The organism is Brachybacterium halotolerans (genome assembly GCF_016623465.1).
Lineage (GTDB): Bacteria > Actinomycetota > Actinomycetes > Actinomycetales > Dermabacteraceae > Brachybacterium > Brachybacterium halotolerans.
The window spans coordinates 201,285-405,354 of record NZ_JAEDAJ010000003.1 but is presented as its reverse complement, the minus strand read 5'-3'; the positions used below and the strand labels follow the sequence as shown (position 1 = coordinate 405,354).

183 protein-coding genes, 5 tRNA genes and 3 riboswitches are annotated in these 204,070 nt (G+C 71.7%); of the genes, 106 read left to right on the top strand and 82 right to left on the bottom strand.

The window, feature by feature from the left end:
• Positions 1–116 precede the first annotated feature (116 nt).
• Together I8D64_RS08365 and I8D64_RS08360 are read left to right on the top strand one after the other, a co-directional pair.
• The gene (locus I8D64_RS08365) at positions 117–746 is read left to right on the top strand and encodes a plasmid pRiA4b ORF-3 family protein (RefSeq protein ID WP_200502018.1); all 630 of its coding nucleotides are present in this window, start codon (positions 117–119) and stop codon (positions 744–746) included.
• A 117-nt stretch (positions 747–863) separates the two neighbouring features.
• The gene (locus I8D64_RS08360; RefSeq protein WP_200502094.1) at positions 864–1,619 is read left to right on the top strand and encodes an SDR family NAD(P)-dependent oxidoreductase; all 756 of its coding nucleotides are present in this window, start codon (positions 864–866) and stop codon (positions 1,617–1,619) included.
• An 86-nt stretch (positions 1,620–1,705) separates the two neighbouring features.
• Here I8D64_RS08360 and I8D64_RS08355 read toward each other — a convergent pair whose 3' ends face one another.
• Entirely contained in the window at positions 1,706–2,629 is a 924-nt protein-coding gene (locus tag I8D64_RS08355; protein ID WP_200502017.1) for a VOC family protein, read from the bottom strand.
• 217 nt (positions 2,630–2,846) lie between these two features.
• Positions 2,847–2,917, top strand: a riboswitch (Fluoride riboswitch).
• Between the two features lie 11 nt (positions 2,918–2,928).
• Here I8D64_RS08355 and I8D64_RS17780 point away from each other — a divergent pair.
• The 4 genes from I8D64_RS17780 (at position 2,929) to eno (ending at position 8,169) form a co-directional block, all read left to right on the top strand.
• Positions 2,929–4,647 carry a MutS-related protein gene (locus tag I8D64_RS17780; RefSeq protein WP_200502016.1) on the top strand — a complete coding sequence of 573 codons (1,719 nt, stop codon included), beginning with the start codon at positions 2,929–2,931 and terminating at the stop codon, positions 4,645–4,647.
• Entirely contained in the window at positions 4,644–6,221 is a 1,578-nt protein-coding gene (locus I8D64_RS08345) for a MutS-related protein (protein WP_200502015.1), read from the top strand. Before I8D64_RS17780 ends, I8D64_RS08345 begins: the two co-directional genes overlap by 4 nt.
• Complete coding sequence (locus tag I8D64_RS08340; protein ID WP_200502014.1) at positions 6,218–6,781, top strand: universal stress protein; 564 nt, start codon at positions 6,218–6,220, stop codon at positions 6,779–6,781. The genes I8D64_RS08345 and I8D64_RS08340 overlap by 4 nt, the downstream gene beginning before the upstream one ends.
• A gap of 116 nt (positions 6,782–6,897) precedes the next feature.
• Complete coding sequence (eno, locus tag I8D64_RS08335; RefSeq protein WP_200502013.1) at positions 6,898–8,169, top strand: phosphopyruvate hydratase; 1,272 nt, start codon at positions 6,898–6,900, stop codon at positions 8,167–8,169.
• On the opposite strand, the gene I8D64_RS08330 is transcribed toward eno, so the two are convergent.
• Together I8D64_RS08330 and I8D64_RS08325 are read right to left on the bottom strand one after the other, a co-directional pair.
• Positions 8,069–8,578, bottom strand: coding sequence for a tRNA-specific adenosine deaminase (locus I8D64_RS08330; protein WP_200502012.1), 510 nt, complete (start codon positions 8,576–8,578; stop codon positions 8,069–8,071). The two genes, eno and I8D64_RS08330, sit on opposite strands and share 101 nt — an antisense overlap.
• Entirely contained in the window at positions 8,560–8,763 is a 204-nt protein-coding gene (locus tag I8D64_RS08325; protein ID WP_200502011.1) for a hypothetical protein, read from the bottom strand. Before I8D64_RS08325 ends, I8D64_RS08330 begins: the two co-directional genes overlap by 19 nt.
• A gap of 318 nt (positions 8,764–9,081) precedes the next feature.
• Between I8D64_RS08325 and I8D64_RS08320 the strand changes: the two genes are divergently transcribed.
• Positions 9,082–9,762: a GntR family transcriptional regulator gene (locus tag I8D64_RS08320; RefSeq protein WP_200502010.1), complete on the top strand. Its 681-nt coding sequence runs from the start codon at positions 9,082–9,084 to the stop codon at positions 9,760–9,762.
• Positions 9,763–9,785: 23 nt separating this feature from the next.
• On the opposite strand, the gene I8D64_RS08315 is transcribed toward I8D64_RS08320, so the two are convergent.
• Positions 9,786–11,123: an aminotransferase class I/II-fold pyridoxal phosphate-dependent enzyme gene (locus I8D64_RS08315; protein ID WP_343068504.1), complete on the bottom strand. Its 1,338-nt coding sequence runs from the start codon at positions 11,121–11,123 to the stop codon at positions 9,786–9,788.
• A gap of 277 nt (positions 11,124–11,400) precedes the next feature.
• On the opposite strand from I8D64_RS08315, the gene pdxS reads away from it, so the two are divergent.
• From pdxS to I8D64_RS08295, 4 genes are all read left to right on the top strand, one after another.
• Positions 11,401–12,336, top strand: coding sequence for a pyridoxal 5'-phosphate synthase lyase subunit PdxS (gene pdxS, locus I8D64_RS08310; RefSeq protein WP_200502008.1), 936 nt, complete (start codon positions 11,401–11,403; stop codon positions 12,334–12,336).
• Positions 12,333–13,040, top strand: coding sequence for a pyridoxal 5'-phosphate synthase glutaminase subunit PdxT (gene pdxT, locus I8D64_RS08305; protein WP_343068491.1), 708 nt, complete (start codon positions 12,333–12,335; stop codon positions 13,038–13,040). Before pdxS ends, pdxT begins: the two co-directional genes overlap by 4 nt.
• Before the next feature lie 95 nt (positions 13,041–13,135).
• On the top strand, positions 13,136–14,098 hold the full coding sequence (locus I8D64_RS08300; protein ID WP_214651123.1) for a TolB family protein: 963 nt from the start codon (positions 13,136–13,138) through the stop codon (positions 14,096–14,098).
• Positions 14,095–14,664 carry a DUF1990 domain-containing protein gene (locus tag I8D64_RS08295; RefSeq protein ID WP_200502007.1) on the top strand — a complete coding sequence of 190 codons (570 nt, stop codon included), beginning with the start codon at positions 14,095–14,097 and terminating at the stop codon, positions 14,662–14,664. The genes I8D64_RS08300 and I8D64_RS08295 overlap by 4 nt, the downstream gene beginning before the upstream one ends.
• Positions 14,665–14,768: 104 nt before the next feature.
• On the opposite strand, the gene I8D64_RS08290 is transcribed toward I8D64_RS08295, so the two are convergent.
• Together I8D64_RS08290 and I8D64_RS08285 are read right to left on the bottom strand one after the other, a co-directional pair.
• Complete coding sequence (locus I8D64_RS08290) at positions 14,769–15,395, bottom strand: superoxide dismutase (protein WP_200502006.1); 627 nt, start codon at positions 15,393–15,395, stop codon at positions 14,769–14,771.
• A 120-nt stretch (positions 15,396–15,515) separates the two neighbouring features.
• A complete protein-coding gene (locus tag I8D64_RS08285) occupies positions 15,516–15,875 on the bottom strand; it encodes a thioesterase family protein (protein WP_200502005.1) in 360 nt (119 codons plus the stop codon).
• Between the two features lie 135 nt (positions 15,876–16,010).
• Here I8D64_RS08285 and fdxA point away from each other — a divergent pair, with 135 nt between their 5' ends.
• On the top strand, positions 16,011–16,340 hold the full coding sequence (gene fdxA, locus I8D64_RS08280; RefSeq protein WP_200502004.1) for a ferredoxin: 330 nt from the start codon (positions 16,011–16,013) through the stop codon (positions 16,338–16,340).
• Positions 16,341–16,383: 43 nt separating this feature from the next.
• Here fdxA and I8D64_RS08275 read toward each other — a convergent pair whose 3' ends face one another.
• Positions 16,384–17,271 carry an oxidoreductase gene (locus I8D64_RS08275; RefSeq protein WP_200502003.1) on the bottom strand — a complete coding sequence of 296 codons (888 nt, stop codon included), beginning with the start codon at positions 17,269–17,271 and terminating at the stop codon, positions 16,384–16,386.
• A gap of 62 nt (positions 17,272–17,333) precedes the next feature.
• Here I8D64_RS08275 and I8D64_RS08270 point away from each other — a divergent pair, with 62 nt between their 5' ends.
• A complete protein-coding gene (locus I8D64_RS08270; protein ID WP_200502002.1) occupies positions 17,334–17,954 on the top strand; it encodes a WHG domain-containing protein in 621 nt (206 codons plus the stop codon).
• Here I8D64_RS08270 and I8D64_RS08265 read toward each other — a convergent pair.
• From I8D64_RS08265 to I8D64_RS08245, 5 genes are all read right to left on the bottom strand, one after another.
• Entirely contained in the window at positions 17,902–18,933 is a 1,032-nt protein-coding gene (locus I8D64_RS08265) for a DUF817 domain-containing protein (protein ID WP_200502001.1), read from the bottom strand. The genes I8D64_RS08270 and I8D64_RS08265 overlap by 53 nt on opposite strands.
• Before the next feature lie 156 nt (positions 18,934–19,089).
• Positions 19,090–20,361: a sulfatase-like hydrolase/transferase gene (locus I8D64_RS08260; protein ID WP_200502000.1), complete on the bottom strand. Its 1,272-nt coding sequence runs from the start codon at positions 20,359–20,361 to the stop codon at positions 19,090–19,092.
• Between the two features lie 4 nt (positions 20,362–20,365).
• Complete coding sequence (locus tag I8D64_RS08255; protein WP_200501999.1) at positions 20,366–22,018, bottom strand: extracellular solute-binding protein; 1,653 nt, start codon at positions 22,016–22,018, stop codon at positions 20,366–20,368.
• Positions 22,019–22,101: 83 nt separating this feature from the next.
• Positions 22,102–23,058, bottom strand: coding sequence for a carbohydrate ABC transporter permease (locus I8D64_RS08250; RefSeq protein ID WP_246482850.1), 957 nt, complete (start codon positions 23,056–23,058; stop codon positions 22,102–22,104).
• Positions 23,055–24,095: an ABC transporter permease gene (locus I8D64_RS08245; RefSeq protein WP_343068488.1), complete on the bottom strand. Its 1,041-nt coding sequence runs from the start codon at positions 24,093–24,095 to the stop codon at positions 23,055–23,057. The genes I8D64_RS08250 and I8D64_RS08245 overlap by 4 nt, the downstream gene beginning before the upstream one ends.
• A 438-nt stretch (positions 24,096–24,533) precedes the next feature.
• Between I8D64_RS08245 and I8D64_RS08240 the strand changes: the two genes are divergently transcribed.
• On the top strand, positions 24,534–25,538 hold the full coding sequence (locus I8D64_RS08240) for a LacI family DNA-binding transcriptional regulator (protein ID WP_200501998.1): 1,005 nt from the start codon (positions 24,534–24,536) through the stop codon (positions 25,536–25,538).
• A 70-nt stretch (positions 25,539–25,608) separates the two neighbouring features.
• Here the strand turns inward: I8D64_RS08240 and I8D64_RS08235 are convergent, their stop codons facing one another.
• Positions 25,609–26,244 carry a TetR/AcrR family transcriptional regulator C-terminal domain-containing protein gene (locus tag I8D64_RS08235; RefSeq protein WP_200501997.1) on the bottom strand — a complete coding sequence of 212 codons (636 nt, stop codon included), beginning with the start codon at positions 26,242–26,244 and terminating at the stop codon, positions 25,609–25,611.
• 71 nt (positions 26,245–26,315) lie between these two features.
• Between I8D64_RS08235 and I8D64_RS08230 the strand changes: the two genes are divergently transcribed.
• Entirely contained in the window at positions 26,316–27,260 is a 945-nt protein-coding gene (locus I8D64_RS08230) for a quinone oxidoreductase family protein (RefSeq protein WP_200501996.1), read from the top strand.
• A gap of 77 nt (positions 27,261–27,337) precedes the next feature.
• Here the strand turns inward: I8D64_RS08230 and I8D64_RS08225 are convergent, their stop codons facing one another.
• A complete protein-coding gene (locus tag I8D64_RS08225) occupies positions 27,338–28,192 on the bottom strand; it encodes an alpha/beta fold hydrolase (RefSeq protein ID WP_200501995.1) in 855 nt (284 codons plus the stop codon).
• 57 nt (positions 28,193–28,249) lie between these two features.
• Here I8D64_RS08225 and I8D64_RS08220 point away from each other — a divergent pair, with 57 nt between their 5' ends.
• Positions 28,250–28,729 carry a MarR family transcriptional regulator gene (locus tag I8D64_RS08220; RefSeq protein WP_200501994.1) on the top strand — a complete coding sequence of 160 codons (480 nt, stop codon included), beginning with the start codon at positions 28,250–28,252 and terminating at the stop codon, positions 28,727–28,729.
• 246 nt (positions 28,730–28,975) lie between these two features.
• Here I8D64_RS08220 and I8D64_RS08215 read toward each other — a convergent pair.
• The 3 genes from I8D64_RS08215 to I8D64_RS08205 form a co-directional block, all read right to left on the bottom strand.
• Positions 28,976–29,051 (bottom strand) — tRNA-Ala (locus tag I8D64_RS08215).
• Between the two features lie 22 nt (positions 29,052–29,073).
• The gene (locus I8D64_RS08210; protein WP_193636328.1) at positions 29,074–29,220 is read right to left on the bottom strand and encodes a DLW-39 family protein; all 147 of its coding nucleotides are present in this window, start codon (positions 29,218–29,220) and stop codon (positions 29,074–29,076) included.
• A gap of 23 nt (positions 29,221–29,243) precedes the next feature.
• Positions 29,244–29,317: transfer RNA gene (locus I8D64_RS08205), tRNA-Ile, on the bottom strand.
• A 313-nt stretch (positions 29,318–29,630) separates the two neighbouring features.
• Between I8D64_RS08205 and I8D64_RS08200 the strand changes: the two genes are divergently transcribed.
• Entirely contained in the window at positions 29,631–31,283 is a 1,653-nt protein-coding gene (locus I8D64_RS08200; RefSeq protein WP_343068487.1) for a molybdopterin-dependent oxidoreductase, read from the top strand.
• A 298-nt stretch (positions 31,284–31,581) separates the two neighbouring features.
• Here the strand turns inward: I8D64_RS08200 and I8D64_RS17775 are convergent, their stop codons facing one another.
• The 8 genes from I8D64_RS17775 to dnaA form a co-directional block, all read right to left on the bottom strand.
• Positions 31,582–32,343 carry a DUF3566 domain-containing protein gene (locus tag I8D64_RS17775; RefSeq protein ID WP_200501993.1) on the bottom strand — a complete coding sequence of 254 codons (762 nt, stop codon included), beginning with the start codon at positions 32,341–32,343 and terminating at the stop codon, positions 31,582–31,584.
• Between the two features lie 3 nt (positions 32,344–32,346).
• Positions 32,347–35,235 carry a DNA gyrase subunit A gene (gene gyrA, locus I8D64_RS08190; protein WP_200501992.1) on the bottom strand — a complete coding sequence of 963 codons (2,889 nt, stop codon included), beginning with the start codon at positions 35,233–35,235 and terminating at the stop codon, positions 32,347–32,349.
• A 71-nt stretch (positions 35,236–35,306) separates the two neighbouring features.
• Positions 35,307–37,358, bottom strand: a complete 2,052-nt coding sequence (gene gyrB, locus I8D64_RS08185) for a DNA topoisomerase (ATP-hydrolyzing) subunit B (RefSeq protein ID WP_200502088.1) — start codon at positions 37,356–37,358, stop codon at positions 35,307–35,309.
• A gap of 502 nt (positions 37,359–37,860) precedes the next feature.
• Positions 37,861–38,814, bottom strand: coding sequence for a phosphotransferase (locus I8D64_RS08180; protein WP_200501991.1), 954 nt, complete (start codon positions 38,812–38,814; stop codon positions 37,861–37,863).
• A gap of 114 nt (positions 38,815–38,928) precedes the next feature.
• Entirely contained in the window at positions 38,929–39,717 is a 789-nt protein-coding gene (locus I8D64_RS08175; RefSeq protein ID WP_343068486.1) for a DciA family protein, read from the bottom strand.
• Positions 39,714–40,991 carry a DNA replication/repair protein RecF gene (gene recF, locus I8D64_RS08170; protein ID WP_200501990.1) on the bottom strand — a complete coding sequence of 426 codons (1,278 nt, stop codon included), beginning with the start codon at positions 40,989–40,991 and terminating at the stop codon, positions 39,714–39,716. The genes I8D64_RS08175 and recF overlap by 4 nt, the downstream gene beginning before the upstream one ends.
• A 20-nt stretch (positions 40,992–41,011) precedes the next feature.
• Positions 41,012–42,136: a DNA polymerase III subunit beta gene (gene dnaN / locus I8D64_RS08165; RefSeq protein ID WP_200501989.1), complete on the bottom strand. Its 1,125-nt coding sequence runs from the start codon at positions 42,134–42,136 to the stop codon at positions 41,012–41,014.
• 594 nt (positions 42,137–42,730) lie between these two features.
• Complete coding sequence (gene dnaA / locus I8D64_RS08160; RefSeq protein ID WP_200501988.1) at positions 42,731–44,494, bottom strand: chromosomal replication initiator protein DnaA; 1,764 nt, start codon at positions 44,492–44,494, stop codon at positions 42,731–42,733.
• Between the two features lie 388 nt (positions 44,495–44,882).
• On the opposite strand from dnaA, the gene rpmH reads away from it, so the two are divergent.
• From rpmH to I8D64_RS08125, 7 genes are all read left to right on the top strand, one after another.
• Positions 44,883–45,020, top strand: a complete 138-nt coding sequence (rpmH, locus tag I8D64_RS08155; protein WP_152353963.1) for a 50S ribosomal protein L34 — start codon at positions 44,883–44,885, stop codon at positions 45,018–45,020.
• Between the two features lie 35 nt (positions 45,021–45,055).
• Positions 45,056–45,469, top strand: a complete 414-nt coding sequence (gene rnpA, locus I8D64_RS08150; RefSeq protein WP_200501987.1) for a ribonuclease P protein component — start codon at positions 45,056–45,058, stop codon at positions 45,467–45,469.
• Complete coding sequence (gene yidD / locus I8D64_RS08145; protein ID WP_200501986.1) at positions 45,466–45,759, top strand: membrane protein insertion efficiency factor YidD; 294 nt, start codon at positions 45,466–45,468, stop codon at positions 45,757–45,759. Before rnpA ends, yidD begins: the two co-directional genes overlap by 4 nt.
• A gap of 85 nt (positions 45,760–45,844) precedes the next feature.
• Positions 45,845–46,945 (top strand): membrane protein insertase YidC, encoded by a 1,101-nt coding sequence (gene yidC, locus I8D64_RS08140; RefSeq protein WP_200501985.1) that lies wholly within the window; start codon positions 45,845–45,847, stop codon positions 46,943–46,945.
• 95 nt (positions 46,946–47,040) lie between these two features.
• Entirely contained in the window at positions 47,041–47,823 is a 783-nt protein-coding gene (locus I8D64_RS08135) for a Jag family protein (protein WP_200501984.1), read from the top strand.
• Positions 47,823–48,560, top strand: a complete 738-nt coding sequence (gene rsmG / locus I8D64_RS08130) for a 16S rRNA (guanine(527)-N(7))-methyltransferase RsmG (protein WP_200501983.1) — start codon at positions 47,823–47,825, stop codon at positions 48,558–48,560. The genes I8D64_RS08135 and rsmG overlap by 1 nt, the downstream gene beginning before the upstream one ends.
• A gap of 34 nt (positions 48,561–48,594) precedes the next feature.
• A complete protein-coding gene (locus I8D64_RS08125; protein ID WP_228359649.1) occupies positions 48,595–49,476 on the top strand; it encodes a ParA family protein in 882 nt (293 codons plus the stop codon).
• 77 nt (positions 49,477–49,553) lie between these two features.
• On the opposite strand, the gene I8D64_RS17295 is transcribed toward I8D64_RS08125, so the two are convergent.
• Positions 49,554–50,255: a hypothetical protein gene (locus tag I8D64_RS17295; protein ID WP_246482849.1), complete on the bottom strand. Its 702-nt coding sequence runs from the start codon at positions 50,253–50,255 to the stop codon at positions 49,554–49,556.
• Between the two features lie 112 nt (positions 50,256–50,367).
• Here I8D64_RS17295 and I8D64_RS17290 point away from each other — a divergent pair, with 112 nt between their 5' ends.
• Both I8D64_RS17290 and I8D64_RS08115 read left to right on the top strand, forming a co-directional pair.
• Positions 50,368–51,393 carry a ParB/RepB/Spo0J family partition protein gene (locus I8D64_RS17290; RefSeq protein ID WP_343068485.1) on the top strand — a complete coding sequence of 342 codons (1,026 nt, stop codon included), beginning with the start codon at positions 50,368–50,370 and terminating at the stop codon, positions 51,391–51,393.
• A 2,373-nt stretch (positions 51,394–53,766) separates the two neighbouring features.
• On the top strand, positions 53,767–54,243 hold the full coding sequence (locus I8D64_RS08115) for a hypothetical protein (protein ID WP_200501981.1): 477 nt from the start codon (positions 53,767–53,769) through the stop codon (positions 54,241–54,243).
• Between the two features lie 280 nt (positions 54,244–54,523).
• Here I8D64_RS08115 and trxB read toward each other — a convergent pair whose 3' ends face one another.
• From trxB to I8D64_RS08090, 5 genes are all read right to left on the bottom strand, one after another.
• A complete protein-coding gene (gene trxB, locus I8D64_RS08110) occupies positions 54,524–55,606 on the bottom strand; it encodes a thioredoxin-disulfide reductase (protein WP_200501980.1) in 1,083 nt (360 codons plus the stop codon).
• Positions 55,607–55,787: 181 nt separating this feature from the next.
• On the bottom strand, positions 55,788–56,342 hold the full coding sequence (locus I8D64_RS08105) for a hypothetical protein (RefSeq protein WP_200501979.1): 555 nt from the start codon (positions 56,340–56,342) through the stop codon (positions 55,788–55,790).
• On the bottom strand, positions 56,339–58,972 hold the full coding sequence (locus tag I8D64_RS08100) for a protein kinase family protein (protein ID WP_200501978.1): 2,634 nt from the start codon (positions 58,970–58,972) through the stop codon (positions 56,339–56,341). The genes I8D64_RS08105 and I8D64_RS08100 overlap by 4 nt, the downstream gene beginning before the upstream one ends.
• A 42-nt stretch (positions 58,973–59,014) precedes the next feature.
• Positions 59,015–61,186, bottom strand: coding sequence for a murein biosynthesis integral membrane protein MurJ (murJ, locus tag I8D64_RS08095; protein ID WP_246482848.1), 2,172 nt, complete (start codon positions 61,184–61,186; stop codon positions 59,015–59,017).
• Positions 61,183–63,564 (bottom strand): DUF6049 family protein, encoded by a 2,382-nt coding sequence (locus I8D64_RS08090; RefSeq protein WP_200501977.1) that lies wholly within the window; start codon positions 63,562–63,564, stop codon positions 61,183–61,185. The genes murJ and I8D64_RS08090 overlap by 4 nt, the downstream gene beginning before the upstream one ends.
• Before the next feature lie 220 nt (positions 63,565–63,784).
• Between I8D64_RS08090 and I8D64_RS08085 the strand changes: the two genes are divergently transcribed.
• The 8 genes from I8D64_RS08085 to I8D64_RS08050 all read left to right on the top strand — a co-directional run bounded on the left by I8D64_RS08085 (position 63,785) and on the right by I8D64_RS08050 (position 72,413).
• A complete protein-coding gene (locus I8D64_RS08085; protein WP_200502084.1) occupies positions 63,785–65,194 on the top strand; it encodes a CCA tRNA nucleotidyltransferase in 1,410 nt (469 codons plus the stop codon).
• Positions 65,195–65,470: 276 nt separating this feature from the next.
• Positions 65,471–68,293, top strand: a complete 2,823-nt coding sequence (locus I8D64_RS08080) for a transglycosylase domain-containing protein (RefSeq protein WP_343068484.1) — start codon at positions 65,471–65,473, stop codon at positions 68,291–68,293.
• 225 nt (positions 68,294–68,518) lie between these two features.
• On the top strand, positions 68,519–68,809 hold the full coding sequence (rpsF, locus tag I8D64_RS08075) for a 30S ribosomal protein S6 (RefSeq protein ID WP_200502083.1): 291 nt from the start codon (positions 68,519–68,521) through the stop codon (positions 68,807–68,809).
• A gap of 145 nt (positions 68,810–68,954) precedes the next feature.
• Positions 68,955–69,524 carry a single-stranded DNA-binding protein gene (locus I8D64_RS08070; protein WP_200501975.1) on the top strand — a complete coding sequence of 190 codons (570 nt, stop codon included), beginning with the start codon at positions 68,955–68,957 and terminating at the stop codon, positions 69,522–69,524.
• Between the two features lie 164 nt (positions 69,525–69,688).
• The gene (gene rpsR, locus I8D64_RS08065) at positions 69,689–69,925 is read left to right on the top strand and encodes a 30S ribosomal protein S18 (protein ID WP_152353950.1); all 237 of its coding nucleotides are present in this window, start codon (positions 69,689–69,691) and stop codon (positions 69,923–69,925) included.
• Between the two features lie 17 nt (positions 69,926–69,942).
• Positions 69,943–70,410 (top strand): 50S ribosomal protein L9, encoded by a 468-nt coding sequence (rplI, locus tag I8D64_RS08060; RefSeq protein WP_152353949.1) that lies wholly within the window; start codon positions 69,943–69,945, stop codon positions 70,408–70,410.
• Between the two features lie 287 nt (positions 70,411–70,697).
• Positions 70,698–72,194, top strand: a complete 1,497-nt coding sequence (locus I8D64_RS08055; protein WP_200501974.1) for an amino acid permease — start codon at positions 70,698–70,700, stop codon at positions 72,192–72,194.
• A 135-nt stretch (positions 72,195–72,329) separates the two neighbouring features.
• A tRNA-Leu gene (locus I8D64_RS08050) sits at positions 72,330–72,413 on the top strand.
• 57 nt (positions 72,414–72,470) lie between these two features.
• Here the strand turns inward: I8D64_RS08050 and I8D64_RS08045 are convergent.
• Positions 72,471–73,016 (bottom strand): hypothetical protein, encoded by a 546-nt coding sequence (locus tag I8D64_RS08045; RefSeq protein WP_200501973.1) that lies wholly within the window; start codon positions 73,014–73,016, stop codon positions 72,471–72,473.
• A gap of 188 nt (positions 73,017–73,204) precedes the next feature.
• On the opposite strand from I8D64_RS08045, the gene I8D64_RS08040 reads away from it, so the two are divergent.
• A complete protein-coding gene (locus I8D64_RS08040) occupies positions 73,205–73,846 on the top strand; it encodes a TetR/AcrR family transcriptional regulator (RefSeq protein WP_246482847.1) in 642 nt (213 codons plus the stop codon).
• 63 nt (positions 73,847–73,909) lie between these two features.
• Here the strand turns inward: I8D64_RS08040 and I8D64_RS08035 are convergent, their stop codons facing one another.
• Positions 73,910–74,545 (bottom strand): DUF1345 domain-containing protein, encoded by a 636-nt coding sequence (locus I8D64_RS08035; protein ID WP_200501971.1) that lies wholly within the window; start codon positions 74,543–74,545, stop codon positions 73,910–73,912.
• The gene (locus I8D64_RS08030) at positions 74,545–74,874 is read right to left on the bottom strand and encodes a YrhK family protein (RefSeq protein ID WP_200501970.1); all 330 of its coding nucleotides are present in this window, start codon (positions 74,872–74,874) and stop codon (positions 74,545–74,547) included. Before I8D64_RS08030 ends, I8D64_RS08035 begins: the two co-directional genes overlap by 1 nt.
• A gap of 206 nt (positions 74,875–75,080) precedes the next feature.
• On the opposite strand from I8D64_RS08030, the gene I8D64_RS08025 reads away from it, so the two are divergent.
• Positions 75,081–77,738: a PEP/pyruvate-binding domain-containing protein gene (locus tag I8D64_RS08025; RefSeq protein ID WP_200501969.1), complete on the top strand. Its 2,658-nt coding sequence runs from the start codon at positions 75,081–75,083 to the stop codon at positions 77,736–77,738.
• A 211-nt stretch (positions 77,739–77,949) separates the two neighbouring features.
• Here the strand turns inward: I8D64_RS08025 and I8D64_RS08020 are convergent, their stop codons facing one another.
• From I8D64_RS08020 to I8D64_RS08000, 5 genes are all read right to left on the bottom strand, one after another.
• Complete coding sequence (locus tag I8D64_RS08020; protein ID WP_200501968.1) at positions 77,950–78,390, bottom strand: hypothetical protein; 441 nt, start codon at positions 78,388–78,390, stop codon at positions 77,950–77,952.
• Positions 78,391–78,469: 79 nt separating this feature from the next.
• Entirely contained in the window at positions 78,470–79,015 is a 546-nt protein-coding gene (locus tag I8D64_RS08015; protein ID WP_200501967.1) for a hypothetical protein, read from the bottom strand.
• Positions 79,016–79,073: 58 nt separating this feature from the next.
• Positions 79,074–81,137, bottom strand: a complete 2,064-nt coding sequence (locus tag I8D64_RS08010) for an MDR family MFS transporter (protein WP_200501966.1) — start codon at positions 81,135–81,137, stop codon at positions 79,074–79,076.
• Entirely contained in the window at positions 81,134–81,901 is a 768-nt protein-coding gene (locus I8D64_RS08005) for a TetR family transcriptional regulator (RefSeq protein WP_200501965.1), read from the bottom strand. Before I8D64_RS08005 ends, I8D64_RS08010 begins: the two co-directional genes overlap by 4 nt.
• Before the next feature lie 378 nt (positions 81,902–82,279).
• Positions 82,280–83,191, bottom strand: coding sequence for an SDR family oxidoreductase (locus I8D64_RS08000; RefSeq protein ID WP_200501964.1), 912 nt, complete (start codon positions 83,189–83,191; stop codon positions 82,280–82,282).
• 209 nt (positions 83,192–83,400) lie between these two features.
• On the opposite strand from I8D64_RS08000, the gene I8D64_RS07995 reads away from it, so the two are divergent.
• Complete coding sequence (locus I8D64_RS07995; protein WP_200501963.1) at positions 83,401–83,973, top strand: TetR/AcrR family transcriptional regulator; 573 nt, start codon at positions 83,401–83,403, stop codon at positions 83,971–83,973.
• Positions 83,974–84,015: 42 nt separating this feature from the next.
• Positions 84,016–84,708, top strand: coding sequence for an alpha/beta hydrolase (locus tag I8D64_RS07990; RefSeq protein WP_200501962.1), 693 nt, complete (start codon positions 84,016–84,018; stop codon positions 84,706–84,708).
• A 19-nt stretch (positions 84,709–84,727) separates the two neighbouring features.
• On the opposite strand, the gene I8D64_RS07985 is transcribed toward I8D64_RS07990, so the two are convergent.
• Both I8D64_RS07985 and I8D64_RS07980 read right to left on the bottom strand, forming a co-directional pair.
• Entirely contained in the window at positions 84,728–85,042 is a 315-nt protein-coding gene (locus tag I8D64_RS07985; protein ID WP_200501961.1) for a DMT family transporter, read from the bottom strand.
• 8 nt (positions 85,043–85,050) lie between these two features.
• Positions 85,051–85,117: riboswitch (guanidine-III (ykkC-III) riboswitch) on the bottom strand.
• A 145-nt stretch (positions 85,118–85,262) separates the two neighbouring features.
• Positions 85,263–85,796 carry a P-loop NTPase family protein gene (locus I8D64_RS07980; protein ID WP_200501960.1) on the bottom strand — a complete coding sequence of 178 codons (534 nt, stop codon included), beginning with the start codon at positions 85,794–85,796 and terminating at the stop codon, positions 85,263–85,265.
• A gap of 73 nt (positions 85,797–85,869) precedes the next feature.
• Between I8D64_RS07980 and I8D64_RS07975 the strand changes: the two genes are divergently transcribed.
• The 3 genes from I8D64_RS07975 (at position 85,870) to I8D64_RS07965 (ending at position 87,886) form a co-directional block, all read left to right on the top strand.
• Complete coding sequence (locus tag I8D64_RS07975; RefSeq protein ID WP_200501959.1) at positions 85,870–86,619, top strand: HAD-IA family hydrolase; 750 nt, start codon at positions 85,870–85,872, stop codon at positions 86,617–86,619.
• Positions 86,620–86,744: 125 nt separating this feature from the next.
• Complete coding sequence (locus tag I8D64_RS07970) at positions 86,745–86,972, top strand: hypothetical protein (RefSeq protein ID WP_200501958.1); 228 nt, start codon at positions 86,745–86,747, stop codon at positions 86,970–86,972.
• Positions 86,973–87,064: 92 nt separating this feature from the next.
• The gene (locus I8D64_RS07965) at positions 87,065–87,886 is read left to right on the top strand and encodes a hypothetical protein (RefSeq protein ID WP_200501957.1); all 822 of its coding nucleotides are present in this window, start codon (positions 87,065–87,067) and stop codon (positions 87,884–87,886) included.
• 114 nt (positions 87,887–88,000) lie between these two features.
• On the opposite strand, the gene I8D64_RS07960 is transcribed toward I8D64_RS07965, so the two are convergent.
• From I8D64_RS07960 to larC, 3 genes are all read right to left on the bottom strand, one after another.
• On the bottom strand, positions 88,001–89,482 hold the full coding sequence (locus I8D64_RS07960) for an MFS transporter (RefSeq protein ID WP_343068482.1): 1,482 nt from the start codon (positions 89,480–89,482) through the stop codon (positions 88,001–88,003).
• Positions 89,483–89,546: 64 nt separating this feature from the next.
• On the bottom strand, positions 89,547–89,981 hold the full coding sequence (locus tag I8D64_RS07955; protein ID WP_200501956.1) for a VOC family protein: 435 nt from the start codon (positions 89,979–89,981) through the stop codon (positions 89,547–89,549).
• Between the two features lie 140 nt (positions 89,982–90,121).
• Positions 90,122–91,879 carry a nickel pincer cofactor biosynthesis protein LarC gene (gene larC / locus I8D64_RS07950; RefSeq protein ID WP_200501955.1) on the bottom strand — a complete coding sequence of 586 codons (1,758 nt, stop codon included), beginning with the start codon at positions 91,877–91,879 and terminating at the stop codon, positions 90,122–90,124.
• 96 nt (positions 91,880–91,975) lie between these two features.
• Between larC and I8D64_RS07945 the strand changes: the two genes are divergently transcribed.
• Both I8D64_RS07945 and I8D64_RS07940 read left to right on the top strand, forming a co-directional pair.
• A complete protein-coding gene (locus I8D64_RS07945) occupies positions 91,976–92,389 on the top strand; it encodes a VOC family protein (RefSeq protein ID WP_200501954.1) in 414 nt (137 codons plus the stop codon).
• 61 nt (positions 92,390–92,450) lie between these two features.
• Entirely contained in the window at positions 92,451–93,284 is an 834-nt protein-coding gene (locus tag I8D64_RS07940) for a MerR family transcriptional regulator (protein WP_200501953.1), read from the top strand.
• A gap of 39 nt (positions 93,285–93,323) precedes the next feature.
• Here I8D64_RS07940 and I8D64_RS07935 read toward each other — a convergent pair whose 3' ends face one another.
• The 4 genes from I8D64_RS07935 to I8D64_RS07920 form a co-directional block, all read right to left on the bottom strand.
• Entirely contained in the window at positions 93,324–94,112 is a 789-nt protein-coding gene (locus I8D64_RS07935; RefSeq protein WP_200501952.1) for a hypothetical protein, read from the bottom strand.
• A 234-nt stretch (positions 94,113–94,346) separates the two neighbouring features.
• Positions 94,347–94,973, bottom strand: a complete 627-nt coding sequence (locus I8D64_RS07930) for an LOG family protein (protein ID WP_200501951.1) — start codon at positions 94,971–94,973, stop codon at positions 94,347–94,349.
• A gap of 297 nt (positions 94,974–95,270) precedes the next feature.
• The gene (locus I8D64_RS07925; RefSeq protein WP_200501950.1) at positions 95,271–96,095 is read right to left on the bottom strand and encodes a sugar phosphate isomerase/epimerase family protein; all 825 of its coding nucleotides are present in this window, start codon (positions 96,093–96,095) and stop codon (positions 95,271–95,273) included.
• An 84-nt stretch (positions 96,096–96,179) separates the two neighbouring features.
• A complete protein-coding gene (locus tag I8D64_RS07920; RefSeq protein ID WP_200501949.1) occupies positions 96,180–96,761 on the bottom strand; it encodes a helix-turn-helix domain-containing protein in 582 nt (193 codons plus the stop codon).
• Positions 96,762–96,807: 46 nt separating this feature from the next.
• Here I8D64_RS07920 and I8D64_RS17590 point away from each other — a divergent pair, with 46 nt between their 5' ends.
• The 6 genes from I8D64_RS17590 (at position 96,808) to I8D64_RS07895 (ending at position 103,053) form a co-directional block, all read left to right on the top strand.
• Positions 96,808–96,939: a hypothetical protein gene (locus I8D64_RS17590; RefSeq protein ID WP_281392056.1), complete on the top strand. Its 132-nt coding sequence runs from the start codon at positions 96,808–96,810 to the stop codon at positions 96,937–96,939.
• Positions 96,940–96,945: 6 nt separating this feature from the next.
• On the top strand, positions 96,946–97,425 hold the full coding sequence (locus I8D64_RS07915) for a GNAT family N-acetyltransferase (protein ID WP_343068502.1): 480 nt from the start codon (positions 96,946–96,948) through the stop codon (positions 97,423–97,425).
• Positions 97,426–97,575: 150 nt separating this feature from the next.
• The gene (locus tag I8D64_RS07910; protein WP_200501948.1) at positions 97,576–98,964 is read left to right on the top strand and encodes a lactate racemase domain-containing protein; all 1,389 of its coding nucleotides are present in this window, start codon (positions 97,576–97,578) and stop codon (positions 98,962–98,964) included.
• Complete coding sequence (gene larE / locus I8D64_RS07905; protein WP_425490284.1) at positions 98,961–99,995, top strand: ATP-dependent sacrificial sulfur transferase LarE; 1,035 nt, start codon at positions 98,961–98,963, stop codon at positions 99,993–99,995. The genes I8D64_RS07910 and larE overlap by 4 nt, the downstream gene beginning before the upstream one ends.
• Complete coding sequence (larB, locus tag I8D64_RS17285; protein WP_246482845.1) at positions 99,992–100,921, top strand: nickel pincer cofactor biosynthesis protein LarB; 930 nt, start codon at positions 99,992–99,994, stop codon at positions 100,919–100,921. The genes larE and larB overlap by 4 nt, the downstream gene beginning before the upstream one ends.
• Positions 100,922–101,583: 662 nt before the next feature.
• Positions 101,584–103,053 (top strand): glycoside-pentoside-hexuronide (GPH):cation symporter, encoded by a 1,470-nt coding sequence (locus I8D64_RS07895; protein ID WP_200501947.1) that lies wholly within the window; start codon positions 101,584–101,586, stop codon positions 103,051–103,053.
• 33 nt (positions 103,054–103,086) lie between these two features.
• Here I8D64_RS07895 and I8D64_RS07890 read toward each other — a convergent pair whose 3' ends face one another.
• Positions 103,087–103,788, bottom strand: coding sequence for a WYL domain-containing protein (locus I8D64_RS07890; protein WP_200501946.1), 702 nt, complete (start codon positions 103,786–103,788; stop codon positions 103,087–103,089).
• A gap of 116 nt (positions 103,789–103,904) precedes the next feature.
• On the opposite strand from I8D64_RS07890, the gene I8D64_RS07885 reads away from it, so the two are divergent.
• The 3 genes from I8D64_RS07885 (at position 103,905) to I8D64_RS07875 (ending at position 106,177) form a co-directional block, all read left to right on the top strand.
• Complete coding sequence (locus I8D64_RS07885) at positions 103,905–104,261, top strand: nuclear transport factor 2 family protein (protein WP_200501945.1); 357 nt, start codon at positions 103,905–103,907, stop codon at positions 104,259–104,261.
• 189 nt (positions 104,262–104,450) lie between these two features.
• Positions 104,451–105,533 (top strand): LacI family DNA-binding transcriptional regulator, encoded by a 1,083-nt coding sequence (locus I8D64_RS07880; RefSeq protein ID WP_200501944.1) that lies wholly within the window; start codon positions 104,451–104,453, stop codon positions 105,531–105,533.
• Positions 105,530–106,177 carry a TMEM175 family protein gene (locus I8D64_RS07875; RefSeq protein WP_200501943.1) on the top strand — a complete coding sequence of 216 codons (648 nt, stop codon included), beginning with the start codon at positions 105,530–105,532 and terminating at the stop codon, positions 106,175–106,177. Before I8D64_RS07880 ends, I8D64_RS07875 begins: the two co-directional genes overlap by 4 nt.
• 71 nt (positions 106,178–106,248) lie before the next feature.
• Here the strand turns inward: I8D64_RS07875 and I8D64_RS07870 are convergent, their stop codons facing one another.
• The 6 genes from I8D64_RS07870 to I8D64_RS07845 all read right to left on the bottom strand — a co-directional run bounded on the left by I8D64_RS07870 (position 106,249) and on the right by I8D64_RS07845 (position 112,929).
• Positions 106,249–107,247, bottom strand: a complete 999-nt coding sequence (locus I8D64_RS07870) for a GNAT family N-acetyltransferase (RefSeq protein WP_200501942.1) — start codon at positions 107,245–107,247, stop codon at positions 106,249–106,251.
• Positions 107,244–108,476: an SGNH/GDSL hydrolase family protein gene (locus I8D64_RS07865; RefSeq protein WP_200501941.1), complete on the bottom strand. Its 1,233-nt coding sequence runs from the start codon at positions 108,474–108,476 to the stop codon at positions 107,244–107,246. The genes I8D64_RS07870 and I8D64_RS07865 overlap by 4 nt, the downstream gene beginning before the upstream one ends.
• Before the next feature lie 124 nt (positions 108,477–108,600).
• A complete protein-coding gene (locus I8D64_RS07860) occupies positions 108,601–109,590 on the bottom strand; it encodes a GNAT family N-acetyltransferase (RefSeq protein WP_246482844.1) in 990 nt (329 codons plus the stop codon).
• Between the two features lie 59 nt (positions 109,591–109,649).
• Positions 109,650–111,140: an FGGY family carbohydrate kinase gene (locus I8D64_RS17770; protein ID WP_200501940.1), complete on the bottom strand. Its 1,491-nt coding sequence runs from the start codon at positions 111,138–111,140 to the stop codon at positions 109,650–109,652.
• A gap of 192 nt (positions 111,141–111,332) precedes the next feature.
• The gene (locus tag I8D64_RS07850) at positions 111,333–111,893 is read right to left on the bottom strand and encodes an SRPBCC family protein (RefSeq protein ID WP_200501939.1); all 561 of its coding nucleotides are present in this window, start codon (positions 111,891–111,893) and stop codon (positions 111,333–111,335) included.
• Between the two features lie 58 nt (positions 111,894–111,951).
• The gene (locus I8D64_RS07845; protein ID WP_200501938.1) at positions 111,952–112,929 is read right to left on the bottom strand and encodes a LysR family transcriptional regulator; all 978 of its coding nucleotides are present in this window, start codon (positions 112,927–112,929) and stop codon (positions 111,952–111,954) included.
• A gap of 89 nt (positions 112,930–113,018) precedes the next feature.
• Here I8D64_RS07845 and I8D64_RS07840 point away from each other — a divergent pair, with 89 nt between their 5' ends.
• Entirely contained in the window at positions 113,019–113,360 is a 342-nt protein-coding gene (locus I8D64_RS07840; RefSeq protein ID WP_200501937.1) for a hypothetical protein, read from the top strand.
• A gap of 66 nt (positions 113,361–113,426) precedes the next feature.
• On the opposite strand, the gene I8D64_RS07835 is transcribed toward I8D64_RS07840, so the two are convergent.
• Both I8D64_RS07835 and I8D64_RS07830 read right to left on the bottom strand, forming a co-directional pair.
• Positions 113,427–114,317, bottom strand: coding sequence for a DNA-3-methyladenine glycosylase family protein (locus I8D64_RS07835; protein WP_200501936.1), 891 nt, complete (start codon positions 114,315–114,317; stop codon positions 113,427–113,429).
• Entirely contained in the window at positions 114,317–114,697 is a 381-nt protein-coding gene (locus I8D64_RS07830) for a VOC family protein (protein WP_200501935.1), read from the bottom strand. Before I8D64_RS07830 ends, I8D64_RS07835 begins: the two co-directional genes overlap by 1 nt.
• An 87-nt stretch (positions 114,698–114,784) precedes the next feature.
• On the opposite strand from I8D64_RS07830, the gene I8D64_RS07825 reads away from it, so the two are divergent.
• Positions 114,785–115,327: a MarR family transcriptional regulator gene (locus tag I8D64_RS07825; RefSeq protein WP_200501934.1), complete on the top strand. Its 543-nt coding sequence runs from the start codon at positions 114,785–114,787 to the stop codon at positions 115,325–115,327.
• Positions 115,328–115,360: 33 nt separating this feature from the next.
• Here I8D64_RS07825 and I8D64_RS07820 read toward each other — a convergent pair whose 3' ends face one another.
• Positions 115,361–115,975: a TetR/AcrR family transcriptional regulator gene (locus I8D64_RS07820; RefSeq protein WP_246482843.1), complete on the bottom strand. Its 615-nt coding sequence runs from the start codon at positions 115,973–115,975 to the stop codon at positions 115,361–115,363.
• Between the two features lie 104 nt (positions 115,976–116,079).
• Between I8D64_RS07820 and I8D64_RS07815 the strand changes: the two genes are divergently transcribed.
• From I8D64_RS07815 to I8D64_RS07800, 4 genes are all read left to right on the top strand, one after another.
• Positions 116,080–117,426, top strand: a complete 1,347-nt coding sequence (locus I8D64_RS07815; protein ID WP_200501933.1) for an MFS transporter — start codon at positions 116,080–116,082, stop codon at positions 117,424–117,426.
• Positions 117,427–117,501: 75 nt separating this feature from the next.
• Positions 117,502–117,747 (top strand): serine hydrolase, encoded by a 246-nt coding sequence (locus tag I8D64_RS07810; RefSeq protein WP_200501932.1) that lies wholly within the window; start codon positions 117,502–117,504, stop codon positions 117,745–117,747.
• A 71-nt stretch (positions 117,748–117,818) separates the two neighbouring features.
• A complete protein-coding gene (locus I8D64_RS07805) occupies positions 117,819–118,169 on the top strand; it encodes a type II toxin-antitoxin system RelE/ParE family toxin (RefSeq protein ID WP_200501931.1) in 351 nt (116 codons plus the stop codon).
• 4 nt (positions 118,170–118,173) lie between these two features.
• Positions 118,174–118,479, top strand: a complete 306-nt coding sequence (locus tag I8D64_RS07800; RefSeq protein ID WP_200501930.1) for a helix-turn-helix domain-containing protein — start codon at positions 118,174–118,176, stop codon at positions 118,477–118,479.
• Between the two features lie 60 nt (positions 118,480–118,539).
• Here I8D64_RS07800 and I8D64_RS07795 read toward each other — a convergent pair whose 3' ends face one another.
• The 3 genes from I8D64_RS07795 to I8D64_RS07785 all read right to left on the bottom strand — a co-directional run bounded on the left by I8D64_RS07795 (position 118,540) and on the right by I8D64_RS07785 (position 123,246).
• Positions 118,540–118,836, bottom strand: a complete 297-nt coding sequence (locus I8D64_RS07795; protein ID WP_200501929.1) for a hypothetical protein — start codon at positions 118,834–118,836, stop codon at positions 118,540–118,542.
• A gap of 95 nt (positions 118,837–118,931) precedes the next feature.
• A complete protein-coding gene (locus I8D64_RS07790) occupies positions 118,932–122,567 on the bottom strand; it encodes a S41 family peptidase (RefSeq protein ID WP_200501928.1) in 3,636 nt (1,211 codons plus the stop codon).
• A gap of 256 nt (positions 122,568–122,823) precedes the next feature.
• A complete protein-coding gene (locus tag I8D64_RS07785) occupies positions 122,824–123,246 on the bottom strand; it encodes a hypothetical protein (RefSeq protein ID WP_200501927.1) in 423 nt (140 codons plus the stop codon).
• A 608-nt stretch (positions 123,247–123,854) separates the two neighbouring features.
• On the opposite strand from I8D64_RS07785, the gene I8D64_RS07780 reads away from it, so the two are divergent.
• Positions 123,855–124,691, top strand: coding sequence for a hypothetical protein (locus I8D64_RS07780; protein WP_200501926.1), 837 nt, complete (start codon positions 123,855–123,857; stop codon positions 124,689–124,691).
• A gap of 65 nt (positions 124,692–124,756) precedes the next feature.
• On the opposite strand, the gene I8D64_RS07775 is transcribed toward I8D64_RS07780, so the two are convergent.
• Complete coding sequence (locus I8D64_RS07775; protein WP_200501925.1) at positions 124,757–125,020, bottom strand: hypothetical protein; 264 nt, start codon at positions 125,018–125,020, stop codon at positions 124,757–124,759.
• Between the two features lie 111 nt (positions 125,021–125,131).
• A tRNA-Arg gene (locus tag I8D64_RS07770) sits at positions 125,132–125,207 on the bottom strand.
• 69 nt (positions 125,208–125,276) lie between these two features.
• Between I8D64_RS07770 and I8D64_RS07765 the strand changes: the two genes are divergently transcribed.
• Positions 125,277–126,083 carry a nitrilase-related carbon-nitrogen hydrolase gene (locus I8D64_RS07765; protein ID WP_200501924.1) on the top strand — a complete coding sequence of 269 codons (807 nt, stop codon included), beginning with the start codon at positions 125,277–125,279 and terminating at the stop codon, positions 126,081–126,083.
• A 149-nt stretch (positions 126,084–126,232) separates the two neighbouring features.
• Here the strand turns inward: I8D64_RS07765 and I8D64_RS07760 are convergent, their stop codons facing one another.
• Positions 126,233–126,409 (bottom strand): Rv0909 family putative TA system antitoxin, encoded by a 177-nt coding sequence (locus I8D64_RS07760; protein ID WP_200501923.1) that lies wholly within the window; start codon positions 126,407–126,409, stop codon positions 126,233–126,235.
• A 162-nt stretch (positions 126,410–126,571) separates the two neighbouring features.
• Between I8D64_RS07760 and I8D64_RS07755 the strand changes: the two genes are divergently transcribed.
• The 3 genes from I8D64_RS07755 to I8D64_RS07745 all read left to right on the top strand — a co-directional run bounded on the left by I8D64_RS07755 (position 126,572) and on the right by I8D64_RS07745 (position 132,637).
• Positions 126,572–127,408, top strand: coding sequence for a DeoR/GlpR family DNA-binding transcription regulator (locus I8D64_RS07755; protein WP_200501922.1), 837 nt, complete (start codon positions 126,572–126,574; stop codon positions 127,406–127,408).
• A gap of 184 nt (positions 127,409–127,592) precedes the next feature.
• On the top strand, positions 127,593–132,380 hold the full coding sequence (locus I8D64_RS17585) for a hypothetical protein (RefSeq protein ID WP_200501921.1): 4,788 nt from the start codon (positions 127,593–127,595) through the stop codon (positions 132,378–132,380).
• Entirely contained in the window at positions 132,377–132,637 is a 261-nt protein-coding gene (locus tag I8D64_RS07745; protein WP_200501920.1) for a hypothetical protein, read from the top strand. The genes I8D64_RS17585 and I8D64_RS07745 overlap by 4 nt, the downstream gene beginning before the upstream one ends.
• A gap of 36 nt (positions 132,638–132,673) precedes the next feature.
• On the opposite strand, the gene I8D64_RS07740 is transcribed toward I8D64_RS07745, so the two are convergent.
• A complete protein-coding gene (locus tag I8D64_RS07740; protein ID WP_200501919.1) occupies positions 132,674–133,198 on the bottom strand; it encodes an NUDIX hydrolase in 525 nt (174 codons plus the stop codon).
• A 101-nt stretch (positions 133,199–133,299) separates the two neighbouring features.
• Between I8D64_RS07740 and proC the strand changes: the two genes are divergently transcribed.
• A complete protein-coding gene (gene proC, locus I8D64_RS07735) occupies positions 133,300–134,172 on the top strand; it encodes a pyrroline-5-carboxylate reductase (protein ID WP_200501918.1) in 873 nt (290 codons plus the stop codon).
• A gap of 81 nt (positions 134,173–134,253) precedes the next feature.
• On the opposite strand, the gene I8D64_RS07730 is transcribed toward proC, so the two are convergent.
• Entirely contained in the window at positions 134,254–134,919 is a 666-nt protein-coding gene (locus I8D64_RS07730; RefSeq protein WP_152351722.1) for a potassium channel family protein, read from the bottom strand.
• Positions 134,920–135,124: 205 nt separating this feature from the next.
• Complete coding sequence (locus I8D64_RS07725) at positions 135,125–136,543, bottom strand: TrkH family potassium uptake protein (protein ID WP_200501917.1); 1,419 nt, start codon at positions 136,541–136,543, stop codon at positions 135,125–135,127.
• Positions 136,544–136,725: 182 nt separating this feature from the next.
• On the opposite strand from I8D64_RS07725, the gene I8D64_RS07720 reads away from it, so the two are divergent.
• The 4 genes from I8D64_RS07720 (at position 136,726) to I8D64_RS07705 (ending at position 141,942) form a co-directional block, all read left to right on the top strand.
• The gene (locus tag I8D64_RS07720) at positions 136,726–137,970 is read left to right on the top strand and encodes an acetoin utilization protein AcuC (RefSeq protein ID WP_200501916.1); all 1,245 of its coding nucleotides are present in this window, start codon (positions 136,726–136,728) and stop codon (positions 137,968–137,970) included.
• A gap of 35 nt (positions 137,971–138,005) precedes the next feature.
• On the top strand, positions 138,006–139,919 hold the full coding sequence (locus I8D64_RS07715; RefSeq protein WP_200501915.1) for a dynamin family protein: 1,914 nt from the start codon (positions 138,006–138,008) through the stop codon (positions 139,917–139,919).
• The gene (locus I8D64_RS07710) at positions 139,916–141,682 is read left to right on the top strand and encodes a GTPase (RefSeq protein ID WP_200501914.1); all 1,767 of its coding nucleotides are present in this window, start codon (positions 139,916–139,918) and stop codon (positions 141,680–141,682) included. Before I8D64_RS07715 ends, I8D64_RS07710 begins: the two co-directional genes overlap by 4 nt.
• A 161-nt stretch (positions 141,683–141,843) precedes the next feature.
• On the top strand, positions 141,844–141,942 hold the full coding sequence (locus tag I8D64_RS07705; protein WP_109274628.1) for a 30S ribosomal protein bS22: 99 nt from the start codon (positions 141,844–141,846) through the stop codon (positions 141,940–141,942).
• A 156-nt stretch (positions 141,943–142,098) separates the two neighbouring features.
• Here I8D64_RS07705 and I8D64_RS07700 read toward each other — a convergent pair whose 3' ends face one another.
• On the bottom strand, positions 142,099–142,413 hold the full coding sequence (locus I8D64_RS07700; RefSeq protein WP_200501913.1) for a glutaredoxin family protein: 315 nt from the start codon (positions 142,411–142,413) through the stop codon (positions 142,099–142,101).
• A gap of 224 nt (positions 142,414–142,637) precedes the next feature.
• Positions 142,638–143,180 carry a YceI family protein gene (locus I8D64_RS07695; protein ID WP_200501912.1) on the bottom strand — a complete coding sequence of 181 codons (543 nt, stop codon included), beginning with the start codon at positions 143,178–143,180 and terminating at the stop codon, positions 142,638–142,640.
• Positions 143,181–143,286: 106 nt separating this feature from the next.
• On the opposite strand from I8D64_RS07695, the gene I8D64_RS07690 reads away from it, so the two are divergent.
• From I8D64_RS07690 to ccsB, 6 genes are all read left to right on the top strand, one after another.
• Complete coding sequence (locus tag I8D64_RS07690) at positions 143,287–143,928, top strand: MarR family winged helix-turn-helix transcriptional regulator (RefSeq protein WP_200501911.1); 642 nt, start codon at positions 143,287–143,289, stop codon at positions 143,926–143,928.
• Between the two features lie 118 nt (positions 143,929–144,046).
• Positions 144,047–144,694, top strand: coding sequence for a histidine phosphatase family protein (locus tag I8D64_RS07685; protein ID WP_200501910.1), 648 nt, complete (start codon positions 144,047–144,049; stop codon positions 144,692–144,694).
• Positions 144,691–145,308 (top strand): TlpA family protein disulfide reductase, encoded by a 618-nt coding sequence (locus tag I8D64_RS07680; RefSeq protein ID WP_200501909.1) that lies wholly within the window; start codon positions 144,691–144,693, stop codon positions 145,306–145,308. The genes I8D64_RS07685 and I8D64_RS07680 overlap by 4 nt, the downstream gene beginning before the upstream one ends.
• The gene (locus I8D64_RS07675; protein WP_200501908.1) at positions 145,305–146,114 is read left to right on the top strand and encodes a cytochrome c biogenesis CcdA family protein; all 810 of its coding nucleotides are present in this window, start codon (positions 145,305–145,307) and stop codon (positions 146,112–146,114) included. The genes I8D64_RS07680 and I8D64_RS07675 overlap by 4 nt, the downstream gene beginning before the upstream one ends.
• Entirely contained in the window at positions 146,114–148,003 is a 1,890-nt protein-coding gene (gene resB, locus I8D64_RS07670; RefSeq protein WP_246482842.1) for a cytochrome c biogenesis protein ResB, read from the top strand. Before I8D64_RS07675 ends, resB begins: the two co-directional genes overlap by 1 nt.
• A complete protein-coding gene (gene ccsB, locus I8D64_RS07665; protein ID WP_200501907.1) occupies positions 148,000–149,121 on the top strand; it encodes a c-type cytochrome biogenesis protein CcsB in 1,122 nt (373 codons plus the stop codon). The genes resB and ccsB overlap by 4 nt, the downstream gene beginning before the upstream one ends.
• 163 nt (positions 149,122–149,284) lie before the next feature.
• Here ccsB and I8D64_RS07660 read toward each other — a convergent pair whose 3' ends face one another.
• Complete coding sequence (locus I8D64_RS07660) at positions 149,285–149,791, bottom strand: PLD nuclease N-terminal domain-containing protein (RefSeq protein ID WP_200501906.1); 507 nt, start codon at positions 149,789–149,791, stop codon at positions 149,285–149,287.
• Between the two features lie 57 nt (positions 149,792–149,848).
• Complete coding sequence (locus tag I8D64_RS07655; RefSeq protein WP_246482841.1) at positions 149,849–150,580, bottom strand: GTP pyrophosphokinase; 732 nt, start codon at positions 150,578–150,580, stop codon at positions 149,849–149,851.
• Between the two features lie 126 nt (positions 150,581–150,706).
• On the opposite strand from I8D64_RS07655, the gene I8D64_RS07650 reads away from it, so the two are divergent.
• The gene (locus I8D64_RS07650) at positions 150,707–150,985 is read left to right on the top strand and encodes a DUF4229 domain-containing protein (RefSeq protein WP_200501905.1); all 279 of its coding nucleotides are present in this window, start codon (positions 150,707–150,709) and stop codon (positions 150,983–150,985) included.
• A 40-nt stretch (positions 150,986–151,025) separates the two neighbouring features.
• Here the strand turns inward: I8D64_RS07650 and I8D64_RS07645 are convergent, their stop codons facing one another.
• The 4 genes from I8D64_RS07645 to I8D64_RS07630 all read right to left on the bottom strand — a co-directional run bounded on the left by I8D64_RS07645 (position 151,026) and on the right by I8D64_RS07630 (position 155,125).
• Positions 151,026–151,907: a 1,4-dihydroxy-2-naphthoate polyprenyltransferase gene (locus tag I8D64_RS07645; RefSeq protein WP_200501904.1), complete on the bottom strand. Its 882-nt coding sequence runs from the start codon at positions 151,905–151,907 to the stop codon at positions 151,026–151,028.
• A gap of 183 nt (positions 151,908–152,090) precedes the next feature.
• A complete protein-coding gene (locus I8D64_RS07640; protein ID WP_343068476.1) occupies positions 152,091–153,443 on the bottom strand; it encodes an AMP-binding protein in 1,353 nt (450 codons plus the stop codon).
• A 5-nt stretch (positions 153,444–153,448) separates the two neighbouring features.
• On the bottom strand, positions 153,449–154,417 hold the full coding sequence (locus tag I8D64_RS07635; protein ID WP_200501903.1) for a 1,4-dihydroxy-2-naphthoyl-CoA synthase: 969 nt from the start codon (positions 154,415–154,417) through the stop codon (positions 153,449–153,451).
• A gap of 90 nt (positions 154,418–154,507) precedes the next feature.
• Positions 154,508–155,125: a GNAT family N-acetyltransferase gene (locus I8D64_RS07630; RefSeq protein WP_200501902.1), complete on the bottom strand. Its 618-nt coding sequence runs from the start codon at positions 155,123–155,125 to the stop codon at positions 154,508–154,510.
• 104 nt (positions 155,126–155,229) lie between these two features.
• Here I8D64_RS07630 and I8D64_RS07625 point away from each other — a divergent pair, with 104 nt between their 5' ends.
• The 5 genes from I8D64_RS07625 to I8D64_RS07605 all read left to right on the top strand — a co-directional run bounded on the left by I8D64_RS07625 (position 155,230) and on the right by I8D64_RS07605 (position 161,757).
• Positions 155,230–156,753 carry an amino acid permease gene (locus I8D64_RS07625; RefSeq protein WP_343068475.1) on the top strand — a complete coding sequence of 508 codons (1,524 nt, stop codon included), beginning with the start codon at positions 155,230–155,232 and terminating at the stop codon, positions 156,751–156,753.
• Between the two features lie 50 nt (positions 156,754–156,803).
• The gene (locus I8D64_RS07620) at positions 156,804–157,289 is read left to right on the top strand and encodes a glutathione peroxidase (RefSeq protein ID WP_200501900.1); all 486 of its coding nucleotides are present in this window, start codon (positions 156,804–156,806) and stop codon (positions 157,287–157,289) included.
• Positions 157,290–157,294: 5 nt separating this feature from the next.
• Complete coding sequence (locus I8D64_RS07615) at positions 157,295–158,272, top strand: o-succinylbenzoate synthase (protein ID WP_200501899.1); 978 nt, start codon at positions 157,295–157,297, stop codon at positions 158,270–158,272.
• Between the two features lie 62 nt (positions 158,273–158,334).
• Positions 158,335–160,095: a 2-succinyl-5-enolpyruvyl-6-hydroxy-3-cyclohexene-1-carboxylic-acid synthase gene (menD, locus tag I8D64_RS07610; RefSeq protein WP_200501898.1), complete on the top strand. Its 1,761-nt coding sequence runs from the start codon at positions 158,335–158,337 to the stop codon at positions 160,093–160,095.
• Between the two features lie 87 nt (positions 160,096–160,182).
• The gene (locus I8D64_RS07605) at positions 160,183–161,757 is read left to right on the top strand and encodes a trypsin-like peptidase domain-containing protein (protein ID WP_246482840.1); all 1,575 of its coding nucleotides are present in this window, start codon (positions 160,183–160,185) and stop codon (positions 161,755–161,757) included.
• An 86-nt stretch (positions 161,758–161,843) separates the two neighbouring features.
• On the opposite strand, the gene I8D64_RS07600 is transcribed toward I8D64_RS07605, so the two are convergent.
• On the bottom strand, positions 161,844–163,214 hold the full coding sequence (locus I8D64_RS07600) for an isochorismate synthase (RefSeq protein WP_200501896.1): 1,371 nt from the start codon (positions 163,212–163,214) through the stop codon (positions 161,844–161,846).
• A 121-nt stretch (positions 163,215–163,335) separates the two neighbouring features.
• Here I8D64_RS07600 and I8D64_RS07595 point away from each other — a divergent pair, with 121 nt between their 5' ends.
• Positions 163,336–164,790, top strand: a complete 1,455-nt coding sequence (locus I8D64_RS07595; protein WP_200501895.1) for a cell division protein PerM — start codon at positions 163,336–163,338, stop codon at positions 164,788–164,790.
• On the opposite strand, the gene I8D64_RS07590 is transcribed toward I8D64_RS07595, so the two are convergent.
• A complete protein-coding gene (locus I8D64_RS07590) occupies positions 164,759–165,175 on the bottom strand; it encodes a hypothetical protein (RefSeq protein ID WP_200501894.1) in 417 nt (138 codons plus the stop codon). The two genes, I8D64_RS07595 and I8D64_RS07590, sit on opposite strands and share 32 nt — an antisense overlap.
• 154 nt (positions 165,176–165,329) lie before the next feature.
• Between I8D64_RS07590 and purN the strand changes: the two genes are divergently transcribed.
• From purN to ppk2, 3 genes are all read left to right on the top strand, one after another.
• Complete coding sequence (gene purN / locus I8D64_RS07585) at positions 165,330–165,908, top strand: phosphoribosylglycinamide formyltransferase (protein WP_200501893.1); 579 nt, start codon at positions 165,330–165,332, stop codon at positions 165,906–165,908.
• A 33-nt stretch (positions 165,909–165,941) separates the two neighbouring features.
• Positions 165,942–166,020, top strand: a riboswitch (ZMP/ZTP riboswitch).
• A gap of 73 nt (positions 166,021–166,093) precedes the next feature.
• Complete coding sequence (gene purH, locus I8D64_RS07580) at positions 166,094–167,797, top strand: bifunctional phosphoribosylaminoimidazolecarboxamide formyltransferase/IMP cyclohydrolase (RefSeq protein ID WP_343068474.1); 1,704 nt, start codon at positions 166,094–166,096, stop codon at positions 167,795–167,797.
• 406 nt (positions 167,798–168,203) lie between these two features.
• Positions 168,204–169,109: a polyphosphate kinase 2 gene (ppk2, locus tag I8D64_RS07575; RefSeq protein WP_200501891.1), complete on the top strand. Its 906-nt coding sequence runs from the start codon at positions 168,204–168,206 to the stop codon at positions 169,107–169,109.
• Positions 169,110–169,191: 82 nt separating this feature from the next.
• Here the strand turns inward: ppk2 and aspA are convergent, their stop codons facing one another.
• A complete protein-coding gene (gene aspA / locus I8D64_RS07570) occupies positions 169,192–170,718 on the bottom strand; it encodes an aspartate ammonia-lyase (RefSeq protein ID WP_200501890.1) in 1,527 nt (508 codons plus the stop codon).
• 232 nt (positions 170,719–170,950) lie between these two features.
• On the opposite strand from aspA, the gene I8D64_RS07565 reads away from it, so the two are divergent.
• On the top strand, positions 170,951–171,367 hold the full coding sequence (locus I8D64_RS07565) for a DUF3017 domain-containing protein (RefSeq protein WP_200501889.1): 417 nt from the start codon (positions 170,951–170,953) through the stop codon (positions 171,365–171,367).
• A gap of 102 nt (positions 171,368–171,469) precedes the next feature.
• Here I8D64_RS07565 and I8D64_RS07560 read toward each other — a convergent pair whose 3' ends face one another.
• Positions 171,470–172,111, bottom strand: a complete 642-nt coding sequence (locus I8D64_RS07560) for a carbonic anhydrase (protein ID WP_343068473.1) — start codon at positions 172,109–172,111, stop codon at positions 171,470–171,472.
• A gap of 91 nt (positions 172,112–172,202) precedes the next feature.
• Between I8D64_RS07560 and I8D64_RS07555 the strand changes: the two genes are divergently transcribed.
• The 3 genes from I8D64_RS07555 (at position 172,203) to galK (ending at position 176,085) form a co-directional block, all read left to right on the top strand.
• Positions 172,203–173,729 carry a threonine/serine exporter family protein gene (locus I8D64_RS07555; RefSeq protein ID WP_200501888.1) on the top strand — a complete coding sequence of 509 codons (1,527 nt, stop codon included), beginning with the start codon at positions 172,203–172,205 and terminating at the stop codon, positions 173,727–173,729.
• Entirely contained in the window at positions 173,726–174,799 is a 1,074-nt protein-coding gene (locus tag I8D64_RS07550) for a lactonase family protein (RefSeq protein ID WP_200501887.1), read from the top strand. Before I8D64_RS07555 ends, I8D64_RS07550 begins: the two co-directional genes overlap by 4 nt.
• Before the next feature lie 77 nt (positions 174,800–174,876).
• Positions 174,877–176,085: a galactokinase gene (gene galK / locus I8D64_RS07545; RefSeq protein ID WP_200501886.1), complete on the top strand. Its 1,209-nt coding sequence runs from the start codon at positions 174,877–174,879 to the stop codon at positions 176,083–176,085.
• 3 nt (positions 176,086–176,088) lie between these two features.
• Here the strand turns inward: galK and I8D64_RS07540 are convergent, their stop codons facing one another.
• A complete protein-coding gene (locus tag I8D64_RS07540) occupies positions 176,089–177,147 on the bottom strand; it encodes an adenosine deaminase (protein WP_200501885.1) in 1,059 nt (352 codons plus the stop codon).
• Complete coding sequence (locus I8D64_RS07535; protein WP_343068500.1) at positions 177,144–178,316, bottom strand: pyridoxal phosphate-dependent aminotransferase; 1,173 nt, start codon at positions 178,314–178,316, stop codon at positions 177,144–177,146. The genes I8D64_RS07540 and I8D64_RS07535 overlap by 4 nt, the downstream gene beginning before the upstream one ends.
• A 348-nt stretch (positions 178,317–178,664) precedes the next feature.
• Here I8D64_RS07535 and I8D64_RS07530 point away from each other — a divergent pair.
• The 15 genes from I8D64_RS07530 to tuf all read left to right on the top strand — a co-directional run bounded on the left by I8D64_RS07530 (position 178,665) and on the right by tuf (position 199,057).
• Positions 178,665–178,737: transfer RNA gene (locus I8D64_RS07530), tRNA-Trp, on the top strand.
• A gap of 65 nt (positions 178,738–178,802) precedes the next feature.
• A complete protein-coding gene (secE, locus tag I8D64_RS07525) occupies positions 178,803–179,075 on the top strand; it encodes a preprotein translocase subunit SecE (protein ID WP_193636171.1) in 273 nt (90 codons plus the stop codon).
• Between the two features lie 70 nt (positions 179,076–179,145).
• Complete coding sequence (nusG, locus tag I8D64_RS17265; protein WP_200501883.1) at positions 179,146–180,108, top strand: transcription termination/antitermination protein NusG; 963 nt, start codon at positions 179,146–179,148, stop codon at positions 180,106–180,108.
• Between the two features lie 217 nt (positions 180,109–180,325).
• Positions 180,326–180,757: a 50S ribosomal protein L11 gene (rplK, locus tag I8D64_RS07515; protein ID WP_152351763.1), complete on the top strand. Its 432-nt coding sequence runs from the start codon at positions 180,326–180,328 to the stop codon at positions 180,755–180,757.
• Positions 180,758–180,762: 5 nt separating this feature from the next.
• On the top strand, positions 180,763–181,485 hold the full coding sequence (gene rplA, locus I8D64_RS07510; RefSeq protein ID WP_200501882.1) for a 50S ribosomal protein L1: 723 nt from the start codon (positions 180,763–180,765) through the stop codon (positions 181,483–181,485).
• A gap of 524 nt (positions 181,486–182,009) precedes the next feature.
• Entirely contained in the window at positions 182,010–182,525 is a 516-nt protein-coding gene (rplJ, locus tag I8D64_RS07505; protein WP_200501881.1) for a 50S ribosomal protein L10, read from the top strand.
• 158 nt (positions 182,526–182,683) lie between these two features.
• Complete coding sequence (gene rplL, locus I8D64_RS07500) at positions 182,684–183,070, top strand: 50S ribosomal protein L7/L12 (RefSeq protein WP_200501880.1); 387 nt, start codon at positions 182,684–182,686, stop codon at positions 183,068–183,070.
• A 144-nt stretch (positions 183,071–183,214) separates the two neighbouring features.
• The gene (locus I8D64_RS07495) at positions 183,215–184,354 is read left to right on the top strand and encodes a CorA family divalent cation transporter (RefSeq protein ID WP_200501879.1); all 1,140 of its coding nucleotides are present in this window, start codon (positions 183,215–183,217) and stop codon (positions 184,352–184,354) included.
• Between the two features lie 527 nt (positions 184,355–184,881).
• Positions 184,882–188,370, top strand: coding sequence for a DNA-directed RNA polymerase subunit beta (gene rpoB, locus I8D64_RS07490; protein WP_200501878.1), 3,489 nt, complete (start codon positions 184,882–184,884; stop codon positions 188,368–188,370).
• Between the two features lie 105 nt (positions 188,371–188,475).
• Positions 188,476–192,363 carry a DNA-directed RNA polymerase subunit beta' gene (locus I8D64_RS07485; RefSeq protein ID WP_200501877.1) on the top strand — a complete coding sequence of 1,296 codons (3,888 nt, stop codon included), beginning with the start codon at positions 188,476–188,478 and terminating at the stop codon, positions 192,361–192,363.
• A gap of 486 nt (positions 192,364–192,849) precedes the next feature.
• A complete protein-coding gene (locus tag I8D64_RS17580; protein ID WP_200501876.1) occupies positions 192,850–194,145 on the top strand; it encodes a transglycosylase family protein in 1,296 nt (431 codons plus the stop codon).
• Between the two features lie 503 nt (positions 194,146–194,648).
• Positions 194,649–195,023 (top strand): 30S ribosomal protein S12, encoded by a 375-nt coding sequence (rpsL, locus tag I8D64_RS07475; RefSeq protein WP_152351771.1) that lies wholly within the window; start codon positions 194,649–194,651, stop codon positions 195,021–195,023.
• Positions 195,023–195,493, top strand: coding sequence for a 30S ribosomal protein S7 (gene rpsG / locus I8D64_RS07470; RefSeq protein ID WP_109274669.1), 471 nt, complete (start codon positions 195,023–195,025; stop codon positions 195,491–195,493). Before rpsL ends, rpsG begins: the two co-directional genes overlap by 1 nt.
• A gap of 99 nt (positions 195,494–195,592) precedes the next feature.
• Positions 195,593–197,740, top strand: a complete 2,148-nt coding sequence (gene fusA / locus I8D64_RS07465) for an elongation factor G (protein WP_200501875.1) — start codon at positions 195,593–195,595, stop codon at positions 197,738–197,740.
• A gap of 129 nt (positions 197,741–197,869) precedes the next feature.
• Positions 197,870–199,057, top strand: a complete 1,188-nt coding sequence (gene tuf, locus I8D64_RS07460; protein WP_200501874.1) for an elongation factor Tu — start codon at positions 197,870–197,872, stop codon at positions 199,055–199,057.
• 300 nt (positions 199,058–199,357) lie between these two features.
• Here the strand turns inward: tuf and I8D64_RS17250 are convergent, their stop codons facing one another.
• Positions 199,358–200,284, bottom strand: coding sequence for a YflT domain-containing protein (locus I8D64_RS17250; protein WP_246482838.1), 927 nt, complete (start codon positions 200,282–200,284; stop codon positions 199,358–199,360).
• A gap of 270 nt (positions 200,285–200,554) precedes the next feature.
• On the opposite strand from I8D64_RS17250, the gene ngcE reads away from it, so the two are divergent.
• From ngcE to I8D64_RS07440, 3 genes are read left to right on the top strand one after another with little or no spacing between them, the layout of a single operon-like run.
• Positions 200,555–202,012: an N-acetylglucosamine/diacetylchitobiose ABC transporter substrate-binding protein gene (ngcE, locus tag I8D64_RS07450; protein WP_200501873.1), complete on the top strand. Its 1,458-nt coding sequence runs from the start codon at positions 200,555–200,557 to the stop codon at positions 202,010–202,012.
• A complete protein-coding gene (locus I8D64_RS07445) occupies positions 202,012–202,977 on the top strand; it encodes a carbohydrate ABC transporter permease (protein WP_200501872.1) in 966 nt (321 codons plus the stop codon). The genes ngcE and I8D64_RS07445 overlap by 1 nt, the downstream gene beginning before the upstream one ends.
• Positions 202,974–203,906: a carbohydrate ABC transporter permease gene (locus tag I8D64_RS07440; protein WP_200501871.1), complete on the top strand. Its 933-nt coding sequence runs from the start codon at positions 202,974–202,976 to the stop codon at positions 203,904–203,906. Before I8D64_RS07445 ends, I8D64_RS07440 begins: the two co-directional genes overlap by 4 nt.
• Positions 203,907–204,070: the final 164 nt, after the last annotated feature.

Below are 204,070 nucleotides of genomic sequence, written 5' to 3'. Positions count from 1 at the left end.
CCCGCCCGCCCCCCCCCCCCCCCCCGCCGGCCCCCCCCCCCCCCCCCCCCCCCGCCCGCCCGGGGGCGCGCGGGGGGGGGGCCCCCACGCCCATCGAACGGCCTACCGTGGGCTGCATGACGATCCTCGATCTCCGCGTGACACTCGTCGACTGCGAGCCCGCCGTGTGGCGGGAGGTGCGCGTGCCGTCCGACGTGCTGCTCACCGATCTGCACCACGTGCTGCAGATCGCGATGGGCTGGGAGGACAGGCATCGGCACGGCTTCGGACGCGGCGAGAGCTACTGGACGGCGAGCGCGCGCTGGCTCCTCGAGCCGGAGTCCGAGGAGGCCGAGGAGCGCGGCGTGACCCTCGAGGACGCCCTCGGCGACAGTGCCGTCCTGACCTATCTGTACGACATGGGGGACGACTGGGAGCATCGCGTCGCCGTCGCCGGCACGAGCGAGGGCACCATCGAGACCGCCGAGCTGCTGGGCGGCGAGGGCGCCTGTCCGCCCGAGGACTCCGGCGGGATCTTCGGCTTCGCCGAGCTGGTCGCAGCGCTGCGCCGGGTGCAGGCCGGCGAGCAGCCCGACGGCTGGGACGCCGATCGTCTGCACCACCTCGTGGGCGACGGCGACGCCCAGGAGCTGGCGACGAAGCTCCTGGACTTCGACGACGTGGCGGTGCGCGCGGAGCTCGAGGGCGCCCCGATCACGGAGCTCGGCTCCCTGCGCGGCCAGGACGAGGACCCGCGCTTCCGCTGAGGTCGCCTCCCTTCGACACCGACGAGCCCGGCACCGTCCCAGCTCGCGCTGTCCCCGTCGGCGTAGCTTCGCGAGCATGAGCCACGAGACCACCACCCCGCCACCGCCCACGCCCGGATCGCCCTCATCACGGGCGCCAACAAGGGCATCGGATTCGAGACGGCCCGGCAGCTGGGGCGCCTCGGCTTCACCGTGCTGCTCGGCGCGCGCGACGAGGAGCGCGGCCGCACCGCCGAGGAGAGCCTGCGCGGCGAGGGCATCGACGCCCACGCCGTCCGCCTCGACGTGACCGACGAGAACTCCGTGCGCGCGGCCGAGCAGTGGGTCTTCGCCCGCTGCGACCACCTCGACGCCCTGGTCAACAACGCGGGCGTGCCGAGCGTCGGCGGGCACCGTGCGGCGCCGAGCGATACCTCGATCCAGGACATGCGCTCGGTCTTCGAGATCAACGTGTTCGGGGTGGCGCGCGTGACCAATGCGTTCCTGCCGCTGCTGCGCAGGGCGCCCGCGGCGCGCATCGTCAACGTCTCCAGCGAGATCGGCTCGATGGACGCGACCGTGAACCCGGGCTCGCCGGTGAGCGGAACGCCCGCCTCGATCCAGTACCCGAGCTCGAAGGCGGCGGTGAACATGATGACCGTCCAGTACGCCAAGGAGCTGCGGGACACCCCGATCAAGGTCAACGCCGCGAACCCGGGCTTCACAGACACCGACTTCACCCAGCACCGCGGGATCCGCCCGGTCGAGCAGGGCGCCGAACCCAGCGTGCACCTCGCGACCCTTCCCGAGGACGGCCCGAGCGGAGTGCTCTGGGGGCACCTGTGGACCACGGAGGGCGACGGCGACGGCGGCTACGGCATCCTGCCCTGGTGACAGGCGCCCGACCGGCCTCCCCGGTCGCAATCGCCTGACCGGCCCCGGTACCCGCCGGAGCCCGGCGGGGCCCGTCGGCCTTCCGCTCAGCGGCGGAGCAGCTCCTCGGCGCTGGTGCCGGGAACCGCGAGGCTGACCTGCGTGCCCCAGGGGTCGTGGACGACGACGCGATGGGACTCGTCGGCGTACTGGATGCCCGCGCGGCGCAGGCGCGCCACGAGCGCGTCGAGGTCCTCTCGGCCGGGCACGGTGATCGCGACGTCGCCGAGCCCCAGGGTCGCGGCGCGCGGCCCGGCGCCGGCGCTGTTCCACACGTTCATCGCGACGTGGTGGTGGTAGCCGCCGGCGGAGGCGAAGAGGGCGCCGGGGTGGTTGCCCACGGTGGTCTCGAAGCCGAGGGCGTCGATGTAGAAGCGGCGGGCGGTGGGCACGTCCCCGACCTGCAGGTGCACGTGCCCGACCTTGCCCGCGCGCGCGGGGCCGGCGGCGACGACGTCCTGGTCCAGGTGCGCGGTGAGGTACGCGTTCGGCTCGAGGAACAGCGAGTCCATCTGCACCTCGCCGTCGCGCCACGTCCACTGGTCGCGCGGACGGTCGATGTAGAGCTCGATCCCGTTGCCCTCGGGGTCGGTGAAGTAGAAGGCCTCGGACACCAGGTGGTCGGCCGAGCCCACGTACCGGCTGCGGGGATCGGAGGCGGCGCGGGCGACGGTCGCGGCGAGGGATGCCTGGTCCTCGAACAGGAACGCGGTGTGGAACAGTCCCGCGGCGCGCGGGTCGACGGCGGGCAGGCCGGGCGTGCCGATGAGGCGGATCATCGGCACCTGGCCGCGGCCGAGCACCCGGTGCACCTCGGTGCCGCGAGTACGCTCCTCCATCGGCTCGAGCGCGAGCGCGCTGGCGTAGTAGGAGGCCATGTTCTCGAGATCGCCCACGCGCAGCGTGACGGCGTCCATCCCGGTCTCAGGGTTCAGGTGCAGTTCGTCGGTCACGGATGCGGTCGCGGTCATGGCTCTCTCCTTCGTCGTCGGCTTCGGCGTCGCGGCCGCCCCTCCCGAGGGCCGACGTGTGTTGTTGAAGATTCATCTATAGTGTGCGCGCTCGATCCTCCGCTGGCAAGGACGGGTGCGTCACAGCGCGGACCGCCGATGTGAGTGCTCGCGTCGCGCGGTTCTTCGGCGGCATGCGCCGCTCCGGGGTCTTGTGGAGTCCCTGCGCAAGGTGCATCCTGGCCGTGGCGATGGTGCTCGCCGGGGCAGAGAGCCCGAACCGCTTCGGCCGATGGCGCCTGTGACGAGAGGAGTCACAGGTGCGCCCGGAATCGGAGTCCGTCTTCACCAGCATCCTGTGGCCGCGCGGCGCTGCCCCGGCCCTCGATGCGAGCGCAGATGCCGCCTCGGCCCTGCACGACCTCGCCCTGGACCAGGTCCTCACGAGGATCGCGGAGAGCGCTCCTGCAGCGCGCGCTGCATGGATCCATCCGCTCTCCGATCCCGCGGATATCGCCTACCGCCAACGCGTCTTCACCGCTCTCGAGGACCAGGACCTGCGCCGAGGAATCCAGGCGTTCCTGCAGGCCGCGGCGCACTCCGCGCGCCTCGAGACGGCGGCGGCCGACTCCCGCTCCCCGCTGTTGAGCGTGCTGCTGCACTGCCGCGCACTCACGGTGTGGACAGGAGCGGTGGACGCGCTCGACCCCCTCCTCGCCGCACGGATCACGGCCGACGAGGGCCCGGCGGACGACGGATCTCGCGAGGACGAGAAGACCGCCGGTGGCGCTCCCGGCAGCACGACGCGCGACGGCTGGCATCTGCTCGCCGAGCACGTGAGATCCCTGCGGCGCTCGCCCACCTTCACGAGCCTCGCGGCCGACGCGTGTGCGGCGCGCGAGCACCTCGCCGCGTTCCGCTACGACGCCCTCCTGCGCCCCGGCCGCGTCGTCGTCGGCCCGCACCGGACCACGGACGACCTGGTCGAGCACACGCGCGCGGTGCTCTCCCTCTTCGCGGATCGCAGCCCCGCCGGGCCCCGTGACGAGCGCGCGGAGCACGCGAGCGGCTCGGACGACGACGCGGCGGCGGCGGAGTCGACCACGGAGGCGACGACTGAGTCGACGGAGATGCTCGACCACGTCCAGCTCTGGATGCTCGAGCACGCGAGCGCGCTGGCGCCGGAGCTCTTCGACCCGATCCTCGAGATCGCCGCTCGCACCGCGGACTTCCGGGATCCCGTGCTGGTCCGCTTCGCCGACGAGGTCCGCTTCTACCTGGCCCTGCGGGACATGCTCTCCCCGATGCGCCGGGCCGGACTGCCGGTCTGCATCCCGCAGGTCACGAGCGCCGCGCCCTCGGCGGCCGACGATCGCAGGCTCGAGGTCGAGTCCGCCTGGGACCTCGCGCTCGGCGCGCGACTCACCGCCGACGGAACCGAGGTCGTCACCAACGACGTCTCGCTGCGCGGCGCCGAGAGGATCCTCGTGGTCTCGGGCCCGAACCAGGGCGGGAAGACGACGCTCGCCCGCACCGTCGGCCAGCTCCACCACCTCGCCGCCCTGGGATGCCCCGTCCCCGCGGCGAGCGCAAGAATCCCGCTGACCGACCAGGTCATGTGCCTGTTCGAGCGCGAGGAGGACCTCGATGCGGTCGAGGGGAGACTCGCCCGCGAGGTGGCGCGGCTGCATTCCATGCTCGAGCGCGCCACCCCTCGCTCGGTGCTCGTCATCAACGAGGCGTTCGCGTCGACGGCCCTGGCCGACGCGCGCGTCCTCACCCGCGACGTCCTCGAACGGATCATCGACTGCGGCGCGAGCGCGGTGTGCGTGACGTTCATCGATGAGCTCTCCCGGATCGGCCCCGCCACCGTCAGCATGGTCGCCCAGGTGGATCCCGAGGACCCCGCCCGCCGCACGCTGCGCGTGGTGCGCGCTCCTGCGGCCGGGCGCGCCTTCGCCCGGGCGCTGGCCGAGCGCCACGGCCTGGCCCCGGCCCTCATCGCCGAGCACCTGCACGCGAAGGGGGCATCGCGATGAAGACAGGACTGCTGGATCCGGTCGGCGACCGTCGCCCCGCCCGCGAGCGCGCCTGTTCCCTGCCTGCCGGTCCCTCCGAGCCGCTTCCCCCGGAGCTCGCCGACGACCTCGCCGACGACCTGCACCTCGAGCGTCTGCTCGCGGCGATGTCCGACGGGGACCGGCTCACCCGCGACGCGTCCCGGCAGGTGCTCCTGCATCCCCGGTCCGATCCCGCCGTCATCGAGCACCGGCAGCGCGCGCTCTCGGACTGCCTGCGTCATCGCGAGCGGGTCGAGGAGCTGTTCGCGCTCTGCCAGGACGCGCTCGCGGTGCGCCGGGACATCCTCTGGCTGCCGCTGCGCGGTCACCCCTCCTCGGAGCTCTCCTCGAACGTGCGCCGGCTCGGTGCTCTCGCCGACCACCTCGAGGTCCTCCACACGCTGTGCGCGGGGATCGAGGACGAGTTCTCCTCCCCCGCGTTCCGCGATCTCGCAGCACGGCTGGACCAGCAGACCTCCCCGTCGGCCCTCGCGGACCTGCGCGCTCTGCTGCGCGAGCTCGCCCTGCCGGATGGCCTGCTGATCACGGCCGGCGCGGCCGTCGACGGGACCGTCGAACCGGTCCTGGCGCGGCGCACCGGGCTCACCCACCCCCACCTGCTCGCCCGGATGCCGGTGGGCCATCCCCGCGAGACGTTCGTGCTCCCCGAGCGGGACCAGGCGGGCGGCGAAGCCCTCGCAGCGCTGCGCGACCGCGCTCTCGAGGACCTCGCCCACCTCACCACCAGCGCCGTCGAGGAGGTCACCGGCTTCTTCGGGGATCTGCGGCGTGAACTGGCGTTCTATCGCGGCGCTGTGCGCCTGGTCGACACGTTGCGCGATCTCGACGCACCGGTGTGCTGGCCGGATCCGTCCACGTCCGACACGACCGCGACGCTCGGCATCTACGATCCGTGCCTCGCCCTCCAGCGCCGAGAGGCGCCGGTGGGCAACGACCTGGAGCTGCGCGGTGCCGGACTGCTCGTCGTCACGGGTGCGAACGAGGGCGGGAAGTCCACGCTCCTGCGGGCCCTGGGGCTCGCCCAGCTGATGATGCAGGCCGGCATGGTGGTCGCCGCCGAGCAGTTCGCCGCCCGGCCGGTCGGCCGCGTGCTCACGCACTTCGCGCGCGAGGAGGACTCGCAGCTCGTGCACGGCAAGCTCGACGAGGAGCTCGAGCGGATGCACAGGATCGTGGAGGCGATCGCACCCGCCGACCTTCTGCTGTGCAACGAGTCCTTCGCCTCCACCGACGAGGCCGAGGGCTCCGAGCTGCTCCTCGAGGTGACCCGCGCACTGGTCGACGGCGGTGTGCAGATCCGCACCGTCACCCACCTCTTCGACTTCGCCGATTCCCTCGCGCAGGACGAGGGCGTGGGCGCCGCATTCCTGCGGGCCCCGCGGGACGGCGCCTTCCAGCTCGTGGAGGGCGGGCCCCTGCGCACGAGCTTCGGTCTCGACCTCTACGACCGCGCTTTCGGCACGGATCTGGCCGACCCGCGCACCCGCCCCCGATCCGACACCCCAGCAGTTCCGAAGGAGGAACGACCATGACCACCGACCCCGCACCGCAGACCTCCCCCACACCCCCGTCCGACGCGCCGAGGATCGTCGTCGGTCTCGCCCCGCACCAGAGCGAGGCCGTGGTGACCACTGCCGCCCGGCTGGCCCGCGAGCTGCACGCGCATCTGGTGTGCGCATGGGCGGATCCCGCGCAGATGGCCGTCGCCACCGGCCCCGACGGCGCTGTGGTGACGGTGCCCCTGGATCCCGACGCGGCCGACGACGACCAGGACGACCAGGAAGCCGCCGGGACGGCCGGTGACCCCCTGGCGGAGGAGCTCCACCGCGTGCTCGACACGCACGACGTGACCTGGGAGATCCGCACCCTCGCGGGAGCGCCCGCCCGGGAGATCGCGCAGCTGGCCAACGAGGTCGAGGCCGCGCTCATCGTCGTCGGCACCCGGCAGAAGGGTCTGCGCGAGTCGGTGCGCGAATTCGTCAGCGGCTCGGTCGCCGTGCAGCTCGCACATCGTCAGCACCGACCGCTCGTGGTGGTGCCCCTGGACCCCGTCGGCCTCGACGACGTCCTGCCCTGGGACACCGAGGACTGAAGGGGCCGCGCCCCGCCGACCTGCCCGTCCCGATCTGACCTCGCCCTACCCGACCCGACCGACTCGAACCGAACCGAACCCACCTCATCGAACTGAACCCACCCGAGGAGCACACCATGACCAGCGATCTCGTCCTCACCTCCCTGCGCGCCCGGCCGATCCTCGACTCGCGCGGCTTCCCGACCGTCGAGGTCACGGCCACGACGGCCGACGGCGGGGTGCTGCGCGCGGCCTCGCCCGCAGGCGCCTCTACCGGCGCCCACGAGGCGGTCGAGCTGCGCGACGGCGGCCCGGCCTTCTCCGGCAAGGGGGTCGACGGCGCCGTGCGCAGCGTCGACGTTCACCTCGCGGAGCTGCTCGTGGGCACCGCCTGGTCGTCGCTCGAGGACGCCGACGCCGCGATGGCCGAGCTCGACTCCACCCAGGGGTACGCGAGCCTGGGCGCGAATGCCGTCGTCGCGGTCTCGATGGTGCTCGCGAGGGGCTTCGCCCACGCCGCCGGCATGGAGCTGTGGGAGTGGTTCGCCGCGCACACCGGGAGCGCCCCTCTGCTCCCGGTTCCCCACTTCAACGTGCTGAACGGCGGCGCGCATGCCGCGAACGACCTGGACCTCCAGGAGTTCATGATCGCGCCCGTCGGCGCGCGGGACGAGGCCGAGGCGGTCGCGATGGGCGCTGAGGCGCATCACGCCCTCGGTGCCCTGGTGCGCGAGCGGTACGGGACGGCGGGCCTCGGCGACGAGGGCGGCTTCGCTCCGGCGCTCGCTGATCCCCGGGAGGCGCTCGACCTGCTCATGGAGGCGATGGAACGCGCGGGCCTCGTGCCCGGGCGGGAGGAGATGGCGATCGCCCTGGATCCCGCGGCCAACGGGTTCCATCGCGGGGGCGGCCTCTATCGTGTCGCGGGCCGGGACATGGATCGTGAGCAGCTCGCGAACCTCTACACGCGGCTGCTCGGGGACTACCCGATCCGCAGCCTCGAGGACGGCTTCGCGGAGGACGACCTCGAGGGGTGGCGGGTCCAGGCCCGTGAACTGGGAGGACGCGTTCAGCTGGTGGGCGACGACCTCTACGTCACCGACCCCGTGCGGATCCGTGACGGTGCGGCGCGCGGACTCTCCGACGCGGTGCTCATCAAGCCCAACCAGATCGGCACGATCTCCCAGACCCTCGCGGCGATCCGCACCGCTCGTGAGGCCTCGATGGCCTGCATGATCTCCCACCGTTCGGGCGAGACCTGGGACGACTTCATCGCGGATCTCGCCGTCGGCACCGGCGTGGGCCAGATCAAGGCCGGGGCGCCGGCCCGCGGTGAGCGGGTGGCGAAGTACAACCGGCTGATGGGCATCGCTCTCGCTCATCCCGAGCTGCCCTACGGGCTGAGCTGAGCCACCCGGAGGAGCTCCCCCCGCGAGGGTAGTAGACGAGGGAGTCCGAGGCGCCGAAGTCGCGCAGGACCTGAAGCGCCTGCGCATGGCGCACGCCGGCAGTCACGTCGATCCCGCGGGCGGAGAGCTGCTCCATCCAGTCGGCGACCATCGGGCCCTCGTCGAATCCTGTGGCCTCCTCGACCTCGGGACCGTCGGCTCCGATCACCAGTGAGCGCACGCCGCTCCACAGCACGGCGCCGAAGCACTGCACGCAGGGGCGGGCATTGACGACGAGCTGGCGACTCGCGCCGCCCGCACCGAGGTCCCAGCCGCCCATCCGCTGCTGGGCGAGGGAGAGCGCGGTGACCTCGGCGTGCAGAGCGCTGAGCCCGGTGCGGGGCACGAGGTTCACGCCCACGGACAGCACGGTCCCGTCCTCCTCGACCACGAGTGCGGCGAACGGGCCCCGTCGCCCGAGCGCCAGGTGAGATCGGCCAGCTCATCGGCCACGTCCATCCGCTCCTCGAGCGTGGGGAGCACGGCCGGCAGCTCCTCGAGACGGTCGACGAGCCATCCCGGGAGCTCCACATGCAGCGTCGTGAGCAGGCCCATCGCGTGCTCCTCTCGAGGCGGAGGGGTTCGCCCACCGGACTCCCTCCTGCTGTGACGTGGGCTCATCGTACGAGGCCGGGGCGCGCGTCGAGCGGGTTCGGATCAGGTGCTGCACGAGATCCATCCACTGCTCGCCCGAATGCTCGTGTTCTATGTATCCTTTCGTTCTGTTCTGCGTCCATTGGCATCTTGATGTATCGCCTGGAGATCTTCTGACGGTGTTTGTACATGCTTAGGATACACTCCTTGCATCCGTGCGTCATGACTGCATCGCATCCGCACACACCCCCTCCCCCGCGATCCACGAGAGGCACCGACATGGCCACCAGGAACGACCGCGAGAGCGTGTTCACGACGCTGCGCAGCGAGATCCTCGAGGGCGAACTCGCCCCCGGCGCTCCCCTGCGTGAAACGGCTCTGGCCAGCCGTTTCGAGGTCTCGCGCACGCCTGTGCGCGATGCTCTGTCGCGGCTCGAGCAGGCGGGGCTGGCCGTGCGCGCGGCGCGCGGTCTCGCCGTGCGCGGGGTGGACCCCCAGGTGATCCTGCAGGCGCACGACGCGCGCATCCCGCTCGAGGAGCAGATCGCCGGCGATGCCGCCGTGCACCGCACCGTGCAGGACGTGCTGCGGCTCGAGGCGCTCCTGGACCGCGACCGCGCACTCGAGGACTACGACCCCGCCGAGCTCGCCCGCCGCGACCTCGCCGCCCATCGGGCGCTGTGGACCGCCGCGCAGAACCCGGTGCTCAGCGAGCTGCTGGAGGCCCTGGCGGTCCACCTGGCACCCGGAGCGAGCGCGCTGCTCGAGGTGCAGGGGCGCTGGGAGGACTCCCTGGCCTCCCGCACCGAGATGCTGCGGGCCATCGGCGACCGGGATGCGGCGGCAGCGCGCGCGATCGCCCGCTCACGCCACGAGGCCGACCGCGAGGCCCGTCTGCAGCTGCTGCGCGAGGCCACGATCGCCGAGGCCGCACGGACCGAGGACGAGCCCCGCACCTGACCCGTCGCGAACGTCAGCGCAGGTCAGGCCCGCTCGCGCACCTCGCCCACGGAGGCGCTCAGGTCGGCGGCGAACGCCTGCGCCTCCTCATCGTCGAGGTCGTGCACGGTGATGCGCAGGTGCTGGTCGGCCGACGCTCCGGCGCGAGGGGCCGTCGGCCCGTCGTCGGCCCCGAGGTCGAACTCGGCGCCGGTACGCACGAGCCATCCGCGGCGCATCAGACGCTCGGAGACCGCTCGGGCATCGACCCCGCACCCCACCCACAGACTCATCCCGTCCTGCTCCGCGACCTCGAGATCGCGAGCTCGCAGGAGCTCGCGCATCCGGGTACTGCGATCGGCGTAGTGGGCGGCGGCGCAGTCGATGAGGGCGCGGGAGTCCTCGTCGGAGAGGAGGGCGTGCGCGATGCGCTGCAGGAGGTGGCTGACCCAGGTGGTGCCGGGGCTCAGGCGCAGGGCGAGGCGGGAGGCGGTGCGCTCGTCGGAGGCGACCAGCGCGAGGCACAGATCGGGTCCCAGGAACTTCGAGACCGAGCGGACCAGGGCCCAGCGCTCGTGCCCTGGACCGACGATCGAGCGGAACGGGCCGCGGGCGAGCATCGAGTAGTAGTCGTCCTCGATGACAAGTACGAACGGGTGGTGGGCCAGCACCGTGCGCAGCTGCTCGGCGCGGCGCGCGCTGAGCGAGGCCCCGGTGGGGTTCTGGGCGCGCGGGGTGCAGACGATCGCACGGACACCCGCCTCGAGCGCGGCCGTCAGGCCATCGACGGTCATGCCCTCGTCGTCGACGGGGATGCCGACGGGCCGGTAGCCGCCCAGGCGCACGGTCTGGATGCTCGCGAGGAAGCAGGGGTCCTCGAGGCCCACGGCGTCGTCGCGCTCGAGGACCTGGGCGAGGAGACGCTCGATCGCATCGACGGCGCCGCCGGTGACGGTGATGTGCCGGGTCGAGGGGACATCCGGTTCCATCCACTGGCGCGCCCACGCCTCGAGACCGGCGTCGACCACGGGCTCGCCGTACAGCACCGGTCGGCCGGTGACCGCGCGCAGCGCCCGGGAGGGATCGGGGATGAAGCGCGGGGCCGGGTTGCCGCTCGCGACGTCGCGCAGCGGGCCCGCCGGTGCGGCGCCCTCCTGGGGGATGCGGGCACGCCCCGCGATGCGGGTGCCGGCACGGCCCTGGGCGACCACGATGCCTGCACGCGACAGCCGGCGATAGGCGGCGACGGCGGTGTTGCGGTTGACCCCCACCTGCTCGGCCAGGGTGCGGACGGGCGGGAGCGGGTCGCCGGCGCCCAGCACGCCGCGCTCGACGAGCCCGCGCACGCTGTCCGCGATCTCGAGGGCGGTGGATCCGGTGATGCCGACGGTGGGCGCGGCGCTCGACGCAGCGGTCGACGCGGTGGTGGGGGCGCTGTCCTGCGCGTTCACCGTCTGCTGCTCGCCGTCGTCCACGCTCGGCAGTCTAGGCGGCGGACCGTCGGCCGAACGACCCTCGAAATACGGCCCGGGCCGTGCTACTTTTTGGCCTAGGTCATAGTTCCCACGGCCGCGCACCATTACTCGCCGCGGGGAACCGCCACCGCACACCCCCGCTTCACCCATCCACGCTCGCACCCGTGCACCCCGAGGAGACGCCATGAGCGCACCCGCATCCACCACCCCTGCCACCAGCGCCGACGCCGCGCAGGAGCCCGCCGCGGGCACCGTCCGCGTCAAGCGCGGACTCGCCGAGATGCTCAAGGGCGGCGTGATCATGGACGTCGTCGACGCCGAGCAGGCGAGGATCGCGCAGGACGCGGGCGCCGTGGCGGTGATGGCCCTGGAGCGCGTGCCCGCCGACATCCGCGCTCAGGGAGGCGTCGCCCGCATGAGCGACCCGCAGCTCATCGAGCAGATCCAGCAGGCCGTCACGATCCCCGTGATGGCGAAGGCCCGCATCGGACACTTCGTCGAGGCGCAGATCCTGCAGGAGCTGGGCGTGGACTACGTGGACGAGTCCGAGGTCCTCTCCCCCGCCGACCACGCCCACCACATCGCCAAGCAGGACTTCACCGTGCCGTTCGTGTGCGGGGCGACGAACCTCGGCGAGGCACTGCGGCGCATCGCCGAGGGCGCCGCGATGATCCGCTCCAAGGGCGAGGCCGGCACCGGCGACGTCTCCGAGGCGACCCGCCACATCCGCACCATCCGCGCCGAGATCCGCCGCCTCGCCTCCCTGACCGAGGAGGAGCTCTACGTCGCCGCGAAGGAGCTGCAGGCCCCGTATCCGCTGGTCGCGGAGGTCGCGGCGACCGGGACACTGCCCGTCGTCCTCTTCACCGCCGGCGGCATCGCCACCCCGGCCGACGCCGCGATGATGATGCAGCTCGGGGCCGACGGCGTCTTCGTCGGCTCGGGCATCTTCACCTCCGGCGACCCCGCGAAGCGCGCCGCGGCGATCGTGCAGGCGACGACCTTCCACGACGACCCCGCCGTGGTCGCCGACGTCTCGCGCGGGCTCGGCAAGGCCATGGTCGGCATCAGCGTCGCGGACCTCCCCGCGCCCCACCGCCTGGCCGAGCGCGGCTGGTGAGCCCCGAGGCGGCCGATGGAGCGCGCGAGGAGAGCGACCGCGCCGAGGTGCGTGTCGGGGTCCTCGCCCTGCAGGGCGACGTGCGCGAGCACGAGGCCGTGCTGCGGGGCCTGGGCGCCCACGTGGTGCGCGTGCGCCGGCCGGCGGATCTCGAGGGTCTGGACGCGCTCGTGCTGCCGGGCGGCGAGTCCAGCGTCATCGACCGCCTCTCCCGGCTCACGGGCCTGCGCGACCCGCTGCGCGATCGCATCCGCGAGGGTCTCCCGGTGCTCGGCACCTGCGCGGGTCTCATCCTGCTCGCCGACCGGATCCTCGATGCCGCACCGGGCCAGGAGACGCTCGGCGGCCTCGACGTGCTGGTGCGCCGCAACGCCTTCGGCACCCAGACCGACTCCTTCGAGACCGCCCTGGTCACGCCCGCGTTCGATGGGCCGCCCGTGCTCAGCGCCTTCATCCGCGCTCCGCTCGTCGAGGAGCTCGGCGGGGGCACGGCGGGGAGGGACGCCGCTGTCGAGGTGCTCGCGTCCCTGCCCGACGGCCGCGTGGTCGGGGTGCGCCAGGGCGACCGCATCGGCCTGGCCTTCCACCCGGAGGTCACCGGCGAGGACCGCTTCCATCGCCAGCTGGTCGAGGCCGCACGACGGCGGACCGACGACACCGCGATGGAACGGACGGCCCGGGACATGCCGTGCGCGCGCGGATAGCCTGAGTACCTCGGTCCTGTTCCCGCCGTCGCCGCCCCATCGGGTGCCGCGAGGTAAGAGGAGGCCGTCGTCCGCCGTTGCGAAGGAGCCCGAAGATGAGCACGCCACCCACCTCGTCGACCGTGCCGTCGCCCGCCCCGTCGAACGTCCCGTGGCGCACGCTCGCCGCGGGTCAGGTCTCCCGGATCCGCGTGTGGGAGCGTGGCAGCGGCGCGATCCGGACGGTCCACGTCTCCTCCGAGCGCCTCTTCGAGGCGCCGAATTGGCGGGCCGACGGGCAGCTGCTCGTGAACGCCGAGGGCGCGCTGTGGACCCTCCCGTCCGACGGCTCGCAGGACCCTCAGCGGGTCGACGCGCCCGGCCTGCCGCCCGTGAACAACGACCACGTGCTCGCCCCGGACGGCACCGGAGTCTTCGCCTCCGCGAGCGACCACCACATCTGGCACGTCCCCTTCGACGGCTCCCCGATCCGCCGGGCGACCAGCGAGGACGGCGTCTGGCACTTCCTGCACGGCGTGAGCCCCGACGGGGCTCTGCTCGGCTACGTGCGCATCGAGCTCAGCGGCGAGGACGCCTGGTCGCGGGCCCTGATCCACACGATCCGCGCCGACGGCTCTGACGACCGGAGCGTCACCACCGATCCCGGTCCGGCCGACGGCTGCGAATGGACGCCCGACGGCTCCTGGATCCTGCTGAACACCGAGCAGTTCTCGACGACGCCGGGCCACGCGCAGCTCGCCCGGGTGCGGCCCGACGGCACCGGCATCGAGCAGCTGACCTTCGACGAGCGCGTGAACTGGTTCCCGCACATCGCCCCCACCGGCGACGTCGCCGTCTACCTGAGCTTCCCGCCCGGCACGGTCGGGCACCCCGCGGACCGCCCCGTCGAGCTGCGCATGGTCGACGTCGACGACTGGACGAGGCCGACGACACTGCTCGCCCTCGACGGCGGCCAGGGCACGATCAATGTCCCCAGCTGGGCGCCCGACGGCTCGGCCTTCGCCTTCGTCGACTACCCGTTCCCGGACGCCCCGCTGCCCGACGAACCGGCCACATGAGCCGACGCCCCTGCAGGCGCGGAGTGGTCCCGCTGGCACCTCACCGGGCGGCGCAGCTGCGGAACGCCGAGGTCACGGCGCCGTGGGATGCCGCAGCACCGGACGTGGTCCCGCCCGGCTTCCGCAGGATCGAGCACACTGCGCCGCTGGCCCGGCGCGATCTGGACGGCGCCGTCCAGGACCTGCTCCCGTGGCGGATGCACACGCGTGCAGGCCTCGAGGTCGCCGTCGACCCCGGCCCCGATCGGGAGGGCGCCGCGCACCCCGGCGACGTCATCGAGCTGCGCCTCGGCGTCGGGCCGCTCGGCGTCCGCGCACCGTGCCGCGTCCTCCAGGTCTTCGAGGAGCCCGACCGCCGCGGTCTCACCTACGGCACGCTCCCCGGGCATCCGGAGGCCGGGATCGAGCGCTTCGAGGTCGTCCGAGCGGCCGACGGCGCGCTGCGGCTGAGGATCTCCGGATACTCGCGGCCCGGCTCTCCTCTGGTCAGGGCCGGAGCCCCGCTCGCGCGGATCGTCCAGGAGCGCATCACGCGCCGGTACCTGCGGGCTCTGGACGAGGGATGACGAGACGGCCGGCCCCTCGCATGGAGGGACCGGCCGTCGGCCGATCACACGCGGACCCTCAGCGGTGCTCCGCGGGGGTCAGCGGGTCAGGTGGGTCGTGGCGCTCAGGCGCCGGGGTTGACCAGGCCCTTCGTGCTGCGCGCGTTCTCGAACCGCGCCTGGACATCCGCCCAGTTCACGATGTTCCAGATCGCCTTCACATAATCAGCCTTCACGTTCTGGTAATCCAGGTAGAACGCGTGCTCCCACATGTCCAGCTGGAACAGCGGCACCGTCGCGACCGGGATCCCGTTCTGCTGATCGTAGAACTGCTCGATCACCAGGTTCCCCGCGATCGGCTCATACGCCAGGATCGCCCAGCCCGACCCCTGGATCCCCAGGGCCGCCGCCGTGAACTGCGCCTGGAACGCATCGAACGACCCGAAGAACTCATCGATCGCGGACGCCAGCTCACCCGTGGGCTTGTCCCCACCCTCCGGCGAGAGGTTCTTCCAGAAGATCGAGTGGTTCGTGTGACCACCCAGGTTGAACGCCAGATCCTTCGACAGCTGGTTGATCGCACCGAAATCGTTCGCCTCGCGCGCCGCCGCCAGCTTGTCCAGCGCCGTGTTCGCGCCCTTCACGTACGTCGCATGGTGCTTGTCATGGTGCAGCTCCATGATCCGGCCCGAGATATGGGGCTCCAGCGCCGCGTAGTCATAATCGAGATCGGGAAGCGTGTACTCCGCCATCGTGGATTCCTCTCCTGTCGCTGATAGGACGCCTTCGACGGTAGGACTTCAAGTGCACGTGAGGTCAAGGGCCGGGGGCTCAGGGCACGGGACTGGGCGCGCGGCGTCAGACCCGGTGCGTCACCGGGCGAGGCGCTCCAGGAAGCGCTCGCGGTCGACGGGGGCGCGGTCGATCTCGCCTTCACCCACGATCCGGCCGCGGGCATCGGTCGCCCGGACGGTGAAGATCCAGGTGCGCTGCGCCGGGTCGGCGGGCCCCTCGGCCGTGATCTCGACCGTCCCGCCCACGGGCGTCGGCACCGCGTGCACGATCCGCACGGCCGTGCCCACGCTCGTGCGTCCCTCATCGAGGTGCGCGGAGGCCGCGCGGACGGTCTCGGCCTCCATCCAGGCGAGCAGTCGGGGCGTCGCGAGCACGGGGACGTCCCCGCTCCCGAGCGCCTGTGCGGTGTCGTTCTCGGTCACGTCGTACGAGGTCATGCGGGCGCCTCTCCTGAGCAGGGGCGGACGACGCTATCACCGCGGATTGACCTCAAGCGCGCGTGAGGTTCTACCGTCGAGGGATGCGGGATCGCCCGCGACGAGCGAGGAGCGAGCGAGGAAGGAGCCGCGAGCGTGACCTATGTGATCGCCCTGCCCTGCGTGGACGTGAAGGATCGCGCCTGCGTGGACGAATGCCCCGTGGACTGCATCTACGAGGGGAATCGGTCGCTGTACATCCAGCCCGACGAGTGCGTGGACTGCGGCGCCTGCGAGCCCGTCTGCCCCGTCGAGGCCATCTTCTACGAGGACGATCTGCCCGACGAGTGGGCCGACTACTACAACGCCAACGTCGAGTTCTTCGACGAGCTCGGCGCCCCCGGCGGTGCCGCGAAGACCGGTGTCATCGACAAGGACCACCCGCTCATCGAGGCGCTGCCCCCGCAGGAGAATCCTCTGGAGTGAGCGTCCGCTCGTCGGCGTCCGGGCCCTGACGCCGACGTCGACGTCACGGCAGCGACGGGAAGCGGACCCCCGTGAGCTGCTCCGAGGCGACCCAGAGTCGGCGCGCGACCTCGGGGTCCCGCGCCCGGCGCGAACGTCCCACGAGCACCGGTGCGCCCCTGCTCTCCATGAGACGGCTGGGGCCCGCATAGCTGTTCCCCGGAATGTCGCTCACCGCGGCGTAGAGCGAGGGCAGGGCACCCGCGTCCTCACTCTGCAGGAGCACGCGGAAGGCTGCGCTCCGGAGCCTCTCGCCCCTCGGGTGGGCTCCGCTGCTGCGCATCAGGTTCGTCGACGACACGCCGGGGTGCGCCGCGACGGCGATCACGGGGGATCCGGCGGCGCTCAGTCGACGCTGCAGCTCCGCGGTGAACAGCAGGTTCGCGAGCTTGGACTGCCCGTACGCCGCCATCGGGCGGTAGCGGCGACGCGTCCATTCCAGGTCGTCGAAATCGATGCGCCCCATGCGGTGGCCCACCGATGACACCGTCACCACGCGGTCCCGGATCCGGTCGAGCAGCAGGTTGGTGAGGGCGAAGTGCCCGAAGTGGTTGGTGCCCATCTGCAGCTCGAAGCCCTGGGCGGTGCGGGAGAACGGAGGCACCATCACCCCCGCGTTGTTGATCAGGACGTCGATGGACTCCGGGGCGGCCTGAGTGAACTCGCGCACGGAGTCGAGATCGGCGAGATCCAGCCGACGCACCTCCACGTCGCCCGCCATCGTCGACACGGCGCTCTCGCCCTTCTCGACCGAGCGCACGGCGAGGATGACATGGGCGCCGCGGGAGGCCAGCACCCGTGCGGCCGCCCTGCCGATCCCGCTGTTCGCGCCGGTGACGACGATGGTGCGGCCGCTCTGGTCGGGCACGCTGGAACTCGTGAATGTAGTCATGGGCAACACCGTAGACACCGACAACATAGTAGTCAATGGCTAGATCGCCCTATGCTGGGACGGTGACCCCCTCCGCCGACGTCCGTCCGTACCACCACGGGAACCTCCGCACGGCACTGCTCGAGGCGGCCGAGCGCAGGCTCGCCGAGCACGGCGCCGATGGCATCGCCCTGCGTGATCTCGCACGCGAGATCGGCGTCAGCCACGCGGCGCCCCGCCGGCACTTCGCGGATCGCCAGGCCCTGCTGGACGCGCTCGCGATCTCGGGCTTCGCCCGCCTGGACGAGAGGCTGCGTGCCGCGGTCGACGACGCGGCGGCGGACTCCTCCTCGCGCATGCGAGCGGTCGCCTCGACCTACACGCGCTTCGCCACCGAGAACGCCTCTCTGCTCGACCTCATGTACACGAGCAAGCACCGGCCGGGCGGTGAGGCCATCCTCGAGGCCGCCGAGGCGCCGTTCTCGCTGCTCTCCGACCTGATCGAGCAGGGACAGCGCGAGAACACCCTGACCCGTGAAGATCTGACGGGGAGCGCGACCGTGCTCTTCGCATCCCTGCACGGCATCGCCACGATGATCAACGGAAGCTTCGTGCCCGCCGCGCAGCTCGAGGGTCTGACGGACATCGCCGTCAGCCAGTTCCTGCAGGCGGCGGGACCCGCGCCGGTCGCCGATCAGCGCTGAGGGTCGCTTCCGCGGGTACGGGCACGGGCACAGGCACGGACGCGGGCTCGGGACCTGCTCGCTCCCGTGCACGGGAGTCGGGACGCTGCGGCGGGTGCACGAGCGTCACCAGCACCACCGAGATCATCATCAGCAGCAGCCAGGCCACCATCTTCGTCAGCGGCACCGGCTCCCATCCCGCCTGCTGGTGCGGGTAGATCCAGGCGCCGGCGGCGGTCCCGACGTTCTCCGCGACCCACAGGAAGAACGCGGTGCCGGCGAAGGCCGCGAGCACCGGCATGCGATGCCAGGCGCCGCCGCGGTGGTTGCGAAAGCTCATCATGCACCTGCCGAACAGTAGCCCCACCAGCACGAGCAGCACCCAGCGGGCGTCGGGCAGGAAGTGGTGGGTGAAGAAGTTCGCGTAGATCGCCGCCGCGAGCAGCGCCGTCGCCCATCGCGGCGGGTAGCGCGTGAACCGCAGATCGAACAGCCGCATCACGCGCACCATGTACGAGCCGACGGCGGCGTACATGAACCCCGTGTACAGCGGGACAGCGCCGATGCGCAGCAGGCCCTCGCCCTCGTACTCCCACGAGCCGACGTGGGTCTTGAACACCTCCATCGCCGTGCCCGCGACATGGAACAGCACGATCGTGCCCATCTCGCGCAGGGTCTCCAGGCGCAGCGCGAGCATGACGACCTGCAGCGCGAGCGCGGCAATCACCAGGGCATCCGCCCGCGCGAGCGGCGCACCCTCGGGGTACAGCAGCCGCGCGAGCACGAGAAGGGCGAGCATCGAGGCGCCGAACACGCACGCCCACGCCTGCTTGAGCGTGAAGACCACGAGCTCGAGGGCGCGCAGCCGCCACGGACCGGCGTTCTCGGCGAGCGCGCGCGTACGCCGGTGCGCCCAGGCATCGATCCGCTGCTCGAGCGGGGTGAAGGTGCGCGAGCGAGCGTCGGACCGGGCGCGCTGTTCACGGATGTCGTCCCCCATGCGGAAAGGCTAGGAAGATCCTCCGTGCCACGGGCGTGGGAACGACGCAGGTCGGGGAGAGGAATCGCGTCGCCCCTGGGGAGATCCTGTGTGCTAGGCCGCGCGCCGGCCACCGGCGCTGCCGTCCACGGGGATGCAGAGCACCGTGCTTCGCCGTCACCCGGCGCGGGGCGGGCCTCCGATGACGTTCGCTCCGGGGGGCGGAGAGATCGGCCCGCGCACGAGGGGGTCGTCTGTCTCGCGCATCCAGGTCTCCACGCGTGCTCTCATCTCGACCAGGACGTCCCCGTAGGCGGGGTCGTCGACGAGATTGCGGGTTTCGGCCGGGTCGAGCTGGAGATCGAAGAGCATCTCCGTCTCCGGCGCCAGGTCGCCCCATCCCCGATCCACGAGGTAGTCCTTGCTGGGTCCCGCATCGGTGTGCTCGAGGATCCTGTGGTCGAGCGCTCGGAACGCGCGGACGTATGCGAAGCGCTCGGTGCGCACGGAACGCTGCGGCTCGTAGTCCACGTGGTAGGTGAGCTCGGCATGGACGGCGTCGTGCAGCGTGGCCTCCTCGTCCTCGAGAACGGGCGCCAGCGACGTGCCGCGCAGCCCCTCGGGGGCGGGCACCTCCGCGAACTCGCAGAGGGTGGGGAACAGGTCCAACTGGCTGACCAGCGCGTCGCTCACGGTGCCGGAGCGGATGCCCGGTCCGCGCATCATCAGCATGACTCCGAGGCCGCCGTCGGTGAGCGTGCATTTCATCCCCGGGAACGCTGGGCCGTGGTCCGTCGTGCACACGACGAGCGTGTGATCGGCGATCCCGGCGCGATCGACCGCGTCCAGCACCGCGCCCACCGCGTCGTCGAGACGCCGCACGCTCGCCGAATATCCCGCCATGTCCTCGCGGGTCTCCGGCGAGTCCGGCAGGTGCGCCGGCGCCCGCAGATAGCGGGCGTCGTCCTGCGGCCCCGGCTCCGGGAAGCGCCGGTGGGTCTCGATGAAGCCGATCTCGAGGTAGAACGGCTCCTCGTGCTCACCCGACACGAACTGGGCCGCGACCGGCCCCACGTCGACGGCCGAGTGGCTGTCGACCGGCAGGATCTCGTCGAATCCGAGGAGGGCCGGGTCCTCGGAGACGTGCTGCACGCCCGCGAGGGCCGTGCGATAGCCCGATCTGCCCAGGACGTGACTCAGATGCTCCGTGGGATCGGTGAGGGAGAAGCCCCGATGGCTGAGACCCAGCATCCCGACCTCGTGCGGCCAGCGCCCGGTGAGCAGCGCCGCTCGGCTCGGGGAGCACGTCGGCGACGCGGAGAAGGCATGCCGGAAGACGATTCCCTGCTCGGCGAATCGCTGCATCCGCGGGGTGGGCGCGGCGTACCCGTACGGGCTGATCCAGCGCCCCGTGTCGTGGGAGTTCAGATAGATGATGTTCGGTCTCACGGGATCATCCTTCAGCGGCTTCGGCGAGGGCCTTCTCGTACTCGTCCTTCATGGCGTCCCCGCCGTTCTTCTTCCAGGTCGCCACGGCATCGGCCCACGCGCTCACGGGCTTGCGCCCCTGGATGATGTCGCTCTCGATGTCGCCCAGGGCGCTGCCGATCTGCTTGCCCTTGCGCGACTGCGTCTCGGAGTAGAGGCCGGTCGTCGGGTTCTTCACGGCGTTCGGGATCGAGGCGGCCTCCGCCGCGTGCTGGTCCTTGGTCACCTCGGGCGCGCCGGGGGTGAAGTTCACCCACGGCCCCTGGCCGACGTACCGCAGGGCCAGCTGGGTCTCGTTGCGGCCCTTCTCCGTCAGCACGGGGTCGGTTCCCTTGAGCTCGTGGTCCACCCCTTCGATGCCGAACATCTTGAAGGTGTACTCCTCGCTGCCGAACGGGGCCGCGAAGTAGTTGAGGACGTCCAGCAGCGCCTCGGCCCGGTCCTCGGCCTTCTTGCTGATCGCAGTGATGTTCTGCGAGGTCGGACCGTGCCAGATCGGTGCCGTTCCCCCGCCGTCGGCCTTGGGCGGCTGGAGGACGTTCAGTCGGAACCCGTCGGGGAGGGGGTAGTTCTGGAAGTCGGCCCAGGCGGTGAGCGTCCCCTGCAGCAGCGGCGTGGTGCCGTTGATGACCCAGGTCTTCTGCTTCGGGCCGTCCGCCGTGAAGGCATCCGGATGGAGCAGTCCGTCCTTGACCATCGCGCGCACCGCCTCGAGGGCATCCTCCTGCCGTTCGTGCTCGTTCGCACTGGTCAGCTTGCCGTCGGCCTCGGACCAGCCGTTGGGGATCTCAAACATCTCGCGCACGAACTGGGTGGGTGCGCCGCCGAGAGCCCATTGCTTGCCGCCGGTGAGCTCGCGGCACGCGTCGGTGAAGTCCTCCAGGGAATCGGAGGTCACCTCCACGCCCTTGTCCGCGAGGAAGTCCTTCCGCGTGTACATGACGATGGACTGCATGCCTCCGCGGGGGATCGGAATGGCGAAGATCTTCCCGCCGTAGACGCAGGCCTGCCAGGTCTCGGTGGAGATGTTCGCCAGGAACGGGTACTTCTTGACGGCGTCGCCGGACAGCAGGTCGGTGAGGTCCGCGGCCTTCGCGGAGAGCATCGCGGGAAGGCTCGGCACGTCGCCCGGGAAGAAGGTGAAGATCTCCGGCAGCTTGTCGCCGGCCAGCGTCGTCTGGAACCGGTCCGCGAAGTCTCCCGTGGGGACCACGGTCACCTTCATCGTGCAGCCCAGGCGCTTGTTGAGCTCCTGCCAGTACTTGTTCTTGTCCATCGCCGGCGGTGCGGGGTTGTTCGTCAGGGCGAACACCCCGAAGTCCTTCCCGTCGCCGGGGGTGCCCTCCGTGACCTTCTCGGGCTTCTCCGGATAGGTCAGCATGGCGTCGCTGACCCCGTTCTCACCGGGCAGGTCGAATTCGATGCCCTTGTAGGGGATGTGGCTCGGGAACACGGCGTCCGAGTTGTCGCCGACGGCCGCGCTGCCGCGGCCCTCGTTGCTGCATCCGGCGACGGTGAGAGCGCCGAGGGCGCCCGCTCCGAGTGCGCCGACGCCGAAGGCGCGTCGGGAGAGGCCTCGTGCGGCGGATCCGGTGGGGTTGTGCGTGGTGCTGTCCATGGTCTGACTCCTCATCGAGTGTGCGGACTGGTCGGGACTGGTCGGGAGACCTCAGGTGAGTGCGGGGTCGGCCGCTGCGGGGCTCATCCCTTGACCGCGCCGGTGAGCATGCCCTTGGCGAAGTGGCGCTGGAGGAAGGGGTAGACGATCAGCACCGGCAGCACGGAGACCACGAGGATCGCCATCTGCAGGGAGATCTGCGGAGGCAGAGAGGCGCCGTCGATGCCGATGTCCTGGCTGCCGAGCTGGGTCCCCTGCACCACGTAGGTGCGCAGGACCATCTGCAGCGGCCACTTGCTGTTGTCGTTGAGGTACAGCAGGGCGTTGAAGAACGAGTTCCAGTAGCCGACGGCGTAGAACAGGCCGACCACGGCGAACACGGCCTTGGACAGCGGCAGCCCGATCCGCAGGAACAGCTGCAGCTCGCCGGCTCCGTCCACCTTCGCGGAGTCGAGGATCTCCTGGGGCAGCTGCACGAAGAAGGAGCGCACGACCACCACGTTGAAGGCGGAGACGCAGGTGGGGATGATGAGCGCCCAGAGCGTGTCGAGCAGCCCCAGCTGCTGCACGACCAGGTACCCGGGGATGATGCCGGGCCCGAACAGCAGGCTGATGAGCACGATCAGCAGCAGGGGCCGGTTGCCGAAGGTGCCCCGGCGGCTGAGCGCCCAGCCCAGGGATGCGGTGAGGGCGAGGCTGATCGCCGTGCCGACCACGGTCACGAAGATCGAGACCCCGAGGGCGCGGGTGACCACGCCGCCCGCGAAGATCAGTCGGTACGAGTCGAAGTCGAGCCCCTTGGGGAGCAGCACGAAGCCGCCCGCGTCGGTGACCTGCTCGGGGGTGGCGATCGACGTGGAGACGACCCCGATGAAGGGGACGACCACCGCCGCGCAGCAGATCAGGAGGACGATGCCCTTGATGACCGACTCGACCGGCCCGGGCGTCGGGATGCCGTCGATCATGCGCCGACGACGCCTCCGCTTCGGGGCCTCCGGTGCGGGTGCCGCGGTGGGGCGGGTGCTCTGTGCGGTGCTCATGCCTTGTACACGCCTTCCTCGCCGAACATGTGCGCGATCTTGTTGGCGCCGAGCACGAGGATCAGTCCGACGATCCCCTTGACCAGGCCGACGGCCGCCGCGACTCCCCAGTACCCGCCGACGACGCCGTTGTTGTAGACGTACGTGTCCAGGACCTGGGCGACGCCGGTGCCCACGGCGTCCTGCTGGAGGATCAGCTGCTCGAATCCGACGGAGAGTGAGTCGCCGAGCTTGAGGATGAACAGCATGATGATGATCGGCCGCATGCCCGGCAGGGTCACGTGCCAGGTCTGACGCCAGCGCGAGGCACCGTCGACCGAGGCGGCCTCGTAGAGGGACTTGTCGATGCCGGCGAGCACGGCGAGGAACAGGATCGTCGCCCAGCCGGTGTCCTTCCAGATGACCTGCGAGGTGAGGAGCGCGTAGAAGACGTCGGCGTTGCCGATGATGTCCAGCGCCTTCCAGCCGTGGTCCTGGAGGAAGTTGTTGAGCAGTCCTGCTCCGCCCAGCATCTGCTGGAACAGCGCCACCACGATCACCCACGAGAGGAAGTGCGGGAGGTAGAGGACGGACTGCACGGCCTGGCGGATCTTGTTCGACACGAGGCTGTGCAGGGTCAGGGCCAGCAGGATCGGGGCCGGGAACACGAACACCGTCTGGAGCAGGGTGATGATCAGGGTGTTCTTCAGGGCGTTGAGGAACTCCGGATCCCCGTTGAACAGGATCGAGAAGTTCTCGAAGCCCACCCACAGGCTCTTCCCGATGCCGAGGTACGGCTGATAGTCCTGGAAGGCGATGACGTTCCCGCCGAGCGCCAGGTAGTGGAACGTGACGATGACGGCGATGCCCGGGAGTGCGAGCAGCAGCACGGTGCGGTCGCGCCACATGCGCTTGTACCAGGGCAGCCGGCGACGGCGGAGACGTCGGCACGAGCCACGGGACGCGGCGGGTGCCTCCTCGGGACCGGTCGACCCGGCCGTCCGGTCCGCGGGCGGAGGGCTCAGGTTCTGGGTGCTTGACGTCTGTTCGAGGGTCACGAGGGCCCTCCCTTCTGCAGGCCGTCCACCGTCCGTGGGCGGTGAGCGGGAATGGGATCTGACGGGTGAGAAAGCGGTTACCGAACGGCTGGGATCTCACCCGGGGCATTGGGATGAGCAGGTCTCGGCGTGGGGGATCCGGGAGACCGGGCGCGAGGATCAGGGGGACGACTCCGTCCAAGTGATCGATCACTTGATTCCCACGTTAGAGGGTGCGGTATCACCTGACAAGGGGGCAATGCGCTTGCCGCCGGTTGCCACGTCGTCCACGGCTGGGGCCCGACTCGCGTGCGCCGTCGGCACGCGGGAAGATGCAGGTGCAGAGGCCGTGGTCACGGTCGACCGGGGCGTCGCACGGCCGAAAAGCGGGTGCGACGCGCACACGAGGAGAGGACCCGAGCGGGGACGCGACGCCGGGATCGGGAGAAGAGGATTGAGATGTCGGGGCTGACGGGCAGGGCGACCATCTGGCAGGTCGCCGCGCGCGCCGGGGTCTCCCACCAGACGGTGTCGCGATTCATCAACGGGGACCCGCGCATGCGCCCCGAGACGCGGGCGCGCGTCGCGGCATCGGTCCGCGAGCTCGGCTACCGCCCCAATCTGGCGGCTCGCTCCATGCGCACGCAGCGCAACCAGCGCGTGGCCGTGGTGCTCCCCCCGATGATCCACCAGGGTCTCGCGATGGCGCTGGGCGGTGCCGTCCTCGCCGCCAACGAGCAGGGGTACGCGGTGCAGGTGGTCAGCGAGAGCGGCGACCTCGAGGACCGTGCGGACCGCGTGCGGGAGATCGCGGAGTCCGGCGATGTCGACGGCGTGCTCGCGCTGATCCCGCTTCCCCCGGAGACACGGAGCGCCTCACCGAGCAGAGCCGCCGTCGTGATCGCCGACGACTACGACGAGGGCTCGCGCTCGATCGGAGAGCTCGCCGACGCGAGTCCGATCGCGGAGATGATCGAGCGTCTCGCAGAGCTCGGGCATCGCCGATTCCTCCACGTCACGGGCGAACTGCGCTTCCACTCCGCTCGCGAGCGGAAGCGGCTCTTCGTCGCGACGATCGAACGGCTCGGCCTGGGACCGGCGCGTGTGCACGAGGGGGCCTGGACGGCGCAGGCGGGGCGCGAGGCGGTCAGCGCTCTCGACGACGACGATCGGCCGACGGCGATCATCACGGCGTGCGACCCCACTGCCGCGGGCGTCCTGGAAGCGGCCTCGGAGCGCGGCTGGTCGGTCCCCGGGGATCTCAGCGTCACGGGCTGGGACAACCACGTCCTGGGCGCGAACATGCGGCCCTCGCTGACCACGGTCGACACGGACCACCGGCAGCTGGGGCGCAATCTCATGCGCCGGCTGACGGCATCGCTGCGCAACGAGGACCCGCCGGACGACGAGGCGCCCCTGAACGAGATCCTCTGGCGAGGCTCAACAGGCCCGACGCCCCGCTGATCGGGCACTGCCCACGAGGACGTGCTGTCACCCGCAGCCTGCGGGCCTCCTCCACCGGCGCGATCCGCCCTCACTCCCCCAGCCTCGTCGCGACGCCCGCGAGCACCATCGCCAGCTGGGTCTCGAACCGCTCGTGAGGATCGGCCCGCAGGTGCCCCGTGCGGCGCACGAGGGGAGCGCCCTCCCCGATGAACGCGTCCCGGGACTCGGCGTCGTAGCGCTCGGGATCCTCCTGCGCGGACTGCGCGCGCTCCTGCTCCTCGATGACGAAGCCGACCACGAAGGCGGTCACGAGCTCTGCGGCGTCGACGGCCGTCTCGAGCGGGACCCCGTCGGCCGTCCACGCCTCGAGCCACGGTTCCTGTGCGCGCAGCACGTCGGGGTCGGTGAGCCGGGTGCCGCTGAAGGTGCGGGCGCCGTCGCGGTGCAGCAGGTACTCGCGACGCAGAGCCCGCGCGTAGTCGCCGAGCGACTCCTGGGGGCTCGCCCCGGCCCGGGGAGCGGAGGCCGCCATCACCCGCCGCTGGATCTCGGTCCCCATCTCGTCGAGAAGCTCCTGCTTGCCTCTCACGTGCCAGTAGAGAGCGGGCGCCCTGACGTCGAGCCGGGAGGCGACCGCGCGCACGGTGACCGCGTCCGCCCCCTTCTCGTCGAGCACCTCGAGGGCCGCCTCCACGATGCGCTGCCTGGTGATCCCCTTCGCCATGCTTGACACCTTAACAAAGTTAAAGCAACCTGTTCGCGTCACTGAACTTAGTTAAGGCAGAGGAGCGTCCCATGCGCGCAGCCGTCGTCACCACACCCGACAGCCTCCCCACGGCCACCGACTTCGCCGACCCCGAGCCCCAGCAGGGCGAGGAGCTGATGACCCTGGTGGGTGCCGGCATCCATCAGGTCGTGCGCTCGATCGCGTCCGGTCGCCATTACGGGAGCACGAACCGCTACCCGCTCGTGCCCGGGATCGACGCCGTCGCGCGCCGTGCCGACGGCTCCCTCGTGTACACGGGTTTCTCGCGGGCTCCCTGGGGCACCATGGCCACCTCCATGGCCACGTCCTTCGGGCTCCCGCTCCCCTCCGGCGCCGATCCCCTCGCGATCGCCGCGGGGATGAACCCGGCCATGTCGGGCTACCTCCCTTTGGTGGACCACCGCGAGACGCACGGTGAGCTGGGCACCGTGCTCGTCCTCGGCGCCACCGGCATGGCAGGGCGCGCCGCCGTGCAGTCCGCCCTCGCCCTCGGAGCGACGAGCGTGATCGCCGCCGGACGTGACGAGCAGTCCCTGGCCGAGCTCGCCTCGCTCGGTGCGCGTCCCGCGGCGACCGGGCACTCTCCGGAGCCGCTCGCCGCGGAGGTCGCCCGCTCCACGCCGTCCCTCGTGCTCGACTACGTCTGGGGCCCCGTCGCGGAGGCGACCTTCGCCGCTCTCGGGCGACGCGGACTCGGGGACGATGCCGCGCAGATCTCCTACGTCCAGATCGGAAGCCTCGCAGGAGCCGACGCGTCCCTTCCCGCAAGCCTCCTTCGCAGCCGGCGCATCTCCCTCAGCGGCAGCGGAGCGGGCTCGGTGGACACGCAGAAGCTGATGGCACGGCTGCCCGGCCTGATGCACCTGATCGCCGACGGCACGCTGCAGATCCCCTACACGTCGTATCCCCTCGCGCGGGTGGCCGAGGCCTGGCAGCACGCCGGGCGGGACCGTGCGGTGGTGGTGCCCGACTGAGAGGGGCCCGACATCGCGTCGTCGGTGTTCCGAGCCGTCACGAGTCCCCGATGCCGCTCGAACACCGGCACCCGATCTCAGACGCCTCTGGTCGCGAGGAACTCCGCCACGGCGACATCGAACCGGTCCGGGCGCTCGAGGTTCGGATAGTGGGCGACGCCGGGGATCTCCACGTACTCCCCCTCAGGCACCGACGCGGCGAGCCGCTCCCCCATCGCCCGGTGATCGGTGCCGTCCAGCGCCCCGCACAGGGCGAGGACGGGAATCTCGATCCGCCCCACGCGCTCCCAGGTCCCGGTGACCGGGCTGAACGGGATCGGCGCGATCGGGGTGCCGTTCGCGTCGACCCGCAGGTGGTGGGCCACCGTTTCGCGAGCCATGGTCTCCACGAGGTCGACCACTGCGGGATCCACGTCGGACCTCCCGCGCTGCGGCCCGGCCGTGAACTCGCTGAACACGGCGATCCATGTCTCGAGATCGCCCGCAGCCTCCGCCGCCTGCCACCTCTGGAAGACGTCGAGGCACCAGGGATCGGTGAAGGTCGGCTCGCTCGTCCCCGTGCCGCTCACCACCAGCGCGGAGGCCCGCCCGGGATGCTCGAGCGCGACGTCGACCGCGGTGCCCCCGCCCATGGAGATCCCCACGAGCACCGCACGCTCGATGTCGAGAGCGTCGAGCAGCGCGACGACGTCGTCGGCCAGCCGGTAGGGGCCCTCGGCGTCGGAGGACCCTCCGTGCCCCCGGGCATCGGGCACGATGAGTCGACGATCGGGGAACGCTCCGAGCTGCGGGCCCCACATCCGGTGGTCCACGGCCCCGCCGTGCAGGAGGACCAGGGGATCCCTCCCTCCGGTCTCCGGAGAGGACGGCGGGATGTCGAGATGGGCGATGGTCTGGTCAGCGAGCACGAGCCGGCGCGTCGTCGGGTTCATGACAACCAGGTTGTCATATTGGCACTACGATGACAACCCAGGTGTCATACTTCTGGGGTGAGCACACCCCTGGAACCCGATGCCCTCGCAGATCGCCTCGCCGAGGTCTACGTCGCGATCGGACCGGTGTACCGCACGGTCGCGCGGATCGTGGAGCGCAGCGAGACGGACATGGGCATGTCCATGGGAGTGCGCAACGTGCTGGACCAGCTGCGCCGCGGTGGGGATCGCACGGTCCCCCAGCTCGCCCGCGCCCAGGACCTGAGCCGACAGTTCGTCCAGCGGATGGTCAACGACGCTGCCGCGGTCGGCTTCGTCGAGCTCCGCGAGAACCCCGCGCATCGCCGCTCGTCCCTCGTGCACCTGACCGGGGCCGGCGAGGAGGCCATCGCCGCCGTGGCGGCGCGCGAGCACGCGCTGATGGCCCGTGTGGGCGGGGGGATTACGGAGGCGGAGATCGACGCGACGCTGCGGGTCCTGCACCAGATGCGGCTCGCCCTCGAGCAGATCGACGAGCGGTCCTCGTCCTCCTGCTGAGGAGCTGGCAGGCAGCGCGTGGCTGCGGCGGCGCGTCGCCGCTCACCGGCCCGAGAGGACCACGCGCCCCGGGGTCTCCCGCGAGAAGCGCATGCGGGTGCAGTCACCAGCCCGCTCCAGGTCGACCACGATTCAAGCCCGCGTGCGAGTCGCCGTTCGCGCCCATGATCCCTCGAGGGAGCCGCACGCGTCGTCGGGCGTGGAAGAGGCCCCCTCCAAGTGGAGGGGGCCTCTGTCCGTCATGCCTGGTGGAGACTAGGGGGATCGAACCCCTGACCTGAAGCTTGCAAAGCTACCGCTCTACCAACTGAGCTAAGTCCCCGTATTCGAGCTCTCGGATGGGCTCAGGACTTCGACTGCTGCTCGCTGATCTTCTCGGCCTCGGCCCAGAGATCGTTCTCGAGCTTGTCCGCCTCGACCTTGCGCCACACCAGGATGCCTGCGACGGCGCTGGAGACGAGGACCGCGGAGTACGTGAGCAGCTTCTTCATCGGAACCTCCGAAAGCGTGGGAGTGGGCCTAACTGGACTTGAACCAGTGACCTCTGTCTTATCAGGACAGCGCTCTAACCGACTGAGCTATAGGCCCGTGTGCTGCGGATCCGGATCACCGGGCCGCACCGACGCTCAACTGTAGCGAAGCGTGTGCTTCCGCGTCCAACCCGACGGTGGCCCTGTACCGGACATCACAGGCCTCTGACCGGGCAGTCCCTGAGCGGGGCGTCCCGACCGGGCCGTGAGCCGGAGCTCGAGCACGCGCCCTCTGGTCCCGCCTCACCCGCGCCCCATCCCTTACGGCTTCGTCACAGGTGTCGACGTCCTTCGCACACAGGAGCAGACTCGTGTCGACCGCGCGTCCCGTCGACCGCCGATGCCGCCCGGTCGGGAAGGAGCGCCGCATCGTGGTCGATCTGCACTCGCGGCCGAGCACGGGACGGGATCCGCGACGGCCGGCCGCGCCGCGCCGTCCGCGCGGCATCCCGTGGTGGTCGGCCCTTGCCGGGATCGCGTCGGGCCTGGTCCTGCTCGCCCTGTCCGGGCTGTGCTCCCTCGCCTTCAGCTCCTCGTCGGCCCCGCTGATCGCGGTGGGCGGAGCCTTCGTCGACGTGGTCCCAGCCTGGTTGAAGGACCTGGTCATCGGGCTGTTCGGCACGCGCGACAAGCTCGTGCTCGACATCTCGATGCTGCTCGTGTACGCCGTGGTGACGGGACTGATCGGGGTGCTCGGCGCGAGACATCCGCGGGCGGCGGCCGTCCTGCTCGCACTGCTCGGCGCCGCCGCCGGCGTCTTCGTGTTCACGCGGGCCCAGAACTCCGCGGCCGACGTGGTGCCGACCCTCGTCGGCACGGTTCTCGCGGTGGTGATCTTGCGCGCGCTGCTCAGCAGGTCCGGTCCATCCCCGTCGGCCCACGGGCACGGCGGGCGGGACAAGCCCGCCCCTGCCACCGCGCCCTCCCCTGCCGCTCCGACGTCCCCTGCCGACGCGCCACCCCGCAGAGCGCTCATCGCGGGCACGGGAGTGCTCGCCGCCATCGTCGCCGCGGGCGCGCAGGGCATCGCGACCAGCCGCGATCTGAGCCGGAAGGTTGCGCAGTTCGTGCTGCCCACCCCTCGGAAGCGCGCGGCACCGATCCCGGCCGGGGCACAGGTCGACGTCGCGGGGATGCCGCCGTTCGTCACCCCGAACGGCGACTTCTACCGCATCGACACTGCTCTCGCGGTGCCCCGCGTGGACCCCACGAGCTGGAGCCTGCGCATCCATGGCCTCGTGGACCAGGAGATCGAGCTCGATTTCTCTCAGCTTCTCGCCGAGCCCATGATCGAATCCCATGTGACGCTCACCTGCGTCTCCAATGTCGTGGGCGGCGATCTCGCGGGCAACGCCACGTGGATCGGGGTGCCCGTCGCCCGGCTCCTCGAGCGCGCCGGCGTGCAGGACGGAGCCGACATGGTCCTCTCCCGCTCGACCGACGGCTTCACCGCCTCGACCCCGCTCGAGGCGCTCACCGACGGACGCGACTCGCTGCTCGCCGTGGGCATGAACGGCTCCCCGCTGCCGCCCGAGCACGGCTACCCGGTGCGGATGGTCGTCCCCGGGCTCTACGGCTACGTCTCGGCGACCAAATGGCTCACGGAGCTCACGGTCACCCGCTTCGCCGACCAGACCGCGTACTGGACCTCCCGGGGCTGGTCGGAGCGCGGCCCCATCAAGACCGCCTCGCGCATCGACGTCCCCCGCGAGGGCAAGGACCTCGAGGTCGACGGGGACGGCGCCGTGATGCTCGGCGGGACCGCATGGGCGCAGCACCGCGGCGTGCGCGCCGTGCAGGTGCAGATCGACGACGGGGACTGGCTCGACGCCGAGCTGGGCACGGCGGTCACGTCCGACACCTGGACCCAGTGGGCCCTGCGCTGGGCCGACGCGCGTCCCGGAAAGCACACGGCGCGCGTGCGAGCGACGGACGGCACGGGCGAGCTCCAGACCTCGCAGCACGCAGATCCCGCCCCGAACGGCTCGAGCGGCTGGCACACCATCCGCTTCACCGTCGCCTGAGACGGGCCGGGCGGGGGCCGCAGTCGCCCACAGGGGGCGCCCCGGTCCGGCCTGTCGCCCACCGGCATATACCGGACCCCTCTGCCGTATATGGCAGTGATGTCGCCCTGGCGCCGGTGGCCGACACGGCACACGCAGCAGAGCCCTGGAGAGCTCGCACGCGGCCCACCGCCGCAGCGTGTCCCGACGCACGCAGAAGCGCCCGGCGCCGCCGTGGCGGCACCGGGCGCTTCGCAGAGGTGCGCGGGAGAGATCGGCGCGCGGCGGGATGACCGCCGCGCCCGCTCTCAGCCGGCCGTCACTCGTCGGTGAAGGTCATCTTCAGTCCGCCCAGCAGGGCGGCGACGATGTTGTAGAGGAACGCGAGGAGCGTGCCGAGCGCCGTGATGATGACGATGTCGACGACGGCGGCGATGGTCGCGTAGCTGATCATCTTGGAGAACTTGAAGTACTCCATGAAGGGCAGCGGCTTGTCGTTGTTGAGGTCGCGGCCGATCTCGTCGATCTTGTCCCAGATGCCGATGACCTCGACGAGGTTCCACAGCACGGCCACGGCGACCACGGTCGCGATGCCCACGGCGATCGCGATCAGGAACGACATCTTCATGACGGAGAAGGGGTCGATCCGCGAGAGCGTGAGGCGGATGCGGCGGGGGCCGCCGGAGCGCGTGGGCGCCTTGGCCGTCGCCTTCGCCGGGGAGCGGCTCGCGCCCTTGTTCGCACCGGTCGCACTGCCGGTCCCGCGAGGGTTCGCGCTCGACGCGGAGGTCGCGGAGCCCGTGCGCTGGGCACCGGTCCGCTGCGCGGAGGTGGTGCCGGCGTTCTTCGCGCCACCGTTCTTCGCGCCGCCGGTCCTCGAGCCGCCGGCGCCGTTCGCGGAGCCCGCGGAGCTCGCGGTCGTCGACGAGCCGGTCGACGTGCCCTTCGAGGAGGTCCTCGAGGAGCCCTTCGCGGGCCCTTCAGCGTCGTCGGTCGGTGTGAACGTGACCGTGGGCGCGCCCTCCGTGCCGCCGGCGCCGCCCGGGCGGCCGGGCGTCGAACCGTTCTTGCTGCTTGCCACGGGTCACTCCTCCGATGAGACGTCGCCGGTGGACGCGTCGTCGCTCGACGCGTCGTCGGACGCACCCGAGCCTAGAGCATCTGCGTCCGCATCCTCGGCAGACGCGTCGGGCGCCTGCCCCGCGGGATCGACCACGGGATCGGCCGACGACGCGGCCGACGGATCCTCCGCGCCGTCCTCCGGATCGGCCTCGTCGAGGTCGACGTCGGACTCGGCGCTCACGGCGACCAGCACGATGTGGTCGTTCTTGCCGGGCTTGGCGAAGACGACGCCCATGGTGGTGCGGCCCTTGACGGGGATCTCGGCGACGCGCGAGCGCACCACCTTGCCCTTCTCCATCACGACCAGCAGCTCGTCGCCCTCCTCGACGACGGCTGCGCCCACCAGGTGGCCGCGGTCGTCGGGCAGCTTGGCGACGCGGATGCCGAGGCCGCCGCGGCCCTGGACCCGGTACTCCTCGATGTCCGAGCGCTTGGCGAAGCCTCCGTCGGTCACGGTCACCACGTAGGTGCCGGGGCGCACCACGTCCATCGCGAGCAGCTCGTCGTCGTGGCGGAACTTCATGCCGGTGACGCCGCTGGTGGCGCGGCCCATCGGGCGCAGCACGTCGTCCGAGGCGGGCATGCGCACGCTCTGGCCGTTGCGGGAGACCAGCAGCAGCTGGTCGTCGCCGTCGACCACGCGGGCGGCCACGAGCTCGTCGGGCTGGGGGCCGTCGGCCGTCTCCATCTCGCGCAGGTTCACGGCGATGATGCCGCCCGTGCGGGACGAGTCGAACTGGGTGAGCGCGGTCTTCTTCACGAGGCCGTGGCGGGTGGCGAGCACCAGGTACTCGGCGTCCTCGTAGCTGGAGATCGCGAGCACGGAGGCGATGTGCTCGTCCGGCTGGAAGGCCAGCAGGTTCGCCACGTGCTGGCCCTTGGCGTCGCGCGGGGCCTCGGGGATCTCGTAGCCCTTGGCGCGGTAGACGCGGCCGGCGTCGGTGAAGAACAGCAGCCACTGGTGGGTGGTCGTGGTGAAGAAGTGCTGGACCACGTCGTCGTCCCGCAGGCTGGCACCGCGCACGCCCTTGCCGCCGCGCTTCTGGGCGCGGTACTGGTCGGTGCGGGTGCGCTTGACGTAGCCGCCCTTGGTGATGGTGACGACCACGTCCTCCTCGGGGATGAGGTCCTCCATCGACATGTCGCCGTCGAAGGGCAGGATCTCGGTCCGACGGTCGTCGCCGTACTTCTCGACGACGCCCGCGAGCTCCTCGGAGACGATGTCGCGCTGGCGCTGCGGGGAGGCGAGGATCGCCTTGTACTCCTCGATGAGGGCCTGCAGGCGGTCGTGCTCCTCGATGATCTTCTGGCGCTCCAGGGCGGCCAGGCGGCGCAGCTGCATCGAGAGGATCGCGTTCGCCTGGATCTCGTCGATCTCGAGCAGCTCCATGAGGCCGGTGCGGGCCTCGTCGGCATCCGGGGAGCGGCGGATCAGCGCGATGACCTCGTCGAGCGCGTCGAGCGCCTTGAGGTAGCCGCGGTAGATGTGGATCTGCTCCTCGGCACGGTCCAGGCGGTACTGGGTGCGGCGCACGATGACGTCGAGCTGGTGCTTCGTCCACTCGCGCACGAAGGAGTCGACGGACAGGGTGCGCGGCACCCCGTTCACGAGCGCGAGCATGTTCGCGCTGAAGTTCTCCTGCAGCTGCGTGTGCTTGTACAGGTTGTTCAGCACGACCTTGGCGACGGCGTCGCGCTTGAGCGTGAGCACGAGGCGCTGGCCCGTGCGGCCCGAGGTCTCGTCGTTGATGTCGGCGATGCCCTGGAGCCTGCCGAGCTTCACGAGCTCGGCGATCTTGCGGGCGAGCGAATCGGGGTTGACCTGGTACGGGAGCTCGGTGACGACGAGCGCCATCCGCCCCCGGACCTCCTCGGTGGAGACCACGGCGCGCTGGGTGATGGAGCCGCGACCGGTGCGGTACGCGTCCTGGATGCCGCGGGTGCCCACGATGGTCGCGCCCGAGGGGAAGTCGGGGCCCTTGATGCGGGCGAGGCACGCGTCCAGCAGCTCCTCCTTCGTCGCCTCGGGATTCTGCAGCAGCCACTGGACGGCCTCGGAGACCTCGCGCAGGTTGTGCGGCGGGATGTTCGTGGCCATGCCCACGGCGATGCCTGCGGAGCCGTTGCACAGCAGGTTCGGGAAGCGCGCCGGCAGGATCGTCGGCTCCTCGAGGGTGCCGTCGTAGTTGTCCTGCATGTCGACGGTGTTCTCGTTGATGTCGCGCACCAGCTCGAGGGCCAGCGGCGCCATCTTGCACTCCGTGTACCGCGAGGCGGCTGCGCCGTCGTCGCCGGCCGAGCCGAAGTTGCCCTGGCCCAGGATCAGCGGGTAGCGCATGTTCCAGGGCTGCACGAGGCGCACCATGGCGTCGTAGATCGCGGAGTCGCCGTGGGGGTGGTAGCCGCCCATGACCTCGCCGACGACCTTCGCGCACTTGGAGAAGGAGCGGTCGGGGCGGTAGCCACCGTCGTACATCGCGTAGACGATGCGGCGGTGCACGGGCTTGAGGCCGTCGCGCACGTCCGGGAGGGCGCGGTCCACGATGACGCTCATCGCGTAGTCGAGGAAGGAGCGCTGCATCTCCTGGTTCAGGTCGACCTGGGTGATGAGGTCGCCCTCGCCCTCGTCGAGCGGGTCCACCAGGGTGATCACACGCTCGGAGGCCTCGCCGACCTCGATCTGGGTGCCGCCGGCGTCGGGACCGTCGGGGCCGACGGGCGCGCCCGAGCCGGTCGCGTCGTCGGAGGGGTCGGGGACGTCGCCCGCGCCCTCGGCGCCGGTCGGGGTGTGCTGGTCCTCGGGGCCGCCCGGGGTGCCGGGGTTCTCGGGGGTGTCGGAATCGTCGTTCATCAGCTGGCGCCTTTCGTTCAGGGCCTGTCAGTGCGGGTCGTCTGGGAGGTGCGGGGCGGGCTCGCTCTCGATCAGATGTCGAGGAAGCGCACGTCCTTCGCGTTCTCCTGGATGAAGCGGCGGCGCGACTCGACGTCGTCGCCCATGAGCACGGAGAACACCGCGTCGGCATCGGCCGCCTCGTCGACGGTGACCTGCTTGAGGGTGCGCGAGGCGCGGTCCATCGTGGTGGTCTGCAGCTCCTGCCAGTCCATCTCGCCCAGGCCCTTGTAGCGCTGGATGCCGTTGTCCTTGGGGATCCGCTTGCCGGAGGCGCGGCCCTCGGCGAGGCGCGCATCGCGCTCGTCGTCGCTGAACACGTAGTCGTGCGGGGCGTTGGACCACTTCAGGCGGTACAGCGGCGGCATCGCGATGAACACGTGGCCGAGCTCGATGAGCGGGCGCATGTAGCGGAACAGCAGCGTCAGCAGCAGGGTGCAGATGTGCTGGCCGTCGACGTCGGCGTCGGCCATCAGGATGATCTTGTGGTACCGCAGCTTGGTGGCGTCGAAGTCCTCGCCGATGCCGGTGCCGAAGGCGGTGATCAGCGAGCGCACCTCCTGGTTGTCCAGGGCGCGGTCCAGGCGCGCCTTCTCGACGTTCAGGATCTTGCCGCGGATCGGGAGGATCGCCTGCGTGCGCGGGTCGCGGCCCTGCACGGCGGAGCCGCCGGCGGAGTCGCCCTCGACGATGAACACCTCGCACTCGGCGGGGTTGCGGGACTGGCAGTCCTTGAGCTTGCCGGGCATGCCGCCGCTCTCGAGCGGGGACTTGCGGCGGGTCGCGTCGCGCGCCTTGCGGGCGGCCTCGCGGGCCAGCGCGGCGCTCTGGGCCTTGCGCACGATGTCGCGGGCCTCGCCCGGGTGGGACTCGAACCAGTCGCCGACCTTCTCGGTCATCACCTTGGAGACGAAGGTGCGGGCGATGGTGTTGCCGAGCTTCGTCTTGGTCTGGCCCTCGAACTGGGGCTCGCCGAGCTTCACGGAGACGACCGCGGTGAGGCCCTCGCGGATGTCCTCGCCGGTAAGGTTCGGGTCCTTGTCCTTGATGAGGCCCTGCGCCTTGGCGTAGCGGTTGACCACGCCGGTCAGCGCGGAGCGGAAGCCCTCCTCGTGGGTGCCGCCCTCGTGCGTGTTGATGGTGTTGGCGTAGGTGTGGACCGACTCGGAGTAGGCGGTCGTCCACTGCATCGCGATCTCCACGGAGATCATGACCTCGGTGTCCTCGGCCTCGATGTCGATGATCTCGGGGTGAACGATGTCGGCCCGCTTGACCGAGTTGATGTAGGCGACGAAGTCGCGCAGGCCGTTCTCGTAGCGGTACGTGACGGTGCGGGGCTTCTTCGGGTCGGTGCCCTCGGCGGCGTCCTCGGCCTCGCGCGCGACGTCGACGGCCTGGTCGTCGTCCTCCTCGACGTCCTCCGGGCGCTCGTCGGTCAGCGAGATCCGCAGCCCCTTGTTGAGGAAGGCCATCTGCTGGAAGCGCTTGCGCAGCGTCTCGAAGTCGTAGTCGACGGTGTCGAAGATGTCGGCATCGGCCCAGAAGGTGATCGTGGTGCCGGTCTCCCCGGTCTCCTCGCCCTCGACGAGATCGGTCGACGGCACGCCCCGCAGGTAGGTCTGACGGTGCACGTGGCCCTCGCGGCGCACCTCGACGTCGAGCTGGGTGGACAGGGCGTTCACGACGGAGGAGCCCACGCCGTGGAGACCGCCGGAGACCGCGTACCCGCCGCCGCCGAACTTGCCGCCCGCGTGTAGCTGGGTGAGCACGAGCTCGACGGTGGGCTTGCCCTCGGTGGGGTGCATGCCGACGGGGATGCCGCGGGCGTGGTCGACGACCCGCACTCCGCCGTCGGCCAGCAGCGTGACCTCGATGGTCTCGCCGTAGCCGGCCATCGCCTCGTCCACCGAGTTGTCGACGATCTCCTGGACCATGTGGTGCAGGCCGCGCTCACCGGTGGACCCGATGTACATGCCGGGGCGCTTGCGGACCGCGTCCAGGCCCTTGAGGACGGTGATGTCGGAGGCGCCGTAGTTCCCTCCGGCGACCTCGGCCGCGAGCTGATGCTCGGTCTCCTCCGACATCTGCTCGTCGGGATTCTCGGCTGCCATCGCGCTGTCGCTCACGTCGGGGTTCGCTCCTCGGGTCTCGGTGCACACCGGGGGCAGGATCGTTCCGCCGACGGGTGCCGTGCTCGCCGGCCGACGGCATCGCCGACCGCAGACGGCGCACCGATCTCCCCACGGCGCGAGTCCGTGCGATGACCTGGGGCGACCCGGAGCGAGCGGCCGCAGCCGACGTCTCCTGATCCGCGGCCGTGGATGCTTCCGGCCGAACCTCTTCATTCTAGCGGATTCGAGGCCACGATTCACGCCGTGCGGCACGAAAATGGGGACAGATCGCCCCCGGAAGTGCCTCCAGGAGGCTCTGCGACGCCTCTCGGAGTGATCCGGGGTGGTGGAGATGAGGGCCGGTACGTCCGGCGGGCCGCTGACGCGTCTGGAGGGCGTCTGGTGCTTCGGCACCGGCGCCGCCCGACGCCTTCCGCGCCGTCGTCGTCCGAGGCATTCCCCTCAACGGCAGCGCTCAGGGGCGGCCCTCGCGCTCCCAGCGCCTACGGACCATCGGCAGGAGACGATCGCGGCTGCGCCGACGGTGCTCGCCCAGGGTCGGCAGCGAAGGATCGACGTCCCATCGGGAGGCGTCGACGAAGAAGCCGAGGATCCCTGCGAGAACGTCGGTCGCATCGGATCTCGGCGCCCCATGTCGGTCCATGAGCGCGTCGATCCGGGCGTCGACGTCCAGCGCCCCATCGGCGTCGTCCACCGAGGCGAACAGCTGCAGGGCGTCCGCGACGCGGCTCCCCCGGCCGGCCCACGCCCAGTCCACGATCACGACGGAGCCGTCGCTCCGCACCAGCAGGTTGTCCGCCCGCAGGTCGGTGTGGCACAACGTGTCCCCGTCCAGCGAGGCGATCCCGTCGGTCCCAGCCGTGGCGAGGTCTCCGATGCGCGCACGGATCCAGGGATCGAGATCCGCAGGGGGATCGGCGTGAACCCGCTCGAATCCTCGCAGGTCCTCCCCGATTTGGTCGGGAACGGACGGAGCACTCGGGAGAGGTGAAGGAGTCGCCTCCCGCTGCAGAACGTCCAGGGTCTCGAGGACCGCGTCGAGCATCGACGGTGCCCATGGCAGAGTCGGGAGCGAGCCGTCGACGGCCTCGATCATGAGCACGAACCAGGGGCCCTCGCTGAACGAGGCGATCAGCCGTGCTGCGGGAACCGCGGGCGGCATGTGCTCGAGGTTCCCGGCTTCCTGGAGGTTCAGCCGCATCGATCCCGCGTTGGTCCGTGCCGTCACCGCCTTCACGAAGGCCGTGCGTCCATTGCGGGCGGTGACGACCTCGGCGGTGCTCGGGGAGAAGCCGCCGTGAGCGCTCCGGTGGGCGTGGACCGGTGCGCCGAGCACGTCCGCCACTCGGGCATGCACGCGCTCGGGGAGGTCGTCCCAGGTCAGACGGTGAGTCGTGGGCTCGGTCATGGCTCTCCTCCCGGTGGCCGGCGATTCGATGATCCCGGGGCTCGGGCGAGGTCTCCACCGGTTTTCGGGGGGCGCACGTCCCTGACCACCGGAGTTCGCTGGTCCGTGGGCGCCTCAGCCGTAGGTGTCGCGGGGGCCGCGCCAGGTGACGGTGCGTCGGCCTCGCTTCCAGGAGCGCTCGGCCGCCGCGGGCCCGGTCACGCGCAGCTCGGAGACGACGTGCGCGCCCACGTGCTCCTCGATGGTGGAGATCAGGCGCGGGGTGAGCATGCGCATCTGCGTGGCCCAGGCGGAGGAGCTCGCCGAGACCACGAGGACGCCCTCGTCGAGCGAGACGGGGGTGCAGTGCTCGGCGACGCTCGGCCCCACGATCTCGTCCCACTCCTCCAGGACGCGCCCGGAGTTCATGCCCTCGGTCCAGCCCAGGTCGCCCAGGACCCGCCGCATCACGGCCTCGAGCCCCTGCGGGTCACGGGCGTCGGGGCGGGAGCCCGAGTACCCGGGCGTGCTGCGCCTGCGGCGCTCGTGGAGGCCCTGCGTCTTCGCGGAGATCGGGAACAGGCCGCGATCCCGAGCGGCGGCCCGGGAGCGGTTCACGGTGCGCCGGGCGAGCTCGAAGGAGTCGTCGCTGCGGGGCAGCTCGGGAGGGTCGACGGGCTCCTCGTCGACGCGATCCGTATCGACGGGCGTCTGGTCGGCGGATCTGATCGCCGGCTCTTCCGCCGGTTGCCCGGCTGATCGCTCCGCCGCCCCCTTCGCCGGCGAGGCCGCGCCGTCCCGACGTGCACGTGCGCGCCGACCCCCGCTGCCGGCGAGGGCCTGGCGCCGCTCCTCCTGGGCAGCCCGTTCGCGCCAGGTGCCCAGGTCGTACGGGTTCGGCACGCCGCCCGACGCGGGAGTCACCAGCTGCCCCCGCCGCCGTGGTGGAGACTTCCCTCGCGCACTCGGGCCTCGCCGAGCTGCACGTCGACCACATGGATCTCGCCCTCGAGGGAGTCGGGGATGTCGGAGTCGTTGGCCGTGGTGATGAGCACCTGGGAGGCGCCGGTGACGATGCGGCCCAGGCGCTCACGACGACTCGTGTCGAGCTCGCTGAAGACGTCGTCGAGAACGAGGATCGGCTCACCGTCACCCAGATCACCCTCCTCCAGGCGCAGCAGGTCGTAGGAGCCCAGGCGCAGCGCGAGGGCGAGGGACCAGGATTCGCCGTGGCTCGCGTACCCCTTGGCGGGGAAGCCGTGCAGACGGATCTCGAGGTCGTCGCGATGGGGTCCGACGAGCGTCACGCCCCGGTCGACCTCGTCGTCGCGCTTGGCGACGGCCTCGGCGAGCAGGGCGTCCTCGAGCTCCTTGGTGCTGGGCAGCGCGCCGTCGGGCACGGCGAGCGTGTCGAGCACGCTCGAGCGGTAGGAGATGTCGGCCGGGGAGTCGATGCTGCCCCGCTGGTCGGGCGGCAGGTCGAGGGAGGACTCGGCGCCGGCGTCGCTCGCCACGCGCAGGTAGGAGTAGCCGACGTGGGGGCGCAGCCGGTTCACGAGGTGCACGCGGGCGCGCAGCAGCTCGGCGCCCAAGCGGGCGAGCTGCTGGTCCCAGACCTCGAGGGTCGAGACCGCCGCCTCCTCGGGATCGAGACCTCCCACGGAGCGGCCGGCCCCGCCGCGGCGCATGGTGCGCATCTGCTTGAGCAGGCCCGTGCGCTGCTTGACCACGCGATCGTAGTCGGCCTTCACGCCCGCGAAGCGCGGGGCGATCAGGAAGAGCAGCTCGTCGAGGAATCGCCGTCGGCCCTCGGGATCGGCCTTGACCAGACCCAGGTCCTCGGGGGCGAAGAGCACGGCGCGCACCTCGCCGAGCAAATCCCGCAGGCGGTTCAGGGCGGCGCCCTGCACCCGCGCCCGGTTCGACTTGCCCGGGGTGATCTGGAGATCGACCCGCAGGTCACGGCCGGCGCGCACGAAGGCGGCACGGATGATCGCGGTCGATTCCCCGCGCCGCACCAGGGCGGCGTCGTGCGGGACGCGGTGGCTCGAGAGTGTCGCGAGGTACCAGAGCGATTCGACGATGTTCGTCTTGCCCTGCCCGTTGGGGCCGACGAAGACGGTCACGCCCGGGGCGAAGGGCAGCTCGAGATGCTCGTAGGAGCGGAAGTCGAGGAGATCCAGGGAGGTCAGATGCACGGGGACATCACCCCGCCCCCTCAGATCCGCATCGGCATGATCAGGTACTTGTACTCGCCGGAGGCATCGCCCTCGAGGGACTCCTGGCCGCTCATGACGGAGGGCTTGATGGAGTCGGTGAAGGTGAGCTTCGCGAAGTCCTCGCCGAGGGCGCCGAGGCCGTCGAGCAGGAAGCCGGAGTTGAAGCCGACGACGAGCTCCTCGCCGTCGAGCTGGGCCTCGAGGGACTCGGAGGCCTGGGCGTCGTCGCCGGCGCCGGCCTCGAGCGTCACGTTGCCCTCGGTGAAGGAGAAGCGCACGGGCGTGTTGCGCTCGGCGACCAGAGAGACGCGCTTGACCGCGTCGATGAGCGGAGCGGTAGCGACCACGGCCGTGATCGGGGTCGAGCTCGGGAACAGGCGGCGCACCGGCGGGTAGTCGCCGTCCACGAGGGTCGAGGTGGTGCGGCGGCCGCCGGCCTCGAAGCCGATGAGGTTCGCCGAGGAGTCGTCCGAGATCGCAATGTCGACGCTGCCGCCGGTCGCGAGGGAGCGGGCCACCTCCTGCAGGGTGCGGGCGCGCACCAGGGCGGTGATCTCGAGGTCGGGCCGCGAGGGGCGCCAGGTGATCTCGCTCATCGCCAGGCGGTAGCGGTCGGTCGCCATCAGCGTCATCTTCTCGCCGACGATCTCGACGCGCACGCCGGTCAGCAGCGGGAGGGTGTCGTCCTTGGAGGCGGCGACGGTGACCTGGGAGATCGCCTCGGCGAACACGTCGGCCTGGACGGTGCCCGCGACCGGGGGCATCTCCGGGAGCTGCGGGTACTCGTCGACGGGGAGGGTCGCCAGGGAGAAGGCGGCGCTGCCGCAGCGCACCTCGACCTTGGTGCCGACCAGCTCGATCGAGACGTCCTTGTTGGGCAGGGAGCGGACGATGTCCGAGAGCATGCGGCCCTGGACCAGGACCTCGCCCGGGTCCTCGACCTCGGCGGGAAGGGTGATCTGCGCGCTGACCTCGTAGTCGAAGGTCGACAGCAGCAGCTCGCCGGTGCTCTGGGCGACGACGCGCACGCCCTGCAGGATCGGCATCGCGGGCCGGACGGGGAGCGTACGGGTCGCCCAGGTGACGGCGTCGCCGAGGACGCCGCGGTCGAGGTGGAACTTCACCGTTGCCACTCCTTCGCAGGGGGTCGAGGTCGGTGCCGGGTTCCCGGCAGATCAGGTGCGGGGTGTCGAGCTGCCGGGGTGCCGGCTCTCGGCGGGAATCGCCCCGGGGACGGATCCCTCGGGGCGCGGTCGTCAGCGTAGCCGCTCGGAGGCACTTCTCGCGACACACCGAATCACACGCTTGACATTCACTGCCTCGAAGCTCCGGGGCCCCAGGCCGACGGACGCAGCCCTCGCACCCCGACTTCTCCACATCCTCAGCGGAACAAGAACAGGATTCCTCTTCTTCACGGCTGTTGATGTCGTGGAGAACTCACGTCGTCGCAGGTCACAGCGCATGATGCGGTCGTGCATGCAGCGTTGACGACGTCCACCTCGATGTGGGTGCTCTGTGCACATCTGTCCGATACGGGCCGTGGAACCACAAGAATCCATGCACATCGACCCCTGCGGGAACGCTCGATGCTCCACATTGTCCACAGAGTTGTTCACACTGGGGACGACGTCGGCCCGACCGTCCCTGTGATCCATGGTCTGTCGCACGGTGTGTCAGGGCCGGTGGCGCCTCGACCGCCCGCGCCCGACGATCGGGCCTCAGGCGTTCTTGGAGCTCGAGTTCTTGATGCGCGCCGTCAGCTCGGTCACCTGGTTGAAGATCGCCCGACGCTCCTTCATGAGCTCCGAGATCTTCTTGTTGGCATGCATGACGGTGGTGTGGTCGCGGCCGCCGAACTCCTCGCCGATGCGGATCAGCGGCATGTCCGTGAGCTCGCGGCACAGGTACATGGCGATCTGACGCGCGGTGACGAGCACGCGGGTGCGGGCGCCGCCGGTGATCTGGTCGACCGTGAGGCCGAAGTAGGAGGCGGTCTGCGCGATGATCGTCGCGGCCGTGACCTCGGCGCCGTCGTCATGCGCGAGGAGGTCCTTCAGGACGCTCTCGGCGAGGGAGACGTCCATCGGCTGCCGGGACAGGGAATGCAGCGCCTGGACACGGATCAGGGCGCCCTCGAGCTCGCGGATGTTCGTGGAGATCCTCGAGGCGATGTACTCCAGGACGTCGCGGGGGACCTCCTGGGTGCCCTCCATCTCGACCTTCTTGCGCAGGATCGCGATGCGGGTCTCGAGGTCCGGCGGCTGCACGTCCGTCATCAGACCCATCTCGAAGCGCGAGCGCATGCGGTCCTCGAAGCCGCCCAGCTGCTTCGGGGGCAGATCGGAGGTGATGACGATCTGCTTGTCGGCGTTGTGCAGCGTGTTGAACGTATGGAAGAAGGCCTCCATCGTCTCCGGCGCGCGCTGCAGGAACTGGATGTCGTCGATGAGCAGGATGTCGATGTCGCGGTAGCGGCGATGGAACTCCTGCGCCTTGCCGAACTGGCCGGACTGCACGGAGTTGATGAAGTCGTTGGTGAACTCCTCGGAGTTCACGTAGCGCACCTCGATGCCCGGGTACAGCGACTGCGCGTAGTGGCCCACCGCGTGCAGCAGGTGGGTCTTGCCCAGTCCCGAGCCGCCGTAGATGAAGAGCGGGTTGTAGGCGCGAGCGGGGGCCTCGGCGACCGCGGAGGCGGCGGCCTGCGCGAAGCGGTTGGACGAGCCGATGACGAAGGTGTCGAAGGTGTACTTCGCGTTCAGGCGCGAGTCCGAGCCCAGCGTCGACTCCTCGTCGCCGGGCGGGGCGGCATCCGTGGGCCGACGGGTCTCGTCGACCCGTTGCGTCCTCTCCGAGCGGCGGGCATCGTCCTCGTGGGCGAACCACTCGGCATCCTCGCGTCGGCTCCGAGCGTCGGACGACGGGCCCGCCGTCCCCTTTCCCGATCCGGTCTCCGTCGGCGCCTCCGCGGGGAAGCGATCGGCGCCGAACGGTCGGCGGGCACCGGCGCCGCCCGCCGGAGCGGGGTCCGGGGAGGGGACGGACGACGGGGAGGACGGCAGCGGGGACGGGGCGGAGGCGGTGCTCCGAGCACCTGCGGAGCCGCCCTGGGCGTCCGCTCCGTCCACGTTGTCCACATCGGTGTCCACAGCCCCGGTGGACGGCGCGCGGTCGGCGGCTGCCGTGCCGCGAGGAGATTCGTCGTCGTCCTCGAAGAGGGACTCGTCGACGGTGACGGCGAAGCGGGTCTCCCGCCCCGTGGCCTCGGACAGCGCCTCCTTCAGGGCGCCGGCGATGCGCTGCTCGAAGAGGTCCTTCGCCCAGGTGGAAGGGGCTGCGACCAGTGCGGTGTCCGCGACGATGGCCATCAGCCGGGAGAGGGTCAGGAAGGCCATGGCGCGCTCGGTGACGGTCTCGTACCGACGCAGGATCCGAAGGGTCTCGTCCCAGGTCGCGTCGTAGTCGACGGCTGTCTCGTCCATGCTGCTCTCCGTACGGGCTCAGGGTTGTCCACCCAGTTTTCCACAGTCTCGGAGCGCCTGGGGACGCTCCGGGGGTGAGCATGCGCATCGCCGGGAGGAATCGTTCGCGGGCTCGTCACCGGAGGGTCGCCGGGACGCGGCAGGATCCCTCGCGACGGGTGAGAATCGCACCACAATCGGGCTGACCAGCGTCGCGTCCGTTGACCCCCCGTGTGCCCGAGCCTAGGATCGTGCAGTCGTCGCTGTGCCGCCCCCTGGGTCGGCGGAGTCGCACGGAACCGGGCCCCACGTCGGCCCCGGACACCGGAAGCGCCCGCCCCCGTGATCGCGCAGCGGCCCCAGAGCCACCGCGAGAGGCACGCCCCTGTGCCGCGATCGAGGAGAACCGATGACCAAGCGTACGTTCCAGCCGAACAACCGCCGCCGCGCCCGCAAGCACGGCTTCCGCGCCCGCATGCGCACCCGCGCCGGCCGCGCCATCATCAACGCGCGCCGTTCGAAGGGCCGCTCCGAGCTCTCGGCCTGAGCCTCGGCTCGACCGGTGATCTCGGAGGCAGGGCCATGAGCTGGTCCCGCCACCGGTTGCACACGGCGCAGCAGTTCCGCACGGCCACCCGCCGAGGAGCCCGCGCCGCACGATCCCACGTGGTCGCCCACCTGGTCCTCCGCACGGAGGAGCCCCAGGAGGCCCGCGTGGGATTCGTCGTCTCCACGAAGGTGGGCAACTCGGTGGTGCGCCATCGGGTATCCCGCCGTCTGCGGGAGATCGTGCGCAGCCACCTGACCGAGATCCCGGAGCGCTCCGACCTGGTGCTGCGCACCCTCCCCGGGGTGCAGGACGTGCCCTTCGCGGATCTCGAGGAGCAGGTGACCGGCGCGATCGCGAGCGCCCGCCGCAAGCTCGAGAAGCGCTCGGCGCAGCGGTCCGCGGAGAGCACCGCACCCGGGACGCCGACAGCGGCGGTCGCGCCATGATGCCGCTCGCGGCGCTCCCGCGCCGGGTGCTCATGCTCCCGATCCGCGCCTACCAGGTGGGGATCTCGCCCTACACGCCGCCGGCGTGCCGCTTCGACCCCGTGTGCTCGCAGTACGGCATGGACGCCCTGCGCAGGCACGGAGCCGTCAAGGGACTGCTGCTGACCGCCTGGCGGATCGTGCGCTGCAACCCCTTCACCCGGGGCGGGATCGATCCCGTGCCGGCACCCGGGATGTGGACGAACCCACGTCCCGGCCATCGCTCGCGAGGGCGGCGCCCAGCCCGATAGGGCCTACCCTTGTCCGAGACCCCGACCCGCAGCCGTCACACCGCATGAACTACATGCGCCTACGGACGGCAGGAAGATCAGGCCGATGCCCAACATCCTCTATCCCATCGAGTGGGCCGTCGCATGGATCATGGTGCTGTTCCACCGGTTCCTCGACCTCTTCATGGACGGCAGCTCCGGCTGGACCTGGCTGCTGTCCATCGTGGGACTCACGATCGTCGTCCGCACCCTGATCACGCCGCTGTTCATCCGGCAGATCCGGTCCTCGCGCGCCATGCAGGCGGTCTCGCCGCAGCTCAAGGCCGTGCAGAAGAAGTACAAGGGCAAGACCGACCAGGCGTCCCGGCAGGCGATGAGCGAGGAGACCATGGCCATCTACCGGGAGGCCGGGGCGAACCCGCTCTCCTCGTGCCTGCCGCTCGTGCTGCAGATGCCGATCTTCTTCGCCTTGTTCCGCGTGCTGTTCTACAAGCTCAAGGACGCGGCGAACGGCGAGGCCTTCGGCCCCCTGACGCATGATCTGGCCTCCAACGCCTACCACGCGACCCTCTTCGGCCACGTCACCATCGCGGACAGCTTCCTGAACTCCGGCGCGGGCGGCATCGGCACCAAGATCGTCGCGGGCGTCATCATCGCGCTGATGTGTCTGGGCAACTTCATCACCCAGAAGGAGCTGACGATGCGGAACATGCCGCCGTCGGCCCTCGAGGGCCCGATGGCGAGCACCCAGAAGATGATGATCTACATGCTCCCGTTCATCTACGTGATCACGGGACCGGGCCTGCCGATCGGCGTGCTCACCTACATGCTGACCACCACCGTCTGGACCATGGCGCAGCAGGCGATCGTGGTCTACACGTACCCGACGCCCGGCTCTCCCGCCGAGTCCTCGCACCAGAAGCGCATCAACGCCAAGCGCGAGAAGAACGGCCTCGAGCCCCTCGACTTCACGCCCAAGAAGCCCGTGGTCGTCGACGACGACGCCCCGATCCGGGTGCAGCCCAAGGCCAACAAGGGCGGGAAGAAGATGACCGACGCCGAGCGCCTCGAGGCGGCTCGCGAGGCACGCCGCAAGGCCCAGGAGGAGCGGCGCGCGCGCAACCAGGACGGTGGCGAGAAGTCCTCCGACCAGTCCGGCAAGAAGCCGTCCAACGCCCTGAACAAGGGCAAGAAGCGCAAGCGCTGAGTCGTTCCCCGCACGATCCCGCAGGGGCGGAGCGCCCCGCCCCTGCGGATCCGATGCACGGCCCACGGCCTCACCCATCCCCTGAGGAGAACACCATGACCGAACCCAGCACCTCCGACGACGCCGTCGAGACGTCCGAGACCCCCGCCAGCGCACCGGCCGCCGATTCCGGCGTCGACACCGGCGACGCACTCGAGACCGGCGGCGCTCCCGAGAACGGCGACGCACTCGAGGCCCCCGCCGAGACCGCGGCTCCGGCTGAGACCGCGGCTCCGGCTGAGACCGCGGCTCCCGCCGCCGAGGCCCCGGCCTCTGCGAGCGACGATGAGAGCGCCTCTCCGGACGCCGAGGAGCAGCAGGCCGACGAGGACTCCGACGAGGAGGGGCCGGCCGCGCCCCGCGATCCGGCCGAGCGCGTCCGCGAGCTCGAGGAGGAGGGCGACATCGCCGCCGACTACCTCGAGGAGCTGCTCGACATCGCCGATCTCGACGGCGACATCGACATCGACGTGGACGGGGACCGCGCGTCGGTCGAGATCCGCGGCGCCGACCGCCTCGCGAAGCTCAACGGCTCGCGCGGCGAGCTGCTCGATGCCCTGCAGGAGCTGGCCCGCCTCGCCGTGCAGTCCCGCACCGGCAACCGCTCGCGCCTCATGCTCGACATCGGCGGCTTCCGCGCGCAGCGCAAGGACGACCTCGAGCACCTCGCCGAGGACGCCGTCGCGACCGCTCGGGAGAACGGCCGTCCGGTGCCGCTGCGGCCGATGAACCCCTTCGAGCGCAAGGTCGTCCACGACGTCGCCAAGCAGGCAGGCCTGCGCTCCGAGTCCGACGGGGACGGCAAGGACCGTCACGTCGTCATCTACCCGGCGTCCTGATGGGCGCCGGTCCCGTCGGCCCCGAGGGCGCTGGTCGCAGCGGCGCCTCGGCCCCGGCGCTGCCCGAGCATCTGCGGCCCGTCGCCGAGCGCCTGCTGGGTGACCGGCTGGGCCCGGCCGAGCGGTTCGTCGGCATGCTCGCTACGGACGGCCTCGAGCGCGGCCTCATCGGCCCGCGCGAGGTGGACAGGCTCTGGGAGCGCCATCTGATCAACTGCGCGCTGCTCGTGGACGCGATCGACGAGGGAACGCGCACGCTGGCCGACGTCGGCTCCGGAGCGGGACTTCCCGGTGTGGTCCTCGCGATCGCCCGACCCGACCTGCGGATCACCCTGATCGAGACCATGCAGCGCCGTGCGAGCTGGCTCGAGGAGGTCGCCGAGGAGCTGGGCCTCGAGGTCGAGGTGGTCCGCGCCCGGGCGGAGGATCTGCACGGCCGACGGAGCTTCGACGCGGTGACGGCACGGGCCGTCGCGGCCCTCGAGAAGCTCGCGAAGTGGACCCTGCCGCTCGTCGCCCCCGACGGGGAGCTGCTGGCGCTCAAGGGGAGCTCCGCGGCCGAGGAGATCGAGAGCGCGCAGAAGGTGCTGCGTCGCCTGGGCGGCGTCGATCCCCAGCTGCTGGAGCTCGGAGTGGGAGAGGTCGAGGTTCCCACTACAGTGGTCAGGGTGCGCCGTGCCCCGCAGGGCGGGAGCGCGAGCACTGCACGGACGAGGAAGGGAGAGGCACGTGGCTGAGAGCCGCAGCCGTTCCACCGGTCCCACCGGGAGCATGGACGACACCCCTCTCATGCGTCAGCTCGCCCGGGACCATGCCCGTCGACGGGAATTGGAGGGACTCGTGTTCGACGCTCCCGAGAGCACGCGCGTGATCACGGTGGCCAACCAGAAGGGCGGGGTGGGCAAGACGTCCACGACCGTGAACCTCGCGGCCGCCCTGGCCATGGGCGGGCTGAAGGTCCTGGTCATCGACATGGACCCGCAGGGCAACGCGTCGACGGCGCTGGGCGTGGACCACCAGTCCGAGGTCGCGAGCATGTACGACGTCCTCGTGGAGTCGACCCCTCTGGACGACGTCGTGCAGGAGGTCGACGAGGTCGAGGGCATGCTGTGCGCCCCGGCCACCATCGATCTCTCGGGCGCCGAGATCGAGCTGGTCTCGATGGTCGCGCGCGAGAACCGTCTGCGCGGCTCGATCCGCGACTACCTCGCCGCTCGCGAGTCCTCCGGGCGCGAGCGCCTGGACTACGTGCTCATCGACTGCCCGCCGAGCCTGGGCCTGCTGACCGTGAACTCGCTGGTCGCCGCCCGCGAGGTGCTCATCCCGATCCAGGCCGAGTACTACGCCCTCGAGGGCCTCACGCTGCTGCTGAAGAACATCGACCTGCTGCGTCAGCACCTGAACCCCGAGCTCGTGGTCTCCTCGATCCTGCTGACGATGTACGACGCCCGCACCCGCCTCGCGGCGCAGGTCGCGGAGGACGTCCGCACGCACTTCCCGGATCAGACCTTCGGGACGACGATCCCGCGCTCCGTGAGGATCTCGGAGGCGCCGAGCTACGGCCAGACCGTGCTGTCGTACGATCCCACGAGCAGCGGCGCGCTCGCCTATCGGGCGGCCGCGCACGAGCTCACCACACGAAGCGTCCCCTGACCTGCAGCGGGACGTCGCACAACACCCTGAACCCATGAACGGCTCGAGAGGCGAGGACGCCCCGGAGGCCCGCACGATCACTGAGCAGTGAGGACGGACATGACGCAGAAGCGAGGACTCGGACGCGGTCTGGGTGCGCTGATCCCCGGGGGGTCCACGCCTCCCGCCGAGCAGCCTCTGCGCACGCGCAGCCATCCGCGCACGTCCGCCGAGCCCGGGGAGAGCGGTGCGTCCACCCGCCCCGTCGACATGTTCTTCTCCGGCGAGCCGACGGAGGGGCAGTCCTCCGAGCGCGCCCGCGCCGCCCGTGGGGACATCGCGGGCGACATGGCGCGCGATGCCCGTGAGCGCCGCGCCGCCTCCCGCACCACCCGTTCCTCCCGCGCCCGCGGGGGTGTTGCCGCCCGCAGCGTGGCCTCCCCCTCGGAGGCGCCGGTGCAGGACGCCCCTGCCGGCACGGCCGCCGCCGATGCGTCGACCGAGCCGGTGAAGGCCGAGGAGCCCGCCGCGAAGAGGACCGCTTCCACGAAGACCTCGGCGAAGAAGCCCGCGGCGAAGAAGTCCGATCCCAAGAAGCCTGCCGCGAAGAAGTCCACGGCGTCGAAGGGCGCGGCCGCGACCTCGTCCTCGAAGAGCTCCTCGTCGAAGTCCTCTTCCGCGGAGTCCTCGTCCTCGAAGGACGCCGAGTCCTCCTCTCGATCCTCTGCGGCAGCGGCGAAGCCGGCGTCCGACGCGTCGGCGGCGCGCTCCAAGGGGTCCACGAAGTCCACGCGTTCCACGGCGCCGGCGAAGCGTGCTGGCGCTTCCGCCGAGGCGCCTGCTGCGGGCGCCGCCTCCGCGGACGCTGCCGTTTCGGGCACTGATGAACCGACTCGGGAGGACAGTCCGGTCGTGGACGTCGATCCCGGCCACCGGTTCTCCGCGCGCGAGGACATGGAAGAGCACTCGTCACCGCGGGAAGCACCGACGGTCGAACCCTCCGACACGGTCTCCAGCGTCGATGACGCCCACGAGGCGGACAGCGCGGCGGACGACACCCCGGCGGACGCCGACGCGGATGACCAGAGGGGCCTCATGCCGGTCCCCGGCGCCGAGTTCGCGGAGATCCCGATCCACGAGGTCCGGGAGAACCCCCGGAATCCCCGGACGGACTTCGACGATGATCAGCTCGACGAGCTCGCTTTCTCGCTGCGCGAGGTCGGTGTGCTGCAGCCCGTCGTGGTGCGGCCCATCCCCGTCACCGATGACGGCGAGTCCTTCGAGCTCGTCATGGGTGAGCGGCGCTGGCGTGCCGCCCGTAGGGCCGGGCTGGCGACGATCCCCGCGATCATCCGTGCCACCAGTGATGACGACCTGCTGCGGGACGCCCTGCTGGAGAACCTCCATCGGTCCCAGCTGAACCCCCTGGAGGAGGCAGCGGCCTACCAGCAGCTCCTCGAGGACTTCGGCTGCACGCAGGACGAGCTCGCCGATCGCATCGGACGCTCCCGGCCCCAGATCTCGAACACTCTGCGCCTGATGCGCCTTCCGGCCCTCGTGCAGCGGCGCCTGGCCAGTGGCGCGCTCTCGGCGGGCCATGCGCGTGCTCTCCTCGCGATCGATGATCCTCGCCTCCAGGAGGAGCTCGCGCAGCGTGTGGTCGCGGACGGGCTCTCCGTGCGAGAGACCGAGCGCCTCGCTTCCCGCGGGACGGAGCCGGCGGCGAACCGCCCCGCTCCCCGGCGCACGAGCTACAACCCCCGCGTGGTGGACCTGACCAGTCGGCTCTCGAACCGTCTGGAGGCTCCCGTGAAGATCGATGTGGGCAAGCGCAAGGGTCGCATCACGATGGAGTTCTCGAACCTGGACGATCTCGAGCGGCTCGCAGCGAAGATCGGCCTGGACCTCGGTGAGGCATTCGGCTCGCAGGAGAGCTGAGCGCGACCGCGCCTGAGCCTGAGCCGCGACACAGCCCTCCCCGCTTGAAGCGGGGAGGGCTTCTTCGTATCGGTGCAGATGTCCAGATCGACCAACAGAGCGGCTGGGTGATGGGGATGATGTGCTCGATGTTCCGGGCCGGCAGGTGGGACGTGCGGTTGCGCCGTTCGTCGTACGTACTGGGCCAGGTCGGCTGACCTTGCCCTCGCTCTCTCTCGAGATGGGTTGAGGCTCGCCATAGGCCATGATCCTAGAGGTCCGCAGCGTAAAAAGGTAGCACGGTACAGTAATACAAAAGCTACTCACGCGCTATTACGTGTGGCGAGCGCCATCCCTGGTCGTCCCGATGGTGGTTTCCACATGTGTGGACTCGGCTGTGGAGAGTCGACTGCACGGTGTGCCTCGTGGGTTCACCCGGCCTCGGGAGGGTGTTCCACGTGGAACGTGAGGGCTGCTTGGTGACCTAAGGCCCCCGGAAAGTGCACTGCTAATGGGCATTATGGGACGACGAGGAAGCCCTTCTGGTGACGCATTCGAAGCCCCGCGCTCTTACGCGGTGCGTGCGCTGCGAGAGAGTTTCCCGTGAAACCGCGTCACGCACGGGCACCTGCGTTTCTGCCGGAGCGCCCTTTCATCTCATTCCCTCTTTGATCTGGGGGCGACTAGGGCAGCCGTTGAGGTAAAAGCCAGGTTTCACGTGGAACGAGCGTTGCTTGTAGGGCTTGCGTTCGCATCCCAGCGGGGCCCGCAATGGGTCGTTCCATGTGAAACATTCCCGTCGGGAGCTGAGGCGCGGCCGTGGCAGCGTGTGGAGACTCGCTACTCCACCGGCATCGGGCCCGAAATCTCCTGCGCTCTGTGCCGCTCCGATGGATGTGGGGATCTAGCAGCGCTCCCGCATGCGGACGTGGACATCCCCGGTACGTTCAACGTGAAACTTGGCCCGCTGGGCAGAGCAAACGTACTCGTGATTCGGGACGAGCCCACGTGTCGTAGTAGCAGCTCGAGTTTCACGTGGAACGCGCCGCTGCAATGTGCAGAGGAGATTGTTGCCCGATTGCAGGTGACCGCCCTCTTCACGTAAGGCTTGTTGTTCCACGTGGAACGAACGTTGTCCTGCCGCGGCGCACGGCTCTCCAGTCGGGGCGCAGTCACCGCCCTGTGTGGTCAGCGCTCGCCGACATTGTCGAGCGCAGTCCGATGCAGCTCCACCGGCGCCAGAGTGCCGTGTCGGGGATGTTGCATCTATCGGAAGGGCCCCGGAGTACGCGATCAACGACCGTTTCCCGTGAAACGCCGCCCTGGGCTAAGGGTTGATGGGGGTTGCTGCGATCCTGGGCGATGTCACGAACGGGACGACATCGCCGACGCGGTGTTCCACGTGGAACGAGTGCTGGACGTAGGAAACATGCTGAGTGGCTTTCCCACACTCTTTCTAGGGACGCGCTGCAGCGGGATTACTCGGTGTTCCACGTGCAACGAAGGGGAAATGGGCGACTGACCTGCGTGTTTGTCTTCGCGCCACCCGCTCGACGTGTGGATGCAAGCCTCTCGCGAGTGTCGCATGGAGCTCGCGAGTGCGGTGGCCACATTGACTATATGCTCGGGGCGCGCACGAGCCCTTCGCGCGAACGAGGTCTTGAACGACATGGTGGCCATGCTTCACGTGAAACACCGGGCCTCCATCGCGGGATGCACGATGCAGTGCCCGTGTGGATGAGGTTCCACGTGCGAAGAGACGTCGCGCGTACAGATTGGGTGAGGGTGTGGACGGGCGCCATTGCCATGGCCGGTGGGCTCGGGCCTTCGGGTACGACACTGTGACCGCGACGGATCTCGGCACGAATGATATGAGACGACCGCGCACGTCCAGTGCGCCGTTCGGGTTTCGCGTGAAACCCGATCCCGTGCGCCCCACGGGCGCTGCCGATGGACCAACGCGGTGGCACGAATGAATGACGGCCCGCGGCGGGGGGGGCAGCGACCATGGGTTTCGCGTGGACATGCACAGTGTGCACGAGGATGTGGAAAAGGTGTTGCTGCGTGCGCACTCCGGTGGACACACGGGTGGACAAGCGAGGGCGGCGTAATGCGAGCTGAGTCACACAGTGTCACGTGTGGCAATAAAGGTCCTGGTCAGAAACCGAGCGCGTGTCCCCCGTCGAGCGGAGAGCGAAGGCGGATCACGCGCGAACGTGGAGCACAATGTGGATAACTCTGTGGAGAAGCGGCCAGGTAGCTGTGGACAACGGTGTGGAGATGTGTGGACCCAAGCATCAGTCTCGGTATCGGTCCTCGTGGGAACGGCGTGGCGATGCACCAGTCCCAGAACGGCGACATGTGGCGATCTGGGAGCGTCGACCCTGCAGGATCGTGAAACGCGCACTCTCGGGCCCATTCAACGCCGCGAGGCGAATCGGTCTCCGAGACTGCATCCATGATTCTCGCCTGGAGCACGCTTCGGAGACATGGCGTCACATCTTCTGCGCCATCGACGGCCTCGTCGCCCAGATGCTGCCGCTCGGCGCCGCCCTTCCCGATTCCAGAGTGTCAGCGTCGGTCTTCGGTGGCTCGGGCCGCGGCTCCAGGAGCGTGAGACGCGTCCGGCTCGTCCACGAGAGCGAGGATCTCGAGTTTCGGTACAGCCCCGATGCGACGCCCGGCTTCCCGCCAGGCTCCCTCGAGCACGAGACCGTGCCCTTCCAGACTCTCCCCCGCGAGCGTGGTGCCGGGGACACCATCTTCCTCCGGAGCGTGCGGCAGGAGCTGGACGTGTGGATCCGGTTCTCCGTCTCGGCCCTCGGGGCGGAGAAGGATCCAGGTGGGGAGATGATCCACCGCCAGACGTGAGAGAACAGGAGCGCCCGGATCACCATCTGGTGCAGTGACCCCATGATCGGCCTCGGCCTCGGCCTCGTCCCCGGCATCGTCGCCGGCCCCGGAAGCATGGACGTATGCATCGACGTCGGCGCGGCTCGCCGGCGCCGAGTCAGCGTCGAGGACCAGGGGAAGGATCCGGTCACCCCACCGGCGCTGCAGCTCCTGGAGCAGAGTGCGCGCGGGCCGGCAGGGCAGACACCACGAGGCCGTCACCAGGATGATGACGGCCTCGGGGTGCAGCGTGCGGGCCTCAGGCCTCGCGGGCACCGGCGGCCGCGAGCTGCTCGGGCTCGTCGTCCTGCAGGGCGAGCCAGCGCTCGGCATCCAGGGCCGCCTGGCATCCGCTGCCGGCGGCCGTGATGGCCTGGCGGTAGGTGTGGTCCACGACGTCGCCGGCGGCGAAGACGCCCTCCACGGAGGTGTGCGTCGAGCGGCCCTGGACCACGATGTAGCCCTGCTCGTCGAGCTCCACCTTGTCGCGGAACAGCGCGGAGCGGGGCTCGTGGCCGATCGCCTCGAACACGGCGGAGGTCGGCAGGGTGCGCTCCTCCCCGGTCTCGGTGTCCTTGACCGTCACGGACTCGACCTGCTCCTGGCCGTTGATGCCGACGACCTGCGCGTTCCACGCGAAGTCGAGCTTCGGATCGTTCTCGGCCCGTCGGGCCATGATCTTCGAGGCGCGCAGGGCATCACGTCGGTGCACGAGGGTCACCTTCGTGGCGTAGCGGGTGAGGAACGTGGCCTCCTCGACTGCGCTGTCGCCACCGCCGACGACCACGATCTCCTTGTCCTTGAAGAAGAAGCCGTCGCAGGTCGCGCACCAGCTGACGCCCTTGCCGGAGAGGCGCTTCTCGTCCTCGATGCCGAGCTCGCGGTACGCCGAGCCCGTCGCGATGATCAGCGAACGACCCCGGTAGACGGTGCCGTCCTCCAGGGTGACCGTCTTGACCGGGCCCTCGAGCTGCACGTCGATCGCGTCCTCGAAGAGGATCTCCGCGCCGAAGCGCTCGGCCTGCTCCTGCATGGTCCCCATCAGCTCGGGGCCCATGATGCCGGTCGCGAAGCCCGGGTAGTTCTCGACATCGGTCGTGGTCATGAGGGCGCCGCCCGCGTCGAGCGCACCCGCGATGACCACGGGGCGCATCTCGGCGCGCGCAGCGTAGATCGCCGCGGTGTAGCCCGCGGGGCCGGAGCCGACGATGAGGACCTCGTGGATGGTGTCGTCGGCCGAGGAGCCGTCGGTCGCAGCGGCGGCCGGGGCCGTCGTCGCCGCGGCGGGCGTGGTGGATCCGGCGCCGCCGAGGATGTTGAGGGCCTGGATGGGCTGGGTCATGGATGGGTCCTTCCGATGTGGAGCAGGCGTCGAGGTCGGGCACCGACGCGGAGGTCGGGCGGGAGCGGAGACGCCGGGTGGTCTGAGCGAGGGAGAGATCGGGGGCGTGGGAAGTGGACGGTGCGGGAGGCGGCGGAACGGGCGGGAGGCGTCGCGCCCGGCAGGGCGGTGGGCGCGCCGGTCAGACGCTGCCGATGTTCGTCGACCCGTTCCACACCAGCGTGCCCGCGGCGTCGGCGCTCTCGGTGCCGCAGGTGGGACGGACCACGGTGATCTGCACGATCCCGCCGTTCGCCCGCAGGGAATCGCGCTGGTAGGGGCCGTGCACGATCATCCAGTACTGACCGGAGTCCGCTCCCCATTCGATCTCCTCCATCACGATCGGCGCGTCGGTGACGCCCTGCTGCTCGAGGCACCGGTTGAGGTCGAAGGTCGCGGGCGCCTGGAACGTGCCGCCCGAGGCGACCAGCCGCTGCGCCTCGGTCCCCAAGGTGCTCTCTGTGAGAACGGGCAGACCCGAGGAATTCTTCCCGGGTGCGTTGCCCGTCTCAGGGGACGACGCCGCGCTGCCGCGCGCCACCTCGGTGGTCGACTGCTGGAGGGCCTCGGAGAGCATGAGCCCGATGAGGGATGCGAGCACGAGCGCGAGAACCACCACCCAGGTCTTCACGCCCTGGCCGGACGTCGGCCCGAGCCCGGCACCCGGGCGCCGATGGCGGATCCCGGGCGCGGTCATTCCGCCTTGATCTCCTGGATGCGGGCACGGAAGCCGTCGCCGGTGGTGCTGCTGGGCAGCTCCGCGATCCACAGCTCCACACCGTCGGCCTGGACGGGCTCGTCGAGGGTGAACTCGACATCCCCACCGTCGGTGAACTCGCCGTCGCCGAGCTTGTCGCCGCGGCTGCCGTCCTCCTTCTGGGCGTACAGCTCCATCGAGCCGCCCTCGGTATCGGCCGTGCTCACGGTGATCTTCTTCAGCGTCGAGGTCTTCTCGAAGGGCAGCTTGATGCCGATGCCGTCCTTCAGACCGGAGTAGTCCGCGCTCTGGTAGATCTTCGAGGACCAGTAGGAGTCCTTCGACCCGTCCGTCAGGCGGCTCGAATCCTCCGAGTGGTCCGCGTTGCCGTTGCCGCCCTCGGCGAAGATCTCGGGCTCGCCGAAGGTGGGAGGTGGGCCCTCGGTCGCCGACTCCGTGGTCTCCGTGGGCTGGACCTGCGCGTTCGTCTTCGACTCGGTGGGCGCGGGCTGCGTCGTCGCCTTCTCGTTCGGGCCCGTGGCCGCCTCTCGCAGCCCCGAGGTGACGCTCGTGATCGCGAAGACCAGGGCGATGATCACCACGAGGGCGGCGCCGATGAGGATCCACTGCGTCTGCCGGGAGCGCTGCTCGTCGGGCTCCGCCGTGGTCGTGTACACGTTCGAGCTGTCCTCGGCGCTCATCGCGACACCCACGACGTCGCGCACGAGTGCGCTGCCCCGATGCGGCGTCGCCGCCCAGGCGTCCTGGTCCTCGTCCCCGTAGGTGATGGGGCGTCCGCGCACGATGATCGGTCCGGGTGAGGCGTCCTCCTCCTCCACGGGGGTCTGCGCGACGGAGTCCGTCCACGAGGCCTCGTCCGCGTCACGGGAGGAGCCGGGCAGCACGGCGCTGCGACCTGCCGCCGCTGGCGGGATCGTCGCCGCGACCAGGGGGTTCTCCTTCTCCTGGACATCCAGGTGCCCGGGGAAGGCGGCCTTGTTGCGGGTCTCGGAGAGGTGCAGGTCGCGCACGAACTCGGCGGCCTCGGTCCCCGTGGTGTCCTCCGGCGGCGCCTCGGGAGCCGCTGCGTCCTCCGCGGTGGGCGCTGCCGTCGAGGAGGAGCTCGCATCCGCCGACGGAGATGCTCCCGCATCGGCCGACGACGCGCTGGACGCGCTCGGCCCGGAGGGGTGCGACGTCGTCGGAACCGCATCGCCGGAGGGTGCGCCCTCATCGACGCCGCTCGCGCCCGCATCGCCGGTGGTCGTAGCCGCGCTGCCCGTGGTCGGAGCCGTGCCGCCGGTGGTCGCGCCTGTGTCCTCGGACGTCGCACCCGTGCCACCGGAGGTCGAGTCCGTTCCAGCGGCTGCCGCGCCCGCTGCACCAGCTGCCGCACCGGTCGCCGCTCCGGCGGCAGCCGCCGCGACGGCACGACGGGCGGTACGACTGGTGTGCACCTTCTCGATGTCTGCGCGCGGCTCCTGGTCGAGGTCGAGGTGCCCCGCGGAGCCCTCTCGCGGGGATCGGGCTCCCGCATCGCCGGAGGCGCTGGGCGGTGGAGTGCTCGAGCCCTCCGTCGGACCCTGCCCCTCGGGCGCCGGGGAGGAGGTGTCCTCGGCCCCGGGGGGTCGACTCGGAGCGCCCGCGGAGCTGGAGCTGTCCTGTGCCCCGCCGGATGGATCCTGTGCGGCGGTGCCCGCGGTGGCGGCGGTGCCCGTGGCGGCCACGGTGCCTGCGGTGGTGCCGGTGCCTGCGGTGCCTGCGGTGCCTGCGTCGCGTGCTCCCGCGGTCGTCGCCTGCGCGTCCCGGGGGGCGCGCGAGGGATCCTGGGGGTCGTAGGCCTCGAGGGTGACGGGGATGGACTGCCAGGGCTCGAGCTCGGCGATGAGGTCGCGCGTGGTCTCCGGCACGGGCTGATCGCCCTCGGTGAGCACGAGCTCGCACAGCATGTCGAGGTCCTGCGGGATGTTCCGCGTGCTGATCCGCGAGGGGCGGGGCAACGGACCGTCGGCGGCCGACGGGGAGGCGCCCGTGAGCGCCCGGTACAGCAGCGCGACCAGCGCGGTCACGTCCAGGAACGAGGCGAGGCGGCCGTCGTGCTCGGCATCGCGATGGGCGGCGGCCTCGACGCCCACGCCCAGCACCGCCACCTCCCCGCTCGCGGTGTCCACGAAGACGCGGTTGGAGTCGAGGTGCTGATGGCGCAGACCGCGGCGGCGAGCGGCCTCGAGGCCCGACGCGGCCTCGCCGATGATCGACCGCGCGGTCTCGGGGCGCAGCGCGCCCTGCGCGAACAGCGCGGCGAGCGGCGGTGCCGGCGGGGCCGGGTACTCGACGACGGTCAGCGGAGCGCCGTCGGCCGATCCCTCGCCGGCCTCGCGCGGATCCCCGAACACGGTCACGTCCAGCACCGGGAGCAGGCGAGGGTTCTCCACGAGGTAGGCGCGGCGGGCGGCGTCGGCGACCTCGAGAGCGAGGTCGCCGTGGACCATGAACAGGGTGACGAGCTCACCGGAGCGCACGGAGCGGGCGCGATGCCAGGACGCGCCCTCGGCGACGCCCGACAGCGGGATCTTCGCCTCGACGCTCCAGCGCTCGCGCACCGCGTGCTCGTGGTGTCGTTCGTTCACCTGTGTCCGTCCCTCTCCGACATCCTGATGCCCTGCGGCCTGTCACATGCTACGGGTGCCCGCTGACCGGCGGCCGCCGCCGGGCATCCGCGCGCGCACCATCGCCATCAGAGATCGCAGCTCCTCGACGCGCAGCGCCCACGCGACCGCCACGAACACGGCGCTCGCCACCGCCCCGACGACCAGGCCGAGGATGACGGTGAGCACGCGGTTCATCCACATCGCCCCGCCCATCAGCGCGACCAGACCGTCGCCCACCAGGTAGGCGACCACGGCCGCCACGAGCAGCCGGCCCAGCAGCAGCATCGCCTTCGCGCCTCCGTCCAGCGAGGCACCGAGCGCGCGGGCGTGCCGCCGCAGCATCCACTGCCCGTACGCCCAGCCGACGACGTTGCCGAGCGACACCACGAGGGCCGCCGTCGCCGCCTGCCAGTGCGGATCCACGAACAGCAGCACCGGCGCCACGCCGAGCAGAGGCAGAGCCGAGGTCGGGATCTGCATCCAGAAGGGGGCGCGAGCATCCTCGTACGCGTAGAACGCGCGCTTGGTCAGGTAGTTCGCGGAGAACGGCACCAGTCCCAGCATGTACGCGGCGAGGACCCACGCGCTCGCCTGCGCCCCGGCGACGCTCGAGCCGCCGTCGATCACCCACATGATCGGCCCGGCCAGCGCGATGAACACGGCCGCGCACAGCATCATCGGCACCGCGAGGATCCGGTTGGTCTGCTGATACCGGTGCAGGGCGCGCTCGTGGTCGCCCTCGTCGGCGCTCCGCGAGATCGAGGGGAACGCGGCGGTGACCAGGGTGACCGCGAGGATCCCCTGCGGGATCATGAAGACCGTGTAGGCCCAGTCCATCGTGCCCAGGCCCGGGAAGAGCCTCGAGGCGTCGGTTCCTTGACTGGTCTCGGCCGCCTCCACGGCACCGCCCACGCTCCAGCGTCCGGCGTACAGCGCGAGCTGGCCGACGATCAGCATCCCGAGGCTCCACATGCCGATGCGGCTGAGCTTGCCCAGCCCCAGACCGCGGAAGCCCCACTTCGGGCGCAGCTTCAGCCCGAGCTTGCGCACGAAGTACCAGAGGAAGACGACCTGGATCGCGGAACCGCCCACGTTCATCGCGGCCAGGGCCACGACCATCGGCACGGTCCAGGCCGTCGGATCGCCCTGCCCTCCCCAGATCGCGAGGAAGATCAGCGCGCCGACGATCGCGACGAGGTTGTTGAGCACGGGAGCCCACTGGTAGGGCCCGAAGGAGTCGTGCGCGTTCAGCAGCTGGCCGAGCATCAGGTAGAGCGCCGAGAACAGGATCTGCGGCATCATCCAGTACACGAGCTGCACGGCCAGGGCGTAGGTGTCCGGCGGGAGCGAGCCGTTGGTGAGCACCATGAGCAGCGGTGCGAGCACCATCGCGAGCAGGGTTACCCCGCCCGCGGCGACCGTGACCAGGGTGAACAGGCGCGAGGTGAAGTCGCTGCCGCGGTCGGGACGCTTCGCGGCCCGCACGATCGCGGGCACCAGGATCGCGTTCAGCGTGCCGCCGCCGATCATGATCCAGATCGTGTTGGGAACGACGTTCGCGGAGCTGAACGCGCTGCCCACGGAGCTGCTGATGCCCAGGAACATGGCGCCGAACAGGAAGTTGCGCACGAACCCGAGCGCGCGGGAGACCGTCGAGCCCAGTGCCATCACGGCGGTCGCGCGCATGAGCCGGGCGCGGGTGCTGGTGAGCTTCGGAGCGGACGCGTCGGCCGTGTCGCCCGCGCCATCCGTCATGTCGCCCGCGCCGTCCGTCGTGCTGCTCGCACCATCCGTCGAGCCGCCCGCGCCGTCGGTAGAGCGATCACCCCTGCCGGTGGCGATCTGCTCGGTGATCGGGTCGAGCGAACCCGTCGTCTCGTCGAGGGTCGCGACCGCCCGTTCGAGGTCGGCCGCCTGCGCGGCGGCCGCCTCGTCGGAGACCGGCGCGGTGCGGCGCGCGGGAGCCGGGGTGCGGGAGGAGAAGACCTGCTGCGCCGCGTTCGTGCTAGATCCGGCAGGGCTCGGGGCGGCGGAGCTCGATGCTGCGGGGTCCGATGCCGAGGGACTCGATGCGGAGGCCGACGGGGCGGCCGATGCCGGGGCCGGTCGCGTCTGGGCCGGGCGCGGCCGGGCACGGGGCGGGCCCGGCCGCAGATGCCGCGGCCGGTGCTGGATGCGTCGTGGTGCGCTCATCGTCTCTCCTCGTCGGCCGCATCCCCTGCGGCCTCCCCCTCGCCATGATCCGTCAGCTCGGCCGCGGCGGCACGGCGGCGCGAGCCCGTGCGTCGGGCCCGCAGCACGCCCACCACGACGAGCACGCCCATGGCGCCCACCAGCACCATGGTCGTCCAGTTCTCCCATGCCGGGTTCACGCTGAGCGGGACCGACACGGGTGCGGCGAGCTCCTCGCCGTCCTCCGAGCGGACGGTCGAGGTGAGGGTCACGGTCCCGTTCGCGATCGCGTCGATCGGGACCGTCACCTCCTTCTTCTGCCGCGCGGGCACCTCGACCGTCGTGGGGTCGCCCACGCGCACGATCGGGCGGTCCGTGCTCACGTCGACCTTCACCGTGATCGGGCTGTCGAGGTCGTTGGTCACGGTGATCGGCACGCCGGCCGAGTCGGAGACCAGGTTGTAGCCGGAGGCGGGCACCACGTGGATGGCCTCGCGCATCGCCGCGACGTCCTTCTGCGCGGTCCTCGCGCGGCGCGACGCCTCATCATGGTCCTTCGCGAGCGTGGTCGAGGTCGTGGTGAGGATCAGGCTGCGCGTCGCGGAGAACGGTGCGTCGTCCTCGGCGACCGCGGCGACGGTGCTCATCGAGCGCAGGGAGCGCTGCAGGGACTGCAGAGTCCCCGTGTCGACCTCGTCGCGGGATCGGGCGCGCGGCAGGTGCGCCCAGGTGCCGTCCTCGCCGGGGCCCGACGGGTGCACGTCGTCCGCGTCGAGCTCGCCGAGCGCGTAGAGGCCGTCGCCCGTGGCGCCCGTGTCGGTCACCATGTCGCCGCCATCGGCCGCGTCCAGCAGGTCGGAGACGTGCCCCTTGGTCATCCAGGGCGCGTCGTCGAGGGCGTCGAGGGTCGAGGCGACGGCACCCTCGTCCATGTCCTCCCCGAGCTGCGGGGCGATGAGCACCTGGCGCTGCGCGCTCGACTGCTCGGAGGCGATCACGGCGGTCTCCGCGAGGATCCGCTGGCGCACCTGCTGCACGTCCTCGCCCGTGCGCAGCTGGGACACCTCCTCGGAGAGCGTCGGGTCCGGCGCCAGCACGGGCACGGTCCGATCACCCGCGGTGAAGGTGCCGACCGAAGAGGGCGTCACCGTCCCCACCGGGTCTGCGCGCAGGGAGGACGAGGGCACTACGAGCAGATCGGCGCCGCTGGTCACGGCCTGGGAGAGAGTCTCGCCGCTCGCCTCCTCGCCCGGGATCGTCACCGCCTCGCCGAGAGGGTCGATGTGGGCGTCCTCCCAGACCTTCTCGCTGCGCGCCGCGAGCGCGTCGGAGAGGTCGGTGGTGCCTGCCTGCTCCAGAGCGATCGTGTCCGACTGCGCGTACGGGAGCCCGATCACGTCGCGGTCCTTCGCCCCCGAGGTGAGGGTGTCGGCCAGGTGCTTCGTGGCGTCGGGCGTCGTGAAGCGCGCGGGCGGGGTCTGCGCGGAGTCGCCGTCGTCCCCCGTGTCATCGCCGTCGTCCGCATCCGCCGAGGAGTCGGACCCCGACGAACCCGAGCCCGAGGAGCCGCCGGACCCGGCGTCCGAGAGCGCGGGCGGATCCAGCAGCGCGGGATCCAGCATCCAGTCCACGTCGTCGCGCGCGGCGAGGCCCTCGAGATCCTTGAGCCGGCCGTTCTCGGCCGACGCCTCGTAGGCGTCGGGATCGGTGACCGCGGCGCCGGGGTCGCTCGCCGACAGCGGCAGCAGCACGCTGCCGGCGATCTTCGCGTCGGCGTCGTCGGGCCGCCACACGGTGAACGAGCGCAGGGAGGCCAGGGGGCCGTCGGCATCCGTGGCCGTCACCGACAGGCGCCGCGCCCCCCACAGGTAGGACGCGGTCGAGAGGCCCAGGTCATCGGCGTCGACCGAGAGAGTGAGCTCGGTGGAGTCGCCCGCGTCGAGCGTCGAGGGGCCCTTCTCGGTGGTCGCGGGGACGCCGTAGGTGTCCGGGCCGTCCTGCTGCTGCCACTGCGCGAGCGTGCGCCGGTCCGTGACGCGATCGGTGCGCACCCGCAGCTCGAGCGCGGGATCCTCGATCGTCGTCGTGCCGCGGTTGGTCAGCCGCACCTTCAGCGTGAGCTTCCCCCCGGGCTTGAGCGTGACGGCCCCGCCGTCGAGCAGGTCGAGGCTCACCCCGCCGCTCGCCTCGGGCTCCGCGGGCCGGGGAGCCGACGGGGTCGACGGAGCCGACGGCGCCTGCGAGGCTGTGACCTGGGCGATCGCCGGCCCGGTCGGCATCAGGAGCGCCGGAGCGAGGGCGAGCAGCGCCACCAGCAGGAGTCGCGGGGCGGCCGACGCGAGGGTCCGGGGTCCGGGGAGCGGCGCGCGCGGGTGCACGGACGGGCTCGGCTCGGACATGGGGACACTGTATGCGGCCGATACGGTAGAGCCCGGCAGGTGACCGGGCCTGCCGCGAGATCTCCACAGGGCATCCCTCACGGCCGTCGGCCCCGCGGAGCCCTCGCCCCGGGATCTCGCCGCCCCGCGCCCCAGACATGACAGGACTCCTGTGACCGACCCGCAGCACCCCGACGAGCGCTCCGCACGTCTCACGGCCGCGCGCACCCGCGCGACCTCGATGTTCCAGGCGCTGCCCGCGCCGATCCATGAGCTCGGACGCCTCTTCGAGGAGGCCGGGCAGGAGCTCGCGCTCGTCGGCGGGCCCGTGCGGGACGCGGTGCTGGGCCGCTCGAGCGCCGACCTGGACTTCACGACCTCCGCACGTCCCGACGAGACGGAGGTCGTGCTGCGGCGCTGGACCCACGGCGGCGCCATCTGGGACATGGGCCGCGAGTTCGGGACCCTCGGCGCCACCCGCGACGGCATCAAGGTCGAGATCACGACCTACCGCACCGAGTCCTACGACCCCACCAGTCGCAAGCCCGAGGTGGCCTTCGGCGACACCCTCGCCGGCGACCTCTCGCGCCGCGACCTCACGGTCAACGCGATGGCCGTGCGCCTGCCCTCGCTCGAGTTCGTGGACCCCTTCGACGGCCTGCACGACCTGGCCGGCGAGCTGCTGCGCACCCCTGTCGAGCCCGGCCGGTCCTTCGACGACGACCCCCTGCGGATGATGCGCGCCGTGCGCTTCGTGTCCCAGCTCGGCTTCACCATCGAGGACCGGACCGCCGCGGCGATCCGTGAGCTCGCGGCGCGCATCGAGATCGTCTCCGCCGAGCGGGTCCGCGACGAGCTCGTGAAGCTCCTGCTTGGCGCCCACCCGCGCCGCGGCCTCGAGCTCATGGTCGATCTGGGGCTCGCCGAGCACGTGCTGCCCGAGCTGCCCGCACTGCGCCTCGAGCGCGACGAGCACCACCATCACAAGGACGTCTACGAGCACACGCTCACCGTGCTCGATCAGGCCATCGACCTCGAGAGCCCCGCCGGATCGGGCGGCCCCTGCGAGAGCCCCGACCTGGTGCTGCGGCTCTCGGCGATCATGCACGACGTGGGGAAGCCCGCCACCCGCCGCTTCGAGCCCGGCGGCCTGGTCACCTTCCGCTTCCACGAGACCGTGGGCGCCCGCATGACCGCCAAGCGCATGAAGAAGCTCGCCTTCGACAAGGACACCACGAAGGCCGTCGCCCGCCTGGTCGAGCTCCATCTGCGCTTCCACGGCTACGCGGACTCCGGCTGGACGGACTCGGCCGTGCGCCGCTACGTCACCGATGCCGGTCCGCTGCTGCAGCACCTGCACCGCCTCACCCGGGCCGACGTCACCACCCGCAACCGCCGGAAGGCCCGTGCCCTCGCCCGCGCCTACGACGACCTCGAGGAGCGCATCGACGAGCTCGCCGCACGGGAGGAGATCGACAGGATCCGCCCCGACCTCGACGGCAACCGGATCATGCAGGTCCTGGACATCCCGCCGGGCCGCGAGGTCGGCGAGGCCTACGCCTTCCTTCTCGAGGAGCGCATGGAGCACGGCCCTCTCGGCGAGGAGGAGGCCGAACGCCGCCTGCGCGCCTGGTGGGAGGATCGCGGGTGAAGACTGCGAGCGAGCGCTGAGCGAAGCCGCACCGACGGTGACGCGACGCCGGCCGGGACCCCGCTCCGAGCGGCTGTGGCATGGGCCACCCGCACCTCTCCTCACCTGGACGGGCGGGGTGAAGGGCGTGTGATGGTCACCGCCGGGGCGTTCCCATCCGCGCGTGCTCGTGCGGATACTGGAGGACTGCGACGCCGTGCCCTTCGGCGCCTCGCCCCCGGACGCCTGCCCCCAGGCGCTCCGGGATGCCCTGGAGTCGAGCCGTCAGGAGCAGCTGTGAGCGATTCTCGTGGACCCTCGCGTCCGTCGTCCGGATCCGGACGCGACGGCGGTTCCGGCACCGGCCGGTCCCGCGGCGCCGGCGACGGCGCCTCCTCGGCGCGCAAGCAGTTCCCGGGTGCTCAGGGCCGCAGCCGTACGAACGGTGCGGGCGCCGGCAAGAGCACGGGCAAGGGATCGGGCAGGAGCGCGGGCGCGAGCTCGGCAGCCGGCCGATCCGCGAACGAGGGTTCGCCCAAGGGCACCAGCCGCACCGCGCGCCGCGCCGGCACCGCTGGGGCGGGAGCCGCCGGCGCGAGCGGTGCGGCCCGGAGCGGAGCCGCCAAGAACGGGACCGCGAAGAGCGGGACCGCGAAGCGCAGCACCTCGGCAGCGGCCGGCTCGGGCCGCGGGGCCAAGGGAGGCCGCGGGGCCGCCAAGCGCACCGGTCTGGCCGCCGCGCTGAACTACCCGCGCGCCGGCAAGAAGGGCCCGCTGCGCTGGTTCCCCTCGCTTCGCATGTTCGGCGGCGCCATCGCGCTGATCGTGCTGCTGGGCCTGGGCGGGGCCGTCTGGCTCTACAACTCGACCGACGTCCCCCAGGCCGATGACGTCGCCGTCGCGCAGACCACGCGCGTCTACTTCTCCGACGGCAAGACCGAGATGGGGCAGTTCTCCGAGGTCAACCGCACGATCCTGCCCAATGACGACATCCCGCAGACCGTGAAGGATGCGGTCGTCGCGAGCGAGGACTCCACCTTCTACGAGAACCGCGGCGTGTCCCCGAAGGGCATCGTGCGCGCCCTCTGGAACAACCTCCGCGGCGGCGCCCGTCAGGGCGGCTCGACCATCACCCAGCAGTACGTGGAGCGGTACTACACGGGCACCACCACCTCCTACACCGGCAAGGTGAAGGAGATGATCATGGCGCTCAAGGCCGATCAGGAGCTCAGCAAGGACGAGATCCTCTCCCGCTACCTCAACACCATCTACTTCGGGCGCGGCGCCTACGGCATCCAGGCCGCCTCCGAGGCCTACTTCGGCAAGGACGCGAAGGACCTCGACGAGTCCGAGGCGGCGCTGCTGGTCGCCGTGATCCCGGCCCCGTCGGCCTACGACCCCGCGAACGACAAGGAGGCGTCGGCCAAGAAGTGGGACCGCGTGATCACGCGCGAGGTGAACCAGACCGGCGCCCTCACCGAGGCGCAGGCCGACAAGCTCGAGTTCCCGAAGACCACGAAGAACAAGCAGCAGAACTACCTCGAGGGCACCAACGGCTACCTGCTGATGATGGTGCGCAGCGAGCTCGAGCGCGAGGGCTTCACCGAGGAGGAGATCAACACCGGCGGGTACAAGATCGTCTCCACGGTCTCCAAGAAGGACCAGGACATCACCGTCGACACCATCGACGGGCTGGAGGACGAGGGCCGGCCCGATGCCAACCGCGTGGGCACGATGTCGATCGACCCCGATTCCGGTGCGATCACCGCGATGTACGGCGGGCCCGACTTCGTGAAGCAGTCGATCAACGACGCCACCCAGTCGCGCATGCAGGCCGGCTCGATCTTCAAGAGCTTCGCCCTGATCGCGGGCCTCGAGAACGGCTACGGCCTGAACTCGACCTGGGACGGCAACTCGCCGCGCACCTTCGGCGGCTGGACGGTGAACAACTTCGGCCACACCTCCTACGGACCGATCACTCTCAAGCAGGCGACCACGAACTCGGTGAACACCGCCTACGCCGGGCTGAACGTCGCCATGGGGCCCGAGAAGACCCGCAAGGCCGCCGTGCAGCTCGGCATCCCCGAGAAGACCCCGGGTCTGAACGACGACGCCTCCAACGTGCTGGGCAGCGCCTCCCCGACCGTCCGGGAGATGGCCGAGGCGTACGCGACGATCGCCGCCAAGGGCGTCCACCACGACTCCTACATCGTGGACTCGGTGACCAACCCCGACGGCTCCGACGAGTACGAGCACAAGGACAGCTCGAAGCGCGTGCTCGACGAGAAGGTCGCGATCAACGCGACCGTGGCCCTGCAGGGCCCGCCCTCCACCGGCTCGGCCCGCAGCGTCGCCGGCGTGATGGGCGGTCGCCCCGTCGCCGGCAAGACCGGCACCTCGGAGAAGTTCAAGTCGGCCTGGTTCGTGGGCTTCACCCCGCAGATGGTGACCGCGGTCGGCATGTTCCAGCCCTCCGAGGACGGCAAGAGCGAGGAGCAGCTCACCCCGTTCGGCGGCGTCTCCAGCATGACCGGCGGCGCGTGGCCCGCGACGATCTGGGGCCGCATCATGTCCCAGACCCTCGAGGGCGAGCCCATCGAGCAGTTCGACGGCGAGGTCGTCCTGGACAACCAGAAGTCCTCCGCGGGCAACGCCACCAAGGCGCCCGTCACGCAGGCCCCGCAGACGAAGGCCCCGACCACCACGCAGGCACCCACCACGGAGGAGCCCAGCAAGGAGCCGACCGAGGAGTCCAGCGACGAGGAGTCCTCGAAGACCGAGAAGCCGACCGAGGAGGAGTCCTCGAAGACCGAGAAGCCCACTGAGGAGGAGTCCGACAAGGACGACTCGGACAAGGGCAAGGACGACTCGAAGGACTCCGACAAGGACAAGGGCGACGACTCGGACAAGGGCAAGGACGACTCGAAGGACTCCGACGAGGACAAGGGCGGGGACTCCGACAAGAGCACGGGCGACTCGGGCGACTCGAAGGACTCCGGCGACAAGAGCGGGAATTCCGGGGACGACAAGGGCTCGGGCGACAAGAGCACGGGCGACTCGGGCAAGAGCTCGGGCGACAAGAGCACGGGCAAGGACTCCGACTCGGACGGCTCCAAGTAGGCCACCGAGGACGACGGCGAGTGAGCCGACGGGCTTGAAGGCCCGGGACCCGTCGGCCCGTCCCTGTGATCCCCCGCGCACGCCGTGCATCGGCCTGGCGGGCCTGCGCACGCCCGGGTAGTCTTGGCTGGTCTGTGCCGCGATCCGAGCGGCCCGGACAGCATGGAACCCTCCTGCCACGGAAGTCCCGTGGCCGCTGAGACCACAGGAGGTGGGTACTCGAACATGCGCAAGTACGAGATGGTCGTCATCCTCGACCCTTCGATCGACGAGCGGACCGTCGGCACCACTTTTGAGAAGCTCGTGCAGGTCATCCCTGCCGAAGGCGGAACCATCGACGAGGTGGACGTCTGGGGCAAGCGGAAGTTCGCCTACGAGATCCAGAAGAAGTCCGAGGGCGTGTACGTCGTCCTGTCCTTCACCGCGAAGTCGGAGACCGCCAAGGAGCTCGACCGCCAGCTCGGACTCAACGAGTCCGTCCTGCGCACGAAGCTCATGCGTCTCGACGCGCAGTGATCCGCGAGAGCTGACAGGCCCGTCGGCCGCGGAATCCCGTGACCCCGCAGACAGGGGCCCCGGACCCGCAGCCGCATGACGGAGCCGACGTCGGCTCGCCGCACCCCACCCCTGCACGAGAGCACCCGGAGATCAGGAGCAGAGCATGGCCAATGACACGATCATCACGGTGGTCGGGAACCTGACGGCCGATCCCGAGCTGCGCTTCACGCAGTCCGGCGTCGCCGTGGCCTCCTTCACCATCGCCTCCACCCCCCGCACGTTCAACCGCCAGTCGAACCAGTGGGAGGACGGCGAGGCCCTGTTCCTGCGCTGCTCGCTGTGGCGCGACGCCGCCGAGAACGCGGCGGAGTCCCTCGAGAAGGGCACCCGCGTGGTCGCGCAGGGCCGCCTCAAGCAGCGCTCCTTCACCGACCGCGAGGGCAACAACCGCACCTCGATCGAGCTGGACGTCGACGAGATCGGCCCGTCCCTGCGGTACGCCACCGCGAAGGCCAACAAGGTCCAGCGCGGCGGCGGCGGAGGATTCAACGGCGGCGGTCAGCGCGGCGGCCAGGGCAACCAGGGCGGCGGCTTCGGCGGCCCCCAGGGCGGCCAGGGCGGCGGCTTCTCCGGAGGCGGCCAGGGCGGCTTTGGCGGGAACCAGGGCGGCGGCGCCGACCAGGACCCGTGGGCCGGCGGCAACCAGGGCGGGTACGACGACCCGCCGTTCTGATCCCGAGGGAACCGCGCTGATCACCCGAGGGTGACCGGAGGCGGGACCGAGGGGTCGACGGACGGACGCGTCCCCGACCACTGCAGGGCAGGCGCCCTGCGCACACACCATTCACCCATCCCGGGGAGACCCGGGCTCCGCACCAAGGAACTAGGAGCACCACGATGGCCAAGCCTGTTCTTCGCAAGCCGAAGAAGAAGCAGAACCCGCTGAAGGCAGCGGGCGTCGAGTCGATCGACTACAAGGACGCAGCCCTGCTGCGCAAGTTCATCTCCGACCGCGGCAAGATCCGCGCGCGTCGGGTCACCGGCGTGTCCGTGCAGGAGCAGCGCAAGATCGCGAAGGCCGTGAAGAACGCCCGCGAGATCGCCCTGCTGCCCTACTCGACCTCCGGTCGCTGAGCGAGGAAGGCACACACATGACCACCAAGCTCATCCTCACCAACGAGGTCACCGGCCTCGGCACCGCGGGCGACGTCGTCGACGTCAAGGACGGCTACGCGCGCAACTTCCTGCTGCCGCGCAAGCTCGCCACCCCGTGGACCGACGGCGGCCAGCGCCAGCTCGACCAGATCCGCTCCGCGCGCAGCAAGCGCGCCGTGGCGAGCCTGGAGGAGGCGCAGTCGCTCAAGGCCGTGCTCGAGTCGAAGCCCGTCGTCGTCTCCGAGCGCGCCGGCACCAACGGCCGTCTCTTCGGCGCCGTGACCTCCAAGGAGGTCGCCGACGCCGTGAAGACCGCGTTCGACCGCGACATCGACCGCCGCTCCGTCGAGTTCACGACTCCCATCAAGTCGCTCGGCGAGTACAAGGCGACCGTGCGTCTGCACGAGGACGTCTTCGCGAACCTGGTCGTCCAGGCCGTCGCCGCCAAGGGCGCCGCGAAGTGACCCCCTCCGTCGCGGCCTGAGCCGCGACGTGCGAAGCGCCCCGCCTCCGAGCAATCGGAGGCGGGGCGCTTCACGTGTGCGGGCGGGGTGCGGGGCGCTGGCAGGTGCGGGCGGGACCGCGGCGTCGCCGACCGGCGTATAGCGAGCATGTCTGCCGCATGAGGCAGAGATGTCGCGCATACGCCGTCGCATGACGCGATGCGCGCCCGGGAAGCGCCAGGGGCCCCCGAGGACGACCGTGCCACCCCGTGTGGAGGAGCGGGCGTGCAGACCTCTACCCTGAGCGGATGAATTCCTCCTCCTCCACGCCCCCTCCCAGGGCGTCCGACTCCGCGGGATCGGGCACGGAACCGGCCCCGACGGCCCCCGCCCCGCAGCTCGCACGCTCGCTCGGCCACGGCCAGATCGCCATGATCGCCATGGGATCGGCGCTGGGCACCGGTCTCTTCCTCGGTTCAGGCGAGGCCATCGGCTACGCGGGCCCCGCCGTGATCATCGCGTTCGCCGTCGGCTCGCTCATCGCGGCGACGATCGCGCTCGCGATGGGCGAGATGGCCTCGCGCCACCCGGTGCGCGGCGGCTTCGGCACTCTCGCCGCCCACTACCTCTCCCCGTACTGGGGATACCTCAGCCGCTGGCTGTACTGGATCGTGACGGTCGCGGTGACCGCGACCGAGCTCGTGGCCTGCGCGCTCTACCTCGCCTACTGGTTCCCGGCGATCCCCGTGCCCGTGGGCATCGTGCTGTTCGCGGCGGTCATCCTGGCCATCAACCTCACCACCGTCGGCTCCTTCGGCGCCGTCGAGTTCGTGCTCTCGAGCATCAAGGTGATCGCGGTGGTCGTGTTCATGCTCGTCGGCCTGTTCCTGGTGTTCCTGGGCACGGGCGCGCACCCCGCACCGGGCCTCTCGGGGCTCACGACCGACGGGGGCTTCGCCCCGAACGGCTTGGCGGCGGTCTGGGTCGCCCTCAGCGTGGTGATGTTCAGCTTCGGCGGGATCGAGCTGCTGTCGATCACGGCGGCCGAGGCCAAGGAGCCGGCGCGCTCGATCCGCACCGCGGCCCGCACCACCATCGTGCGCCTGGCCCTGTTCTACGTGGTGAGCATCGGCATCGTCGTCGCGCTGGTGCCGTGGAGGCAGGCGTCGGCGACCGGAGAGGCCGTGGAGACCTCCCCGTTCGTCACCGTCTTCGACTCGATCGGCGTGCCCGCCGCCGCGAGCATCACGAACCTGCTGGTGCTCATCGCCGCCCTCAGCGCGGCCAACGCGAACCTCTACGCGGGAAGCCGCATCATGCACTCGCTCGCGGAGGACCGCCTTGCCCCGCAGGTCTTCTCCCGCGTCACCCGGCGCAGGGTGCCTGCGCCCGCGATCGCCGTGAGCTGCGTGGGGATCCTCGCGGCCGCCGTGCTGCAGATGAGCGGCGTGGCCGCGTTCGGGTACCTGATGAGCGTCGTGGTGTTCGCGGTGCTGCTGGTGTGGATGCTGATCCTCGTGACCTACCTGCGCTTCCGCGCCCGGCGCGTCGAGGGCGCGACCTTCCGGATGCCCGGCGGACGGGTCTCCGCGACCGTCGGGATCATCGGCCTGCTCGCCGTGTTCGCGACCGTGGTGGTGCGCGCAGAGATGACACTCGCCGCGGTCGTCGGCATCATCGCCGTCGCGATCGCGACCGTGCTGTACGTGACGGTGGTGCGCCGGCGCATCGACCTCGCCCACATCGACGACGCCTTCACCGAGGCGGAGCTCGTGCGCGAGCGGCAGGCGGGATCCCGGCGCTGACGTGGGCGCCGGCGTCCCGGCGCCGGAGTGGTGTTGCGCACCCCACGGTCGGCGCGGTTTGGGCCAGCGCCTGCGTACGAGTAGTCTGAGGACACTTCGGTCTCGGTGAGCTGCGACTCCTGGTGCCGGAGACACGCGCGAGTGGCGGAATTGGTAGACGCGCACGGTTCAGGTCCGTGTGCTCGAGAGGGCGTGGGGGTTCGAGTCCCCCCTCGCGCACGTGAGACGAAGGCCCCCGGGAGAGATCCCGGGGGCCTTCTCGCATGCGGGGGATCCTCAGCGCAGAGCGCGGGCCACCAGGAGGGCGCGTCCGGCCTCCGCGGCGGCGACCAGGAGAAGGATTCCGCCCGCGCTCGCGACGGCTTCGGCGCCGACGTGCTCCGCGAGGATCTCGACACCGAGTCGGATCCCGATCACGACAGCCCAGAGGGCTGCTCCCCACCAGCCCGCCCGACTCTCCTGCGAGGGCAGAGGCGCGGTCGACCGACGCCCTCGACCACGAGAGCGGCGGCGCTCGAGCGCCGCACGTGCCTCTCGACTCAGCGGACGGAGCTCCGTGATCCTGCCCGTGAGCATCCCGACCCCGAACGCCGCGAGGCCCCCGAGCAGTGCAAGGACGACGTCCTGGGGCGTGACGGACTCCAGTGCAGAGCGGCGCAGCATCAGGATCCCGATCACGGCGAGCACAGCGGGAGTCCTCCACAGCTCGCCCCGGTGCACCGGGGACCAGCGCGCCTGCTGGACGCAGGAATAGAGGATGAAAGCGACGGCGAGCAGCCCGTCCAGTGCGCCTCTCGCCTCGAGGACCTCTCCGATGATCATGTCGAGCTCCGTCCCTCTCCCCGAGGAGCGTCGGCGACGCCGTGAGCGTGGGAGAGCAGTTAACAACTACAGTGTAGTCGAAACTGTCGTTGTTCGCTGCGGGACGGGCTCAGGCCCTGGTCGGTGGCGGTGCCGCTCCGGGCACTGTCTTCGCTGAGCGCGGAGGGGAGAGGTGGGAGAGTGGTGTGATGACGTCATGTGATCCTGGAACACGGGGACCGGGGCGCCCGGCTCTCGGGCTCGACGCCATCCTCACGGCGGCCGAGGAGATCGTGAGGACACACGGGGCGAAGGAGCTGTCGCTGCGTGCCCTCGCGCAGCATCTCGGATCCAGCACGTCGACTCTCTACCGGTATGTCTCGGGGAAGCAGGAGCTCGTCATGCTCCTCGCGGACCGGGTGATCGCGCACGCGTCCGAGTTCGCCGAGTCGGCCGACGAGCCCTGGGACGAGCGGCTGCGCGCGGGCGTGAGCGCGCTGTACACCGTCGTGCGCGAGAATCCAGGACTCGCTCCGTTCCTCACCGAGGGCATGCCGACGGGACCGGCAGCCATCGACGCGAAGGAGCGCATGATCTCGCTGCTCCTCGAGGCCGGTTTCGAGCCCTCCGTGGCGGCTCGGGCTTCGATCACGCTCGCACGCTTCGCCGTGGGATTCGCCGTCCAGGCGGACCATGAGCCGACAGGCGCCCCGGTGGATCTCACCGCGCATCCCGCGCTTCGCTCGGTGACGCACCACCTGCCGACGCCCATCGAGGAGGAGTTCGACCTGGGCCTGGGCCTGATCATCGAAGGACTGCGGAGCCGTCGCTCCGGCGCGTGCACTTCGTGACCACTGGGACGCCGAATCCTCGTGCCGCGGATCCGCGTCGCGAGACCCGCACGTCGATCCCGTTCAGCCGAGCCCGAAGACCCCGGCCACGAGGTTCACGGCCGCGCCGAGGATGACCAGGCCGAACACGAACGAGACCAGACCGTGGCGCAGCACGATCTTGCGCATGCCGCGGTCCACCGCGCCGGTGTCGGTGACCCCGTAGGTCATGCCCACGGCGTACGCGACGTAGAGGAAGTCCGAGTAGGCGGGCGGTTCGTCGTCGCCGAAGTCGAGGCCGCCTCCGGTGGCGTAGTAGCGGTGGGCGTAGTGGACGGCGTAGGTCTGGTGAACGCACGCCCACGCGCCGAAGACGCCCACCAGGGTGATGACCGCGCCCACGGTGGCCCCGTTGGGGCCCGCGGCGCCCAGGTGCAGGGCGACGACGGTGATCACAGCGAGCGCGGAGGCGCCCGCGGTGAGGGCCTCGTCGGCCGAGGGGCGCAGGTCCTCCCGGCCCACGCTGCGCCGCGTCTGCTCGGCGTCCATCGGCCACAGCGAGAGCCATGAGGTGACCAGGAAGACGGTCTCGCCCACGGTGATCGCGATCATCGTGGCATGCACGCGATCGGTCGCGAGCCAGAGCAGGGCCCCCAGGATGCCGCCCACCACGATCGCGAGCAGCAGGCGCAGGCGCGTGGAGTCCTTCAGCCGGGCCATCAGAAGTCCATCGCGTGCGGCAGCGGTCGGCCGCTGACACGCTGCAGGTGGAAGCGCCGGGCCAGGCGGATCGCGGGGCGGATCGTCATCTGGATCGAGCCAATGAGGAACAGCACGGTGCCCGCCGTCATCATCGAGGCGAAGAAGAAGAAGATCGATCCCACGATGAACCAGATGCCGATCAGGACGTCGTTCGCGATGCTCGCGGCCTCGTAGCGCTGGCTGAGGACGAGCTCGTGATGGCCGATGCGCACGTCCAGGGATTGATCCTCGTGGTGGGCACGAGTCTGCGCGATGCGCGGGGTGTTGTGAGGGGCGTCGTTCTGCATGGTGGGGCCAGCCCTCCTCGGATCGTCGGCTGACGGTACGGCGTGCCGCGACGCTAGCAGAGGCGGAAGGCGGCGACGCGCGGCGCGTGGCCCGCTGCGCGGCGGGTGGCCGCCGGCTGCGCGGCGGGTGGTCACCCGGTCGACGCGGGGTTACGCTCTCTGGCGCCACGCGCCCCCACCCCGGGCGCACCGTCGAAGAAGGCGCCATGGTCGACCGCACGGTCCGCGGGTTCCAGGACATCTCACGCAAGGACGTCGCGGAGGCGGGCGGCAAGGCCGCGAACCTCGGCGAGCTCACGCGGGCGGGCATCCCCGTTCCACCGGGCTTCGTGCTCACCACCGGCGCGTACCGGCGGTTCGTCGAGACCGCGGGCATCCGGGATCGGCTGCTCGATGCGGTCCGGGGCCTCGACCCCGACGACACCGAGGCCGCCGACCGGGCGAGCGCCGAGGTCGGCGCGCTGTTCGCGGGCGCCGAGATCCCCGACGACCTGCGGGCCGCGCTCCTCTCGGCGCGCGAGACGCTGGGCGAGGCACCCGTAGCGGTGCGCTCCTCGGCCACCGCGGAGGACCTCGAGGACGCGAGCTTCGCCGGACAGCAGCAGACGTACCTGCACGTCACCGGCGATGACGCGCTGCTGCGGGCCGTCCGCGACTGCTGGGCCTCCCTGTGGTCAGCCCGGGCGCTCGCCTATCGCGCGCGCCGCGGCATCGACCCCGGCGACGTCGCGCTCGCCGTGGTCGTCCAGGAGATGGTCCCGGCCGACTCGGCGGGCGTCATGTTCACCGCGAACCCGCAGAACGGCAGACGCTCCGAGACCCTCATCAGCGCCGCCTGGGGCCTCGGGGAGGCCGTCGTCTCCGGGCAGGTCGATACCGACGACCTGGTGGTCGACACCCTGCGCCGCCGCGTCGCGTCCCGTTCCACAGCGGACAAGAAGGTCATGGTGGTGCCGGCCGCTCGGGCCGGCGGGACGGGGACGGGCGGGGTCCCGGTCGATGGAGGCACCCGGACGGTCCCCGTCGGCCCCGACGAGCGGCGCGCCCCGGTGCTCGAGGACGCCGCCGTGCTCGATCTCGCCGCCTGGGGCGCACGGATCACCGAGCACTTCGGAGCCCCGCAGGACGTGGAGTGGGCGCGCGCGGGCACCGGCTTCGTCATCACGCAGGCACGGCCCATCGTCGGCCTCCCCGCGCCGGCCGGACCTGCCCCGACGTCCTGGCCCGTGCCCCGTCGCCACGCCGGCTACTTCCGCGCGAGCATCGTCGAGCAGATGCCCGACCCGCTCACGCCGCTGTTCGCGGACTTCACCGCAGCACACGTCATCGAGCAGATGATCGCGACGGTGACCGATGCGAGCGGCAGCCGCGTCTTCCGCGACAAGGGCGTCGAGTTCACGACCATCAACGGCTACGCCTACTACGGGTACACCAACGCCGCGATGGCCGGGATGACGGCCCGGTCCGGGCTGCTCGTGCCCCGTCTGCTGCACGGCGGCGTGGGCGGGCCGCGCTACTGGCGCACGACGGCGCTGCCGCGGTACCGGCGCGTGGTCGAGGAGGAATCCGGGGCGGACGCCCGCTCGTCCGGGGCCGTGGCGCTGCTCGAGAGCGTGGAGCGCCTGGTCTCCGCGGGGTTCGCCTACTACACGTCCGTGCAGACGGTGATCCCGCCCGTGGTGATCGCGGAGTCCGCGCTCACGGCGTTCTGCCGGCGCGTCGCCCGGTCCGGGGACCCGCGCCCGGAGACCCTCCTGTTCGGCTTCGAGAGCGAGCCGATCCGCGCCGAGCAGTCCCTCTACGACCTCGCCGCATGGGCGCGCGAGCACGCGAGCCTCGCCTCGGCCCTCGAGGCCTCCGACGCGGTCCCCGACGAGAGTCCGGAGGGCGTCGACGAGGACGTGTGGGCGCAGTGGCGCGAGCGCTTCGCCGCCCATCTGGCTGCGCACGGCCACGCCACCTACACCCTGGACCTCGCCCAGCCCGTCGCCGCCGACACCCCCGAGCTGCTGTGGGACGTGCTGCGGATGTACCTGCGTGGGGACGGGACGGATCCGCGCGAGCGCCGTGAGAAGGCGGCGCGGGACAGGGAAGAGGGCGTCGCACGGATCTCCGCCCACCTTTCCTCACCGCTGCGCAGGGTGTTCGAGCGTCTGCTGCGTCGTGCCCAGGAGCTTGCGCCCGCCCGCGAGGACGCGCTCGCCGGCATCGGCCTGGGCTGGCCCGCAGCCCGGCGCGCCCTGCGGGAGATCGGCCGCCGCCTCGTCGCAGCGGGCGTGATCGCGCAGGCCGACGACGTGTTTTGGCTGCGCAGGGACGAGCTGCTCGACCTCGCCCGCGCGCTCGACGGCGGCGCGGAGTCCCTGCCCACGCGCGCGGGGATCGCCGACGACCGCCGGGTGATCTGGCGCGGCCAGAAGCTCGCGACGCCCCCGCAGCTGCTGCCCGAGCGCTCGATCTGGCACGGCTTCGACCGCTGGATGCCGTCGGTCGGAGAGGGCGGAGGAGGCACCGAGGAGGAAGGCGTCGTGCTCACGGGCATCGGCGGCAGCGGCGGGACGGTCACCGCGCCCGTCCATGTGCTCTTCGGACCCGGCGAGTTCCGCGACTTCCGACCCGGCGAGATCCTGGTCGCCGCGATCACCACCCCGGCATGGACGCCGCTGTTCGCCATGGCCGCGGGTGTGACCACCGACGTGGGCGGGCCGCTCAGCCACAGCTCGATCGTCGCGCGCGAGTACGGCATCCCCGCCGTGCTCGGGACCGGCACGGCCACCCATCGCCTGCGCACCGGGCAGCGCGTGAGGATCGACGGCGGCGCCGGGACCGTGCGGGTGGTTGAGGAGGGGGAGGGCCAGGAGTAGGGGCGAGGCGAGAGGCGAGGTGACGAGCGAGGCGAGGTGTCGGACGCGCCGGGAAGGGGTCCGCTGCGACCCCGTGACGCGCGAGTCCCGTTGAGCGCCCGCGTCCGCGCATGCGAACATTGCGGCTACCGGGTCGTTCTGGGGCCACATCACGACCGTTCCCCAGCACTGTAAGGGCGTCGGGCGCCGGATCGGGCCCGACGGACGGGGCTCAGGCCTCCGTGCGAGCGGCGCGGGCGCGGGCGCGCCGGGCGACGGCGGAGAGCCCGCCGGCGAGGACCGCGACCAGGGCCGCGAGCGCGACCACTGCGAGCACGAGGCCCACGAAGAAGTCGTTCGTGGTGCCGACCGACCAGTCGGCCCCGCGCTTCTGGGTGTCGGTGAGGAACGGCGCGAGCATCATCCACAGGCCGCTCAGGGTGAGCAGCCCCAGGATGCCCATGCCGACCTTGTCGAGCACGCTGATCGGCTCGGCCTTCACGGCGGAGACGGACTCGGCGCGGTCGACCGAGCCGGCGGTGCCGGTTGAGCCGGTCGAACCGGTCGAGCTGGCGGAACCGGCCGCGTCGGCGGTCTGTGGTGCGGCCTGCGGTGCGGCGGTCTGGGCGTGCGAGCCCGTGCCGGCGGGGGCGGTGTGCGAGATCTGGGTCATCAGGATTCTCCTTGAGGCGAGAATGCGCTGGCTGCGTGCGCGGGAAGCGCGCGCCGGAGCGCTGGATACGGGGGAGCGCTCAGCGCTCGGCGGGGACGGCGGCCTGGGCACCGGTGTCGGTGCCGGCGGCGGCGCGGCCGTACTCGCGGTGGTGCGGCGTCTCCGCGGCGGCGGAGGCGGTGTGCTCCTCGCGCTCGATGTCGCGGGCCAGGGCCGCGATCAGCGGCTCGAGCATCGCATCCATCTCACGGGAGCGCTCCGAGGCGGGGGCCGCCGGGGCGCCCTGCTGCGCGTAGCCCTGCTGCGGGAAGGACTGCTGACCGTACTGCTGCTGTCCGTACTGCTGGGCGGGGTCCTGCTGCCCGTACTGCGCCTGCTGGGGCGCGGGGCGCGGGGTGACGAATCCTGCCTGGACCATGTGCTTGCGGAGCGCGGCCGCGAACACGATCACGCCGATCAGGCCGACGAGGGCCAGCGGGAGGCCGGTCCAGACGTCGGTGAGGGTCGCGTCGGTCCAGTCGGCGTCCTTCTTCTGGAAGCCCAGGGCGAAGGGGGAGAGCACGAGCCAGAGACCGGCCATCATGGCGAGGAGCGTGGCGATCGCTCCGATCAGTCGACGAGTCATCAGAACTGTCCTTTCGGGGGCCGTCCCGGATGGGACGGCGAGGTGTGTCGAGTGCCGCTCAGGACTGGGCGGCGAGGTGCGGGGACATGAGGGGCGCGCTGCCGTCGGCCCGGTGGGGGTCGTGGCTCTCGTGCTCGTGCCCGGGATCGGCCGCATCGGTGCCGTCGAGGTCGGCGGCGTGCGGCGCGCGGTGGCGGCCCCGGGAGGGGTCGGCGGCGTCGACGTCGGCCCCGGCCCCGCGCAGCAGGGCGATGGCCGCCGGCGTGACCAGCGAGCGCACGGCGAAGTCGGCGCGCTCGGCGGTGCTGCCGGGTCGGTCCCCGGCGAGGTGGGCGAGGGCCCGCGTGAGCGCGGAGTCCTCGTCGGCCCGGTGGGCGCGCTGGATGATGAGGGAGAGCACGAGACCCAGCCGCAGATCGTCCTCGCGCTCGGTGCGGGCCGCGAGCGCGGCGCCGCCGGCCGGGAGGCCGTTCGTCGGCGCACCGGTCGCGGGGAACCCGGTTCCGGGAGCGTTCGCCGTGCCGGCCTCGCCCTCGGTCATCCCGGAGGCGCCCACGGTCGTGGCCAGCGGGACCTCCTTGATGAAGAAGACGATCACGAAGGCGACGCCCAGCAGCGGCACCAGCCACAGGAAGATCGGGGTGAGGGCGTCGGTGTAGGCGCCCACGACGATGTCCTGGATCTGCTGGGGCAGCTTGTCCACGACGGCCGGCGTCAGGGAGTTGGTGTCCCCGCTGCCGCCCATCTGCTGGGCCGCCTGCGCGGGCATGCGCTCGCTGAGCAGGTCCGTCAGCCGGCTCGTGAACACCGAGCCTACGATGGCCGAGCCCAGGGAGGCGCCGATCTGCCGGAAGAAGTTGTTCGAGGCGGTCGCGGTGCCGACCTCGGCGGCGGGGAACGTGTTCTGCACGATCAGCACGAGGTTCTGCATGCCGATGCCCAAGCCCGCGCCGAGCACGAACATGTGGGACATGATCACCCAGGTCGCGGTGTCGGTCGTCATGGTGGACAGCAGGAACACGCCGAGCGCGGCGACCAGCATCGAGAGGATCGGCGCCCACTTGTAGCGGCCGGTCCGCGAGACGATCTGGCCCGAGGCGATCGAGGTGATCAGCAGCCCGCCGACCATCGGCAGCAGCATCAGACCGGACTCCGTGGCGGAGACGCCGGTGGACATCTGCAGGTAGGTGGGCATGTAGCCGATCGCGCCGAACATCGCGATCGCGATCACCAGGGCGGCGATCGTGGTGAGCACGAAGTTGCGCTTGCGGAACAGGTGCAGCGGGATGATCGGCTCGGGGGCGTAGCGCTCGGCGAGCACGAACAGCGCGCCGAACACGACGGTCGCGACGAACAGCAGGATGATCTGCCAGGAGCCCCACTCGTAGGTGTTGCCGCCCCACGAGGTCGCGAGGATCAGCGAGGTCACGGCGATCGCCATGGTGAGGATGCCGAACACGTCCAGGCGGGCGCGCTGCGACTTCTTGGGCAGCTTCAGGAAGAACACGGCGGCCAGGATCGCGATCGCGCCCAGCGGGATGTTCAGCCAGAAGCCCCAGCGCCAGCTGAGCGACTCGGTGAACCAGCCGCCCAGCAGCGGGCCCACCACGGAGGACAGCCCGAACACGGCGCCCATGACGCCCATGTACTTGCCGCGCTCACGGGCGGGGACGACGTCGGCGATGATCGCCTGGGCGAGCAGCATGAGCCCGCCGCCGCCGATGCCCTGGATGGCGCGGCCGGTGATGAGCACGCCCATGTTGCCGGCGACGGCGCCCACGAGGGAGCCGGCGACGAACACGGACAGTGCGAAGATCAGCAGGGGCTTGCGGCCGATGAGGTCGCCGAGCTTGCCGTAGATCGGCATCATGATCGTCGAGGCCAGCAGATACGCCGTGGTCACCCACAGCATCTGGTCGACGCCGTCGAGGTCGCCCACGATCGTGGGCAGGGCGGTGGAGAAGATGGTCTGGTCGAGGGCCGCGATGAACATCGCGATGAGAAGGCCCGCGAACAGCGGGACGAGTCTGGTGGACGGAGCCGTGCCGGAGGACGCGGACGGAGCGGCGGGCTGCCCGTGCGCTCCGCGCGCCGCGGGGGCTGCGGTCTGGGTGGCGGTCATAGCTCTGCTTCCTGGATGAGGGTCAACGTGTCGAGGAGCGACTCCATGAGCTCGCGGTCCTCGATGTCGGGGTTCTCGACGGTGATCTGGATGGCGTAGCGGGCGATCCCCCACCACATGGCGACGATGAAGCCCGTCTGCCGGGTGATGAGCGCTTCGACCGCCGGATCGGCTGCGGGAACGCCTGCGCCGTCGGGGTCGGGCCCGGCGTCGGAGGCGGCGCCGCCCCGTCCGGGGGGTGTGCCCGAGGCGTTGTAGCGCTTGCGGATCCTGCGGGCGACCAGGTCCTCGAGATCGCGGTTCTTCGCGGCGACCTTGTCAGCCATCGCCTTGGCGAGGGTCATGTCGCTGCGGATCAGCTCGAGGCGGGCTCGCCAGATGTTCTGGTCCACGTCGTGCGGCTTGGTGGTCATCATCGCCAGGAGCATGCGGACGAGATCGGCGAGGATGCTGCCGCGCGGGCCGTCGACGAACGCTTCCTGGAGATGCTCGGGCAGTGGGCCGGGATCGCGGCCGACGACGACCGCCTCCTTCGACCCGAAGTAATTGAAGAACGTCCGCCGGGAGACGTCCGCGCTCCCGCAGATCATCTCCACGGTGACGTCGTCGAAACCGTGCTCGAGCATGAGCTCGAGGGCGGCGCGCTCGATGCGTCGGCGCAGCTCCTCGCGCTTGCGCTCGCGCAGCCCGGGCTTCTTCGTGGCGGCCGATCCGTCCGCGGTCGCCTCCGCGTCGCGCGGGGTCTGGGTGTCTGTCGGGGACATCGCACCTCTCCTGATGGTTCCGTGGGCCGGCCGACGGGGATCGGGGTCCGCGGATCCTGCGCTGAGCGGGTTCCGGCGGCTCGGGAGTCCGTCGTCCGACGACGTGCACCAGAATATGCACCGAGTGCACGTTTGCATAGAGTGCACGGTGTCTGCTGAGTCACGGGAGGGCGCAGGACCGAGCGGTGCGTGCGGTGCGTGCGGGGTCGCGGACACAGCGATCCCCGCGGCCCATGGGGGTGCCGCGGGGATCGCGTGGTGCCGTCGGAGGTCTTCGTGGGTCCGGAGACCCGCCGAGGAGGACGCCTGCTCGGGAGCGGGGCCTCTGAGGAGTAGTCACGCAGGAGTTCTGGCGCGGGGCCTCTGGCGTGGGGCCGCTCAGGAGGGATAGCCGCCGGCCCGCAGGTCCTCGAGCAGGCTGGGGCGAGTGGGCTCCCAGCCCAGGGCCGAGCGGGTCCCCCGGCTGCTCGCCGGCTGGTCCAGGGCGAAGATCTGGCCCAGGAACCCGAAGGTCTCCGCGTCGACGGACCGCACGGGGAGATCGAGGGCCTCGCCGATCGCGGCGGCGATGTCCCGCATGGTGTCGCCCTCGTCGGCCACGGCCTGCGCCTGGAATCCGGCCTCGGCGCGCTCGAGGCCGAGGCGGAAGAGCCGGGCGGCATCCTTCACGTGCACCGCGGGCCAGCGCTGGCCGCCGTCGCCGACGAACCCAGAGACGCCGCTGCGCTGGGCCGCCTGGATGAGCATGGAGGCGAAGCCGTAGCGGACGTGCGCCTGGTGCACCGAGCGCGGCAGTCGGACCGCGACGGGCCGCACGCCGTGCGCGGCGAGGTCCATCACGTACTGGGCGGTGCGTGCGCGGGCCGCCATCGGCCCCTCGGCGAGGTAGGGGTCGTCCTCGGTGGACGTGCGGCCGGGGATCGCGGGCGTGCCCGAGGCGATCACGAAGGCCGAGCCCTCGTGCGCAGCGGGGGCGGCGCCTCGGGTGCGCTCGGCCAACGCCTCGCCCATGGCGTGCACGGCGCGCGACTCCTCCTCGACGCCGGCCTCGACCGCGGTGAAGTCGTTGCTGAAGGCGAGGTGCACGACGGAATCGGTCGCCGCGACCCCGCGGCGCAGAGCGTCGAGGTCCGTGAGATCGCCGGGGAGGGAGGAGGCTCCGAGCTCCTGGAGCCGAGCGGCCGAGCGCTCGGAGCGCGCGAGGCCGACCACCTCGTGCCCTGCGCTGATCAGCTCGGGGACGACGGCGGATCCGATGAACCCGGTGGCGCCGGTGACGAAGACCTTCATGGTGAGTCCTCTCGAGGATGCCGCCTGATGCGACATGTGTGCCGTCACCGTACACCTGATGGGACTGGTGTCGCATCGGTTGATGGAACAGGTGATGGTCAGCGGTCCACATCGCTGCTGCCAGCAGGAATGGTGGTCACGGGATGGTCGTCCCATGGCTCGGGCCGCCGACGGGCGCGATCAACGGCCGGGCGGTAGAGTCCCCTTCCATGCCCCGCTGGAAGCCCGATGCACGAGAGCGCCTGGTCGCTGCCGCGATCCGCCTGTTCTCGGAGCAGGGATACGACGCGACCACCGTGGCGCAGATCGCCGAGGCCGCGGACCTCACCCGCAGCACGTTCTTCCGCCACTTCGGCGACAAGCGCGACGTGCTCGCGGCCGGGCAGGAGTCCCTCTCGCAGCTGCTGCGCGAGGGGGTCGCGGCGGCGCCCGACGATGCCTCGCCGCTGACCGCGGTCGAGTCCGGACTGCTCCGCGCGAGCGAGGCTATGACCCCGGAGCGCCGGGAGATGGGTCCGAGGATGCGCGCGGTGATCGCGGCGAGCGCCGAGCTGCGCGAGCGCGACCAGCTCAAGCACGTGGGACTCGCGGCCGAGACCGCGCGTGCGCTCGAGGAGCGCGGCATCGCTCCCCGCACGGCCGCGCTCGCCGCGGAGATCGGACTGCTCGCCTTCAAGAACGCGTACGCGACCTGGACCGACGGCGACGGCAGCACGTCCTTCGCCGACGAGCTGTGCGACGAGCTCGACGCCCTGCGCGCGACGCTCCCCGACGTCGGCTGAATCGGCACGGCTGAACCGGAACGGATGAATCAGGAGCAGTCCATGAGCAGGCCCAACCCCTTCGGCTTCCCGCCCGTCGAGCGCATCGGCGAGGGACCCGCGCGGATCGACGAGAGCGCGGTGCGCTTCTTCCCGCACGCGCCGGGTCCGCAGGATCGCGTGGTGCTCCTCCTGCACGGACTGGGCAGCAACGAGCAGGATCTGCTGTCCCTCGCGCCGATGCTGCCGGGCGGGGTGGTCTATGCGTCGCTGCGGGGAGTCCTCGCCTGCGGGCCGGGCTTCGGCTGGCTGGCCCCGCCGCCGCTCGGCGCGGACGACCTCGGCCTGCTCGAGGAGTCCGCCGCGGCGCTCGAGGACTGGGCCTCGCGCGCGGTGCCGGGGCGGATCGTCGGCGCGATCGGCTTCTCGCAGGGCGCCGTGCTGTCCTTGCAGCTGCTGCGCCGCGATGCCGAGACCCTCGACTGGGTGGTCGTGCTCTCGGGAGCGCCGTTCCCGGCGGACCTTCCGGGCGACGCCGCGCTCGCCGAGCGGGGCGTGCCCGCGCTCTGGGGCCACGGCGGACAGGATCCGCTGTTCGACCCGTCGATGGAGGCGCAGGTCAGGGACTGGTTGCGTCGTCATACGCGGCTCACCGAGGAGCTCTCGCCGAGCCTCGGTCACGGCATCGACGAGCAGATCCTCGACGCGGTGGCTGCGTTCGTCCGTGCCCGCCTCACGGAGGGCACGAGAAGCTGAGCAGCGAGGATGCAGGGCTTCAGCCGCTGATCTTCAGGCCGATCACGCCGCCGATGATCATCGCCAGGAACAGCACCTTCATCACCGAGACCGCCTCGGCGCCCGTGACCATCGCGAAGAGCACGGTGACGGTCGCGCCGATTCCCACCCACACCGCGTAGGCGGTGCCCGTGGGCAGGTCGCGCATCGCGAAGGCGAGGCCGGCCATGCTCAGCACCAGTCCCACGGCGAAGACGATGGACGGGGTGAGCCTGCTGAAGCCCTCCGAGCGACCCAGGGCGGTGGCCCACACGGCTTCCATCAGGCCCGAAAGCACGAGAACGATCCACGACATGTCAGCCTCCTGCGGCCGTCTTGTCGCTGTCCGGGTACGGCACCCTCGTCCGGGGACCCTGTCGTCGGATCCGTTCTCACGGTCGCACGCGCGAGGGGCCGCGGCAAGGACAGATGGGTCACCAGGTCACCAGGTCACCAGGTCACCGGGTCTCCACGTCACCGAGCCCAGGGGCGGGGAGTGCGGCTGCGCCGGTTCTCCGCTGGGCCGGGTGCGGCGCTCAGCTCGGCTCCCAGGCCAGCACTTCGTCCCGCAGCTCCGTCACGGTGCGGGCGGCGTCCAGGCGCAGGATCGGCTGGCTCCGGGCGGCGAGCCAGGTCTCGTGCTGGTGGCGGCTCCGTCCCGTGAACGACGGGTCGTCGTAGGAGCGGGCCCAGTCGCGGAAGTCCCGCCAGGCGTCGTCGTCCATCGCCCCGCCCTCGCGGCGCCGGGACTCGCGCTCGCGCAGGCGTGACATGCGCACGTCGGGGTCGAGGGTGAGGAACACGATCGCGCTGCACGTCTCCACGATCTGCTCTCCCCACCCGGTCATCGCCCCGGAGAGCACCCAGGCGTCGCGGGGCGCGAACATCTGGTCCATGAGGGCCAGGCGCTCGGCCGGTGTGCGCTTGATGGTGAACGGCGGGTCGGTGGGCACCCAGAAGTAGTCGTCGGCGTCGGCGTGGGGGACGGACCAGGCGTCGGCCACGGCGCGGCCCAGTGTCGTGGTCCCCGAGCCGCTCGCGCCGAGGACGTGGAGGCGGCAGCGGTGCATGGGGCCAGTCTCCCGTACCTCGGCGCCACCGTCTGCGAGGATCGTCGGACGACGACATGAGGCGGTGGCCGCGGTGGACCGGATCCGGACGCGAGCGGTGATCCTCGACCTCGACGACACGCTGTTCGACCATCGGACCTCGGCCCGGGCCGGCCTGGCGCACCTGGTCCAGGAGCTGGGAGGATCCCCGAGCGACGAGATCGCGGACGCCTGGGAGGCCACCGCCGCCCACCTCATGGCACGACGACGGGAAGGCGAGCTCGACTGCGCGGAGTACCGCCGCGAGCGCGTCCGGCACCTCGTGGACGATCTTCGGATCGACGATCCCCGTCGACCTGACGGTCCTCGCCCCGAGAGCGACCCGCACCGGCTCGCCGATGCGGAGTGCGACGCGCTCTACGACCGCTTCCTCACCCTGTACGAGCAGGAGTGGAGGGCGTTCGACGACGTCCTGCCGACGCTTCGCGCACTCGCTGACCTGCGGATCCCGGTCGCGGTGCTCACCAACGGGCCGGAGCGGCGTCAGCAGAAGAAGATGAGGGACCTCGGGCTGCGGGACCTCGTCGTGGGCGTCTGGACGAGCGAGGGGATCGGGGCGGCGAAGCCCGATCCGGCCAGCTATCTCACGGTCTGCGCGGCGTTCGGGCTCGAGCCGGCCGACGTGCTCCACGTCGGCGACAATCCGGATCACGACCTCCGCGGCGCGCAGGAGGCGGGACTGCGAGCGCTGCACCTGGATCGTCGCGGCGAAGCCGGCGTCGGCGGGGCCGACGCCGGCGGGACTCGCATCCGCTTGCTGGGCGAGCTGCTCGACCACCTGTGATCCGACCCTGACGCACGACCCCTGGGGGCTCCGGTGGGCTGCGCGCTCCGGTCCGTGGGATCCTCGAGGACGGACGATCCGCCCCATCGCCCTGCGGGCGGACGACGAACGACAGGAGCGCACCCGTGACCGACACCCCCGCCCACGACCACACGCGACCGCAGGTCATCGACAAGATCGACGAGGCCCTGCACGAGGCGCCCGAACGCTTCCCCTTCGTGGTCGTTGTCGGCGACGAGGACATGCACGTGCTCGCCGCTCCCGACGCGAGCAGCGACGAGCTCGGCACGGCGCGGGCGGCGCTCACGCACCTGCTCGAGCACTGGGAGCAGGTCGTCCAGCCCGCCGAGTGAGCGTCGGCATCCCGGCACCCTCGGATCCTGGCGCTACGCTCGCTCGGAGGAACGACCGCAGGTGCGGTGGGCACCGCAGGAAAGAGGGACGCATGACGGAGCGGCAGGACGCCGAGAGCGGGACCACGCAAGGGGCGACGGAGGACCGGAGCCAGACCTCGAAGGCGTCCATCACCGACGGGCCGGAGTGGATGCACGACAAGGAGTTCCTCCTCCGTGCCGGTCAGGAACTGCTGGTCTCCCTCGGGGTCGACAGCTCGTGGGTGGACCGGTTGCCCGGTCTCGAAGGCCCGATCGAGCAGCTCCAGGAGCTCCAGGGCGAGGTCGACGCCGAGCACGGCCGGCCCGGATCCGATGCGGAGTCCGAGGACGGTCGGAACGAGGGCGAGGCGCCCTCGATCGACGAGTACTCGCCCCAGCAGCGGCAGCGCCTGAACGCGCTCATCGACGAGATCCTGCCGATCGTGCTTCCCGTCGCCCGCCAGACGATGGACCGTCTGGACGAGCGCGGCATCCGCCCGGAGATCGCCGGCGGCAGCGCGCCCGCACTGCGCGCCGCCCTGCAGGACGTCGAGAGCTTGTACGAGTCGGGCTCGTGGCGCACAGCGAACGGCGAGACCCTCGACGGATACCTCCGCTGGTTCACCGACGAGCACAGTGCGCTCGGGGTCGAGGCGGTGCCGCCCACGCGAGCCGAGATCCGCACCATCGTCACGGTCGTGCGGGGCATGCCACGGGCCACCGTGCGCAGGATCGCGAAGTTCCGCGGCCGCCTGTACCTGGGGATCGTGGCGCGGATCCTGCTCCGCCTCCTCCGTCACGATTCCGCGCAGGGCACGGCGGACGCGGCGAGCGGCACCTCGCAGCACGCCGTCTCGCAGCACGGCACCCCGCAGCATCAGTCGCAGGAGTAGACCCGGGGGCGAGCGGTCGGGTCGGTAGCGGGCTGACCGGACGCGAGCGGCGGCGGTCTACGGTCCGGTCGGAGCCCGTCGGGCAGGCCCGGAACCTTTCGATCCGCCGCCGTCTCAGCGTCCCGGACCCACCCGGTATCGCGTGAACTGCGGGACGAGCACGCCGCAGGCGGCCACCCCGAGCACCACGAGCGCTCCGCCGAGGACGACGGTCAGCGGCGCGCCGAGCACGTCGGCCGCCGCGCCGTGGGCGACGTCGGCGAAGCGCGGGCCGCCCGCGACGACCACCAGGAACACGCCCTGGAGGCGACCTCGCACCGCGTCGGAGGCGGCGCCCTGCAGCATGGTCTGGCGGAAGACCATCGAGATCATGTCGGCGATGCCGCCCGCGGCCATGAAGGCGACGGCCACGGCGAGCCAGGGCATCGCCCGGCCCCCGGCCAGCCACGTCGCGCCCCCGAAGCCCATCACCACCAGGCCCCAGACGCCGACGGCGATCAGCACGGCGAGGCCCACCCGATGCACGCGGCCCAGCCAGCCGGAGAAGATCCCGCCCAGCAGCGCGCCGAGGGCCATCGCGACCGAGAGCGCCGCGAACTCCATGCCGCCCTGCGCGGGCCCCCCGAAGCTCTGGTCGGCCAGCTGCGGGTAGAGGGCGCGGGGCATGCCGAAGACCATCGCGATGAGGTCCACCGCGAAGCTGACCAGCAGGATCTTGTGCTTCCAGGTGTAGACGAAGCCGTCGAGGATGCTGCGCAGTCCGGGTCGTGCGATGGCGCCCTCGGGCTTCAGCGCCGGCAGTCGCAGCACCGCCCAGAGCGTCGCCAGCAGGCAGACCGTGTCGATGAGGTAGAGCAGCGAGAAGCCCAGGAACGGCAGCAGGGCGCCGCCGACGAGCGGTCCCGCGATTGCACCGAACTGGCCGACGGTCATGTTCAGGGCGTTCGCGGCGGGCAGCTGGTCGCGCGGCACGAGGGAGGGGATAAGGGCGGTGCGGGCCGGCTGGTTGACGGCGAAGAACGCCTGCTGGGCGGCGAAGATCCCCAGGATCACCCACACGTTGCGGACCTGCAGCAGCGCCTGCGCGGCGAACAGTCCGCTGGTGAGGATGAGGCCGAGCGTGGTGACCAGCAGGATCTTGCGGCGGTCGAAGGCGTCCGCGATCGCCCCGCCCCACAGTCCGAGCACCACGAGCGGCACCAGGCCGAACAGGCCCGTGAGCCCCACGTACAGCGAGCTGCCGGTGAGCGCCCAGAGCTGGGCGGGCACGGTGATGATCGTGATCTGCGCGCCGATGACGGTGATGATGTTCGCCTGCCACAGCCGCTTGAAGTGCGGGTTCTGCAGGGGGCGGGTGTCGGCGAAGAGCCCGCGGGCGCGCGAGCGGAGAGTGCGCGGAGCGGACGGCGAGGAGGCCGGCTCCGGTGCGGGTGCGTCGGGAGCCGGGTCGAGCGCGGGCGTCTCGGTGGTCGGATCCGGCGGGTCGTGGGGGTCGACGGTGGGCGTGGCGGGTCCTTCGGAAGGGAACGGGCGGGAAGCGATGGGCGGGTGGCGGCGGGGCGGTGCATGCGAGAGCCCCCGCGATCCGGGGATCACGGGGGCCGATGCTGCGGTCCTCGCACGATGCTAGTCGCGCCCTGCGACGGCGGGCGCCGCAGGGTCAGCCCTGCGACTCCTGCGGGGCGCTGATGTTCACCTGCCACACGATCCCGAAGCGGTCGGTGAAGGAGCCGTAGACGTCGCCCCACATCTGCTTCTCGAGGGGCATGGTCACCGTTCCGCCCACGGAGAGCTTCTCGTAGGCGCTGCGCAGGACCGGCTCGTCGTCCCCCATGAGCGAGAGGGTCACGTTGGTGCCCTGCTGGAACGGAGGGCCCATGCCCTCGATCGTGTCCGAGACGTAGAGGCGGATCAGCTCCGTGACCTCGAGGGATCCGTGCATGATCTTGTCGGCGTTCGGGTCGCCCTCGGGCACGGCGTGGAACTCGCCGAAGGTCGCGAACTGCGGGTTCGCACCGAGCGCCTCGCCGTAGAACTCGAAGGCCTCACGGGCGTTCCCCGCGAAGTTCAGGTAGGGGTGGAGTGCTGCGGGCATGGCGTCCTCCTCGACGTCGGCGCCGGCAGGATGCCGGTCACGCGAGCCAGCCTAGCGGCGCGCTCCGACGAAGGAACCGCCGCGCCCGGAGGGGGCCGAAGCCATGCGGGTCTCCGGGCCAGGCTCCTTCTCCTGCGCGCTCAACTCTCCCGCTGCGCGGCGATCCGTGCCTTCTTTAGGGCCTCGCGCTCCGAGATGTCGAGCTGCCGGGAGGCGGCCTGGACGTCGCGGAACTCGGGCTCTCGCCGCACCACGCGGCCGGAGGAGTCCCGCGCGACCTTCACGCGCACGGGCTGTCCGTCCACCTCGACCTGCTCGAAGGAGCGGGTGCGGATCGAGCGGTCGACGCCGAACCGACGCACGCCGAGGCTTCCCGTCAGGTCCATGATCAGGGACGACGCGGACTCCTCATCGCCCTCGCGCACGAGCGCGTGGATCGTGATCCCGGGCCGCCCCTGCTTCATCACGATCGGCGTCAGCCACGCGTCCAGCGCACCCGAATCGAGCAGACTCGTGATCACGCCGGGCCACAGACGCGGATCGAGATCGTCGACGTTCGCCTCGAGCTGGATCGCCGCGCGTGGGGTCGCGTGCGCGTCGGCCGCGTCGGCCGTCGCACCGCCGTCGGACTCGTCGCCCGCGCCGACGGGAGCGCCCGCGGCGCCCACGCCGCCGGTCGTCGTTCCATGTGCGCGCCCCGGTGCGGCGTCGCGGCCCACCATCACCCGCACCACGTTCGGGCGTCCCGGGGTGTCCTTGGTGCCGGCGCCGATGCCCACGGTCTCGACGATCAGCGCGGGCTGGGGGCCCGCGGTCTGCGCGAGCGCCCGCACGAGGGCGACGCCGGTGGGCGTCGCGAGCTCGCCGATGCCGGGCGCGACGCCCGGGGGCACCGGTCGCGACGGGTGGGCGTGGGGCCCGCCGACGACGTGCGGCGCAAGCTGCTCGTCCGCGTCCGAGCCGGTGCCGGCAGTCGGGTCGGTCGGCGCCTGGGCGTGGGGATCCGGATGGCCGGCGACGACGGCTTCCTGGATGGAGTGGGAATGGCCGACGCCGTCGCCGCTGACCACGTGCGGCAGGTGCCGGAGTCCGTAGGGATTCTCGTGGTGGTCCGAGCGCCCGTGGTCGTGGTCGTGGTCGTGTTCATGCCCGCTGCGTCCGTGGGGATGCCCGTGCCCGTGGGAGTGGTTGTGGTCGTGATCGTGCGCATGCCCGTGATCGCCGCCGTGGTCGTGGTCGTGCCCCGTGCCGTGGCTGTGCCCGTGCGAGTGGCCGCGGGAGGGGAGCGGCTCGCCGGCGACCGTCGGCCAGCCCTGTGCGAGCCGCACCACCGCCGGCACCGGCACCGGGATGTCGCCGTGGGCGGCGCGGATGCGCCCGGATCCGACGGCGATGACGCTGCCCACCGCTCCCGCGATCCCGAGCTGCCGCCACGCCTCGCAGGCGCCGATCACATCGGCCAGGGAGTCCAGAGCCCCCACCTCGTGGAAATGGATCTGCTCGGGCGGGAGGCCGTGGGCGAGGCCCTCGGCGTCGGCCAGGCGCGAGAAGGCGTCCAGGGCGAGCTCGAGGGTGCGCACGGGCGCCGTGCCCTCCGCGCGCGCCGTCTCGAGCATCGTTCGGATCGATGACCAGGTGCGATGGGGTGGGTCCTCGACCAGCAGCTCGACGTCGACCTTCGTGGCCTGCTGCCCGCAGCGGTCGACCGTGCGCCGACTGAAGCGGACGGAGCCGGGGATCAGCGCGTCGAGCACGGCCTGGACCGCGTAAAGGTCCGCCCCGGCGTCCACGAGCGCGCCCAGGAGCATGTCACCGGCGATGCCGGCGGTCGCGTCGATGTAAGCGGTCCTGCCGTCGACGGCGGGGCTGGTGGGGGGAAGGTCCGGCTGCGCGCTCATATCGACCGATGCTAGTGGGCACGGCCGGGAAGAGCCCCCTCTGGTTCCTCGGGTCGCCTCGCCGTAGGGTGATGAGCCCGGTGCGAGGAGGCCCCGATGTCGTATCCCGTGCTCAGCTGCACCGCCCTCGATGCGCGCGACTGCCGCGCGCTCGCCGAGTTCTACCGCGAGCTGCTCGGCCTGCACTACCGCGAGGGCGACGACCCTTCGGCCGACGGCGCGGCCCCCGACGACTCGGACTGGCTCGTGCTGCTGGACGACCAGGACCGTCGCGTCCTCGCCGTGCAGGAGAAGACGGACCTGCGGCCCTCGACATGGCCCAGCGAGGAGATCCCCATGCAGCTGCACATGGACTTCCGCGTGAGTGACGCCGACGAGCTCGAGACCCAGCGGGCCCGCGCGGAGTCCCTCGGCGCGCGGCTGCTCATGGACCGTTCCGACGATCCCGACGAGCCGCTGTACGTCATGGGCGACCCCGAGGGGCACCCGTTCTGCCTGCTCGTGGGGTGAGACCCGGAATCGAAGAGGTGCACCTTGACCCTGCCACCGTGTCAGCCGCGAGGGTGAGCCCATGGCCGAGATCTCGCATCTGATGAGCATCGGACAGTTCAGCTCCCTGAGCAGGCTGTCCGTGCGCATGCTGCGCCACTACGACGCCCACGGCGTCCTGGTGCCCGCGCAGATCGACCCGTGGACCAGATACCGCCGCTATGCGACGCAGCAGCTGGCCGACGCGGCCGACATCCGGATCCTGCGGCTGCGGGACGTCGGCTTCGGCGTCTCCGCCATCGGAGCCCTCCTCGCCGTCCGCGGCACCCCGGCCTGGTCCGACGCCCTGCGCCTGCAGCGCGAGACTCTCGTCGAGGAGCTGCGCGCGTCCCGGGGAAGGCTCTCCCTGATCACCCGCCTGCTCGACGAAGGAGAGCCCACCATGTCCATCACCCTGACCCGCACCACCGTCCCCGCCATGACCGTCGTCGCCCTGCGCGGCACCGTCCCGACCTACTCCGACGAGGGTCGGCTCTGGCAGCGGATGATGCCGGCGCTGTCCGCCCAGGGCATCGTGCCCGTCGGCCCCGGCGGCGTCATCGAGCACGACGACCAGTACATGGACCACGATCCGGACCTGTCGATCTTCCTGCCCGTGCCCGCGGGCACCGAGGCCGCGGGTGAGCTCGAGATCCTCGAACTGCCCGCGCGCGACTGCCTGGTCGCGCGCGTCACCGGCGCCTACGACCAGATCAGCGAGGCCCACGACCTCATCAACGAGCGCCTGGCCTCCGAAGGCCTCGCGGCGCGCGCGGACGGCACGCTCGCGGGTCACGCCTTCAACATCTACCTGACCTCGCCCGATCAGGTGAGCGAGCAGGAGCAGCTGACGGACGTCTACCAGCCCTTGGCCTGAGCTCTGGCGGCTCGGGCCTCCATCTGGACCACGTGCGTCTCAGAGCCAGCCGCGCGAGATGCGGAGCTGGCCGTTCTTCACCGTGGCGGAGTAGTTCGCCTGGTCCAGGCAGTCGCCGTACTCCTCGGGGGAGTCGGCCCGGCCCTGGAGGTTCCCCGTGCGAGGGCGGCCGACCGTGGTGTCGATCCGTTGGATGCCCTCGCACGTGCGCGAATGGTTCCAGTAGTTCTCGACGAAGCCCGTCTGCTTGTTCACGAGCTTCCCGCTGCCAGCGGGCACGGTGTAGGTGCCGATGTGGAACCGCTTGCCCTTCACGGTGTCGATCGCGGTCCCGGTCCAGGTGTTCTTGCCGGCCTTCTTCACCTCGATGTCGTACGTGCGCCCGGCGACTGCGGTGAAGTCGTTGGCGCAGCTGACGCCGGCGCCCCCGTCAGCCCCGTCCGTGCAGTTCGAGTCCGTGGACGTGGTTCCGGGGATGAAGCTCGAGAAAACGCCGTGCAGGCGGGTCTTGCCCGTCGTCGAGTCCGGGCGCGGCTGCAGGCCCATGTACCCGACCTGGTCCTGCCCGGTGAAGGCGTACTGCACCGCGACGTAGGAGCCGTCGATGTAGTCGGAGTCCTCATGGATCGTCATGGGCATGGTCAGGCTGGTCATCCCGGAGGCAGGGGCGTCGGGGATCTCCCAGGCGTAGCGGACGTTGCCTCCGAAGGGCTGGGTCTCCGCCTGTGCGGGGGGAGAGGCGCTTGCGGGGGCTGCGAGGAGTGCGGGGACGAGCAGGGCGGCACCGAGCGCCGGGGTCATCGAGCGGAGGAGTCGTCGGGTGGTCATGGGGGACAAGGTCTCTCCTGGGGGGGCGGATCGGGCACCCGGAGTGAGGATCGCGAGACCGCAGGGCCGCCGGGCTGCGGACCGATGGCCCGTAAGCGTCGGCTGCGGGTGCGACAGTGCTCCGCATGCGTCGGACGCCGTCGGTTCCGGCGCCCTGCCACCGAGTGTAAAACGACTCACACCTCCTGCGGCCCCGATCGCGGAATCAATGCCCCTGACCCGCGATGGTGCAGGTCAGGACCACTTGGCGGGCGGGGGTGCCCACGCCGACATCTTCGCTAACAGGTCGTCGGGGGTCTCGGCGACGACGAGCGAGGCAAGGAACTGCGGGGAGAGGAAGCCGTGCGCGCTCATGCCCCCGAGCGCCGCTAGCAGCGGAAGCCAGTAGCCATCGACATCCAGGATCGCGACGGGCTTGCCGTGGATGCCGAGCTGCTGCCAAGTCCAGACCTCGAAGAGTTCCTCCAGTGTGCCCGCGCCGCCGGGAAGGGCCACGAAGGCGTCGGCGAGCTCGCCCATCCGCTGCTTGCGCTCGTGCATGTCCGCGACGACATCGAGCGCCGTGAGACCGGCGTGCGCGATCTCGCCATCCACGAGCGCGCGGGGCATCACTCCGTGGACTTCGCCGCCCGCGTCGAGGGCGGCGTCGGCCAGCACACCCATCAGTCCCACCTTGCCGCCTCCGTAGACGATGCCGATGCCGTGGTCCGCGAGAGCGCGGGCGAGCTGCGCCGTGCGCTCGGCGAAGATGGGCGAGTCGCCGGAGGCTGATCCGGTGAAGACCGTGATCCGGCGGAGTTCGAGGGGGGAGTCGGAGGACGACGGCTGCGATGCATCCTGATGGTCGCGCGCTGCAATCATGCCTCGGAGCCTAGGTGCAGGCCGCGGCCCACGTAGGCATCGTGGCGGTGGACACTCGCGCGATGTGAGGATCGGGACCGGCCCATGGCGGAGATGCCGCAACCGATGAGCTTCGGGCAGTTCTCCCCGAGCAAGCTGTCCGTGCGCGACCGCATCGACGTGCCCGGCGAACCAGGGCCTCGCGGCGCGCGCGGACGGCACGCTCGCGGGTCACGCCTTCAACATCTACCTGACCTCGCCCGACCAGGTGAGCGAGGAGGAGCAGCTGACGGACGTCTGCCAGCCGCTGGCCTGAGGTCAGGCCGCTCCGGCCTCCTCGCGGATGAGCGCGTGCGCCTCGTCCAGGCGCTCCCAGACGTCGGGCCGCTGCGGGTCGACGACGATCGAGAGCGGCCCGGCGTAGCCGGCGTCGGCCATCAGGCGCAGGCATGCCCGGTAGTCCTCGACGTCGATCGACCCGTCCTCGCCGAAGCCCGCCTTGGCCTGGCAGGCCTCGGCGAGCGGCGCGACGCGCGCCAGGTCGGCGTACTTGTGCTGGCCGGTCCAGTTCCCGAAGTCCGCGAGGAACCCGATCGCGCCCTCGCAGCGGTCGAGCAGCTCGAGCGTCGAGTCCGCGTCCAGGAGCAGGCCCTGCCAGTTCTCCACGAGGACGCGGATCCCGTCATGGCCCGCTGCGAGCGCGCGCAGCGATGCCGCGCTGCGGGCGATGGTCTCGGGGGAGGACGGCTGGTCGCCGGCGCTCACGCGCACCTTCGGGGCTCCGAGCTGCTCGGCCACGCTGATCCAGTCGTCGATCCAGGCGCGCCAGCGCTCGCCCTCGGCCGGATCGGCGAGGTCGCCGTGGTCCACGAGGAAGCACTCGAGCGCGACGCCCGCGTCGCTGAAGGAACCGCGCAGGTCATCGAGATATCTGCGATCCGTCGAGGGCAGCGAGAAGTGGCAGATCTGTGCGCTCGCGAAGCCGTGCGAGGCGAGCAGCGCCGGCAGGTCCAGCAGGGCGACCGGGTCGGCGACCCCGTCGGTGCGGCCCTCGAGCGCGGGCATCGTGCCCGGTGCGGCGAAGCTCCCGAGGGTGCGGAACAGCGACCACGTGTGGATGGCCTTGGTGGGATCGATGGTCATGTCCGCTCCTGGCTCGGCTGCGCGTCCTCGTGCGCGGTCCAACCTATCCCGTCCCGCCTATCCCGCGGTGGTGCCGGGTCCCTGTCAGGATCGGGGGCCTGGCTCGTGCGGAGAGCGCTTCGCGAGGGCGACCACGTACCGGCAGCCGCCTTCGCCCTCGCTGCGGAACGAGGTGGGGGAGGGCGCGCCCAGGGTCAGGCAGTCGCCGGGACCCAGCGTGCTCTCCGAGGTCCCCTCGATGATGCGGAGCGTGCCCTCGAGCACCCATACCTGCTGGTCGAGAGCCCGGTAGGCATCGGCCGGATAGTCCACGCGCGCACCCTGCGGGAGCAGGACGTCGACCAGCTCCAGGCGGGATCCGCTGGGGGAGACCGCCCGACGCGTGTAGCCGGTGTCCGGGTCGGTCCAGGTCGGCTGCGCGTCGGCGCGGCGCACGCGGGATCCGTCGGACTCGGCGCGTGCGATGAGCTTGGAGAGGGTGAGGCCGAGTCCCGCGGAGAGCCGCGCGAGCAGGGCCGCGGTGGGCTGCGCCTCGGCCTGCTCGATGCGGGCGATCATGGCGCGGGAGACCCCGGAATCGTCCGCGAGACGCGCACGGGTCAGTCCCTGCTCCTCCCGCGCTGCGCGGACGATGCGTGCGAGTGCGGCGGCGAGATCCTCGGCCATGAGACTCCTTGACACGATAGTGGACTCAGAAGACTACTATGTGCGCATGACGTCGGAGAGCGGACCCGCCCGCAGCACGGGGAAGAGCGCGGCGCATCAGGGCGCGCCGACGGGCGCCGAGCCGGGCGCTCAGCCGTGGAGGATCCGCTCCGCGAGCGCCGAGGACGCCGCCGCCTGAGCGGAGATCTACGCCCACTACGTGCGCACGACGGCCATCACCTTCGAGACCGAGCCGCCGGACGCGGCGCAGATGGCGCGACGCATCGAGAGCGCGCGCGAGCGCTACGTCTGGCTCGTCCTCGAGGAGGAGGGCCGTGTGGCGGGCTATGCCTATGCGGGAGCGTTCAACCCGCGCGAGGCCTACCGCTTCACCTGCGAGGTGAGCGTCTATCTCGCGCCCAACCAGCGCGGATCCGGTCGCGGTCGTGCGCTGTACGAGGCGCTGCTGCCAGCGCTGCGCGAGCGCGGGCTCCGCCGGGCGATCGCCCTGGTGGCGCAGCCGAATCCCGCGAGCGACCGCCTCCACGCGTCGTTCGGCTTCACGCCCGTGGGCACCTTCACGAAGGTCGGCTGGAAGCTCGGCGCCTGGCACGACGTCGCCTGGTCGGAGCTGGACATGGCGCCGGACGACGACGACATCCGGGAGCCGCCCCCGCTGCGCTGAACTGCGCTGGGCCCCGGCGGGCGTCGGCCGATGGCAAGAAACCGTCCCCACATGGCGACGCACCGCCCCCACACGGCAGACCGCTGCCCCCGCATGGCAACACCCGGACCTCTGCTTGTCCCCGCCGAGGCCACAGCGCATAGTGGAGCGATGAGCCAGAGCAGCACGGCGTCCCGGTCCGACACCACGTCCCGGGCCAGTGCGTCCGCGCAGGACGGGGCGGCGCAGCCCACCATCCATCCGATCCCCGAGGGCCTGGCCGAGCGCGCCGCGCAGATCGGCGGCGCCGGCGGGACCCTCACCCAGGACCAGATCGACGCCTTCGTCGCCGACCAGCTCGCCGCGAGCGACCTCGACGGCAGGAGCGTCTGCCTGATCATCCCCGACGGCACCCGCTCCGTGCCCCTGCCCCGCGTGCTGCCCGCGATCCACCGCGCGCTCGCCGGGCGCGCCCGCTCCGTCACCGTGCTCATCGCGCTCGGCACCCACGCCGCGATGAGCGACGAGGCCATCGGGCGGCTGCTCGGCTCCGAGCCCGGGCACCCCGAGCGCACCTACCCCGGCTGGGAGGTCGTCAACCACGCCTGGCACGACGAGTCGCAGATCGCCGACCTGGGCGAGATCCCCGCCGAGCGGATCTCCGAGCTCACCGGCGGTCTCCTCGAGGACACGCCGATGCGCGTGCAGATCAACCGCCTGGTCGTCGAGAGCGACGTCGACCTGATCGTCGGCCCGGTCTTCCCCCACGAGGTCGTCGGCTTCTCGGGAGGGAACAAGTACTTCTTCCCCGGCTGCTCGGTGCACGACGTCATCGACATCTCCCACTGGGTGGGCGCGCTGATCACCGCCAGTCGCATCATCGGCACCCTCGGCATCACCCCGGTGCGCCAGCTCGTCGACGCCGCGAGCGACCTCATCGAGACCGAGAAGCTGTGCTTCGCGATGGACGTCGCCGAGGGCGGCGCCGACCTGGGCGCCATGTCCTTCGGCGATCCGCAGGCCGCCTGGGCCGCGATGGCGAAGATCTCCGCGCGCACCCACATCACCTACGTCGAGAAGCCCTACCGGCGGATCGTCGCGATCGTCCCCGAGATGTACGAGGACATCTGGACCGGCGCGAAGGGCTTCTACAAGTCCGAGCCCGTGTGCGCCGACGGCGGCGAGGTCATCATCTATGCCCCGCACATCACCGAGGTCGCGGGCATGCACCCCGGTCTGCGCGACATCGGGTACCACAACATCGAGTACTTCACGAAGCAGTGGGACCGCTTCAAGGACCACCCCTGGGGCGAGCTCGCGCACTCCACGCACGTGACCGGCCTGGGCACCTACGATCCGGAGACCGGCGAGGAGCGCAACCGCGTGCGCCGCGCCTTCGCGACGTCGATCCCCCCGGAGGTCTGCGCCGAGTACGCCGTCGAGTACGTCGACCCGCAGTCGCTGGACTTCGAGGCGCTGCGAGCCGACCCGGACACCCTGGTCATCGACCATGCCGGCGAGGTCCTGTTCCGCCTGGCGAGCGAGAGGGACGGCCAGTGAGCGCCCTTCCCGCCTCCTCCGCGTCCATCGCCTCGTCCGCGTCCATCGCCGCCTCCGCGCCCACTGCCTCCGCGGCATCCTCCGCCCCGTCGGCGCCTCGCGTCGTGCCGGGCGGATCGCCGCGGGCCGACGAAGCCGACCCCTCGGCCGACGGGGCCGGTGCCTGGTCGGGGACCATGACCCCGGAGGCGCTGAGCGGGGAGACCCTGCAACTCGCCGACGCGGTCGCCGCAGACCTCGAGGGCGTCCAGCGCCTCGGCGTCGCGTACTCGGGCGGCGTCGACTCCGCGACGCTGCTCGCGCTCGCCGTCCGCGCCCTCGGTCCGGAGCGGGTGGTGGCGCTGCTGGGTGTCTCGCCGTCCCTCGCCGCGCGCGAGCGCACCATCGCCCATCGCGTCGCGGACCTCATCGGCGCGGAGGTCGTCGAGATCCGCACCCACGAGGGTGAGCGCGAGGAGTACCGGCGCAACGACGTCGACCGCTGCTTTTACTGCAAGGACGAGCTGTTCACCCGGATCGACGACGAGGTCGCCCGCGATCTCGGGCTCGACGCCGTCGCCTATGGCGAGAACGCCGACGACGCCCTGCGCCCCGACCGCCCCGGTGCCGAGGCCGCGACCCAGCACCGTGTGCTGCGACCCCTCGCCCGCATCGGCATGACGAAGGCCCAGGTCAGGGACGTGGCGCGGGTGCTCTCCCTGCCCGTGGCCGACAAGCCCGCCGCCCCCTGCCTCGCCTCCCGCATCCCGCATGGACAGGAGGTCACCCCGGAGAAGCTCGCCCAGATCGAGCAGCTCGAGGCCGCGCTCATCGACGCCGGGTTCAGCGACTGCCGGGTGCGCCATCACGGCGACATCGCCCGCCTCGAGCTCCCGGCCGACGAGCTGCCCCGGGCGGTCGCCCCCGGCGTCCGCGAGCAGCTGCAGCGCGCCGGCAAGGACGCGGGCTTCCGCCACGTGGCCCTGGACCTCGGCGGCATGCAGTCCGGCGCCTTCACCCTGCAGATCCTCAACGCACGGGGAAGCCTATGAGCGGGTCCGGGGACGGGCTGGGACCTGCGGCGGGGTCCGGGGCCGACGATCTCCGCGACGCCGTCGGCGGCTCCTCGGACGGCGTCATCGATGGCCTGGTCACGCTGGACCTCGACCGCGCCCGGCGGCGCGGGGCGCCCGAGGCAGTGCTGTGCGACGGCAAGTCCGTGGCCCAGGTCGGCGCCATCGCCCGCGAGTACGCGCGGCTCATCGCCGAGCGCGACGAGGGGTCGGGGTCTGACGGGGGAACGGCGCCCGATGGACGAGAGACGCCCGATGGACGAGAGACGCCCGATGGGGGAGCAGCGCCCGATGAGGGAGCAGCGCCCGATGGGGGAGCCGCGACCGAAGGGCGCACCGGATCGATGGGCCCGATCCTCTTCACGCGGGCCGACGAGGACCGGGCTCGAGCCGTCCTCGCGGCTCTGCCCGACGCCCACCACGACCCCGAGGCGCGCCTGCTCGCGTGGCCTCCCCGGCCGCCCGCCCCGAGCGGGGGCCTGGTGATCGTCGCCTGCGCCGGCACGAGCGACCTGCCCGTCGCCCGGGAGGCGCTGCTCACCGCGCAGCACCTGGGGCGACCCGCCCGACTCATCGCCGACATCGGCATCGCCGGCCTCCACCGTCTGCAGGCCCGCCTCCCCGAGCTGCGCGAGGCGGCGTGCGTCGTCGTCGCCGCAGGCATGGACGGGGCGCTCCCCACCGTCGTCGCAGGCCAGATCGCCGCCCCCGTGGTCGCACTGCCCACCTCCGTGGGCTACGGCGTGGCGGCGGGCGGCGTCACGGCGGCCCTCACGATGCTCTCCGGCTGCGCCCCGGGCATCGGTGTGGTCAACATCGACAACGGCTACGGGGCCGGGCACCTCGCCGCCCAGATCGCGCGCTGGGCGCCCGAACCGGGCGCCGATCCCGATCCCCGCGACTGAGCACGTCGCCGCCTCGCCGACGGTGTCGAGAGTCCCTCGCCGGCAGATGGTCCTTCGCCGGCAGATGGTCGTCGGTCGGCCGCCCCGCTGAGCTGTCGTCCACCGGCGTATACGGGACATCTCTGCCATATATGGCAGAGAGGTCCGCTATACGCCCTCGCACGACACAGCCCCCTGCAACGCCGACCGTCGCACGGTCGCACGGGCCCGCCGTCGCACCGTACCCGCCGTCGCTCGGGCTCGCCGTCGCACCGTGCCCGCCGTCGCACCGGGCCCGCCGGTCGCACCGCTGCCGTCGGCCTCCTCACTGCCGTCGGCCGTGTCGCCCTCCTCGTCGGCCTCCTCAGTGCCTGCGCGAAGCAGGTCGCCCACGTCCCCTCCCCTGTGAGCCGAGTCTCGTTACCGGCCGGTCGAGTGATTCCTCCGCCGCCGCTCTGACCAGCGCCGCGACCCGGCGACGTGGCAACTCATGGCACAGCATGGGGCCCGGGCGTGGAGTGGAGCACACACTCTGGCGTGGTCCTGCGCCGACGGGCGGGTTCCGGACGGTGAGCCATCGACGTGCTCCCGAGGACAGCATTTCGTGGAGCAGGACCCCGCGGTGTCCGACGCCGCCACCCCGCGCACCGCAGCACGAGCGGAACCGCATCGAAGGAGATGACATGACACAGCCACAGCCCGCCGGTCCCGGCGACCCGTCGCCCGAGGCGCTGCGCGCCGCCCGGCCCGATCCGCGCGCCGCCATGGAGCGGCTGCCGTTCCGCAAGGTCTTCGCGTACGGCGCGGGCGACGCCGGCTGCAACACGGCCTTCGCCTTCGCCGGCAACTTCCTGCCCCTGTACTTCATCACCGTGCTGGGCCTGCCCGCCGGCGTCGTCGCGACGATCTCCCTGGTCGTGCTGATCTGGGACGCCTTCGCCGACGTCATCGCCGGGCGCATCGTCGACTCCACGATGACCCGCTGGGGCAAGTTCCGCCCGTTCATCCTGTTCGGCAGCCTGCCGCTGATGATCATGACGGTGCTGCTGTTCACGATCCCCCACATGGGCAGCCAGGGCCTGACCGCCGTGGTCGCCGCCGTCATCTACGCGGTGTGGGGCTTCGTCTACTCGATGGTGAACATCCCCTACGGCTCGCTCGCCCCTGCGATCACACAGGTCGCCGAGGACCGCGGCAAGCTCGGCGCCGCCCGCACCTACGGCGGCCAGATCATCACCCTGCTGCTCGTGCTCGTGATCTCCCCGCAGATCAACCAGCACCAGGGCGACGCCGACGCCCTCCAGCACTCCATCACCGTGAGCGCCCTGGGCTTCCTGGTCCTCGGCATGGCGCTGTTCATGATCACCTTCTTCGGGGTGCGCGAGCGCGTGTTCCGCGAGACCCCCAAGCTCAGCGTGCGCCAGTCCCTGCGGGTGATCCGCACCAACCGTCCGCTCGCGTTCCTGTGCGCCTCGAGCGTGATCTTCCTGGGCGGGATGTACGGGATGCAGGCGGTCGCCGCCTTCTTCACCACCTTCGTGCTGGGCGACGCGACCCTGTTCATCTGGCTGACCCTCGCGGGCGTCGTCGCGAACCTCGTGGTCGCGCCGTTCGCCCCGAAGATCATCGGCAGCATCGGCAAGCGCCGCGGCTACCTGGTGGGCTGCGCGGCCTTCGTGGTCGGCGGCATCATCATGCTGCTGCTGGGCCACGTGTTCGCCTTCGCGCTCCTGGGCTACTTCCTCATCAACCTGGGCGTCGGTCTGAACAACACCCTGATGTGGGCCCTCGAGGGCGACACCGTCGAGTACGGCGAGTGGAAGAACGACGACCGCGCCGAGGGCGCGACCTACTCGCTGTTCTCCTTCGCGCGCAAGATGAGCCAGGCCGTGGGCCGCTACCTCGCCCTGAGCTTCATCGCCCTGTTCGGCTTCATGTCCGGGTCCGACGCCGTCGCCACCGCCACGAACTCCTCGGACCACGTGCGCCTGGGCCTGTCGCTGGTCATGGGCGGTCTGCCGATCCTCATGGGCATCCTCGCCGCGGTCGTCATGCGGTTCTACCCGATCGACGAGAAGACCTTCCGCACCATGGTCGAGGAGCTCCACGAGCGCCGCGAGGCCGAGGGCGCGGGAACCGGGGCCGGGGCCTGAGGACGGTCCGGGCCCGGCTCTCCCGCCGTGCCCCTACGGCGCGGCGGCCAGGAAGTCCCAGCGGGAGAGGTCGCTCGCGAGGGGGTCGGGGTCGCGCACGGGCGGACGCTCGGACGTCTGCCGGATCGCGGTGATTCCGTCGGTGCGGAACCCTCGCACGCCGTCCCGCAGCCGGCACCAGCCGACGAGGATCCAGTTGCCGCGCACCAGGATCATCCCCAGCGGCTCGACCGAGCGCTCGGTGCACGCGCCCGTGCGAGGGTCGCGGTAGGCGAGCTCGACCACCCGCGGGTCGACGAGCACCTCGCGGACGACGCGGGCGACCTCGTCCTCCGTCGGCCCGTCGGGAGCCATGAGCGCCACGCGCGCGGCGAACGCGCGCCCCTGCGCACGCTGCTGCGGACTCATCGCGGCGAGCACCTTGTCCCGCACCCGGCCGGCGTCCCGGGCGAGTGGGGAGCCGTCCATGACGCCGAGGCCGGCGAGCACGGAGAGGGCCTCCGCCGGCGTGATCGCCAGGGGCGGCAGGGAGAAGTCCCGGCCGATCGCGAAGCCTCCCGTGCGCCCCGGGACCCCGTAGATCGGGATGCCCGCCTCCTGCAGCGCACGGATGTCGCGCTCGATCGTGCGGGTGGAGACCTCGAAGCGGTCGGCGAGGCGCGGCACGGAGATCGGCTGCTCGACCCGGGCGCGCAGCAGGTCCACGAGGGCTCGGTGGCGGTCGCTGCGCTTCACGGGCCCCACGGTAATCGCGCAGGACGAATCCGGTCGGAAACACCGACACACAGCTGTCGTTCGTGCCCTGTCTCCTGGAGTCTCCCTGCAGATGACGATGCACTCCAGGAGGAGCCATGACCGACATTCCCAGTCCCCGCGACCTCGCCGGGACGTACTTCGACTGCTGGCGCCTCCGCGACTTCGCGGACCTCGCCGCGCACCTCGCCGATGACGTCGCCTTCGACGGTCCGCTCGCCTCGCTCCGCGGCCGGGAGGACTGCCTCGAGGGGCTCGTCGGCCTCGCCCGGGCCACCACGCATCTCGAGGTGGAGCGGCGACTGGCCGACGAGGAGGACGTGATGACCTGGTTCTCGCTCGGTGTGGGCGGCTCGGAGCCGACGCCGGTGGTCAACTGGTGCCACGTCGAGGGCGGTCGCATCCGCGCCATCCGGGTCACCTTCGACCCCCGGGGGATGCTCGCGGCGGGGTGAGAGCTCGGCCGATGCCTCGGCACCGGACCGTCTCCGCCTCGACGTCGGACCGTCTCCGTTTCTAGGTCGGGCCTCGCCGCCTCGAGATCCGGCGCGAGCCCCGTGCCCCGTCGTCCGTTGGGCCCGTCTCCCGGGCTACCCTTGAGGCCTGCCGCTGGTCGGCCGACGGAGTCCCCTGGGAGGCGCACGATGACGCAGAAGGAGCACGTCACCATCTATGACGTGGCCCGTGAGGTGGGCTGTGCCCCGAGCACGGTCTCGCGCGCCTTCTCGCGGCCCGGCCGGGTCAGCGCCGCCACCCACGCGAAGGTCATGGATGCCGCGCGGCGCCTCGGCTACCGCACGGACGCCCCCGATCAGCAGGAGCGCCAGGGCAGGCAGGGTCGCCTGGGCGTCGCCGCGCCCGACCTCTCGAACCCGTACTTCGCCGAGGTCCTCTCGGGCATGCAGGAGGCGGCGCACTCGGCGGAGTACCTGCCGATCCTGCTGGACTCCGGCGAGGACGAGGAGCGCGAGCGCATCTCCCTCGAACGCTCCCTCGAGGTCGTCGACGGCATCGTGCTCACAGGCACAAGGCTCTCGGACGCGACGCTGCTGCAGCTGGCGAAGAGGGTGCCGATCGTGGTGCTGAACCGTCACGTGGCGGGCCTGGACTCGATCACCCCGGACTACGAGCACGGCATGAACCAGGCGATGACCCACCTGGACTCCCACCGGGTGCGCACCGTGACCTACGTGGCCGGGCCCGCGAACTCCTGGTCCGACGGGGAGCGCTGGCGCTCGGCCCGCACCACGGGCGCGAGCCACGGGATCCGGGTGCATCGCATCGGCCCGTTCCCGCCCACCTCCCGCGGCGGGGAGGACGCCTTCGCCGAGCTCATCGAGTCCACCCGCGGCGCGGGCGACCCCCTGCCCGATGCCGTGATCTGCTACAACGATCTGCAGGCGCTGGGTCTGCTGGTCGCGGCGCTGCGCAGCGGCATCCGGGTCCCCCAGGAGCTGCAGGTCATCGGGCACGACGACATCCCGCTCGCGCGGCTCGTCGGATCGGGCCTGACCACCGTGGCCGCGCCCAAGCGCGAGCAGGGGCGGGTGGCCGTGGACCGCATCGTGCGCCGCATCCGCCAGCCCTCCAGCGTGAAGGGCCCCGTCGAGGGCGCGCTGCCGGTGCGCCTCGTGGTGCGCGGCAGCACGGGCGGGCGCGAGGCCGCCGCGGTCGGGCGTGACGGAGCCGGCGGGCGCGATGGAGCGGGCGGACGCGAGAAGCGATGAGCGACGGAGCGGTGGAGCGCGAGGAGTCCCGCACCCGTGGCCAGTTCTCCGCGGAACGGACGAAGGCCTACGTCGACGCGGTGGTCGCGATCGCGATGACCCTGCTGATCCTGCCGCTCATGGAATCGGTCGCGGAGGCCGCCGGGAAGGAGCTCAGCGCGAGCGAGTGGCTGGGTGAGCACTGGTCGCAGATCATCAGCTTCGTGCTCAGCTTCTTCATCATCGCGCTGTTCTGGATCCGCCACCATCAGCTGTTCGCGGACGTCGAGGCCGTCTCCAACACTCTGCTCTGGATCACCGTGCTGTGGATGCTCACGATCGTGTGGATCCCGGTCTCCACCGCGATGACCGGGCAGCTGGAGACGGGAAGGGTCGTCGAGGCCCTGTACATCGGCTCGATGATCGCGACGTGCCTGTGCATGATCGTCACCCGCCGCTACCTGCGCCGACATCCCGAGCTGCACGAGGTGGAGCCGGAATCGATGCGCCGCGGGATGCTCGTCGACCTGTCGATGGGCATCCTGTACGCGGTCGCGCTGGTGCTCGCGATGATCGTGCCGCAGGTCGGCTACTTCGGGCTGTTCGTCCTGCTGTTCGTGCGGACGCTTGCGAACGTGCTCGAGCGCTCGCCGATCGCCCGCTGACCGCGGGGGACGGTCGTCGGACGGAACTGTCCCGTGGGGTCCGGCGGGGGAGGCCTCTTCGCACGAAGCGCTCAGGGCAGCAGTGTGTGCACCCAGGGCGTCTCCGCGGGAATGAGCTCGCGCGGGACGGGGGCGGGCTCGGGGCCGCCGGGCACGGGGATCGCGGTGATCGCCATCCAGTCCCTGCCATCCGAGGGTGCCAGCCCCGGCACCTCGCGCATCATCGCCCACTCCTCGCGCATCGTGAGATGGGAGTCGATGAGCAGCTCGTCGCCGTCGGCGCTCGCCTCGATGAGCGCGGCCAGGCACGCCTCCTTGTCGGCGCGCGAGCTCGGGCCGACGTAGGGGCGCGAGAGGAGCGAGACCTCGGGCGCTCCGCCCTCGTCGTCGGCCGGCCACACGAGGACGGCGGCGAGGAGCCGGCCGTCCCGTCGCAGCGCTCGGCTGCGGCCGCGGTCCCAGGTGGACGGGGGCCGGGGATCGTGGTCCTCGCCGAGCTCGGCGAGCAGGGACTCGCGCGGCGCGGTCGGGGACCAGGACGCGTGCTGGTCGATGTAGTGGTCGACCTCGAGCGCGAGGAGGTCGCCCGGCTCCTCGGCGAGCGCGGGGCCGATCTCCGCAGAGCCGACCGGACCGTGCTGCGCCGCCCAGGCCCGCATCTCGGGACCGACGACGTAGCGCCACGGTGGCGTGACCTGCACGGCGATCCCGCCGAAGCGGGCCGCGAGCTGCTGGTCGTCGATCTGGTGCTCATAGATCTTCATGCGGGGAGGCGCCGTCGAGGCGTCGACCTGCGCCCGCAGCAGCGCGTCGTCCACGCCCTGTCCTCGCAGGTCGGGTGCGACCTCGAGCAGCATGACGCGTGAATCCGGGTGCACCGTGTTGTCGACGGCGCGGCAGTGGCCGACGATGCGTTCGCCTGCGCCGGTGGGCGCGACCGCGACGAAGGAGCGCCGGTTGCCGCCCGGTCGCCAGCGGTCCTGGATCAGATCGGGGAGGGCGTCTGAGAAGGCGGCGACGTCCTCGGCCGTCGCGGGGCGCACGCGGATCTCCGTCGGGCCGCCGTTCACGCCGGTGTCCCGTGGTGGGCGAACACTCCGCCATCGGCGAAGACGCGCTCGACGAACCGCTCCGCGATGCGGGTATGCGCCTCGGGGCCGGGGTGGAGCGCATCGGGCAGCGGCAGCTCCGCCTCGTCCTGGGCGCCGTAGAGATCGAGGCCGTCGATGTGGTGCAGCCGCGGATCCTCGCGCGCGGCGCAGACCTCCGCGAGCGCCTCGCGGACGGCGGGCAGATCGAGCCGTCCGGGGGAGGTGCCGGCCGGATCGCCGGTGGCCATGAAGCGGATCTCCCCGCGCGCGAGGGCCTGCGGATCCACGGCGCTGGGGCCGGTGACCCCCTCGAAGAGTCCGCAGTGCAGCGGTGAGATCAGCACGATCGGGGTGTTCGGATGGCCCTGCCGGATCGTGTCGAGGAATCCGTGCACGGTGGGGACGAGCGCCCGGCGACGCATGATGTCCCCGCCGACCACGTTGATGCCCAGCTTGAGGCTGATGATGTCGGCCGGAGCATCCCGGATGACCTGCGCGACGGGGGCATCGATCATCGCGCTCCCGCCGAAGCCGAGGTTCCGCAGGTCCGCACCTGCGGCGCGCGCGGCGAGCACCGGCCAGGTCCCCAGCGGGGTAGCGGCGTTCGAGCCGTGGCTGATCGAGCTGCCGTGGTGCACCCAGCGCGTCCCCGAGGGTGCGACGGGACGCACGAGCGGCCGACCGGTGCCCACGTCGGAAGCGCCCGCGTCGAGGGCGCCCGTGGACGAGCTGTCCGTGGCGGGGGAGTCGACCTCCGCGCGCAGGGACTCCAGCAGGACGTCCTCGCTGTAGGGCAGCCACAGCTCCACGCGGTGCGTGCCCGTCGGGAGCTCGATGCGAGAGGTGTGCGCCGGGCCGGGGCTGGACGACGTCTCCCCTGTGAAGGGGTCATTGATGATCAGCGCGCCGCCGGTGAGGACGTCATGGGCGACCGTCTCGCCGTCGATGACGACGTCGAGCACGCCGCGCGGGCGCTGGGCCGTGGGGAACGCCGCGCGGGCGCTGCTCATCGTGAGCTCGAGAGCGCGGGCGTCGGTGTCCAGCACGAGACGCACGCCCGCGGCCTGCTGCTCCATGGCCATCAGTCTGGGCTCGGGCCAGAGCCGCCGCAGCCAGGAGGGCAGGCGATGGATGCGCACTCCCTGGGCGGTCCGCTCGAGGTCCGCGTGGCCGTGGACGAGCGGCTCGGTGATGTCGATCGTGTGCACCGGGTCAGCCTGTCACGGCTCGTCGGCGTGCGCACGGCCCTTGTCGGGACCGAAGGACGGGCCCCTCGGGCCCCTCAGAAGACGGGCTTCTCGGGCCCCTCAGAAGGCGGGTCCTTCCGGCCCCTCAGAACCTGCGCTGCATGTCGGCCACCTCGGCGTCGGCACGGAAGCCCGCCGAGAGGTACGTGGGAACCGCGCCCGAGAGGGAGCTCGGGGTGCACACGAGCGCGCTCGAGGCGCCCATCGCCCGCAGCGCATGGACGGCGGAGAGCGTGATCCCCCGGCCGAACCCGCGCCCCCGATGGTCGGGGTGCACGGCGACGGGCTCGAGCAGGCCGGGACGGCCGGGGCCCGCCGACCAGACCGTCGCGATCGCGACCGCCGCATCGTCGTCGTCGCGGCCGAGCAGCGTGAGCGACGAGCTCGCGAGCGGGGTCGCGGCCATCACGGTCCAGTCCCGGGCCCGGCGGCGCAGCTCGGCGGGCGAGGGGTCGCGGCGTCGGAACGCGGAGAAGTGGACGCGCGCCCACTCCTCGACGGGGGAGAGCCGCGCGGGCAGGCCCTGATCGGTCGACGGGGCGTCGGCCGGATCCGAGGGATCGAGGTCAGGATCGTCCTCCGGGAAGTCCGGGGCGGACTGCGGGTCGACGACGTCGGCGGAGGCCAGCGCATCGCTCATGTCCGGCATCGGGCCCAGATCCAGGCGGAGCGGCGTCCAGAGCTCGCCCTCCTCCCAGGCGTCGGCCGCGAGAGTGCGCCGGAGCGCGGCCGCGCCACGCGCCTCGACCGCACCCGGGCCCGCGTCGAGGATGCAGTGCGAGGGGTCGGCCAGATCGCTCGAGATCCGTCGGGCCAGGGCCTCGTCGTCCTCCGCGCCGGGGGCGAAGGCCAGACGCAGCAGATCCGGGCCGTCGAGCAGCCCGATCGCGATCGGCACGTCGTCCAGCTCCCAGACCCGGGTCGCCGCGGCGGTCGCCGCCAGCCCCCTCATGCTGTGCCAGCCCAGGTCGCCGGGGTGCAGCTGCAGCGGTGCGTCGTCCCGCTGCCAGGTGGCGAGGGCGTCGGCGGCGAGGAGCAGCTCGGGGACGCTGGGGGCGCGCAGTGTCGGGTCCATGGCACAAGCACACCGCGTCCGGGCTCGCGTGGCAATCCGAGAGCCGGACGAGTGGGCCATCAGGCGACGTCGGCGAGGATCTCGAAGCGCGCGAGGCGCTCGCGGTAGTAGTCGGCGTGGGCGGCGACGGGCTCGATCGTGCTGCGCACCGGGATCGGCGCCCGCTCGGCGTCGGGCACGGTCTGCTCGAGGGCGAGAAGCGCGGCGCCGCGCATGGTGGAGCGGGAGATCGCGACGTGGTCGATGGGGGTCTGGAGGGCGTCGGCCAGCAGGTGCAGCCAGGCCGGAGCGTTCTCCGTCATGCCGCCGGAGAGCACGATCCGCTGCGGGGCGCCGCCGACCTCGCGCAGCTGGTCGGCGATGCGCAGGTAGGACAGGGCGAGGCCCTCGAAGCAGCCGCGCAGCAGGTCCTCGGCGGTGGTGGACGCGGAGACGTTCGCGAGGACCGCGCGGGCGCTGTCGCGCCACTTGGTGCCGCGCTCGCCGGAGAGGAACGGCACCACCAGCGGGTTCCCGGCCTGCGGGGCCGCACCGAGCAGGGACTCGGTGTCGATCTGGGAGACGTCCTCGGGGATCGCGAAGCGGGTGCGGGCGAAGTCGAGGACGCGGCCGGCGTCGCTCATCGCGGAGCCGACGAGGGTGCGGCGCGCATCGACGCGGTAGGCCCAGAGACCCCCGGGCAGGGTGCCGGTCTCGGTGTCGAGCAGCTGGCGGATCGCACCGGAGGTGGCGGTGGAGATGCCCCAGGTGCCGGGGCCGACGGCGCCGATCCCGAGGTTCGCGCTCAGGCCGTCGCCGACGACGGGGATCCAGGTGGCGTCGGCGAGCGCGGGGATCCGCTGCGCGAGCGGGGTGCCCGCGACCGGCTGCCCCTGAGAGGGGTCGCGCGGGGCCCCGAGCAGGTCCGCGGAGACCCCGGCAGCCTCCAGCAGCTCGGGCACGTACTCACCGGTGCGGCGGTCGATCATCCCGCCCCAGGCGGCCGACGCGGTGCCCAGCACGCCTTCTCCCAGCAGCTTCAGGGCGACGTACTCGCCGAGCGCCATGAACGAGCTCGCGCGGGAGAAGACGTCGGGGTGCTCATCGCGCAGCCAGCGCAGGCGCGGTGTGTTGTACGAGGAGTGCAGGCGGGAGCCGGTGCGGTCGTGCAGGGCGACGGCGTCGAGCTCCTCGCGCAGGGCGGTGACCTGGTCGCGGCAGCGGGTGTCCGCGTAGGTGATGCACGGGGTCAGGGCGGCGCCCGAGGCGTCGACCGCCACCAGGGAGGAGGCGAAGGTGTCGACGCCGATGCCGACGACGGGCCCGGGCAGGGCGCCGTCGAGGACGGCCTCCATGGCCACGCACAGCTCCTCGACGATCTGATCGGCGTCGATCGTGGAGGTGCCGTCGGCCGCGGTGGTGAACGCGTGCTCGACCTTGTGGTGGCGCGTGCCGACCTCGCGTCCCGAGGCGTCGTAGACGGCGGCGCGGCTGCCGCCGGAGCCGACGTCGAGTCCGACGACGAAGGGGCCGACGGCGTCGTCGGTCGGGATCGAGAAGCGCGGGGTCACAGGTCCTCCAGCAGATGGGCGTCACGAAGCCCGGCTGGTCCGGGCGCGCTGCCGTGCGGCGTCACGGCACGGCGATGCGCTCCAGGATAGGGAACGCGCAGCCGGGCGCGCGCTCGCGGCCGCCTGTTGCCGCGGGGCGTGGGTCGCCGCGGAGGCTCCGTCGACGCGGTGGGCGGGGCCGTCCGCCCCGGCTCACGCCTCCGGCGACTCCCCGTCCGGGTGCCCGAACTCCTCGGCGTAGCGCGCCCGCAGCTCCTCCCAGCCGTGGTCCATGGCGTCCATGCCCACGATGCGCTCCTGGTCGAGGCCGCTGAGCTGGGCGTCGAGCACCGCGAGGCACACCTGCCAGCCGGCGGCGAAGTACTGGGCCTGCTGCACGTCGGGCAGGCCCACCTGGATGTCCAGTCGGCCCTCCTCGATCATCCAGCCCATGGTGGCGTCGCCCCAGCGGTGGGTGAGGGCGTGCTGGCCGGCGGTCGCGAGGACGTCGGCAGCGACCGGGTCCTCGTCGGGCGTCTCGCGGCTGAGCGCCGGTCCCACCTCGGTGAGCCGACGGTCGGGGACGACGGGGGACCAGCGGGCGAGCTGCTCGGGATCGGTGATCGCGCGCCACAGCTGCTCTTCGGTGCCGGCGATGTCAACCTCGAGGATCAGGGTGTCGTCGGCGATCTCGGCGCGGACGGGCAGGTCGCGGATGCGGGCATCGATGTCCACGGCGTGCGCTCCCTCGGTGCCGGTGCTGTCGCTGCTCATGGGGCCTCCTCCTCACGGCGGATCCGCGCCGGCGTCGGCGCGGGCTCCTCGGATCATCTCACCCGGCGACCGGGGCGGCCGGGGAGCGCGTCACGTCGGCCGCGGGCTGCGGCGGCGCTCCCAGAAGGGTGATCCCGGGGATGCGCTCGGCGTGGTCGGCGGCGATCGCCCACAGGCGCTGCACCATGAACTGCACGGCAGGGTTCTTCGCGGAGGACCGACGCACCCACACCTGCAGGCTGCGGCGCGGCGCCGGGGAGCGCAGCGGGAGGACGACGACGCCGGGCGGCGGGTTCTGCTCCAGCAGCGAGGGCTGCACGCTGACGAAGCCCCCGGAGGCGATGAAGCCCAGCACGGCGGAGTAGTCGGGCGGATTGACCTCGACCCGGGGTGTGAACCCGGCGGCGTGGCAGGACGAGAGGATCCGAGCGAACCAGGTGGAGTCCAGGGGGTCGTCCGTGGCCCACGGGATCTCGGCGAGATCCGCGAGGGCCACGCTCTCGCGGGAGGCCAGAGGGTGGCTCGAGGGCACGAGGGCCACGTACGACTCCTCGAGGAGGTCGCAGAGCTGCCAGTCGGTGCCGGGCTCCGCGTCGATGTCGTCCGCGATCAGCACGTCCCCGCGCAGATCGAGCTCGCTCGCCGAGCAGTCCCGGTGCAGGAGGGTGAGGGAGAGGTCGGGGAAGGCCTCGCGCACGTCCTGCGCCAGGCGCGGGACCCAGGTGGCGGCGACCGAGGTCATGTAGGCGAAGGTGAGGGTCCCGGAGCGTCCCTCCCGCAGGTTCGCGGCCAGGCGCTGCACGTCGTCGAGCGCGTCCAGGGCGGTGCCCGCGGCCCGCGCGATCTCCGCGCCCGCGGGGGTGATCTCGATGCCGCGGCCGGAGCGCTCCACCAGGTCGACGCCGGTCTCCCGGCGCAGCGCGGAGAGCTGCTGGCTCACGGCCGACGGCGTGTATCCGAGCGCCTCGGCGCTCGCGCGGATGCTGCCGGTCGCGGCGACGGAGCGCAGCACGCGGAGTTTCACGGGATCGAGCATGCGGCCACCCTACGACCGATCAGCAGTGCTGAACAATGGGGTAGGAATGTTCGCTTGTCCTTCCGTATCGCCGGCCGCAGGATCGAGTCATGAGCACACTCGTCATGGGCCTGGCCCTCATCCTTCTCATCGCCGCCGTCTCCGTCGCCCTGGGGGCCGCGATCCGCGTGGTCCTCGGAGTCCTCCTCCCCGCTCCTCCGCCCGACGACGACCCCCGCTGGGTGCGCCCCGCGGACCCGTCACCGCGCACCCCGGCCGAGGCCTTCGAGCGCGGGAACGCCGCGATCACCCGCACCCTCGCCCCCGATGCGACCGTCCCGATCGCCCGCCTCTCCCGGGAGGACGAGCCGCCTGCCCCGCCCGAGCCGGACGTGTCCCGCGATCAGGACCCCGTCGGCCGTGCGATCGACCGCATCGCCGTGCGCTTCTGACGTCGGCGGCGTCGGGCCTGCCGGTCGTCGGCCGATCGGCCGGCGGCTCGTCGGTGCCGGCCAGGCTCATTCCCTGCCGGGGCGCCTGCCCTCGATCTCGCCCGTGCGCTCCTCGCGTCCGATGCGCAGCAGCACGGCGGCCCAGGATCGCAACGGCCGCCAGGCGGAGCTCACCGCGGCGACGTCGGCGTCCTCGCCGTAGCGCTCGGTGATCTCCTGCGCGAGCCGGCGCTCGTGACGGGGGAGGGCATCGGGGGCGTTCGCCCCGCGGATCACCACGAGCTCGGCGGCGAAGGGGCCCAGGCCCAGGATGCCCTGCACCTCGGTGAAGGCGTCGTCCGGGTCGAGGTCGCGGAGATGCTCGCCGTCCAGGGTCCCGTCGAGCGCGGCGCGGGCCACGGCGCGCAGGTACTCCGTCTTGCGGCCGGGCAGGTCGAGATCCGCCTCGAGGAGCGCCTGCGGGGCGGGGAAGGCGCCGTCCTCCCCCAGGTCCGCGGTGAGGCGCTCGCGCAGGGAGGCCGCCTGGGTGATGCGGATGCGCTGGGAGAGGACGGCCCACGCGGCCGCTTCGTAAGGCGAGTGGAAGCCGCAGGGTCGCAGCCCCGGCAGCTCGCGCTGCAGATCGCCGATCACGGGATCGTGCTCGCCGATCGTCGGCCACGAGCCGGCGTCGACGTCGAGGGAGAGGAAGCGCGCGACCTGCGCGATCGCCGCCTCGGGATCCCTCGGATCTCCGCCGTCCGTGCGGCCGACGGAGATCCGGGCGATGGGGCCGTCCTGCGTGACCTGCGCCCGGAGCGGCTCCCACGTGCGGTCGGCGCGGAACACGGTGGTCAGCGGGCCTTCCTGGGAGGGGAGCCGCTGCGGGGCGAAACCCTCCCAGAAGCGGCGGCTCGTGCTGAGCGACCAGGGTCCGCGGACCTCGAGGTCATGCGTGACGGTGTGGCCGGCCGCCATCAGGCGGGGCCCTGCGCGGTGTGGGCGGTGAGCGCGTACCCCTCGGGGCCGACGAAGGTCAGGGTCCGGCCGAAGGGCGAGTCGGCGACGGGGCCGAGCACCTCGACGCCCGCGCCGACGAGGTGCTCGTGCAGGGCATCGGCGTCCTCGACCGCGAGCCACAGGGCGACCCCGACGCCGGGCCGTGGGCTCGCCGCGTCGAGGTCGGTGCCGGGCAGCGGCTCGCGCACGGCGAAGGGGATCGGCGAGGTGCCGAAGACGACAGCGCCCGGAGGGGACGCGGGCGCGCGTCGCAGACCGAGGTGCTCCTCGAAGAAGGTCGCGGCGGCGTCGAGGTCGCGCACCTGCAGGGCGATGAAGTCGGGACCGGTGGCGGTCATGGCGGATCCTTCCGATCAATATCAGGACACTGATATACAACCGGCGGAAAGGCCCTATGTCAAGATGCTGATATGGATGGAGCGGAAGTGGGACCGGGAGAGGGATCGGGCTCGGACGCGGGCGAGGAGATCGGCGGAGGATCGGGCGGGGTCGCCGCACCGGTCGCCGCCGAGGATGCCGGCGCCGTGGTCTCGGCTCCCGGCGACCTCGGGCGACGGATCGGCTACGTGCTCAAGCGCGCGCAGGCGTCGCTCCACTCCCGGATGGACGCGAGGCTGCGGCCGCTCGGGCTCACGGTGCCGCAGTACGTGTGCCTCCAGAACCTCCGGCTGCGCCCCGGGCAGACGAGCGCTGAGCTCGCCCGTGCCGGCTTCGTCACCGCCCAGTCCATGCACAGTGTGGTCACGGGCCTGCAGACTCGCGGGCTGGTCACGCGGCCCGCCTCCGCCCCGAGCGGCAGGGGCCTGCCCATCGAGCTCACCGACGAAGGGGAGGGCCTGCTCGGCGAGGCCGACGGGCAGGTGCGCGAGATCGAGCGATCGATGCTCGACGCCCTCGGCGCGCCCGGGGCCGAGCAGTTGCTCGACGGCCTGGGCGCGCTCGCGCGGGTCCTCGACGACGACGGGTGAGGAAGCGGGCCGCGGTACCCGGCCCGGAACAGGTCACTCCGGGGTCCAGCGCCGAGTCAGCAGTTTTGTGGCGAGGCGTCGTGCATCTCGCAGGCGGTGGGCGTCCCCGTCGATCCCCCGATGCGCGATGGCACCCTCGAGCAGCAGGAAGAGATGCTCGGCGACATCCCCGGCCGCAGGTGACTCCGCGGACTCCTCGACGAGCTCTCCGAGCCGCCTCCGCACATGCGCCTTGTGGGCTCGCACCACGACCTGCCCTGGGTGGTCCGGGGGCAGCTCGCCCGCAGCGTTGAGGAAGGCGCAGCCGCGATCCGTCTGCTCGGCATCCTCGTAGGCGTCGAACACGGCGAGCGCCCGCGGCGGCGACGCGGCTGCGACGTGCGTCTCGAGCGTCCTCCGCCAGGCCTCGTCGCGGAGCTGAAGGTAGGTGGCGACCAGTGCGTCCTTGGAGCCGAAGCGATCGTAGAGCGTGCGCTTGGTGACCCCGGAGACCTCGGCGATCGTGTCCACCCCGACCGCATGGATTCCGTTCTCGTAGAACAGGGGGCCCGCTGCCTCCAGGATGCGCTGCGCGCCCGGGGTCAGATGTGACGTCCGGTCAGGATCGGCGGGCGGTGCCGTCCCGGACATCTCTCGTGCGCCATCCATGTCGTCTCCTCCGTCTCCTCTGCTCCCGGATTGACTTCACCGACCAGTGAAGTCTAGCGTGCGAAGGTACTTCACAGCCCTGTGAACCTGACCGAGGAGCGTTCGTGGACCCGAGCAGTCACACCGAGAAGCGCGGCGACACAGGTGCGCGCATCGCACGGCGGCCGCACGGCACCACTGCACGGGCGCTCGGCACGGATGCCCTGCTCGCCGTCGTGGCACTCGCCCTGATCGGCGTCTGCTACGGACTCGCCCGGTTTGCCTTCGGGCTCTTCCTGCCGACGTTCCGCGAGACCTTCGACCTCACCTCCCGGACCGCGGGCCTCATCGCGTCCTCGAGCTACCTCGCCTACTGCGCGGGCATCATCGGCGCAGTCGCGCTGTCTCCCCGGTTCGGATCGCGCACGGTCGCGCTCGCCGCCGGAGTCCTGGCGACCTCGGGGATCGCGCTCGTCGCCACGGCCATCAGCCCTGCGATGCTGCTCGGCGGAGTGGCGATCGCCGGCGCCAGCACCGGCGTCGCGTCGCCGCCGCTCGCCCAGGCGATCGCCCGCTGCGTCGCCCCGGCCAGGCGCGACCGCGTGCAGTCGATCGCGAACGCAGGCACGGGAGCCGGCGTCATGCTGTCCGGTCCCGTCGCCCTGCTCGGCCAGAACCATTGGCGGCTGTCCTGGGGTCTCTTCGCGCTCGCGGCATTCGCGGTGTGCGTCGCGGTCGCCGTCGTGGTCCCTCAGGTGCGGATCGTGCCGGCGGGCGCGAGGCGCGGAGGACCGCGGGCTGGGCGTGGTCGCGATGGTGCCGAGCGCGGTGAGCACGGATCGAGGACCCGAGTCGCGGGCGGTCCTGGTCGGGCCGACGCCCTCACGGCGAGCACGCTCGCCCTCGCGCGCCTCATGGGGGCGGCGGCCGTGATGGGGGCGGCGAGCGCGATGGTGTGGACGTTCGGGCAGGACCGGATCGCGGGCGCCGACGGGGCGGGGCCGCAGGTGGGAGTGACCGCCTGGATCGTGCTCGGCGCCTGCGGCCTCGGGGGAGCGGCCGCCGGCGACCTCGTGCGTCGCCTGGGGACGCGCGCCGCCTGGGCGCTCCTCATGGGGCTCGTGGCCCTGTCGACGGTCGTGCTCGGCATCGCCCCCGACAGCCCGCCGGCCGCGATCACCTCGTGCGCAGCCTTCGGCGCCGCGTACGTCGCTCTCACAGGGCTCGTCCTGGTGGGGGCGACCCGCATCCGCCCGGAGCGGACAGCGGTCGTGGTGGGCGGCGGTTTCCTCGCGATTGCTCTGGGCCAGACGCTCGCCACACCGCTCTGGGGTGCCGTCGCTGACCGGGCGGGAGCCGAGGCGGCGTTCCTCGGTGCGGGCGTGCTGGCGCTGGCGGGTGCCGTGCTCGCCCCAGTGGGGCGGAGGGCTCGAGCGCACAGTCGGAGCGGCTCCGAAGCTGCGGGCGGCTGAGCGTCACGGGCCGGGCGGCCAGGCGCTCACCTCGATGTGCGCGCCGTGGACGAGGTCGAAGGGGGCCGCGGTGCCGTGCCCTCCCAGACGGACTGGAAGCTCCGCACGGTCAGCGCCCTGTTCGGCTCCCTCGAGACCGCAGGTGACCAGATGCGTCTGCTGACCGCGCTGTGGCAAGGCGATCTCCTGGACCCGGCGGGGAGTGCGCTGATCAAGGGCATGCTCGGCCAGCAGCTCGCGCCGATCCGGATCAGCCGGATCCTGTCGTACCCGGACGTCGTCGTCGCGGGCAAGACGGGATCGGAGAGATCGCAGCGATGATCGTGGACGGGGTGCGCTCATCCCGGATATGAGGCGTTGACGCTAGAACCTGGGGGTTCTAGAATTGGTTGATGTGGAGCGTGGACATCGAGCTGATCGCGCCGTGGCTTGCGGAGCTCGACCAACACTCGCGGGAGCAGGTCGTGGCCGCCGTGGAGTTGCTGGAGGAGCACGGGCCGCAGCTGGGCCGGCCGCTCGTCGACACCGTGACCGCGTCGCGTCATAGGAACATGAAGGAGCTGCGTCCCGGGTCGGCGGGGAGGACCGAGCTTCGCGTCCTCTTCGCCTTCGACCCGGCTCGTCAGGCGATCCTTCTGGTCGCGGGCGACAAGTCCGGTGACTGGAGGGGCTGGTACAAGCGAAACATACCTCGCGCGGATGACCTTTTCGATGCCCATGTTCGTCGCGTGAAAGGACGGTGACCCCATGGCCATGGAACTTGCGGAGTTCCTCGCCGACCACCCTGTGGATCGAACGAAGGTGGCGGCCCATAAGGAGCGGATGCTCTCCCAGGTGCGCGCGTATCGTCTGCGCGAGCTGCGCCGTGACGCCGGGCTCACGCAGGTGCAGCTCGCTGAGCGCATCGGGGTCTCGCAGAGACAGGTATCGAAGATCGAGCGCGGCGACGTGGAGAATGCGCGCGTCGCCACCATCCGGCGATATCTCGAGGCGGTGGGCGGAGACCTTGCCATCGAGTTCGTGATCGGGGACACGCGCGTTCAGGTCGCCTGAACCTCACGGAGCTGCCGTCGCGCGCTGACCCCGGACGGTTCGTCGCGACGCAGAGGACGGCTACTCCGCCGCGACGTGCTTGCGAAGACGGCGGAGCGCGCTCTCGTACTCCGCTCGATACTCAGTCAGGGACTGTGGTGACAGCCTCCGCAGCTGGGTCGACAGCAGGTGCTCGGCGACGTCGACCGCGCAGTCGAACGCCCTCGCGATCTCCTGCGCGGGGTCGTCCGCGCGCAGCGCGGCCACGACCTCGTCGAGGCGGTCCGGGAGCGTGAGGAAGTGCGGCGTGAACCTCACGATGAACTCGTCCATCGCCCGCTCCTGCGGACTGTAGACCCGGTCTTCATCCGAGCTCACGCGCACTCCTTCCTCGTCCCTGGTCGTCGCTGTCGGGCCTTCGGCCCCGTCGGACCCACCGGCCCTGTCTTGGCCGCCTGGCCCCCCCGGCCGCCTCAGCCCTCGCTGCCCCCGAACCGCGCCGGCGGCAGCGGCGGAGCCGCGGCCGCGGGCGTCTGCTCGAGCGAGGCCAGGGCCTCCTCGATGCCGCGGCTGAGCTGCGGGTCCTTCCCTGCGAGCCACTCGTTGGGCGGGAAGGGCACCTCGATGTCGGGGTCCACGCCGTAGTTCTCGATGGTCCAGTCCACGCCCGCGAACCAGCTCGCGTACTTCGGCTCGGTGACGCCCGTGCCGTCGACCAGGTCGAAGCGGCCATCGATGCCGATCACGCCGCCCCAGGTGCGGGTGCCGATGAGCGGGCCGATCTTCATGGACTTCGCGACCGCGCCCACGATGTCGCCGTCGGACCCGGCCTCCTGGTTCGTCACGAACACGACCGGTCCGCGCGGTGCGAACGCCGGGTAGGTCGAGGGCTGCTCACCGCGGGGGTAGTCCCAGGAGACGACCCTGCGGGCCAGACGGTCGGTGACCAGCTGCGAGGTGTGGCCGCCGTTGTTGTAGCGCACGTCCACGACCAGCCCCTCCTTCGCGGAGGCCTCCCGCAGGTCGCGGTGCATCTGGGCCCAGCCGCTCGAGACCATGTCGGGGATGTGCAGGTAGCCCAGGCGGCCGTCGGAGTGCTCGGCGACGAAGGCACGTCGCGTGGCCACCCAGTCCTGGTAGCGCAGCTGCGACTCGTCGGCGAGCGGAGTGACGACCACGCGGCGGCGCTCGCCGTCGCGATCGAGGACGATCTCGGTGGGCTTCTCCGCGCAGCCCACGAGCAGGGGGCCAACGCCCGCGCCGGCCTTGACCGCGCGCCCGCCGATCTGCACGATCGCATCGCCCTCCCGGGCCGCGACGCCGGGGGCGAGCAGCGGGGAGCGCGCGTCGGGGTCCGAGGAGTCCCCGCGCAGGATCCGCGCGATGACGAGCCGCGCGCCGGAGCCGTCGGCCGACCCGCCCTCGATCCGGAAGTCCGCGCCGAGCAGACCCGGTGCGCCCTCGGTCTCGCGATCGCCGGGCACCGGCATCACGTAGGCGTGGCTCGTGCCGAGCTCGGCGACGACCTCCCACATCATGTCCGCGAAGTCGTCGGCGGTGACCAGGCGATCCACGACCTCGTCGTACCACGAGACCATCGCGTGCCAGTCCTGCCCGTCCATGTCCGCACGCCAGTACTGCTGCGCCATGATCCGGTAGTTGTCCCAGAGCATGCCGCGGCGCTCGAGCACCGGGTCCACGCGCAGCGTCAGGCGCCCCAGGTCGATCGTGATACGGGCGGGGTCCTCGTCCTCGACCTTGCGGTCCGCGGGGATCTGCACGAACGCCTCGCCCTGCCGCGTGACCAGCTGCTTCCCGTCGCCCGAGACCCACACCTGGTCCACGCCCTCGGCGAGCACGGTGACCTTGTGGTCGGCGAAGGCCCAGAGCTCCAGCGTCGGCTTCGGCGCCTCGTCCTCGAGGCCCGCACGGCTCGTGCCCAGCACGCCCTCGGCCGGATGGCGCAGCCAGATCACGCCGCCCGCGACGGCCTGCAGGTCCGTGAAGTGCCCGGAGGGGACGGGGAACGGGACGACCCGCTCCTCCGCAGCTTCGAGGTCGATCGTGGTCTGCGGCGGGCGCTCGGCGTCCTGCGCGCCCGCGGCGCTCGACGCGGTCGCCGGCGCGGACAGGTCCGCCGGCGAGGGGGCGCCGCGATGGGTGTTGGTGCGTGCGCTCCCGGAGGCGGGATCGGCCGATGGGCTGGTCGTGCCGCCGTCGGACCCCGGGCCATCGGGCCCGTGCGCATCGCCCGCGGTTCCGCCGGCCTTCTCACCCGACTTCTCCTCGCCGCCGGGGACCCAGCCGTCGGCGTCGGGTCCGAAGGGGTCGCGCGTGGTCCGCTCGAGCGGCAGCAGGAACGGGCGCTGGGAGTCGACGAAGCCGAGGTCGAAGACGATGTCGTCGTACTGGGTCTCGAAGGTGCGGGCGGAGACGAAGGCGAGGTGCTTGCCGTCGGCCGTGAAGGTCGGCGAGGACTCGAGGAACCGTCCGCTGGTCAGCGCGCGGCCCGTCGGTTCCGGGTCCGCGACCTCGGAGACCATGAGCTGGGAGACGAACTCGCTGCGCGGCTGCGACCAGGTGAGGAACCGCGAGTCCGGCGACCAGGCGAGGTCGCTGATCTCGCCGTGATGCGACGTCCCCACCTCGCGCACCGAGTCCAGACGCGGGACGTCGGGGTGGTCCTCGGCGGTGCTCGCGTCCTTCCCACTGGTGGCGGCGGGGTCGAGGATGCCGCGCAGGGTCACCACCCGCACCACGTAGTCATGGGTGGCGATCGCGATCCGGGTGCCGTCCGGCGAGGGGACGGCGTGGAGGATGCGGCCGACGGGGCCGAGGTCGAGCGTGATCTGCTCGCCCTCGGCGTCGAGGCGGCGCAGGGCGAGGGCGTCGGAGCCCGTGCGGCCCGCGAAGGCGTCGGGGTCGGTGCGGTCGCCCTGGGCGAGCTCATCGGTGACGATCACGGCGAACGGGGAGCGGCCCAGGGGCGCCGCCTCCCGGAAGCGCAGTCCGCACGAGCCCGCGAGCAGGCGCGAGGGCCCGCCGCGATGGGTGAGGACGTGCGCGGAGCCGCGCCACTCGACCACGCTCGCGCGGGCGTCGAAGGTGGGGCGCATGGCAAGCAGGTTCTTGTGCGGATCGGCCGCGCGCATGCGGCGGGCGGACCCCACGCCCGCGACGATCACGGGGATCTCGCGCGGCGCATCGTCGGGCCCGTCCATCGCGAACAGGCGCCCGCGGGAGGAGAAGACGATCGTGGCGCCGTCGGACGCCGGATCGCGCAGATACCCGTCCTCGCTGGTGAGGTGCGTGTGCGCGCGCAGGTCGGAGCCGTCCAGGGCGACCGACCACAGGTTGCCGGTGGCCCGGTCGGTGATCGCCGCGCCCTCGCCCGGGGTGTCCGAGGCGAACAGCAGCCGGTCGCCGACGAACGCCAGACGCGTCTTGTTCGCCAGCAGGTCGTCGCGCAGCGGCTCCCAGGAGCGGGCGGCGTGGGCTTCGTGCGGGGCGTCGATCGAAAGGTCCTCGCGGCTGATCCAGAGCCGCGCGGCGGTCCCGCCCTGGTAGTGCTTCCAGGTCGACGGCTCCTTGCGCCACATGGTCGCGACCACGGTGGTGCCCGTGGCCTCGTGCACCGCGACCTCGCTCGCGCGCCCGAAGGGGAGCAGCTCCGCACGGCCCTCGGCGTCCAGCGCCCACAGCTGCGCGTCGCGTGAGGAGAGCGTGGCGCCGTGGCCGGTGGTGACGATGATGCGGCCGTCCGGCAGCCAGCCCGCGACGCGGGTGTGCCGGTTCGCCCACCAGGTGAGGCGACGCGCGGCGCCCGTGCCGTCGCTCGGCACCAGGTGGACCTCGGGGCTCCCTGTCGCGCGCGAGGTGAAGGCGACCTGCGTGCCGTCCGGCGAGATCCGCGGGTAGGCGACGGGCGCGGAGTCCTCGCTCAGCCGCCATGCGTGGCCGCCCGAGAGGGGCGCGGCCCAGACGGCATCGGCCGCGGTGAAGACGACGAGGTCGCCGCGGACATCGGGGTAGCGCAGGTACGCGCTGCCGGGGGCGGCGGGGCTCGTTGAGGAGGGATCGGTGAGCACGTCAGCGGGCGTCGATGGCATGTCGTCCACAGTAGGCCGGGATGCGCGGGGTGGGGAGGGGTTTTTCGGGCGGGGTGGGTGGCGGCGGCGTCGGTGGGGGTGTCGGTGCTGGCGCTGGCGCTGGCGCGGGCAATTGTCGTCGAGCGGCGTATAGCGGACCTCTCTGCCTATATAGGCAGAGAGGTCCGCTATACGCCGGTGCGTGACCGATCCAGGGGCGTCGGACGAGGCGGGCGAAAGCGAAGTGCTCGGTGATCCAGGAACGCCGGCGCGGCGTTCAGCCGCTTCGAGGCCGGGTGCTGACGGGGAGCGGCCAATCCTGTGCGTGCGTGAACGGCACGGCGACGACCTGCACGGAGTCCGCGTAGACGATGCGGCCCGGGGTGCTGGTGCGCAGCTCAGACCAGGGGACGTGGGAGCGATCGAGCAGCTGGGTGTATGCGCGGGCGATCGCGAGGAGCTCGTCGGCGCTCTCGCGGAACCAGGAGCGAGCGCCTGGATTGCGCTCGCGGTCGTAGCAGTCGGCGACCACGGTGCTCGGGTCGGTGTACGCGCGTTCGCCGTGTGCGTTCATCCTGCGCACCCAACGATCGTCCTCCGGGGACAGCACGCCGGCGTCGCGCAGGCCATTGGCCATCGCGAAGATGCCGGGAAAGGTGCCCCGCCGATTGGGTACGGCGCTCTGGAAGCGGACGAACATGCCTCGAGGGTACGGAGGCGGAGCCGCATGGGTGGTCCGGTTCCGCGACGCGGCGGAGCGTCGGGTCGCTACGGTGGAGGGCATGGGTGCAGATCTGCGACGAGCGTCCGGAAGCGTAACCGCGTTGATCATCGCGGTCAGCATTCTCATGGCCTACAACGTGCACTGGGCGGCAAACGCGAAGGTGACGATCGCCGTGGTCGGCCTGCTGATCGCGCTGGTGGTGCGCGATCGGCTCGTGGTGCGCGAGTACCCCGTGGACCACGGGCTGGATACCCGCACGGGCGAGCCGGAGGTCCTCGGCTACGACAACGAGGAGCGGGCCTACGACGGGCGCGGGGCGGCCCGAGCCCCCCCCCCCCCCAAGCGTAGGGCCGTAGGCGATGCAGGCCGCACAGCCCACCCCCGGGGCCCGGGGCGGGCCCCCCCCCCCCCCCCCGCCCCCCCCGCCCCCCCCCCCCCCCCCCCGGGCGCCCCCCCCCCGGGGGGGGGGGCCCGACGTGCGTCCGGCGAGAACTCATGCGTACCGGGCGCGGATCCAGGTCGACGTGCGACCCTTGCGCGATGTCTGACCGGACGTCCGAACGTTCCCCAGAGGAGGCCATGAGATGAGCGCACTGCGACAGACGGCGAGCGTCCTGCTGCTCGTCCTCGCCGCCGTGGTCGGTGCGAGCTGGCTGCCGGGCACCTGGCTGCAGGAGCACGTGGTCGACCGCGATGGCTTCCTCGAGGTCGCCGAGCCGATGGGGGAGGACGCCTCGACACAGCACGCGCTCACCGATGCCGCCGTCGACGAGCTTCTCTCGAGCGACGTGATCCCCTCCTCGGTACGCGGCGCGGTCGCGCCCTACGCCAAGGAGCAGGCATCCTCCTTCACGACCACGTCGGCCTACCGGGAGATGTGGGACGACTCGATGGGCTCGGTGCACGACGGGCTCTTCGCGTCGGGCGACAGCGCCATCGAGGTCGACCTCTCGCCCGCCGTCGACTCGCTCATGGACCCGATCGAGGAGAAGCTGCCCTTCGGGATCACCCTGCCGCGGCCGGACCATCCCACGGCCACCCTCACCACGATCCCCGACCTGCCCGCCCTCCGCGCGGCCGCACAGGTGCTGCCGTACGCGTCCTGGGCACTGCCGGTGATGATCGTGCTCATGGTGCTCGCACTGATCGTCGCCGATCGCAGGCGGGCTGCTCTGCTGGGCGCCGGGATCTCGACCCTCGTGGCGGGCGCGACCGGTCTGCTGCTCGCCGCGGGTATCGGAGCCCTTGTCCCTGCGTCGATCGACGGCGCGGGTTTCCTGGGGCCGATCGTGCAGGGCTTCGAGGCCCGCTTCAGCGCCGACATCGCCCCCCGCGCGACCGTGATGACCGGCGTCGGCGCGGGGATCATCGTGGTGGGTGCGGTGCTGCTCGCCGTGGTGCGCAGGCCTGCGCGGCGGTGATGAGATGCCTGGAGTCTCCGTGATGCGGTGGGCGGGCGGCTTGGCTCTCCGACCGGATGGAGATCTCAGTCATCTGCCGGAGGTGGTTCCGCGCCGCGCGGGCCGAGGGTGCCGTCCCGTTGCCTGTACCCGCCGGCGAGCGCTCGGAGGTCGGCGATGAAGAGTCGCAACCAGAAGGTCGAGGCGACGACCACGAACACGAGAGAGAGCTGACTCATCCACGAGTGGAGGAGTCGTTCGCCGGGCCACCACAGCCACAGGAGCACGACCAGCACGGCTGGCCGCGCGACCACCTTCAGCCACAGCAGGCGCAGGCCGTCCCTGCTCATATCCATCACCGCAGCAAGTTGCCTGGTCGGTCCTCGGCGCGGCCATTCCGCTTCTTCGCGCGGCTGCGAGAATCCACTGCCTCGTGATCACTCAATGACCTGCTGTTTCTCTGGTGCCCCCGGCGCGATTCGAACGCGCGACACCCGCTTTAGGAGAGCGGTGCTCTATCCCCTGAGCTACGGGGGCGGAACCGCCGACCATCCTACGGTACGGAGGGTCCGGGACCTCCGCCCGGGCGCATGGCAGGATCGAAGCGTGAGCACCTCCACGCTGACCGTCGCCCTCGCCCAGTACGCCGTCGACGAGGATCCGTCGCGCGCGACCGAGCGCGCCGTGCGCGCCCTCGACGAGTCGGCAGCGCGGGATGCACGGCTCGTGGTGCTGCCCGAGGCCGCGCTCGCCCCCTTCGGCACGGATCTCGCGGCCGCCGCGCGCGATCACGCCGACGCCTTCGACGAGGCGATCACCGCGACCGCGCAGAGGCATGACCTGGTGGCCGTCGCCGGATCCTTCACGCTCGCCGCCGACGGCCGAGTGCACAACACGGTGATCGTCCGCGGCCGCGACCTGCGCGCGGACTACCGCAAGATCCACCTCTACGACGCCTTCGGCGCCCGCGAGTCCGAGACCATCGCACCTGGCGACACGCTCGTCTCGGTCGACGTCGACGGGGTGTGTGTGGGCCTCGCGACCTGCTACGACATCCGCTTCCCCGAGCAGTTCGTGGCGCTCGCGGGGGCGGGCGCGCAGGTGGTCGTGGTCCCCATGGCATGGGGAGCGGGGGAGGGGAAGGCCGATCAGCTCCGGCTGCTGCAGCGTGCCCGGGCGCTGGACTCGACGAGTCTGCTGTTGGCCGCGGACCAGGTGCCCGGTCCCGGCTGGAGCGGGAAGGCGGCGCGTGGGGTCGGCGGCAGCGCCGCCATCTCACCGCTCGGCGCGGTGATCGCGGCGGCGGGGGAGGCCGAGGAGCTGCTCCTCGTCGAGGTCGACGCCGAGGCCGTGGCCGAGGCGCGGTCCACGTTGCCCGTGCTCACCGATCGACCGGAGCTGCGGGCCTCCTGAGGCGTCGACGCCTCGTGCATCGGCTCGCATCGGCGCCTCTCACATAGGCGCCTCCTCGTCACGGCGTCCCTCCCCGCACATGCGAACGGCGCCGGACCCGAGGGTCCGGCGCCGCGTCGACGGCTCATCGGCCGTGGGAAGAACTCGGATCAGAGATTGCCGAGGCCGTCCTTCGCCTTGTCGGCCCCATCGCCGATGGCGCCGTCGAACTGATCGGGAGCGGCATCCTGCGCCTTCTCCGAGGCAGCGTCGATGCCCTCGCCGATCTTGTCCTTGTTGTCGGATGCGGCGTCCTTGGCCTTGTCGAAAGCGTCGTTGAGACCCATGGGGAACTCCTCTCGTTCGGCGTCGCGCTCCGGTCGGAGCGACAAGCCCTACGCTAGGAGCCTTCCCGGCAGACGTGCCAACCATCGTCGAAACATGGCGACCAGGTGACGAGCTGTGAGCATTAGGCGCGCATTCCTGCCATTCACAGGCATGATTGGTGCATGGAAACGACCGAACCGGGTGCGGCTACCGCCGCTGCGACCCCGCCCAAGGACAAGAGCGGCCGCTGGGACCGTGTGCTCGCGATGCTCGCGACCCACCGCAGCCTGAGCGTGACCGAAGTGGCTCGCGAGCTGGGGATCAGCGAGTCCACGGTCCGCCGCGACTTCGTCGAGATGGAGCGCGCCCAGCTCGCACGCCGCACCCACGGCGGCATCGTCGCGATCGACGTCGCCTACTCGCTCGCGACCACCCCGCGGGAGAAGGACGGCGCCTCCGCCGACCGGGAGCGCGTGGCGGCCGTCGCCGCGGAGATGATCCGCCCGGGGCAGATCGTCGGGTTCAACGGCGGGCGCTCGACCACGAGCACGGCCCGTCGGGCCGTCTCCCGTCCCGATCTCGACGCGAAGGACGGCACGCCCGGGCTCACCGTCGTCTGCGCGGCCCTGAACATCGCGACCGAGGCCGTGCTGCGCCCCGCCGTGCGCACCGTCGTGCTCGGCGGCGTCGCCGAGCCGTACTCCTTCGAGCTCACCGGGCCGCTCGCGACCGCCACCATGCGCGACCTGTGGCTGGACACCATGTTCGTGGGCATGATCGGCCTCGACATCGATGCCGGGCTCACCTGCAACTCCGACGCCGAAGCGGGGGTGACCCGCACGATGATCGGGCATTCGCGGCGCGTCGTCGGCCTCGCCACGGCCGACAAGTTCGGTCTACGCGCGCTCGCGGGCATCTGCCCGGTCGCCGCGCTCACCGACCTCGTGATCGCCGGCGAGGTCCCGGGGGAGCTGCGCGAGCACCTCGCCGAGCATGAGGTGCGCCTGCACGAGGCCTGAAGGTTCGTCCGACGCCCGCCCGAGGTCCGTCGGAGGGCGCGGCAGGACGTCGGTGTGTGACCGGGCCGTCAGGGGCCGACGGAGGCCCGCTCGAGCGGTGTGTGATGCGCCCGGCGCGACCTGCGCCGCCGCGCACGGCACGCCTCCGCGTCGCCGTCGTGTCCGGCCGGTAGCGTGGGGTTCCATGTGGAGACTGCTGCGTGGGAAGAAGCGCACCGAGGAGCAGGGGAGCGCACCGGGCGCCCCGGACGAGGCGACCTCGTCCGGCGAGGACGCCGGTCCCGCCGCCTCGACCGCCCGCACCGGGGCCGCGAACAGGCGCGGCCGCTCCGCGGCGAGCGGTGCGAGCGCCGCCAGCGCCGCGAGCGCGAACGCCTCCGACGGCGCCGAGGGCTTCGCCTATTCCGTCGACCACCGCCTCGACCCCGCGGGCGCCGACATCGCCCCTCTCCAGGACGAGGACGCCCTGCCTCGCCGCCGCGTGGACGACCGCCCGCTGAGCCGTGCCGACCGCGTCGGCAGCGCCCTGGACCGCTGGATCCTGCAGATTGCCGGCACCCGCGCCGAGCCCTCCTTCCTCACCCGCATGCGCGCGGGCGAGCACGTGCTGGACCTGACCCACTCCCACCCCTCGGGACTCGCCCAGCTCCTCGCCGGCCGCGGCCCCACACGCCTGTCGTCCCTGGTCCGCGAGGTCGGTGCGCTCGCGGACGCCCGCGCCGAGGCGCGGGCGATCCGCGAGATCGCCGAGCGCCAGGCCGAGGAGGTCGGGCTGTCCACCTGCCACCTCGGCATCGGCGAGGCGACCTGGATCCCCGAGGAGGGCGGAGAGCCCTACCACGCCCCGGTGCTGGTGCGGCCCATCACCCTGCGCCTGCGCGGCAGCGCGCGCGAGGACGTCGATCTGGATCTCGACGCGACCGTGGACGTGAACCCCATCCTGCTGCGCGCCCTGCGCGAGGCAGGCATTGCCGTGGACGCGCGCGCCCTGCTTGCGACCACGGAGGGCCCCTACGGCTTCGATCCGACGCCGGTGATCGACGCCTTCAAGTCGCTCGGCCAGCCTCTGCCCGGCTTCCGCGTCGCCCAGGCGCTCGTGGTCGGCAACCTCATGGATGCCGCCGGCCAGCTCGTCGACGATCTGCGCACCGATGCCGCCGACTGGGCCGACAGCGACCTCGTCGCCGCCCTCGCCGGCGACCCCGAGGCCCGCACCGCCCTCGCCCCCTCGGCCGACGGGTCTGCGGCCCCGGGTTCGCCGTCCGCCGATCGTCCGGCCCCCGGCGGGATGCGCGGCACCGAGGGGGAGAGCGCCCACGAGCCCTCCGCCCCCGCCGAGTCCGAGATGGTCACCTCCCTGCCCCCGGACCGCATGCGCGTCCTCGCGCAGGTTCTGGCCGGCGGCCACCTCGCGGTGAGCACACCTCCCGGCACCGACCCCATCGACCTCGTCGTCGACCTCGCCGCGGAGGCGAATGCGCGCGGCCGCAGCGTGCTCGTGGTCTCCCAGCGCCGGGCGAACCTCGCGCACATCGCCGCCCTCGCCCGCGAGCGCGGCCTCGAGGACCTCGTGTTCGACCTCTCGCCGGACCCGTCCCTCCAGCGCAACGCCTCGGCCGCGCTGCTGCAGAGCCTGCGGCGCGCCGGCTCCTTCTCCTCCCCGGTCTCCACGGCCGAGCCCGAGGAGCTCGCCGAGGCCCGCAGTATCCTCACCGGGCACGTCGAGGCCATGCACCGCGTCCAGCAGCCCTGGAATGCCTCCGCGCACGATGCCCTCTCGGCGCTCGCCGCGCTCACTCGCATGCGTCCCGCGCCCCGCACGGAGGTGCGACTGGGTGCCGATGTCGCCGCGACCATGGTCGGCGAGGACCGGGAGCGCGGGGCGGAGTCGCTGCGCGAGGCCGCCCGCCTGGGCGTGCTGTCCATCGGCCCCGAGGACACCGCCTGGTACGGCGCCCCCATCACCACCGACACGCAGGCGGAGCGCGCCCTCGCCCTCGTCGAGCGCCTGCGCGAGAAGCAGCTCCCGCAGCTGCGGCGCGCGATCGAGCGCACCGGCGGCGAGATCGGTCTCGCCCCCGCACGCACCCTCGAGGCGCTGATCGCCCGGCTGCAGCTGCTCTCGAAGGTCCGCGGGGCTCTCTCCGTGTTCCAGGGGGCGGTGTTCGCGGCCCCGCTGGACGACCTCATCGCCGCGACCGCCACCAAGGACTGGCGGCGCGAGCACGGCGTGGTCATGTCCTTCACGACCCGTCGGCGACTGCGCAAGGAGGCCGCCGCGCTCCAGCGCCCGGCCTCGCTCGCCCCCGACCTCCACGAGGCGCTGCGCACCGTGCGCTCCGTGCGCGAGGAGTGGAGGGCGGCCGACGGCGGCAGCGGCTCCGCCCCGTCGGTCCCCGAGAAGCTCGAGAACTGCGCGCAGACCGCGGAGTCCATGCAGTCCCTGTGCGACGAGCTCGCCGTGCTGCTGGAGGGCACGCCCGCCGGCGGGGCGCTCGCCCGCACGGACGTCGACGATCTCGCCGAGCGGGCCGACGCCCTGTTCGCGGACCGCGACGACCTCGCCGAGCTGCCGCGCCGCACCACCCTGCTGCGCTCGCTCGCGGCCGACGGCTTGGGCGACCTCGTCGAGGACCTGCGTGCGCGCGGCGTCCGCGAGAAGCATGTCGCCGCCGAGCTCGACCTCGCCTGGTGGCAGAGCGTCCTCGAGCTCATCGCCCGCGCCGAGCCCACCATCTCCCAGTACGACGGGACGGGGCTGTCGCAGGTCGCCGAGCGCTTCCGGCGCCTGGACGCCCAGCACATGGAGCGCGCCTCCTACCGGGTGCGCGGCGCCTCCGACGACCGCCTCGTCTCCACGATGATGTCCTTCCCCGACACCTCGCGCGCGGCGATCGCCGAGCTCGCCCGCTCATCGACCGTCTCCGTGCGCGACCTCGCCGCGAAGTACGAGGACATCCTGTTCGCCGCGCGCCCCACCTGGCTCGCCTCCCCGTACCTGGTGCCGCAGGTGGTCCCGCGCGGGCGCCACTTCGACATGGTCATCGTCGCCGACGGCGGGCGCCTCCCGACCGCGGCCGCGCTGCCCGCGATCGCCCGGGCCGACCAGGTCGTCGTGCTCGGCGACGTGCTCGACCACGCCGAGGTCGAGGGGCCCGTCCTGCTCGACGACATGCTGCAGGTCGCCCCGCACATCGCCCTCCACCGCGACCCGCGGCCCGCCGGCTCCGTGCTGCGCGCCTTCGCCCAGCGCCGGTCGCTCGTGGGCGAGGTCGTCTCCACGCCCAGCCCGTCGGCCCCCGACCCCGACCGCCTCGTCGTCGTCGAGAACGGCCGCGGCGCCGTGCCCACCGGCACCGAGCTCGTCGAGAGCACGGAGGCCGAGCTGCGCCGCGTGACCAACCTGGTCATCGAGCACGCCCGCCACCGGCCCGAGCTCTCGCTCGCGGTCTTCACCCTGACCGCGGAGCACGCTCGCAAGGTCATGGAGCGCATCATGCACACCGTCTCCGTGGTGCCCGGCCTGCGCGAGTTCTTCGACGCTGCCAGCCGCGAGTACTTCACGGTGCTGCCCGCCTCCCGCGCCTCCGGCGTGGTGCGCGACGAGGTGATCGTCTCGCTCGGCTTCGGCAAGACCCCGCACGGGCGGCTGCTGCACCGCTTCGGTCCGCTCTCCGCGCCCGACGGGCGCAAGGCGCTCGCCACCGTGCTCACCCGCTCCCGCGGACGCAGCACGGTCGTCTCCGCCTTCGACGTCGAGGACCTCGACCCCTCGCGGCTGAAGTCCGAAGGCGCCCGTGACCTGCGCGCCATGCTCACCGTGCTCCACGGCGGCGCCGACGCCGACCTCGAGGCGTCGGATGCCGCCGGGCCACCGGCGGCCGAGACCCCGGCCTCGACCTCGGCGGCCTCCGCGTCGTCGGCCGCGTCGGCGAGCTCGCCCGCGTCGGCCGCGGAGGAGACCGAGAGCTCCGTCGACGCCCAGATCGAGGCGGCGCTCGCCGCCGCCGACGCCCAGGACGAGTCGGTCGCCCCGGACGACGGTGCGACCGACGCCGACGTCGACGATGCCGATGCCGATGCCGATGCCGCAGCAGCGACGCCGTCGGAGACCGATGGCGCATCTGACGAGGAGTCCGCGCAGGGCTCGGAGGTGCAGGCGGCGGTGGCATCCGCAGTCGCGGACAGCACCGCCGCGGCCGCTTCCGGCGACCAGTCCGGCGTCACCGACGAGAAGGCCGATGGGAATGTCGCCGACGTCCGGGACGCCGCTTCTCAGGATGCCGCGCGGGACGAGTCCACGAAGGAAGACACTGCGCAGGACGGGTCCGGGCAGGACGAGCCGTCGCAGGACGAGCCCGTCGCCCACGTCCTCGAGACCAACGCCCTGGTCAATGACCTGGCGGATCGTCTCTGGCGGCTCGGTCTCGTGGTCGACACCGACTTCGGGGTGACCTCGGACCGGATCGACCTCGCGCTCGGGCATCCGGATCTTCCCGGCCGCTACCTGCTCGCGGTCGACACCGACGGCGAGAGGTACGTCGCGACCGCGAGCCAGCGCGAGCGCGACCGGCTGCGGGCCGAGCGCCTCGAGGCCTCGGGCTGGGCGACCGAGCGCGTGTGGTCGTGGGCGCTGTTCATCGACCCCGACGGCGAGGCGGAGCGCATCCGCCGCGGCGTCGAGCGCGCGCTCATGCTCTACCGCGAGGAGGCCGAGCAGGCCGCGCTCGAGGGAGCCGGCGGCGCCCGCCACCGTCTGCCCCGGCCGCAGATCCCCGCAGGCCATCCGCTCGAGTTCTACGCGAGCGAGGACTTCGACTCGGTCGTCGAGTACATCGCCTCCGACGGCCGCGCCCGCCTCGAGGACCACCTGGCCGCCGAGGTCCGCAGCTTCCTCGGCTTCACCCAGCGCTCCGTGCTCCTGGACGTCTCCGTCAGCAGCGCGATCCGCCGCTTCCAGGAGCGGCAGTGACCCAGGGTGCGCACGGCGCGGACCGCAGGTCGGGCCGCGTCGTGATCTCCTCCCTCACCGGGAAGCCCATCCCGTGGGACGACGACGAACGGTCGGGCGACGCCCGCAGCGACGGCGCCCGTGCCCCGCGCCGCGGTGACGAGCGACCGCTGATCCCGGATCGCGCCTCAGAGGACGCGCCCGAGGCGGAGGAGCGCTCCGGCCACGACGCCGAGATCCTCCGCGACGTGCCGCCGCACTGGGGCACCGGGGCCTGAACCGGGGCTCCCGAGCCGTGACTCCTCGGCGGCGTCTCAGCCCGGGGTGCACGGGCGAGGACTGCCGCCGTCCTCCTCGCGCGCGAGGATCGCGCGCAGCACGCGCGCCTGACCGGGCCGGGCCACGCGCACGGCCTGCTCGGGAGGGAGCAGGGCGGCGCGGCAGATCTCCCGCGCCTGCAGGACGTCCTGACCCGGGGCCTCGTCGATGTCGATCGACCCGCGCAGCCAGATCTCCACGCGATGGCGCTGCCCGCCGACCACGTCGATCACGCGCAGATCCGTGGACCGCAGCCCCGACTCCTCGCGCAGCTCCCGTGCCGCGGCGGCCTGCGGCGTCTCGCCGGGGAGCATGTGCCCCGAGGGCACGCCCCAGCGGCCGTCCTCCCAGAAGCGGTGCTCGAACAGCAGCACCCGTCCGTCGGCCGTCCGCAGCACCGCGCACACGCTGACCAGGAAGCGCGGCTGGCTGAGGCGCACGGCGCACCAGACGATCTTGCGGCGCACGGGCCCCGGGAGGGCATCGAGCACGGCGGAGAGCTGTCGCACGGGCAGGGGCATGCTGGGCAGTGTACGGGCGCTGATCGAGGACGGGCAGGACGGGCGGGGCGGGGGATGGTCACCGATCGGGCATGTCGGATCCGGCCCCTAGAGTGGGAGGCATGACGGATCAGACGAGCCCCGAGACCACCCCTGCCACCTCGCACGCCGCATCCGACGGGACGCCCGATCTCTCCGCCGTGACGGTGAGCGTGCTGGGCGCCGGCAACATGGGCGGAGCGTTCGTGCGGGCGATGCTCGCCGCGGGCGTCGCGCCGCAGAACCTGCGCGTCGTGAACTCCTCGGACGCCTCCTCCCGGCGCGCGGCCGACGAGCTCGGCGCCACCGCCGGATCGCTGTCGGACCTGAGCGGGTCGGACGTCGTCGTGCTCGGCGTGAAGCCCTACCAGCTCGACGCGGTGATGCCCGAGGTGCGCTCCGCGCTCGCCGAGGACACCCTGGTCATCTGCCTCGCGGCCGGCACCAGCCTCGCGGCGCTCACCGAGGTTCTCGGCGGGCACACGCAGATCGTGCGCGCGATGCCCAACACCCCGATGTCCGTGGGGGAGGGCGTCACCCACCTCATGGCGTCCGACGACGCGACCGAGTCCTCGGTCGAGCTGGCCCGCGCACTGCTCTCGGCCGCGGGGATCGTCGTGGACCTGCCCGAGGAGAAGGGCCACGCGATGATCGGCGCCGCGGGCAGCGCGAGCGCCTTCGTGTTCACCGTCGTCGACGCGATGATCGACGAGGCCGTGCGCCAGGGGATCCCGCGCCCGGAGGCCACGCGCGTGATCCTCCAGACCGTGCGCGGCGCCGCGACCCTTCTGCAGGAGACCGGCCAGCACCCGGCCGTCGCGCGCAGCGCGGTGATGAGCCCCGGCGGCACCACCGCGGAGGGCATCGCGGCGCTCGAGCGCGGCGGCATCCGCCCGGCGCTCGCCGGCGCCATGGACGCCGCGGCGCGCAAGTCCCGGGCCATGTCGGGGGAGTGACCCGGCCGGGCGGCCCGCCTGCTCCGAGTCGGCGGGCTGACCCGTCTCGGATCGGCCGGCCCTCTCGCCGGCCGGTCCGCCTCAGGGGCGGTTGGAGAAGCGCTCGATGAGCTCGGTGTGCCCGGACACGATCAGCAGATCGTGCTGGGAGACCTTGGTGTCCGGGCCGGCGTAGGTGAAGTCGCGGCCGGGCGACTTCACGCCGACCACGGTCACGCCGTACTTCGCGCGGATATCGGACTCCTGCAGGGTGAAGCCCATGATCTCCTGCGGCGGGCGCATCTTCACGATCGCGAAGCCGTCGTCGAACTCGATGAAGTCGATGAGGCGCCCGTTGACCAGGTGCGCGACGCGCTGACCGGCATCCTTCTCCGGGAAGACCACGTGATGGGCGCCGATGCGCTCGAGGATCTTGCCGTGCGGCACGCTGATGGCCTTCGCCCAGATCACGGGCTTGCCCAGGTCCACGAGGTTCGCGGTGATCAGCACGCTCGCCTCGAGGGACGTGCCCACGCCCACCACCGCGACGGAGAAGTCGGCCGCGCCCACCTGGGCGAGGGCCTCCATCTGCGTGCCGTCGGCCTCGACCACATGGGTGAGGCGACCCGAGTACTCCTGCACGAGATCCTCGCGCGTGTCCATCGCGAGCACGTTCGTGCCGAGCTCCTCGAGGGTCAGGGCCAGGGAGGCTCCGAAGCGGCCCAGGCCCACGACCAGGGCTCCGCTGCTGCCACGGGGACGGGCCACGATGTCTCCTCACATGCGGACGGCGGGACGGCGCCGGAGCGCCGCGAACAGTCTAGAGCGCTGCGCAGTGGTCGTTATGGACGTTCAGAACGACCGCTTCGCAGCACTCAACGCGTTGCGGGACGGGCGCGACGAGACGGGGCGGCGGGTCGGAGGGTGCCTGGCGGGGTGGCTCGACAGCACGGCGGCCCGGCACGCAGCGGCATCAGCCGACGATGGGGCGCTCGCTGGGCAGGCGCACCACGCGCGAGCGCGACCGCAGCGCAAGAGCGGCGCCGAGCGTCATCGGCCCGATCCTGCCCAGATACATGCACACGATGAGGACGTAGCTCGCGGCGTCGCCGAGATGCGGGGTGATGCCCGTGGACAGCCCCACGGTGCCGAAGGCGGAGAGCACCTCGAACAGCACCTGGTCCAGGCTGAACGGTGTGAGCTGCAGGGTCAGGAACGTCGCGATGAACACGACCGAGGCGCTCATGACGAGCACGCCGATCGCCTGGCGGATGGTCTCCTGCGGGATCCGACGCCCGAACACCTCGACGTCGCGGTCGCCCCGCGCCTCGGCGACGATCGAGAGCGCGAGCAGCGCGAACGTCGTCACCTTGATGCCGCCGCCCGTCGACCCCGAGCCGCCGCCGATGAACATGAGCAGGTCCGTGAACAGGCGCGTCTCGGGTTCGAGGGAGGCGATGTCGAGCGTGGAGAAGCCGCCCGAGCGCGGCATCACCGAGGCGAACAGGGAGGCCAGCATCTTTGCGCCGAAGTCCTCGCGGCCCAGCGTGTGCGGGTTCGACCACTCCATCGCGAGGTAGCCGAGCATGCCGGCGACCAGCAGGATCCCCGAGGTCGCGAGGGTGAGCTTCGCATGCAGCGTCCAGTGATGAGGTGTGCGCCATCTCTTGACCAGCACGAGCACCACGGGGAATCCGAGCGAGCCCATGAACACGGCCGTCGAGATCGGGATCGAGAAGAACGGATCGCCCAGGTACTGGGAGATCCCGCCGGGATCGGGCACGAAGCCCGCGTTGTTGAACGCGCTGATCGCGTAGAAGGCGCCGTAGAAGACGGAGGTGCCGGTGCCGTGCTCGGTCGCGATCATGTACGGCACGAGCGCGAGGAAGGTGAGGACCTCGAAGGCCGTCGAGGTGATGACGATCGTGCGCAGCACGCTGCCCACCTCGGCGAGCTGCTCGGCGCGGGTCTCGCGCGCCGTGATGATCCTCTGGGCGAGCCCCATCGAGCGCATCACCGACAGCCCCAGCAGCGAGGCGAGGGTGAGCACGCCCAGCCCCCCGATCTTCATCGCGACCATGAGGACCACGAGACCGAAGGTCGACCAGTGCGTGGCCGTGTCGACCGTGGTCAGCCCGGTCACGCAGATGGCGGAGACGGCCGTGAACACGGCGTCGCGGAAGTCGGTGGCCTGGCCGTCGGACGCCGCGAGCGGGGACATCAGCAGCAGCGTGACCAGGCCGATCATCGCGGTGAACACGGTCAGTGCGAGGCGGGCGGGGGAGGTCCTCGCGGCCGTCGCGAGAGCGGTGCTCGAGAACTCGCGGATGCGCTGCCAGAGGGAGACCGCGGACAGGTCTGTGCGCCCGTCCTCGTCCCGGCCCTCGCTCATCCGGCTGCTCCTCGTCCTGCGTCTCGGTCCTGCGTCTCGTGCCCGTCGCGTATGCGCTGTCCGACCAGCGGCGCCGGGGGCCCGCGGGCCCCCGTAACCGCCCGCCGCGCAGGCGCTGATCCGTCGCGCAGTCTACGTCGGCGATGCGCTCGTCCGGCCCTGCACTGGGTACGCTCGCACGCATGGTCTCCGCCCCCCATGGCTCCTCCGCCGCCGGTGTCGTCTGGGACGACTCCCTCCTCGCCTACGACTTCGGCCCCTACCACCCGATGTCGCCCGTCCGCCTCGAGCTGACCAGGCTGCTCGCCGAGACCAGCGGACTGCTCGCGCGCCCCGGGGTGCGGATCCTGCCCGCGCCCGTCGCGGACGACGCGGAGCTGCTGCGCGTGCACACCCCGGAGTTCCTGGCCGCCGTGCGCCGCGCCTCGGAGCCCGGGGCGGGGAAGGACGGCGGGGACGACGCGCTCATCGCCTTCGGCATCGGGGGCGACGACGTCCCCGCCTTCGAGGGCATACACACCGCGAGCGCCCGCATCGTCGGCGGATCGATCGCCGCGGTCGACGCGATCCGCGCCGGCGAGGTGGACCGTGCCGTGAACTTCGCCGGCGGCATGCACCATGCGCGCGCCTCGCAGGCCGCCGGGTTCTGCGTGTACAACGACGCGGCGATCGCCATCGCCCACGCCCTGAACGCGGGGGAGGAGCGCATCCTCTACGTCGACCTCGACGTCCACCACGGCGACGGCGTCGAGCGCGCGCTCTGGGACGAGCCGCGCGCCGTCACCCTCTCGATCCACGAGAGCGGCGAGCACCTCTACCCGGGCACCGGCTTCGTCCAGGACACCGGCGGCGCGGGCGCCCTGGGCAGCGCGATCAACGTCCCGCTCCCGCCGCGCACCGACGCGGACGGCTGGGTGCGCGCGATCGGCGCGACCGTGCCCGCCCTCGCCCGCGCCGTCCGCCCGACGCTCCTGGTCACCCAGCACGGCGCCGACAGCCACCGCAAGGACCCGCTCGCCGATGTCCGCGCGACCCTCGAGGCCCAGCGGGCGGCGATGATGCTCATGCGCGAGGTGGCGGAGGAGTCCGCGGGCGGGCGCTGGCTCGCCCTCGGCGGCGGCGGGTACGCGGTCACCGACGTGGTCCCGCGCTCCTGGGCGCACCTGGTGGCCGTGGTCACCGGGGAGCCGCTCCCGGAGGAGGGCGACGTCCCCGAGGCGTACCGCCGCGCCGCCCCCGAGGTGCTGCGCTCCCACGGCCTGCTCGACCCCGACGCCCCGCCCGAGATGGGGTACGGGGAGCAGCGCCCCCTGGACGTGCGCGACTGGTCGCTGGGCTTCGATCCGGCCGACGACCTCGACCGCGCCGTCCAGGCCGCCCGCCGCTCCGCCTTCCCCGAGTGGGGCCTGGACCCGTTCCTCGACTGAGGACCCCGCGGCGCGGCGACTGCCAGAATGGCCGCATGACCACTCGACCCCCGTCGGACGACCCGTCGGACGAGCCGGCGGACGACCCGACGAACGACCCGGTGGAGCCCCGCTCGGACGCCACGCGGGTGCTCGACGACCTCGCCGCCGATCTCGACGGGGTCCGCCTCTGCTTCGAGGCGCCCGGCGCCGCGCAGACCCGCAGCGCGGTGACCGCAGCCTCCCGCCAGCTCGCCGACCACCTCGTCCCGCGCCTGCAGTCCGTCGACGCTCCGCTGCTCGTGGTCGTCGGCGGCTCGACGGGCGCCGGCAAGTCGACCCTGCTGAACGCCCTGGTCGGCCGGCCCGTCACCCGTGCCGGCGCGATCCGCCCCACGACCCGGAGGCCCGTGCTGCTGCACCATCCGGAGGACGCCCCCTGGTTCGAGGGCGCGCGGATCCTGCCCGGCCTCGCCCGCGTCCGCGGGGGAGCGGGCGCCGGCGCCCCGTCGGCCGGATCCGAGGACGAGCCCTCGCGCGAGCTCGAGCTGCGCCCCCTCGCCGAGGTCCCGCGCGGCCTCGCCCTGCTGGATGCACCGGACATCGACTCGATCGCCGCGGGCAACCGCGAGCTCGCCCGGCAGCTGCTGCGCGCCGCCGATCTCTGGCTGTTCGTGACCACCGCCAACCGCTACGCCGACGCGGTCCCGTGGGAGGTGTTGCGCACCGCGGTCGAGGCGGACGCCACGGTCGCCGTGGTCATGAACCGCATCCCCGAGCGGCCCGGCATCGCCGAGGAGCTCGAGACCGACCTGCGCGCGATGCTGGAGGACCGCGGGCTCGAGCCCGCCCGGCTCTTCCTCGTGCCGGAGTCGTCGCTCTCGGCCGAGGGGATGCTCGACCACGCCCGCGTCGGCGAGATCGACGCCTGGCTGCACGGGCTCGCCGCGGACCAGGGCGCACGCGGCGCGATCGCCCGGCGCACCCTCGCCGGCGCCCTCGACTCCCTGGACGGGACCCTGCAGGACGTGGCCGCCGGTGTCGAGGAGCAGCGCGCGATCCGCGAGGAGCTCGCGACGGCGGTCGACGTTGCCTTCGCCGACGTCGCCCGGCGCATCGAGGCGGCCGTGGGCGACGGGTCCCTGCTGCGCGGCGAGGTCCTCGCCCGCTGGCAGGAGGTCGTGGGCACCGGCGAGATCGTCCGCTCGCTCGAGAGCTTCGTCGGCCGGGTGCGCGATCGCCTCGGACGGGCGCTGCGCGGCGAGGGCAGACCGGCGGTCGCGGCCCAGGACGCCCTTGAGACGGGCCTCGTGCACGTGGTGGTCGACGAGACCGCGCGCGGCGCCGAGCACGTCGAGCAGGCATGGCGCTCGCACCCCGCCGGGCGTGCCCTCGTGGAGGGCGCCGACCTCTCCCGCATGGAGCCCGGCTACGAGCAGCAGGTCGCCCGGGCCGTGCGCGACTGGCAGGGGGACGTGCTCGAGCTCGTGCGCAGCGAGGGCGCGGATCGTCGCACGAAGGCCCGCATCCTGTCGCTCGGCGTGAACGTCGTGGGCGTCGCGCTCATGGTCGTCGTCTTCGCCTCCACGGCCTTCATCCCCACCGGCCTGGAGGTCGGCACGGGCGCCGCGACCGCGATCGTCGGCCAGAAGCTGCTCGAGACGATCTTCGGCGAGGACGCCGTGCGGAGACTGGCCCGCGTGGCCCGCGAGAGCCTCGTCTCGCGGCTCGAGGGACTCGTCGCCGAGCGCGCCGAGCCCTTCCGTGAGCGCCTGGACGCCGTGCCCGAGGGCACGGAGCCCGCGGCCCTGCGGGCCGACGCGCGCGGGGCGGCAGCGCTCGCCGCCGGCATCCGGACGCAGGCCGAGCAGGCGACGGGCGGCCGGACGGCGCAGGAGCCCACGATCCAGGAGCGCCCGACCCAGGAGCCCCCGAGTCACGAACCCACGACCGGGGAGGACATCGCATGAGTCCGCGCACCTCCCGCAGCCCGCGCGGCGCCCGCGCCGGATCTGCGGAGACCCTCGCGACCCTGGCCGAGCGCCGGGACGCCCTCGTGCGGGCCCGTGAGGATCTCGGGGGCATCGCCCCGGCGGACGCTCTCGATGCGACCGGGGAGATGCTCGAGCGGCTCGATGCGCGCACCGCGCTCTCGGCGGAGCACACGGTCATCGGCTTCTTCGGCGCGACCGGATCCGGCAAGTCCTCGCTCATGAACACCCTGGTGGGGGAGGAGATCTCGCCGGCTGCGGTGCGTCGGCCGACGACGCGCGACCCGCACGCCGCGGTGCTCGACCCCGCCGGGGCCGACGCCCTCCTGGACTGGCTCGAGGTCGCCGACCGCCACGAGGTGCAGGGCGGTCCGCTGCACGACGCGCTCGCGCAGGCGGCCGCGGACGGCGCCGGGCGCGCCGCTCGAGCAGGCCGTGCCGGCGGTGCCTCCGGAACGGGACCCGCCGCCGGCATGGTGCTCCTGGACCTGCCCGATCTCGACTCCGTCCAGGAGTCTCACCGCGACATCGCCGAGCGCATGACCGGCATGGTCGACGTGCTCGTGTGGGTCACGGACCCGCAGAAGTACGCCGACCGGGTGCTGCACCGCGACTTCGTCGAGCCCTTCGCCGGCCACGACGCCGTCACGCTCGTGCTGCTCAATCAGATCGACACCGTGCGCGAGGACGAGCGCGAGAGCGTGCACGCCTCCCTCGAGCAGATCGTGCGCGGGGACGGCCTCGAGCACGCGCCCGTCCTCGCGGTCTCCGCGCAGACCGGCGCGGGCCTCGCGGAGGTCCGCTCCCGCTTCGCGGCCGTCGCCCAGGCCCGTGAGGCGATCGCCATGCGTCGGCGCGCCGACCTGCGGGAAGCCGCTACGGGACTGCGCGAGGCCGCGGATCCCTCGGGTCTGCCGGACCGGGTGCCGCCGGCCGCCGAGCGCTCGCTCGAGGACGCCCTCGGGGCCGCCGCCCGCATCGAGCCCGTGGCCGAGGCCGTGGGGAAGGCCTACCGGCATCGCGCCGACGCGCGCAGCGGCTGGCCCGTCGTGCGCTGGCTCCGGCGTGTGCGCCCGGACCCCCTGGGACGCCTCCACCTCGGGGCCGACGCATCACGCGGCGGCCGAGGCGCAGAGGCGCGGTCTTCGTTGCCCGTGCCCGACGCGGCGACCTCGGCCCGCGCCTCCGAGGGCCTGCGCGGATTCGCCGACACCGTCAGCCGCGAGGGTTCCGCCCCGTGGCGCGCGGCGGTGCGCCGCTCCGCCCGCTCGCGCGAGGACGAGCTCCCGGACGCTCTTGACCAGGCCGTCGTCGGCGCGGACCTCTCGCGCCGCACCCGTGGCTGGTGGTGGCCCGTCCTCGATGTGCTGCAGTGGCTCGCGATGGCGGCCTGGGTGGTGGGTCTGGGCTGGCTCGTGCTCAACGCGGTCCTCGCGTTCTTCCAGGTCCCGGCGCCGCCGATGCCGATGATCCGCGAGCTGTGGGTGCCGATCCCCCTGCCCACGGCGCTCGTCGTGCTGGGCGTGGGGGCGGGGATCCTGCTGGCCGTGCTCGGCGGGGCACTCGCCGCCCTCGTCTCGCGCCTCCACGCGGCCCGTGCCCGACGGCTGCTGCGCGCCCGCGTGCACGAGGTCGCGGCCGATCTCGTCGTCGGCCCCGTGCAGGACAGACTGGACGCGGCCCGCAGATCTGCGACGGATCTCGCAGAGGCGGGCGGGGACGCACCCCCTCGGCGCGTGTAAAGTGGGGCGTCGACTGTGGCACGGGCCCTGGACTCGTGGTGCTCATGCGTGGGCGCCGCATCCCGCCCCCGGGAGCGGGGAGCACCGCCTGTGGGCCGGGCCGCGTGCAGTCCGCTCTCCGTCCGAGACCGCAGGCATCCGCCTGCAGAACAGGGGTCCCCATGGGTTCCGTGATCAAGAAGCGTCGCAAGCGCATGTCGAAGAAGAAGCACCGCAAGCTGCTTCGTCGCACGCGCCACCAGCGCCGCAACAAGAAGTGATCTGCGCGCCCCCAGGGCGCGACCGCATGCGGGCCCCGCGGCCCGCGCGGTGATCACTGCACGAGGACCCCGCCGGATCTCCGGCGGGGTCCTCGTGCGTTGCGATGCGGGGCCTCTCGGTCCGCCCGGTTCGAGGGGCCTCTCGCTCCTTCGGGCTCAGCGGCCCAGGATCCTCTTCCACCAGGGCCGACGGCTGAGCGCCGAGCGCAGGGACGACGCGTCGACGTGGTAGCGGGCCTGCACGACGCCGTCGACCACGATCACCGGCACGTGCTCGTTCCAGTCGCGCTGCAGGCCGGGGTCCTCGTCGATGTCGCGCACCTCCACGACCGTCCCCGCGCGGTCGGCCTCGGCGCGGACGACGGGCAGCGCCTCGTCGCACAGATGGCAGCCGGGGCGGGTGAGGTACAGCACGCGCGCATCCGGATCCGTGGTGCGCGGCGGGCGGGGAAGGTCGGCGGGGAGGCTCATCACCCGTTCAGCGTAGAGCGTCCCGCGCTGCATCGGCCCGGCGCCGTCCCCGCACAGGCCGTGCGTCGGTCCCGCGCACGACGAAGGGCCGTCCACCCGGTGGTGGACGGCCCTTCAGCAGCTGTGGGCGGAGGCCCGGCGAGCCGATCACGCGATCAGTCGATCACGCACGCGATCAGGCGATCAGGCGATCATCCGGTCAGGCTGTCTCCGCGCACACGGGATCACGCAGCGGCGGGAGCGGTGAACTCGGCCTCGATGGTGATCTTGACCTCGTCGGCCACGAGCACGCCGCCGGCCTCGAGGGCGGCGTTCCAGGTGAGCCCGAAGTCCTTGCGGGAGATCTTGGTGGAGGCGGTGAAGCCCGCGCGGTACTGGCCGAAGGGGTCGGTCGCAGCGCCCTCGTAGTCGTAGTCGAGGGTGATGGACTTGGTGACGCCGCTGATGGTCAGATCGCCCACGATCTCATCGTCGGAGACGGACGTCGAGGAGAAGGTGATCTCCGGGTTCGTCTCGGCGTCGAAGAAGTCACCGGAGCGCAGGTGGTTGTCGCGGTCCGGGTTGCCGGTCGAGATCGACGCGGTCTTCAGGGAGGCCTCGAAGCGGCTGGACTCGAGGTCGGCGCCCGCGACGAAGGAGCCCGTGACGTCCGCGAAGTGGCCGCGCACCTTGGAGATGCCCGCGTGGCGGATGGTGAAGCCGGCGTTGGTGTGGGAGGCGTCCAGCGTCCAGGTGCCCTGGGAGATGCCATCGGGGAGAGCAGTCATCGTGTGCCGTCCTTCTTTCCTTGAATGTTGCACGAACTCTGTGCTTGAAAGGTAAACTATGATGGACGTCGGGCGCAAGGCCCCAGGGGTCCGGAAGGAGCATGTGATGTCGACCACCGAGGATACGCGGGAACCGCGCGGTGCGGACGGCGAGTCGGTGAACGGCCGCGGTACGGGCGGAGCGTCGCCCGCGAGCGGCGTACCCGTCGCCGACGGCACGAGCGCTGATCGCGAGGGCACGGAGGGCGCGGGCGGCGAGGTGGAGTGGCTGAGCCACGACGAGCAGCAGGCCTGGCGCACGTTCCTCTACGGCGTGAACCTGCTGATGGAGAACATCTCGACGGCGCTCGAGCAGGATCCGCGCTTCGATCTCTCCCTCGACGAGTACGAGATCCTCGTGCGGCTCTCCGAGGCGCCCGAGGGCCGGATCCGGATGTCGGGGCTGGCCGATCAGGTCGTGCACTCTCGCTCGCGCCTGACCCACACCGTCGCCCGCCTCGAGAAGCGCGGCATCCTCGAGCGCGTCCGCTGCTCGGGTGACGGCCGGGGTCGCGAGGCGGTGCTCACCGAGGCCGGCGCCGAGCTGCTGCGCCAGGCGGCGCCCGTGCACGTGGCCTCCGTGCGGGAGCGGCTGCTGGATGCCGTGGGCACCGAGGACCTGCTGGAACTGGGCCGGATCATGGCCCGCACCATCCCCGAGGGCGCCCCCGTGACCCTGGGCACCGTCCCATCCGACGTCAAGGATTGATTGGTACCTTGAGGCGGTTCGCCACTCGTCGCGGGCACGGCCCCGTTCTGCGCATCGTCGGCCGCCCCGAGTGTCGATCCGGCCCACACCCTCGGTTCCCGCGGAGGTCCCCGCGCCCATGAGCACGACCGTCATCCACCTGGTCCGTCACGGAGAGGTGCACAACCCCGAGAAGATCCTCTACGGGAGGCTGCCGGGGTACCGCCTGTCCGAGCGCGGCCAGAAGATGGCGCAGCTCGCCGCCGAGCACCTCGCCCCGCGCGACGTGCGCGCCGTCTGGGCCTCGCCGCTGCTGCGGGCCCAGCAGACCGCCGCGCCGATCGCCGCCGTGCACGGCCTCCCCGTCGCGCAGGACGTGCGGCTCATCGAGTCCGGCAACCACTTCGAGGGCCAGCGCATGGGCCACGGCGAAGCCCGCTTCTCCGATCCGCGCAACTGGCGCTGGTTCGCCAACCCCTTCCGCCCGTCCTGGGGCGAGCCCTATCGGGACCAGGCCGCGCGCGTGATCAGCGCTGTGCAGTCGGCCCGCGCCGAGGTCGAGGGCCACGAGGCCGTCCTCGTGCTGCACCAGCTGCCGATCTGGGTCACCCGGCTCTCGGCCGAGGGCAAGCCGCTCTTTCACGACCCGCGGCGCCGGCAGTGCCGTCTGTGCTCGGTGACGAGCCTGCGGTTCGTCGGCCCGCATCTCGCCGGCATCGACTACGCCGAGCCGGCCGCCGAGCTCTACATGGGCTCGGTCGACGCAACTGGGGGCAAGCTCGCATGAACGACCTCCCCAGCGCCCGCCCCGTCGGCCGTCGCACCCTGTTCGGCGCGGCCGGGCTCGGCGCCGGCGCCCTCCTGCTCGCGGCCTGCGGCTCGGACACCTCCTCGCGCTACGGCGACAGCGGCGGCGACGGCGAGAACGGCTTCGTCTCCGGCGACGGCGTGACCACCGAGATCGACCCCGAGGATCGCAGCGATCCCGTCGACTTCAGCGGCACCACCTACGAGGGCAAGGCCTTCGCGAGCGCCGACGAGCTGGGCTCCGTGCTCGTCCTGAACATCTGGTACGCCTCGTGCGCGCCGTGCCGCAAGGAGGCCCCGGACCTCGTCGAGATCGCCGGCGACTACGCCGCCAAGGGCGTGGAGTTCGTCGGCATCAACGTGCGCGACGAGAAGGGCCCGGCCGTCGCCTTCCAGAAGAAGTACAAGATCCCCTACCCGTCACTGCCTGACCTGGACTCCAAGATCCTCTACGCGCTGCGCGGCCAGGTCTCGCCCAACGCCGTCCCCTCGACGCTCGTGCTCGACGTGAAGGGCAGGGTCGCGGCGCGCATCTCCGGCGCCGCGGATCCCTCGATCCTGCGGTCGATGATCGAGACCGTCGTGGACGAATGAGCGCGATGGACATCGGACAGGTCTTCTCCACGACGATCCTCTCGGGCTCCCTCTGGGTGGCCCTCGCGGTGGCCGCGGCCGCCGGGATCGTCGCCTTCGTCTCCCCATGCGTGCTGCCCGTGGTCCCCGGCTACCTCGGGTACGTCTCGGGTCTCGCGGGCCAGGGGTCCGACGGTGCCGGCCGCGGCGCGTCCGGCGGCGGGCGCGGCAGGGCACGCTCCCGCGGCGGCTCCTCCCGGATGGCGCTCGGAGCGGTGCTGTTCGTGCTCGGCTTCGCCGCCGTGTTCGTGGTGCTCGGCGGCTTCGTCGGGGCGCTCGGGCACGTCCTGCAGTCCCACGTCGTGTGGGTCAACCGGATCTCCGGCATCCTCGTGATCGCCATGGGCCTGCTGTTCCTGGGCCTGTTCCCCTCGCTGTCGGGGGAGAAGCGCCTGCACAGCCGTCCCGACGCGGGCCTCCTCGGGGCCCCGCTCATGGGGATCGTCTTCGGGTTCTCGTGGACCCCCTGCATCGGTCCGACCTACGCGGCCGTGGTCGCCCTCTCCCTGGACGGAGCGTCCCCGCTGCGCGGGGCCCTGCTCGCTCTCGCCTATTCCCTGGGTCTCGGCATTCCCTTCGTGCTGTTCGCGCTGCTCTTCCAGCGCGCGCTCGGCGCGAGCCGCGCCCTCGCCCGCCACCGTCGGACCATCTCCGTGGTCAGCGGCGCCCTGCTGATCGCGATCGGCGTGCTGCTGCTGACGGGGACCTGGACGCAGTGGATGGCGCAGTTGCAGACCCTCATCGGCGGATACGAGACGGTGGTGTGATGACCCAGGAGGACCGCAGGGCGCGCAAGGCGCAGCGCCGGGCGCAGAGCCGGGAGGCGAAGGGCGAGGACGCGAAGCCCCCGCGCTCCGAGCGGGCCCGTCGGGCACGCGACGAGCAGAAGGACCAGATGGGCACGGCGAGCACCCGTGACCGCCGGGTCGCTCCCGAGGCCCGCGATCTGCGCCAGGCCGGGAAGTCGGGCAAGGCCGGGGCCTCGCTGCCCAAGCTCGGCGTGCGCGGGACGCTGCTGTTCCTGTGGCGCCAGCTCACGAGCATGCAGACCGCCCTCTTCCTGCTCCTGCTGCTCGCGATCGCCGCCGTGCCGGGGTCCCTGTACCCGCAGCGCAACGTGGACGCCTCGAAGACGGAGCAGTACATCTCCGAGCACGGCTCGTGGGCGAAGTTCCTGGACACCCTGGGCTTCTTCGACGTGTTCTCCTCGGTGTGGTTCTCGGCGATCTACCTGCTGCTGTTCGTCTCCCTCGTGGGCTGCGTGATCCCGCGCCTGGGCGTGCACCTGCGCCAGATCCGCTCGCGCCCCCCGCGCACGCCCTCGCGCCTGCGCCGCTTCGCCGGGTTCACGCGCGTCGAGCTCCCGGGGGGCGACGTCGAGGCCGTCGCCGCTCGCGCGGCGAAGACCCTCAAGCGCTCCCGCTACCGCACCGACGTGCTCGAGGAGAAGGGCGGGGCGCGCTCGGTGACCTCCGAGCGCGGATACCTGCGCGAGACCGGCAACCTCCTCTTCCATGTGGCCCTGCTGGGCGTGCTCGTCGGCGTGGCCGCCGGCGGGCTCTTCCAGTACCGCGGCCAGATCACCGTGGTCGAGGGGGAGGGGTTCTCGAACTCCCTGGCCGAGTACGACTCCTTCGAGCAGGGCGCCTGGTACGACTCCTCGAAGCTGCCGTCGTTCCGCTTCACACTCGACGACTTCCGCGCCGAGTACGACACCAGCTCCAATGAGCACCGCTTCGGACAGCCCAAGAAGTTCGAGGCCGACGTCACGGTCGACGACCCGGACAAGAGCGGCGAGTACTCCAAGACGCTGCGCGTGAACCAGCCGCTGCACGTCCAGGGCACCACGATGTACCTCCTGGGCAACGGCTACGCGCCCGAGGTCACCGTGAAGGACCCCGACGGGAACGTCGTCGCCGAGGGGCCGATCATCACCATCCCCTCGGGCGACACCGGGTACACCTCGCAGCTGGTCATCAAGGCGCCCGACGCCCAGCCCAAGCAGATGGCCGTCGTCGGCTTCTTCCTGCCCACGGGCGTCATCGACGAGAAGGGGCCGCACTCCGAGTTCCCGGGCCTGGTGAACCCGCAGCTCGCCCTCACCGTCTACAACGGCGACCTGGGCCTGGACGACGGCGTCCCGAAGAACGCCTACCAGGTCGACGTCAGCAGCCTCACGCCGGTGGCCGACTCCGACGGCAACCAGTCCCTGGTGAGCCTCACCCCGGGGGAGTCGCAGACGCTCGCCGACGGCTCCTCGATCTCCTTCGACGGCGTCAAGCGCTACGCCGCCTTCGACATCAAGCGCGACCCGTTCCAGGTGTTCACGCTGGTCATGGCGCTGAGCGCGGTGCTGGGCCTGGTGCTCTCGCTGTTCGTGCCGCGCCGCCGCGTGTGGGTGCGGGCGGTGCCGTCGGCCCACGGGGTGGTCCTGGAGGTGGCGGGACTGGCCCGCAGCGACGATGATCGACTCGTGGAGGACGTGCGCGCGCTCGCCGAGCGCCTCGCGGACTCCGCCTCCACGGCGGCGGATCCGTCGCCATCCGATGACACGTCCGCTGATTCCCCGTCCTCAGATTCCCCGAGGCCCGCGCCCCAGACCCCGGAGACCGATTCCTCGCAGTCCAAGCCCTCGCACGAAGGACCCCTCCAGTGATCGACCAGCAGCTCGCGGAGCTCTCGAACCTCCTGATCATCGTCACGATCGTCCTGTACGTCCTGGCCCTCATCGGCTTCGGCGCGGACCTCTCGGGCGTCACCCAGCGGCGCAGCGACGAGAAGCTCGAGAAGCAGAAGCGCGAGAGCGAGGGCGCCCGCGCCGAGCTCGCGACCGTCGGCGCGAGCGCCGGGACGGCCGCGGCGGCCGGCGGGGGGCCCGGCGGGTCGACCGACGCCGGGACGACTCCCACCCGGACGGCCACGGCAGGGAAGGCCTCCGCCTCACGGGGCTCCGCCGGTGCCGCGACCTCGGGCAACGCGCTGGGCGCGCGCGGCTTCGGATACGTCATGGCCTCGATCGGCGCCGTCCTGCACATCACCGCGATGGTGCTGCGGGGCGTGGCGACCTGGCGCGTGCCGTGGGGCAACATGTACGAGTTCTCGATGACCTCGAGCGCGCTGATCGTCGCGCTGTTCGTGATCATCTCGATCCGCCGCAAGGACCTGCGTCTGCTCGGCACCCTCGTGATGCTCCCGGTGCTCGTGCTCATGCTGATCGCCCAGACGGCGTGGATCCTGCCCGCCTCCGACCTCACCCCGAGCCTGCAGAACTCCCACTGGCTGATCGTGCACATCGGCGTCGCCATCATCGCGACCGCGCTCTCGGGCCTCGGCGCGATCGTCGCCGCCCTCCAGCTGCTCTCGACCCGCACCCAGAAGGTGCGCGCCGCCCGCGAGGCGGCCGACCGCCCGCTGGGGCGCTTCTGGGGCCCGGTCTCGGCGCTCACCGAGCGCATCCCCGGCCCGGAGGCCCTCGAGGCGCTCTGCTTCCGCCTGCACTCCCTCGCCTTCGTGTGCTGGACCTTCACCCTGATCTTCGGTGCGGTCTGGGCCAACGAGGCCTGGGGCCGCTACTGGAACTGGGACCCCAAGGAGGTGTGGACCTTCGTGATCTGGGTGGTCTACGCCTGCTACCTGCACGCCCGCGCCACCCGCGGCTTCCGCGGCAACAAGGCGGCCTGGTTCGCCCTCGCCGGCTTCGCCTGCGTCATCATCAACTACACGGTCGTGAACCTCGTGATCAACGGCCTGCACTCCTACTCCGGACTCGGCTGAGCCGCCGGCGGGACCGCGACGCCGTGAACAGACGCCGCGAGTCCGACGCCGCGATCCCGCCGCCCCGGCGCAGAGATGAGGCCGGCGCACCGAGAACCCTGATTCCCGGTGCGCCGGCCTCATGTCTGCGTGCCGCGCGGGCGGCTGTCCGGCCCCTTCGGGGTCAGCCGCGCCCGTCGTCCGTGGTCGGGGTGGCCGGACCGGTGCCGTCGCCGCGCCCCCGGTCGTCGTCCTCGCCGCCGCTCCCGGTGTTGTCACCGCCGTCACCGCCGTCGCTCCCGCCGCGGCGCTCGCGCTCGCGGCGCTCGCGCCGGATGTCCTCGTCGAGCTTGCGCAGGAACTCGGGGTCCTCGTCGGGCGCCAGGGGCCGAGACCCGCGCGCACCCCGACCGCTTCGGGAGCCCCACGATCCCGCCGATCCCGCGGGTCCGTCCTCTCCGTCCCGGGAGGGGCCTCCGCGCAGCGGATCGAAGGCGCTCGGGGCGCCGCTCTCGCGGTCCTTGCCGACCAGCAGCCAGGTGAGCGGCCCCACCCAGGGCAGCAGCACGATGAGCACGATCCAGGCCCACTTCGGCAGACCGCGCAGCTGCGCGTTCTCGCACTGGATGCAGTCGGCGAGAGCGAAGATCGTCAGCCCGATCGAGGCGATGGCGAGGACACCCTTCAACATCCCCCGAGTCTACGGAACCTCGCGGGCCGGCGGGCCGGGCGCTTCGCACCGTCCGTCTCAGGACGCCAGGACCCGCCGCAGCTCCGCCATCTGCTCGTCGAGCTCCCGTGTGGTCTCGGCGATCTGCGACATGCGCCGGGAGTGCACCTCGGGGACGTCGCCGTCGAACTTGTAGCGCAGGGAGTGCTCGGTGCTCGCCCAGAAGTCCATCGCGATGGTGCGCAGCTGGATCTCCACGGGGATCTCGACGGTGCGGTCGGCGAGGAACACAGGCACCTGGACGATCAGGTGCAGGGAGCGGTACCCGTTGGGCTTGGGGTCGGCGATGTAGTCCTTGACCTGCAGGACCTCGAGGTCCTCCTGGCGGCGGATCGCGTCGCTCACGAGGTACACGTCGGCCACGTACGGGCAGGTGATCCGCAGGCCGGCGATGTCGAAGATCTGGGCGCGGATCGCGTCGAGGTCAGCCGGGACGCCGCGGGCGACGATCTTCTGGGTGAGCGACTCGGCGGACTTCAGACGGGTCTTCACGTGCTCGATCGGGGAGTGGTCGTGCTGGGCGTCGAACTGCTCGCGCAGGATGCCGACCTTCGTGGAGATCTCGTCGAGTCCGAACTTGTACTCCATGAGGAAGCCGCGCATGCGCTGCTGCATGCGGCGCAGCATGGTCTCGGCGTTCACGTGCTCGGCGTCGGGCCCGGCCAGGCGGCGCAGGAAGTCCAGCGCCCGGGGGTCGATCCCGTGCCCGGAGAACGAGGGGACGGCGTCGGACGCTCGCTCAGCACTCATGCGCCGGATCCTCCCACCGGTCTCTGGAGGTTCGGTGCGAGATCCCGGCACGGGATCCTCACGCGCCCTGTGTTCCGCGCCTCGGCCCGCACGGTCCGTCCAGGCGGGCGCATTACCCTGGCATCCATGCGAGACGTCCTGCTCTATACGGTGATCCGGCTGGTGGTGCTGGCCGCGGCCTGGTGGCTGATGGTGCAGATCGGCGTCGGGTTCTACCTCGCCGGGATCATCGCCGTGCTGATCGCGTTCCTGGTCTCGGTGCTCTTCCTGCGCGCCCCGCGCGAGCGGCTCGCGGGGAGGCTGCAGTCGGCCGACGAGCGCCGCCGCGAGCGCCGCGGCCCCGTCCGCGACGAGGACGCCGACGAGGAGGACGCGCTTCTCGACGAGGATGACGACGAGCGCTGAGCGCTGAGCGGGGACGCTCCGGGGGCGGCCCGGTGACGGGTCAGACCGCGAGGCCCACGAGGAGCAGCAGCGAGAAGACGAGCTCGAGCCGGCCGGCCCGGGCCAGCACCGGGATCAGAGCGCGCCCCTGCGTGCCGGCGAGCACCGTGCGCAGGGGGCCGACCGCGAGGACGGCGGCGAGCAGCACCACGAGCACCGGCGGGTGGGCCACCATGACCGGAACCATCAGCACGAACGGGACGACGAGGCATGCCGTCAGCAGCATGCGCGTGCCCCGGTCGCCGAGCCGCACCGCGAGGGTGTGCTTGCCGGCGACGGCATCGGTGGGCAGGTCCCGCAGGTTGTTGGTGAGCATGATGACCACGGCGAGCAGGCCGATCGCGCAGGCGGCGAGGATCGCCACCCAGCTCACGCGGAGCGTGATCGCATAGGAGGTGCCGCCCACGGCGACCAGCCCGAAGAAGATGAACACGAACAGCTCGCCGAGTCCCAGGTAGCCGTAGGGCCGCTTCCCGCCGGTGTAGAACCAGGCCGCGGCGATGGCGGCGGCTCCCACGATCACGGTCCACCAGATGCCGGCGATCGCGATGAGGACGAGTCCGAGCAGACCGCCGAGCCCGAGCGCGAGGAACGCCGCGCGCTTCACGGTGCCGGGCGCCGCTGATCGCGAGCCGGTGAGCCGGAAGGGACCCACGCGGTCGTCGTCCGTGCCGCGCACGCCGTCCGAGTAGTCGTTGGCGTAGTTCACGCCGATCTGCAGGCAGAGGGCCACGCCGAGGGCGAGCAGGGCCCGCGGGATGACCACGGCGGCGTCGAATCCGGCGTCCCAGAGCGCGGCCCCGGTGCCGGCGGCGACCGGGGAGATCGCGGCGGGAAGGGTGCGGGGGCGAGCGGCCTCGACCCACTGGGAGAACGTGGCCATGATGCTCCTCGAGGCGTGGTCTGCGGTGGCAGGACCGCAGTTCACGGCCCCATCAAGGATACGTCCGTTGAGGCCGCGCCCGGCGTGTGCCCGGGGGTGGCGTGGGTCGCGCCCACGCGCTCACGCGCCCATACGCCGATGCGTTCACGCGCCCTCCTGCTGGACCCGGGCCGGCGGGCGGTCTCAGCCGTGCGCCGAGGCGATGCGGGCCGCCGCGGCCCGGTCGATCTTCCCGATCCCCAGGCGTGGCAGAGCCTCGACGACGTGCACGTGCCGCGGCACGGCATGGGAGGGGACGCCTGTGGTGCGCAGCGCCGAGCGCACGAGGGCGGGCAGGTCCTCCGCCTCGGTCGGGGCGTCGTCGGCAGGGACGACGAGCGCTTCGACGCGCCGACCCCACTCGGGGTCCGGCACACCCACGACGACCCACTCGGCGAGCAGCCCGCGCAGCATGAGGGAGCGGTCGATCGCGCGCTCCACGTCCTGCGGGACGACCTTGAGGCCGCCGGTGGTGATGACGTCGTCCGCGCGGCCCAGGATCCGCAGTCGCCCGTCATCGATCCGGGCGAGGTCGCTGGTGACGAAGGCGCGCTCGCCGTCGGGGCCGACGAGGGGGAAGTCCTCGGTCGCCGCGATCCCGTCCGCGAGCACGTAGCCGTGGGCGAGGGTGGGCGAGCGCAGCCGCAGGCGGCCCTCCTCAGCGCCCTCCTCCGTGTCCTGCTCCGCCCCGTCCTCCGTCTCCACGAGCTCGAGTCGCACGCCGGGGAGCGGCACGCCGTCGTAGACGCAGCCGCCTGCGGTCTCGGAGGACCCGTACGTGGTGCGCACGGCGATGCGCGCCCCCTTCGCGCGCGCCAGCAGGTCGGGCGGCGTGGCCGCACCGCCCACGAGCACCGCGGAGAAGCGTGCGAGCAGGGCGCGGGCCCTGGCGCCGTCGCCCGACGCCTCGCCGAGCAGCCGGGTGAGCTGGGTGGGCACGAGCGAGGTGAAGGCGGGGAGGCCCGCTTCCGCGGCCTCCGCGAGGGCCGGCTCGGCGAGGGCGACGAAGCGGGCGGCGTCGAAGTGGGCGGAGAGATCCGGCAGGGGATCCGGGAGCGGGACGCGCTCGAGTCCCAGCACCTGGGCCGTGCGATGGGCCCGGGCGATGACCTGGATGCCGGCGATGTGGGTGGGCGGCAGCAGCGGCAGCCAGTGCCCGTGCCCCGCGTGCGCGGTCCGGTCGGCATCTGTGTCCCGGGCGCCGTCGCCGTCCGCGAAGAGCCGCGCGGTCGCGTCCTGCGAGGCGAGCAGCGAGCGCAGGGGATGGGCGACGGCCTTCGCTCGGCCCGTCGAGCCGGAGGTCGGGACCACCAGCACGGTGTCCTCGAAACCGGCGGGCATCGTCGGCGGCGGGTCGAACGGGCCCAGCCACAGCCGCCCGCGACCGGCCATGACCTCGCCGATCGCGCGGACGTGCTCGGCGAGCGAGGCCGCGGAGACGTCGAAAGCGGCGGGACGGATCCAGGGAGCGGATGCTGCCGTTGGGAGCTCGACCACGGCGCTCAGCCCTGCGGGTGGGGGAAGGACGACCAGTCGGGGGCGCGATGCTCGAGGAAGGCGTCGCGGCCCTCGACCGCCTCGTCCGTCATGTACGCCAGGCGCGTCGCCTCGCCCGCGAAGACCTGCTGGCCCATGAGGCCGTCGTCGGCCAGGTTGAAGGCGAACTTGAGCATGCGCACCGCCTGCGGGGACTTCGTGGCGATCGTCGCGGCCATCGCGAGCGCTGCGTCCTCGAGGTCCGCGTGGTCGACGACCCGGTTCACCGCGCCCCAGTCGTAGGCGTCCTGGGCCGAGTACTCCTCGGCGAGGAAGAAGATCTCGCGGGCCCGCTTCTGTCCCACCTGCTTGGCGAGGTACGCGGAGCCGTAGCCGCCGTCGAACGAGCCCACGTTCGCGTCGGTCTGCATGAAGCGCGCATGCTCCCGCGAGGCGATCGAGAGGTCGGCGACCACGTGCAGGGAGTGCCCGCCCCCGGCGGCCCAGCCGTTGACCACGGCGATCACGACCTTGCCCATGGTGCGGATCAGGCGCTGGACCTCGAGGATGTGCAGGCGGCCTCCCTGCCCGGCGGTGACGGTCTCGGCGGTCTCGCCGCCCGCGTACTGGTACCCGGAGCGCCCACGGATGCGCTGGTCCCCGCCCGAGCAGAACGCGAAGCCGCCGTCCTTGGGGGACGGACCGTTCCCGGTGAGGAGGATGACGCCGACCTCGGTGTCCAGCCGCGCGTGGTCGAGCGCCCTGTATAGCTCGTCGACCGTGTGCGGGCGGAAGGCGTTGCGCACCGCGGGCCGGTCGAAGGCGATCCGCACGCACGGCAGGTCCTTCGGCGCCTCGGGATCGGAGCGGTCCACGGCGCGGTGGAAGGTCACGTCCGTGAGCGCGGGACCGGCCAGCTCATCAGGGCCGATGTCCCGCCAGCGCTCGGGATCGAAGGTGTCGGAGATGTCGCGGGGCAGCTCGAAGCGGGGCATGCTCGCCAGGGTATCCCCGGCGCGCGCGGGGTTCGGCCCGCTCACGGGTGATCCGGCCGACGAGGAGCGGATGAGGATCGGACGGGATACTCAGGCGTCGTCGGCCCAGGGCAGCAGCACGGTGGGCGGAGCGGGATCGGTCACGAGTCGGCCGTAGGCGAGGACGTCCACGCGCTCGCCGCCGATGAGGAACTTCTCGCGCTCCGTGCCCTCGTGCAGGAAGCCGGCGGCGCGGGCGACGGCACCGGAGGCGGGATTGTCGATGCGGTGTCCGAGCTCGAGGCGCTCGAGCCCCCAGCCGCCCCGGTCGACGGGCCGCAGCGCGCGCTCGGCGAGGGCGGCCGCCGCCCGCGAGGCGAGGCCGCGGCCGCGATGCGCGGGATGCAGCCAGTAGAAGAACCAGCCGTTGCGATTGCCCTCGTCGACGCTCACGGCGACCAGGCCGACCATGCGGCCGTGCGCGCCCCGAACGGCATCCGGCTCGTCGTCCACGATCGCGAAGGCGTGCCGGTCCGCCCCGCGCAGCCAGGTGCAGTACTCCTCGGCCGACGTGGCGTCGTGCACGTCGCCCTGGCGGGACATGTCGGGGGAGGACGTGAAGGCCTCGAGGATCGCGTCGGCGTCGTCCGCTCGGACCTGGCGGAGGTGCGGGCCCGACGGTGCGGGGAGGGGGCGCGCGACGGCGTCCGACGTGGGGTGATGGACCATGCGAGCAGGCTACGACGCCCCCGCTGCCGAGCGACCCGTCGGCCGGGCCATCCCGTCCGCGCGTCGCCGCACGGATCCGCCCGCCGATGGGTAAGGTCCCGCGGGTGACTCACTCCTCGTCCTCCACGACATCGACGTCGACCGGCTCGGATGCCTCGGGCTCGGGCGCCCCCGACGCCCCCCGCCTCGAGCGCTCGCTCGGCAATCGCCACATCCAGCTGATCGCGATCGGCGGCGCCATCGGCACGGGCCTGTTCATGGGCTCGGGCAAGACCATCTCGGTGGCAGGCCCCTCCGTGCTGCTCGTCTACGTGGTCATCGGCTTCATGCTCTACTTCGTGATGCGCGCGATGGGCGAGATCCTGCTCTCGCGCCGCGAGTACCGGAACTTCGCCGATTTCACCGGTGACCTGCTCGGCCCCTGGGCGGCGTTCTTCACGGGCTGGACCTACTGGTTCTGCTGGGTCGTGACCGCGGTGGCCGACGTCATCGTGATCGCCTCGGTCTATCTGCGCGACCTGGTCCCCATGCTCCCGAGCTGGGCCACGCCCGTCCTCGCGATCGTGGTGATCGCCCTGCTCATCGGCCTGAACCTGCCGACGGTCCGCGCCTTCGGCGAGGCCGAGTTCTGGTTCGCCATGGTCAAGATCGTCGCGATCCTCGCCCTCATCGTCCTGGGACTCGTGCTCGTCCTCACGGGCTTCGAGACCTCGGCCGGCCCCTCGAGCTTCACCCACCTGTGGGCCGACGGCGGCTTCTTCCCGCGCGGCTTCACCGGCTTCGTCGCCGCCTTCCAGATCGCCACCTTCGCCTTCGTCGGCATCGAGCTGGTGGGCACCACGGCCGCCGAGACCCGCGACCCGGAGAAGAACCTGCCGCGCGCGGTGCGTTCGATCCCCGTCCGCATCCTGCTGTTCTACGTGGGCGCCCTCGTGATCCTCATGTCGGTGATGCCGTGGACGGTGTACAGCGCCGACGACTCCCCGTTCATCCAGGTCTTCGCGACCGCCGGTCTGCCCGCGGCCGCCGCCATCGTGAACCTCGTGGTCCTGACCTCGGCCATGTCCTCGGCGAACTCCGGGATCTACTCGACCTCCCGGATGGTGTTCGGCCTCGCCACCCAGAACGACGCGCCGCGCCTGTTCGCGCGCGTCTCGCGCCGCCACGTCCCGCAGAACGCCCTGTTCCTCACGGGCGTGATGCTGCTGGCCTCGGTGGTGCTCCTCGTCTTCGGGCTGGGGGAGTCGACCGCGTTCTCCGTGGTCACCACCGTCTCCTCGCTGTGCTTCATGTTCGTGTGGACGATGATCCTGCTGAGCTACCTGGCGTACCGCCGTCGGCGCCCGCAGGACCACGCCGCCAGCCGCTTCCGCATGCCGCTGGGCACCGTGATGTCCTTCGTCGTGATGGCGTTCTTCGCCTTCCTGCTCTGGGCGTTCACGGGCGCGTCCGACACCCTCGCGGGTCTCCTCGCGACGCCGGTCTGGTTCGTGATCGTCGCGATCGGTTACGTGCTGATCCGACGGGACGCCGCGCACGGCGCCCAGCGCGAGGAGTTCCGCGCGCGGGTCGCCCGCGAGAGGGACGAGGCGGCCCGCTGGCGGACCGAGCCCGTCGAGCGGGGCTAGCCTGGACGGGCGCGGCGTCGCCGCACCCACCCGTCCCGCAAGGAGCCGCCATGACCACGCTTCACGACTTCACCGTCCGCACCGCCGAGGGCGCCTCCACCGACCTCGCGCAGTACGCGGGCCGGACCGTGCTGGTGGTGAACGTCGCCTCGAAGTGCGGGCTCACCCCGCAGCTCGACGGCCTCCAGGAGCTGCAGGAGCAGTACCGGGAGAAAGGACTGGTGATCCTCGGCTTCCCCTGCAACCAGTTCGCCGGCCAGATGCCCGGGAGCGACGAGGACGCCGTCACCTTCTGCCGCACCGCCTACGGCGTCGACTTCCCGATCCTCGCGAAGATCGACGTCAACGGCGAGGACGCCGACCCGCTCTACCAGTGGCTGCGCTCGGAGCGCTCCGGCGAGGACGGAGCGGACATCGAGTGGAACTTCGCCAAGTTCCTCGTGGGGCTCGACGGCGCCGTCGTCGGCCGCTTCCACCCGAGCGTCGAGCCCGCCGACCTGCGCGGTCCCATCGACGCCGTGCTGGCCGCGGCGTGAGGGGCATGCGCATCCCCGCCGCGTTGCGCGAGCGGGGCATCGAGGACGCCCGCTGCTGGTCGATCCCCATGACCACCCGCTTCCGCGGCATCACCGTGCGCGACGGCGTGGTGCTGCGGGGTCCTGAGGGCTGGGCCGAGTTCTCCCCGTTCTGGGACTACGCCCCGGCCGAATCGGCCGCCTGGCTGCGCTGCGCTCTCGCCGACGCGACCGCCCCTCGCCCCGCGCCCCTGCGCGAGAGCATCGAGGTGAACGTGACGATCCCCGTCGTCCCGCCCGCGCTCGCGCACCGGCTGGCGACCGTGGGCGGTGCCCGCACCGCGAAGGTCAAGGTCGCGGACGTCGCCTCCACCCTGTCCGCGGACCTCGAGCGCCTGGAGGCCGTGCGCGACGCCCTGGGCCCGGACGCCCGCATCCGCGTGGACGCGAACGCCCGCTGGGACCGCGACGAGGCGATCGCCGCGATCCCGCAGATGGACCGCGCGGCGGGCGGCCTCGAATACGTCGAGCAGCCCGTCGCCTCGCTCGAGGACCTCGCGGCCGTGCGCCGCGCGGTCGACGTGCCGATCGCGGCCGACGAGCTCGTGCGGCGCGCCGAGGACCCTCTGCGCGTGGCCCGCGCGGGCGCGGCGGACGTGCTCGTGATGAAGGTGCAGCCCCTCGGCGGCGCGGCCCGCTGCCTCGAGCTCGCCGCCGAGGCGGACCTCCCCGTGGTCGTCTCGAGCGCGCTGGAGTCGAGCGTCGGCCTGAGCGCGGGCCTCGCCTTCGCCGCGGCCCTGCCCGAGCTCACCCACGCCTGCGGACTCGCGACGGCGGTCCTGCTCACCGGCGACCTCATCGCCGCACCGCTGCGCGCCGACGGGGGAATGATCCCGGTGCGGCGCCCGCAGCCCGAGCCCGAGCTGCTCGAGGCCCACTGCGCGCCGCGCGAGCTCACCGCCCGCTGGGAGCAGCGCCTCGAGGCGTGCGCACAGCTGCTGTGACCCCCGGCGCGAACGGACCCGAGCCGGGATCGGCGCGGGCGTCGGATCACTAGCCTGGGACCATGACCGAGCACCCCGCTCCCGCCGGCCACCCTCTCCGGGCGGATCCGGAGCCGATGACCATCCCCGTGCCCTCGCCCCTGGGCTCCGGTGCGGTCGAGGAGGCCGTCGCGATCTGGCGCACCCTGGTCGCGCTCGGCGTGCGGCACGTCGCGATCAGCCCGGGCTCGCGCTCGGCGCCGCTCGTCTACGCGCTCGAGGACCCCGAGATCGCGGGCCGTCTCGCGGCGCACGTGCGGATCGACGAGCGCGCCGCCGCGTTCACGGCCCTCGGCATCTCCCGGCGCGACCCGGGATCGCCGGGCGTCGTCGTGACCACCTCGGGCACCGCCACGGCGCACCTGCACGCCGCCGTCCTCGAGGCCCACCACTCCCGCACCCCGCTGATCGTGCTCACCGCGGACCGGCCCATCGAGCTGCGCGACGTGGGCGCGAACCAGGCCACCCATCAGGTCGGCATCTACGGGGATGCAGTGCGTTTCGCGACCGACCTCCCGGCGCCCTCGCGAGACGGTGCGACCGAGGTCGAGCTGCGCACCGCCGTGAGCACCCTCGCGCGGGCCTTCGCCGCCGCGACAGGGCCTCACCCCGGTCCCGTCCACGTGAACCTGTGCCTGCGCGACCCGCTCGTGCCCGGCGCCGGGACCGTCGACGGGCCCGCCTCGACAGGGTCGGAGCCGGAGCCGGAGCCGGAGTCTGAGTCGGTGCCGGGGCCCGAGCACGGCGATCGCCTGGTCGTCACCCGTCGGATCCCGCCGCGCGAGCCCACGCCGGTCGCGCTCCCGCCCGATCCGCGCGCCGTGGTCGTCGCCGGGGACGGCGCGGGCCCCGCGGCCCGCGCCTTCGCCGAGACCCACCGGCTGCCTCTGCTCGCCGAGCCGAGCTCCGGATCCCGCGGCGGGCCCAGCATGGTCACGGGCTACCCGCAGCTGCTCGCGCAGGTCATGGCCGACCCCGCCCACCCGCTGCGGCCCTCGCAGGCGATCGTCTACGGCCACCCGACGCTCTCGCGTCCCGTGGTCGGCGCGCTGCTGGGCGCGGCCGACGTCGAGACGATCATCGTGGACCCGACCTCCTCCTGGACCGACGCCTCTCGCACCGCGTCCCTCGTGGTGCCCGCCCTCGCCCTCGCCCTCGGCGACGCGGACGACCGCGCGGACACCGCTGCGCGGCTCGAGGACTGGCGCCGCGAGGGCGCACTGCTCGTGGAGGCGTCCGAGCCGACGTGGCAGCAGCGCGCGGCGCTCGCCGTCTGGGAGGCGACGGGGGAGGAGGACACCCTCGTGCTGGGCTCCTCGTCCCTGGTGAGGGATCTCGAGCAGCTCGCCCCGGCAGCGCGCGGGACGGTGCTGGCCGGCCGCGGCCTGGCCGGGATCGACGGGATGGCCTCGACCGCGGGCGGGTACGCGCTCGCCGCCGAGCACGCTCCCACCGGGCGCGTGCGTCTTCTCGTGGGCGACGTGACGGCGCTGCACGACCTCACGGGACTGATCGTCGGGCCCCTCGAGCGTCGCCCCGCGCTGGACGTGATCGTGGTCGACGACTCCGGCGGCCGCATCTTCTCCGGGCTCGAGCACCGGCGCGCGCATCCCGAGCTCCTCGAGCGCTTCTTCACGACCCCGCACGGCGCCGACATCGCAGCCGCGGCCCGCGCGCTGGGCGTCGACGCGGTGCGCTACGAGGGCCCGCAGGCCCTCGATGCCCTGGTCAGGGGCCTCGAACGGCCGACCGACGGGCTCCGGATGATCGTCGTCGGCCCCTGATCCCGACCCCGCCGGGGGATGCACGACACAGCCAGCGCACAGCTCGATCGCAAGGACTTCAAGGCACGAGGGGATGCAATGACTGGCATGTCATCCGAGGAATCGAACGTCCCCCAGGGCACCGGGGCCCCGGACGGGTCCGCCGGCCGCCGCCCGTCCGACGACACCACCGAGCACCCGGTCTCCGCCGATCCCACCGAGCAGCTCGGGCGGGTCGACGAGACCCAGCGCCTCGACGGCCTCGGGGCCGACGAGCACGGCGCCCCGACGCAGGGCGGCGATCCGTACGGCGCCCCGTCGCAGCACGGCGACCCCTACGGCGCCGCGTCCCCGACGGCCTCCGCGTCCTACGGATGGAGCGATCCGCAGGGCCCGCAGAACGCGCAGGGCCCCCAGGACATGCGCAGCCCATCGGCCTCCCCGAGCTGGGGAGCGGCCGCGACCGGTGCGTCCGGCCAGGCGACGCCTCCCGGCGCCCAGGCCGCGCAGGGCCCGAATCCCGCGATCCAGGGCTCTGCCCCCGCGACCCGGCGCCGCGGTCCGGGCTGGGTGGGCGTCGCGGGCCTGGTGATGGCCGGCATGCTGCTCAGCAGCGGGCTCACCCTCGGCGGCGTCATCGCCTACGACCAGGTCGACGGCCAGGGGGCGCGCTCCGCCGCGTCGTCGAGCTCCTCGAGCAGCACGAAGACGGCCGACGCGAGCCCCGTCGCCCAGGACGGCGACACCCCGAACTGGGAGAGCGTCTCGGAGAAGGTCTCGCCGAGCACGGTCGCGATCTCCGTGAGCACGGCCTCGGGCCAGGCCGAGGGGACCGGCGTGATCTACCGCGAGGACGGCACGATCATCACGAACAACCACGTGGTCTCCGGCGCCCAGAAGGTCGAGGTCTCCCTGACCGATGGCCGCACCTACAGCGCCCGGGTGATCGGCACCGACGCGACCACCGACCTCGCAGCGATCAAGCTCGAGGACCCGCCGGACGACCTCACCCCGGCCTCCTTCGGCGACTCCGACGACGTCCAGGTCGGCGAGGACGTGATGGCCGTGGGCACCCCGCTGGGTCTCGAGAACACGGTGACCACGGGCATCATCTCGGCCGTGCACCGTCCCGTGACCACGCAGGGCGAGGCCGTCGACGGATCCGACTCCACCTACTCGTCGGCCCTGCAGACCGATGCCGCGATCAACCCCGGCAACTCGGGCGGCCCGCTGGTGGACGCGAGCGGCGCGGTCGTCGGCATCAACTCCTCGATCGCGACCTTCTCGCAGGAGGGGGAGTCCTCCTCCTCGCAGTCCGGGAGCATCGGTCTGGGATTCGCGATCCCCTCGGACACAGTCACCCTCATCGTCGACCAGCTCATCGAGAGCGGGAGCGCGAAGCACGCGCTGCTGGGCGTCACCGCGCAGGACAGCAGCCAGGACGTCTCCGGCGCGAGCTACCGCGGGGCGCTCGTGCGCTCGATCGAGCGCGGCTCGGGGGCCTCCGACGCCGGGCTCAAGGAGGGCGATCTCATCACCCAGGTCGACGGCGTGCCCGTGAACGGCGCGGCCGCGCTGACCGGCATGGTGCGCGGCCTCGAGGTCGGCTCCTCCCACAAGCTCACGATCGTTCGGGGCCAGAAGGAGATCACCAAGGATGTGACCCTCACCGAGGCCGGCTGACCGGCCCGGTGCCGAGACGGGCGACCGGCCCGGGCCCGACGTGGGCGACCGGGCCGGGGCCGACGCGGGGGAGGCCCGGCGGGCTCTCAGTCCTGGGGGCGGCCGATGGCGCGCAGGACGGGCCGGGACTTCGCGAGCGCCTCGGCGTGCTCGAGCACGGGGTCGGATCCCGCGACGAGCCCGCCGCCGGACTGCACGCGCACCCGCGTGGGCGTCTCCAGGTGGGCCATGCGCAGGGCGATCGCCCACTGGCCGTCGCCCTCGGCGTCCATCCACCCCACGGGGGAGGCGTAGCCGCCGCGGTCGCGGACCTCGAGCTCGGCGATCGCGGCGTCGGCCGCCTCCCGCGGCGTGCCGCTCACTGCGGCCGACGGGTGCAGCCGGCCCGCCACGTCCAGGCTCGTGACGCCCTCGCGCAGCTCGCCCGCGACGTCCGAGGCCAGATGCTCGAGGCCGGGGAGCCGCAGCACGAACGGCTCGGCGGAGGCCGTGATCTCGGTGGTGAGGTCCGCCAGGCGCGAGGTCACCGAGTCGATCGCGAAGGCGTGCTCGGCCAGTTCCTTGGCGTCGCTGCGGAAGGCCCGACGGTCCTGCTCGGCGAGCTCCGAGCCCTCGGCGACAGGGCGGCTGCCGGCGAGGACGCGGCTGAACAGGCGTCCGTGCTCGGTGTCGGCCAGCATCTCCGGGGTCGCGCCGATGACGTCGGCCAGGTGGTAGACCCAGGTGGTCGGGTAGGACTCGGCGAGGCGCCCCAGCAGCGTCGCGACCGGCTGCGCCTGCTCGAGGTGCACGGTCGAGGACTCCGAGAGCACGATCTTCTGCGCGCGGCCCTCCTCGATCATCCCGAGCGCCCGGCGCACCAGCTCCTGGTACTCGTCGGGCGTGTGGTCGGGGTCGATCTGCACGTGCGTGCGCTCGGCGCGCGGGGTCGAGGGGAACAGGTCCCGCCAGTCCGCCGGGGCTGCGGGCACCCGGTCCATCGCGTCCGACGCGTCCTCCTGCTCGTCGAGCACGTCGACGAGGGTGAGGAACGGATCGTTGTCGAGCACGCCGAGGATCGCGCGCGGCACCAGCAGCGTGGAGGGGCGCGGGGAGGTCGCGGCGTAGGAGAAGCTGCCGAATGCGATGAGCCCGCTGCCGCGCGTGCCGACCTCGTCGTCGATGCGGGCGGCCGCGGCGAGCTCGCGGAAGCGCGCCGAGGCCTCCTCGAAGCGATCGGGCCCGCTCGTGGTGCAGGTCCAGGCGGTGCCGACGCCCACCATGCCCTGGCCGTGGCGCAGCCAGGCGGCGGTGAGGTCGCGCGGCAGGTGCGTGGGCAGGTCGATCTCGTCCTCGAGGCGCAGGGTGCGCACGCGCAGGGCGGGCGCCGCGGCGGGCGCGGCATGCGCGCTCGGCGCACCGGGCGCGGGGTCCGCGGAGACGGAGGACGGATCGGAGACGGGGTCTGAGGTGGGCATCAGCACGATTATGCGACACGGACCCTGCGCGCTGGACTTGCCGCGCTCTGCGGGTCACAGTGGAGCGCGCCCGCGGAGGACGGGACGACCCGACCGGGACCGGACCAGGACAGAGGTGCACGTGGCAGGCAACGGCGGAGGCGGCGGCAGGACGCGCGAGGACCGCGCCCGTGCGGATCGGGGCCGCGCGGACCGCGGCGACGTGCGGCTGGACTCCCCGGTGCTCGCCGGGGCGCTCGCGGCCCTCAGCGCCCTCGGCACGGGCCTCGCGATCACCGCAGTCCCCGCGCTCATCGCCCAGCTCTCCTCCTCCCACGGATCGCTGGGAGTGCTCGGCGCGATCCTGCTGGCCCTGGACGCGCTCGTCCTGGGGCACGGCGGCAGCCTGCTGCTGCAGGCGGGCTCGGTCACCGGCTCGATCGCCGTGATGCCCTTCGGGCTCACGATCGTGCTGCTCGTGGTGGTCGCCCTCGCCGCCCGGCGCGCCGTGCGCCGCCTCCGCCCCATCTCGGCCGACGGCGCCCTGCGGGCTCGGGCACTGCGCGACGGCGTCATGTGCCTGGGCGCCCTCGTGGTCGTCTACACCGCCGGGCTCGGCGTGCTCGCCGCGATCGCCCGCAGCACGCTCGTGCACGCGGTGGTGCCCTCCGCGGTGGTCTCCGGCGCCCTGGTCTCCGTGGTGGGCGGCCTCGCCGGAGCGCTGCTCGCCCTGCGCCGACGCGGCGGCGGAGGCGTGCCCGAGGTGCGCATCCTCTCCCTGCTCCCCGCCCCCTACGGCTCCGTCGCCCGGGCGGTGCTCCTCGCGCTCGCGGGCCTCGCCGCCTCCGCGGCGCTCGTCTGCACGGCGATGATCGCGATCCGCTTCGGCGCCGTGGCCTCGCTGCACGAGTCCCTGCACGCGGGCTTCTGGGGATCCGTGGTGCTCCTGCTGCTGCAGCTCGCCCTGTTCCCGCTGATCGCCGTGTGGGTGCTCGTGGTCATCCTCGGCGGCTCGGTCACGCTCGGGGCGGGCAGCGTGATCAGCCTGGCGGGCGCCGAGACCACCGTGATGCCTGCCCTCCCGCTGCTGGGCATCGTGCCGGACCCGGGCACCGGGCCCTGGTGGACGCGCCTGCTGATCGTGCTGCCCGTGGTCGCGATCGCGCTCGGCGCGATCCGCCTGTGCCGGGACCTGGTGGGGGAGGAGGGCGACGCCGACTCCTCGGAGTCGGCACTGCGCGAGCGCGTCATCGCCCTCGTCGCCTACGCGGTCGCCCTGCTGCTGCTCGTGCTGCTCGTCGCGGGACTCGCCACCGGCGGCATCGGCGACGGCTCGCTGGAGGCCCTGGGACCCCGGATCGGCTCCCTGCTGCTGCCGCTGCTGGGGATCGTCGTGGTGCCCACCGCCGCCGTCGCCGCCGTCTGCCTCACGCCCGCCCTGCCCTGGGCGCGCGCCCAATGGGCGGGGCTGCGCGGCCGCGTCGAGGCGGCCGAGTCCCGCGAGAACGGGAGCACGGATCGCTCCGAGGACGAGCCCGACCGCGACCAGGACGACGACGCCTCGGTCAGGACCCCGTCAGACCCTCCATCCAGCTGAGCACCGAGCTCTGCACCTCGTCCCGGCACGCGTCCTGCGCCTGCTGGGTGAGCGCCTCGTCCCGGCACTGCTCGAGCTCGGACATCGGACCGTAGAAGATCGCGCCGGTCACCGAGCCGAGCACGATCATGAACACCGCGGGGACGCCCACCAGCGCGGAGATCACGGCCATCGCCGGTCGGCGGTCCCTCCAGGCGGCGATCACGAGCCGCACCAGCAGCACGGCCGTGACGATCCCCGCGACACCGGCGAGCAGCGACCACGGCAGCGGCAGCATCATCAGCACCCATGAGGCCAGCAGGGACACGAGCAGCCGGGTGAGGATCCGGCGATAGCGCAGGGTCGACTCGGACGGGGCGGAGGGTTCGGGCTCGGGACTGCTCACCCGACCATTGTGCCCGCTGCGCGAGCGGGACCCGCACGTCCCGTGCCGCGCGCCTCGGTCGCCGTCCCCTCGCGCATCGCCCCTCGCGCGCGGTCCCGCGCACGCCACCCGGACGACCGTCCTCGTCCCGGCGCGCTCCCCGTAGGGTTGCCCCGTGGCTCCAGCACGCATCGTCGTCCTCATCTCCGGCACCGGCAGCAACCTCGCCGCGCTCCTCGCGGCGCAGCACGAGCAGGAGTGCCCCTACGAGATCGTCGGCGTGATCGCCGACCGCGCCGCCTCCGGCCTCGCGCATGCGCAGAGCGCGGGCGTGCCGACGGCCGTCGTCCGACTGGGCGACCACCCGGATCGCGCGGCCTGGGACGCGGCCCTGGCCCGCGAGGTCGCCGCCCTCTCGCCGGAGCTCGTGGTGCTCGCCGGCTTCATGAAGCTCATCGGCCCGCCGCTGCTCGAAGCCCGGCCCGGGCGCATCATCAACACCCATCCCGCCCTGCTGCCGTCCTTCCCCGGGGCCCACGGCGTGCGCGACGCCCTCGCCTACGGGGTGAAGGTGAGCGGGGCCAGCGTCATCGAGGTCGACCCGGGCGTGGACACCGGGCGGATCCTCGCCCAGCGCGCCGTGGACGTCCGGCCGGACGACACCGAGGAGAGCCTCCACGAGCGCATCAAGGTCGTCGAGCGCGAGATGCTCGTCGACGTGGTGCGCGACCTCTCGCGCACGCTCGCCCCCTGACCCCTTCCGGACCTCCCGCCTGCCCCGGATACACTGGACCCACACGACTGGCGCAGGTGGGCGGACCACCGGGGAGTGACGATCGTGGGCATCGACCGCCTGGGTGCCCGCATGTGATGGCGGCGACCGCGTCCGCGCAGCCGCCGCATCGACCGCACCGCACCGATCCGCGAGGAGAACGCTCCGTGAGCTCCACCGACCGCCGTCCCATCCGCCGCGCCCTGGTCTCCGTCTTCGACAAGACGGGCCTGACGGACCTGGCCCGTGCCCTCTCCGAGGCCGACGTCGAGATCGTCTCGACCGGCTCCACCGCCAGCACCATCCGCGAGGCGGGCTTCGCCGTGACCGACGTCGCCGAGGTCACCGGCAGCCCCGAGATGCTCGACGGGCGCGTGAAGACCCTCCACCCGCGCATCCATGGCGGCATCCTCGCCGACCTGCGGCTCGAGGACCACCGCGCCCAGCTCGAGGACCAGAGTATCCAGCCCTTCGACCTCGTCGTCGTGAACCTCTATCCCTTCGAGGAGACCGTCGCCGCGGGCGGCACCTTCGACGAGATCATCGAGAAGATCGACATCGGCGGGCCGTCGATGGTGCGCGGCGCGGCGAAGAACTTCGCCTCCGTCGCGGTCGTGGTCGACCCCGAGGACTACGCGCGCGCCGGCCATGCGGCCACGCGCGGCGGCTTCACCCTCGACGAGCGCCAGGAGCTCGCGACCATCGCCTTCGGCCGCACCAGCGAGTACGACACCGCGATCAGCGACTGGATGCTCGGCCAGCTCGACGGGACGGACGCCGAGGACACCGCCTCCGCCCTGGGCGCCGGGACCCTCCGCGGGGCCGACGGGGGAGTCTCCGACTCCCCGGACGCCGAGGTCGACTCCCCGGCCTACCTCCTGGAGATGGACGACGAGGAGGCCGCCGAGGCCGGTCTGCGCACACTGCGCTACGGCGAGAACCCGCACCAGCGCGCCCGCGTCGCCGTCATCGACGACGAGAACCCCGGCCTGGCCGGCGCCGAGCAGCTCGGCGGCAAGGCCATGAGCTTCAACAACTACGTCGATGCCGACGCCGCCACCCGCGCCGCCTTCGATCACGACCAGCCGTGCGTGGTCGTCATGAAGCACAACAACCCCTGCGGCATCGCCGTCGCGACCGAGGACGAGAACCTGGCCGCCGCGCACGCACGCGCCCACGGCACCGACCCGCTCTCCGCCTACGGCGGCGTGATCGCGACCAACCGCCCCGTGACCCTCGCGATGGCCACGCAGGTCAAGCCCGTGTTCACCGAGGTGATCCTGGCTCCCGCCTACGAGGACGAGGCCCTCGAGCTGCTGCGCACGAAGAAGAACCTGCGGATCCTGCGGATCGCCGACCGTCCCCGCGGCGGCGTCGAGATCCGCCAGATCTGGGGCGGCTCCCTGATCCAGGAGTCCGACGCCTACCAGGCCGAGGGCGACGAGGCCGCCACCTGGACCCTCGCCGCAGGGGAGGCGGCCGACGCGAGCACCCTCGCCGACCTCGTCTTCGCCTGGCGCTCGGTGCGGGCGGTGAAGTCCAACGCGATCCTGCTGGCCAAGGACCTCGCGGCCGTCGGCATCGGCATGGGCCAGGTCAACCGCCTGGACTCCTGCCGTCTGGCCGTGCAGCGCGCCAACACCCTGGGCGAGCACGCCGAGGGCGAGCAGGCGCCCGAGCGGGCCCGCGGAGCGGTCGCCGCGTCCGACGCCTTCTTCCCCTTCGCCGACGGCGCCCAGATCCTCATCGACGCGGGCGTGAGCGCGATCGTGCAGCCCGGCGGCTCCATCCGCGACGAGGAGGTCATCGAGGCCTGCCGTGCGGCGGGAGTGACCCTCTACCTCACAGGGACCCGCCACTTCGCCCACTGACCCGCACGCCGCAGCCTCGCGCGGTGACGCGTGCGCCCGTGCCCCGGAGTCCGTGGCGCCCGCCCGTCGGCGCCGCCGTGTCCGTGTCGCAGTGCCCGTGTCCTGGGCGGGGGGGGGGGGGGGGGGGGGGGGGGTGGGGCCCCCCCCCCCCCCCCCGCGACCGTCACCCCCGCACGCGCCTGCACCTGCCCGCACCTGCCTGCCCCTGCCCATCCCTGCCCGCACCGGGACCGCCCGACCCCGATCCCGCCCGTCGGCCCCGCGGCGATCGGCCTCACCCCGATCGGCCCCGCGGCGTCCGACTGCGGTGGAGTTCACCCGCTGGACAGATGCGCCGCATACCCTGGGGAGCAAGCCGATCCCGGTCGCTCCTGCGAGAGCGCCCGGATGTCCGAAGGAGAGTCGCGTGAAGGTCCCCGACAACCAGAACCTCAGGGAGTACATCGAGCATCTGAGGGATGAGGGGTACACGGTGGCCGACGGGCACACGCCCGATCCCGACCTCATCGACCCGCAGGGCAACCCGGTGTACACCTGGCAGGAGGGGTACCCGTACGACACGCGCATGGACCGCGACGAGTACGAGCTCGAGAAGTACCGCCTGCAGGTCGAGCTGCTGAAGTACCAGTACTGGCTCGAGGACAACGACCAGAAGTCGATCATCATCTTCGAGGGCCGCGACGCCGCCGGCAAGGGCGGCACGATCAAGCGCTTCACCGAGCACCTGAACCCGCGCACCGCGCGCGTGGTCGCGCTGAACAAGCCGAGCGACCGCGAGAAGGGCCAGTGGTACTTCCAGCGCTACATCCAGCACCTGCCCACCGAGGGCGAGATGGTGCTGTTCGACCGCTCCTGGTACAACCGCGCCGGCGTCGAGCGCGTGATGGGGTTCTGCACCGATGAGGAGTACGAGGGGTTCATGAACCAGGCGCCGCTGTTCGAGCGCATGCTCGTGGACTCCGGCATCCACCTCACGAAGCTCTGGTTCTCCGTCTCCCAGCGCGAGCAGCGCACCCGCTTCGCGATCCGCCAGCTGGACCCGGTGCGGCGCTGGAAGCTCTCCCCGATGGACCTCGAGTCGCTGGACCGCTGGGAGGCCTACACCGAGGCCAAGGAGGAGATGTTCCGCCGCACGGACAAGAAGTACGCGCCGTGGACGATCATCCGCTCCAACGACAAGAAGCGCGCCCGCCTCAACGCGATGCGCTACTTCCTCTCCCAGTTCGAGTACGAGGGCAAGGACCACGAGGTCGTCGGCGAGCCCGATCCCAAGCTCGTCATGCGCGGCAAGAAGGAGGAGGCCGACGAGTAGTCGGCGTCCGTCCGCGGCCGCATGACGCGAGGCCCCGAGGAGCACTGCTCCTCGGGGCCTCGCGCTGTGCGCAGGGGCGCGGTCAGCGACCCGTCTCGGTCACCGCGTTGTCGTCGGCCACCATGCGCGGCACCTCGCCGGAGTCCGTGGCGGGGTCGACCACGGGGATGGTGCCGGTCGGCGTCGGACGGTGGGGGCGGGTCATCATGGTGGGGGAGAGCAGCGCGCTCAGGTGCGCCTCGTCCAGCAGCCCCGCCTCGAGCACCAGGTCGCGGACTGGCCGCCCGGTCTCGAGGGCGGTGCGTGCGATGTCGGTCGCGTTGGCGTAGCCGATCACCGGCACGAGCGCGGTGACCACGCCGATCGAGCGCTCCACGTAGTCCTCGAGCACCTCGTGGTTGGGCTCGATGCCGCGCACGCAGCGGTCGGCGAGGGTGGACATCGCATGGGTCATGGAGAGCATGGACTCGAGGATGTTGAAGGCGATCACGGGCTCGAAGGCGTTCAGCTGCAGCTGCCCGGCCTCGGCGGCGAACGTCACGGTGAGGTCGTTGCCGATGACCTCGAAGGCGACCTGGTTGACGACCTCGGGGATCACGGGGTTCACCTTGCCGGGCATGATCGAGCTGCCGGGCTGCACCGCGGGCAATCGGATCTCGGCGAGCCCTGCGCGCGGACCGGAGCTCAGGAGGCGCAGGTCGTTGCAGATCTTGGAGATCTTCACGGCGATCCGCTTGAGCACGCCGGAGAAGGTGACGAAGGCGCCCGTGTCGCTCGTGGCCTCCACGAGGTCGGCGGCGACCACGAAGTCCACGCCGGAGATCTCGGAGAGGTCCTCCGCGGCGAGCTGCGCGTAGCGGGGGTCCGTGGTGATGCCCGTGCCGATCGCGGTCGCGCCGAGGTTGATCTCCTTGAACAGACGGCCGGTGCGGGTCAGGCGCTCGACGTCCTCGGAGATCGTCGTGGCCCAGGCGTGGAACTCCTGGCCGAGCGTCATCGGCACGGCGTCCTGCATCTGCGTGCGGCCCATCTTCAGGACGTCCGCGAACTCGTCGCCCTTCTCGCGCAGGGCGACGATGAGGCCGTCCATGGCGTCGGCGAGCTTCGGGAAGCTCAGCAGCAGCGCGAGGCGCACCGCCGTCGGATACACGTCGTTGGTGGACTGGGCGAGGTTCACGTGGTTGTTGGGGTGCAGGTGCTCGTACTCGCCCTTGGCGTGCCCCATGATCTCCAGGGCGCGGTTCGCGATGACCTCGTTGGCGTTCATGTTGGTGCTCGTGCCGGCGCCGCCCTGGATCACGTCGACCACGAACTGCTCGTGCAGCTGGCCGTCCGCGATCTCCCGGCAGGCCTGCTCGATCGCGGCGGCGCGCTCGTCGTCGAGCGCGCCCAGCTCGTGGTTCGCACGGGCGGCCGCGCGCTTGACGTGGGCGAGGGCGACGATGAGCTCCGGGAAATGGGAGACCGGCACACCGGTGATGCGGAAGTTCTCCTGCGCCCGCAGGGTCTGGATGCCGTAGTAGGCGTCACCGGGGACCTCACGGTCTCCCAGCAGGTCGTGCTCCAGCCGACCGGGCACGGCGGCCTCGGACGCAGACGGGGTGGTCATCAGGATGCTTCTCCTCGGTTCGCGACTCGGGCCGACGTCGTCGACGGCCCTTCTCCACCCTAGACGGGCCGGGGAGCCCCGCGCGGGCGACCCGTGCGAGCGGCCCGGGGTCGAAGCGCGGATCGTCCCGCCGACGGGACAGGCGTCCGCCGAGTGCCGGAGCATGCGGCCCGCCGGCCTCGGATCCCGTCCTCGGATCCCGTGCTCATCCTCAGCCCGTACGATGTCGCGCATGTCGCCGAGCACGTCCCCGGGCCCCGGCGTCGGCCCCGATGCGGGCGCCGACGCGGGGCGTGAGGCGCACGCGGACGCGGGGCACGCCGCGGGGCACGAGGCGCACGCCGATGCAGCCGGTCCTGCACAGTCCGCGCCGCGCCGGGTGCCGCTGGGCGAGGGACTGCGCCGCCAGACGCTCCTGCTGCTCGCCCTCATCGCGCTCGTGGCGGTCCTGGGCTTCGGCGCCTCCACGAGCGCCGTCGTGGCCGGCCGCCTGCTCGCGGCCCTGCTGCTCGTGGTCGCCCTGCTGCGGGCGTGCCTGCCCGCCTCGCTGCTCGGGGCGCTCGTGGTGCGCTCGCGGGGGCTGGACGTGCTCGTGATGCTCGCCCTCGCGGGCGGCCTCGCGGTGCTCTCCGCGGCGCCCAACCTCTGAGCGTCTGAGCGTCCGGCCGACGGCGGCCCGATGCCGGGTCCGACGGGCCGGGGCCTGTCGGACCTCGCCGCGTCGGACCTCGCCCCGTCGGACCTCGCTGCCTCAGACCTCCGGTCCGCTGACCACGCGCACTGCGCCGCCGGCGAGCCCGTAGACGGCGCCGGCCAGCACGATCTCCCCGCGCTCCTCGGCCTCGCGCACGATGCTCGAGCGCTCGCGCAGCTCGTCGAGGGTGCCCAGCACGTGCGCCTCGACGGCGCGCGCGGCCGGATCCTCGGGATCGAGGTGGTCGCGCACGTGCTCGACGAGGATCGGCATCTCGCCGGGCAGCTGCGTGCCCTCCTGGATCGCCTCGACGGTCGCGCCCACGGCGCCGCAGGACTCGTGCCCGAGCACGAGCACGACCCGCACGCCCAGCACGGCGACGGCGAACTCGACCGACGCCTGCATGGAGCGTCCCAGCACGTGACCCGCGTTGCGGGAGACGAACACGTCGCCGAAGCCCTGGTCGAACAGCAGCTCGACGGGCACGCGGGAGTCCGAGCACCCCAGCACCGTGGCGTAGGGGGCCTGGCCGGTCTCGAGCAGGCGTCTGCGCGCCTCGTCCTGGTGCGGGTGCAGCGCGTCGCCGTCCACGAACCGCCGGTTGCCCTCGAGCAGCGCGGCGAACGCCTGCTCCGGGGTCGAGGAGGGGGAGGGGGCCGAGGACGCCGGGTTCGCGCCGGTCACGTCGGAGTCGTTCACAGATGTCTTCCTTCCGGGGGCGCCGTGCGCACAGGGTCGCCCGCTGGAGGGGTGGCGCGCAGGCGCCTGTCAGTGTGACACGATTCGGGCCGTGCCCACCGACATCGTCCGCCTGCACTCCGTCTTCGACCTCGCCATGCGCGTCGGCGAGGGTCTGCTGACCAACGGAGCCGCCGCCTCCGAGGTCACGGCGACCGTGCTGAGGATCATCAGCTCCTCGGGTCTTCGTGACGTCGTGGTGGAGGTCACCTTCAACCAGGTGTCGCTGTCCTACCTCCCCGACGACTACTCGACGCCGTTCACGAGGATCCGCGCGACCGGCAGCCGCGTGCAGGACTTCGCGCGCCTCTCGGCCTTCGAGGAGGTCACCGAGCACTACATCCTGGGCACCGTGAGCCTCGAGGAGGCCCTCGTCCAGGTGCGCTCGATCCCCCAGCAGAGACCGCACTATCCGCGCTGGCTCGCGTTCCTGGGGTTCGCCGTGATGGGCGGTGCGGCGGCCTTCAGCTTCGGCGGGACGATCCTGGTGGTGCTCACCGCCACCCTCGCCAGCGGCGCCCTGGTCGCGCTCACCGAGGTGATGGCGGCGCGCCAGATCCCCATGTTCTTCGGGCAGGCCGCGGGCGGTCTCATCGGCGTGGTCGTGGCCGTGGTGCTGCACGCCCTCGCGCCCGCCCAGAACTCGGCCATCGTCGTGGTGGCCTGCATCATCGTGCTGCTCGCAGGGCTCGCCTCGATCGGGTCCATGCAGGACGCGATCACCGGCTGGTACGTCACGGCCTCGGCCCGCATCCTGGAGACGCTCATGCTCACCGTGGGCATCGTGGTGGGCGTGCGCGCCGGGCTCCTGGGTGCCGAGCTGCTCGGCCTCCACATCTCGGTCGAGCCGACCGCCCCTGTGACCCTCGCCTCCCTGGTCGCGGCCGCCGTCTCCGGCGCCGTGATGGGTCTCGGCTTCGCCGTCGGCACCTTCACCCCGGCCCGGGTGCTGGGCTGGATGGCGATGGTCTCCTCGGTGTCGGCCGTGGTCGTCTACCTGCTCACCGAGTTCGTGTTCGACCGCGTCTGGGCCTCGGCGTGCGCGGCGTTCGCGGTCGGCGTGCTCGCCGTGCTCGTGGCCCGACGGGTGCGTGCCCCCGCGCTCGCCCTGATGATGGGCGGCATCATCCCGCTGGTGCCCGGCAGCCGCATCTACCGCGGGCTGCTCGCGCTCAGCGAGGACATCGGCCGCGGCGGCGCCGAGCTGTTCAGCGCGGCGGAGATCGCCGTGGGGATCGCCGCGGGCGCCGTGCTCGGCCAGCTGCTCGCGACCCGCGTGCTGAGCCGTCGCGGCGCGGCGGGCTGGGCGTTCACGCCCGTGGTCGCGACGCCGTTCCAGACGCCCCGCCGTCGCCGCCTCACGCTTCCTCGGCGCCGTCGGCGCGACGCGGGCCGCATCGAACCCTCTACGATGACCGGAGAGATGTCGGCCCTGCCGCCGTCGGTCCTCCACGACCTCCAGCAGGAGCTCGATCTCGATGCTCCCGCAGGGGCCGTGGGCGGCCCGGACGGACACGGCGGATCCGGCACCACCGACGGCGCGCGACGGAGCGACGCCCCCACCCAGGAGGACCGATGACCACCACACTCCTCGCCACGGGCTGCTACTCGACCTCCGGCTCCGGCCGGGGCAACGGCATCGAGCTGCTGCGATGGTCGCCGGACCCGGGGGCCGACGGGTCGGCCGGGGGCGTCGAGGTGCTCGCCCGTGCCGAGGCGCCCGACCCCTCGTTCGTCATCTGGAGCGAGGATGGCGCGCTGCTGTACGCGGTCACCGAGACCAGCCCCACCCACGTGCTCGCGCTGCGCCCGGGCGAGGATCTCGCCTCCCTCGAGACCATGGCGGACATCACCCTGCGGGGCGAGGGCGGCTGCCATCTCGCCCTCGGGCCCGACGGCCGCACCCTCATCGTCGCCCAGTACGGCTCGGGCAGCGTCGAGACGCTCGCGCTCGACGAGGACGGCGTGCCCGTCTCCCTCATCGACGAGGACGACCACGGCGACTTCGGCGAGGGGCGCACCGCCCATCCCCACCAGGTCGTCCTCCTGCCCGGCACCGATCTCGTGGCCGTGCCCGATCTGGGCCTGGACCGCGTGATGCTCTACCGGCAGGACATCGACGGGCACATCGACCTGGCCGCGGAGATCGCGCTCGAGCGGGGGAGCGGGCCCCGGCACCTCGCAGCCGACCACGAGAGCTCCGAGCTGCACGTCTCCTGCGAGCTCAACGGTCGCATCGCGACCGCCGTGCGCGCCCGGCCGGGCAGCACCGAACGGCAGTTCGTGGGCGACGGCTCCTCGATCGAGGCGAGCTGGAAGGTGTCCTCGAGCGTCCCCTCGAGCAGCGTCGAGGGGGAGAACGCGATCTCCCATCTCGAGCTCACGGACGACGAGCATCATCTGCTCGTCGCCAACCGCGGACCGAACACCCTCAGCGTGCTCGACCGCGGCCAGATCGCCCCGCAGCTGATCGCCGAGACCGGCGTGGGCGCCCACCCGCGCCACTTCACGCAGGCGCAGGGGCATATCCTGGTCGCCGCGCAGGAGGCGGACCGCATCGACGTCCTGCGCTTCGACGGCCGGGACCTGACGATCGCCTCCGATCCGATCCCCTCGCCGTCCGTCAGCTGCATCGCCCCGCGCCCCTGAGCTCCGCCGCTTCCGAGGGCGAATCCAGAGACCGGCCCGCCCGGGCCGCACCCCCGACCAGAAGGAACCGCACCCCCATGTCGAGCGACGCCGTCATCCTCGAGGCCCCCGATCGCGGCGAGGCCGTGGACGCCACCGCCCGCGCCTTCGCCGCCGCCTACGGATACGAGCCCGACGGCGTGTGGTCGGCCCCGGGCCGCGTGAACATCATCGGTGAGCATGTCGACTACCAGGACGGCCTGTGCCTGCCGATGGCGATCTCCCACCGTTGCTTCGTCGCCGCGGCCCGCACGCCCACCGACCTGGTGCGCGTGCGCTCCGCGCAGAGCGACGTCGTCTTCGAGGGGCAGGCCGGGGATCTCGCCCCGGGCGCCGTCGAGGGCTGGCCCGCCTACGTGACCGGCGTGCTCTGGGCCCTGCGCCCCTTCATCAGCGGCGCCGTCCAGCAGGGCGTGGACATCTACCTCGACGGCCACGTGCCCTTCGGGTCCGGACTGTCCTCGAGCGCGTCCGTCGAGTGCGCGACCGCCGAGGCCCTCGAATCGCTCCTGAGCCTGGGCACGACGCCGCTCGAGCGCGTGCGCGCCTGCATCGCCGCGGAGAACGACTTCGTGGGCGCCTCGACCGGCGGCCTCGACCAGTCCGCCTCGGTCCTCGCCCGCGAGGGCCGCGCGCTGCTGCTGGACTGCCGCGACTTCTCGACCACCCCCGTCGCCTGGGATCTCGCCGGCCAGGGCCTCGCCCTGCTCATCACCGACACCCGCGCCGAGCACTCCCACGCCGGAGGCGAGTACGTCGACCGCCGCCGCGACAGCGAGCGCGCGGCGGAGATCCTCGGCGTGGGGACCCTGCGCGAGATCGACCCTGACGGCCTCGACGAGGCCCTGGGCCGGATCGACGACGAGGTGGTCCGCCGCCGCGCCCGCCACGTCATCACGGAGATCCAGCGGGTGCGGGACTTCCACGCGCTGCTCGAGAGCGGGAGCGTCCGCGAGGGCGTCGCGCAGCTGGGCGCACTCCTGAACGCCTCCCACGACTCGCTGCGCGACGACTACGAGGTCACCGTCCCCGCGCTCGACGTCTCCGTGGACGCGGCCCGTGCGGCCGGCGCCCACGGCTCCCGGATGACCGGCGGCGGCTTCGGAGGCTCCACGATCGCCCTCGTGGAGGCGGGCTCGGCCCAGGACGTCGCCCAGGCTATCGCCGACGCCTTCGCCCGCGAGGACCTCGGCTCCCCGGCGTTCTTCCTCGCCCTCCCGGAGGACGGCGCCGGCCAGGACCGCTGAGCCTCAGCCGCGGGAAGGGCCGCTCGGCTCCGCGTGGCCGGTCGGCTCCGCGTCGAGCCACGCCGCGACCCCGGCGAGAAGGCGCTCCCGCGTCACCGCATCGGCCCGTGAGAGGCGGATCGAGTCGGCCGCGAGGCCCGCGAGCTCCGCGTCCGTGAAGCCGGCCTCCCGGGCGATCTCGTACTGCGCGAGCAGCCGCGAGCCGAACAGCAGCGGGTCGTCGGCGCCGAGCGCGATCCGCGCCCCCGCCTCCCGCAGCCGCCGCAGGGGCACGTCCCCGGCGGAGGGGTACACCCCGAGCGCCGCGTTCGAGGCCGGGCACACCTCGAGTCCGACGCCCTGGTCGGCGAGGCGCGCGAGCAGGCGCGGGTCGTCCGCCGATCGCACCCCGTGCCCGAGCCGGTCGGGATGCAGGTGGTCGACGACCTCGCGCAGATGATCGGGCCCCAGCAGCTCGCCGCCGTGGGGCACCGAGGCCAGTCCTGCCTCGCGGGCGATGCGGAAGGCCGGTGCGAACTCGGAGGTCGCGCCGCGGCGCTCGTCGTTCGAGAGGCCGAAGCCGACCACGCGATCGGCGTTGCGCGCGGCCAGCCGCGCGAGGGTCCGCGCGTCCAGCGGATGGCGCGTGCGGGAGGCGGCGACCACGATCCCGATGCTCAGACCCAGTGTGCGCTCGGTGCGCTCGGCCTCGTCCAGGACGATCTCGAGCGCCGGGGTGATGCCGCCGACGTGTTCCGCGTAGCCCGTGGGATCCACCTGCAGCTCGAGCCGCCCGGAGCCCTCCGCGAGATCGTCCTCGGCGGCCTCGCGCACGATCCGGCGCATCGCCTCCTCGCCGTCGACGACGTGGCGCGCGGCGTCGTACTGGCGCTGGAAGCGGAACCAGCCCCGGCGCGTGGCGTCCACGTGCAGCGCCTCGTCGGCGTGCAGGATCCGCGGCAGGCGGATGCCGCGCTCGGCGGCCATCGCCACGAGCGTGTCCCGGCGCATCGACCCCGTGAAGTGCAGGTGCAGATGCGCCTTGGGGAGGGTGCGGAGATCGCGCCGGCCGGGCGTGCTCACTCGGCGAGCAGTGCGGCCAGGCGGTCCATGCCCTCGGCGAGATCCTCGTCGGCCAGGGCGTAGGAGAAGCGCAGGTGCCCGGGGGCGCCGAAGGCCTCGCCCGGGACGGCGGCGACCTCGGCGTGCTCGAGGATCGCCTCGGCGAGATCGGTGCTGGTCTCCACGCGCGTGCCGCGGATCGTGCGGCCCAGCACAGCGGTCACGTCCGGGAACGCGTAGAAGGCGCCCTCGGGAGTGGGCACGCGGAACCCGTCGATGCTCGAGAGCGCCTCGACGATGGCGCGGCGACGGCGGTCGAAGGCCTCGCGCATCCTCGCCACGTCGTCCATGGGCCCCGTGAGCGCGGTGAGCGCCGCTCGCTGCGCGACGTTGTTGACGTTGCTGGTGAGGTGGGACTGGAGGTTCGAGGCGCCCTTGACGATGTCCTTCGGGCCGATCAGCCACCCCACGCGCCAGCCGGTCATCGCGAAGGTCTTGGCGACGCCGTTGAGGAGCACGGTGGTGTCGGCGAGCTCCGGCACGGCGTCCAGGATCGAGACGAAGGGGACGCCGTCGTAGGTGAGGTGCTGGTAGATCTCGTCGGAGATCACCCAGATCCCGTGCTCGAGCGCCCAGCGGCCGATCTCCTCGAGCTGCGCGCGGCTCATCACGGAGCCCGTCGGGTTCGAGGGGGAGCACAGCAGGATCGCGCGGGTCGCGGGGGTGCGGGCGGCCTCGAGCTGCGCGAGGGTGGGCAGGTAGTCCTGGTCCGCGCCGGAGAGCACCTCGACCTCGCGCGCCCCGGCGAGGCGGATCGCCTCGGGGTACGTGGTCCAGAAGGGCGCGGGCAGGATGACCTCGTCGCCCGGGTCCAGCAGGCTCGCGAACGCCTCGTAGACGGCCTGCTTGCCGCCGTTGGTGACGAGCACCTGGGCGGGGTCGACCTCGATGCCGTCGGTGCGCAGCGTGGCCTCGGCGATCGCCTGGCGCAGCTCGGGCAGGCCCGCGGCGGGGCTGTAGCGGTGGTTGCGCGGGTCGGCGGCGGCATCCTGGGCGGCGGCGACGACGTGCGCGGGGGTCGGGAAGTCCGGCTCGCCCGCGCCGAAGCCGATGACCGGCCGCCCGGCCGCCTTCAGCGCCTTCGCCTTCGCGTCCACCGCGAGGGTCGCGGACTCGGCGATCGCCCCGATGCGCGCGGAGAGGCGTCGCGCGGCGGATCCGTCCCCGGGCCCGACGGGGGCCGACGGCGAGGCGGTGGGGGCGGGCTGGGAAGCTGCGGAGGGCGTGTTCTCGTTCACCCTCCACATCCTGGCAGAGCGCAGGTGAACGTGCCAGATCGGGCGCCGACGCGGACCCCGTCGTTCGCTCTCCCCGGCAGCGGCGCGCGCCCGTGCTGGTCCGCGGTGTGATCCGGGACGCGGGGGATTCGCCCGTGCGCCGGGTCATGGGTATGCTGTTCGTCGGTCCTCACGGCCCGGCGGACTCGCGCCGCCCGGAACCACCCCGCGGGGGAGGACCTCGCAGGAGAGATCCTGCGAAGGGCAGTGGCGCAATTGGTAGCGCAGCGGTCTCCAAAACCGCAGGTTGCAGGTTCGAGTCCTGTCTGCCCTGCTCGTCCGATCGGACCAGACGTCCGGACGGACGCGGATGCACCCGACGAGATCGGACAGACCAGAGTGAGCTCCAGCCACACCTCCCCGGCGACTCCCCACGAGGGGCGTCGCAAGGACGACGGGTCCAGGAACCCGTTCGTGGCGATCGGCCTGTTCGTCCGCCAGGTCATCGCTGAGCTCAAGAAGGTCGTCATCCCGACGCGCAAGGAGCTCGCCGTGTACGCGGTGACCGTCCTCATGTTCGTCTTCGTGATGATCCTTCTGGTGTTCGGCCTCGATTTCGTCTTCGGCTGGCTGTCCCGGATCACCTTCGTGGTCCCCGACTCCGGGCTCTGAGTCCGCGCCGAGCGCGTGCGGGGCCGAAGCGCCCGACCCGATCCACAGCCGGTAGGAAAGCAGGTTCACGGTGGCGAACGACCAGTCCGACTCCTTCGAGGACACCTACGAGGGCGTCGACTCCTCTCTCGCGTTCTCCGCGTCCCCCGAGTCCGGCCGTCTCGATGACTCCGCGACCCCCGAGGCCGCCGACGGCGAGGATGCCGCCGGCGCCGGCGCCGCCGAGGGCGAGCAGAGCACCGAGGACGCCGGCGCCGAGAGCGCTGCCGACGAGGCTCCGGCCGACGGGACCGCGGACGACGAGACCTCCTCCGACGATGAGACCTCCTCCGAGGACGAGACCTCTTCTGAGGACGCGTCCGCTCCCGCCGCGGCCGACGCCGCCGAGGGCGCGGAGGACTCCGACGAGGGCCCCAGCGCCGAGGAGCAGATCGCCGCGCTCAAGCGTCAGCTGCGCTCCGCCCTGGGCGAGTGGTACGTCGTCCACTCCTACTCCGGTCACGAGAACCGCGTGAAGACGCAGCTCACGACCCGCATCGAGACCCAGAACATGGAGGACTTCATCTTCCAGATCGAGGTCCCCATGGAGGATGCGACCGAGATCAAGAACGGCCAGAAGAAGGTCGTCCGCCGCGTGCGGGTCCCCGGGTACGTGCTCGTGCGCATGGACCTGACCGACGAGTCCTGGCGGGTCGTGCGCGACACCCCCGGCGTCACCGGCTTCGTGGGCAACGCGACCGACCCGACCCCGCTGACCTTCGACGAGATCTTCTCGCTGCTCGAGCCCAGCATCGGCCTGCCCGAGAAGAAGCGCGCCTCCTCCGCGGGCGGCTCCTCGCGCGCCGCCGCCGCGCAGAAGGTCCCCGCCTTCGCCGTCGGCGAGTCCGTGACCGTCATGGACGGTCCGTTCGAGACCATGCCCGCCACGATCTCCGAGATCGACGGCGAGCACCAGAAGCTCCAGGTCCTCGTGTCCATCTTCGGACGCGAGACCCCGGTGGAGCTGGCCTTCGACCAGGTCGCCAAGATCTGATCCGAGTCCGGCTCGGCGCCGCCCCTCGAGCCCCGCGCTCGAGTCACGCGCCATCGGCATCCCGATCCGTCGGGATGCCATCGGCGTCCTGACCCGTCGGGATGCCGCAGGCAGCCCGGTCCGTCGGGATGCCGCCGGCCCCCGGCCCGTCCGGGGAGCCGCAGGTGGGAGGAGCTTGATGAGCTCCGCCCGGACCACGACCACAGAAGGAAGAGCAATGGCTCCCAAGAAGAAGATCGCGAGCATCATCAAGCTCCAGATCCAGGCCGGCCAGGCCACCCCTGCGCCGCCCGTGGGTCCCGCGCTCGGCGCTGCCGGCGTGAACATGATGGAGTTCGTCAAGGCGTACAACGACCGGACGGCCGACCAGCGCGGCAACATCATCCCGGTCGAGATCACCGTGTACGAGGACCGCTCGTTCACGTTCGTGACCAAGACGCCGCCGGCCGCCGAGCTGATCAAGAAGGCCGCCGGTCTGCAGAAGGGCTCTGCGACCCCGCACACCGACAAGGTCGGCAAGATCTCGATGGACCAGGTCCGCGAGATCGCGGAGACGAAGATGCCGGACCTGAACGCGAACGACATCGACGCGGCCGCGAAGATCGTGGCCGGGACCGCTCGGTCCATGGGCATCACGGTGGAGGGCTGATCACGATGGCATTCAAGAGCAAGTCGTACAAGGACGCAGCGGCCAAGATCGACGAGGGCCGCTTCTACTCGCCGCTGGACGCGATCCGTCTGGCGCAGAAGACCTCCCCGGCGAAGTTCGACGCCTCCGTCGAGGTCGCCATGCGCCTGGGTGTGGATCCCCGCCAGGCCGACCAGATGGTGCGCGGCACCGTCAACCTGCCCAACGGCACCGGCAAGACCGCCCGCGTGATCGTCTTCGCGACGGGCGCGCAGGCCGAGGCCGCTCTGGCAGCGGGCGCCGACGAGGTCGGCGACGACGACCTCGTCGAGAAGGTCGCCGGCGGCTGGACCGATTTCGACGCGGCCGTGGCCACGCCGAACCTCATGGGCAAGGTGGGCAAGCTGGGCCGCGTGCTCGGCCCCCGCGGCCTCATGCCGAACCCGAAGACCGGCACCGTCACGATGGACACCGCCAAGGCCGTGTCCGACATCAAGGGCGGCAAGATCGAGTTCCGCGTGGACCGTGCGGCGAACCTGCACTTCATCATCGGGAAGGTCTCCTTCTCCGATGCGCAGCTCACCGAGAACTACGTGGCAGCGCTCGAGGAGATCCTGCGACTGAAGCCGTCCTCCTCGAAGGGCCGCTACATCAGCAAGATCACCGTGTCCACCACCATGGGCCCGGGCGTCCCGGTCGACGTGAACCGCACGCGCAACCTCACCGAGGACACCGACGAGGCCGCCTGAGCCCCGTCGTCCCTCGACGCCGTCCCGCGCCGGGCCCTGAGCCCGCGCGGGACGCGCCCCGAAGCCCCCGCACCGATCCGTCGGCGCGGGGGCTTCCGCGTGCCGGGGCGAGCTCGGGCGGAAAGGGCAGGGCAGGGAGGAGCAGGGCGGGGAGCGCCGCGGATGTGAGCGAGGTCGCCGCCCACCGGATGGCGCCGTCGCACGCGACTCGGCTACCCTGGGACTACCGAAGACCGCCGGTCGTCGTGCCCGCCACCGGGCTCGACCGAAGGAATCCCCACGGGGACGGCCTGCGCAGGTGAACCGAACGACCGCTGCACGGTCGCTCGCGCCCCGGGAGACCGGGTGCGGCAGCGGAGGATCCCGATCCTCCCGCAGGCCACGCTGTGCGAGCCGAGTGCGTCCGGGCCTCGACACCTGCGTGTCGAGGCCTTTTCCGTGTCCGCTGCAGATCGGTCCGCCCCCGGGCGGACCCGTCGGGCGGGCCCTTCAGCCGTCGGCCCGAGACCTCTGGAAGGAGGGCCATGGCGAAGCCCGAGAAGGTGGACGCCGTCGCCGAGCTCACGCAGCTGTTCCGTGAGTCCGACGCCGCCGTTCTCACCGAGTACCGCGGCCTCAGCGTCACGCAGCTCCAGCAGCTGCGCCGCTCGCTGGGTGCTGACACCACCTACGCCGTGGTGAAGAACACGCTCACGGAGATCGCCGCCCGCGAGGCCGGCATCGACGCGTTCGAGGGCAAGCTGGCCGGCCCCACCGCCATCGCCTTCATCAAGGGTGAGCCGGTCGCTCCGGCCAAGGCCCTGCGTGACTTCGCCAAGGGCAACGAGAATCTCGTCGTCAAGTCCGGTTACTTCGAGGGCAAGGCCCTCTCGGAGGACGACGTGAAGACCCTCGCGGACCTCGAGTCCCGCGAGGTGCTGCTGGCCAAGGCAGCAGGCGCCTTCAAGGCGAACCTGTCCAAGGCCGCTGCCGTGTTCCAGGCGCCGCTGTCGAAGGCGGCGCGCACTGTGGACGCGCTGCGTGCGAAGCAGGAGGTCTGAGCCCCACGGCTCATGCCCTCGGCATCGCACACCTCAGCGCGTCGGCGCTGACCTCGACCTCCCGTCGGCCGCACCGGCGGAGGTCCGCTTGACCAGGCGCGAGAGCGCCGCCCCACGCACGGAGCCCCACGGCTCCTGAACAGGAAGGAACGCCCATCATGGCGAAGCTCAGCAACGACGAGCTCATCGAGGCTTTCAAGGAGATGTCCCTCATCGAGCTCTCCGAGTTCGTGAAGCAGTTCGAGGAGATCTTCGACGTCACCGCCGCGGCCCCCGTGGCCGTCGCCGCCGCCGGCGGCGCCGCCGGTGGCGACGCCCCCGCCGAGGAGGAGAAGGACGAGTTCGACGTCATCCTCGAGGGCGCCGGCTCCGCGAAGATCGCCGTCATCAAGGAGGTGCGCGCTCTGACCGGTCTCGGCCTGAAGGAGGCCAAGGACCTCGTCGACGGCGCCCCCAAGCCGGTTCTCGAGAAGGCGACCAAGGACGCCGCCGAGAAGGCCAAGGAGCAGCTCGAGGGCGCTGGCGCCTCCGTCACCGTCAAGTGATGACGGCGCCCGGGCGCCCGGCCTCGGAGACGGACTGAGTCCGGATCCTCGTCCCGACGCCCACGGCGCACATCTGCTGGCAAGGGCCGTCCCGCTTCGGCGGGGCGGCCCTTGCGCATGCCCGGACGCGGGCAGGATGGGCCCATGACCACCGTGCGCTGCCTGTCCCTGTCCGGCACGACCGACGACGGGTGGTCCCTGTCCGAGGTCGAGGTCCCGCTGGAGGACCTCCGCTCGCGCCTCTCCCGGAGGGGCGGTCCGACCCTCTGGCTCGACCTCGTGCAGGACGACGGCCCCGACGGGGGAGACGTGGCCGAGGTCGCCGAGGCCCTGGACCTGCGCGGCACCGAGATCGAGGGCATCCTCGGTCGGCATGCACGGGCCAAGGCTGTGCACCGCACGGATCATCTCGCCTTCGTCGTGTACGCGCCGGTCCCCGTCGGCGAGGCCGTCCGCGCCGCCCGCGGAGAGGACCCGGAGGCGCCCGAGGAGGACGCGCCCCAGCCGCGGCGAGGGGAGGACCAGTTCCGCGCGACGCGGATCGCCGGATTCGTGCATCCCGGGGGAGTGGTCACCGTCCGCTCCGACGACGCCTTCGACCTCGCCCCCGTGCGCGAGGACTGGGCCCACGACGAGGGAGCGCCGCTGGGCGCCTCGGGCCTCGCCCACCTCGTGCTCGACGCCGTGGTGGATGCGCAGTTCTGGGCGGCGCAGTGGATGGACGACCGTCTGGACGACCTGGAGGACGACGTCTTCGAGGCGGCGGGCCGGAGCGCGGGGATCGAGAACGTCGCCGCGGCGCTCCGGGGAGAGCTGACGCGCCTGCGGCGCTGGATCCAGCCGATGGCGTCGGTGATCGACCGCCTGCGACCCGGGACGGACGACGGGCGGGGGAGCGCGGGCGCCGCGCACGGCGCCGCGCAGGCCTCGTCGTCCGATCGGCCCGAGGGCCCCGACGGGACCCTCGAGCTGCGATCGCTCCACGCGGAGCTCGCGGACCACGCGGCGCGCACCGAGGAATGGCTCGACTCGCAGCACGAGACCCTCACCTCGGTCGTCCAGACCCATCTCGCGCTCCAGGACCAGCACCTGAACGTCGTGATGCGCAAACTCGCCGGCTGGGCCGCGGTGGTGTCGATCCCCACGCTGGTCACGGGATGGTTCGGGATCAACGTTCCCTACCCGGGCTTCGGGTCGCCGGTGGGGCTCGCGATCGCGGCCGTGCTCGTGCTGGTGCCCACGCTCGCGGTCGGCGTCCTCATGCACCGCGCCCGCTGGATCTGAGCGCGAGGACCCCGCGCGACCGCGCCGCAGCGCGCGCGGCTGCGACGCGGCACCCGCTCCCGGCGGGGCCGACGCACCTGTGCATCCTGCGCGCCTGCTTGACTCGCGGGCGAGCACGGCGCATTCTGTTCCCTGATCGAGAGCTGTTCCTGTCGACTGCTCCCGTCGGCGATACCGCACCGATGGTGCGACGTGAGAGGCCGGGCCCCGTGCCCGCCCCGCCGCTGGGGCCCGACGCTGCGAGGCGCCGGGTGACGAGAACCAGACAGGAGGCTCCGCCCTCCGCGCCAGGCATATGGCGGTCGACGCGGATGGACCCTCCGCGCTCGCGGTGTTGCGTCCATCCGTGATCTTCTGTATGCTCTTTCTTTGCGCTGTGTCGTCTTCGATCGTCAGCCCGCCGAACCCCCTGGAGCCCCTGCGGGCACCGCTGGGTCCATGCGAGGCGCAGAGCCGCTGACCCTCTGCTCGACCTGGGAGGACGCCGCCGCGCGGTCCACTGTCACCGGCCTGTGGAAGGACCACCCTTGGCTGCCTCGAGCACCGATCGAACCCCTGACATCGCCCTGCGCACGGCGTCGCCGCGCGTCACCTTCGCCAAGCTCGGCGATCCGCTCCAGGTCCCCGACCTGCTGAGCCTCCAGACCACCTCCTTCGACTGGCTGCTCGGCAACGAGCGCTGGCAGGAGCGCGCCGCCGAGGCGGCGTCCGCGGGACGCGAGGACGTCCCGCAGACCTCCGGTCTGGCCGACATCTTCGAGGAGATCTCCCCGATCGAGGACTTCGCCGGCAACATGGCGCTGTCCTTCCGCGACCACACCTTCGACGACCCGAAGTACACGGTCGAGGAGTGCAAGGAGAAGGACCTCACCTACTCCGCCCCGCTGTACGTGATCGCCGAGTTCATGAACAACGAGACCGGCGAGATCAAGACCCAGACGGTCTTCATGGGCGACTTCCCACTCATGACCGACAAGGGCACCTTCATCATCAACGGCACCGAGCGCGTGGTCGTCTCGCAGCTCGTGCGCTCGCCCGGCGTCTACTTCGACGAGAGCGTCGACAAGACCAGCGACAAGCACATCTTCGGCGCGAAGATGATCCCCTCGCGCGGTGCCTGGCTCGAGTTCGAGGTCGACAAGCGCGATCAGGTCGGCGTGCGCATCGACCGCAAGCGCAAGCAGTCCGTGACCACGCTGCTGCAGGCGCTCGGCATGTCCCAGAGCGAGATCCTCGACGAGTTCGGCGAGTTCGAGTCCATGCGCTCGACCCTCGAGAAGGACCGCACGACCTCGCAGGACGAGGCCCTGCTGGACATCTACCGCAAGCAGCGCCCGGGCGAGCCGCCCACGCGCGATGCCGGCGAGGCGATGCTCAACAACCTCTACTTCAACGACAAGCGCTACGACCTCGCGAAGGTCGGCCGCTACAAGATCGGCAAGAAGCTCGGCGTCGAGGCTCCTCTCTCGCAGTCCACGCTGACCCTCGAGGACATCGTCGCGACCATCAAGTACCTGGTGGCCCTGCACGACGGACTCGGCGAGACCACGAGCGCCGACGGCCAGACCCTCCGGGTCGAGACCGACGACATCGACCACTTCGGCAACCGTCGCATCCGCGCGGTGGGCGAGCTGATCCAGAACCAGGTCCGCACGGGCCTGTCGCGCATGGAGCGCGTCGTGCGCGAGCGCATGACCACGCAGGACGTCGAGGCGATCACCCCGCTGACCCTGATCAACATCCGCCCGGTGACGGCGGCGATCAAGGAGTTCTTCGGCACCTCGCAGCTCTCGCAGTTCATGGACCAGAACAACCCGCTGTCGGGCCTGACCCACAAGCGCCGTCTCTCGGCGCTGGGCCCGGGCGGCCTCTCGCGCGACCGCGCGGGCATGGAGGTCCGCGACGTCCACCCGAGCCACTACGGCCGCATGTGCCCGATCGAGACCCCTGAGGGCCCGAACATCGGCCTCATCGGCTCGCTCGCGACCTTCGCGCGCATCAACCCGTTCGGCTTCGTCGAGACCCCGTACCGCAAGGTCACGAAGGGCGAGGTCACCGACGAGATCGTCTACCTGACGGCCGACGACGAGGACCGCCACGTCATCGCGCAGGCCAACGCCCCGCTGAACGAGGACGGCACCTTCGTCGAGGAGACCGTGCTCTCGCGCCTCACCGGCGGCGAGCCCGAGCTCGTCCCCGCCGACGAGGTGGACTACATGGACGTCTCGGCCCGCCAGATGGTGTCGGTCGCGACCGCCATGATCCCGTTCCTCGAGCACGACGACGCGAACCGCGCCCTCATGGGCTCGAACATGCAGCGCCAGGCCGTGCCGCTCATGCGCACGGAGATGCCGTTGGTCGGCACCGGCATGGAGCGTCGCGCCGCGGTCGACGCGGGCGATGTGATCGTCGCCGAGAAGCCCGGTGTGATCGAGGACCTCTCGGCCGACCTCATCTCGGTCATGGCCGATGACGGCACCCGTCAGACCTACCCGATCGGGAAGTTCGACCGCTCCAACGCGGGCAACTGCTACAACCACCGCGTGCTGTGGAACGAGGGCGACCGCGTCGAGGCCGGCTCGGTCCTGGCCGACGGCCCGTCGACGGAGGAGGGCGAGCTCGCGCTCGGCAAGAACCTCCTGGTCGCGTTCATGTCGTGGGAGGGCCACAACTACGAGGACGGCATCATCCTGTCCTCGCGCATGGTCCAGGACGACGTCCTCACCTCGATCCACATCGAGGAGCACGAGGTCGACGCCCGCGACACCAAGCTCGGCCGCGAGGAGATCACCCGCGACATCCCCAACGTCGGCGACGACGTCCTGGCGGACCTCGACGAGCGCGGCATCATCCGCATCGGCGCCGAGGTCGAGGCCGGCGACATCCTGGTCGGCAAGGTGACCCCGAAGGGCGAGACCGAGCTGACCCCCGAGGAGCGCCTGCTGCGCGCGATCTTCGGCGAGAAGGCCCGCGAGGTGCGCGACACCTCGCTGCGCGTCCCCCACGGCGAGTCCGGCACCGTCATCGGCGTCCGGGTGTTCACCGAGGAGGACGAGTCCGAGATCCTGCCCACCGGCGTCAACGAGATGGTCCGCGTGTACGTGGCCCAGAAGCGCAAGATCACGGACGGCGACAAGCTCTCCGGCCGCCACGGCAACAAGGGCGTCATCGCCAAGATCCTGCCCGTGGAGGACATGCCCTTCCTCGAGGACGGCACCCCGGTCGACATCATCCTCAACCCGATGGGCGTGCCCGGTCGCATGAACATCGGCCAGGTGATGGAGGTCCACCTGGGATGGGTCGCGAAGAACGGCTGGTCGCTGGACCCGAAGTCCGACGCCGCCAAGGACCTGCCCGACGCGGCGCTGACCGGCGAGCCGGGCACCCCCGTCGCCGTGCCGGTGTTCGACGGCCTGTCCGGCACCGAGCTCGAGGGCCTGATCGCGAACCACACCCCGAACCGGGACGGCGAGCGGATGGTCAAGGAGGACGGCAAGGCGCAGCTGTTCGACGGCCGCTCCGGCGAGCCGTTCCCGAAGCCGATCTCCGTGGGCTACATGTACATCCTGAAGCTCCACCACCTGGTCGACGACAAGCTGCACGCCCGTTCGACCGGCCCCTACTCGATGATCACGCAGCAGCCGCTGGGCGGTAAGGCCCAGTTCGGCGGCCAGCGCTTCGGCGAGATGGAGGTCTGGGCGATGGAGGCGTACGGCGCCGCCTACGCCCTCCAGGAGCTCCTGACCATCAAGTCGGACGACATCCCCGGCCGTGTGAAGGTCTACGAGTCCATCGTCAAGGGCGAGAACGTCCCCGAGCCGGGCATCCCGGAGTCCTTCCGCGTGCTCCTCAAGGAGATGCAGTCCCTGTGCCTGAACGTGGAGGTGCTGTCCAGCGACGGCACCGCCCAGGAGGTGCAGGAGAACGACGAGGAGGTGTTCCGGGCCGCGGAGGAGCTCGGCATCGACCTGTCCCGCCGTCCCCACGAGGGCGTCGGCTCCATCGAAGAGGTCTGAGGCCCGAGCCTGGGGGAGCGCGGCCGCACAGGCCGCCCTCCCGGGCCCGCCCCCGACCCTCAGACAGCGATTCGACCCGACTTCAGATTCGAGAGAAGGACACCTGTGCTCGACGTCAACACCTTCGACGAGCTGCGCATCGGCCTCGCGACCGCGGACGATATCCGCACCTGGTCCCATGGCGAGGTCAAGAAGCCCGAGACCATCAACTACCGCACCCTCAAGCCCGAGATGGACGGCCTGTTCTGCGAGCGCATCTTCGGTCCCACCCGGGACTGGGAGTGCTACTGCGGGAAGTACAAGCGCGTCCGCTTCAAGGGCATCGTCTGCGAGCGCTGCGGCGTGGAGGTCACCAAGTCCTCCGTGCGCCGTGAGCGCATGGGCCACGTGGAGCTCGCCGCCCCGGTGACCCACATCTGGTACTTCAAGGGAGTGCCGAGCCGCCTCGGCTACCTGCTGGACCTGGCCCCCAAGGACCTCGAGAAGGTCATCTACTTCGCCGCGTACATGATCACCGCGGTCGACGAGGATGCCCGCCACGAGGACCTGCCCGACCTGCAGGCCCGCTACGACCTCGAGGTCAAGGAGCTCGAGAACGAGCGCGACGCGGCCATCAACGACCGCGCCGTCTCCGCCGAGCAGGACCTCGCCAAGCTCGAGGAGGAGGGTGCCAAGGCCGACGCGAAGCGCAAGGTCCGGGACTCCTCCGAGCGCGAGCAGGCGCAGATCCGCAAGAAGTACGACGCCGAGATCGCCCGCGTCACCGCGATCTGGGATCGCTTCAAGAGCCTCAAGGTCGCCGACCTCGAGGGCGACGAGCAGCTGTACCGCGCCATGAAGCTGCGCTACGGCACGTACTTCGAGGGCGGCATGGGCGCCGAGGCGATCCAGCAGCGTCTGCGCGACTTCGACCTCGAGGCCGAGGCCGCCACCCTGCGCGAGGTCATCGCCACCGGCAAGGGCCAGAAGAAGGCCCGCGCGCTCAAGCGCCTCAAGGTCGTCACCGCGTTCCGGTCCACCACCAACTCGCCCGAGGGCATGGTGCTCGACTGCGTCCCGGTGATCCCCCCGGATCTGCGTCCGATGGTGCAGCTGGACGGCGGCCGCTTCGCGACCTCCGACCTCAACGACCTGTACCGCCGCGTGATCAACCGCAACAACCGCCTCAAGCGGCTGCTCGATCTCGGTGCGCCCGAGATCATCGTGAACAACGAGAAGCGCATGCTGCAGGAGTCGGTCGACTCGCTGTTCGACAACGGCCGCCGCGGGCGTCCGGTGACCGGCCCGGGCAACCGCCCGCTGAAGTCGCTCTCCGACATGCTCAAGGGCAAGCAGGGCCGCTTCCGCCAGAACCTGCTGGGCAAGCGCGTGGACTACTCGGGCCGCTCGGTCATCGTGAACGGTCCGCAGCTCCACCTGCACCAGTGCGGTCTGCCCAAGGGCATGGCGCTCGAGCTGTTCAAGCCCTTCGTCATGAAGCGGCTCGTGGACCTGTCCCACGCGCAGAACGTGAAGGCCGCCAAGCGGATGGTCGAGCGTGCGCGCCCTGAGGTCTGGGACGTGCTCGAAGAGGTCATCACCGAGCACCCGGTGCTGCTGAACCGTGCGCCCACCCTGCACCGCCTGGGCATCCAGGCCTTCGAGCCGCAGCTCGTCGAGGGCAAGGCCATCCACCTGCACCCGCTCGTGTGCGCCGCCTTCAACGCGGACTTCGACGGCGACCAGATGGCGGTCCACCTGCCCCTGAGTGCCGAGGCGCAGGCCGAGGCCCGCATCCTCATGCTCTCGAGCAACAACATCCTCAAGCCGTCGGACGGCCGTCCGGTGACCATGCCCGCGCAGGACATGATCATCGGTCTGTACCACCTGACGACGGTCCGCGAGGACGCGAAGGGCGCCGGCCGCAGCTTCTCCTCGATCGCCGAGGCGATCATGGCGAACGATGCCGGCGACCTCGAGCTCAACGCCCCGGTGCGCATCCGCTTCGAGGACGTCGTGCCGCCGCGCGGCTGGGAGGCGCCCGAGGGCTGGACCGAGGGTGACCCGATCACGCTCGAGACCACGCTCGGCACGGTCTACTTCAACGAGACCCTGCCCGTGGACTTCCCCTACGTGGAGGGCCAGGTCGGCAAGAAGCGCCTGGGCGGGATCGTCAACGAGCTCGCCGAGCGCTACGAGAAGGGGCAGGTCGCCGCGTCGCTCGACGCGCTCAAGTCCTACGGCTTCTCGTGGTCGACCCGCAGCGGCGTCTCCTTCGCCTTCTCCGACGTCATCGCGCCGGAGGACAAGCAGGAGATCCTCTCGAAGTACGAGGACCAGGCCGCCCGCATCCAGGAGAACCGCGACCTCGGTCTGGTCTCCGAGGCGGAGCGCAACGCCGAGCTGATCGACGTCTGGTCCAAGGCGACCAACGAGGTCGACGCCTCCATGCAGAAGAACTTCGAGGAGACCCCGACCAACTCCATCTACCGGATGGTGAACTCGGGCGCTCGAGGCAACTGGATGCAGATCCGCCAGATCGCCGGCATGCGCGGCCTGGTGACGAACCCGAAGGGCGAGATCATCCCGCGCCCGATCCTCTCCAACTACAAGGAGGGGCTCTCGGTCCTGGAGTACTTCATCGCCTCGCACGGCTCGCGCAAGGGCCTCGCGGACACGGCGCTGAAGACCGCCCAGTCGGGCTACCTCACGCGTCGTCTGGTCGACGTCTCGCAGGACGTCATCGTCCGCGAGTCCGACTGCGGCACGTCCAAGGGCCTGACCCTGCAGATCGCCGCGGAGGAGGCCGGTGCGCTGGTCCCCGACGAGAACATCGAGACCACGGCGTACGGGCGGACCCTGGCGACCGCGGCCCTCGACCCCGAGGGCAACGAGGTCGCTCCGGCGGGCTCCGACGTGGGCGACGTGCTCATCGACCAGCTGGTCGCCGCGGGCGTCCGCGAGATCAAGGTGCGCTCCGTGCTCACCTGCGACTCCGCCGTCGGCACCTGCGCCCTGTGCTACGGCCGCTCGCTCGCGACCGGCCAGCTCGTGGACATCGGCGAGGCCGTCGGCATCGTCGCGGCCCAGTCGATCGGCGAGCCCGGCACGCAGCTGACCATGCGCACCTTCCACACCGGTGGTGTGGCCAGCGCCGACGGCGACATCACGCACGGTCTTCCGCGTGTGCAGGAGCTGTTCGAGGCCCGCACCCCGGCCGGCTTCGCGCCGATCACCGAGTCCGCGGGCCGCGTGGAGATCGAGGAGAACGAGAAGCAGCGTCGTCTGACGGTCACCCCCGACGACGGCACCGACCCGGTCACCTACAACGTGCCGCGCCGCGTCAGCCTGCTGGTCGCCGACGGCGACCACGTCGAGGTCGGCCAGCAGCTCTCCCAGGGCTCGGTCGATCCCAAGCAGGTGCTGCGCATCCTCGGCCCCCGTGCGGTGCAGAAGCACCTCGTGGACGAGGTCCAGAAGGTGTACATCAGCCAGGGCGTGGACATCCACGCCAAGCACATCGAGGTCATCGTGCGCCAGATGCTGCGTCGCGTGACGATCATCGAGTCGGGCGACACGGATCTGCTGCCCGGCGACTTCGCGGACCGCATCACCTTCGAGCGCGAGAACCGTCGTGTGCTCTCCGAGGGCGGGCAGCCGGCATCCGGCCGTCCCGAGCTCATGGGCATCACGAAGGCCTCCCTCGCGACGGACTCGTGGCTCTCGGCCGCCTCCTTCCAGGAGACGACCCGCGTGCTCACCGAGGCCGCCCTGAACCGCAAGAGCGACCAGCTCATGGGGCTCAAGGAGAACGTGATCATCGGCAAGCTGATCCCCGCCGGCACCGGGCTTCCCCGGTTCCGTCGGATCTCGGTCGAGCCGACGGACGAGGCGAAGGCGCAGATGTACCAGGTGCCGGGCTACGACGAGCTGGACTTCTCCGGCTACGGCGCGGGCGCGGTCAACCTCGACGACATCGACTACTCGGATCCCTTCCGCAGCGAGTTCCGCTGAGGAGGCCCGGTCGGGTCGACGCGCTGATCGCGCCGTCGGCCCGCCGGTCCCGAGACCACCGCAGGGCGGTCCCACCACACGGTGGGGCCGCCCTGCGGCGTGTCACGGGGAGGTGGCTCGGCGTGCCCGCCACTGCCCGCCCCGCCGCGCCCCGCCCCGCCCGTCGTCCTGGCCCCGTCCCGTGCCCCGGCCGCCTGCGCGTCCCGCTCCCTGTGGTGGCCCCCGCCACGTCCCGCGGCGCCGACGGACCCCGTTCGGGTGACCGGCCTGACGCCCACGGTCATGGGCCGGTAAAGGGACGCTCCGAACGCTCTCAAGTTCCGTTCAGACCCCTCGCATACTCCCCGCGCGCCCGGGAACATGGATCCCGGACGGTCCGGCAGGCCCCAGGGCCCCGTCGTCCTCTTCACCCCCACGCGCGGTCGTCGCGCACTTCCCCAGGGGGAGCGCACGACGAATCGACGAGACACAGGTGGGTAGAACGACGTGAAGAAGACTCCGTGGATCATCTCTGCGGCCGTGGCAGGGCTGCTGGTCGCCGGCGGCGGCGGCACCGCGTACGCGGTCTCCAACGAGGCCGGCGTGGACGTGTACGGCGAGCACAGCACCGTGCGCACCTTCAGCCCGACGGTGGGCGCGCTCCTCGAGGCGCAGGGCGTCACCGTGCGCTCGACGGACCTCGTGACCCCCTCCATCGACTCCGTCGTCACCGACGGCATCGACATCCAGGTCGTCCACCGCAACCCCGTCACCGTCACGGTGGACGGGAAGGCGCACGAGGTCCTCACGACCGGCGACACCGTGGCCGACGCCCTCGCGGAGCTCGACGTCGACACCAAGAAGGCGCACGTGAGCCCCGACCCGGAGACCTCGCTCAGCGCCGAGGGCACCTCGGTCGAGGTGCAGACCGCGAAGTCCGTGACCTTCAAGGGCCAGTACGGCCACAAGACCTTCACCGTCTACTCCGACACCGTCGGCGAGGGCATGGAGGAGGTTCTGAAGAACATCGAGGACACCGACACCGCGAAGCCCGGTCGCGACGAGGAGCTGACCGACGGCATGACCGTCACCGTCCAGCGCGTGCGCGAGAAGGAGTCGACGAAGAAGGAGTCCGTCGACTTCACGACCAAGACCAAGAAGTCCGACGAGCTGACCGAGGGCACCACGAAGGTGCAGACCGAGGGCCAGAAGGGCACCAAGGAGACGAAGGTCCGCGAGACGATCGTCGACGGCGAGGTCACCAAGACGAAGGTCCTGGACGAGAAGGTCACGAAGGAGCCGGTCGACGAGGTCGTCCTCGAGGGCACCAAGAAGGCCCCCGAGCCCGAGGAGACCTCGAGCGACTCGGACGACTCCTCGAGCTCCTCCGCGAAGGCCGACGACTCCTCGAGCGATGCCGACGCCTCGGCCTCGAAGTCCTCGAAGTCCTCGTCCTCGAAGAGCTCGGAGAAGAAGTCCCAGACCTCCTCCGACTCCGCGAAGTCCACGAGCTCCTCGAAGTCCTCCTCGAGCGCGAAGGCCCCCTCGGTCTCCAGCGGCTCCGTCTGGGACACGATCGCCCAGTGCGAGTCCGGCGGCAACTGGTCCATCAACACCGGCAACGGCTTCAAGGGCGGTCTGCAGTTCACCGATCAGACCTGGAAGGCGTTCGGCGGCGGCGCCTACGCCCCTTCGGCCGACAAGGCCTCCCGCGCGCAGCAGATCGCGGTCGCCAAGAAGGTCCAGGCCGCCCAGGGCTGGGGCGCATGGCCCGGCTGCACCTCGAAGCTCGGCATCGGCTGATCCGACGCCCGGAGCCCGATCGGGTGCACGGCGCGCGATCCCGCGTCACGCACGCACAGCGAGCGCATCACGGAGACCCGTGGTGCGCTCGCCGCGTCATCGGGTGCCGCCGCCCTCGGGCGGGCATGTGATGTGCATCCGAAGGCACCCAGTCCTTTGACCCCCTGCACGCGGCGTCAGTAGACTGTCGAGAGCGTCCGGAGTGCCCTCTGGTCGTGATCGGGACTTCTCCCGGGCTGTCGACTCGAACGCCCGGGTGTCCCCCGCGAGGAGCGGATCCTCGTGGCATGCCCGAATCCGGGCGACGGGCGCATCCCCGCCCTCGTCCGTGGCGCGCGATCACGGTGCTCCGACGCACGGACGGCGCACGTCGTCCGCGCGGGTGGCCGTGCCCACTCCCGGGAAGCAGGGGAGCGCACGACGGGTCGCCGGCCGCGTCCGCGGCCACAAGATGGAGATCCGGGGGGACCAACACTCCCGTCGGCAGAACAGGAAGAGTCGAAGTGCCCACTATTCAGCAGTTGGTGCGCAAGGGGCGGACGGTCAAGTCCTCCGCTTCGAAGACCCCGGCGCTCAAGGGTTCGCCCCAGCGCCGCGGCGTCTGCACGCGCGTCTACACCCAGACCCCCAAGAAGCCGAACTCGGCGCTGCGCAAGATCGCGCGCGTGCGCCTGTCGACTGGCATCGAGGTGACGGCGTACATCCCCGGCGTCGGCCACAACCTGCAGGAGCACTCGATCGTGCTCGTGCGCGGCGGCCGTGTGAAGGACCTCCCGGGTGTCCGCTACAAGATCGTCCGCGGCTCCCTGGACACCCAGGGCGTCAAGGGTCGCCAGCAGGCCCGCTCGCGGTACGGCGCGAAGAAGGAGAAGAAGTAATGCCTCGTAAGGGAGCAGCTCCCAAGCGCCAGCTCGTGGTGGACCCGGTCTACGGCTCCCCGCTGGTCACCCAGCTCATCAACAAGGTCCTCCTCGACGGCAAGAAGACCGTCGCCGAGTCGATCGTCTACGGCGCCCTCGAGGGCTGCCGCGAGAAGAACGGCCAGGACCCGGTCGCGACCCTCAAGAAGGCCCTGGACAACGTCAAGCCCAGCCTCGAGGTGCGTTCGCGCCGCGTCGGCGGTGCGACCTACCAGGTCCCCGTCGAGGTCAAGCCCGGCCGTTCGACGACGCTGGCCCTGCGCTGGCTCGTCAGCTACTCGCGCGCCCGCCGCGAGCACACGATGACCGAGCGGCTCATGAACGAGCTGCTCGACGCGTCCAACGGTCTCGGCGCCGCGGTCAAGCGCCGGGAGGACACGCACAAGATGGCCGAGTCCAACAAGGCCTTCGCGCACTACCGCTGGTGAGACGGCAGGGCCCGCCCGCCGGATCCCCGGATCCGCGGCGGGCGGGCCCCGCCTCCCACCGCACTCCAGACCAGCAGCCCTCCAGAAAGGCCCAAGTCAGTGGCACTCGCAGTGCTCAGCGACCTCACCAAGGTCCGAAACATCGGCATCATGGCCCACATCGATGCCGGTAAGACCACCACGACCGAGCGCATCCTCTACTACACCGGTGTCAACTACAAGATCGGCGAGACGCACGACGGCGCCGGCACGATGGACTGGATGGAGCAGGAGAAGGAGCGCGGCATCACCATCACGTCGGCCGCGACGACCTGCTACTGGCACGACAGCCAGATCAACATCATCGACACCCCCGGTCACGTCGACTTCACCGTCGAGGTGGAGCGCTCGCTGCGCGTCCTCGACGGCGCCGTCGCCGTGTTCGACGGCAAGGAGGGCGTGGAGCCCCAGTCCGAGACGGTGTGGCGCCAGGCCGACAAGTACGACGTGCCTCGCATCTGCTTCGTCAACAAGATGGACAAGCTGGGCGCGGACTTCTTCTTCACCGTGCGCACCATCGTCGAGCGCCTCGGCGCCAAGCCGCTGGTGATGCAGGTCCCGATCGGCGCGGAGAACGACTTCCGCGGCGTCGTCGACCTCGTCGAGATGAAGGCCTACGAGTGGCCGGAGACGTTCCCCGAGGACGCTCCGGAGTTCGGCAAGAAGAAGGGCGATCCGGCACTGGGCCAGTACCAGGCCGAGGTCCCGATCCCCGCGGAGCTCCAGGAGCAGGTCGACGAGTACCGGGCCAAGCTCGTCGAGGACGTCGCCGAGAGCACCGAGGAGCTCATGGAGGCCTACCTCGAAGAGGGCGACCTCACCGTCGACCAGCTCAAGGCCGGCATCCGTCACCTCACGGTGAACTCGGAGGCCTACCCGGTGTTCGCCGGCTCCGCGTACAAGAACAAGGGCGTGCAGCCCATGCTCGACGCGGTCGTGGACTACCTCCCCTCGCCCCTCGACGTCCCGCCGATGGTCGGCCACGACGTCAAGGACGAGTCCAAGGAGCTCACGCGCAAGCCGTCGACCGACGAGCCCTTCTCGGCCCTGGCCTTCAAGCTCGCGACCCACCCGTTCTTCGGCACGCTCACCTACGTGCGCGTGTACTCCGGTCACGTCAAGAGCGGCGACCAGGTCATGAACTCGACCTCGGGCAAGAAGGAGCGCGTCGGGAAGCTCTTCCAGATGCACTCCAACCAGGAGAACCCCGTGGAGGAGGCCTTCGCCGGCCACATCTACGCGTTCATCGGCCTGAAGGACACCACCACCGGCGACACCCTGAGCGATCTGCAGAACCCGATCGCCCTGGAGTCGATGACCTTCCCCGAGCCCGTGATCTCCGTGGCCATCGAGCCCAAGACCAAGGGCGACCAGGAGAAGCTCTCCGCGGCGCTCCAGAAGTTCCTCAAGGAGGATCCGACCTACCAGGTCGAGCTGGACGACGAGACCGGCCAGACGGTCATCCGCGGCATGGGCGAGCTGCACCTCGACATCCTCGTGGACCGCATGCGCCGCGAGTTCAAGGTCGAGGCGAACATCGGCAAGCCGCAGGTCGCGTACCGCGAGACCATCAAGCGGACGGTCGAGAAGTTCGACTACACGCACAAGAAGCAGACCGGCGGCTCCGGCCAGTTCGGCAAGGTGCAGATCACCTACGCGCCCCTCGAGGACGCGGAGGAGGGCGTGTTCTACGAGTTCGAGAACCTCGTCACCGGTGGTCGCATCCCGCGTGAGTACATCCCGTCCATCGACGCGGGCATCCAGGATGCGCTGCAGTCCGGCGTGCTCGCCGGCTACCCGGTCGTGAACGTCCGGGCGCAGCTGATCGACGGTGCGTACCACGACGTCGACTCCTCGGAGATGGCCTTCAAGATCGCCGGCTCCATGGCGACCAAGGAGGCCCTGCGCCTCGCGAACCCGGTCATCCTCGAGCCGCTCATGGCGGTCGAGGTCCGGACTCCCGAGGAGTACATGGGAGATGTCATCGGCGACCTGAACTCGCGTCGCGGGCAGGTCCAGTCGATGGAGGACGCGAGCGGGGTCAAGATCGTCCGTGCTCTCGTCCCGCTGTCGGAGATGTTCGGCTACGTCGGCGACCTGCGGTCCAAGACCCAGGGTCGTGCGGTGTACTCGATGCAGTTCGACAGCTACGCGGAGGTCCCGAAGACCATCTCGGACGAGATCGTCGCGAAGACCCGGGGCGAGTGAGGCAGCGGAGGGGAGACGGGTACACTCGATCCGCCTCTCCTCCGACCCCGCGGCGGAGGCCCGCAGGCCGGGCGCCCGCCGTCCCGAACCAGTAGTACCCAGATGAGACAGTCCTAGGAGGACACCACAATGGCCAAGGCCAAGTTCGAGCGGACCAAGCCGCACGTCAACATCGGCACCATCGGTCACGTCGACCATGGCAAGACCACGCTGACCGCTGCGATCTCGAAGGTCCTGTACGACCAGTACCCGGATCTCAACGAGAAGCGGGACTTCGACCAGATCGACAACGCGCCGGAGGAGAAGCAGCGCGGCATCACGATCAACATCTCGCACATCGAGTACGAGACCGAGAAGCGCCACTACGCGCACGTCGACGCCCCCGGCCACGCCGACTACATCAAGAACATGATCACCGGTGCGGCCCAGATGGACGGCGCGATCCTCGTGGTCGCGGCGACCGACGGCCCCATGGCCCAGACCCGCGAGCACGTGCTGCTCGCCCGTCAGGTCGGCGTCCCCTACCTGCTGGTCGCGCTCAACAAGTCCGACATGGTCGACGACGAGGAGATCCTCGAGCTCGTCGAGATGGAGGTCCGTGAGCTGCTCGGCTCGCAGGAGTTCGACGAGGACGCCCCCGTCATCCGCGTGTCCGCTCTCAAGGCCCTCGAGGGCGACGAGAAGTGGGTCAAGTCCGTCCAGGACCTGATGGCCGCGGCCGACGACAACATCCCGGACCCGGTCCGCGATCTCGACAAGCCCTTCCTCATGCCCGTCGAGGACGTCTTCACCATCCAGGGCCGCGGCACCGTCGTGACCGGCAAGGTGGAGCGCGGCAAGCTGCCGATCAACTCCGAGGTCGAGATCGTCGGCATCCGCCCGGCGCAGAAGACCACGGTCACCGGCATCGAGATGTTCCACAAGCAGATGGACGAGGCGTGGGCCGGCGAGAACTGCGGTCTGCTCCTGCGCGGCACCAAGCGCGAGGACGTCGAGCGCGGCCAGGTCGTCGTGAAGCCGGGTTCGATCACCCCGCACACCAACTTCGAGGCGCAGGTCTACATCCTGTCCAAGGACGAGGGCGGCCGTCACAACCCGTTCTACTCGAACTACCGTCCGCAGTTCTACTTCCGCACCACGGACGTCACCGGCGTCATCACGCTGCCCGAGGGCACCGAGATGGTCATGCCCGGCGACAACACCGAGATGTCGGTGGAGCTCATCCAGCCCATCGCCATGGAGGACGGCCTCGGCTTCGCCATCCGCGAGGGTGGCCGCACCGTCGGCTCCGGCCGCGTCACCAAGATCATCAAGTGATGATCGCGGGCGCGAGCCCGCAGACGTGAGCTGATCCCCCAGGGGAGAGCTCGAAGGCCCCGGATCCATCCGCCGCACGGCGGGAGGATCCGGGGCCTTCGTCATGCCCGGCCGGGGGAGGAGCGGCCGCATGGCGACGGGACCAGGAACGCGCGGTGCGCATCCGAGGGGATGCGGAACAGGAAGGCCCGCCCACCGCGTGCATCAGCGGTGCGCGGGCCTTCGTGCGTGGATCATGTACCGCGCGGGGAGCGATGATCGTGATCGGCGCCGTGGGTCCCGGCGCAGGACCTCAGCGGCTCAGGGCCGCGGATCCTGGGTGGGCGCGCCGGCATCGTCCTCGTCGGTCTGCTCCGGATCCGCGGTCGGGGCCGACGCGGGCCTGCCGTACTGCGGTCGCGACGGGCTCGCGGCGGAGGCGCTGCGGGTGGGCGCGGGCGCAGCGGGCCTGCCGTACTCGGGGCGGTTCTCCGCGGAGGGGGAGGGCGCGCCGCTCGCGTCTGCGGGGGCCGACGCCGCGTGGTCGGTCCAGGAGCCCTGGCCCGTGTACGCGGCCGACGGGGCGGCGGTGCCCCGTGCCTGCTGGGGACCGGTGCCTCCGTGCGCGCCGGCGGCGCTCTGCGCGCCGTACTCGCCGTGAGGCGGGCGTGCGGGCTGCTGGGTGCCCGCGGCGGCGGGCACGACGGGAGCGCCGTTCGCGCCGCGGCCGGTGGTCTGCGGTGCGGCGGGACCGGGAGGGGTCGCGCCGGCCTCGAGCAGGATGCTGCGCGCTGCCTGCGCGTGGCTGTGCTCGACCATCAGCTCGTACTGCATGGGGATCGTCGCGGTCATCGAGGTGAAGTCGCGGTTCCCGCCGGTCGCCGCGTAGCTGATCGCCGACCAGATCGTGAAGAAGACGACCCCGAACAGCACGCCCGAGATCACCGTCTGCACCAGATGGCCGGAGAACAGGGCGAGCAGCAGGCCGATGAACAGACCCATCCAGACGCCGCTCAGCGCGCCGTTCAGCAGGACCTTGCCCCACGTGCGCCGACCCGTGACCCGCTCCATGAGCTTGAGGTCGGTGCCCACGATCATCGTGTTCTCGACCGGGAACTCGGCATCCGCGAGAGCATCCACCACGGCCTGCACCTCGGCGTAGGTGCTGTAGGTGCCGAGCGAGCGGGGATACTCGAGCTTGTAGAGCCGCGCCGTCAGTGGTGAGGGCTGCTGCTGAGGCTGTGTCATGAACGCGAGCCTAGAGGACGGATCAGGGCGGCACCGAGGTATCGCCTGGACTTCCGCTGGATGTCGACGGGGCGTGAGCCCCGCGGGCCCGCTCAGCGATGACTGCCGCCGTGGCCCGTTACGTGTTCGTGACCGACTTGATGCTCAATCGATCAGATCTACGCAAGGCGCGCATTATGATCGGGGCACGAGGCGCGCCGACGACGTCGCGGCACCTCGGCATGACGGTCCGACGACACCCTGTCCACTCGATGACGAAAGCAGGAGACCATGGACTCCTCTCAGGACACCTCCGACATGATGACACCCCTCGAGCGCCTGGGGGCCTCGCGGCGCAGCTTCCTCGCCCTCGCAGGCGCCGGCGGCGGCGCGGTCGCGCTCTCGGCCTGCGCGGGCGGCGGGGGAGGCGACGACTCCTCGTCCAGCGGCGATGCGGCCGACGGCGGCGGCGACAAGTCCGACGACAACCCGTTCGGCGTGAAGTCCGGCTCGAGCGTGGACGTCGTCATCTTCGACGGCGGCTACGGCGACGACTACGCGAAGGACGCCGGCAAGGCCTTCGAGAAGCTCCACTCGGACATCACCCCCAAGGTCACCTCGACGGTGAACATCCAGCCCGAGCTGCAGCCGCGCTTCGTCGGCGGCAACCCGCCGGACCTCTTCGACAACTCCGGCGCCCAGTCCATGAGCGTCGAGGCCCTCGTCAACCAGGATCAGCTCGCCGACCTCCAGCCGCTGCTCGACGCGAAGGGAGTGGACGGCACCGCGATCAAGGACACCCTGCTTCCGGGCGCCACGGATCCCGGCACGTACTCGGGCACCTTCCTCGCACTGAACTACGTCTACACGGTCTACGCGATCTGGTACTCGGCCAAGCAGTTCGAGGACAAGGGATGGTCGGCCCCCAAGACCTGGGACGACCTGATGGCCCTCGGCGAGGAGGCGAAGAAGGACAAGATCGCCCTCTTCTCCTACGGCGGCCAGAACGCCTCGAACTACTACCAGGAGCTCGCCCTGACGATGGCGATCAAGGAGGGCGGCCTGGACGTCCAGAAGAAGCTCGACTCCCTGGATGCCAAGGCCTTCGAGCAGGACACCGTCGTCAAGGCCTTCGCGGCGATGGAGGACGCGGTCAAGGCCGGCTTCTTCGCCAAGGGCGGCGAGGGGATCAAGCACACCCAGGCGCAGACGGACTGGGTGACCGGCAAGTCGGTCATCTATCCCTCGGGCTCGTGGATCGAGAACGAGCAGCGCGAGGTCACCCCCGACGACTACGAGATGACGGGCGCCCCGGCACCGCTGCTGAGCAGCGGTGCGAAGCTCCCGTACGAGGCCGTCCACGGCACCGCGGGCGAGCCGTTCCTGGTCCCGTCCAAGGGCAAGAACACCGCCGGTGGCATGGAGTTCCTGCGCGTGATGCTCTCCAAGGAGCAGGCCACGAACTTCACCACGCTCACCGGTTCGCCCACTGTCGTGAAGGATGCCGCGCCCACCGGTGACGACGCCTCGACGGCGCTGAAGTCCGTGCTCTCCATGATCGAGGGGGCGGGGGAGAACACCTTCACCTTCAACTTCGTGGACTGGTACAACCTGGGCCCCGACACCGTGACCCAGTGGACTGAGTTCCTCTCCGGCGCGATCGGCGCCGACGAGCTGCGAGAGAAGCAGCAGAAGATGCTCGACAAGGTGCGCGAGGACGACTCGATCAAGAAGTTCGACGTCGAGTGATGGTCGCGGTCCCCACGACGGCGCCGACCGCGGAAGCTCCCCGCTCCCGCGGTCGGCGCCAGCGCCTGACGCTCGAGCGGGTGGTCTTCTTCGCCATGTTCCTGGGGCTGCCCCTGCTCGTGTACGTCCTGTTCGTGGTCTCGCCGTTCGTGCAGGCCTTCTACTACTCGCTGACCGACTGGCGCGGCGTCTCCGCCTCCCAGGACTTCATCGGCCTGAAGAACTACGCGACGCTGTTCGCGGACGACAACTTCCGTCGGGCCCTGTGGCACAACGCGGTCCTGATGGTCGTGCTGCCGCTCATCACGATCACGCTGGCCTACGCCCTCGCGGTGCTCGTGACGATCGGCGGCGACAGCCGGGGCGAGGTCAAGGGCATCCGCGGCGCGAGCGTGTACCGCGTGATCAGCTTCTTCCCGTACGTCATCCCCGCGGTCGTCATCGGCATCCTCTTCGCCTTCATCTACGCCCCGGGCGGCGGCCTCCTGAACGGCCTCCTCGGTCTGGTGGGGATCGACTCGCAGATCGCCTGGCTCGGTGATCCCCGCGTCGCCATGGCGGCCATCGTCGTGGCCGTCGTGTGGAACATGGTCGGGTTCTACATGGTGCTGTTCGTGGCCGCGATCAAGGCCGTGCCCTCGGAGGTCATCGAGGCCGCCCGACTGGACGGCGCGGGTCGGCTGCGCCTGTCGGTGCAGGTCGTCCTGCCGATGATCCGCGAGAACATCTCGACCGCCCTCGTGTACATGGGGATCATGGCGCTGGACATGTTCGTGTTCGTCAACGTCATGACGCCCAACGGCGGCACCTCGAAGAGCACCGAGGTGGTCTCGAGGTACCTCTACGAGACGGCGTTCCAGAAGTCGAACTTCGGCCTCGCCTCCGCCATGGGCGTGGTGATGGCGCTGTTCACGATGATCATGGCGGCGATCGTGCTGCTGTCCAGCCGCAGGAGGGAACGATGAGCGCCGTGAGGACCGCAGACGCCGACGCCGCCGGGCGGACGTCCGCGTCGTCCGGCTCCGGGGGAGCGGTGCCCGTCGAGCCGCGTCGACGACGTGCCTCCGGGGGCGACCGGGTCTTCGCCGCCGTGTCCCACGTGATCCTCGCGCTGTGGGCCCTCGTGGTCATCCTGCCGCTGCTGTGGACCGTGTTCAGCTCGTTCAAGGACTCGCGCTCGATCCTCGCCTCGCCGTTCAGCTTCCCGAAGACCTGGAACTTCGACAACTTCGCACGGGCGTGGACGACGGCCGGCATCGGCCGCTACTTCCTGAACACGGTGATCGTGGTCGGCGCCTCGCTCGTGCTGGTCATGCTGCTGGGGGCGATGTGCGCCTACGTCCTGGCGAGGTACACGTTCCCGGGCCGCACGATCATCTACTACGCGCTGATCGCCGGCCTGACCTTCCCTCTGTTCCTCGCCGTGGTCCCGCTGTTCTTCATCCTGAAGTCCATGGGGCTGCAGGGGAACTACCTGGGACTGATCCTGAGCTACGTGGGCTTCGCCCTGCCGTTCACGGTGTTCTTCCTCTACGCCTTCTTCCGGCAGCTGCCGGACGAGATCGGCGAGGCGGCGCAGATCGACGGTGCGGGGGACTTCCGCACCTTCTTCCAGGTGATGCTGCCGATGGCGAAGCCGGGCCTGGTGTCCATCACGATCTTCAACTTCCTGGGCCTGTGGAACCAGTTCCTGCTGCCGATCGTGCTGAACACCGACCCCGACAAGTACGTGCTGGCCCAGGGCCTCGCGAACATGCAGGCCCAGCAGGGCTATCAGACGGACTGGTCGGCGATGTTCGCCTCCGTCACGATCACCATCCTCCCGGTGCTGATCGTCTACGTGATCTTCCAGCGCCAGCTCCAGGGCGGCGTCGGACCGAGCACGAACAAGTAGGCGCACGGGACGCGGGCCGCGGAGCGCGGACCCCGGGCCCCGGAAACTGGACCCGGGTGCTCTGTTCCGGACAGGCCGATGGTGGGGAGCCGTGGCGATATCGCCACGGCTCCCCCCCCAAGGCCCCGCGGCGCCAAGGGGCCGCGGCCCCCCCCGGCCCAAAG

Excerpts from the sequence above, each read along its gene's own strand:
- I8D64_RS08090 (WP_200501977.1), bottom strand. The coding sequence starts at position 63,564 with ATGTCCGAGCCGAGCCCGTCCGTGCACCCGCGCGCGCCGCTCCCCGGA.
- I8D64_RS08230 (WP_200501996.1), top strand. The coding sequence starts at position 26,316 with ATGCGCGCAGCCGTCGTCACCACACCCGACAGCCTCCCCACGGCCACC.
- I8D64_RS07695 (WP_200501912.1), bottom strand. The coding sequence starts at position 143,180 with ATGACTGCTCTCCCCGATGGCATCTCCCAGGGCACCTGGACGCTGGAC.
- rplI (WP_152353949.1), top strand. The coding sequence starts at position 69,943 with ATGACCACCAAGCTCATCCTCACCAACGAGGTCACCGGCCTCGGCACC.
- I8D64_RS08210 (WP_193636328.1), bottom strand. The coding sequence starts at position 29,220 with ATGAAGAAGCTGCTCACGTACTCCGCGGTCCTCGTCTCCAGCGCCGTC.
- I8D64_RS08020 (WP_200501968.1), bottom strand. The coding sequence starts at position 78,390 with ATGACCCAGATCTCGCACACCGCCCCCGCCGGCACGGGCTCGCACGCC.
- rplL (WP_200501880.1), top strand. The coding sequence starts at position 182,684 with ATGGCGAAGCTCAGCAACGACGAGCTCATCGAGGCTTTCAAGGAGATG.
- gyrA (WP_200501992.1), bottom strand. The coding sequence starts at position 35,235 with ATGAACGACGATTCCGACACCCCCGAGAACCCCGGCACCCCGGGCGGC.
- I8D64_RS07780 (WP_200501926.1), top strand. The coding sequence starts at position 123,855 with ATGAGCGCACTGCGACAGACGGCGAGCGTCCTGCTGCTCGTCCTCGCC.
- I8D64_RS07440 (WP_200501871.1), top strand. The coding sequence starts at position 202,974 with ATGAGCGCCGTGAGGACCGCAGACGCCGACGCCGCCGGGCGGACGTCC.
- I8D64_RS08025 (WP_200501969.1), top strand. The coding sequence starts at position 75,081 with ATGGTCGACCGCACGGTCCGCGGGTTCCAGGACATCTCACGCAAGGAC.
- I8D64_RS07720 (WP_200501916.1), top strand. The coding sequence starts at position 136,726 with ATGGTCTCCGCCCCCCATGGCTCCTCCGCCGCCGGTGTCGTCTGGGAC.
- I8D64_RS07985 (WP_200501961.1), bottom strand. The coding sequence starts at position 85,042 with ATGTCGTGGATCGTTCTCGTGCTTTCGGGCCTGATGGAAGCCGTGTGG.
- I8D64_RS07615 (WP_200501899.1), top strand. The coding sequence starts at position 157,295 with ATGCGCATCCCCGCCGCGTTGCGCGAGCGGGGCATCGAGGACGCCCGC.
- I8D64_RS08005 (WP_200501965.1), bottom strand. The coding sequence starts at position 81,901 with ATGTCCCCGACAGACACCCAGACCCCGCGCGACGCGGAGGCGACCGCG.
- rplA (WP_200501882.1), top strand. The coding sequence starts at position 180,763 with ATGGCATTCAAGAGCAAGTCGTACAAGGACGCAGCGGCCAAGATCGAC.
- resB (WP_246482842.1), top strand. The coding sequence starts at position 146,114 with ATGACCCAGGAGGACCGCAGGGCGCGCAAGGCGCAGCGCCGGGCGCAG.
- I8D64_RS08345 (WP_200502015.1), top strand. The coding sequence starts at position 4,644 with ATGAAGACAGGACTGCTGGATCCGGTCGGCGACCGTCGCCCCGCCCGC.
- I8D64_RS07660 (WP_200501906.1), bottom strand. The coding sequence starts at position 149,791 with ATGTTGAAGGGTGTCCTCGCCATCGCCTCGATCGGGCTGACGATCTTC.
- I8D64_RS07930 (WP_200501951.1), bottom strand. The coding sequence starts at position 94,973 with ATGATTGCAGCGCGCGACCATCAGGATGCATCGCAGCCGTCGTCCTCC.
- I8D64_RS08255 (WP_200501999.1), bottom strand. The coding sequence starts at position 22,018 with ATGGACAGCACCACGCACAACCCCACCGGATCCGCCGCACGAGGCCTC.
- I8D64_RS08055 (WP_200501974.1), top strand. The coding sequence starts at position 70,698 with ATGAATTCCTCCTCCTCCACGCCCCCTCCCAGGGCGTCCGACTCCGCG.
- I8D64_RS07835 (WP_200501936.1), bottom strand. The coding sequence starts at position 114,317 with ATGGCGGCCGGCCACACCGTCACGCATGACCTCGAGGTCCGCGGACCC.
- I8D64_RS07715 (WP_200501915.1), top strand. The coding sequence starts at position 138,006 with ATGACCACTCGACCCCCGTCGGACGACCCGTCGGACGAGCCGGCGGAC.
- I8D64_RS08290 (WP_200502006.1), bottom strand. The coding sequence starts at position 15,395 with ATGGCGGAGTACACGCTTCCCGATCTCGATTATGACTACGCGGCGCTG.
- I8D64_RS08105 (WP_200501979.1), bottom strand. The coding sequence starts at position 56,342 with ATGACCGCGCCCGGGATCCGCCATCGGCGCCCGGGTGCCGGGCTCGGG.
- I8D64_RS07830 (WP_200501935.1), bottom strand. The coding sequence starts at position 114,697 with ATGACCGCCACCGGTCCCGACTTCATCGCCCTGCAGGTGCGCGACCTC.
- rpsG (WP_109274669.1), top strand. The coding sequence starts at position 195,023 with ATGCCTCGTAAGGGAGCAGCTCCCAAGCGCCAGCTCGTGGTGGACCCG.
- yidC (WP_200501985.1), top strand. The coding sequence starts at position 45,845 with ATGCCCAACATCCTCTATCCCATCGAGTGGGCCGTCGCATGGATCATG.
- dnaA (WP_200501988.1), bottom strand. The coding sequence starts at position 44,494 with ATGGACGAGACAGCCGTCGACTACGACGCGACCTGGGACGAGACCCTT.
- I8D64_RS07800 (WP_200501930.1), top strand. The coding sequence starts at position 118,174 with ATGGCCATGGAACTTGCGGAGTTCCTCGCCGACCACCCTGTGGATCGA.
- I8D64_RS07705 (WP_109274628.1), top strand. The coding sequence starts at position 141,844 with ATGGGTTCCGTGATCAAGAAGCGTCGCAAGCGCATGTCGAAGAAGAAG.
- aspA (WP_200501890.1), bottom strand. The coding sequence starts at position 170,718 with ATGACCACCCCGTCTGCGTCCGAGGCCGCCGTGCCCGGTCGGCTGGAG.
- eno (WP_200502013.1), top strand. The coding sequence starts at position 6,898 with ATGACCAGCGATCTCGTCCTCACCTCCCTGCGCGCCCGGCCGATCCTC.
- I8D64_RS07925 (WP_200501950.1), bottom strand. The coding sequence starts at position 96,095 with ATGACCATCGATCCCACCAAGGCCATCCACACGTGGTCGCTGTTCCGC.
- I8D64_RS08240 (WP_200501998.1), top strand. The coding sequence starts at position 24,534 with ATGTCGGGGCTGACGGGCAGGGCGACCATCTGGCAGGTCGCCGCGCGC.
- trxB (WP_200501980.1), bottom strand. The coding sequence starts at position 55,606 with ATGACCCAGCCCATCCAGGCCCTCAACATCCTCGGCGGCGCCGGATCC.
- pdxS (WP_200502008.1), top strand. The coding sequence starts at position 11,401 with ATGAGCGCACCCGCATCCACCACCCCTGCCACCAGCGCCGACGCCGCG.
- I8D64_RS07655 (WP_246482841.1), bottom strand. The coding sequence starts at position 150,580 with ATGAGTGCTGAGCGAGCGTCCGACGCCGTCCCCTCGTTCTCCGGGCAC.
- rpsF (WP_200502083.1), top strand. The coding sequence starts at position 68,519 with ATGCGCAAGTACGAGATGGTCGTCATCCTCGACCCTTCGATCGACGAG.
- rplJ (WP_200501881.1), top strand. The coding sequence starts at position 182,010 with ATGGCGAAGCCCGAGAAGGTGGACGCCGTCGCCGAGCTCACGCAGCTG.
- rsmG (WP_200501983.1), top strand. The coding sequence starts at position 47,823 with ATGGGCGCCGGTCCCGTCGGCCCCGAGGGCGCTGGTCGCAGCGGCGCC.
- I8D64_RS07565 (WP_200501889.1), top strand. The coding sequence starts at position 170,951 with ATGTCGCCGAGCACGTCCCCGGGCCCCGGCGTCGGCCCCGATGCGGGC.
- rpmH (WP_152353963.1), top strand. The coding sequence starts at position 44,883 with ATGACCAAGCGTACGTTCCAGCCGAACAACCGCCGCCGCGCCCGCAAG.
- I8D64_RS07710 (WP_200501914.1), top strand. The coding sequence starts at position 139,916 with ATGAGTCCGCGCACCTCCCGCAGCCCGCGCGGCGCCCGCGCCGGATCT.
- I8D64_RS08275 (WP_200502003.1), bottom strand. The coding sequence starts at position 17,271 with ATGACTACATTCACGAGTTCCAGCGTGCCCGACCAGAGCGGCCGCACC.
- I8D64_RS07955 (WP_200501956.1), bottom strand. The coding sequence starts at position 89,981 with ATGCCCGCAGCACTCCACCCCTACCTGAACTTCGCGGGGAACGCCCGT.
- I8D64_RS08285 (WP_200502005.1), bottom strand. The coding sequence starts at position 15,875 with ATGACCTCGTACGACGTGACCGAGAACGACACCGCACAGGCGCTCGGG.
- I8D64_RS07995 (WP_200501963.1), top strand. The coding sequence starts at position 83,401 with ATGCCCCGCTGGAAGCCCGATGCACGAGAGCGCCTGGTCGCTGCCGCG.
- I8D64_RS08265 (WP_200502001.1), bottom strand. The coding sequence starts at position 18,933 with ATGGGGGACGACATCCGTGAACAGCGCGCCCGGTCCGACGCTCGCTCG.
- I8D64_RS07920 (WP_200501949.1), bottom strand. The coding sequence starts at position 96,761 with ATGGCCGAGGATCTCGCCGCCGCACTCGCACGCATCGTCCGCGCAGCG.
- I8D64_RS08180 (WP_200501991.1), bottom strand. The coding sequence starts at position 38,814 with ATGACCGAGCCCACGACTCACCGTCTGACCTGGGACGACCTCCCCGAG.
- rnpA (WP_200501987.1), top strand. The coding sequence starts at position 45,056 with ATGAGCTGGTCCCGCCACCGGTTGCACACGGCGCAGCAGTTCCGCACG.
- I8D64_RS07820 (WP_246482843.1), bottom strand. The coding sequence starts at position 115,975 with ATGGATGGCGCACGAGAGATGTCCGGGACGGCACCGCCCGCCGATCCT.
- I8D64_RS07935 (WP_200501952.1), bottom strand. The coding sequence starts at position 94,112 with ATGACCACCCGACGACTCCTCCGCTCGATGACCCCGGCGCTCGGTGCC.
- I8D64_RS07725 (WP_200501917.1), bottom strand. The coding sequence starts at position 136,543 with ATGAGCGAGGGCCGGGACGAGGACGGGCGCACAGACCTGTCCGCGGTC.
- menD (WP_200501898.1), top strand. The coding sequence starts at position 158,335 with ATGACCGAGCACCCCGCTCCCGCCGGCCACCCTCTCCGGGCGGATCCG.
- I8D64_RS08070 (WP_200501975.1), top strand. The coding sequence starts at position 68,955 with ATGGCCAATGACACGATCATCACGGTGGTCGGGAACCTGACGGCCGAT.
- I8D64_RS07445 (WP_200501872.1), top strand. The coding sequence starts at position 202,012 with ATGGTCGCGGTCCCCACGACGGCGCCGACCGCGGAAGCTCCCCGCTCC.
- I8D64_RS07690 (WP_200501911.1), top strand. The coding sequence starts at position 143,287 with ATGTCGACCACCGAGGATACGCGGGAACCGCGCGGTGCGGACGGCGAG.
- I8D64_RS08000 (WP_200501964.1), bottom strand. The coding sequence starts at position 83,191 with ATGAAGGTCTTCGTCACCGGCGCCACCGGGTTCATCGGATCCGCCGTC.
- I8D64_RS07755 (WP_200501922.1), top strand. The coding sequence starts at position 126,572 with ATGGAAACGACCGAACCGGGTGCGGCTACCGCCGCTGCGACCCCGCCC.
- I8D64_RS07645 (WP_200501904.1), bottom strand. The coding sequence starts at position 151,907 with ATGGCCACGTTCTCCCAGTGGGTCGAGGCCGCTCGCCCCCGCACCCTT.
- I8D64_RS07805 (WP_200501931.1), top strand. The coding sequence starts at position 117,819 with ATGTGGAGCGTGGACATCGAGCTGATCGCGCCGTGGCTTGCGGAGCTC.
- I8D64_RS08085 (WP_200502084.1), top strand. The coding sequence starts at position 63,785 with ATGTTCCAGGCGCTGCCCGCGCCGATCCATGAGCTCGGACGCCTCTTC.
- I8D64_RS07945 (WP_200501954.1), top strand. The coding sequence starts at position 91,976 with ATGTCGTATCCCGTGCTCAGCTGCACCGCCCTCGATGCGCGCGACTGC.
- I8D64_RS07895 (WP_200501947.1), top strand. The coding sequence starts at position 101,584 with ATGACACAGCCACAGCCCGCCGGTCCCGGCGACCCGTCGCCCGAGGCG.
- I8D64_RS07940 (WP_200501953.1), top strand. The coding sequence starts at position 92,451 with ATGGCCGAGATCTCGCATCTGATGAGCATCGGACAGTTCAGCTCCCTG.
- I8D64_RS07605 (WP_246482840.1), top strand. The coding sequence starts at position 160,183 with ATGTCATCCGAGGAATCGAACGTCCCCCAGGGCACCGGGGCCCCGGAC.
- I8D64_RS07760 (WP_200501923.1), bottom strand. The coding sequence starts at position 126,409 with ATGGGTCTCAACGACGCTTTCGACAAGGCCAAGGACGCCGCATCCGAC.
- I8D64_RS07635 (WP_200501903.1), bottom strand. The coding sequence starts at position 154,417 with ATGCCCCGCTTCGAGCTGCCCCGCGACATCTCCGACACCTTCGATCCC.
- I8D64_RS17590 (WP_281392056.1), top strand. The coding sequence starts at position 96,808 with ATGACGTCGGAGAGCGGACCCGCCCGCAGCACGGGGAAGAGCGCGGCG.
- I8D64_RS07850 (WP_200501939.1), bottom strand. The coding sequence starts at position 111,893 with ATGAGCAGCGACAGCACCGGCACCGAGGGAGCGCACGCCGTGGACATC.
- rpsR (WP_152353950.1), top strand. The coding sequence starts at position 69,689 with ATGGCCAAGCCTGTTCTTCGCAAGCCGAAGAAGAAGCAGAACCCGCTG.
- I8D64_RS07740 (WP_200501919.1), bottom strand. The coding sequence starts at position 133,198 with ATGCCCCTGCCCGTGCGACAGCTCTCCGCCGTGCTCGATGCCCTCCCG.
- I8D64_RS07875 (WP_200501943.1), top strand. The coding sequence starts at position 105,530 with ATGAGCGACGGAGCGGTGGAGCGCGAGGAGTCCCGCACCCGTGGCCAG.
- I8D64_RS08300 (WP_214651123.1), top strand. The coding sequence starts at position 13,136 with ATGAGCACGCCACCCACCTCGTCGACCGTGCCGTCGCCCGCCCCGTCG.
- I8D64_RS07620 (WP_200501900.1), top strand. The coding sequence starts at position 156,804 with ATGACCACGCTTCACGACTTCACCGTCCGCACCGCCGAGGGCGCCTCC.
- I8D64_RS07685 (WP_200501910.1), top strand. The coding sequence starts at position 144,047 with ATGAGCACGACCGTCATCCACCTGGTCCGTCACGGAGAGGTGCACAAC.
- I8D64_RS08250 (WP_246482850.1), bottom strand. The coding sequence starts at position 23,058 with ATGAGCACCGCACAGAGCACCCGCCCCACCGCGGCACCCGCACCGGAG.
- I8D64_RS07785 (WP_200501927.1), bottom strand. The coding sequence starts at position 123,246 with ATGTTCGTCCGCTTCCAGAGCGCCGTACCCAATCGGCGGGGCACCTTT.
- I8D64_RS07980 (WP_200501960.1), bottom strand. The coding sequence starts at position 85,796 with ATGCACCGCTGCCGCCTCCACGTCCTCGGCGCGAGCGGCTCGGGGACC.
- I8D64_RS07840 (WP_200501937.1), top strand. The coding sequence starts at position 113,019 with ATGAGCACACTCGTCATGGGCCTGGCCCTCATCCTTCTCATCGCCGCC.
- I8D64_RS07880 (WP_200501944.1), top strand. The coding sequence starts at position 104,451 with ATGACGCAGAAGGAGCACGTCACCATCTATGACGTGGCCCGTGAGGTG.
- I8D64_RS08235 (WP_200501997.1), bottom strand. The coding sequence starts at position 26,244 with ATGGCGAAGGGGATCACCAGGCAGCGCATCGTGGAGGCGGCCCTCGAG.
- I8D64_RS08325 (WP_200502011.1), bottom strand. The coding sequence starts at position 8,763 with ATGGGCCTGCTCACGACGCTGCATGTGGAGCTCCCGGGATGGCTCGTC.
- proC (WP_200501918.1), top strand. The coding sequence starts at position 133,300 with ATGACGGATCAGACGAGCCCCGAGACCACCCCTGCCACCTCGCACGCC.
- I8D64_RS07910 (WP_200501948.1), top strand. The coding sequence starts at position 97,576 with ATGAGCCAGAGCAGCACGGCGTCCCGGTCCGACACCACGTCCCGGGCC.
- I8D64_RS07885 (WP_200501945.1), top strand. The coding sequence starts at position 103,905 with ATGACCGACATTCCCAGTCCCCGCGACCTCGCCGGGACGTACTTCGAC.
- yidD (WP_200501986.1), top strand. The coding sequence starts at position 45,466 with ATGATGCCGCTCGCGGCGCTCCCGCGCCGGGTGCTCATGCTCCCGATC.
- I8D64_RS07775 (WP_200501925.1), bottom strand. The coding sequence starts at position 125,020 with ATGAGCAGGGACGGCCTGCGCCTGCTGTGGCTGAAGGTGGTCGCGCGG.
- I8D64_RS07680 (WP_200501909.1), top strand. The coding sequence starts at position 144,691 with ATGAACGACCTCCCCAGCGCCCGCCCCGTCGGCCGTCGCACCCTGTTC.
- I8D64_RS08320 (WP_200502010.1), top strand. The coding sequence starts at position 9,082 with ATGGCCACCAGGAACGACCGCGAGAGCGTGTTCACGACGCTGCGCAGC.
- I8D64_RS17585 (WP_200501921.1), top strand. The coding sequence starts at position 127,593 with ATGTGGAGACTGCTGCGTGGGAAGAAGCGCACCGAGGAGCAGGGGAGC.
- I8D64_RS08045 (WP_200501973.1), bottom strand. The coding sequence starts at position 73,016 with ATGATCATCGGAGAGGTCCTCGAGGCGAGAGGCGCACTGGACGGGCTG.
- murJ (WP_246482848.1), bottom strand. The coding sequence starts at position 61,186 with ATGAGCGCACCACGACGCATCCAGCACCGGCCGCGGCATCTGCGGCCG.
- I8D64_RS08355 (WP_200502017.1), bottom strand. The coding sequence starts at position 2,629 with ATGACCGCGACCGCATCCGTGACCGACGAACTGCACCTGAACCCTGAG.
- tuf (WP_200501874.1), top strand. The coding sequence starts at position 197,870 with ATGGCCAAGGCCAAGTTCGAGCGGACCAAGCCGCACGTCAACATCGGC.
- I8D64_RS07990 (WP_200501962.1), top strand. The coding sequence starts at position 84,016 with ATGAGCAGGCCCAACCCCTTCGGCTTCCCGCCCGTCGAGCGCATCGGC.
- galK (WP_200501886.1), top strand. The coding sequence starts at position 174,877 with ATGTCGAGCGACGCCGTCATCCTCGAGGCCCCCGATCGCGGCGAGGCC.
- I8D64_RS07675 (WP_200501908.1), top strand. The coding sequence starts at position 145,305 with ATGAGCGCGATGGACATCGGACAGGTCTTCTCCACGACGATCCTCTCG.
- I8D64_RS08365 (WP_200502018.1), top strand. The coding sequence starts at position 117 with ATGACGATCCTCGATCTCCGCGTGACACTCGTCGACTGCGAGCCCGCC.
- I8D64_RS08015 (WP_200501967.1), bottom strand. The coding sequence starts at position 79,015 with ATGACTCGTCGACTGATCGGAGCGATCGCCACGCTCCTCGCCATGATG.
- I8D64_RS07650 (WP_200501905.1), top strand. The coding sequence starts at position 150,707 with ATGCGAGACGTCCTGCTCTATACGGTGATCCGGCTGGTGGTGCTGGCC.
- I8D64_RS08040 (WP_246482847.1), top strand. The coding sequence starts at position 73,205 with ATGACGTCATGTGATCCTGGAACACGGGGACCGGGGCGCCCGGCTCTC.
- I8D64_RS08125 (WP_228359649.1), top strand. The coding sequence starts at position 48,595 with ATGGACGACACCCCTCTCATGCGTCAGCTCGCCCGGGACCATGCCCGT.
- I8D64_RS07700 (WP_200501913.1), bottom strand. The coding sequence starts at position 142,413 with ATGAGCCTCCCCGCCGACCTTCCCCGCCCGCCGCGCACCACGGATCCG.
- I8D64_RS07790 (WP_200501928.1), bottom strand. The coding sequence starts at position 122,567 with ATGCCATCGACGCCCGCTGACGTGCTCACCGATCCCTCCTCAACGAGC.
- larC (WP_200501955.1), bottom strand. The coding sequence starts at position 91,879 with ATGAGCGCGCAGCCGGACCTTCCCCCCACCAGCCCCGCCGTCGACGGC.
- I8D64_RS08135 (WP_200501984.1), top strand. The coding sequence starts at position 47,041 with ATGACCGAACCCAGCACCTCCGACGACGCCGTCGAGACGTCCGAGACC.
- gyrB (WP_200502088.1), bottom strand. The coding sequence starts at position 37,358 with ATGTCGGAGGAGACCGAGCATCAGCTCGCGGCCGAGGTCGCCGGAGGG.
- I8D64_RS07860 (WP_246482844.1), bottom strand. The coding sequence starts at position 109,590 with ATGGACCCGACACTGCGCGCCCCCAGCGTCCCCGAGCTGCTCCTCGCC.
- I8D64_RS08225 (WP_200501995.1), bottom strand. The coding sequence starts at position 28,192 with ATGAACCCGACGACGCGCCGGCTCGTGCTCGCTGACCAGACCATCGCC.
- ngcE (WP_200501873.1), top strand. The coding sequence starts at position 200,555 with ATGGACTCCTCTCAGGACACCTCCGACATGATGACACCCCTCGAGCGC.
- I8D64_RS07550 (WP_200501887.1), top strand. The coding sequence starts at position 173,726 with ATGACCACCACACTCCTCGCCACGGGCTGCTACTCGACCTCCGGCTCC.
- I8D64_RS08035 (WP_200501971.1), bottom strand. The coding sequence starts at position 74,545 with ATGGCCCGGCTGAAGGACTCCACGCGCCTGCGCCTGCTGCTCGCGATC.
- I8D64_RS08295 (WP_200502007.1), top strand. The coding sequence starts at position 14,095 with ATGAGCCGACGCCCCTGCAGGCGCGGAGTGGTCCCGCTGGCACCTCAC.
- I8D64_RS08340 (WP_200502014.1), top strand. The coding sequence starts at position 6,218 with ATGACCACCGACCCCGCACCGCAGACCTCCCCCACACCCCCGTCCGAC.
- rplK (WP_152351763.1), top strand. The coding sequence starts at position 180,326 with ATGGCTCCCAAGAAGAAGATCGCGAGCATCATCAAGCTCCAGATCCAG.
- I8D64_RS07965 (WP_200501957.1), top strand. The coding sequence starts at position 87,065 with ATGACGGAGCGGCAGGACGCCGAGAGCGGGACCACGCAAGGGGCGACG.
- I8D64_RS07630 (WP_200501902.1), bottom strand. The coding sequence starts at position 155,125 with ATGGTCCATCACCCCACGTCGGACGCCGTCGCGCGCCCCCTCCCCGCA.
- larB (WP_246482845.1), top strand. The coding sequence starts at position 99,992 with ATGAGCGGGTCCGGGGACGGGCTGGGACCTGCGGCGGGGTCCGGGGCC.
- I8D64_RS07600 (WP_200501896.1), bottom strand. The coding sequence starts at position 163,214 with ATGCCCACCTCAGACCCCGTCTCCGATCCGTCCTCCGTCTCCGCGGAC.
- I8D64_RS17250 (WP_246482838.1), bottom strand. The coding sequence starts at position 200,284 with ATGACACAGCCTCAGCAGCAGCCCTCACCACTGACGGCGCGGCTCTAC.
- I8D64_RS07845 (WP_200501938.1), bottom strand. The coding sequence starts at position 112,929 with ATGCTCGATCCCGTGAAACTCCGCGTGCTGCGCTCCGTCGCCGCGACC.
- I8D64_RS08030 (WP_200501970.1), bottom strand. The coding sequence starts at position 74,874 with ATGCAGAACGACGCCCCTCACAACACCCCGCGCATCGCGCAGACTCGT.
- I8D64_RS07495 (WP_200501879.1), top strand. The coding sequence starts at position 183,215 with ATGACCACCGTGCGCTGCCTGTCCCTGTCCGGCACGACCGACGACGGG.
- I8D64_RS08010 (WP_200501966.1), bottom strand. The coding sequence starts at position 81,137 with ATGACCGCCACCCAGACCGCAGCCCCCGCGGCGCGCGGAGCGCACGGG.